Genomic DNA, 230,686 nt, shown 5'->3' with positions numbered 1-230,686 from the left:
ATGATCCACGCCAGCATTAATTGTGCCACGCTAATGCTCTTCTGTTGTGCAATTTGCTGCAGATGCGCATTCTCGAACAGCGCCTCTCTTAAGCGTCCCGCCTGCGCTAACGGACAATACGCCATGATTGGCATGCCACGGCGTTGGCATTCAGGCAGCAAATCATACTCAATGCCCCGGGAGGCTAAATGATAAAGCACCTGATTAGTTAAGCAGGCTTTGCCGCCTGGCTCATTCCACAGTTCCAGCATGTCGGCACTGTCGAAATTGGATACGCCCCAATGACGAATCTTACCTTGCTGCTGCAATGATTCCATCGCACGCAGGGTTTCTTCTAAAGGCACATTACCGCGCCAGTGTAATAGGTAGAGATCGAGGTAATCGGTTTGCAGACGGCGAAGACTGCGCTCGCAAGCCTCAATGGCATCAACTTCCCCGGCATTCCATGGATAAACTTTTGACACCAGCCAGGCTTGATTGCGACGCCCGCGCAGCGCTTCACCAACTACCTCCTCCGCACCCCCTTCGGCATACATCTCGGCGGTATCAATAACCTTTAATCCGAGTTCCAGCCCCGCCTGTAGCGCGGCAATTTCCTGACGGCGCTGAGCAACATTCTCGCCCATGTACCACGTTCCCTGCCCAATTGCAGGAATGGCGGCTTCGCCGGGAAACGTTATGGTTTTCATCACTCCTCCTCCGCTCCATTACGGGGCTCATTATTGGTGCAATGTAAGAAAAACGCCTCATTATGAGGCGTCCACTTTGCTTATCAGAAGGTATAACTAATGCCGGTCCAGAGGGTGAACTGCCCCTCTTTATTGACCATTGGACTGTCTTTAATTTCGCTGTCAAAGCGCGTATAGCGACCGGATAAGCTGGCATTCCAGCTATCAGTAATTTGATAGCTGGCGTTCATTTCCACATAAGGCGACCAACTGTCATCTGGGTGATATTCAGCGATGCCAGTACGGGTACTTTCGTGTGATGAAACACCATAGTAATAGCGGTTCTGATTGGCACTGTTCCATATCGCACCGATACCCGGCGTCAGACTTAATGCACCAAAATCGAAACGATAAAGATAGGTAAGATCCCACAGCATACCATTGCTGTTATTGAGTACATCGCCGAGCAGCGCAGTACGCACAATCCCCCAATCGGCGACGTGACGATAAGTAGCACCTGCCATCAGCGTCATGCGACGCTTATCGAGCGCTTTCATATCGCCTAAATCGTTATCTTTAGGATCATACTCCTGAGGCGAACCCAGTACGGTTAGCGAGAGCTGATTCTGTGGGTCTTTCCACAAGTAATAGCCGCCTTGCAGACTATGGAACCAGAAGTTTTCACCTTCATAATTAATCACAGGAATCGGCAGATAGCGGTCTTGTCCCCCCTTATAAGGAGACTGGGCATAAATGACCGAAGCCCCAAGAGTTAAGGTTTCTGCATGAGTGGCGAACGCCACAAAATAACAAGGAACAACAAGAGCAAGCGCTTTAAGTTTGAATTGGTTCACAATTTATTCAGTCCATTAATATAACAATCACACGTAGAGTCTAACCAAATTTTTGCTATCGGTTAACGTTTAATGATGCTCTGGAGGCGGCGCGGAGGAATTATCTGAGCCGCCTCCTTGCTATCCATGCTTAGGTTGATTGTCTCAGTGCTTATGAGACTTTGTTATTGATATATCGCTGATTAAGGTTAAAAGTGGCAGCAGGTTTTCTGATTGCCTTCTACAGTTAAATGTAAGACGAGACTTTTTGTACGAGCAGAGTAACCGAAATAATTGTGTATCCCGATAAAAAAACGTCAGGTTGGCATAAGGGTTGCTGTACTCATTAAAGAATATCTTCCGGGAGCTGCTATAACCTTTAATTACGCTCCTTTACCTGTGCTAAAAACGAAAGGACGGGCATCGCTATGAATATATTCGATCACTATCGTCAGCGTTATGAAGCTGCCAAGGATGAAGAATTCTCACTACAGGAATTCCTCGCCATCTGTAAACAGGATCGTAGTGCATACGCCAACGCTGCCGAACGACTCTTAATGGCCATCGGTGAGCCGGTGATGGTTGACACTGCGCAAGAGCCACGCCTTTCCAGAATCTTCTCCAACCGCGTCATGGGACGCTACCCTGCCTTTGAAGAGTTTTACGGTATGGAAGAAGCGATTGAGCAAATCGTCTCCTACCTGAAACACGCTGCGCAGGGTCTGGAAGAGAAGAAACAGATTCTCTACTTATTGGGCCCAGTGGGCGGCGGTAAATCGTCGCTGGCTGAACGACTGAAAGCGTTGATGCAGCGAGTGCCGATTTACGTGTTAAGCGCGGATGGCGAACGCAGCCCGGTAAATGATCATCCGCTGTGCCTGTTCAACCCGCAGGAAGATGCCAATATTCTGGAAAAAGAGTATGGCGTACCGCGGCGTTATCTCGGCACCATCATGTCGCCTTGGGCAGCGAAGCGTCTGCATGAATACGGCGGTGATATCACTCGCTTTAAAGTGGTAAAAGTCTGGCCGTCAATTTTGGAACAGATTGCTATAGCTAAAACCGAGCCGGGTGACGAGAACAATCAGGACATCTCTGCGCTGGTCGGTAAAGTGGATATCCGCAAACTGGAAAATCACGCGCAGAACGATCCTGATGCCTACGGCTACTCAGGTGCATTGTGCCGCGCGAACCAGGGTGTGATGGAATTCGTTGAGATGTTTAAAGCGCCAATCAAAGTGCTACATCCGCTGCTGACCGCCACGCAGGAAGGTAACTATAACGGGACTGAGGGCATCTCTGCTCTGCCGTTTAATGGCATCATTCTGGCGCACTCCAATGAATCAGAATGGGTCACTTTCCGTAATAACAAAAACAATGAGGCGTTCCTTGACCGTGTTTACATTGTCAAAGTGCCTTACTGCTTACGCGTTTCTGAAGAGATTAAGATTTACAATAAGCTGTTGGATCACAGTGAGTTAACCACTGCTCCTTGCGCACCGGGAACGCTGGAAACGTTGGCCCGCTTCTCAATTCTGTCGCGCTTGAAAGAGCCGGAAAACTCCAGCATCTACTCAAAAATGCGCGTATATGATGGTGAAAGCCTGAAAGATACCGATCCAAAAGCGAAATCCTGGCAGGAGTATCATGATTACGCGGGCGTAGATGAAGGCATGAACGGGCTCTCTACGCGCTTCGCGTTTAAAATTCTGTCACGGGTGTTCAACTTTGACCATGCCGAAGTGGCGGCTAACCCGGTGCACCTGTTTTATGTGCTGGAACAGCAAATTGAGCGCGAACAGTTCCCGCAGGATCTGGCGGAGAAATACCTTGAGCATCTGAAAGGCTACCTGATTCCGAAATATGCCGAGTTTATTGGCAAAGAGATTCAAACCGCCTATCTGGAATCCTACTCTGAATACGGCCAGAACATTTTTGACCGCTACGTAACGTACGCTGACTTCTGGATTCAGGACCAGGAATATCGCGACCCTGATACCGGGCAGCTCTTCGACCGCGAGTCACTTAACGCCGAGCTGGAAAAGATCGAGAAACCTGCAGGGATCAGCAACCCGAAAGATTTCCGTAATGAGATTGTTAACTTTGTTTTGCGTGCCCGCGCGCAGAACAGCGGCCGCAATCCAAACTGGACCAGCTATGAAAAACTGCGCACGGTAATCGAGAAGAAAATGTTCTCGAATACCGAAGAGTTGCTGCCGGTGATTTCGTTTAATACCAAGACCTCGACGGACGAACAGAAAAAACACGATGATTTTGTCGATCGCATGATGGAAAAAGGCTATACCCGCAAGCAAGTACGCCTGCTGTGCGAGTGGTATCTGCGCGTGCGTAAATCGTCATAATCGTTACCTGTAAGCGATACGGCATCATGGTGCCGTAACATGAGGCCGGGTATCCCGGCCTGAGCTTGCAATGCAGTTTGGGGGAGTTTTATGGCCTATTTTATCGATCGGCGTCTGAACGGTAAGAATAAAAGCGCCGTCAATCGGCAGCGCTTTCTGCGCCGTTATAAGTCGCAAATCAAGCAATCGATCTCCGAGGCCATCAATAAGCGTTCGGTGACCGATGTCGAGAGCGGCGAATCGGTCTCGATTCCAATTGACGATATTAATGAACCGAGTTTCCATCAGGGTCGCGGCGGCAGTCGCCATCGCGTCCACCCAGGGAACGATCACTTCGTGCAGAACGACCGTATCGAGCGTCCACAAGGCGGCGGTGGCGGTGGAAGCGGCCAGGGCAACGCCAGTCAGGATGGTGAAGGCCAGGATGAATTCGTTTTCCAGATTTCTAAAGACGAATATCTCGATCTGTTATTTGAGGATCTTGCGCTGCCGAATCTGCGCAAGAATCAGCATCGTCAGCTAAATGAGTACAAAACGCACCGTGCTGGATTCACCTCAAACGGTGTGCCTGCCAACATCAGCGTGGTGCGTTCGCTGCAGAATTCGCTCGCTCGTCGGACGGCGATGACTGCGGGTAAACGTCGCATGCTGCATGAGCTGGAAGACACACTGAAAGAGGTGGAGAACAGCGAGCCGGCTCAATTGCTGGAAGAAGAGCGGTTACGCAAAGAGATCGCTGAATTGCGTGCGCGCATCGAGCGGGTGCCGTTTATTGATACCTTTGATCTGCGTTACAAAAACTTTGAAAAGCGGCCGGAACCCTCCAGCCAGGCAGTCATGTTCTGCTTGATGGACGTGTCAGGTTCGATGGATCAAGCGACTAAAGATATGGCGAAGCGCTTTTATATCCTGCTGTATCTGTTCCTGAGCCGAACCTATAAGAACGTTGACGTGGTATACATTCGCCACCACACGCAAGCGAAAGAAGTGGATGAACAGGAGTTCTTCTACTCGCAGGAAACCGGCGGCACCATCGTTTCAAGCGCACTTAAACTGATGGATGAGGTGGTGAAAGAGCGTTATGACCCGGCACAATGGAACATCTACGCGGCGCAAGCTTCGGATGGCGATAACTGGGCTGATGATTCTCCACTCTGTCACGAGATTTTAGCTAAACATATTCTGCCAGTAGTACGTTATTACAGCTACATCGAGATTACGCGCCGAGCTCATCAGACCTTATGGCGCGAGTACGAGCACCTGCAGGCGATGTTCGATAACTTTGCGATACAACATATTCGTGAGCCAGAAGACATCTACCCTGTATTTAGAGAACTTTTCCACAAACAGGCTGCTGAAGCCTAAGTTTATAAGCCGGTCACCGACCGGCTTTTTCTTTTCCGCGGCTACGCTCACTCCCCCTGAAAAACTGTGCTTTTTTCATACGAATTTAACCTTATATGGGATGCCGACCCGCAGAATGAAAAAAAGTGCAATTAAGCGCTGACAAGCTATTGATAAGGCATTATCTTTTCAGCTTGTCTGTGTGAATCCCCCCGCAGTTTGTTTTTTTGGTCCCGCCGCAGGAGAACGCCGTTGAATACCAGCATGATTTACAGTTTGTTCATTATTGGTTCCGTGCTGGTTGCAGCAAGTATTTTGCTGAGTTCATTCTCTTCACGCCTTGGCATTCCCATTCTGGTCATCTTCCTTGCGCTCGGCATGCTGGCCGGAATTGATGGCATTGGTGGTATTGCCTTCGACAACTACCCGGTTGCCTATCTGGTTTCTAACCTTGCGTTAGCTATCATCCTGCTGGACGGCGGTATGCGTACCAAAGCCTCCTCGTTGAAGGTGGCTCTTGGACCGGCGCTATCGCTGGCGACCGTCGGCGTGATGATCACCGCCGGTTTAACCGGCGTCGCTGCCGCGTGGTTATTCAAACTTGATTTAATGCAGGGCTTCCTGATTGGGGCGATTATCGGTTCCACTGATGCCGCCGCGGTGTTTTCGCTTTTAGGCGATAAAGGTCTCAACGAGCGCGTGAGCTCTACGCTGGAAATCGAATCCGGCAGCAACGACCCGATGGCGGTGTTTCTTACCATCACGCTGATCGACATGATTCAGCAGGGCCAATCCGGTCTGAGCTGGATGTTCGTGGTGCATCTGGTACAGCAATTCGGTTTAGGCATCGTATTAGGCCTTGGTGGCGGCTGGGCGCTGCAGCAGTTAATTAATCGTATTAATCTCGCGCAAGGTTTGTATCCACTGCTGGCGGTAAGCGGTGGCATCATCGTCTTTGCGCTAACCACCGTCATGGAAGGCAGCGGCATTCTGGCGGTTTATTTGTGCGGTTTCCTGCTGGGTAACAGCCCCATTCGCAACCGCCACGGTATTTTGCAAACCTTTGATGGCATGGCCTGGCTGAGCCAAATTGGCATGTTCATTGTGCTGGGCTTGCTGGTGACGCCGTCCGACTTATGGCACATCGCTGTGCCGGCGATGATTCTCTCCTTGTGGCTAATTTTAGTCGCGCGGCCCCTTTCCATTCTGGTTGGTCTTCTGCCCTTCAAAGGCTTCACCGGACGCGAACGCATCTTTATCAGTTGGGTTGGCCTACGCGGCGCCGTACCGATTATCCTCGCGGTATTCCCGATGATGGCTGGATTAGAAAATGCCAAACTCTACTTCAACATCGCCTTCTTTGTCGTGCTGGTGTCGCTGATGCTGCAAGGTACGTCACTGGGCTATGCCGCTAAACGTGCAAAAGTTGTGGTACCGCCAACCGCATCGCCAATCAGCCGGGTTGGGCTGGATATCCATCCTGAGAATCCCTGGGAGCAATTCATTTATCAATTGAGCGCGGACAAATGGTGTGTGGGAGCAGCGCTGCGTGATTTGCAGATGCCGCGAGAAACACGAATTGCTGCCCTGTTCCGCGATAACGCACTGATGCACCCGAATGGTAATACGCGGCTAAAAGAGGGTGATGTACTCTGCGTTATTGGTCGTGAACGTGATTTACCTGCCCTTGGCAAAATGTTCAGCCAATCGCCGCCGGTGGCGCTGGATCAGCGCTTCTTTGGTGATTTTATTCTGGATGCAGACGCTCGCCTGCGCGATGTGGCGCAAATATACGGGCTCGAGTTGGATGAGCAGACGAACGATCAACAGTCGCTGGGTCAGCTGGTGATGAGCCTGCTGGGCAGCACACCGGTGGTTGGCGATCAGGTCGAGTGGAACCAACTCACCTGGACCGTGGCCGAAAAAGAAGATAATCAGATCGTCAAAATTGGCGTGCGCGTAATGGAAGAGAAGGAATAATCCGAGCTCTTAACGCTCGTAAACTGCGTGTTAACGACTATGCTCACTATTCAACCCAGCAAACACGGGAGAATATAATGGAACACGTGGTAAAAATCGGTCGCTATGAAATTGTTGATGCAACGTTCAATAATGACAATATGGAGACTGTGAGTATTCCTGGCAAAACCAATCCCGGCCTGGTGGACCAACTCGACGGCTGGGACAGTGAAACCAGTGTGCCAGCGTCAATTGATGGTAAGGCTGTCGATTTGCAAATTGGGCACTATGACAAGGAGCAGGACCTGTGGGTACTAAAAAAACCTGCCTGATTGCCGTTACCGCCATTTATTAAAATGGCGGTGATTCCGAAAAGCAGTCTTAAAAACAAGCATTATATTGTCGAACATTGAGATTTTAGCCTTATTTTTCATCAGATTACCCCATTATTTCTTTAGTCATTTATTTCCTTTTCAGACTATTTCCATATTAACTCTGTCAAATAACTCCTGCATACTCTTAACCGTTGCTGCAGCTTTTCGTGACGTGTATCACGTCTCAAACGGTCCTTTCCATGCAGCGCTTATGGCAGCACTGACTTATATCTCGCTGAAAATATTATTTTTCCTGATTTTCAGCGGACCACTCCTGAGCGCGTACTTGATTCTGGTCAGGCCATCTTTTACTTAAGAAAAGAGAGCAGGTTTTATGGCAAGTACTTTAATAATGAACAATGCAACCCGCTCGTGGAGCGGACTGCGCAAAAACCTCATCGCAAAAGTCGCACTGAGTGTCTCCGATTTAATAGCATTAAATTTGGCATTGTTTTTATCTGCCGCCACCGTGCAAGGTATTTGGGGTGAACTGGATACGTTTATTCCGCCGCAACAGATTGAATATCGTTTTATTGCGCAGTTAGGTTTATCCGTACTTTGTACCGCCTGGTTCTGGGTACGGATGCGCCATTACACCTACCGCAAACCGTTTTGGTTTGAATTAAAAGAGGTGATTAAAACGCTGTTTGTTTTCTCTCTGCTTGATCTGGCGCTGATTGCCTTTTCAAAATGGGACTTCTCCCGCATGGTATGGGTGTTCAGCTGGACCTATGCCCTGCTGCTGCTGCCGCTGATGCGAGCCGTGGTTAAGCGGGCCATTAACCGCGCAGGTCAATGGCAGAAGGAAACCATCATCATTGGTTCTGGTAAAAACGCCATGGAAGCCTATGCCGCGTTACAAAGCGAGGAGATCCTGGGCTACAACGTGCAGGCCTTTATCTCCCTCGATGATGACCAGCAGCATGAAAAAGTTAACGGCGTACCGGTTATCACCTGGAAAGATATCAACTGGCAAACCATGGACCGCGACAACACGCAATTTATCGTCGCCACAGAATATGAACAGCAAGTGGTGCGCGATAAATGGCTGAAGTTCCTGTCTAAAATGAAGTGTCGGTCGATCTCCGTGATCCCAACGCTGCGCGGTGTACCGCTGTATGGTACCGATATGTCATTCATCTTCAGCCATGAAGTGATGATTTTGCGCGTGAGCAACAACCTGGCGAAACGCTCTTCTCGTTTCCTGAAGCGTACCTTCGATATTGTTGTCGCTTCTATGCTGCTGGTGTTCCTTGGTCCGGTATTTGGATTGCTATGTGCAATGGTGAAGCGTGACGGCGGTAATGCGATTTATGGTCATGAGCGCGTAGGTCAGGATGGCGTGAAATTCAAATGCCTTAAGTTCCGCTCAATGGTGACCAACTCGCAAGAAGTGCTGCAGAACCTGCTGGCAACCAGCGAAGAGGCGCGTGCGGAATGGGATCGTGACTTTAAACTGAAAAACGATCCGCGCGTGACCAAAATTGGTAACTTCCTGCGTAAAACCAGCCTTGATGAGCTGCCGCAATTGTGGAATGTGATTCGTGGTGAAATGAGCCTGGTGGGCCCACGCCCCGTCATCGAGGCAGAGCTGGAACGCTATGCGGGTGATGTGGATTATTACCTGATGGCCAAACCCGGCATGACAGGTTTGTGGCAGGTCAGCGGCCGTAACGATATCGATTACGATACGCGCGTTTACTTCGATTCCTGGTATGTTAAAAACTGGGCGCTATGGACGGACATCGCCATTCTGTTTAAAACCGCGGGTGTCGTGGTGCGTCGCGACGGCGCTTACTAATACCCTCGACGCGATGCCTGCGCAGTTTGGCAGGCATCGCCTTTTCTTTTTATCCCTTTCTTTTTCCTCACAGAGTCATTACCCTTCCCGCTTGTTTAACAGGTCGTTTCGGTACGTAATGCAAAAATTCACCCTGATACTTCTAAGCCTCGTGCTGCTGGCACCGCTTGGCATTGATCTTTACCTCCCCACTCTGCCGCAAATCGCCGATGGCCTGAACAGCCCGGTGAGCCTCATCCAGCTCACCATTCCCCTGTTTTTGCTGGTGATGGGTATCGGTCAGCTGGTAACCGGACCACTGGTTGATAATTTTGGCCGTAAGCCAATCGCGCTGATTGGCCTGGGCTTGTACATCATTGGCAGCATCGTTGCGGCCACCGCCACGCAATGGCCGGTGTTCTTCCTGGCGCGTATCATCCAGGGTTGCGGCGTGTGCTGCAGCGCAGTAGTGGCCTTTAGTGGCGTGCGCGATCGCCTGAGTGGTGAAGATGCGGCTCGCGCTTACGGTTTTCTCAATGGCGCATTGAATATTGTTCCGGCTCTGGCTCCGCTGCTGGGCGGTATTCTGGCGGAAGCCTATGGCTGGCGCGCACCATTCTGGTTCCTGTGCGGTTATGCGGTAGTTATCGGATTGATTGTCGTCATCTGGCTGCCAGAAACGCGCCCTGCAGACACGCTGCGGGTAAAAGGGTTGCCGCTGGCGCAGTATGGCGCAATTGCGCGTGAACCACGCTTCCTTGCCTTCGCATTTGCTAATGCCGGTGCGTTGGGCATGGTGCTAACGTATGTTTCACTGGCGCCGCATGTGTTGATGACCGAAGGCGGCCTCACGCCACTCCAATTCTCCTTTGCCTTTGGCGCCAATGGTTTTTGGATCATGCTGGTAAGCGCCTTCGTGAATAAAACCATTCGCAAAGCGGGACGCCCGTTCTGTCTGGCGATGGGTTTTGCGACGATGTTGATTGGCGCCATTCTGCTGATGATGGGCACAGCACTGTTTCCGGCCGCATGGCAAAACCATTGGGCGCTATACATGATCCCGGTGGCCGTTTCTGTGGCAGGATTAGCGTTTACCGTCGGACCGGCCACCAGCTATGCGCTGGAGCCGTATCAACAGCAGGCCGGTGTCGCTGCAGCCTTACAAGGATTTATACAGATGGCGTGCGGTGCCGGTGGAAGTATGGCCATCGTGGCCCTACCGGTGGCGGAGAAATCGTCTCTGGCATTGATGATGCTGACGGGTGCAGCGCTGGCCCTCATCGCCTGGCGCTGCAGCAAAAATATGCGCGGCAGCGTGACCGCGCTTAAATAACCTCAACCGGAACGCGTGGCGCGAGCGCACACATCAGCTCGTAGCCCACCGTTCCGGCGGCTTTTGCAACCTCATCGATCTTAACCTGATGACCCCACAGCTCAACCTTCGAGCCAATTCCGGCCTGCGGGCAAGGTTCCAAATCGACCATCATCATGTCCATGGAGATCGCGCCCAGGGTTTGCGTGCGCACGCCATCAACGCAAACGGGTGTGCCCGTTGGTGCGTGGCGTGGATAACCATCGGCGTAACCGCAGGCGACAATACCAATACGTTGTGCGGCACCAGCATGATAGCGATACCCATAACCAACACCATCACCGGCATTTAATTGCTGTACGCCAATGATCTCGCTGTTAAGCGTCATCACCGGCTGCAATCCGGTGCTGGCGATATCCTGCCAGTCGCCGCTGGGTGACGCGCCATAGAGAATAATGCCGGGACGTACCCAATCGAAATGTGCTTCCGGGTGCCACAACGTGGCCGCAGAGTTCGACAAGGAACGAGGACAATGCAACCCTTCTGCCGCCAGCTCCACACGCTTCATTGGCTCAATTAAGCCATCCGGATTTTCCGCATCGGCAAAGTGCGCCATCAGCGTCATCTCACCTACAGTCGGCAAAGCCCGCAGTTTTTGCCATGCCGCCTGCGCCAGTTCCGGTCGGAAACCCAGCCGATTCATGCCGCTGTTAATTTTCAGATAAACATCAACCGGCGCCGACAGCCGCGCTTTCGCCAGCGCCTGAATTTGCCAGTTACTGTGCACGCTGGTTGTAAGGCGATAACGATCGATCAGCGTTAAATCTTCCGCATGGAAAAAACCCTCCAGCAGGAGAATCGGTTTTTTCCATCCCTGCTCACGCAGCAGGATGGCCTCTTCCATATTTAACAGGGCAAACCCATCAGTTTCGGCGAGACTTTGCCACACGCGTGCCACACCGTGACCATACGCATTAGCCTTTACTACCGACCAGACGTGCGAGTGTGGAGCAGCCTGACGCACAGTAGCAAGATTGTGACGCAGCGCCTGTTGATTGATGGTGGCACCGGTTGGACGTGACATGCTTTAACTCTCCCTGAGGTTTTAACGCGTCGCGCTGGCGTTACGCAGTGGCGACGAATGGGGCTCAAAACCCGGCAGGTAGCGCAGCACGGACAAATCATCTGCGGCGATCGCCGGTTTCTGACCGGAAATTAAATCAGCCAGAAGCTGACCGGAACCACACGCCATCGTCCATCCCAACGTGCCGTGGCCGGTATTGAGATAGAGATTGGAGAGCGGCGTGCGTCCAACAATGGGCGTTCCGTCCGGGGTCATAGGACGCAATCCGGTCCAGAACGTGGCCTGTTCAACATATCCGCCCTCAGGATAGAGATCGCGGACCACCATCTCCAGCGTTTCACGTCGTGCTGGCAACAGTTTGGTGTTAAAACCAACAATTTCCGCCATGCCGCCCACGCGGATGCGATCGTCGAAGCGCGTCACCGCCACTTTGTAGGTCTCATCAAGGATGGTGGAAACCGGCGCAGCATCGGCATCTTTAATTGGAATCGTCAGCGAATACCCTTTCAGCGGATACACCGGGATTGAAAGGATATCTTTCAACAGCGCCGTCGAATAGGAACCAAACGCCACCACATACGCATCGGCTTTAATCACTTCATCGCCACACTTCACGCCATAAATGCGGTTACCTTCGCGCAGCAGTTGATCCACCGACGTGTTATAGCGGAAGGTGACGCCCGCCGCTGCGGCCATCTCAGCCAGACGCTGGGTAAACAATTGGCAATCGCCGGTTTCATCGTTAGGTAAACGCAGGCCGCCGGTAAGTTTGTGTGCCGTGGCCGCTAGCGCCGGTTCGACATTTTTCAGTTGATGCGCTTCCAGCAACTCATACGGCACGCCGGCATCGCGCAGCACAGCAATATCTTTACTGGCGCTTTCAAACTGCTGCTGAGTACGGAAAAGTTGCAGCGTCCCGCCCTGGCGACCTTCGTAAGCGATACCGGTGCTGGCACGCAGCGTTTTCAGGCAGTCGCGGCTGTATTCCGCGATGCGCACCATACGGCTTTTGTTCTCTTGATAGTGCTGCATGTCGCAGTTACGCAACATATTCCACATCCATTCCAGCTGGAACTTGCTGCCATCGAGACGAACCGCCAACGGGGCGTGACGCTGGAACATCCATTTTACCGCTTTGAGCGGCACGCCCGGCGCCGCCCAGGGCGCGGCATAGCCTGGCGATATCTGTCCGGCGTTACCGGCGCTAGTTTCTAACGCCGCTGCGGGCTGACGATCGATCACCGTGACGTCATGTCCGGCCTGAGCCAAATACCAGGCGCTTGCAACCCCAACCACACCACTACCAAGAATCACTACGCGCATAAGCCCCTCGTCGCAGCAAAAGAACAATTAACTACTAACCAAGCCCAAGGCAGCATAATTTCACCGCCAATCAAATCTTACATTCGATCGACATATTTCACATGTTTTTCACCTGCCTGCACACTGAAATCATGCAGCACATCAAAAATCAGGATTTTTTATGCCTTAAAACCGTTATTCAGCCATTTATTATGCGTCAGGGAGTGGTTTACTCTTTTTTCAGGAGAAAGCGCCGCAGTCATACATTTAACTTATAAACAGAGCATTACTCTGCAATCCATAATAAAACCAATATTTATCACATGCGGCGTCTTAACTGGCGCTTTTTGAATGATTTTCTGCCAAAAGAATTCGATTGAGATCCAGTTTCGGATAAGCGACAGTGGACTATCATTGAAGTGTTCGCTCAGTTTTATTGGGCCATCTTTACTCAGGATGAGGCCTTAAACGATCGTGACAGGTAATCCCTGCCGCTTGCAAAACAGAGGTGCGCTATGACGACAATCTTTGACGAGCCAACCCGCAGCAGTAAACGACTCAGTGACGGCCCAGACTGGACCTTCGAACTGCTGGATGATTATCTGGCGGAAATTGACCGGGTAGCGAAAAGCTACGGGCTGGAAACCTATCCGCACCAAATTGAAGTGATCACCTCCGAACAGATGATGGATGCGTACTCCAGCGTGGGTATGCCGATCAACTATGCACACTGGTCGTTTGGCAAGAAATTCATCGAAACCGAACAACGCTATAAGCACGGTCAGCAAGGCCTGGCTTATGAGATCGTCATTAATTCCAATCCGTGTATCGCCTATTTGATGGAAGAGAACACCATGACCATGCAGGCGCTGGTGATGGCGCACGCCTGTTATGGTCACAACTCTTTCTTCAAAAATAACTATCTGTTCCGTAGCTGGACCGATGCCAGTTCAATCGTCGATTACCTGCTGTTTGCGCGAAATTACATTACCGATTGCGAAGAGCGTTACGGTGTGGAAGAAGTGGAACGTCTGCTGGATTCCTGCCATGCGCTGATGAATTACGGTGTTGATCGTTACAAGCGCCCGCAAAAGATTTCACTGCAGGAAGAGAAAGCACGGCAGCAGAGTCGTGAAGAGTATTTGCAGAGCCAGGTGAATACGCTGTGGCGCACGCTACCGCGCAAAGAGAAGGAGTCGGTACACGTTGAGGCTTCACGCTACCCTTCTGAGCCGCAGGAAAATCTGCTCTACTTCATGGAGAAAAATGCACCGCTGCTGGAATCCTGGCAACGTGAGGTGCTGCGTATTGTCCGCAAAGTCAGTCAATACTTTTATCCGCAGAAACAGACGCAGGTGATGAATGAAGGTTGGGCCACCTTCTGGCACTACACCATCCTGAATCATCTGTATGACGAGGGCAAAGTGTCGGAACGCTTTATGATGGAGTTCCTGCACAGCCACACCAATGTTGTGTATCAGCCGCCGTATAACAGCCAGTGGTATAACGGCATCAACCCGTATGCACTGGGCTTCGCAATGTTCCAGGATATCAAGCGCATCTGTCAGACACCTACCGAAGAAGATCGCTACTGGTTCCCTGATATTGCCGGTTCAGATTGGCTGAAGACCCTGCATTTTGCGATGCGCGAGTTTAAGGATGAAAGCTTCATCAGCCAGTTCCTGTCGCCAAAAGTAATGCGTGATTTCCGGTTGTTTACGGTGATGGACGATGATCGCAACAATTTCCTCGAAATTGCGGCTATTCATGACGAAGCGGGTTATCGCGCTATTCGGCAGCAGCTGTCGGCGCAATATAATCTGAGCAATCTGGAACCTAACATTCAGGTTTATAACGTCGACTTACGCGGCGATCGTTCTTTAACGTTGCGTTACGTGCCGCAACAGCGGGCACCGCTTGATAAGAGCCGTAAAGAAGTTCTGAAGCATGTACATCGCTTATGGGGCTTTGATGTCATTCTAGAGCAGCAGAATGAGGATGGCAGCGTAGAGTTGCTGGATCGATCGCCCGCGCGCGGTCCATCGCTATAACAAAAAAACCGGACTGTGAAGTCCGGTTTTTCTTTATCGTTTGCTGGCTAAATCATCCGGCATGCTTTTCTGCATTTTGTGCCAAATCTCGCCGCTGCGACGACCATAGTCGCGCACGCTATCAACGATCTGCTCTTGTGAAGGGTTGGCAACGCACAAATCCGCCAGCTGACGATAGAAGTTACGCGCCAGCTCACGCGCTTCGAGGTTGGAGAAATAGTGACGACCAACGCGGGTATAAAGTCCTTTAAGGCCATTTAAAATCAGACCATAAATAGGATTTCCAGAAGCAAAAGCCAATCCGCGGAACACACGGTAATCTAGCTCGGTATAAGCCTCTGCTTTGTCTTCCTCACTCAACGCATTTTCCAGTACTTCACGCGCTTTATCTGGATGATGACGCAGCGCACGGCTGATAAAAATGGAAGCAATATTCGTGCGCACCGACAGCAGATTATCAATCAGCTGCGGCACGCTATCGTGGTCGAGACGAGCCAGAGTTTCGAGAATGTTTAAACCGGAGGTTTCCCAGAAATCGTTAACGCGCGTCGGTTTGCCGTGCTGAATGGTCAACCAGCCATCGCGAGCTAGTCGCTGCAGCACTTCGCGCAATGTGGTGCGAGTTACGCCAATCAGTTCAGAAAGCTCACGTTCGGCAGGCAGAATAGATCCCGGTGGAAAACGACTATTCCAGATGCTCTCAATAATATACTCTTCAGCAAATCCCGCAGGGCTCTGCGCCTTAATCACCATAGCATTTATTTCTCGTTACTTTCTTTATCGTAATGCGACTCATCATACCAGAGCGGCTATAGCGGAAATAGCCTGCCAACCGATTAAAAGCGCGCGCTGGCGCAAAATTCAGTCGCGATCTCAGGCCCCCTTCAAGCAGAAGCACAGGGTTGCGCTATGCCGGCTTATCCTCTTTCACTCCATGCCCTCTTTTTTCAACGGAACTCGACTTAAGTCATTTTTGTTTAAGATTTTTTCCTATTGCCTGGCTGGCACGGTTACGCTTTTGGTTTACACTGCGACACATTAACGGTTACAGGAAAAGCACTATGTTGCGATATTTGAATCAATGCTCGTATGGAAGAGGTGCCTGGCTACTGCTGGCCCTAACAGCACTGGCCTTTGAGTTGACTGCGTTGTATTTCCAGCACGTTATGGGATTACAGCCTTGTGTGATGTGTATTTATGAACGCTGCGCGCTATTCGGCGTGATGGGTGCGGGTATCGTCGGAGCGATTGCACCAAAAACGCCACTGCGCTGGGCGGCGATCCTCATCTGGATCTATAGCGCCTATGAAGGGGCTCGTCTCTCTTACGAACACACCATGATTCAGCTGCATCCTAATCCGTTTGTGACCTGCGACTTTGCCGCCCGCTTCCCTACCTGGTTACCGCTGGATAAATGGCTGCCAGCGGTGTTTGTGGCGAGTGGCGACTGCGCCGAGCGTGGCTGGACGTTCCTCACCTGGAGCATGCCGCAGTGGATGATCGTCATTTTCGCGGCATATCTGTTAGTCGCGCTGCTGGTACTGATTGCGCAACCGTTCAAACCAAAACGCCGCGATCTGTTCGGGCGTTAAGCAGTAACAAAACAGGCAGCCAAGGCTGCCTGTTTCGCGCTTACCCGTTGCGATCGGGTCGATCAATGATATGCTCTTCCCAATCGCGCACTTCACTCTCGCGCACCGCAATAAAACGCACTGAAATGCGCTGGGCATGCATCGCCTTTTTCGAACCGGCAATCAGCGGATGCCAGGCTGGCAAGGTTTTCCCTTCTCCTAACACGCGATACGCGCAGGTACGTGGCAACCATTCAAAACTGGTGAGATTTTCACGCGTCAGCTTTATGCAATTCTCTTCTAACTCAAAACGACGCTCGTAGCTGCGACACTGGCAGGTCTTGATGTTCAGCTGATTGCAGGCCACGTTGGTAAAGTAGATTTCATCCGTGTCCGCATCCTGCAACTTATTCAGGCAACATTGGCCACAGCCGTCGCATAGAGATTCCCACTCTGCGTCGTTCATTTGGTCAAGGCGTTTTGTCTGCCAGAAAGGTTGTTCAGTCATGATGGCGGTCCGGGTTAATAATAAGACCGCACCTTATAAAGGTTCAGGTGCGGTGATGCAAGTTTTACAGTACGCGAGTCGCGATACCATGGCCGGCAAGCGAGACTTCCAGCTTATCACCAGAGCGCATTGGGCCAACGCCTTCAGGTGTACCGGTCAGCACCACATCGCCCGCGCGCAGGGTGAAATATTGGCTCATGTAGGCAATCAGCGGCAGGATTTTGTGGATCATATCCGCAGTAGTGCCATGCTGGCGCACTTCGCCGTTAACAACCAGCTTCAGTTCGGTGTTCTGTGGATCGCCGCTAAACTCAGCAACGGGAATAAAACCCGACAATGGACACGAGTTATCGAAACCTTTGGATTTTTCCCAGGGTTGGCCCGCTTTCTTCAAACCGGCCTGCACATCACGTAAGGTCAAATCCAGCGCGACGCCATAGCCGGCAATGGCCTTCGCCACGTGTTCTTCGTTCGCCTGCTTCAGCGTCGAGCCAATCAGTACCGCCAGCTCAACTTCATGATGCACTTCACCAAAATTTGTCGGAATCGACAGCGGCTGGCGCAGATCGCATACCGCGGTTTCTGGTTTGATAAACACCACCGGTTCAGTGGGCGTGGCGCTGCCCATCTCCTTGATGTGCTTCGCATAGTTGCTGCCAACGCAAACCACTTTGCTGACGGGATAATCCAACAGAGCGCCTTGCCAGTTACGATGCTGATACATGCTATTCCCCTGCTTTGGTTGTGTATGCCGCCAGTGATGCTGGCGACGCTGTCTGTTTCAGCGCCGGAACGCGGCAGGCTGAGGAGGAATATATTAGCGGGTTTATCACGGCTGGCGTGGCGGAAATTGTCAAAAGTCGTTAATTCTTTGCGACAAAATCGACTAAGCGTTTTGATAATTGCCCGCAATAAAAGTTTTACACGGGCAGTTAATTAACGCAAATAGCACTGATTATTTCTACAGGATATATTTACAGATGAATCTGAATTAATCTTTTTTACCCTGATCGAGATGAATGTTGAGCAGACTTTCAACCGGCGGCGGAATTTGCAAATAATAGCCGTTATCGCTTAATCCTTGCTTAACTTTATTGATATCAGCGTTGGCTAGCTTGTCGCGCTTATCCAGTGACAGCACCATTGCCAGCTGGGGTTTGCCGAAGCCACGCAGCAGTTCTTCAGGGACACGTGAGAAATCGTCTTTTTTTTCAACATACAGATAAGTCTGTTCACGTTGCGGGCTTCTGTAGATCACACAAAACATATTTTTTACTCGAATTAACCGGTGGCGTCACTTGCCTGAATATAGCAGTAACTATAACATGCTTGCAGAACTTCGAATATTGACCGTTTGATGTTATTGCCGATTTTATCGACGTACATTTAAGGGTCGTAAAACAGGACTGAGTCAGCACAGATGTCGCAAACGCCAATCGAATTTAAGGGAAGCAGTTTTACCCTATCAGTCGTTCATCTGCACCATTCGCAACCCGAGGTGATTCGTCAGGCGCTACAGGACAAAATCGATCAGGCTCCCGCCTTTTTGCAGAATGCACCTGTGGTGCTCAATGTGTCAGCGTTAACCGGCGACATTAACTGGAAGCAGATGCAACAAGCGGTAATGGCTACCGGGCTGCGTATTGTTGGCGTTAGCGGTTGCAAAGATGAAGCCCTGAAAAAAATGATTGCCCGCGCAGGTTTGCCGGTTCTTTCTGAAGGTAAAGAGAATCGCAAACAGACAAGTGCCGCTGTTACTGAGGCCGCGCCGGTTGCCCCTGCGGTAATGGAAGGCACCAGTAAAACGCGCATCATCAATACACCGGTGCGTTCGGGACAACAAATTTATGCGCGCAATGCCGATCTCATTGTCACCAGTAGCGTCAGCGCCGGCGCTGAATTGGTCGCAGACGGCAATATCCATATTTACGGCATGATGCGTGGACGTGCACTCGCCGGCGTGGGCGGCCAAAGTGATAGCCAGATTTTTTGCACCAACCTCGCCGCAGAGTTGGTCTCAATTGCCGGGGAATATTGGATGATTGATCAGATTCCGGCGGAATTTTTTGGTAAAGCTGCGCGCCTGAGCCTCCAGGAAGGCGCACTCACCATTCAGACACTTAATTAAGCCCCTTTTCTTTCGTTAAGGAAATCAACATTTATGGCACGCATTATTGTAGTTACATCGGGTAAAGGGGGCGTTGGCAAGACCACGTCAAGCGCGGCCATCGCTACCGGGTTAGCGCAGAAAGGCAAAAAAACCGTCGTTATCGATTTCGATATCGGCCTGCGTAACCTGGATTTAATCATGGGCTGTGAACGCCGCGTGGTTTATGACTTTGTAAACGTCATCCAGGGCGATGCCACCCTGAATCAGGCGCTGATCCGCGACAAGCGCACCGAGCAGCTCTACATTCTGCCCGCCTCGCAAACGCGTGATAAAGATGCGCTGACCCGTGAAGGCGTTGAGAAGGTACTAAACGATTTGGCGGCGATGGAGTTCGACTTTATCGTGTGCGACTCACCGGCGGGTATTGAAACTGGCGCACTGATGGCGTTGTACTTCGCGGATGAAGCGATCATCACCACCAACCCAGAAGTCTCTTCAGTACGTGACTCCGACCGTATTCTTGGCATTATCTCCTCTAAATCACGTCGTGCAGAGAACAGCCAGGATCCGGTAAAAGAGCATCTGCTGTTGACCCGTTATAATCCTGGCCGCGTGACGCGTGGCGATATGCTGAGTATGGAAGATGTGCTGGAAATTCTGCGCATTCCGCTGGTTGGTGTGATTCCGGAAGATCAATCTGTGCTGCGTGCTTCTAACCAGGGTGAGCCGGTGATCCTCGACGCAAATGCTGACGCCGGTAAAGCCTATGCTGATACCGTAGATCGCCTGCTTGGCGAAGAACGCCCCTTCCGCTTTATTGAAGAAGAGAAGAAGGGTTTCCTTAAACGCCTGTTCGGGGGATAACCAATGGCATTACTTGATTTCTTTTTATCCCGTAAGAAGAACACAGCCAATATAGCCAAGGAAAGGCTACAGATTATCGTAGCCGAACGCAGAAGGGGTGACAGTGAGCCCCATTACCTGCCGCAGCTGAAGCGCGATATTTTGGAAGTGATCTGTAAATACGTAAAAATTGACCCGGATATGGTGACCGTTCAGCTGGATCAGAAAGGGGATGATATCTCTATCCTTGAGCTCAACGTAACACTGCCGGAGCCGGAAGACGTTCCTAAATGATTAAAGCGGTTTCCTGATTTTCCCCTGCGTTGTTGCGCAGGGGAAAATGCTGTCTTAAAGCGCCTGCAGAATCTCGTCGATACCAGCTTTAAGCAGATCGCCGCGCCAACCAGAAAGCAGTTCCGGTGTACGCGAAGCGCTCTTCAATCCCCAATGAACACTCAGCACCTGATTGATCTGGCGACGTGATGCCAGCAACTCCTGACTAAATCCGCTCTCTTCACTCACCTGCTGTACCAGCGCCTTAATGGCTTTGAACGCCTGCTTGTAGTGCGGATGATCGATCAGATTTGGCAGCGGCTGCGGCAAGGTAGCTTCATCCTGTGCCAGCGCTTCGGCGACTAATGCCACCATCGCTTTACCGTGGAAGCGGATCTCATGGCCATTAAGACCTAAATGGTCCAACTCGCCAAGACTGCCCGGCATAAAGCGCGCCACTTTCCACAAATTCTCTTCACGCACCACGAAGTTCACCGCCATATCTTTCTGACGTGCGATGTTTAAACGCCATGCTGCGAGACGCTGTAAGGCGGCCAGCTGACGCGGACGTAACTGCCATGCGTTAGTGATATCACGCCAGGCTTCTTCCGGTTGCAGCACATCAAGACGGCGCTGGCACAACGTATCGCATTCGCTTAGCGCCGCCGCCATATTGCCCGCAGCTTCGGTTTGCGCCACCAGCTGATGGGCGATAGGAAGCAGATAGGCCACATCGGCCGCTGCATATTCACACTGACGCTCGGTCAGCGGACGCGCGAGCCAGTCGGTACGCGATTCGCTTTTATCCAATTCGATTTGATTGAAATGCATCACCATTGAAGCAAAGCCCCACGATAGCGGCTGGCCGATAAATGCCGCCAGGATTTGTGTATCAACCATCGGATTGGGCAGGCATTTAAAACGGTGCAGGAAAACTTCAAGATCTTCGCCACCGGCGTGCAGGAATTTAGTGATCTGCTTATCCTGCAGCAGAGCGACAAACGGCGTCCAGTCACTAATGTTAAGCGGATCGATCAGGATCAGCTGATCACCATCAAACAGCTGAATCAGGCCGAGCTGCGGATAGTAAGTGCGCGTACGCACAAATTCAGTATCCAGCGCCACGGCTGTATGCTGGCGAGCTTTCTCGCAAACGGCGGCCAGTTGGTCATTTTGGTCGATCAGGGTGTAATTCACGTTGTCTTTCTCGCTGCGGCAAACTACGCGCAGCGCTCCATGTTAAAAGCAATAAAAACGCCGGACTGTGCCGGCGTTAACCTGGGGAGAAGGGTGCGTTACTGCCCTTCTCGCTTCGCCTCATCACGCAATTCACGGCGCAAAATTTTGCCCACATTGGTCTTCGGCAGCTCGTCACGAAACTCAATAATCTTCGGCACTTTGTAGCCGGTGAGCTGACGACGGCAATGATCCAGCACCTCTTCTTTCGTTAAGGAAGGATCTTTCTTCACAATACACACTTTGACGGCTTCACCCGAAAGATCGCTCGGTACGCCAATCGCCGCCGCTTCACGCACTTTCTCGTGCTGCATAAGCACATCTTCAATCTCGTTAGGATACACGTTAAAGCCCGACACCAGAATCATGTCTTTCTTACGATCGACGATGCGAATAAAGCCTTCGCTATCAACGGTAACAACATCGCCGGTATGCAGCCAGCCATTTTTCAGCACTTCATCGGTGGCATCGGCGCGCTGCCAGTAGCCTGTCATCACCTGCGGACCACGAATGCACAGTTCACCCGGTTCACCAGGCGGAACATCTTTATCTTCATCGTCCACGATGCGCACATCTGTTGAAGGCACCGGCAAACCAATACTGCCGGTATGACAGGTAATGTCATAGGGATTGACAGACACCAACGGCGAACATTCAGTGAGGCCATAGCCTTCCAGCAAATAGTGGCCCGTGAGTTTTTCCCAACGTTCGGCCACCGCTTTTTGCACCGCCATACCGCCGCCTGCGGACAGCCGCAGCGTGGAGAAATCCAGTTTGTTGAAATTGGCATCATTCAGCAGCGCATTGAATAACGTATTCACGCCGGTAATGGCGGTAAACGGGAATTTGCTGAGCTCTTTGACAAAGCCTGGAATATCGCGCGGATTGGTAATCAGCAGGTTAGTCCCGCCGAGATCGAGGAAGAGCAACCCATTCACCGTCAGCGCAAAAATATGATACAGCGGGAGCGCGGTAACCACCTGCTCTTTACCCGGACGCAATAGTTTGCCGTAAGTGGCTTTGGTCTGTTCCAGATTGGCCTGCATATTACGGTGCGTTAGCATCGCGCCTTTGGCAACGCCGGTGGTACCGCCGGTATATTGCAGGAATGCCAGATCGTCGTTGGTGATGGCCGGACGCTGATAGGTCATCTGTTCGCCCTGCTGTAGAGCACTGCGGAACGGAACTGCACCGGGAAGATGATATTTCGGTACCAGCTTTTTCACGTATTTAACGACGAAGTTCACCAGCGTCGCCTTTACCGGTGCCAGCTGATCGCCCATGCGGGTAAGCATCACATGCTTGATGGGCGTCTCAGCGACCACTTTTTCCAGAGTATGGGCAAAGTTAGAGACAATCACGATAGCGCTGGCACCGCTATCAATTAGCTGATGCTTAAGTTCGCGCGGCGTATAGAGCGGATTGACATTCACCACCACCATACCAGCACGCAGCACGCCAAATAGCGCGACAGGATACTGCAGCAGATTTGGCATCATTAACGCCACACGATCGCCCTGCTTGAGCCCCAGCCCCTGCTGCAGCCAGGCAGCAAACGCGCGGCTCTGCTTCTCCAGCTGCCGATAGGTCATCGGCTGCCCCATATTGATAAATGCCACCTGATCGGCATAGTGCTGTGTTGCGTGCTCGAAAAGATCGACCAGCGAAGTGTAGCGATCGGCACTAATTTCCGCTGGGACATCTGGCGGATAGCGTTTGAGCCAAACCTTATTCAAAGAATCACCCCGATATTCTTGTTGTATAGCCATCGCCGCCTCGACAATCAGTGTTGTTAACAATATTTTAACTGATTGTACCAGTTTGCCTGTTTCGGCATTTTCAGGTTGCGAAGCGCATCACTAAATTTCGCGCATCGGTTGCGCGCCCAATAAAAAGGCCCGGTCGCAAGCACCGCGACCGGGCCATAAAAATACAGACAACGTTATTCGGTGAGGATAGTTTGCACCTGAGCCGGTCCGCCGAGATTCATCCCCCAATAAGGATTGGGTCCCCAGTAGCCCGGATGATGACGCGTGGGTCCGTACCAAATGTAAGGATCGATAGGTTGTGGCGGCGTCATCACCTGCTGCGTCAAATGCCAGCGCTGATAACCGCGCACATCAACAACGACAAAGTTGTAGCTCGCCTTACCGATTTCCCCTTTTTCCGTCCCTTTAATGTTGCCCAGCACGGTAATGTATTGGTTATTCAAATCAATCGGGTCAACAAACCCGCGTATATCCGCATAAATACGGCCAACGGATGCCGATCCTAAACGCGGTCGCGCACTTTCATCCAGTGGTTGAGTGGCAATTTCCAGACGCGTTGACCCGTTCAGATTCGTCACTTTAACCACTTTACCGCCAAAACGAGATTCCTGACCGACATACAGTTCCGGCGCATTCATCACGCGTAACAAATCTTGCTGTGGAAGTTGCGAGCTTCCTTTAATTGAATCTGGCACCGAAACACAGCCGCTTATCAGCAGTGCGCAGGCTAACAGAGCGCCAGACATCCCTTTACGACTCATTGGCATAGTACTTCTCCTGTATTTCTCTGTTTAGACTGGGCGCGTAGAAATTAGTTGCGCGCCGTTTAGCGTCCCGGCAACTTTTTCCATGCCACTTCATTACGTAGATAAACCGGTTCGGCGTTCTCAACCGCCACCGCTTCATGACGTTGCCAGGCGCTGAGCGCCAGCGGCAGCATATCTTCAGCAGCGGGCAATAACACTGCAGAAGCCTTAAGGGCGGCACCAGGCGATGACAGCAGATGTGGATATGCCTGCCAGCCGGTTCCCACTGTGGTCCATTCACCCGCTAACGTGGCGATGCGTTCCTGAGCGGCTTCGGGTTTCAGCACCGCTTCTGTTTCCGCACCTTGCCATTCGCCGTATTCATCGCGTTGATATTCAGCCCAATAGAGTTCACCCATACGCGCATCAATTGCTGCCAGCACACGTGTTGCACCCGTCAGACGCCACGCGCCCTGCGCCATCGTGGCTAACGAGGAAACACCAATCATTGGCAAATTCGCGCCCAGCGCCAGCCCTTGCGCAATACCGATGCCAATGCGTACACCTGTGAAGCTGCCCGGACCGCGGCCGAATGCCAGCACGTCGAGCGCGGTCAGATCCAGCTGCTGCGCCTGCAACAGCTCCTGAACCAGCGGGAGAATACGTTGGGTGTGATCGCGCGGGGCGATTTCAAAGCGGGCATCAATCTGCTGCAGGTTTTGCAGCGCGGCAGAACAGGCTTCTGTCGCCGTGTCCAGGGCTAAAATTCGGACGGACATAACAACCTCAGAGAGTCAAAATGGCGCGCATCTTATCACAGCCTGGCAGAAATTACCGATCCAGCGGCTGACGAACAAATTCAATGGCGCGAGCGATATCGCGGGTGCGCGGTGTGGGCGGCAGGCTGTTAAGAAACAGGCCACCGTAAGGACGCGAAACCAGACGTTGATCGCAAATCACCAACACGCCACGATCGTCAGTATCACGGATCAATCGACCCACGCCCTGTTTCAAGGTGATCACCGCATCGGGCAGTTGCACATCATTGAAAGGATCGCCGCCGCGCAGACGACAATCTTCCATGCGTGCTTTCAGCAGCGGATCTTCCGGCGACGTAAACGGTAGCTTGTCGATGATCACCAGTGACAGCGCTTCACCGCGCACATCAACGCCTTCCCAGAAGCTGCTGGTCGCCACCAGCAAGGCGTTACCGGCTTCAAGAAATTGTTTCAGCAACTGTCCTTTACTGGTTTCGCCCTGCAGCAGCACCGGCAAGGTCATTGAGGCGCGAAACTCTATCGCTAACTCGCGCATCATCTTGTGCGAGGTACAAAGGAAGAAACAGCGGCCCTTATTGGCATCGATAAGCGGTTTCATCATGCGTGCCAGCTGCCGCGCACCGCCGGGATGATTTGGCTCGGGCATATTACGCGGAACGCAGAGTAGCGCTTGTTGGGTGTAGTCGAATGGGCTGTCGAGAATCATGGTAATCGCATTATCGACACCGAGGCGGCTGGAGAAATGGCTCATTTGCTCATTCACGGCCAGCGTCGCAGAGGTGAATATCCACGCCGCTTTGCGGTTATCCATCACCTCGCGAAAACGTTCCGCCACGGAAAGCGGCGTCAGCGCCAGCGTAAAATGACGGCTGTTACACTCATACCAATAGCTGAAGCCCGGCTCCTCAATCGCTCGCAAACGCTTCAGGCGCGTGCGATACAACGCGGCACGTTCAAATGCAGCATCCAACAGGGCTGAACGTCCTAGCGAAAGTTTGATGACGTCGTAGCAGAGCTCTAGCGCATCATCCAATAACGTAAACATGCGCATGATGTTGTTATCGCTAAGCAAATCGCGCAAATTGCCGCGGAAGCCGGGCTCTCCCAGCGTCAAACGAAAGTCTTGCGCGCACTGTGCCAGCCGGTCGGCGGATTTTTGCAGTTGCTGCACATCGCGCACTTCGGTGCGATAGGCAATGATGATGTCTTTGGCGAGATCCTGTAGCTGCCGACTCGATAATTGCTGGCCGAAATACTGGCTAGCGATATCCGGTAATTGGTGCGCTTCATCAAAGATCATCACATCGGCTTCGGGAATGAGTTCACCAAAGCCGCCCTCTTTCACCACCAAATCGGCGAGAAACAGATGGTGATTCACCACCACCACGTCGGCATCCATGGCTTTTTTGCGTGCTTTCACTACAAAGCAATCTTTATACAGCGGGCAATCGCTACCGAGGCAGTTATCGTTGGTGCTGGTGACAAACGGCCAGATTGGGCTGTCTTCTGCCACGCCGCTGCAGTTGCTGACATCGCCATCTGTGGTTTCTGACGACCAGCCGCGCACGCTGATCAAATCACCCAGCGCCTGCACGCTAAGATCGCCACCGGTTTGATTTTGCTGCTCAAGACGTTCGAGGCATAAATAGTTGGATCGCCCTTTAAGCAGCGCCGTTTTTCCGCTGAACTTCAAGGCGCGCGCGATGGTGGGCAGATCGCGGTTGTACAGTTGATCCTGCAACGCTTTGGAACCGGTGGAGACAATGACCTTTTTTTTCGCACGCAGCGCCGGTGCCAGATAAGCATAGGTTTTACCGGTACCGGTACCCGCTTCAACCACCAGCTCGCCGCCTGTTTTGACCGCTTCGGTTACCGCTTTCGCCATTTCCCGCTGCGCTTCACGCGGTTTAAACCCCGGAATCGCCTGCGCCAGCGCGCCATCAGCTGCAAAATCGTCTGCCACACTTCCTCACATCATCGTTAAAAACCACTGTAATTATGTCAGGATTCCGCCTGGGCGACCACAACAGATGACATTCGCCCCTGGGATATGGCAGGCTAGCGCGGCAAAACTAAAGGAGAACCACATGACTATTACGCGTATTGATCCGGAACACCGGATGTCCGAAGCCGTAGTGCATAACCAAACCGTGTATTACACCAGCGTACCGGAAAATCTGGATGAAGATGCAGAAGCGCAAACGGCCAATGCGTTAGCCGTGATTGACGCCATTCTTACACGCGTGGGATCGGATAAAAGTAAGATCCTTGATGCCACCATTTTTCTGGTCGACAAGGCTGATTTCCCGGCAATGAACCGTGCCTGGGATGCGTGGGTCTCGCCTGGCAATGCCCCGGTGCGCTGCACCGTGCAAGCAGGCTTGATGAATCCGAAGTATAAAGTCGAAATTAAAATCATCGCCGCGCTGTAAAGCTGTTTGGGCGTTATTCGTAGTCGTCTTCTTCATCCTCATCGTCTTCGAACATCGCCCGAATAGCTTCGCCTTTATAGGTTTGGCGAATTTCTTGCGCAACTTGTGCAATCGCCTGCCCGCTCGACATACCACCCGCCATTAACTCCTGAATACGTTCAACCGCCTGCTGCTGCTGCTCGTGAGATAACGCTGGAAGACCTGTAAACATAATTCTCTCCTGGTACAAGGGGGACGCATTATTACCACGAGGAACAAACGGGTGCCAGCAACAAAAAAATATGTCAGGCTAGCGACCTGCTTGCTGAAGTGATTTGTCCCACAATGGTAAATAGTCTCGTACTGAAGTATACGCCTGAAACGCTGGTACACCTTTTCTCTCCCCTTGCCCATCAACCCTGGGCGATGTTACTGAGTTCTGGCCAGGCCAATCACGCGGATAACCGCTTTGATATCCTCACCGCCGATCCGCTTGCGACGCTGACTACGCGCGGCGAAAGCACCGAAATTATCTGCGGAGATGTGGTGACTCACTCTACAGCCGATCCGCTTACGCTGGTGCAACAGCACTGCGTGGCTTTAGGTACCACGCCCGATTTCAATCCTGATCTTCCCTTCCAGGGCGGCGCCATGGGGCTCTTTGGCTATGATCTGGGGCGGCGCTTCGAAACGCTGCCGCACCATGCGCAGCAAGATCTCTCAACGCCAGACATGGCGATAGGCATTTATGATTGGGCGCTGATCGCCGACCATCATCAACAGAAACTGACGCTAGTTTCCCTGAATAGCGCAGAAAAACGCTGGCAATGGCTACAAGCGCAAACGGCTGTGGAAACGGATCCCTTTACGTTGACCAGCGAGTGGCAATCAAACCTCAGTTTTGACGATTATGCACAACGCTTTCAGGCGGTGCAGGCCTACATTCAGGCCGGTGATTGCTATCAGGTTAATCTCGCGCAGCGTTTCAGGGCTAGCTATCGCGGCGATGAATGGCAGGCCTTTTTACGCCTTAACCAGGCGAATCGCGCGCCGTTTAGCGCATTTCTGCGTTTGCCACACAGTGCGTTGCTCAGCCTATCACCGGAGCGCTTCCTCTCTCTGCAACGGCAGGAGATAGAAACACGCCCAATTAAAGGGACATTACCGCGCCTCGATGACGCAGCAGCCGACCGCCTGCAGGCGGAAAAACTGGCTCACTCCGAGAAGGATCGCGCCGAGAACCTCATGATCGTCGATCTGTTACGCAATGATATTGGTCGCGTTGCCACACCCGGCAGCGTCAGCGTTCCCGAACTCTTTGTGGTTGAACCTTTTCCAGCAGTGCATCATCTTGTCAGCACCATTCGGGCGCACTTACCGGAAACGCTGACAGCTACCGATCTGCTTCGCGCCTGCTTCCCCGGCGGTTCAATTACTGGCGCACCAAAAATCCGCGCGATGGAGATTATCGAAGAGTTAGAACCGCATCGCCGTAACGCTTGGTGTGGCAGTATTGGGTATATCAGCCTGTGCGGTCGTATGGACACCAGCATCACCATTCGTACACTCATTGCAGAAAATCAACAGCTTTACTGCTCAGCCGGTGGCGGATTAGTGGCGGACAGTAACCTCGACGCTGAATATCAGGAAACCTTCCATAAGGTGAACCGTATCTTGCCCAGCTTGCGACATGAGGAATGAGATGAATTTGACGCTGGAACAGTTCGTCAGCCGCTTTGTATTGCAGCCACCGCTGCATACTCCAAAAAGTGTCATTAGTGGTCGACGCGCGGCGGTGCTGGTGCCGGTGATTGATGGCGCGGAGCCTGGGTTGTTGCTCACGCGTCGATCCTCTCATTTGCGGAAACATGCGGGCCAGGTCGCCTTTCCTGGCGGTATGCAGGATGCCACGGACTCTTCACTTATCCACACGGCGCTGCGTGAAGCGCAGGAGGAAGTGGGTATTTTGCCACAGCAGGTGCAGATTATTGGCGTGCTGCCACCCGTCACCAGCAGTACCGGTTTTGCCGTTACGCCAGTGGTGGGCATTATTCCTGCCGATCTCGCTTTGCGCCTCAATCCCGACGAAGTTGAAAGCGCCTTTGCCATGCCGCTCTCCGAAGCGCTGCGCCTCAGCCGTTATAGTGGACTGACGCTTCGCCGTGGCCATCGCCAGCATCAGGTGTGGTTATCATGGTATGAGGATTACTTTATTTGGGGAATGACGGCGGGCATCATTCGCGCGCTGAGTCAGCAGATCGCGCTGCCCTGATCCCTCGATTTCACCAACCTTCCCGCAAAATAATCGATCCGCTTCACAACTGTGCAAATGGATAACTATTTCTGTGGTTTATAATTAGTTTATTTCATGCGAAAAGCTGCTCGTTGTGCGGCATGGGCGATTACTATTAGCCGCATAAACGGCTGGTGCCGTGCAGAATAAGATTTGTGAGGAGTGTCACCTGTGATTAGTGTTTTTGACATGTTTAAAGTTGGCATCGGTCCATCCAGTTCGCATACCGTTGGCCCAATGAAAGCGGGCAAACAGTTTGTTGACCTGCTGACCGAACAAGGCAAATTGCAAGACGTCACGCGCATATCGGTTGATGTCTACGGTTCGCTGTCGCTGACGGGCAAAGGACACCACACCGATATCGCAATTATCATGGGGCTGGCGGGTTTCGAACCGGCCACCGTTGATATCGATGGCATTCCCGCCTTCATCAAAGACGTTGAGCAGCGCGAACGTTTGCTGTTAGCCAACGGCGCGCGCGAAGTGGATTTCCCTCGCGAAGGCGGTATGGTGTTCCGCAGCGAGAATTTATCGCTGCATGAAAACGGTATGACGGTGTACGCCTTCGCGGGTGATCTACTGATCCTGAGCAAAACGTACTACTCCATCGGCGGCGGTTTCATCGTCGATGAAGAGCACTTTGGTCAGCCAGTGCTGGATGAGGTTTCTGTTCCCTGGCCGTTTAATTCCGCCAAAGAGTTGCTGAGCCACTGCCGTGAAAGCGGTTTGTCGCTGTCGGGTTTGGTGATGAAAAACGAGCTGGCACTGCATAGTCGCGATGAGATTCACGCCTATTTTGGTCACGTGTGGCAAACCATGCAGGCATGTATTGATCGCGGTCTCAATACCGAAGGCGTACTGCCGGGTCCACTGCGTGTGCCACGCCGGGCAGCTTCCCTGCGCCGTTTATTGGTTTCCTCCAATAAACACTCAAACGATCCTATGGACGTCATCGACTGGGTGAATATGTTTGCGTTGGCGGTGAATGAAGAGAACGCTGCCGGTGGACGTGTAGTTACTGCGCCAACTAACGGCGCCTGCGGTATCGTTCCGGCGGTGCTGGCCTACTACGATCATTTTATTGAAACCGTCACCCCTGACATTTTCATTCGTTACTTCCTCGCCTCCGGGGCGATTGGCGTGCTGTATAAAATGAACGCTTCTATTTCCGGTGCTGAAGTCGGTTGCCAAGGCGAAGTGGGCGTGGCCTGCTCGATGGCCGCCGCCGGGCTGGCGGAACTTTTGGGTGGCAGCCCGGAACAGGTTTGTGTCGCCGCCGAAATCGGCATGGAGCACAATCTTGGTCTGACCTGCGATCCCGTCGCCGGCCAGGTTCAGGTGCCGTGTATTGAACGTAATGCCATTGCCTCAGTAAAAGCCATCAACTCTGCGCGCATGGCGCTGCGCCGCACCACGGAACCGCGTGTTTCGTTAGATAAAGTCATTGAGACGATGTACGAAACCGGCAAAGATATGAACGCAAAATACCGTGAAACCTCGCGCGGTGGTCTGGCGATTAAAGTTCAGTGTGACTAACCTGAACTCACCGCGTTGGTGATGATTAAAGCAACAGTTGATTGTTTTTCTGCATCTGTTGCTACCTCCCTGTGAGTAAACCAGATACATTAATTTCGCGCGCGGCCCTAAGTGGCCGCGCTTTTTTTAGTGCCGTTTTTTTTATTCAGCGGCGCTAAACCTGGCCGCCTCAATGCCGATAACCTACACGTTAATTTGGCTTCAATCTTTGATTTTGCAAGGTGGTTACTGATGCTCGTTCCCCAGCAATTTGTGGGTCAATTTCGCCGTAAGCGTCTGCTTATTGCGTTAGCGATCGCCTCGCTGGTTCTGGTTCTGACGCTGACTTTTCGCTATGTCGAAGAGAAGTCGCGCATTGAGCAGCAGTCACTGAATTTCGCTACCCGCGCGATCGAACGATTTGATCGTATGTTCTCGCCGCTGGACGTTTCCGCCAACAACACGCTCGGGTTAGTGGGCGTGCCTTGCGCTCAGGTACGCTACCCGCTGATAGAAAAAATCGCCTCACTGCAAACCGTGCGTACCGTGCTACTGGTGCAGGATGATACGCTTTACTGCTCCAGTATTTTTGGCCCGTTAAACCTCTCCTTTAGTCAAACTTATCCTGAGCTGGCACTTAACAATCAGCGCATGATGCTGGTTACCGATAATGACTTGTTGAAAGGTTCGCCGGTGCTGCTGCTCTGGACACCTAAATCACTCAATAATCATGAAGGCCTGCTGCAAGTCATTAATATTGAATTGATGACCAATTATTTGCTAGAACCCCAACTGCCGTGGGTAGAGCGTGCCATTTTCAATGTGGGCGGCCAAAGCCTTGAGTACGGCAACCCGCTGATTGAACATACCGTGCCCTCTGATGATGAAGTCGCTTACGATCAAGCGTCGTTGCGCTATCCGTTTAGTATCACCTTGTATGGCCCCTCACCCGCGCGTCTGGCACTGAATACGCTGCCTTCGCAACTGCCGCTGGCGTTGATGCTGAGCCTGTTGATGGGGTATATGGTCTGGCTGGCGACGGCAAACCGGATGAGCCTTAGCTGGCAAATCAGTTATGGCATCGCCGCCAACGAATTCATGGTCTATTGCCAACCGCTGATCAATGCCCAAAACGGAGAGTGTGACGGCATGGAGCTGCTGCTGCGCTGGCATAACCAGCGCCAGGGGTGGATTGCGCCGGACGTGTTTATTCCGCTTGCCGAGCGACAAAATTTGATTGCGCCTTTGACGCGCTTTGTCCTGGCTAAAGTCGTGCATGAATTGCCGAATCTGCCGCAGTGTCCCTCATTCCATATTGCCATCAACGTGGCCGCCAGCCATTTCCGTGACCGTGCAATCGTCGATGATCTTCAAACTATCTGGTGGCCGGCCAACCCGCTTCCGAAGCTGGTGGTAGAGTTGACTGAACGAGATGCCCTGCCGGTGATTGATCAATCAGTGGTAGCGCAATTACATGAGATTGGTGTTCGCCTGGCGATTGATGATTTTGGTACCGGCCACAGTTCGCTGGCTTACCTAAAGGATCTCAAACCCGACGTGTTGAAAATCGACAAGATTTTTACCGCGGCGATTGGTACTGATGCGATTAATGCTACCGTCACGGACATGGTGATTTCGCTGGCGCAGCGCCTTAATATTTCTCTGGTGGCAGAAGGCGTTGAGACTGCGGAGCAGGCGCACTATCTGCGTGAACGGGGTGTTGATCATCTACAAGGCTATTTCTACGCGCGCCCAATGCCGATTGAAGACTTCCCGCTTTGGCTGGAACGGCATCAGGGCGAGTTAAGCGCATAAAAAAACGGCCACTCGTTACGGAGTGGCCGTTTTTTATTTATCCCCGCACAATGATTTACTCTTCATGTTCTTCGTGGTCATAGGGCTTATCTTTCGTTACTCGAACCAGGTCGATGCGGTACTCCGTCGCCTCAATGACCTGGAAATGCAGCGGTGGCAGATCAATCACTTCTCCCGGGAGCGGCAGCTGGCCTTTTTGCGCAATCAGCAAACCGGCTAACGAGGCGTGATCTTCATCGGCCTTCACCAATTCGTGATGATCCAGCAGCTGTTGCAGCGAGTGCAGATCGGTGCCGCCCTTCACTAACCAACCGTCACCATCCGCAATGATATCCGGCGTTTCATCTTCATCCGGGAACTCACCGGCAATCGCTTCCAGTACATCGAGCGGCGTGATTAAACCCTGTACCACACCAAATTCGTTGGTAACGATAACAAAGCTGCCTTTCGCGCGACGCAGTACGCCCAGCAGGTTTATCGGATCCAGGGTTTCGGGTACCACAATCGCCGGCGTATTGGCGGCGAAGGTGGCCACATCCATTCCATGTTCCAGCGCCACCAGCAGCTCTTTAGCCCGCACCACGCCAATGATTTCATCCAGTTCACCGCGACATACCGGGAACAAACTGTGCGGCGTATCCAGCAGCTGAATACGGATTTCATCCAGCGGACGCGAAACATCAACCCAGGAGATATTACCGCGCGTTGTCATAATGCTGCGGATAGAGCGCTGAGAGAGCGTTAACACGCCGTTGATCATGTAGCGCTCTTCGTCCTTAAAGGCTTCCTGCGGCATCGCTTCAGTCAATGAGGTTTCTTCCGCGGTGGTTGCCTGTTTGCGCTGGCGTCCGCCCATCAAACGCAGAATCGCTTCTGCGGTACGTTCGCGCATCGGCCGATGTTCCTGATGACGAATAAAGTTACGGCGCGCAATTTGGTTGAACAACTCGATGATAATTGAGAAGCCAATCGCGGCGTACAGATAACCTTTAGGAATGTGGAACCCAAAGCCTTCCGCCACCAGGGACAAACCAATCATGAGCAGGAAGCTCAGACACAGCACCACCACAGTTGGGTGAGCGTTGACGAAGTTAGTCAGCGGTTTTGAAGCCAGCAACATCACGCCCATGGCGATAACAACTGCCGTCATCATAATAGGCAGATGGTTTACCATACCCACCGCAGTGATCACTGCATCAAGTGAAAATACGGCATCCAGCACAACAATTTGAATCACCATCGCCCAGAAGCTGGCGTAGCCTTTATTGCCCTGATGTTCCAGCCCGCGGTTCTCGAGTCGCTCATGCAGCTCCATGGTTCCCTTGAATAACAGGAACAAACCTCCGAACAACAGAATTAAATCTCGTCCGGAAAAGCTGAAATCGCCTACGCTGAATAGGGGTCGCGTCAGTGTCACTATCCAGGAGATCAGTGACAGCAGGCCCAAACGCATGACCAGAGCAAGCGACAGGCCGATCAGACGGGCTTTATCACGCTGCTTCGGCGGCAACTTGTCCGCGAGGATGGCGATAAAGACCAGGTTATCAATGCCAAGAACGATTTCGAGCACGATGAGCGTGAGCAATCCGGCCCAGATTGAGGGATCAAAGAGAAATTCCATCAATGACTCCTTACTGAACGTGAAGATGCACGTATTTGAGCCTGCACCGGAAGGTGAGACGCGGGATCGTTAAAGGCGGTGATAACGCTAAAGTGCGTAAAGGCGTGCGCGGTAACGCGCAGAGAAGATGTTGAGCGACGTCGGTGACGGTCCATAAAGGTGAGCTGAAGCCCGGTACTCCTGAGTAATAAACAGAGGAGTAATGTATCAGTTACATCAACGGCGTCAAAAAAATTTATTACATTTACAAATATCTACGCAAACGCCTGAATAACGCACAAAAGCGTACATTAGCGCCGTTACGCTCTGAATAGCTGACAAACATCACATAATTTATTTTTTCGATCACTAAAATAAATCGCGACCTTATCGCTGTGCAGCGGATAGTTTCGTTTTTTTTATTGATGCCTTTCTTCATCTTAGACCTAACGATCCACCTGAAACACTAACGGTAATTTTCAATGATTCCCGGCACTGCCCGAGAATCTCTCACGCGAACGGAGGTAGCAAGTGACCATTGCTATTGTAATTGGTACACATGGCTGGGCGGCAGAACAGTTGCTTAAAACAGCAGAAATGCTGTTGGGTGAGCAGGAAAATGTCGGATGGATTGATTTCGTTCCCGGCGAAAATGCAGAAACGCTAATCGAAAAGTATCAGGCACGACTAGCCGATCTCGACACGTCAAAGGGCGTGTTGTTCCTGGTCGATACTTGGGGTGGCAGTCCGTTTAACGCGGCCAGCCGTATTGTGGTAGACAAACCTGACTATGATGTCATCGCCGGCGTCAACATTCCGATGTTGGTGGAAACGCTGATGGGACGTGATGACAATCCATCGTTGCAGGAACTGATTCATATCGCAGTTGAGGCCGGTCGTGAAGGCGTTAAAGCGCTCAAAACCGAAACGCCTGCTCCAGCGGCTGCGGCACCGGTGGTGGCAAAAGCCCCTGCCCAGCCGCAAAAACCGATGGGTCCGGGCGATCATATGAAAATTGGCCTTGCGCGTATTGATGACCGCTTGATTCACGGGCAAGTGGCAACGCGCTGGACGAAAGAAACCAACGTCACGCGCATTATCGTCGTCAGTGATGAAGTGGCTAACGATCATGTGCGCAAGACCTTGCTGACTCAAGTTGCACCGCCGGGCGTAACCGCGCACGTAGTGGATGTCGACAAAATGGTCCGCGTTTGGAATAACCCAAAATATGGTCAGGACAAGGTGATGCTGTTGTTTACCAATCCAACGGATGTCTTAAGGATTGTTGAGCAAGGCGTGGATATCAAATCCGTCAATATCGGCGGCATGGCATTCCGTCAGGGCAAAACGCAGGTGAACAATGCGGTATCTGTCGATGAGAAAGATATCGCCGCGTTCCGCAAACTTAACGAGCGCGGTATCGAACTGGAAGTGCGTAAAGTTTCCAGCGATCAGCGACTGAAAATGATGGACCTGATCACCAAGGTCAATCCGTAGTTCGCCCTTTGCCTGCGTATGCGGGCGAATTTTAGAGACCTTGCAGAGGAGAAATGCAATGGAGATAACCACGCTACAAATCATTTTGATATTTATTGTGGCCTGTATCGCCGGGATGGGATCGATTCTTGATGAGTTTCAATTCCACCGCCCGCTGGTGGCTTGTACCTTAATTGGTGCGGTTCTTGGCGATATGAAAACCGGTATCATCATCGGCGGTACGCTGGAGATGATCGCGCTGGGCTGGATGAACATCGGTGCTGCGGTTGCACCTGATGCTGCGCTGGCTTCCATCATCTCAACCATTCTGGTTATCGCGGGTGGACAAAGCGTGGGTGCGGGTATCGCGCTGGCTATTCCACTGGCCGCGGCTGGCCAGGTTCTGACCATCATTGTGCGCACCATCACCGTCGCCTTCCAACATGCCGCCGATAAGGCAGCGGAGAAAGGCAACCTGAGCGCAATCAGCTGGATTCACGTTTCCGCTCTGGTCTTGCAGGCAATGCGTATTGCGATTCCTGCGCTGATCGTGGCGATTTCTGTGGGTACCAGCATCGTTCAGGAGTTGCTGAACTCCATTCCTGAAGTTGTTACCAATGGCCTGAACATCGCCGGTGGTATGATCGTGGTAGTTGGTTACGCCATGGTCATTAACATGATGCGTGCGGGCTACCTGATGCCGTTCTTCTACCTTGGCTTCGTCACTGCAGCCTTCACCAACTTCAACCTGGTTGCGCTGGGCGTGATTGGCGTGGTGATGGCGGTGCTGTATATCCAGCTGGCACCGAAATATAACCGCGTAGCAGGTGCTGCAACGGCCGGTCCTGCAAACAATGACCTCGATAACGAACTCGACTAGGAACAGGTGAAATCATGGTTGATACAACTAACACTCCAAAGAAACTCACCCCTGGCGATGTCCGCGGTGTGTTCCTGCGCTCCAACCTGTTTCAGGGTTCGTGGAACTTTGAACGTATGCAGGCGCTGGGTTTTTGCTACTCAATGGTGCCGGTGATCCGTCGCCTTTACCCGGAAAACAACGACGACCGTAAACAGGCGATTAAACGTCACCTGGAGTTCTTCAACACCCATCCATACGTTGCTGCACCTGTGCTCGGCGTAACAATGGCGATGGAAGAGCAACGCGCTAACGGTGCGGCTATTGATGATGCCGCAATCAACGGTATCAAAGTTGGTTTAATGGGCCCGCTCGCGGGTGTTGGCGACCCGATCTTCTGGGGTACCGTTCGCCCGGTGTTTGCGGCGTTGGGCGCCGGTATCGCGATGAGCGGTAGCCTGTTAGGCCCGCTGCTGTTCTTCATCCTGTTCAACGTGGTGCGTATGTTGACCCGTTATTACGGTGTGGCTTACGGCTATCGGAAAGGTGTCGATATCGTCAGCGATATGGGCGGCGGTTTCCTGCAGAAACTGACGGAGGGCGCGTCGATTCTCGGCCTCTTTGTCATGGGGGCGCTGGTCAATAAGTGGACGCATGTGAATGTGCCGCTGGTGGTGTCACGCATCACCGACCAGACAGGGAAAACCACCGTTACGACGGTTCAGTCGATCCTCGATCAGCTGATGCCTGGCCTGATTCCGCTGCTGCTGACCTTTGGTTGTATGTGGCTGCTGCGTCGTAAAGTCAATGCGCTGTGGATTATCGTTGGCTTCTTCGCCATTGGTATCTTCGGCTATTGGATTGGCCTGCTCGGTCTGTAACAATCTGGCCGGGAGCTCGGCTCCCGGCTATTTTCGAACGGCATTACCTGAGCGCCCACGTTGAGGTAAATTCGGTTGAGGAAGAACACCTAATGTCACTGACTGACGCCCTAATCGCCCTGCTTATTGCAGGTTTCGCGCTGTATGCTATCTATGACGAAGCGATCCTACCGCGCCGTAATGGACCGACTAAACTGCGTGTCGCGCTGCGCCGCCGCCACAAGATAGATAGCGCTATTTTCATCGTGTTACTGCTGATTCTGTTATGGAACAACATCGATAATCATGGAACCCAGCTCACCACCAATTTGCTGATGGTGCTGTGTTTCATGTCGGTGTGGTTATTCTGGATTCGCAGTCCAAAACTGCTGATGAAGGAGAGTGGCCTGTTTTATGGTGTTGTATGGATTGATTATCGGCGCATCCAAAGCATGAATCTGTCTGAAGACGGCATTCTGGTGATGCAGCTGGAACAACGTCGCCTGCTGATTGCCGTTAAGCAGCTTGACGATCTGGAGCGGATTTACACTACGCTCGTGGAAGCGCGTTAATCGCGCCGCCACAGTGTGAGCGTGAAATCGGCATCACAGCTAAACTCGCTGGACGCTGCGAGGTTTTGCCAGACTTCTTCACGTGCGCGCCAGGCAAATGGCGTCATTTGTAATAAGCTAACAGCGTCAGCCCCACTTAATTTCATGTTGTAATGCAGGTTCTGCCGATCGGCCAACTTAAAACCTGCATACGCTTTCTCCTCAGCCGCATGAAGCTGCACTTCGCGATAGATAAGCGCTTTAAACTGCCGCAAATGGTGTGGCCCTGGCGTCACCGTCAATACGATGCCGCCCGGCTTAATGACGCGCGCCAACTCATCTTCGCTGCAGGGCGCATAAATACGCACGACCCCATCCAGCGCTGCATCCGCAAACGGTAAACGCTGGCTTGATGCCACACAAAATTTCACCTTGCGATAGCGTTTAGCCGCCATGCGTATCGCTGCCTTAGCCACATCAAGACCAAACAGTTGTGCCTGAGGCAGTGCTTCAGCCATCGCCGCCGTGTAATAACCTTCGCCACAGCCGATATCCAATACCTGCGATGAGTGCGACCCCAGCTGTTGCGCAAGGAGCCCTGCAACGCTCTGACGTAAAGGTTGATAGTGTCCGGCATCAAGAAACGCTCGACGCGCCTGCAGCATTTCAACACTGTCACCGGGTTCTCGCGAGCCCTTATATTGCACCGGCAGAAGATTGACGTACCCCTCTTTAGCCTGATCAAACTGATGTCCCGCATCGCAGCGGAAGCTGTTGGACTGCTGGAGAAGAGGCTGATGACAAAGTGGGCAAATCAACGACATAGATAACTCCGGGTTAGCGTTTCGCGGCGCAGTTTACCCTGGTCAATTGGTAACAGAAAGAATAAAGAAAAAGCCCTGCTCAGAGAGCAGGGCTTTAAGATTCTTATCAGTGGTGCATGGCACCGAGCCTGAGATCGAAATCAGATTGGGGTAACGTTGACCGCAGCTGGACCTTTCTGGCCGTCCTGGATTTCGAACTCAACGCTTTGGCCTTCAGCCAGAGTTTTAAAACCATTGCCCTGGATTGCAGAGAAGTGTACGAACACATCTTTGCTACCGTCAGCAGGAGTAATAAAACCAAAACCTTTAGACTCGTTGAACCACTTAACCTGACCTTTAATCTTTGCCATTTCGCAAATTTCCTTTCGATGTTTATATTGCCCTAAGGGCAGACTTACAGATAAACCAGAGACATTACTGAATGAGGCACTAATTTAAGGTTCGGCAAGGAAGCGGTATTCAACGTCAACGTCTTTACTCGTAACTTCTTTACTGAAGATGCCATACATAAACAGAACTGTACCTCGTTTGACCCACGATTTGTTATCACATATTCGCAAATTAATGGCAAGCCATTTTTAAACGGTGATCGACGTGACGCACATAATTAGCTAATTCACCTGCTAACGCCTCTTTCTTCATCCTACTGTGTATTGACAGCGGAAGAATAAACTGGGCAAAAAAAGGTTATCACTCAGTATAGTTAGCGTTAATACCCCTATTAGTCAAGCGTAGCGGTGAAGCATTCAACGACACATTTTAAGCCATTAACAATACGGGAAAAATATTGCATTAATATGGCACGAATAAAATATTCCACCAAAAAGTTAGCCTGCCACGCAACAATTGTGCGCAGTACAAATCTTGTACAAATAGCTTTATTCGGTATAAGTTAGTAATTGTTCTGCACCAAAAGCAGGAGAAGCAAATAATATGCGCCCCATATAAAAGCATTCATAATGATGTGGCATTTATCTCATTTTTTTCTAAGCACTTAACAATTAAATGTTATAAAAAACAGCACAAGGCCTGATTTAACGAAAGTGCCTTAGGATTAATCTTAGATGATATTCACCCGGCCATCTTTCATGGCTATTCATAGTGGTACTTCTCATACAATGAACATCCGGTAGAAAAACTGCTGCGCACCATTATAGTGCGCAGCAGAGGCTTTATCACATCGCTAACAATGGTTTATGACATGCTTAGCGCTCAGGGATCATCCGAATAAAATCGCGTTGTTCATTCGCGTCTTCATCGACAACTGGTTTTGCTGTGGTGGGCTGTGCATCGACCAGACGACGCAGCAGTACATTCTGTTTCTTTTGCTCTTCTATTAGCGCTTCCAGCAGCTGAATTTGCTCACTTGCTCGCACGCTGGCCCGATTGACGAAGAACCAGGCGATAAAGGCCACAATAATGATCAGGGACAGGACGCCATAGGTTAACAGCGGACTGGTATTTGCGGCTAATTCATTCATAACTGCCTCTATAGTCAAAAATCAAATCTCTACTCCGCCGCTGATTCTACTCGCTGGCGGCAGAAAAGATAATGGGTAGCGGCTGAAAGCAGATTATCCCGCAGCGTTACGTCTTTCAGTTATCTCTGATCGATCCGTTGGCTAAAGCGAGGCATGCTACTACAGTAGGTTTGGCAGCAACGTCAGGACAGCTGCGTTATGTATCACAAGGAGAACAGAAAGCATGAAATTACTTATTCGCACGATTGGGTTAGTAGCGCTGATTTGGCTGGCCATGCTGCTTACGGGCTATGGTGTCCTCACCGGTAGCAATAAGAATGCGGCAGGATTAGGACTGCAGTGTAGCTACTTAACGGCGCGCGGCATGATCACGGCACAGTACCTGCACACAGATAGCGGAATCGTTGGCGTAACGGATTGTCCACTGCTGAAGAAAAGTGGCGAAGTCGTCGATAACTAATGATGAAACGGGCTGGCAACAGCCCGTTTTTAATCGTTAAAAAGGATAAGTGTGGTAGCCCATCTGTTCGGACAAATTTCGTGCTGCACGATGCAGCATCGCAACATATTCATTTTTCGCCTCTTCGGAGAAGCGGATAGTCGGAAATGAGATACTGAGCCCGGCGATCACCACACCAAAACGGTCAAATACCGGTACCGCGATGCAGCGTAAGCCCTCTTCCTGCTCTTCATTATCTTCGCCAAAACCTTGATCTTTGACCTGATCCAAAACGGCCAATAGCGCCTCGGCCGTGACAATGGTTTTCGCTGTGCTGCGACGAAACTCTACTTCGTTTAGAATTTCCTGCACTTCAGCGCGCTCACGCCAGGCAAGCAGCACTTTCCCAATTGCCGTGGTATGCAATGGATTACGGCGACCTATGCGGGAATACATTCGCAAATTATACAGCGAATCGATTTTGTGGATGTAGACGATGCTGTCTTCTTCCAGCGCACCAAGATGAATGGTTTCTTTCGTTAAGCGCGAGAGTTCGCGCATCTCAATATCTGCACTACGAATCAGATCAACGTTCTGTAGGGCTTTGGCACCGAGTTCAAACAGTTTGAGAGTCAGCGAATATTTCTCACTCTCCCCTTCCTGCGCCACGTAGCCGAGCGACTTCATGGTCTGCAGAAAGCGATAAACGGTGCTCTTCGACATCATAACGCGTTGGGATAATTCAGTAATACCGTGATCGCGCTCTTCCCCCAGCGCCTGTAAAATGCCAAACACCTTCATTACTGATGAAACGGAGTCCGGCTGTTTGTCATTTTCGCTACTCGCCATGGCGCGTATCCTTTTTTGAAAGTGTTTCAAAAAAAACGGAACAGAATCGTCAGTATATGCGTTTCCCATCGCTGGCGGCAACGACCCAGACTCAGTGACACATTCACACGTAATTTTATGTCAATGAATGCGGTGCTTTTCGCCAGCGAATTGATTAGCATGATGATATTCACCCCCTTCATTTATCTAACTTATGTCTTTAACCGTTTCTCAGGATGGTTTACCCGTTCCCCAGCGCTATGGCGCGATAATCACCATTGCGCTTGGCATCATGATGGCGGTACTTGATGGCGCCATCGCTAATGTAGCCTTGCCCACCATTGCACGCGAACTCAATGCTAGCCCAGCAGAGTCAATCTGGATTGTTAACGCCTATCAAATCGCGATCGTTATCTCGCTGCTGTCGCTGTCGTTTCTCGGAGATATGCTCGGTTATCGGCGCATTTATCAGGTCGGGCTGGCCCTGTTCATCGCCACGTCGCTGTTTTGCGCCCTCTCCTCCTCGCTGAATATGCTGACGGTTGCTCGTGTGCTGCAAGGCTTTGGCGGTGCAGCGCTGATGAGCGTGAATACGGCACTGATTCGCATCATCTACCCGCAGCGCTTTCTTGGGCGTGGGATGGCGATTAACTCGCTGATTGTTGCCGTATCCAGCGCAGCAGGACCCACCGTTGCAGCGGCCATTCTTTCAGTCGCCAGTTGGAAGTGGTTATTCCTGATTAATGTTCCTTTAGGGATTATCGCGCTGTGGCTAGCGTTGCGTTTCCTGCCTGATAACACTCAGAAAGCAAAACAACAAAAATTTGATGTGCCAAGTGCCATTATGAATGCACTGTTCTTTGGCCTGCTGATTTCCGCGCTCAGCGGCTTTTCTCAGGGACAGAACGGCTGGCTGATTGTGGCCGAACTGGTGGCGTTGGTGCTGGTGGGTGTGATATTTGTTCGTCGGCAACTGGCCATGCCCGTTCCGCTGCTACCTGTGGACTTACTGCGTATCCCCATTTTTTCACTATCGATTGGCACCTCAATTTGCTCGTTCTGCGCACAGATGCTGGCGATGGTGGCGCTGCCGTTTTTCCTGCAAAACGTGCTGGGGCGCAATGAAGTCGCAACGGGCCTGCTATTAACGCCGTGGCCGCTCGCGACGATGGTAATGGCGCCGATTGCGGGTCGGCTGATTGAGAAATTCCATGCGGGATTATTAGGCGGATTGGGATTAGCGATGTTCGCCGCTGGGCTTTTCCTGCTGGCGCTGCTGCCCACGCAGCCAACCGATGCGGATATTATCTGGCGTATGATGCTGTGCGGTGCCGGCTTTGGTTTGTTCCAGTCACCGAACAACCACACCATCATCTCAGCTGCACCGCGTAATCGTAGCGGTGGTGCCAGTGGAATGCTGGGCACCGCACGTTTAGTGGGACAAAGTAGCGGCGCAGCGCTGGTGGCACTGATGTTTAATCTCTTCAATGATAGCGGTACTCATGCGTCGCTGGTGCTGGCTGGCAGCTTTGCCACCGTCGCTGCGGTAGTGAGTTTGGCACGTATGACGCAATCACGCGCGACCGTCGAATCATAGAAATAACAAGGGCGCCGTTAAGCGCCCTTGTTCTGCAATAAATCGCAATTACTTGAGGTATTCACCCGTACGCAACGCTTCGATACGCTTATCAAGCGGCGGATGTGACATGAATAACTCACTCAACGATTTGTTTTTGCCGTTAATGCAAAACGCCATCATGCTACTCGGTTCCTGCGGCTCGTAGCTGGTTTTCAGACGCTGCAGCGCCGCAATCATCTTCTCACGCCCCACGAGCTTCGCAGAACCTGCATCAGCGTGGAATTCACGGTGACGTGAGAACCACATGGTAATCAGGCTGGCGAGGAAACCGAACAGCAGCTCTAGCACCATCGAGACGGCGAAATAAACCATTGGATTACCGTTCCCGCTCTCTTCACCATCGCGATTACCGGACAGGAAGCCCGAAGCGATTTGCGCAAGAATGCGCGAGATGAAGATAACAAAGGTGTTCACCACACCCTGAATTAGTGTCATGGTAATCATGTCACCGTTGGCGATATGGGCAATTTCATGCGCCAAGACCGCTTCCGCTTCATCACGACTCATGTTTTGCAGCAGTCCGGTAGAAACGGCAACCAGCGAAGCATCGCGGCGCGCACCAGTAGCAAAAGCATTGATATCCGGCGCGTGATAAATTGCCACCTGCGGCATCGCAATGCCGGCCTGCTGAGCCTGGCGGCCAACGGTATTCATCAGCCAGCGTTCCGTCTCATTACGGGGTTGTTCAATGACTTCACCGCCAACGGATCGTAACGCCATCCATTTGGACATCAGCAGTGAAACAAACGCACCGCCAAAGCCAAACAGACCTGCCATAATCATCAGGCCCTGAACACTGCTTGACTGGATTCCTGTCAGACTTAATATCAGTCCGAATACCAACATCACCGCCAGGTTGGTGAGCAGGAAAAGAGCAATACGCATCATAAACGTTATTCTTCCTCAGTTGTTCACGCGCTCATGCGCGGATACCTATCCTATGGTCATTGCCACGCATTTCAAGCAACCTTAATCTTTAAGTGCCTAAAAAGACATAACTTTACATTAGATGGCAGCCTGCGCAATTCAGTGCGTGCCATCCAGTAGAAAATAATTCTCACGCAAAAAAAAGCACCGCCGGAGCGGTGCTGATTTCAAGCCAAAGGATTATTTCGCTGCTTCGGCTGCCGGCTGATTTTTTTCCAGCTGCGCCATATCGTTAGCGATTTTCACCGTTTCATCTAAATACGGATCGGGTTCTTTGTAGTCTTTCGGCAGATCTTCAATGCTCTTAAGCGGTGCTTTGCCTTCCGCCTGATAACGCGCGTTAATACGCTCCAGACGTAATGCATCATCTTCGTGGTTCTCTTTCTCACGCTGGGCAAGATTGAGCGACACGATATTACGCTTGTCCTTCATGGCATCAAAGCGTGCAATATCTTTCATGATGTATTGGAATTCACGATCTTTCGCGATGCGGTCTGCATGCTCTTTGGTCAGCTGCGGTACCAGCGGCGCGATATCGCCGGTTTTGGTATAACTGGCCGCATTTACGCTGTCCCATGGAAGTGCATTGTCCTCAAACTTCTCACCCGTTTCTGCAGCCTCTACGCCGGTGGGCATCAGCAGATCAGGCGTAACGCCCTTGCGCTGTGTACTGCCACCGTTGATGCGATAGAACTTCTGAATGGTGTACTGCACGGAACCTAACGCTGGCCACTCTGGACGCAACATCTGATCGTAAATTCGGTTCAGTGAACGGTATTGCTGCACGGTACCTTTACCGAAAGTCGGTTCGCCGACAATCAGTGCTCGGCCATAATCCTGCATCGCCGCGGCAAAGATTTCAGATGCGGAGGCGCTGAAGCGGTCCACCAGTACGACCAGCGGACCTTTGTAATACACAATCCCGTCGTTATCGCTGTCCTGACGCACACGGCCATTGTTATCACGCACCTGTACCACCGGACCACTCGGAATAAACAGACCCGACAGGGAAACCGCTTCGGTCAACGCGCCGCCACCGTTAGTACGGAGATCAATCACGATGCTGTCGACGTTCTGCTTTTGCAGTTTCTGCAGCTGTACTTTTACGTCGTCAGTCAGACCAACGTAGAAGCCTGGAATATCCAGTACGCCGACTTTCTCTTTACCGACGTTATGCACGGTCCCTTTTACGGCACGATCTTCCAGACGGATTTTCTCACGCGTCAGCGTGACCGTTCGGGTTTTGGTCCCTTTACCCGCAGGCAGGACTTCAAGACGCACTTTACTGCCCTTCGGTCCTTTAATTTTGGAAACCACATCGTCCAAACGCCAGCCGATAACATCTTCCATCGGTTTGCCCGGCTGACCAACGCCAACGATACGATCGCCAACGGTGATCGATTTACTCTTCGCAGCAGGTCCACCCGCCACCATCGAGTTGATTACGGTGTAATCGTCATCCATCTGCAGCACCGCACCAATCCCCTCCAGAGACAGGCTCATCTCAGTATTGAATTGCTCGGTATTGCGCGGTGAAAGATAGTTCGTGTGCGGATCGATTTCATGCGCAAACGCGGTCATCGCCAGCTGGAACACATCTTCACTATTGCTTTGCGCCAAACGACGGATGGCAAAGTTGTAACGCTTGGTCAGCGTTTCACGGATATCTTTTTCATCTTTACCGGCCAATTTCAGGCTCAGTTCATCGTATTTTACTTTGGCATCCCACAGCGCATTCAGCTCATCAACGCTTTTCGGCCAGGGCGATTTTGCTCGGTCAATGTCAATGGTGTCATTGCCGGTGAAATTCATAGGGCGATTCAGAACACTCAGCGCATATTGATAGCGCTCGAAGCGACGTTTCTGCGCCAGATTGTAGAGATCGTAAAACACATCCAGCTTACCGCTGCGGAACTCATCGCCCACGGTGTTTTTTTTATCAGCGTATTGCGCGATATCCGATGCCAGCAGCACGTTATGGCTGTAATCGAGCAGATTCAGGTAGCGATCAAAAATTTTCGCTGAAAAGTCCTGATTCAAATCGAATTGGCGATAGTGGGAACGGGTAAAGCGCGAGGTAACGCGTTCACTGACGGTTGGATGCTGCGGGTCTTCATGTAGCTGTGGAATCTGGTCGGCACGCGTAATGTTATCTGCGCCAAAGGTGGGGCCTGCCAATAGCAGGCCCGCGATCATACCGATCTTGAAAATATTGTTCATGCCAGGGTCAGCCTCCGTTTCAGAACTGCAAATGTTCTGCGCGCACAATCATTGCCATGCCGGAAGCGAGCTGAACCCGAACGCCATCTTTGGTGATTTCAAGAATGGTAGCGTCCATTGCACCTTTGCCTGCAGTCACCTTGATATTCTGGCCGGGTTGCAATGTTGAGGTATCAGTGACAGGTTTAGCACGTGGCTGCTGCGCAGGCTTACGTTCGGCAGTGGCCGCACGCGGCGCCTGAGGACGTGGCTGACGCGGCGCATCGCCTGCGGCAGCTTTACGCGGAGCAGGTTTACGCGGACGACGTTCAGCGGTCTCTTCACCGGCTTCACGCTTTTTCGCTTTCTGCTGATCGCGCTGCGCCTGCACGCGAGCTTTGGCTTCTTCCAGTTGCTTGCGCGCATGTTCTACATGTTGCTCATCCAGCACGCCACAGGCGTTACCGTCGAGATCAACACGAATGGCACCGGCTTTGATGCCATAAAGATAACGCCAGCTAGAGGTATATAGACGTAAGGCAGAACGCAGTTGCGTCTTGCTCAGGCTCAGTTCGCCTTGAACACGCTCGACCAGATCTTGAAAAATGCCGATTTTGAGCGGACGCGCCTCGCCTTCGGCGCTAAAGCATTGCGGAAAACGCTCCGCCAAAAAGGCGATGACTTCTTTACTGCTATTCAACTTAGGTTGATTTTCCATGAAATTTCCTGATTACAACGGATTTGCCGACCAGAGCAGGCATGAACAGGCGACATTATAATGACAACATCGCCAAATGCTATGTGATCCAGTCGATTAGCTGTGCGTCAGCTGAATAAATTTTACGATGTCGCTGCCCGCCAGCACTTCACAAAGCCCGTCGGTAAGGGCCACCAGCCCCGCTTCATCCTCGCTATCGAAGCGAGAATAAACCGTACTATCAATGTCTAAAACACCTACGAGGGTGCCATTTACTTTCAGAGGAATCACGATTTCTGCATTGCTGGCTGCGTCACAGGCAATGTGTCCAGGAAATGCATGCACGTCTTCAACAAGCTGCACTTTGTCTTCGGCCACCGCCGTACCGCACACGCCTTTGCCCACCGGAATACGCACACAGGCAATTTTGCCCTGAAATGGCCCCAGTACCAGCGTATTCGGCTCAGTAAGCAAATAGAATCCTGCCCAATTCACGCCCTCGAGGCGTTCAAATAGCAGCGCACTGCAGTTGCCGAGCGCGGCCAGGAACGAGGTTTCACCCGCCAACAAGGCGCGGACATCGCGATTCAATTCCTCGTAAAAAGCTTTTTTGTTCATTGTTTAACCATAACTCATCACTGGGGTGACCTTACTGTCACTCAGTTGTTAAAATAAGCACTAATAATCCAGGCGCATCAGGTGAATCATTCTGTTAGTTACTATACCCTTAGCATTCGGTGGATAAGACTATTCTTGTACCACTGAATGTTGCAGGCAGATTTGCTCTGCTCAGCATGCCGGTAACCGTAACGAACGATGGGCACTTGCGTCACCTATGAAAATTCACGCTATCAGCCAGACGTTGCCCCACGCACGTTATCAGCGTTGTCCGCAATGCGATACCCTTTTTTCCTTACCGGATGTGAAATCGCATCAGACAGCCTACTGCCCCCGCTGTCATGCTCAAATCCAAAGTGGTCGTGATTGGTCAATGACGCGCCTCACCGCCATGGCGGTGGTGATGATCGTGTTAATGCCTTTCGCCTTCAGCTTGCCGTTGGTGGATATCCGCCTGCTCGGCATGCGAATTAATGCCAGCCTGCTGGAAGGCGTGATTCAGATGGCGCAGCAGGGCAATACCCTCACCGCCTCAATGGTGGCGTTTTGTACCATTGGCGCGCCGGTCACGCTGGTAGCTGGCATTATTTATTTGTGGATCGGCAACGCCCTCGGCATGAATCTTCGCCCGGTGCTCTTGATGCTGGATAAGCTGAAAGAGTGGGTGATGCTGGATATCTATCTGGTCGGCGTGGCGGTGGCGTCGATAAAGGTGCAGGATTATGCCGCGCTGGAAGTCGGTTATGGTTTAGTGGCTTATATCGCACTGACGGTGCTGAGTCTGCTGACGCTGATTCATCTTAACGTTGAGCAGCTATGGGAACACTATTATCCCCAATCCATGCCGACCTCGCCGCCGGAAGAGTGGCAGGTATGCCTTAATTGCCATCAAACTGGCACACCCGATGAGCGTGGCCGCTGCACACGTTGTCACACGCCACTTGATTATCGCCGCCGCCACAGTCTGCAGAAATCCTGGGCCGCGTTGATTGCCTCGATTGTGCTGCTGATCCCTGCCAACCTGTTACCGATCTCAGTGGTTTACGTTAACGGGGCGCGTCGCGAAGATACCATCTTCTCCGGTATTCTTGGTTTGGCATCCGGAAATGTGCCCGTTGCTGCAGTGGTGTTTATCGCCAGTATTCTGGTGCCGTTTACCAAAGTGTTAGTGATGTTGACCTTGCTACTCAGCATCCATTTCAAATGCGAACAGGGCATAAAAACCCGCATTCGTCTGCTGCGCGCCGTAACCTGGGTGGGCCGCTGGTCGATGCTGGATCTGTTTGTCATTGCGTTAACCATGTCGCTGGTCAATCGCGATCAGCTTCTGGCTTTTACCATGGGACCGGCCGCCTTCTATTTTGGCTCCGCCGTGATCCTGACCATTATGGCTGTAGAGTGGCTTGATAGCCGCCTGATCTGGGATGCACATGCAACAGGAAACGCCGACTACACCGACTAGCGCCAATCTGCGCAATAAGCGCAAGATTTCGCCGTTCTGGTTATTGCCTATTATCGCCCTGCTGATTGCTGGCTGGCTGCTATGGACCAATTATCAGGAGCGCGGTACGACGATCACCATAAACTTCCAGACCGCCGATGGGATTGTGCCGGGTCGTACGCCGATCCGTTATCAAGGTGTGGAAGTGGGCACGGTGCAAGGCATCGTGCTGAGCGATGATTATCGCAGCATCCAGATTAAGGCCAGTATCAAAAGCGATATGCGTGATGCGCTGCGTGAAGACACCCAGTTCTGGCTCGTCACGCCAAAGGCATCGCTGGCAGGCGTGTCCGGGCTTGATGCTCTGGTAGGCGGTAACTACATCGGTATGATGCCGGGCAAAGGTAAAGAGAGCGATCACTTCACTGCGCTTGATACCCAACCGAAATATCGCGTCAATACCGGTGAACTCCTGATCCACTTGCGCGCGCCGGATCTGGGTTCGCTCAACACCGGTTCTTTGGTCTATTACCGCAAAATTCCGGTAGGCCGTGTTTATGATTACAGCCTGAATAACAGCACCGATGGGGTAACTATCGATGTGCTGATTGAGCGTCGCTTTATCAATCTGGTGAAGAAGCAGAGCCGCTTCTGGAATGTCTCGGGCGTAGATGCGGACGTCAGCCTGAGCGGTGCCAAAGTGAAGCTGGAGAGTTTAGCCGCGTTAGTCAATGGCGCGATTGCCTTCGATTCGCCGAATGACGGCCAGCAGGCCAAGGTTGATGAAACCTATCAACTCTATCCCGATCTGGCTCGAAGCCAGCGAGGCGTGCAGGTCCAGCTGGATCTGCCGAGCGGCAACAACCTTAAAGCAGACAGTACGCCGCTGATGTATCAGGGATTGGAAGTCGGCACCTTAACCAAACTTAATCTGCTGGATGGCGGCAAAGTCACGGGCGAACTGACGGTGGATCCTTCGGTAACCGGCCTGATGCGCAGCGGGACGCGTATCGAGATGCGCACCCCTAAAATCAGCCTGACTGACACCAATTTGAGTAGTCTGTTGACGGGCAACACCTTTGAACTGGTGCCCGGCGAAGGTGAGCCACAGGATCATTTCACCGTGCTGCCCGCCAGCGAAACCCTGCTGCAGAAACCGGATGTGCTCACGGTTAAACTGAGTGCACCGGAAACCTATGGTATTGATGCTGGTCAGCCAGTCATGCTGTACGGCATGAAGATTGGCCAGGTCATCTCACGCTCTCTGGACGAAGACGGCATCAGTTTTGTGGCGGCTATCAATCCGGAACACCGTCAGCTGGTCCACGCTGACAGTAAATTTGTGGTGAATAGCCGCCTCGACGTGAAGTTTGGCCTCGATGGGATGCAGGTGCTGGGCGCGAGCGCGCGCGAATGGGTCGATGGCGGAATTCGCCTGATCCCGGGCGCGAAAGGTAACCCATCAAACCGTTACCCTTTATATGCCGACGCAGAACGTGCGGAAGAAGGCATTGTCGGAGAGCAGCCACCGACTACGCTGAAACTCACTGCTAACAGTTTGCCGGACGTGCAGGCGGGATCGGTGCTGCTTTATCGTAAATTCCAGGTCGGTGAAGTGGTTGATGTCGTACCGCGCACAGATGCCTTTGAAATCTCAATTCACATCCAACCGCAGTATCGCAAGTTACTGACCAGTGAGAGCGTGTTCTGGGCCGAAGGCGGTGCAAAAGTCCAACTCAACGGTAGCGGCTTAACCGTGCAGGCTTCGCCGCTCAACCGGGCGCTGAAAGGGGCCATCAGCTTCGATAATCTCACCGGCGCGCAGGCAGCGAAAGGCGTGAAACGTGTGCTTTATCCATCAGAAACCGCGGCGCGTGCCGTCGGCAGCCAGATCACCTTACATACTTTTGATGCCAGCAAACTGGCGGCCGGGATGCCGATTCGTTATCTCGGCATTAACATCGGTCAGGTTGAATCGCTGGCGCTGAGTGCGGATAACAATCAGGTGGTGGCAAAAGCGGTACTTTATCCGGAGTACGTGCAGGATTTCGCGCGTATCGGCAGTCGTTTCTCGGTGGTGTCACCTGAGATTTCTCCGGCGGGTGTTAATCATCTGGAAACGCTGCTGCAGCCTTACGTTAACGTCGACCCGGGCAAAGGTGCACCCGCACGTACGTTTGAACTGCAGGAAAGCACCATCACCGATTCACGCTACCTCAACGGCCTGACCATTTACGTTGATGCCGCCGAAGCCGGCTCGCTATCGGTAGGTACACCTGTGCTGTTCCGTGGCGTCGAGGTTGGCACCGTTACCGGTACCTCGCTGGGTAACATGGCGGATCGTGTGCAAATCGCCCTGCGCATCAGCAAGAAATACCAACATCTGGTGCGTAACAACTCGGTGTTCTGGCTGGCGTCCGGTTATAACTTTGATTTCGGCCTGATTGGCGGCGTACTGAAAACCGGTACTTTCCAGCAGTTCATTCGTGGCGGCGTGCAGTTTGCGACGCCGCCAACGGTGCCGTTAGCACCACAGGCCGGCGCCAACAAGCACTTCCTGCTGCAGGATGAAGCGCCAAAAGAGTGGCGCAATTGGGGCACGGCAATTCCGGATCCTAATCAACCTTAAGCAAATCGGGCAGCCTGGCTGCCCGATTCTTTTTAGCGTGTTACACTTCGCGCTCATTTTGTTTTCCGGTAGATGCTCGTGTCCGATCGCTTTCCTGAAGATTTTCTCACGCTTATGCGTGTAAGCCTTGCTGACGAAGCCGAACTGCAACGTTTTCTCGCCATCAGCCAGCAACCGCTGCGCCGCAGCTTACGTGTTAATACCTTAAAAATTAGCGTCGCCGATTTTCTGGCACGCACTGCCGATTATGGCTGGCGCTTATCGCCCATTCCATGGTGTGCCGAAGGCTTCTGGATTGAGCGTGACGATGAATCGCTGCCGCTGGGTAGTGTCGCGGAACACCTCAGCGGACTTTTCTACATTCAGGAAGCCAGTTCGATGCTGCCGGTCACCGCGCTGTTTGATGCCGCGCCGGACGCGCGTCAGGTGATGGATGTGGCTGCGGCGCCAGGCTCCAAAACCACGCAGATGGCCGCGCTGATGCGCAATGAGGGTGCCATTCTGGCTAATGAATATTCCGCCAGTCGCGTTAAGGTATTGCACGCCAACATTAGCCGCTGCGGCGTGAGCAACGTGGCGCTTACCCATTTCGATGGGCGCGTATTTGGTGCGGCGCTACCGGAACGCTTCGATGCCATTCTGCTGGATGCGCCCTGCTCCGGCGAAGGCGTGGTGCGCAAAGATGCTGACGCCTTGCGCAACTGGTCGCTGGCCAGTACCGAAGCGATCGCTGATACCCAGCGCGATCTCATCGATAGCGCTTTCCACGCGTTGCAGCCAGGCGGTACGCTGATCTACTCCACCTGCACGCTGAATCAGATCGAAAACCAACAGGTCATTCACTGGTTGCAACAGCGTTATCCCGACGCAGTAGAAATCGTCCCACTTAATGGTCTGTTTGCCGGCGCGGAACAGGCATCGACACCGGAAGGATTCCTGCACGTTTTCCCGCAGATCTTCGATAGCGAAGGTTTCTTTGTTGCGCGCCTGCGTAAAACCGCCCGCCTTCCCGCGTTGCCTGCCCCCACTTATAAGGTTGGCAAACTGCCTTTCTCGCCCTGTAGCCGTAAGCTAAGCGCGGAAGTGCAACAGGCTGCAGCAAAAGTGGGCTTGCATTGGGATGAGAACCACACGTTGTGGCAACGTGACAAAGAGCTGTGGCTGTTCCCCTCGGCTCTGGAAAGCTGGCTGGGTAAAGTACGCTTCTCGCGCATCGGCCTCAAGCTGGCGGAGACCTTCCCGAAAGGTTATCGGTGGCAACATGAAGCTGTCGTCGCGTTATCACAGCCCGGTAGTGAACTGGAATTTGCACTCACAGATGCAGAAGCGGAGACCTGGTATCGCGGTCAGGATATCCATCCCGATACGTTGCCAAATCGCGATGAAGTGATCGTCACCTATCAGCAGCAACCGTTGGGATTGGCGAAAAAGGTCGGCAATCGGATTAAAAATAGCTATCCGCGTGAGCTGGTGCGTGACGGGCGTCTTTTCCGCTAAGCGTTATTGCAGCTGTACTAGCGTAAGGTGATTACCAAATACCGCGCCGGTATCGATATAGTGCTGATTTGCGATGTTTAGCGGCTGTTCCAGTGGCGTGTGGCCGAAATAAAAGTCGCTGGCACCATCAATGTTGGCAGAACGTCCGCGCTGATGGTGCCCCAGCCGTTCACGGCTCCATACCACCTGTTGCCAATCAACATCCTGCCCTAGCACATAGTGACTGGCAGGATAATCAGCATGCGCAATCACCACAACGCGATGCCCCAAATCCAAATGCAGAATGAGGGGTAATTCGGCGCAGCGCTTCAATGCATGTCTCGCCGCAATTAAGCTGGCTCCCTTCAACTGCCAAAACCAGTCACCGCCGTTCATCATCCATAACGTCTGATCTTTTCCTTCCAGGGCCGCGAGCGCCATCTGCTCATGGTTACCCCGCACGCAGCGAAACCACGGCTCCTGCAGCAGCTGTAAACAGCCCGGGCTATCTGGCCCGCGATCGATCAAATCGCCAACCGAAAGTAAGAGATCCTGCTGCTTATCAAAATCGCGCTGCAGAAGCTGTGCATCAAGTTGGGCGCGGCAACCGTGTAAATCGCCTACCACCCAAATTTTTCGCCACATTTGGGCACGTATCGTTTGATAAAGCATGTAATCTTCCCCGGTTGAATGGAAGTTTAGTGAACCCAGAATAAAGTATAGTCCGATGAGGTTTGCCAGCGGAGGGAACAGCATGAGCGGCCGTAAACAATTCATTGGTGTATTAGTTGTCATCTTTATCGGTAGCCTGCTGCTGCTGGAGTCACTCGCTCGTTTGGTGCATTTGTTACTGGTGGGATAGTTACCTGACTTTACATTCGTCCCCAAACGCCTAAACTCCTTTGCGCATCATATAAAGGAGCTTTTATGAGCCAGAATATTTACGACGATCCTGATTTTTTTGCCGGTTATGCCACTCTGCCCCGTTCCGTTCACGGATTAGACGGCGCGCCAGAATGGCCAGCCTTACGCGCTTTACTTCCCGATTTGCTTGATAAGCACATTCTTGATTTAGGCTGCGGCTATGGTTGGTTTTGCCGCTATGCACAACAGCAAGGCGCGCGTGACGTGCTGGGGCTGGATGTTTCAGAGAAAATGCTGGAAAAAGCCGCGAAGATGACGCAGGGAGACGGCATTCGCTATCAGCGCGCCGATCTGGAAACGCTGCAGCTCAGTGAAACCTTCGATCTCGCCTATAGCTCACTTGCCCTGCATTACCTCATCAACATTGATGCGCTTTTCGCCACGCTTTTTAATGCATTAGCGCCGGACGGAATGTTGGTGTTTTCATGTGAGCACCCGATTTATACCGCGCCAACGCAACAGCAATGGATTTTGGATGACAAGCAGCAGCGCAGCTGGCCGGTAAACCACTATCAGCAGGAAGGAGAACGCATTAGCAACTGGTTTGCCGATGGCGTAAAAAAACAGCACCGCAAACTGGCGACCTGGGTTAATGCGCTGATTGGCGCAGGATTTGAAATCGTTCACCTTGATGAATGGGGGCCGAGCGACGAGCAGTTACAACAGAATCCCGCACTGGCAGAAGAGCGCGATCGTCCCATGATGTTTTTACTGGCAGCACGAAAACCTCGCTAAACTTCAACCGTGGCTGCATCCTGCAGCCCCGTTGAAATCCCTTCCGGCGCTTATCTCCGGCGCTCATTAAAGGCGTTAGCTCTGTGAGGGACGGCAGCTACTTTAGGTGTTCAAACGCATTCAAACAAGTTAAATGATATCAACTATCATTATCATCTTTGTGTTTTGTTAGATGCACTAACAGGCATCTTCAGCCACATCATTTTTATGGCCTTTGCTAGACTTTCGGGACGGTAATTTCTTAAGGAGTGAGCCAATGAAAGATTATTATAAGATCGACCTGGAAGCCTTTATGCAAAATAACGCGGATTTGATCCGTACGATAAAAAGTAAAGCCCCTGTTTACGCCGATGAGTTAGGTCTGGAAGTTGTTCAATATATCAATCGGGAAATAAAACAAGCGCACCTTGATTATATCGAAAGTTTAGGTGTAAAGGATCCGTATGAATATTATATATCGCAGCATGAATCTGACCGTTATCTGGCAGACCAACTTATTGCGCAACACCGCGCCACTCTGCACTCTTCCACCTCATAACTGAGGTCAATTGCCACACGCTAAGTGTGGCAAATAGCGGCTACCGCGTTAACGGGTGATAAAGAAAATAGCCAGCAGGAAGAAGGCTAATAAACCTGAGAATGTCATTACGCCGATACGCGGCGTTTTTGCCCGACCAACAACGACACCAATAAAGATGCAAAGCAAAGTTAATGTGCCAATCATTACCCAGAGAAGATATTGTGTGTTTGCCATGAAAGATCCTTATTAGCCGACCATAAAACGGATGCGCCAACGTTATACCATTTTTCACACCTGTTGACTGCAGCTATTTGCCCGCACTGTTCATGCTGCCAATATCACTAATGTCGATAATTGTGTGACCATGCGCTAGCATCCAACTTTCGCTGCTAACCGTAATGGTCAGGCTAAACAGTGCGCAATTATGCCAAAGACGACGCGGGGATTGGTTCATAAACGGGGATTTTTTACATAAAAAAAGCACTGCCTAAGCAGTGCTAGTGATGCTGGTATCAGGCAATCACCTGATAACCCCTACTAAAAGTCAGGGGAGAATATCCGTTATTATGCAGCTTTCAACACAATCATTGATGATTTGCAGAAAATGCATTTAGCACCATGGGGATTCATTTTAGTAATATCGAACGCTGAGGTGCGATATTGTGAACCCTGGCAATGCGGACATCTTAAACGATGATAAATGCGAATAATTACAGACCTAATACGTTTGTTGCTGACGGGCCTTTTGGACCATCTTCAACTGAAAACTCAACACGCTGACCTTCATCAAGTGAGCGATAATCAGTACCCTGGATGGCTGAGAAGTGGACGAAAACGTCCTTGCTGCCATTTTCAGGAGAAATAAAGCCGAAGCCTTTTTCAGAGTTGAACCATTTTACCGTTCCAAGAATTTTATTAGACATAATTTTTACCTTTTAAATGAGCCTATTGGCGTTAAGGGCCGAGTTGCAGATACGAATCAGAACTTAGGATAAGACTCAAGAGAAAGGGCTTGAAGCGGCACTAACTGGGATGAGAAATACAATGGGAACTAACCTTCTAACTGTCTGCTATTCAGACCGACGAAGCATTAACGCATGTATCCTCAGCACAAGCAAGCGAAAATATTTTTTATTTTTCTGCTTAAAGCAAAAAAGCGGCTACGTTTTGCATGCAAATTTTGTGCGGAAAAATGAATTCAAATGCTTCCCCGCTCAACAGGCGAATACATCTAGCGAAATATTCGTTCATTGAGCCCGCTAGCTATCCAAGATATTAAATAAGTTTACTAAAACGGATACCGGTTACGGCTTACTCTGCGTGGATTGACGGCACCTTCAAGTGATAAAACCCACCGAGAGGTGGGTTTTATTGTCAATCAGGCTGCTTATCTCCTGACTCAGGGGCTAAGCTCTCGTCGTCCTTGTCGTGCTCATCTTGTTTAGCCTTAGAATCATCGTCAAGCTCATCAGCTTCAATCGGTCGGTCAGACATATCCCCTCCTTATGTTGCTCTGAGATTTAAGTGTAGAAGGCTGTTTGAAGGTAAGCCTAGCGCATCAGGCAAATGGTTAACAAAAGTCAAAACCATAAGCACTGATCATCTGTCGGATCTTGTGGGGCGATGAAATAAAAAATTAGCGAAGAAGTGAGTGTGGAAACCCTCATGTGGCCTAGGTTACGTGAGGGTTTAGACCGGATATCAGATATTCGGACATTTTGTTTTTATCGTTATAAATCAAATGCACAAAAAAAGACCGAATACTATACAATGACTTATTTATCAATAGTTTAACGGTGATGTTGGCGACGAAGTGGCTACAGCGTCTATCAATGATGCGCCGTAGCTTTTACAAAAAAGCACTAATTGTGTTTATACACACATTCGCGAGTGATGAAATTAATTCTTTCATTTTCGTTTTGCGCAATCAAAACATGTTCATCATTTATAAATGCTACTTTACCGGGAGGTAGACCAACACATGGTGATTTTCCATACATCTCGAAAGTGTAAATAAATGACTGTGACTTCGCGTACAAAAATTTAGTATAATCGTCAAGTATGCTATGAAAGAATGAATAAAAAAAGACGCAATAGATGCCAAGTGACAATACCTGAATAAATTTAGTCGTTTTATATAAAAAACTTCCATCTTGAGGTTCATAACCGGGGAAAAGTATCTTCTTCAAATTATTATCATAAACAAAAAGTATGAAACCCCATATAGGTAACGTTATAAATATCGCAGTATATATGACCAGCATTATAGCTGCAGTCATTAATGGTATGATCGCTATCGATATTAATATCAATGAATGAGGAAAATTTGAGGGAGCCACTGTTGTTATATCGTTTATTATGACGCCGGCAATAGACAAAGAAACATTTGTGCACAGAGTAAATCCAATTAATAACAACACCTTGCCAACCGTGTACGCATATATTTTTTTATATATACTTACGGATTCGAATACTACAACCACACTCCAATAAATAACAACAAGAATAAAATACACCTTCCTTTTTTCAGCACTAAAGAAAATGCAGCCAATTGCAAAGGACATTATAATTATAATGAAGTTAAGATATAGCTTTTGTCGAATATCGAGCCTTTTATAAAGTTCAATAATCTTAGTCAAGGCTCTTTTAAATCCGCTATTATTGGGCATGACTGCTCCATGTCATTTATATTACGCATCAAAAATAAAAAGTAAAAAAGGTGCTAATTAAACTCAAGAATAATTAGCACCTTTTCAATTAGTTGAATGTACAGTTGCGACCTGATGGTGCTCCAATGATGCGAGACATTTTTTCACACACAATCACAACCTGCTTGCCTTTTTTCAAAGCTATTGCAGCAGCCTTTTGCGAGTCCTTCATTTCAAGCCGCGCGGGCATAAATTCATTATCAGTCTTCAAACTAATAATAATTGAATCTGTAAAATCTTTGTCGATCGATTGTACAACACCGGTCATGGCAACAATTTTACCTTTCAACTGTTCATCAACTGCCACTTCATTTTCTTCGTAGTCATTAAATAATTTACGAGCTGTAGTCTGATATACAGGTTTTTGCGGAGGGCTTGCCTTAACTGGCGTCGCCTCTGCAACCGATGCTGATTGACTAGATTGCGTAGAACTTGATGAAGTGTTGCCGTCTTCATTCTTACCCGCGAAGTATCCAATTACCATCAACCCAACAAAAATGTAAAGTATCCACTTCAATACCTTCTTCATTACTATATCCTTATATCTAAATATTATTTTCTAATGTTTGTACAACTACCCCAAGAGGAGTTACTTCACTAACATTGCATTCAAAATTCGATGATTTGCCAACAATGTTAATTTTATTCCCCGGAACTCTAGCGATATCGTAAACATCTAAATCACCGTCAATATCAATAACCCACCTTCCGTTACTAATATTTTTACGCCCCAAATCTACAAACCAAGATTTAGAAGCTGACTCGATGAAAACCGGATCTATTATCTCATTCGAAAGGAAATATTTATCGAAATAATAGAATCCATCATCTGTAAGTTTTCCGGCAGACAACTTTCTTTTAGGAATTTTTCTAATAAGAGAATGTTCAGACAAAATGTTTGAGTCATTACGGAACGGCTTACTTTTGCCCGTAGCCAACCACTCTAACGAAACACCCGTATCAAGCGCACAAGTTACAACTACATCACCAGGAAAATAATTCCGACGCACCCAAGTGCTGACCGTACCTGATGAAATATCTAAAAGCTCGCAAAGCTGCTTTTGCATGCTGAAGCCATAAGCATCAAGAATACGGCGCAATACAGGCCTACCGCCATTAGCCATAACCTCAGAATAGAGCACCTGCCCCGATGGCCGTTCAGTTGATGTTCCATAGTTTGCATTTGCAAGTTTCCCGTACACCAACCACTGCAAATCAGCACCAGTATCAATCGCGCACTTTATGATGGCGTTGCCCGGAACGCTGTCTCTTTGTGTCCAGCCACTGATGTTGTTTGCTGGAATATCCAGTGCTGCTGCTAAGTCTTTCTGAGTGTTGACGCCGTAAGATGACATCAATCTTTCGAGAATCTGAGCACTTCCGCCCTTCTCTTCAATCATAAAAAACACCGATTAGTGATAAATAATCATTTACCAAATCGTTTTTACGATCTAAAGTGCATTCACACCACATGAAACACCGTAGAACAAAACGATTACGAGGAGATATTGCGTTATGCATACTGAAAATGCAAACAGCCAGAACGCATTTGACTTAGTGCAATCTCAAGATTTTATTGCCAATGTCGCTGCGATTTTAATGCCTGCCATCAGCGAAGCGGTTAACGACGCCGTGAACAAGGCTGTTACGCTCGCGACTTCACCAACTATGTCTAAGCAAGACTTCGCATCTGCTAACCGCATCAGCCTGTCTGTGCTGGAGAAATGGATTGCTAACGGAGTTGTGCTGCTCGCCCCTACCCCATCTTTCACCTATACGCAGAACCGCACCAATCGTAAGACAGGCGAAGTGGTAGAAACCACCATGACCAAACATGGCAATCCGCTTATCAATGTTGCTGCCTGGCGCGAAAAGAATCGTCAACAGGCAATCAAATGTCGCTACATCAAACCATAACTTGATTTTGCAAGCTGAGGGCTATTTGCACATGTTTGATTTCAAGGTTTCTACCCATGCGCATTATGACGATGCCTGCCGTAAATTCGCTTTATCACACAACATGGAAGACGTCGCTAAGCAATCTGGAATGCGCGCCCAAACACTACGTAACAAGCTCAACCCGGATCAGCCACATCAGCTGACAGTACATGAAGTTCTGACGCTTACCGATGCCACCGAAGACGCGACGCTCATTGATGGCTTACTTGCGCAAATCCAATGCTTGCCATGCGTCCCGGTCAACGAAGTTGCCAACGACAAACTGCCGCTGTATGTGATGAAAGCCACCGCTGAGGTTGGTCAGTTAGCGGCAGGCGCGATCTCGACTGAGCAATTAAGCGCTAGCTGCAAACGTAGCCTGCTGCAAAACGTTAACAGCGGTATTCGTTGTTTAACCCTCGCCGCACTGGCCGTTCAAGCGCGCATACAGGCTAATCCGGCTTTGTCTTCAACAGTCGATGCGATCAGCGGTCTTGGCGCGTCGTTTGGCGTGGTTTGAGGTGCAGTCATGATTTCATTCGCTGCACAGCTCAAAAGACAAAGCCCGTCAATGTCCTACGGGCATGGCTGGATTTTAGGTGACAACGGTAAGCGCTGGCATCCGGTTAAAGAGGTTTCAAGCGCACCACGATCTCAAGCCACACCCAAGAGAGGCAAATCATGGCTATCGAAGGCGATTCAATGCTTGTCGAACTGAGCGCCGGTCAACGTGTCGCGGCACTCAATCACGTTGCGTTGTTGCGCTCGCAATTTAAGAGCGGCAACAGTGAACAGGATTTATCGCGATTCTTCGACTCAATGCGTGATGTTAGAGACAGCAATTATCAGGACAACAAGCGCGCATTGAGCGCCATCTTTTTCCTGGCAAATATTGGCAAAGACCGACACAGCGCCGATTTTAGCGAATTAAGCACCGATGAAAAAACCGCCGTCATACGTGCAATGAACCAATTAAAAGCCGTCGTGAGTTTATTCCCCAAGCGAATGACGCTTTCTAACTAAATAACCCAAAGCAATTAACTGGCGTAAACCCGCCGGGATTCACTTTGCCCAAAAACAGGAGACTACATGCTGAATAATTCATCCCAACTTAAACATACGGCTTCATACATCGATCTCGACATGATGCTCAATGACGCGCGTAAAGAAGAGCGTCGTGATCGTGCTGACCTGATGGTTAATCGACTGAACATGCTGGCCGCAAAGATTCGCCACGACGAATTATCGCCGGTTGAAGCCGCCGAATTGCTTCATCAGGAAATCGAAAAGATCCAAACGCAAATCGCGGAGGCGCACTAATGGCCGACTCAATGGATATTGTGCAGCAGCGCACCGAGGAAATGCTCGAACGTAATATCGCGCTCATCGTTAATCGCCCCCCTGCGATTAGCGCTTCTTTCTGCGAAGACTGTGACGCCCCAATTTCGGAATTGCGTCGTCGCGCCTATCTGGGCGTTACTCGCTGCGTTTCTTGTCAGGAGATTGAAGAGCAGCGCGGAAAACATCTGCAGGCCAAAGCCTGATGACAGAGAATTATGCTTACCCGTGGAATGCTCCACGGGAAGCCATTGCCAGCCCCTATCCCACGTATGATGAAATTCACCATCGCAATCATCTGAATGCTCAAAAAGCTGAGCAAATAGCCAAGCTGGTTCAAGCTCATCACCTGCTAGAAAAACAACCTCAGATTGTTCAGTTTGATATCAAACGGCGTATGGCCGAACTTGAAAAGTCACAGGGTGAAATTCGTGCCAATGCGTACTTAACGAAGACTTTTGTTGAGCGCACATTGCCACGTGTTGAATGTGTGAACATCAAATATCGCCTCAGCGAAATGAAGGCCGGTACGCAAACTCTACTCACTAATAATTCAGACAAAGCAAATGGTGCAGCCAGAGCAAGTGGCGCGCTATGGGAGTTAATGCGTCGTTTTAACCGCTTGCCGGATATGGCTCGCGCCGATGTTGATTTGCTGGCTGGCGACATTGCCAACTTTGCCTTAGCTGAACTGGTGCAGGCGCATGCTCAATCTGACAACGAATCCGATTACAAATACGCGCACCGCATTTACATGACCGCCGCCACCATCACTCGCGAGTTTAATCAGACACCGCCATTGTGGGAAAAAGTCACATCACGCCTATTCGATCCGGAAGAAGTCACCCCCGCGATCATGCGCATGCAAACCGAGAAATGGTGGAAAGGCCGCCTGCGTCGTATCGCGGCATCATGGCGTGAACATCTGCAAATCGCCCTCGCCAACGTCAGCAAAAAACATACGCCCTATGCCAGCAATATGACGGTATCGGAATGGCGCGAGCAAAAACGCCGCACGCGTGAGTTTCTTAAAGGGCTTGAGCTGGAGAATGAGGAAACCGGCGAGAGGATCAGCTTAATCGACAAGTTTGATTCCAGCGTGTCGAATCCCGCCATTAAACGCTGCGAGTTGATGAATCGCATTCGCGGCTTTGAAAATATCTGCAACGAGATGGGTTTTGTCGGCGAGTTTTACACGGTCACTGCCCCTTCTCGCTACCATGCCACTATCAAGACCGGTCATCGTAACCGCAAGTGGAATGGTACCAGCCCGGCAGACACGCAGCGTTATCTGTGCAACGTGTGGCAGAAAATTCGCGCCAAGCTGCATCGCGAAGAAATTCGCATATTCGGTATTCGTGTTGCCGAACCCCATCACGATGCAACTCCACATTGGCACATGCTGATGTTTATGCTGCCTGAAAATGTTGATCGCGTACGTGAGGTTATCAGCGACTATGCATGGCGCGAAGATGGCAGTGAGCTAACCACCGAAAAGGCCCGCAGAGCGCGCTTTCATGCCGAAACCATCGATCCCGATAAAGGCAGCGCCACCGGCTACGTGGCGAAATACATCTCAAAAAATATCGATGGCTACGCGCTCGACGGCGAGCTAGACGACGAGAGCGGTAAAGAGCTGAAAGAAACTGCTTCAGCCGTTTCAGCATGGGCAGCGCGTTGGCATATTCGCCAGTTCCAGTTTATCGGCGGCGCGCCGGTCACGGTCTACCGCGAGTTACGTCGCATGGCAGACAGCGAAACCGCTCACGGACTTAGCATCGAGTTCGCTGCTGCGCATGACGCAGCAGATGCTGGCGATTGGGCAGGCTACGTTAACGCACAAGGCGGTGCATTTGTACGTCGTGATGAATTGGCAGTGCGCACATGGTATCAACCGAGCGAAGATCTCAATGCCTATGGCGAGGAAACCATACGCATCAAAGGCGTGTATGCAAAAGACGCTGGCGCAGATACGCCGATACTAACCAGATTGGCGCAATGGAAGATTGTGCCGAAGCGTGCCGTTGATTTGGCCGTTGACGTCAAGGGCGCGTCTGCGCCCTCTTGGAGTTCTGTCAATAACTGTACGGCCCCGCCGGATGATGATTCCCCTATCGACTTCACGCGCTCGCCGACCCGTGCCGAGAGAAGACGTATTTTGAAGAGATTGCATGAAAGCACGCCTGCAAAACCGCGAAAAAAACGACAGGCGCCGGTTTCTGATAAATATCGCGATCAACGTAAGCAGCTCAAAGACAGCTTTTATGATGTCTCACGTCTTACCCTTTCCGAAGGCGAAGTTACGCGCATGATGATGGGGCACAAGCTCAAAGTTGGCGCGCAAATATTCTGGAGTGGAACAAGCGGCTATCTGTTCGTGGAACATAGAAAGCCTTCCACAGCCCTGCAGCGGTTTAAGGCATTGGCCGCTCGGCATCGAAAAAGCAGTAATGTTCAATAATGCATCGGTCGGACAAATCCGAGCCATACGATTGTTTACGATTCCTTAACGCCATGATACTGTTTATACATACAGTGTATTTTATTGATAAGGAGTTAATTAGCTGATGGACATCGATAATCTGAGCGAGACCGTTGCCAGAATCCAATTTGTAGCCGACGTATCACTCATCGCACACTGCAAGGAAGATGAATTGAAAATGGCACTGTCGATGATCAGTGACATGGCCGGTTCGATTGACACCTCATTTTACCAGGACGCTATCTACTGCCAGGCAGAATGATCGCCAGTAGTTTCAGCACTGCGACTTAGCCACCGTTTCGGTGGCTTTTTTGATGCTGCAGCAGAACGCATGTGCATGCGTGATTTTGCATGATCCAAACTGGATCGCTAATCGCCCTTCTGCCCACGGCTGGCGCGGTATGAGGTGTGGCATGCAGATGCATTAAAAACGATGCATGAAGCGGGCAGGCGTGGCGGGGAAAGCATTGCGCGCCGATAAAAAAAGCTTTCGTATCATAAATGGATCAATAAAATATTGATATTCATCTTATATGTCTAGTATTCCATAAACTCTTTTAATGGCAAATGCATATGAAATTTTATAAACATTATCATTTCTACTGCCTTCCCATCAGGATTTTGCGTGGCAAAACTAGTCAAATGCAATAACTTACGATATAACATGACTTTAAATTCTTCCCTTTGGATCATCACATGGCTTTCAATCCTGTTAAAATCAAAAGAAACTTAAGCATTGGCGATTTGGATGCTGAAACAGACAATGACTTTCTTGATAGCTGTTTTTTGGATAAAGGCTATTTAGATGACTTATTAAATGTTAATAATCCATGTTCAATCATAGTAGGTCGTACAGGAGCAGGAAAAAGCTCTCTTTTATACAAAGTAAGTTCTTCAGTAGATAACTTTAAAAAAATCGACCCAAACGATATATCAGTAAAATTTCTGGAACATTCAGATATAATTCAATTCATGGATAATCTGGGCGTAAATCTCGACTTATTCTATAAAATGCTCTGGCGCCACATATTAATAATTGAATTAGTTAAACTTCGTTATAGCATAAAAAATGAGGAAGATAACGATAGTTTTTTTAGAGGGTTATTTGATTGGTTCAAACGTGATGACACTAAGAAAAAAGCCATCAACTATTTTAGAGAATGGGGTGATAAGTTTTGGCTTGATACAGATGAACACCTTAAAGAAATAACACAAAAACTTGAGAATGAAACTAAAGCTAATCTTGGCGCAAAGTACTCGGGGTTAGAAGTCTCATTGAATGGCGCACAAAAACTGAGTGACGAGCAAAAAGTAGAAATAACTAAAAGAGCAAGTCAGGTTGTCAGCGGCTTGCAAATAAAACAACTCAACGAAATGCTTTCAATGCTTGCAGACTATTCTTTTAGAGATCCGCAAAAGCACTACTATTTATTAATAGACCAACTTGACGAAGATTGGGCTGACACTGATACTCGCTGCAAATTCATTAGAGCTTTAATTGAGGAAGTTAAAGGATTTCGTAAAATAAACAATGTTAAAATCCTTGTTGCTCTTCGCAAAGACCTCATTGATTTAGTTTTCGACAAAACAAGGGGCGCTGGTTTTCAAGAAGAAAAATATGAATCATATGTTCTTCAAATTCAATGGACAAAAAAAGAACTTATTGAGCTTGTAGAAAAAAGAGTTCGCGAGACTTTCAGAAAAACTTATACTAATGATCTAGTAACAATCGCTGACATATTCCCTGAGGCCAGAAAAGGCCCATCAGGAATATCTCCGATGGAATATATATTAGAGCGTACTTTATTAAGACCACGAGATATATTGCAATTCATTAATGAAACATTTCGCGCAGCTTTTGATAGAGACAAGATAACTTGGGGGCTTATTTATGAAGCAGAATCTAATTACTCTGAGAAAAGACTCCGATCTTTAAAGGAGGAATGGGGGGAAACTTATCCTTCATTTGAAGATACAGTCGAAGTTTTGAGGGGTAGAACTGCAACTTTTAACTATGCTGACTTCAGTAATAAGCCTTATGAAACCGTAGTTACAACTCTTTCCGCAAGAACCACAAGCGATCCTTGTAGTGTTATTGCAAGAAAATATCTTGAGACATCAAACATTACTGAGTCTGAAATAATAAACTTAATGCTTTCGTGTTTGTATAAAGTCGGTGCTGTTGGAATAAAGCTTGAAACTAACAATGGATTTGTTTGGTCTTATAGAAATAAAAGCTCAATAACTACAGGTGAGGCTGACCGAGTTCACCAACTTAAAATTCATAAAATGCTGCATAAAACACTTGACATTAACTCACATGAAAATTAATTGACATCATAAACACAGAGCTGAGTACGCATTGATTTTTTAAATTCTCACTTGAATTTTTTGTGAAACAAACTGAGATTGTAACATCAAAATTATATCTGCTGGGAACATAGAATAATTCTGGCAGAATATTTTTCACTTAATCGCAACGTATTATGCTTGATTTTTTATAGGAACCCACAGTGATGTTAAACGAAATCGAGTTTCAAGCGGGACCAATTCAAGGTGCTGAGTCATTAAAGATTGAAATGACACCGCTTACCGTTTTTGTTGGCCCGAACAATAGTGGAAAGTCAAAATCTCTATCAGAGATATTTCAACTGATTAGAGAGCCCATGCATACGCCTTTAGTCGTAAAAAATATATCAATTGACGAAAATGTTGCCGAAGATTTATACAATAGCAATAGATATTTACGTAGTGTTAGACCTGGCGAGTATATTAATGAAGGCATGAAATTAATAGAAAAAATTGTCGAATACGAAAACATAAACATTACTTTATATGATCAGAATAAACCCGAATATTTTAGGGTCCTTAATAAAAGACAGAACTCTGACTTAGCTGTTTATCTTTCATTGTTTTGCTTGAAACTTGATGGTCAAAGTAGACTAAACTTGATAAATCAGCAGCCCGCCGGGGATTTATTAGAGCCTCCTAGGAACAGTATTAGCTATTTGTTTTCTAATGATGAAAAAAGAAAAATTCTTCGTGAGATTGTTTTTGAAGCTTTCGGAAAATACTTAGTTGTTGACCCTACTCTTACTGGTAACTTTAGATATCGCTTATCTGCAACAGCACCAGAAAATGATGCGTTAGAAAAAGGTTTAACTAGGGAGTCTATAGAATTTCATAGGAATGCACATCAGGTAACCGAAGCAAGTGATGGAGTAAAAGCTTTCATCGGCACACTATCTACTTTAATAGCTGGAGATCCGGTTCTAACGTTGATTGATGAACCCGAAGCATTTTTACATCCTTCTCTTGCAATGAAATTAGGAAAAGATATTGCAAGAATAGTAAACGACAATAAAGATGGGTTAAAGAAGCAAGTAATAGTTTCAACACACAGTGCAAATTTTATAATGGGATGCATTCAAGGTGGTGCAAATATAAACATTGTTAGGCTAACATATGATTATGAAAATGCAACTGCAAGGGTTTTAAAGCGTGAACAACTGACACCATTAATGAGGAATCCGTTATTAAGGTCGGTGGGTGTATTGAACGCTTTATTTTATAGTGCAGTAATAGTTACAGAAGCTGATGCCGATAGAGCCTTTTACCAGGAAATAAATGAAAGATTACTCGAGGCTAAAGATAGGCGCGGCATTGAAGGTTGTTTATTTCTCAACGCTCAAAATAAACAAACTGTTTGGGACATTGTCGGTCCCTTGAGAAAGTTAGGAATACCAGCTTGTGGTATTGTTGATCTTGATGCCTTTAATTACACCGGTGGGGAGTTCAATAAGCTTTTAGAAAACTGCCACATCCCCCCAATAATGTATTCATCGCTTCGAATACACAAAGCATCATTACTTGAAGCTTTCAGAAAAATAAAAGAGAATGATGGTAAAAACTTTAAAACTGAAGGCGGAATAGATCTATTGAAGGCAGACGAAAAGGATGCTTGTGCTGCTTTTATTTCTACTCTGGCTGAATATGGTGCATTTATTGTTCCCCGAGGGGAGTTGGAGGCTTGGCTAACAAGTTTAGATGTTCCAAGAAGTAAACATGTTTGGTTAAAGGAAATATTCGTAGCGATGGGTGAAGATCCTACTGCTAATAGTTATGTTAAACCTGCCAACGGTGATGTATGGAATTTTATTGCAACCATTAGTACGTGGGTTAAGAATAATAATAAAAAGGGTATTCCTGCTTAACCTCTCAATACAGGGCAACTGAAGTAGTGGCCCTGCGTGAATATTAGATTTCAGTTTCCAAAAGGTTGTAAGTACGAAAATTTATAACCTTTTGACCTATCCAGCTGTTAAGTTCTTTCATCCTCTCCTGCAGCGGGGTCAGTTCGTTCCGCACAAACACCTGCGCCGCCTTCACCGCATCACCAAACCCGCCTGTATTATCTGGAATAATCCCCATCATCTGCGGCGGCACGCGGTGGGCGCTTAGCAGATCGTCACGACTCGCCTTCTTGATATTGAAAAAATCATCCCGTGTTGCCACTTCACTGAGCGGCAGAATCTTGATGCCGTCTGGTTTGCCGTTGGGCGCATACATAAACAGATTACGGAAGTTGCCAATCCCTTTCGTGTCGCGCATGGCCTGTCGCATGCGCTCTATGTCGCTGCTGCTCTGTGCCGCGTCGGTCATATAGAGAATGTACCCGGCGTGCGCCCCGTTCTGATAATATTTGCGGCGGAACAGCGTAGCCGCCTCATTCAGCCAGGCGGAGTTAAGCGCGCTGAGATATTCCGGCAGGCCGTATAGCTCCTGATTGATATCCGGCTCGATAAGGTGGAACACCTGATCCGCTTCAAACTGGTGCGCCTGCTTCCATTCATCCACAAACCAGTACACGCCCTCTTCCACGCCGCGCCGCGTGTATTTAGCTGGTGATGTTTCCAGCCTGAGAGGCTGGCCGAGTGAGTTACGGCGCAGCTCGGCAAAGGCATTGCCAAACACCAGATAATCCAGTGCAAACTTGCTGAACTCCTGCTGACTTAGCAGCGGGTGCGGGATAAAGGTTGAAGCCAGAATGTTGCGCTTCACGTAGAGCGGCGAACTGTGATGCACCGCTGCGCGCAGACTTTTCGCCAGCCCGTGAAAGCTGACCGGCGGCTCATACCAGCGGCCGTTATGGATGCACTCGGCATAATCCATGATGTCGCGCTTATCGAGTACCGCCGTCGGCTCGCCGAAGCTGAACGTCTCGAAAGGCTGCTGTGTTGTCGGCGCGTTCTGTGCGTGCTGAGTTGTGGCGGTGAATGCTTTACGGCCTTTGCGTTTGCTCATCAGTAAAATTCCATAAATGAAGGGTTATCGCCGCCGCTGGCAGCGGTAAGCGGTTCGTTAAGCAGTGCGTGCATGATTGCCCAGGCAACGTCGGCGTGGCTGGCTTCTTCACTGCGGCTGGCCTCGTAGGTTGAGCGGTTGCCGCTGGCGGTCATGGTTTTGCGGATCGCCATAAACGACTGCGTGATGTCGGTCTGGCCCGCGTCGTACTCGAGCCGGCCGCTGCTGATGGTGTCTTTCGCTTTCAGCACCATGGCGGTTTTCACCTCGGGCGAATACTTGATTTCGCGCGCTGCCGGGAAGAACTGGCGCACAAGCTGGAACACGCCCTGACCAATGCCGGTCGCATCCACGCCGATGTATTCCACGGTGTATTTTTCTGTAAGCTGCTTAATCGACTGTGCCTGCGCGGCGAAGTCCATGCCGCGCCACTGGTGGCGCTCCAGCACGCGGAATTTGCCGCCCTTCACCAGCGGCGGCGCAATAACCGCACATCCGGCGCTGTCGCCAGTATGCGAAGGATCGTAACCAATCCACACCGGGCGATAGTCGAACGGGCGCAGCGCGTACGGGTTGAAGTCCGTCCATTCCTCCAGGCTGTCGACCATGCAGGTCTGCAGCTCGGCGAATGGAAACACGCTGGCCTCGTCGTCGACAAATTCACACATCAGCAGGTTCTGATACTCCGACGGGCTGTACTCAAGCTGCAGCTGATCGATATCGAACAGGTTACAGCCGCCGGTCAGCGCATCCTCAACCGTAACAATCTGCCGCCACTGGCCGTCGCCGCACAGCGCGCCTTTAGCGAGGTGGGAATGCGAGAGATCCAGCTCAATACGGTCATCTTTGTTACGGCGACCTTTGTTGAACAGCTCGCCTGACCAGAACGGATAAGCGCTGTGTGACAGGCTCGACGGCGTGGAAAAGTAGGTTGTGCGCCACTTTTTGTGCAGCGACATGCCGCTGGCAACTTTGCGCAGCTCCTGAAACTTCGGTATCCAGAAATATTCATCCAGGTACAGATTGCCGGTGTAGCTCTGCGCGGTGCGCACGTTGGTGCCGAGAAAAATCAGGCGCGCGCCGTTAGGCAGCACAATCGGGTCGCCTTTCAGGTCAACGTCAGCCTGACGGGCAAAGTCGAGGATGTAGTTTTTGAAAACGTGCGCCTGGGCTTTACTGGCTGACAGGAAAATCTGGTTGCGCCCGGTGGTCAGCGCATCGATCAGTGCCTCGCGGGCAAAGTAAAACGTTGCGCCAATCTGACGGGATTTGAGGATATTGCGGATGCGGTGCGCGAGTCCGGCCTGATGCCAGCCGAGCTGGTACGCAAAGCACCCATCCATAAACAGGCCGGTGAGCTTGTCTGTCTGCTCGTCGCTGAATACGTTCTTGATTACCGGCTGGCGCTCGCCCCTGTTGCGGTTGCGCACGTTGGGATTGAGATCCGCCTCGTTGCCGCTGCTGCGGTAGCGCTCAACGCGCGCCAGCCGTTCAATCTGACGTCCGAGCGCGTCTATCTCCTTGTAATCACCGTTCCCCTTTACCTCTTTCATGATGAGCTGAATCAACCGCGCTTCCATGCTGGCTTCCACGCGACTGATGGGCGCGATGCTGTCCCATTCGTCGCGCAGCTTCCAGCTCTGCACGGTCGGCGTTTTCTGTCCGAGCGTCTCCGCAATCTGGCGCACGGAAAATCCCTGCCAGTAAAGCAGCGCAGCCTGACGGCGCGGATCGCTGATGATGGTGCCGGGTGTCATGTTCATGCCGGTAAGGCCAACCTGTCGATTTACTGGCAGGAAGGCACGCAACGCCGCCACATCGAAGAGGTGCCGAAGCGTGACCGCATCGAAAACTACGAATCCGCTAACGAGGATTACGTGGTGGAGGACTATGCGGCGGGCTGCGTGATTGAAAACATCGAACTCGGTGATTTCAGCGAACCGGCGGCAGCCACCACCGCAACCCCGGAAGCGGGAGAGTAACGCATGCTGAGTCCCGCCCGCCGTCACCGGATAACCGCCGCGTGCGCGAGCTTGCATGGTGCCTTAAGGGGGCGTTGTGATCCGCATTACAGGAACGCTTTTAACCGTGGCACTGCTGGCGCTGGCGTTAACCGTCTGGCGCTGGTCGGTTGCCAGCGATGAACTGGCGAGTGCACAGCGGGTAATTGGCACGCTGTCAGCGGGCATCGAGAGCCGCGACAAAGCGATCAGCCGCCTCAACAGTGAAAACCTGCAGGGGCAAAAGCGCGAGGCCGCGCTGCGGCTGATGCAGGGGCGGGCCAGCGCCGGAGCGCTGACCCGCGAGGCACAAATACAGAGGGAAACCGATGCAAACCCGATACTCCGCGACTGGTCTGCTGCTGCTTTGCCTGACGATGTTATCAGGCTGCACACCCGACCGTCCTTCGCCAGCGCCAGAGATTATCTGGATTGGCTGTCCGCGCGTGACAAGCTGCCCGGTGCCGGGAAATAGCCTGAAAACGGCCGGCGATCTGGCGGCGGATAACCGGCAGCTTGAGGCGGCGCTCGCCTCATGCGGGCTGCAGATAGAAATCATTAAAGACTGCCAGGAACAACACGATGCTGAAACCTCAACAACTGCGCAAGGCACTGACCGACAGCGTGCCGCTGCTGCAGCGAAACCCTGACAGCCTGAATGCGTTCATTGACAGCGGGCGTATCGTCTCAACGCTCGCCGCCTCGCTGTCGTTTGAATATCAGTACCGGCTGAACATGGTGATCACCGACTACACAGGCGATATCGATCTGCTGATTGTGCCGATGCTGGAATGGTTGCGCGTGAATGAACCCGACATCATGGCGACCAAAGAAAAGCAGCAGACCGGCTTCACGTTCAAGGCTGACGTTATCAGCGATACGGCCAGCGATATCAGTATTGATCTACAGCTGAGCGAGCGGGTGATCGTCAAGCGCGTGGGTGATGAACTGCACGTCGAGCACGTCGGGGAAAATCCTTTAGCTGAGAAAGATGCGCGGCCGGTGCAGCTCTATGCGCACGGCGCGCTTATCAGCGAGTGGAAACCGTGAGCGACCTGCAACTGGTCAACGATCGCCTGAATGCGCTGATAAACAATCTGTCTGCTCCGGCACGCAAGGAGATGGCGCGCACTATCGCGAAGAAACTCCGCGCCAGCCAGCAACAGAATATTAAACGCCAGCAGGCATCGGATGGCACGCCCTTCAAGCCGCGCAAGGCACAACCGATACGCAGCAAAAAGGGGCGGGTAAAGCGCGAGATGTTCGCCAAACTCCGCACGGTTAAATACATGAAAGTGCAGGCTACCTCAGATGAGGCGGTAGTTGAGTTTACCGGGCGCGTGCAACGCATGGTGCGAGTGCACCACTATGGCCTGCGTGATAGGCCATCACGTAATAGGAGTGAGATTCAATACGAACCTCGCCCATTAATGGGTATAAATCAATCAAATTTAAATCTGATAGGGGATATAGTAATTGATTCCCTCAGCTCCTAGCTCGTTCTTAATCGAAAGCTATTGCATTAATTTATATGATGTGTAAATTTATTTGGGCCAAACCTAGCATTATGGGTGGAATTCCCATCGGGCCATGAGTCATGGTTCCGCATTGTATTTGGACTATGCCCGTCGTTCAGTTCTCTGAGCGGCGTCTGGTGGCCGCCGATCAGAGAACTGAACGACGTGCTCTAGTAGGTTTGGCTCTAATAAAACCTAACTCTCAGGAAGATCAATGATTGTTCAGTTTAAAAAAAGTGGCACTGAACTTAATCGAGCACTGAAGCTCCTGAACTTTTTCATTGAAAAAGATAGAGTAAAATGTCCGGGCGACGTAAAAAAGTTTGTTTTCCTTTGTGGAGCCAACAAAAATAATGGCGAGCCATCAGCACGTAGAACAGAGCTTATAAAGTTTTCAGAAAAGCAACTTAGTAATTGTCATTTTTTTCTTGCTGAACTTATCTTCAAAGAATTATCAGAAGACGATGATGCTCAACTTGATAACCTATTAGATATTGAAAGTGAATTATCTGCCCTAGCTGACCATATATTAATAATATTGGAGAGCTATTCATCCTTTACTGAGCTAGGTGCATTTTCCTATAGTAAAGAATTAAGAGGTAAATTAATCGTAATAAACAACTCAAAATATATTAATCAAAAATCATTCATTAACATGGGGCCAATCAAAGCAATTACAGAAGTTAATGACAAGGGGCATTTTCTTCATTATAAAATGAACGAGTCCTCTGATGCTATTGATCGTGCAGATGGTATTGGCGCTGTCTTTGCACCACTTCATGACCTCTTAGCCCGTAGTGATAGAAAACAAGCAAGAACATTAAAGAAAGATGATCTTAATCCAGCCACTAATTTTAACAAAGATTCTATACGGTTCATACATGATATTATTTTTACTTGTGGCTCAATTACACAAAGCGAATTAATTGAAATTCTTGTAGAGATTTTTGGCAATACTTTCTCATTTAAAAAACACGCACAAAAACATTTAGGTGTCTTAAAGGCTATAAATATAATAAATACATCAAATGGCTTTTACTATTCATTACAAAGAAAATATTACTTTAAGTATGGTTTCGATATCGAGAGTATATCATCAACTTTTAAATTGTTCTTTTTAAAAAACGCTCCTGAAAGGATCTATCTTAAATGAGCCTTTACACTTTAATCGATAAAGAAGTAATGATGCGTGATGGGTTTACCCAATCTGTAATCGACTCTAGTGAGCCACCAAAAAAATGGTCAATACCTAAAAAAAATGGTGGTTATAGGTCTATCCATCATCCCTCATCCAAAAATAAACTTCTGCAATATTGGCTACTAACTAAAGTCTTTGACAAATTACCTCAGCACGATGCTTCTTATGCTTTTGTGAAAAATCGTTCAATTAAAGACAATGCTCTTCGCCACGCAAAAGAAAAAAACAATTACTACGTAAAGCTGGACATTAAGGACTTTTTTCCTTCCATCGAATTTTCAGATTTCGAAAAATGCTTTCTTCGGTATCGCGAACTAATTTCAATACCTACGACTTGGGATGAGAGCTTACTTTTCTTAATAAAAGAAACGTGTTTCCTTAAGCCGCAAAAAAATTTACCAGTTGGGTTTCCTAGCTCCCCAGCCATTGCTAACTTTGTTGCGAGAGAATTGGATGAACTTATACTTGGCGAACTTGCATCGTATGAAAAATACAATCCAATTTATACTCGCTATGCTGATGATTTAGTAATTTCAGTTGCGGAGAAAGGTTTAAGCAAGGAAATAATCAAAGCTGTTAAAAAAGCCATAAAAAATTGCACCTGTAACTTCTCACTAAATGAACAAAAAATAAAAATCTGTAGTGCTTCGGGTGGCAGCATAATCGCCACTGGATTAAAAATATGTAATGACCATCATTTAACCTTGCACAAAAAAATGAAGGACTCAATAAGACTTAAGCTAAGTCTTTATTCTAAGGGAAAGTTAAATATTGATGAACTTAACAAACTTTCGGGTTACATCGCTTTTGCAAAAAGTATAGATGAGCACTTTTATACAAAACTTAATAGGAAGTTTTTTAAAGAGTTAAGCTCATTGGAAAATGTCCACCTAAAAGAATAGTGCAAACTAATATTTTTTCCGTCTGCTCATATCCCAACAAACTTCCTTGCCTAGAAGAATAATTTTTTCACATGCATTCTTCTAGCCATGCAAAATCATGAATCAATCTCCGAAATCCTGCGCCTGCTGCGCAACCTGATCCGCATTGGCACCGTGTCCGCCGTAAAACTGGACGGCGGGTTATGCCGTGTGGATACAGGGAATAACACAACTGGCTGGCTTCACTGGCTCTCTGCGCGTGCGGGGAAAACCCGTTCATGGAATGCACCGTCGGTGGGTGAGCAGGTGCTCGTTTTATGCCTCGGCGGTGAACTCGATACCGGGTTTGTGCTGCCGGGGATCTTCTCTGATGACAACCCCGCCCCATCCGCATCTGCTGATGCGTTGCACTGGTCATTCCCTGACGGCGCCGTAATTGAGTACGAACCGGAAACCGGTGCGCTAAAAGCAACCGGCATACAAACCGCCACCATCGAGGCGGCGGTCAAAATCCTGCTGAGTACACCAGAGGTTGAATGCTCAGCCCATCTGAAAGCCAAAACGTTTGAATTTTCAGAGGGCGGCAAGATGACCGGCAACGTCGAGCACAGCGGCGGAAAGTTCGATTCGAATGGCGTTGTTGTGGATGACCACGATCACGGCGGCGTGCAGCGCGGCGGAAGCAGAACGGACGGCCCCGAATGACGACAGCGAAATATATCGGCATGAGCCGGGAAACCGGCGAGGCGCTAACCGACCTCGATCACATCCGTCAGTCAGTGCGCGACATTCTTTTAACCCCGCTCGGCTCCAGGGTGATGCGGCGCAAGTACGGCTCGCTGCTGTCGGCGCTGATTGACCAACCGCAGAACGAGTCGCTGCGCCTGCAGATCATGTCGGCCTGCTATATGGCGATCCTACAGTGGGAGCCGCGCATAAAACTCACCGCCATCAATTTCGACTCTGATTTCAACGGCGGCATGTTGGTCGAGCTGACCGGCAACCGCACCGACACCGCGCAACCCTTTTCCTTAACCGTTCCTGTAAGCTGAGAACATGGCAACTATCGACCTGAGCCAGCTACCCGCGCCAGACGTGGTGGAGACGCTGGACTATGAAACCCTGCTAGCCGAACGCAAAGCCACGCTGATTTCGCTCTACCCGGAAGAACAGCAGGCCGCTATCGCTCGCACGCTGTCGCTTGAATCTGAACCCATCGTGAAGCTGCTGCAGGAAAATGCGTATCGTGAGGTGATTCTGCGCCAACGCATCAACGAGGCGGCAAAGGCCGTGATGGTGGCTTACGCGCTTGATGACGATCTCGACCAGCTCGGCGCAAATAACGGTGTTGAGCGCCTGACCATTACACCGGCCGATGACACTGCCATCCCGCCCACGTCGGCGGTGATGGAAAGTAACGATGATTTCCGCGCTCGTATTGCAGCCGCGTTTGAGGGGCTGAGCGTGGCCGGGCCAACCGGCGCATATGAGTATCACGCCCGAAGCGCCGACGGCAGGGTGGCGGATGCGTCCGCTATCAGCCCGTCACCCGCCGTTGTCACCGTCACGGTGCTGGCGCGTGATGGCAACGGCACGGCCGCCGCCGACCTGCTGGCCGTGGTGGATGCCGCGCTTAACAATGAGAACGTGCGCCCGGTGGCTGACCGTGTAGGCGTGCAGTCGGCGGAAATCGTCGATTACGTCATTGAGGCCGAGCTTTATCTCTATCCGGGGCCGGAGGCTGAACCCATCCGCGCGGCATCTGAGGCAAAACTCGCGGCCTACGTGTCGGCGCAGAAGCGGCTCGGGCGCGACATTCGCCTGTCGGCGCTGTATGCGGCCATTCACGTTGAGGGCGTGCAGCGCGTGAACCTGATCCAGCCAGCGGCAGATGTGGTGCTGGATAAAACGCAGGCGGCATACTGCACCGGCTACACGCTGACCGTGGGAGGCTCGGATGAGTGATCGCCTGCTACCTACCGGTTCGTCTTCGCTGGAGGTTGCCGCCGCTGAGGCGCTGGCGAGCCTAAGCACTATGAACGTGCCGCTGCGCCAGCTCTGGAACCCGCAGACCTGCCCGGTGCCATTGTTGCCTTATCTGGCGTGGGCATGGTCGGTTGACCGCTGGGATTCCGGCTGGAGTGAATCAACCAAGCGCGCCGTAGTGGCAGCAGCGCGCTATGTGCACCGGCACAAAGGCACCATCGGCGCTATTCGCCGCGTGGTTGAGCCGCTGGGTTATCTGATCCGTGTTATCGAATGGTGGAAGACTAACGAGACGCCAGGCACGTTCCGGCTTGATGTGGGCGTGCTTGATACCGGCATCACCGAGGAAATGTATAACGAGCTGGAACGCCTGATAGCGGATGCCAAACCGTGCAGCCGCCATCTGATTGGGCTTTCCATCAACCTCGATGCCAGCGGCGCTATCCCGGTTGCCGTCGCCAGCTACAGCGGCGACGAGCTGACCATTTACCCCTACACCCCTGAACTTATCAGCGTCGGCGGGCCGGTCTATTCCGGTGCGGCGGTGCATCTTATCGACCTGACGGAAGTGAGCGCATGACACAAAAATATTTTGCCCTGCTGACCAATCAGGGCGCGGCCAAGCTGGCGAACGCCGCCGCGCTCGGCACAAAAGTAGACCTTAAGGAAATGGCCGTCGGCGACGGTGGCGGCACGCTGCCCACGCCAGACCCGGCGCAGACTAAGCTTGTCGGGGAAAAGCGCCGCGCACAGCTCAACTCGCTGTCGATTGATGCGGCCAACAGCAGCCAGATTATCGCCGAGCAGATAATCCCGGAGGGTGACGGCGGTTTCTGGATTCGTGAAATTGGCCTGTATGACGCCGACGGCGTGCTGATTGCCGTGGCGAACTGCGCGGAGACCTACAAGCCGCAGCTTGCCGAGGGCAGCGGGCGCACGCAGACGGTGCGCATGATTTTAATCGTCAACAGTACCAGCGCCGTGACGTTGAAAATTGATCCGTCCGTGGTGCTGGCGACCCGTAAGTACGTGGACGACGGAGTAATTGTGGCGAAGCAGTACGCCGACACGCTGCTGGAGCAGGCAAAGAAATACGCTGATGACCAACTGGCTCTGCACCTGAAGGCCAGCAATCCTCACGCTCAGTATCTGCAAATAGCTAAGTCACTGGCAGAGATTAAGGATGCGGGCAAGGTGGTTGAAGCCCTTAAAAGCCTCGGCATAGGTGAAGGTGCACCGCTCATTGGCTCGCCGTTCCCGTGGCCGCACGCGCAGATGCCTAACGAATTGTTTGCCTCAATGTCAGATATGGTTTTTCTGAAAACTAACGGTGCAAGTTTTAGCGGAACGCTTTATCCAAAACTTGCGCTGCCTTATCCAGGGTTAAAGCTGCCTGACCTGCGTGGCGAATTTATTCGCGGCTGGGATGACGGGCGAGGCATCGACAGTGGGCGTGCGTTGCTTACGTTACAAACTGATGCTTTGCAGCGAATTACAGGCACGCTGGAAATGGGCAACGGCATCGGCCTGATGACTAGCCCCCACGCCTCGACAAATGGCGCATTTGGTGAAGGGCCGTCGCGTGTTCAAACGCCAGCGACGCAGCAGAAGGACGGTTTTGCAGTCAGTTTTGACTCAGCAAACGTCACCCGCTCGGCAACAGAAACCCGCCCGCGTAACGTGGCATTCAACTACCTTGTGAGGGCTGCATAATGGCTTCAGTAAAAAAAGTAGAGTTGGGCAGTGATGGTCTGGCAGCAGAATCGGGCGTCATGACGGTTTACAGCTATGATCCTGAAACCGGCCTCTGTACGGGCGCATCGGATGAATATCTGGCGCAGGGCGTCGGCATTCCTGCGAACTCGACCACGAATGTCCCGGCTGCGTGCAAGTCCGGCAAAGTGTGCGTGTTTAACGACGGCGAGTGGGTACAGGTTGACGATCATCGCGGTGAAACGGTCTACAGCACGGCAACCCTTAAACCGGTTGAAATCACGCTGCCGGGCGAATATCCGGAAGGAACCACCCCGCTCAAGCCCGCGACGGCGTTTGATGTGTGGAGCGGAAAGGCATGGAAAACAGACGTAAAGGCGCAGCAGGCGGCGGCAGTAAGCGACGCTGTGGCTAAGAAGTCAGCCCTCATCATTGAGGCCAACAGCGTTACGCAGGCGTGGCAGACGCAGCTGCTGTTGAGCATCATCACCGATGTTGACAGGGCATCACTGACACGGTGGATGCAGTATATTCAGGAAGTGCAGGCAACAGATGAATCAGGCGCGCCTGATATTAACTGGCCTGAAAAGCCTGAATAACTGAGAAGCCCCTCGGGGCTTTTCTTTTGTCCGCTGATCCATGAGCAAACCGCAACTGCATGCAGTACCCCGCCTGAACTGACACCCTGAGCACACCTTTAACCAGGAGTGCATCAGATGGCAGATTATCATCACGGTGTCCGCGTCGTCGAAATCAACGACGGCACACGCACCATCTCCACCGTATCAACCGCGATTGTCGGCATGGTCTGCACCGCGCAGGATGCGGATGCGGCAACGTTTCCGCTGAATACACCGGTGCTTATTACCAACGTGCAGGGCGCAGTTGGCAAAGCCGGTGTAAAAGGCACGCTCGCCACCTCACTGCAGGCAATCGCTGATCAGTCTAAACCCGTTACCGTCGTGGTGCGCGTGGCAGAAGGCGCAGACGAAGCCGAAACTATTTCCAACATCATCGGCGGCACCGACGAAAACGGCCAGTACACCGGCATGAAAGCGCTGCTTGCCGCGCAGACGCAGCTCGACATTAAGCCGCGCATTCTCGGCGTGCCGGGCCTCGACTCGCTGGAAGTCGCAACCGCGCTTGCCAGCATCGCACAGCAGCTGCGCGCCTTCGCCTACGTGTCAGCGTGGGAGTGCAAAACCATTTCCGAAGCCCGCCTGTATCGCGACAACTTCAGCCAGCGCGAGCTGATGGTGATCTGGCCGGATTTCCTCGCATGGAATACCACCGCAAATAAATCCGACGTTGCTTACGCCACCGCCCGAGCGCTGGGCCTGCGCGCCAAAATCGACAACGACACCGGCTGGCATAAAACCCTGTCGAACGTTGGCGTAAACGGCGTGACAGGTATCTCCGCGTCGGTGTTCTGGGATCTGCAACAGACCGGCACCGATGCCGACCTGCTCAACGAGGCGGACGTCACCACGCTTATCCGTAAAGACGGTTTCCGCTTCTGGGGCAACCGTACCTGCAGCGACGACCCGCTGTTCCAGTTTGAGAGCTACACCCGCACCGCGCAGGTGCTGGCCGATACGATGGCCGAGGCGCACATGTGGGCGGTCGATAAGCCGCTGACGCCGGTACTGGTGCGCGAAATTATCGCGGGCATCAACGCAAAATTCCGCGAGCTGGTCAACGCCGGTTATCTGCTGGGCGCGTCCGCCTGGTACGACGAAAGCGCCAACGATAAAGACACGCTGAAAGCGGGCAAGCTCTTTATCGATTACGACTACACGCCGGTGCCGCCGCTGGAAGACCTGACGTTACGCCAGCGCATCACTGACACCTATCTGGCGAACTTCGCCGCATCCGTTATGGAATTCGACAAGCAGATGTCAGAAACGCAGGCGCTGCTCGATACCGGTAAAAACGATCCTAAGCTGGCAGCTATCCGCAAACAGGCGCGAGACATTGGCGGCAGTACGGCATTTTCTCCAACGGATGTGGCGCGTACGCAGAGCACGCTGGCCCGTTCCGGCTACGATGCCGACGCCATACTGGCGTCAACGGAATCGACGGTAAACCTGTCGCTGGCCTCTAAGGTCGATATTGCCGAGGCGGCTGACATCGTTACCAACATGCAGACCGCTTTCAAAATCCCGATGGCGGAGATCCAGCGTGTTTCCGACGTAATGACGAAGGGTTTCACCAAGTCCAATACCAACCTGCTTGAGCTGGGCGAGGCAATGAAATACGTCGCGCCGGTTGCGCGTGCGGCTGGTGCCAGCATTGAAGACACCACCGCCATGCTTGGCGTGATGGCGGATAATGGCATCAAAGGTTCGATGGCGGGAACCGGTGGAAGCGCAGTGTTCAGCAGGTTACAGGCTCCGGTTGGGCAAGCCCCTGCAGCGCTCAAAGAGTTGGGAATCAAAACCCGCGACAGCAAAGGCAATATGTTGCCGGTGTTTGGCATTCTCAAAAGTATTGATGCCTCATTCAAAAAGAACCGGCTCGGCACAGCGCAGCAGGCGGAGTACATCAAAACCATCTTTGGTGAAGAAGCGATGAAAGGTGCCATCAACCTTATCGACGCCGCCGGAAACGGTAAGCTTGATGAAAAGCGCAGCTACTTGATGAACGCAGGTGGAGCCGCTAAACAGGTGGCAAATGTTCAGGTTGATAACCTCGATGGCGATCTGCTCAACCTCTCATCAGCATGGGAGGACGTGCGAATTGAGATGTTTGAGCAGCAGGACAAATCCCTTCGCAAGCTTACGACCACCGCCAACAAATGGCTTGTCACCGCTGGCAATTGGGTGAAAGCCAACCCTGAACTGACAACCAAAATTGTCATGCTGACGGGCGCAGCTACAGCGCTTGTCGCGGGGCTGGGATTGATTGGTCTGGTTGCATGGCCGGTCGTGGCGGGGATCAACGCATTGATTGCAGGCGCGGCTTTACTTGGCACAGCATTCAGCATCGCTGGCGGTGCAATAACAGCGGCGCTTGGTTTAATCACGCTGCCGGTCGTGGCTGTCGTGGCGGCGATCGTGGCCGGTGCGTTGATGATTCGTAAATACTGGGAGCCTATCAGCGCATTTATGGCGGGCGTAGCCAAAGGATTTACCGCCGCAATGGGGCCAATCAGCGAATCCTTTGGCTCACTAAAACCACCATTTGAATGGCTTGGCGGTAAGGTGAAAGAGCTTTGGGGCTGGTTTGGCAAGCTGCTGGAGCCGGTTAAATCCACGCAAGCAGAGCTGGCCTCAGCCGGTGAGATGGGTAAGAAGTTCGGCAACATGCTGGCTGAGGCTTTGAAAATTCCCAGCCACGCACTCGACCAGCTACGAAGCGGCATTGATTGGGTGCTGGAAAAGCTCGGCATCATCGATACGAAATCTGATGGCCTTAAAGACAAGGTGCCTTCACCCGATCCAATGGCTACCGGCGGCGCTGGCGTAAATACGGTCGGCTTGCAATACAGCCTGGCAACTGGTGGCGCGCCTTATAGACCAGTGTCGGCACCGTCTGCAGGCGGCGGATTTACCGACCGCAGCCAGAACAGTTACCAGTATGAAATCAACATGCATGAAGGCATGAGCAAAGACGATGCGTTGGCGCTTATGGCGCAGCATCAGGCGCGTGAGCAGCGTAACCGACAGGCGCAGAATCGCAGCAAAATGAGTTGGGAGGATTAAGCGATGATGATGATCTACGGCATGATGCCGTTTATGCGACAGACGCTGCCTTATGGCGAGTTGCAGCAGAACATCGATTATCGCTGGCCGACTAACAGCCGATTTGGTCAGCGACCGGCGGCGCAGTTCATTGGGCCGGGCGATGAGAAAATCACGCTTTCGGGCGAGCTTCGCCCGGAAATCACCGGCGGCGCTGTATCGCTGATGACCGTCCGAGTACTTGCCGATCAGGGAATGGCGTGGCCGTTGATTGGTGGCAGCGGCATGATTTACGGCATGTATGTGATTGAGAGCATTTCCAATACGCATAGCGAATTTTTCCCCAACGGTGCCGCCAGTAAAATCATGTTCACCCTTAGCCTTCTGCGCGTGGATGAATCCCTCACCTCAATGTTTGGTGATCTGAAAATGCAGGCTGACGAACTGATTAGCGGGGTGGGCAATCTGCCAGGGCAGATAACATCGGCTATCGGAAGCGTTAAGTCAGCGGCCGGCAGTCTGATTTCACAGGCTGGAGGGCTAGTCGGATGACGGGTATCAGTGGTCTGCCGGTGCAGATGGGCGCGAATTTAACCCCAGACTTCATGCTCAAGGTTAATTCGAAGGATGTAACGACGAACATCCGGGATCGCCTGATATCGCTCACACTGACAGATAACCGCGGCTTTGAGGCTGACCAGCTCGACATCGAATTGAACGACGCAGACGGTCAACTGGCAATGCCGGTACGCGGTGCTGTGGTAACGCTGTTTCTTGGCTGGAAAGGACAGGCGCTGATCGGTAAAGGGAGTTTTACCATTGATGAGGTTGAGCACCACGGCGCGCCAGACACAATGACGATTCGCGCCCGCAGTGCTGATTTTCGCGGCTCACTGAATTCCCGCCGTGAAGTGTCCTACCACGAAACAACCCTAGGCGATATTGTCACGCAGATTGCCGGTCGCAATAAACTTAACCCCATGCTGGCCGATGGCTTTGCCGGGATTGCGGTGGCGCATATTGACCAGACACAAGAGACCGACGCCAAATTCCTGACGCGCCTTGCCACGCTCTATGGAGCGGTGGCCGCAGTAAAAGCCGGTCGCCTGTTATTTATCCGACCGGGTAATGGCGTCACCATTAGCGGCAAACCCATCCCACAGATGACCATCACACGTAACGATGGTGATCGGCATACTTTCAGCATCGCTGACCGTGGCGCTTATAGCGGCGTATCGGCAAGCTGGCTTCACACCAAAGACCCAAAGCCAAAGAAAGTGAAGCTGCAGCGCAAAATGAAACTGCGCCAGCTTCGCGCGCTTGAACATCCCGCAGCAAAGAAATCGAAAACAAAAGTTGTTAAGCCACCGGAAGCGAAAGAAGGTGATTATCTGGCAGGCAGCGAAGACAACGTGTTTACGCTGACGACAGTCTATTCCAGCAAAGCAACGGCGATGCGCGCCGCTAAAGCTAAGTGGGAAAAACTACAACGTGGCGTCGCTGAATTTTCGCTTACGCTGGCAATGGGGCGAGCTGATCTCTATCCCGAGACACCGGTCAAAGTGAGCGGCTTTAAATCGGTGATCGATGCACAGCCGTGGCTCATTAGTAAAGTGACACATAGCCTGAGCAATAACGGATATACCACTCAACTCGATTTTGAGGTGCTGCTCACCGACATTGAATATCAGTCAGAGTCAGAGGGTGAAACGGAAAGCGGCTAATCAGGCTGTAATTTGCAAACCGGGATTTGCTTATTCAAAATTAGCCTCAACCGCCCTGCTTTACTTGCTAAGGATTTCAACATGATGCATTGCCCGTTATGCCAAACGGCGGCTCACGCCAAGAGCAGCCGTTACATCTCTAAAGAGACGAAAGAACGCTATCACCAGTGCCAGAATATTAATTGCAGCTGCACCTTCAAAACCCTTGAGTCAGTTGCAGGAATCATTGTTTCGCCCGGCCAGGTAAACAAAGTTCCGCTCTACTCTAATCAACAACATCAACCGTCGCTACTCCACTAATTTAGCCCGCTTACGCGGGCTTTTTCATGTTTACTTTCTGATAAACAAACATTGAATACTGTTTTTATATACAGTAATTTAGCGCCATTTTTTGTAATGGAGCTTGGTCATGGCAATCAGAAAGTTGAGTACCGGAAAATGGTTGTGCGAGTGCTATCTTAACGGGCGAGAAGGCAAGCGCGTCAGGCGCCAATTCAAAACCCGCGCCGAAGCGATCGCCTTCGAGCAATACACCCTCGATGAGATGAAAGCAAAGCCGTGGCTGGCAGAAAAAGAGGATAAGCGCAGATTAAACGAGCTGGTTGAGCTGTGGTACAAATTGCATGGACGCGCCCTAAGCGATAACAAAGGCCGCCTGGCAAAGCTCTATATCATCAGCAATGGAATGGGAAATCCTGTTGCATCCGAGATAACAGCAAAGGATTGGGCACACTATCGTGATGACCGGTTGGAAGGCAAAATTCAGAACGGTTATAAGACTAGCTTGAAATCATTAAAAGTTTCTCCTGGCACTGTTAACTGTGAGCATGCATTCCTGCGCGCATTGTTTAACGAACTGGAGCGGCTCGGTGAAATCTCTTACCCCAACCCGCTCAAAAACATTCGTGAATTTGACCAGCCAGAAAAAGAAATGGCTTGGCTGACCGGCGAGCAAATACAAAAACTTTTTGCCGCCTGTAAAATTCACGGTAATGATGACCTGACACTCATAATTAAAATCTGCCTATCAACTGGATGCCGCTGGAGTGAAGCTGCATCATTAAAGGCGACCCAACTTTCCCCAAATAAACTCACCTTCATCAATACCAAAGGGAAAAAGAATCGCTCTGTGCCGATCAGCGATGAACTGTATAAAGAATTGAAGGAAAGGAAAGACCGTTATTTTAAAGAGTGCTATCGCCAGTTTTACCTCGTCATTCGTCTGGCAGGGATCGAATTGCCTGAGGGGCAAATGAGTCACGTCCTACGACACAGCTTCGCCAGTCACTTTATGATGGCCGGGGGAAACATCATCGTGCTGCAGCGCATCCTGGGACACTCAGATATCAGGGTAACCATGCGTTATGCCCACTTCGCACCGGATCATTTGGAAGATGCAATTCGTTGTAATCCATTGGCGTTAATGGCTAAGAATAATGGCGGTAAAGTGGCGGCAGAAGTTCCAGCAGAGTAGAACAGAAGGCAACAGGATGGGATTTAACTCATTGATTTTACGATAAGTCATTGATGCCAAGTACTAAACAAAAAAAGACCGAATACGATTCCTATATTCGGTCCAGGGAAATGGCTCTTTGAGAGCCGTGCGCTAAAAGTTGGCATTTTTGCAGGCGAGGACGCCTTGCCATTTAAAGGTAGACCACGAGTGATTAATTTCCAGCCAATCGTCACGATTGGTAAGGAAAGCTGTCAACTCTGTGATCGTGCTGACAGAACGGGAGAACAAGCGCAGCGACAAAACTGTGCGCTACGCCTGATAAAGAAAGGATTACTTACCGCACAGCTGCTGAGCACGATCGACAATCGGCTGCAGGCTCATTTTCTGCCCCGGGTGCGCTTTATCGTCAGCAACAATGGTATCAATGGATTGCAGCGTACCTTGTCCAGCAGTTTTGCGCGCATAGGCAATATCGTTAAGCGGATACTGCAGTAGCGTGCTGGGGTTAATAGCGAATAGTGCACCATCTTTTTCACACGTGAGCATCACTTCTTCGCGGGTAAACGGCCATTTATCTTTACCAATCTCAAAGCGGCTGACGGTAATAATCTGTGCAGCCATCGCCTGGCCACACAGCGCCATCAATACGCCAGCTGGAATCAATTTCTTCAGCAAAATATCAACCTCGTTTCATCTTCTTTAATTACACATTCAGGCCGGTGACAGCGTGGCGAACACGCTCACTAACCCGATAACGCCCATTGCCAGCAGCAGTTCAAGCTGCGTCAGGCGGATAAACAGCGGTGATGCATCACTGGTTGCGAGGCGAAAACGCGGAACCAAAAGATAACGGTTAACCAGCGCGATCAAAACCATCAGCATCACCAGCAAGACTTTCACTATCAATAGCTTGCTCCATAGCGTGGCTTGCCAATTCAGCGGTGAACCTGCAATCAACAAACTATTCATAATGCCGGTGAGCAGCGCCAGCGCCACCGCAAGGTGCCCGTAGCGCGAAAAACGCATCATGCAGCGGATTGCATCGCGGCGAAATGCAGTGTGCCGAGCGTCTCGCATCAGCAGCAACAAAGGCACTAAACCCCCAGCCCAGAATGCGGCGGCAATCAGATGCAGCGCGTGGTTAGCCTGCTGTAGCACACCAGTCCAACTATCGCGCATTGCCGCATGGCCCACACCGGCTAAAGCGATAAGCTGCAATAGGCTACTGAGCAATAGCATCTTCTGGCGAAGCGTGCCTTTTAGCAGTAATGACAGTGCGCTGAGCAGTGCGAAGCCAATTTCCCAACGCCAAACCACGCCAAAGCGCGTTTGTAGCACTGCTTGCCATGTGTCAGGATCGCTGATGTTACGCCAATCACCGCTCATCAAGCCGGTTTGCGTCGCCAGCATCAGCACGCTGCTAAGCAAACTCAGTACCGCACTGCTCGCTAATATCAACCCTAAATGCTGCGCCAGCAAAGAGCGATAGCGTAGCGGTGCCAGCAGAGCGGTATAAAACGCGCTGCCGGCAAGCAACAAGAGCGCCATAAAATGCAGCGCCCGCAAGCTTATCCACAGCGTGGTCAAACTCATCAATTACTTCACGCTGAAGCTATAGCTGCCTTTGGTTTTATGGCCATCGACAGACAGCACATGCCAGTTAACCTGATAGCTACCTGATGGCAGCGGTTGGGCGATCGGTACAATCAGCTGATCATGCTGCTTACCATTGAGTTTGGCTTTTTCCACTGCAACCGGCTGATGCTGCGCGTTAAGCACTTCCACGCCGCTAAAGGCCACTTCAACATCTTCGGTAAAGGTCAGCGTCAGATTCTGTGGGGAGCTATTAACCACGGCTTTATCCGCCGGGACCGGGGTTTTAAGATGAGCATGAGCCAGCGCAAACTGACTAATGGTGAGCGTTGATGACGCCAGCAACAGCGCCATAACACGGCTTAACGCGGTTTTCTTCATCACTTCTTCCCTTTTAAATGCGGCAACACACCGCAAACGTGGCAGCAGGATACGCCGCCGATCTGCAGGTGTCGAGACTTGCGGTGCGATCCAATCTCCTTGATCCAGCGCGGCGAAACCATTACTTTTGCCCCTGTTTATCAGGAGAAATACATGAGCCAAAACCTTGCCCTGCTCTCGCAGGAAGACAAAGATAAAGTGAATGTCGATCTGGCTGCCGCAGGCGTCGCCTTTAAAGAGCGCTACAATATGCCGGTGGTTGCCGAAATGGTGGAGCGCGAACAACCCGAAGCGCTGCGTGAATGGTTTCGTCAACGTCTAATGCACTATCGCCAGGCCTCGCTCAGCTTGTCACGCCTGCCCTACGAACCTAAGCAGAAGTAATCTATGTTACGTGTTATTGATACCGAAACCTGTGGCTTACAGGGTGGCGTGGTTGAAGTGGCATCGGTTGATGTCATTAACGGCCAAATCGTTAATCCAATGAGTGATTTGATCTGTCCGGATCGCCCGATCGGTCGCCAGGCCATGGCGGTGCATCGCATCACTGAAGCGATGGTGGTTGGCAAGCCTACCATTGAAGAAGCGATTGGCCGCTATCACGGCGCTGCACATTACGTGGCGCACAATGCCAGTTTTGATCGCCGCATGCTGCCAACCATGCCAGGCGAATGGATCTGCACCATGACGCTGGCACGTCAGCTGTGGCCGGGGATAAAATACGGTAATCAGGCATTGCGTCATAGCCTGAAGCTTGACGTGACGCCACCCGCCGATCTGCATGCGCACCGCGCGTTGTATGACTGCTACGTCACCGCCGCGCTACTGATCCGCATTATGGAAACGTCTGGCTGGAATGCCGAGCAGATGGCGAACTTGTGCCAGCCGGCAGCCGTAAGTGGTGATGTGTTCCCGTTCGGGAAATATCGCGGGCAGAGTATCGGCAGCATCGCGCGCAAAGATCCGGGCTATCTGCGCTGGGTGCTGGAAAATGTACGCGATTTGCGCCCACCATTACGGCAGGCGCTGCGCAAGTACGTGAAAAGCGATCAGTAATCGGCGCGGTCTGGCAAGCTACCCTGTGCCAGGCCAATCAGGAAAGTAAATTCCTGCGCCACACCCTCATAAGCTTTGAAACGGCCCGATTTCCCGCCGTGACCCGAATCCATCTCGGTACACAGCAGCAGCAGTGAGTCATTGGTTTTAAGCTCACGCATCTTCGCTACCCACTTGGCGGGTTCCCAATACTGTACCTGCGAATCGTGCAGGCCGGTGGTAACCAGCAGATGCGGATAGGCTTTAGCCTCAATATTGTCATACGGGCTGTATTGAAGGATGTAATGGTAAAATTCTGCCTGCTCGGGATTGCCCCACTCGTCGTATTCACCGGTGGTGAGGGGAATCGAAGGATCAAGCATTGTGGTGACCACATCCACAAACGGCACCTGCGCGACCACGCCATGGAACAGATCGGGTGCCATGTTCACTACCCCGCCCATCAATAATCCACCTGCGCTGCCGCCCATCGCATAGAGCCGCTGTGGATTACCATAGCCTTTCGCCACCAGCGCTTCGGTAACATCAATGAAATCGGTGAAGCTGTTCAGCTTGTTCTTCAGCCGGCCGCCGTCATACCACTGTTGACCGAGTTCACCGCCGCCGCGCACATGAATGATGGCGTAAACGAAGCCGCGCTCCAGCAGGCTAATACGGCTGGTGCCAAAACTGGCATCCATACTGCTGCCATAGGCACCGTAACCGTAAACCAGCAGCGGATTGTTGCCACGCTGAAAATATTTACGGTGATAGACCAGTGAAACCGGAACTTCCGTACCATCGCGTACCGTAATCCACAAATGTTCGCTTTTATAATCCTCAGATTTGAAGCCCGGCACCGGCGTCCTCTTCAGCACGCGGCGATCGCCCGTTTCCATATTGAGCTCAAAAAGTGTGGTCGGCATCGTCATCGAGGAATAGCCGTAGCGCAGCGTGTCACTTTCCGGGGAAGGGTTATAGGCAAGCCAGGTAACATAGGCTGGATCGTCAAAAGCGATCCCAAAGCTCTCCCCGCTTTCCCAGTTGATCTGGCGCAAGGTGTTAACGCCGTGCTGCCGCTCTTCCACGACCAGCCAATGGCGGAATAACTGGAAATCTTCCAACACCACGTGGTCCCGCGCGGGAATTAACGATTGCCAGCGTGCTTCCGCCAGCCAGGCGCTGCGATAAAGACCGAAGTTTTTGCCGTCGCGATTTGAACGGATATAAAACTGGTGGTTGTAGTGATCGATGCTGTATTCGTGGTCGCGTCGACGCGGACAGAACGTCTGCGGCTGCGCATCTGGATATTCCGCGTCGATCAGCAGAATCTCACTGGTTGTGGTGCTGTACAGAGCAATCAGGATGAAATGTTCCGAGGTGGTTTTGTGCACGCTGAGATGGAAGGTATCGTCCTTCTCCTCATACACCAGTTGATCGTCAGACTGCGGGTGTCCCAGCTCGTGGCGCCATACCTGATAGGCCAGCAGCGTTTTAGGATGTTTGCGCACGTAATAGAGCGTGCGGGAATCATTGGCCCAGGCAACGCTGGATGACGCGTTGTTCAGCACTTCCGGATACCAGCTACCGCTGGCAAGATTGCGAAAACGAATGCCGTATTGGCGTCGTGAAAGGAAATCTTCTGCCAATGCCATCACTTGATTGTCCGGCGTGATGGCCAGCGCGCCCATGGTGTAGAAATCGCTGTGGGCGGCACGCTGGTTGCCATCAAGCAGCAGCTGCCACGGCTCATCAGCGGGCGCCTCAATCGGCTGACGGAAATAGGCCGGATATTCGTTGCCGACTTCATAACGGCTTTGATAGCGATAACCATTTTTCACATAGGGTACTGAGTGATCCTGCGGCGGAATGCGATCAACGATCTCTTTCAATACCCGATCTTGTAATGGACTCTGCGACGCCATCATCGCCCGTCCGTAATCATTTTCAGCATGCAGGTGAGCCAGCACGTCCGGATTTTCGCGTTCGTCATCGCGCAACCAATGATAATTATCGGTACGCGTGTCGCCATGCAGATTCATTACGTGAGGGATTTTTTTCGCGTATGGCTGCTTCATAAAACTCTTCTCCCTGAAGGACAATATCCAGCAAGCGTGGCACTAATCACGCACGATGCCAAGCTGCTTGCAGATTTTGCCACCCAGGAAGAAGCGAAAGCCGCGCATGCAGCCTTCGCGCAGAATTATGCCGCTTTTTCAGCCTCAATATCGCGTTGAATGCCATCGCGGACATCCTGAGGGATTTTTAACGCATCGCCCAGCGCGGAGAGATAGCTGCGCTCCATAAAGTGGTCAACATCTATTGCCGCACAGCTAAGGAAATAGAGTTCCAGCGCTTCTTCTTCATTTTTCACATCTGCCGCCAACCAATTGGGATCGAGTGGACGATTCATCGCCTGCTGAATCAGCGCCTCAGCCTGTGTGCCATACCCCGCTTGATGAATGTTCTGCTCAATCGCCGCGCGTTCACGATCGTCGATGTGCCCATCACTCTTCGCCGCGAAGACCAGCGCCGTCACTAAGCGCTCTGCACGCTGATCCATTGGCGTTTGTAGCTGGCCAAATCCCGCGTCGTCCTGATGCGTTTCACGCACGCGCTGCTTATATTTGTTCCACAGCAGAGCCCCGGCCGCCGCGCCGCCGCCCACCAGTAACGCTTTGCCACCATATTTAGTCAGTAGCTTGCGCGTCGATTTGCTGCCGACCAGCAATCCCGCCAATCCGCCCAAAGCGCCGGGTGCCAGCATATCGCTTAAGCCGCCGGATTTTCCGTCTCCACCCTTTTTCGCCAACACCGATTGAATTTGCTGCAGCCAATTGCTCATCGTTTAACTCCTGTTTAAGTTTTCGCTCTCCATGCTGCCGCAGCTTGTGTCAGATAACGTCAGAGCGGGAAAAGTATGGCAAACCTGATGATGGCGAAAGCGTGAGTACGCAAACGTTTTCGTTTATACTGCGCGCGCATTTTGACTGCTAAGGTGAAATTATGACAACTCTCGGAACCGCGCTGCGCCCTGCCGCCACGCGTGTCATGCTGTTAGGTTCAGGTGAATTAGGCAAAGAGGTGGCGCTGGAGTGCCAACGTCTCGGTGTAGAAGTGATCGCAGTGGATCGTTATGCCGATGCGCCCGCCATGCACGTTGCGCATCGTAGCCACGTGATCAATATGCTGGATGGCGAGGCGCTTGCCGCGTTAATCGCCCAGGAAAAGCCGCATTTTGTGGTGCCTGAAATTGAGGCGATCGCTACCGAAAAATTGCTGGAACTGGAAGCGCAGGGCCAGAAAGTGGTGCCGACGGCCCGCGCCGCACGCCTGACCATGAATCGCGAAGGTATTCGCCGTTTGGCAGCGGAAGAGCTGTCTCTGCCAACCTCGTCGTATCAGTTTGCCGACAGTAAAGAGAACTTTGTCGCCGCCGCCCACGCGATTGGATTCCCGTGCATCGTAAAACCGGTGATGAGCTCCTCCGGTAAAGGCCAGAGCTTCATCCGTGAAGCCAGTCAGCTGGACAAAGCCTGGGATTATGCGCAGCAAGGCGGACGTGCCGGTGCCGGTCGCGTAATCGTTGAAGGTGTGGTGAAGTTTGATTTTGAAATCACCCTGCTTACCATTAGCGCGGTTGACGGCATCCATTTCTGCGCCCCGATTGGTCACCGCCAGGAAGATGGCGATTACCGTGAATCCTGGCAGCCGCAGCAGATGAGCGAGCTGGCGCTTCAACGCGCGCAGGATATTGCTGCTAATGTGGTGAAAGCGCTCGGTGGCTATGGTCTGTTTGGCGTAGAGCTGTTTGTGTGTGGTGATGAAGTGGTGTTCAGCGAAGTATCACCGCGTCCGCATGACACCGGCATGGTGACGCTGATTTCACAAGATCTGTCGGAGTTCGCACTGCATGTCCGCGCCTTCCTTGGCTTGCCGATTGGCGGTATTCGTCAATATGGCCCAGCCGCTTCGGCGGTGATCTTGCCTGAGCTCAACAGCCACGACGTGCAGTTCGTCAATATCGAAGCCGCGCTGGGTGCGGGCTTGCAGCTGCGTCTGTTTGGTAAGCCGGAAATTGCTGGTCAGCGTCGTTTGGGCGTTGCGTTAGCAACCGGTGAAACCATCGATGACGCGATTGCGCGTGCTGTAGCCAGTGCAGCTGCGGTGAAAGTTGAAGGGTAAGTGAGTTCAAGAGGTCGCCAGGAATGGCGACCCTATATTAGATGTTACGCGCGCGCCCCTTCAACCGCTTCACGCGCCAGACGCGTAATGCGATCCCAGTCGCCGGTTTCCAGCGCATCATTGGGTACCAGCCATGAACCCCCAATGCACAGCACGCTTTTGAGGGCCAGGTATTCACGATAATTTGACGGAGAGATGCCGCCCGTCGGGCAGAAACGCACCTGTGGGAAGGGTCCACCAATCGCCGACAGCGCTTTTACGCCGCCGTTGGCTTCAGCCGGGAAAAATTTGAACTCGCGCAGACCATAATCCATACCGATCATCAGTTCAGATACGGTACTGATCCCCGGAATCAAAGGTACCGGACCTTCAACTGCCGCTTTCAGCAGGGACTCTGTTAATCCTGGGCTGATAACAAATTGTGCACCGGCATCTGTGACTTCTTTCAACTGCTGTGTATTAATCACCGTGCCTGCCCCAACAATCGCTTCCGGCACTTCTTTAATCATGGCGCGCAGTGCATCCATTGCTACCGGCGTACGCAGCGTCACTTCCAGCACGCGCACACCGCCCGCAACCAGCGCTTTAGCCATCGGCACTGCATGTTCCAGTTTGTTCACCACAATGACCGGCACAACCGGGCCAGTTTTCAGGATCTGTTCTGCACTTGTTTTCCAGTTCTTCATCACGTTTCCTTAGTTGCATCAGCCCGGCGCGCAGCCACGCTGTCAATAATTGGAACCTACCATACAAGATTGGCTGGAGCGGCGTCTATCGGATATCAATTTTTTTTGAAACCCGGGTTCACTTTTCAGATAAAGGAATTTTCGGCAAAAAAAAGCCCGCACATTCGGCGGGCTTAGCAACGCGTGATTATTCGAACTCGTTCCAGGAACGGCCATCGCGCGTAATCATCGCGACAGAAGCCACCGGCCCCCAGGTGCCAGCCTGATACGGCTTCGGCGCTTCGGCATCGGCGTTCCAGGCATCAATGATGGAATCCACCCAGCCCCAGGCGGCCTCTACTTCGTCACGACGCACAAACAGCGCCTGAATGCCGCGCATGGTTTCCAGCAGCAGACGCTCGTAAGCATCGGCCAGATGCGACTGGTTGAAAGTTTCTGAATAGCTCAGATCCAGCTTGGTGGTTTGCAGCTTATGTTTGTGATCGAGTCCCGGCACTTTATTCAGGATTTCGATATCCACACCTTCGTCCGGCTGCAGACGAATGGTTAATTTGTTCTGTGGCAGTTCGGCATAAGAGTCTTTGAACAGGTTCATCTCTGGGTTCTTGAAGTAGACCACCACTTCAGAGCATTTGGTCGGCAAACGCTTGCCGGTACGCAGATAGAACGGCACGCCAGCCCAACGCCAGTTATCGATATCGACGCGGATGGCGACAAAGCTTTCCGTGGCGCTCTGCTTATTGGCGCCCTCTTCTTCCAGGTAGCCCGGCACTTTTTTACCCTGCACGAAGCCCGCGGTGTATTGGCCACGCACGGTTTTCTCGCGCACGTTAGTCTGATCAATACGACGCAGGGAACGCAGCACTTTCACTTTCTCATCACGGATGGCATCCGCGCTGAGATCGGACGGCGGCGACATGGCGATCATCGTCAGGATCTGCAACAGGTGGTTCTGGATCATGTCGCGCATCTGGCCGGCTTTGTCGAAATAACCCCAGCGGCCTTCAATGCCCACTTCTTCTGCCACGGTAATCTGCACATGATCGATAGTGCGATTGTCCCAGTTGTTAACGAAAATCGAGTTGGCGAAACGCAGCGCCAGCAGATTAAGCACCGTCTCTTTACCGAGATAGTGGTCAATACGGAAGACCTGGCTCTCTTCAAAGTATTTGCCGACGCTGTCATTGATCTCTTGCGAGGTTTCCAGTGAGGTGCCAAGCGGCTTTTCCATCACCACGCGTGCCGGTTTGGCGTTCAGCTTCGCGGCGCCCAAACCGTCACAAATTGCGCCGAAGGTGCTTGGCGGCATGGCGAAATAGTTGATGGTGACACGATTTTTCTGGTCAAGCATTTTGCCCAGTTTGGTGAAATGCGAGGTGTCATTAACGTCGAGGTTACAAAAATCGAGACGGCTGCTGAGTGTGTCCCACAGCGCTTCGTCGATTTTCTCTTTCATGAAGGTTTCCAGCGCTTCACGAACCACTTTGGTGTACGCATCCTTGTCCCAATCCGCGCGGCCTACGCCAATAATGCGAGTGGTTTCATGAATCTGACCGGCTTTTTCCAGCTGATACAGTGATGGCAACAGTTTACGGCGAGCAAGATCGCCTTTGGCACCGAAAATCACCAGATCGCATGCCTGGGCTGTTTGTGTAACCGCCATTTTCCTCTCCTCGTTGCAGGATATACCCGGCTTGAGCGTTCTCATCACGCCAGGTCCTTATTGTAATTTTCTTACAGCACAATGTACGTTTTTCGCCGGTTCAGGACAACCCGAACGCAGCCTTTGCTGGCGTTAACTGTGAACGAATTAAAGGTGTTAAGTGTGTTGTAGCGTGCCATTTGAGCACTTTTTCTGTTTCGATGTTTGTCGCGGCAAAACACGTCAGCGATCAAAGTATCGCAAAAAATTCGCGCTTACATTTGTCCTTCGCTGCGTGCGTGCCTCTATTACACGGTATATTCTTGAGAATTGGCAGCGATTTCATCCATCGGTGAACGCGGAAAAGTGATTGACGGTCATTAGGTTAAACCATGCTGGAACAGATTCAGGCGCAATTAGCGGCGCTGAGCAAATCGGAACGTAAAGTAGCAGAACAGATTCTTGCTGCTCCTCAACAGGCGATGCACTCCAGCATCGCCACGCTTGCACGTGCTGCTGACGTCAGCGAACCCACGGTGAATCGCTTTTGTCATCGCATGGGCACACGCGGCTTTCCTGATTTCAAGTTGCAGCTCGCGCAGAGTCTGGCAAAAGGCCCAACCTGGGTCAGCCGTGATGTGGAAGAAAATGACAGCGTCGAAAGCTTTAGCCATAAGATTTTTGATTCTGCACTAGCCGGTTTGAGTCGCGTGCGTCAGCAGCTCGATGTTGAGGTGATTCATCAGGCAGTTTTGGCCCTTACAAAAGCGCATAAAATTGCCTTTTTCGGTCTCGGCGCCTCCGCCGTGGTCGCACACGATGCCACCAACAAATTTCTGCGTTTTAATCTGCCGGTCATCTGGTCAGAGGATATTGTGATCCAGCGCATGAGTTGCATAAATAGTGGACCAAATGATGTATTTGTTCTCATCTCACATACTGGCCGCACCAAAAATATGATAGAACTGGCTCGCCTGGCGCGTGTAAACGCTTCCACTGTGCTGGCTATCACTTCTCCGGGTTCACCGCTGGCAGCAGAAGCGACGCTGGCATTGACGCTGGATGTACCTGAAGATACCGATATCTACCTGCCGATGGTTTCCCGCCTGGCACAATTAACCGTGGTTGATGTACTGGCGACGGGGTTTACCCTTGAGCGCGGCGCCTCTTTCCGTGAGAATCTGAAACGGGTGAAAGAAGCGCTAAAAGATTCGCGCCTGGAGAAACAGCCGCAGGAAAATAATTAACATCACATTCACAATGTGAGTCGAATCACAGCCCATCAATCATATAGAATAGATGAACACTACGTGTCACTTGAGAGCGACACGCTACTTTGCTAACGGAGTCCTTCATGTCCAGACGTCTCAGAAGAACCAAGATCGTTACAACCCTCGGTCCAGCCACCGATCGCGACAATAACCTCGAAAAAATCATCGCGGCAGGTGCTAACGTTGTACGACTCAACTTCTCCCACGGCACACCAGAAGATCATCAGCAGCGCGCCAACAAGGTGCGTGAGATTGCCGCGAAATTGGGTCGCCACGTGGCGATTCTTGGCGACCTGCAGGGGCCGAAAATTCGCGTATCAACCTTCAAAGAAGGCAAAGTTTTCCTTAATGTTGGCGACCGCTTCCTGCTGGATGCCGATTTGAGCAAAGGCGAAGGCGATAAAGAGAAAGTCGGTATTGACTATAAAGGCCTGCCAGAAGATGTGGTGCCGGGCGATATTCTGCTGCTGGATGATGGTCGCGTGCAGTTGAAAGTGCTGGAAGTCCAGGGCGCCAAAGTATTCACCGAAGTAACCGTCGGCGGCCCGCTTTCCAACAACAAAGGTATCAACAAACTGGGTGGTGGCTTATCTGCTGACGCGCTGACAGAGAAAGACAAAGTCGATATCATCACCGCCGCCAAAATCGGCGTGGATTATCTCGCTGTTTCTTTCCCGCGTAACGGCGAAGATATGAACTATGCTCGCCGCCTGGCGCGCGATGCCGGTTGCGACGCTAAGCTCGTGGCGAAAGTTGAACGTGCTGAAGCCGTTGCTTCACAGGAAGCGATGGATGACATCATTCTGGCATCAGATGTGGTAATGGTGGCGCGTGGTGATCTGGGTGTTGAGATTGGAGATCCGGAACTGGTCGGTATTCAGAAGGCGCTGATTCGTCGCGCACGTCAGCTAAACCGCACCATCATCACCGCTACGCAGATGATGGAATCAATGATCACCAATCCGATGCCAACGCGTGCGGAAGTGATGGACGTGGCGAATGCCGTGCTCGATGGTACCGATGCCGTTATGCTCTCGGCCGAAACCGCGGCGGGCCAATATCCGGCAGAGACCGTATCCGCAATGGCTAAGGTGTGCCTCGGCGCAGAAAAAATCCCTAGCGTTAACGTCTCCAAGCACCGCCTTGAGGTGCAATTCGATAACGTTGAGGAAGCCATTGCAATGTCTGCGATGTATGCTGCCAACCATCTGCAAGGGGTTTCAGCCATCATCACCATGACTGAATCAGGCCGTACTGCGCTGATGACGTCACGTATTACCTCTGGTTTGCCGATCTTCGCCATGTCACGTCACGAACGTACGCTGAATCTCACGGCGCTCTATCGTGGCGTTACGCCAGTATTTTTCGACAGTAATAATGACGGTGTTGCCGCCGCGCACGATGCAGTGAATCTGTTGCGCGACAAAGGTTTCCTCGTGTCAGGCGACCTGGTGATTGTCACCCAGGGCGACGTGATGGCGACCACCGGTACCACCAATACCAGCCGTGTGCTGCGCGTAGATTAATACGCACTACCGACAGCGGCTGTAACAACATGGACAAACGCGACTGCCTGGCAGTCGCGTTTTTATTTTTTTGACAAGGAGGCCAGATGGCCCGCTATCAACCTATTACCCAACTTACCGGGCGCGTACTGCTGTTTCCGCTCGCGTTGGTGTTATTCGAATTTGCGACCTATATCGCGCACGACATGATTCAGCCCGGCATGTTGCTGGTAACCTCAGAATTCGGCGTGGGTCCTGAATGGGTATCAACATCGCTGACCGCTTATTTGATGGGCGGCGTTGTATTGCAGTGGCTGCTTGGCCCGCTTTCCGATAAATATGGCCGTCGCCCCGTATTGCTGTTTGGCATTCTGTTCTTTGCTGCCGCTTGTATTCTCACCACCTGGGTCAGCAGCATTGAAGAGTTTGTCGCGCTGCGGTTCATTCAGGGCATCAGCCTGTGTTTCATTGGCGCAGTCAGCTATGCGGCGGTGCAGGAAGCCTTTGCTGAAGCACTGGCAGTGCGCATGATGGCGCTGATGGCCAACGTTGCGCTGCTTGCGCCGTTAGCGGGACCCTTGGCCGGCGCCGCGTGGCTCACGGTTGGCGAGTGGCGCAGCATGTTCTGGCTGTTTGCCATCTGCAGCGTCATCGCTTTTGCCCTGCTGTGGCGCGTAATGCCAGAAACCGCTGGCGATCGCAGCCACTCCATCGCCTTGCCCACGCTGGCACGTGGCTATGCGCGTTTAGCGCGCGATCGCCAGGTCATGTATGGATCATTTGCGATTGGTTTAGTGTTTATTCCCATCCTTACATGGGTAGCCCTGTCGCCGGTGATTCTGATGCACGATGAAGGGCTGTCGCGGATGCAATATGCTCTACTGCAACTGCCGGTATTTTTAGCAATGATTGCCGGGAATATCACGTTGGGCAAATTGGCGGGCCGCGTTCCGATTGAGCAGCCGGTAAAATTTGCCGCATGGCCAATCCTGATTGGGTTGAGTATTGCGCTGTTGGCGAATTTGCTTAATAGCCACACCTATCTGCTGCTGACAGCAGGTTTGAGCTTGTACGCATTTGGCGCAGGCATGGTGAACGCTGGACTTTATCGCTTAACGCTCTACTCCAGTGACGAAGGCAAAGGCAGCGTCGCGGCAATGCTCGGCATGATCAGTATTCTGACCTTAGCCGTAGGTATTGAGCTGGCAAAGAGTGGCTATTTCAGCGGCGGTACGCCGTGGTTTAGCGGCATCAACTTTGCGGCTGGCGTATTGTGGTTTGGTCTGGTGACGCTCTTCCTGCGTGAACGGAAACGTCGCAGTCATGTAAAAGCAGCGTGATTGACAGATTAGGGCCCGGCATGTTGGAAGGTGCGCATTGATGCGCACCTGGTCGCCATCAATGGCGACTCAACGAATTATTTCTTGCGCGGATAAAGTTCTTTGCGCGCATAAGGTTCGATATCTCCTTCTTTGCGCGTCTTTAGCAGCTTCAAAATCCAGGTGTACTGCTCAGGATGCGGACGCACGAATACTTCCACTTCTTCATTCATGCGACGTGCCAGCGTGTTGTCATCCGCTTCCAGCAAATCGTCCATTGGCGGACGCACATAGATTTCCAGCCGGTGCGTTTCGCTGTTATATACCGGAAAAAGCGGTACCACGCGGGCGCGACACACTTTCATCAGACGACCCACGGCCGGTAGCGTGGCTTTGTAAGTGGCAAAGAAATCCACAAACTCACTGTGTTCTGCGCCATGATCCTGATCGGGCAGATAATAGCCGTAGTAGCCCTGACGCACCGAAGCGATAAACGGTTTGATGCCATCGTTACGCGCATGCATACGCCCGCCGAAACGGCGACGCACGGTATTCCACAGATAATCCATTAACGGATCGCTCTGATTGTGGAACATCGCCGCCATCATCTGGCCTTCAGACGCCAACAGCATGGCGGGAATATCGACCGCCCAACCGTGCGGCACCAGGAAAATGACATTTTCTTTATTCGCCTGCAGCTGCTCAATGATTTCCCGGCCGTGCCACTCGACACGCTTTCGCACGTGTGCAGGATTGCGTAAGCCGAGCTCCGCCATCATTGCCATCGCCTGCGGTGCAGTAGCAAACATACGATCAGCAATCTCTTCGCGCTGCGCCTCACTCAATTCTGGCAGGCAATAATAGAGATTGATCAGCGCACGACGACGCGCACTCTTCGCCAGCTTGCCAGCGAACTTGCCCAATCCGCCCAGAATAGGATCGCGCACTTTGGCGGGAAGCAACGCCATGCCAGCCAGCGCGCCAACCGCCAACCAACTGCCCCAGTATTTCGGCTTCAAAAAAGAACGTTGAAAAACGGGAATAAACTCACTGTTATTTTTCTTTCGGGTTTCCATGCACTCGCCTCTGACAATGACCGGTCAATAATAGTGACGATGGTTTATTTTGCAATCTTCATGCGCCAGATAGCAAAAAACCGACGAAGAATCCGTCGGTTTTTCCGGTGTTACGCGAAAATGTGCGCTATTTCAGCGTTAATTGCGGCAGCCAGGTTTTCACTTGCGCCATATAAGTGCTGCGATCTTTGCCGGTCAGCCCTTCCATGCGTGGTAGTTTCGCCGTTAATGGATTGACAGCCTGGTTATTGATCCACACTTCATAGTGCAGATGTGGGCCAGTAGAGCGTCCAGTGTTACCCGAGAGCGCAATGCGATCGCCTCGTTTCACTTTTTGTCCAGGCTTCACCAGCGCCTTGCTCAAATGCATGTAACGCGTCATATACTGACGGCCGTGGCGAATGGCCACGTAATTGCCCGCCGCGCCGCCGTTCTTCGCCATCACCACTTCCCCATCACCCACCGCCAATACCGGCGTGCCGATAGGCAGGGCGAAATCGACACCTTTATGCGGTGCGATACGCCCAGTCACCGGATTAAGACGGCGAGGATTGAAGTTAGAGGAGACGCGATACTGCTTAACCGTTGGGAAACGCATGAAACCACGTGCCAGGCCGGATGCGTTACGGTCGTAGAACTTGCCATCTTCCGCGCGGAAGGCGTAGTAATCTTTGCCCCCGGTGCGCAGACGTACGCCAAGCAGTTGGCTTTGTGCACTTTTGCCATCGAGCATTTCACGCGACATCAGTACGCTAAAATCATCGCCTGCGCGCAGCTTGCGGAAATCCATCTGCCACTGCATTGCTTTGATGACGTTACTGGTTTCTGCGCTGGTCAATCCCGCCCGCTGAGCACTGGCAGCAAAACTGCCTCGCACTTCGCCTTTCAGCACGTTGTTCTGCCATTCACCCTTTTGCAGCGCCTGCTGCATCGTAAAGCTACCGTTATCGGCGCGCTGATAAGTACGGGTTTCACGGCGATCGATTTCCCAACTGAAGGTTTGTAGTTGCCCATCCGCGTCCAGCGTCCAGCTAAGTTGCTGGCCGACGCGCATATTGCGCAGGTCTTTATCACTGCTAACCAGCGCATTGATATCGCCCAGCTCAATACCGTACTGATTCAGCGCACTGCTCAGCGTATCGCCTGAAGAGACGGTGTAATCATGGACGTTTGAATTGTCCGGGACGTCTTTATCAATGTCGTCGGCAGGAATATCTTCTTCCGGCTCTTCGGTGGTTTGGTCGATCGGCTCGCTGGCTTCGGGCAGCAAGGTCCGCAGTTCGTCTTTGTCCAGCGCGATAGTTTTCACGATGGGTGCAACATCATGGGGATGATAAACGTATGGCCGCCAAACGGCGACGGCCAAAGTCACTACGGTTAATGAACCCAGCATAACGCGGTGGGGGCGCGGCAAATTATTAAATGCGAGGGCGACAGAGCGGGCTATCTGCTGCACTTTTACTTATTCCTCATGCTCCATTCAGGCAGCTCGCATACTGGCTCGACAGCTGTGAAAGGAATTTCACGTAGCTATCTTTTGTTAAGCTGATCCCCATGCCCAATGGATCGAGCGTGCCTTTACGCACCTCAGTTCCACGAGACACGGCATCGATGACGGCCGGCCTGAATTGTGGTTCAGCAAAAACGCATACGGCTTTCTGCTCAACCAACTGTGTTCGTATTTGATGTAAACGCTGGGCGCCCGGTTGGATTTCAGGATTGACGGTAAAATGCCCTAATGGTGACAAACCGTAATGTTTTTCAAAGTAGCTATACGCATCGTGAAAAACGAAATAACCCTTATTCCGCACAGGCGCAAGTTGCGCGCCAATGTGTGTATCCGCGTTGGCTAATTCTGCCTCAAACTGCTGCAGGTTAGCGTCAAGTTTGGCTTTGCTTTGCGGCATAAGTTCCAATAATTTCCCATGGATTGCAACCGCAGATTGCCTTGCGATCTCAGGGGACATCCACAGATGCATATTAAATTGCCCATGGTGGTGGTGAGCATGAGACAGGTCTTGTTGCTCAGACTTTTCTGAGGCAAGGTCATGATCGTGATCGTGCTCATGTTCCTCATCATCATCATCGCCGCTAATCAATAACGGTTTTACTTCCGGCAAAGCGGCGATCTCGAGGTTTTTATTGGCAGGTAATTCTGCCGCTGACTTGGTCAGGAAGGCTTCCATTTCCGGGCCGGTCCACACCACTAAGTCTGCGTTTTTTATACGTTTTACATCGGAAGGACGCAGAGCATAATCATGTTCAGAAGCACCGTCAGGCAGCAACACTTCAACCGGTGTAATGCCATCGGCGATTGCGGCTGCGATAAATCCGATGGGTTTAATTGAAGCCACCACCGCTGAGCGCGCAGGCAGTGCGGAGGAGGTAGCGATTGCCGCAGCAGTGAGGGTGAAAATAAGACGTTTTTTATTGTGTAACATAATACGACATTCCATCGTGACCAGGTGATGGAATGTGATATTATAACATTCGAAATTCTATGCAACCCGTAAATATCATGCCGCCACTTGTTACTCTTGAAAACATTTCAGTGAAGTTCTCCCAGCGCCCGGTGCTAGCAGGCATTAGCCTTACGCTCGAGCGCGGGAAAATTCTCACTCTGCTGGGCCCGAATGGCGCTGGCAAATCGACGTTGGTTCGCACGGTGCTCGGGCTGCTTAAACCAACCGGCGGCACCGTCAAGCGCGCCGCTGATTTGCGCATCGGCTACGTGCCGCAGAAACTGCACATTGATCCCACATTGCCAATCACCGTTGAGCGCTTCATGCGTCTTTCGCGCGGTACCCGACGTGATGCGATTTTGCCCGCGTTAAAACGCGTACAGGGTGGACATCTGCTTAATGCGCCGCTGCAAAAACTCTCTGGCGGGGAAACCCAGCGTGTTTTACTGGCGCGAGCGCTGCTGAATGATCCTCAACTGCTGGTGCTGGATGAGCCAACCCAGGGTGTTGACGTGAACGGCCAGGTTGCGCTGTATGATTTGATCGATCAGCTGCGTCGCGAGCTAAACTGTGGCGTGCTAATGGTCTCGCATGATTTACATTTGGTGATGGCGAAAACCGATGAAGTGCTGTGTCTTAATCATCACATCTGCTGTTCCGGGACACCCGAAGCCGTTTCGCAGCATCCTGAATTTATCGCCATGTTTGGGCCGCGCGGTGCGCAGCAGCTGGCAATCTATCGTCATCATCATAATCACCGTCACGATTTACAGGGACGCATTGTTCTGCGCAAAGGAAATGGCCCGTCATGATTGAACTGTTATTACCTGGCTGGCTGGGTGGCGTCTTGCTGGCGCTGGCCGCCGGTCCGCTTGGCTCGTTTGTGGTTTGGCGCCGTATGTCCTACTTTGGTGACACCCTTGCCCATGCATCGCTGCTAGGTGTGGCGTTTGGTTTACTACTCAACGTTAATCCTTACTATGCAGTGATTCTGGTTACCGTCTGTCTGGCACTGGGATTGGTATGGCTGGAGCGTCGCCCACATCTCGCTATCGACACGCTGCTCGGCATTATGGCGCACAGTGCGCTGTCGCTGGGTTTAGTGGTGGTGAGCCTGATGCAAGGTGTGCGTGTCGATCTGATGGCGTATCTGTTTGGTGACCTGCTGGCGGTCACGCCAGATGACCTGTGGATGATGGGCGGAGGCGTAGCGATTGTGTTAGCCGTGATGGCGTGGCAGTGGAACGCTCTGCTGTCGATGACCATCAGCCCTGAGCTGGCACAGGTGGATGGCGTGAACATTCAGCGTACGCGTTTGATGCTGATGCTGGTGACCGCTTTAACCATCGGTGTGGCAATGAAATTTGTCGGCGCGTTGATCATTACATCGCTGCTGATTATCCCGGCGGCGACGGCGCGTCGTTTCTCGCGCTCGCCAGAGCAGATGGCGGGTTTTGCCGTGATTGTCGGTATTGTTGCGGTAACCGGCGGGCTAACCTTCTCCGCCACTTACGATACGCCAGCCGGTCCTTCAGTTGTATTATGTGCCGCGGTGCTGTTCATTATCAGCATGGCAAAAAAACCGGCGGCTTAACGCCGGTTTACTCTTCGCGACTGATACCAAAATGTTTATAGGCATGCTGCGTTGCCATACGGCCACGCGGCGTGCGCTGAATGAATCCCTGTTGAATCAGGAAGGGTTCAATCACATCCTCGATCGTTTCCCGCTCCTCGCCAATCGCCGCAGCCAGATTATCTAACCCAACCGGACCACCCGAGAATTTGTCGATGATCGCCAGCAGCAGTTTGCGGTCCATATAATCAAACCCCTGACTGTCGACGTTAAGCATATCCAGCGCGCTAGCCGATACTTCGCCGCTCAAATTACCGTTGGCGCGCACTTCCGCAAAGTCCCGTACACGACGCAGCAACCGGTTGGCGATGCGTGGCGTACCGCGCGCACGACGCGCGATTTCTAACGCACCCTCTTCGCTCAACGCCAAGCCAAGACAGGCTGCGCTTCGCCCAACGATGTGCTGTAAGTCAGGGACATTATAGAATTCAAGACGCTGGACGATGCCAAAGCGATCGCGCAACGGCGAAGTTAATGAACCCGCACGTGTGGTGGCGCCAATCAGGGTAAACGGTGGCAGGTCGAGCTTAATGGAACGCGCCGCCGGACCCTCACCAATCATAATATCCAGCTGATAATCTTCCATTGCCGGATACAGCACCTCTTCCACTACCGGTGAAAGGCGATGGATTTCATCGATGAACAGCACGTCATGCGGTTCGAGGTTGGTCAACATCGCTGCGAGATCGCCCGCTTTTTCCAGCACCGGCCCCGACGTCGTGCGCAGATTAACGCCCATTTCATTGGCTACGATGTTGGCCAGCGTGGTTTTACCCAATCCCGGCGGACCAAAGATCAGCAGGTGATCGAGTGCGTCGCCGCGCAGTTTCGCAGCCTGGATGAAAATCTCCATTTGCTCGCGCACCTGCGGCTGACCCACATATTCCGTCAGCAGCTTAGGTCGAATGGCACGATCGAGCGTTTCTTCTTCGTTAAAGGAACTGCCCGAGACCAGGCGATCGGCTTCAATCATGCTTTACCTCAAATAGCTGCGCGCAGCGCTTCGCGAATCAGGGTTTCGCAATCCGCGTCCGGTTTTCCCACTTTGCTGATCATGCGGCTGGCTTCCTGTGGTTTATAACCGAGGGCAACCAGTGCCGATACGGCTTCTGCTTCAGCATCGTTGTTATCCTGCGCGGCTGATGGCGTCGTCAATGTAAAGGTTGAGTCACCGCCAAACAGATCGCCGTGCATACCAATGAAGCGGTCTTTCATTTCCACGATCAAGCGCTCGGCGGTTTTTTTGCCTACGCCTGGCAGTTTAATCAAAGACGCAATCTCTTGTCGCTCAACCGCAGTAACGAACTGCTGCGCTGACATGCCCGACAAGATCGCTAGCGCCAGCTTTGGCCCCACGCCATTCACTTTCACCAGCTCGCGGAACAGCGTGCGCTCCTGCTTGTTATTGAAACCGAACAGCAGCTGCGCATCTTCACGCACCACGAACTGGGTAAAGATGATCGCTTCCTGATTAATTTCCGGCAGCTCGTAAAAGCAGGTCATTGGCATGTGCACTTCATAACCGACGCCGTGCGCTTCAATTAACACCAGCGGCGGCTGTTTTTCCAGAATGTTGCCTCGTAAACGACCAATCACCTGAGCGATTCCTTAATCTGTAAGTAAGCCTGCGTTTATAGCATAAAAAAAGCTGGATGAATATCCAGCCTCGTATAGCGTTTCGTTTCCGCTAACCCGATCGCATACGACCGCGCGTCATCACCAGTTTTGTGTTACTTATACGTCCAGCATTTTGACTCATATGGCAGTGGGTGATGGCAATCGCCAGCGCATCGGCGGCGTCAGCTTGCGGGTTCGCCGGCAGTTTCAGCAAGGTCCGCACCATGTGCTGTACCTGACTTTTCTCTGCACCACCGGTGCCGGTTACCGTTTGCTTCACCTGCCGCGCTGCATATTCAAATACCGGCAAATCGTGATTCACCGCAGCCACAATCGCCGCACCGCGCGCCTGGCCCAGCTTGAGCGCTGAGTCAGCATTCTTCGCCATAAACACCTGCTCAATGGCGAAGTAATCAGGTGAAAACTGCGTGATGATTTCGCAGACGCCGGCGTAAATCAGTTTGAGGCGCGACGGCAAATCGGTGACGCTGGTGCGGATACAGCCGCTGCCCAGGTAGGTGAGCTGGCGGCCGGTTTGGCGGATAACACCGTAACCGGTGACGCGCGAGCCGGGATCGATCCCGAGAATTATCGCCACAGCGCGTCTCCGGTAAGTGGGGTTTTAAGCAACGCCATTACAGCGTTTCTGCGATCTCATCAGAGATTTCACCGTTATGGTACACTTCCTGCACATCATCGCAGTCTTCCAGCATGTCGATCAGGCGCAGCAGTTTCGGCGCAGTTTCGGCATCCATTTCGGCTTTGGTTGAAGGGATCATTGAGACTTCAGCGGTGTCCGCTTTCAAGCCGCCAGCTTCCAGCGCATCACGCACCGCACCCAGCTCTTCCCACGCGGTGAACACGTCAATTGCGCCATCATCATAGGCGACGACGTCTTCGGCACCGGCTTCCAGCGCCGCTTCCATTACCGCATCTTCGTCCTGGCCTGGCGCGAAGGAGATAACACCCTTCTTGCTAAACAGGTAAGAAACTGAACCGTCAGTTCCGAGGTTACCGCCAGTTTTGGTGAAGGCATGACGCACTTCGCCAACGGTACGGTTGCGGTTGTCGCTCAGGCACTCGATCATCACAGCAGAGCCGCCCGGACCGTAACCTTCATAGATGATGGTTTCCATGTTGGAATCATCTTCGCCGCCCACGCCGCGTGCAATTGCGCGGTTCATGGTATCGCGGGTCATGTTATTGGACAGGGCTTTGTCCATCGCTGCGCGCAGGCGCGGGTTGGAACCGGCATCGCCGCCACCGAGCTTCGCAGCGGTAACCAGCTCGCGAATGATTTTGGTGAAGATTTTACCGCGTTTAGCGTCCTGAGCAGCTTTACGGTGCTTAGTATTCGCCCATTTACTGTGTCCAGCCATCTTGCATATTCTCCGATCTTTTACTGGGTGCAGGCTATCTTACTTGCGATCTTGTCCCCCGGCAGTGCTCGCAATCCTCACGTACATAAGTACGCTCCGGTTGCTGTGCGCTGGCGGTGAACAACCTCGCGGCGCCGATTACGCCTGACTGTTCGATATTGTTCGGTGCGTTCATTGAAAACTCACCAGATTCATAAAACTTAATGCATTCGCCACCGGAATAACGCGCGGCGGCGAGCATTCAGATAAATTCTTCAATTGCCTGGCGGTTACTCCAGGACTTGGTGAGGGCTGCGGCAGCGGCGGGGTCGAGCCAGCGCGCGGCGAGATGCTCGGTGAGCAGTAGCTCACGCTCTGCGGGTAACGCCAACCTGAACCAGTGTTCGCGATTGTGCGTGGTGCCCGGCGCGTAACGATGGCGATAGTGCGGGAAGATTTCAAACTCGATCTCTTTGTGACAATCGTCCAGCACTAACTTTTCATCCGCTATGTCGATGGCGAGCTCTTCTAACACTTCGCGCTGAGCCGCCTGATGTGGGCTTTCACCCGCTTCCAGGCTGCCAGTAACCGATTGCCAAAAGCTGTCGTCATCACGTCGCTGCAGCATTAACACCCGGCCGGTATCTCGCGCAAAAATCACTACCAGCACCGATACCGGATGTTTATAGCCCATTACTTGTTCTCTGACTTTTCTTTCTTCGGTGCCACTAAAATACCCAGATCCAACAAGGCGGCTGGATTGGCTTCGCTTGGCGCTTCAGTCATCAGACATGCTGCTGCGGTAGTTTTCGGGAACGCGATCACATCACGGATGTTATCGGTACCCGTTAACAGCATGGTCAGTCGATCCAGACCAAAGGCCAAGCCCGCGTGTGGCGGTGTGCCGTATTTCAGGGCGTCGAGCAGGAAGCCAAACTTCTCGCGCTGCTCTTCTTCGGTGATTCCCAGGATGCTGAACACCGTCTGCTGCATTTTGCCGCTGTGGATACGTACCGAACCGCCGCCCACTTCGTAGCCGTTAATTACCATATCGTAGGCATTGGCTACTGCCTGTACCGGATCGGTCGCCAACGCTTCGGCGCTCATCGCTTTCGGCGAGGTGAACGGATGGTGCATCGCTGCCAGGCCGCCCTCTTCATCTTCCTCAAACATTGGGAAGTCGATAACCCACAGCGGCGCCCAGGCTTTTTCATCGGTGATCTGCAGATCGCGGCCCACCTTCAGACGCAACGCACCCAGCGCATCCGCCACCACTTTAGCGCGGCCGGCACCGAAGAAGATCAGGTCACCATCTTGTGCTGATGTGCGATTCAGGATCGCTTCGACGATCTCTGCCGTGAGGAATTTCGCTACCGGGCTCTGTACGCCCTCGAAGCCTTTAGCACGTTCGTTAATCTTCATCCACGCCAGGCCTTTGGCGCCATAGATTTCAACAAACTTGCCGTATTCATCAATTTGCTTACGCGTTAATGCAGCACCGCCTGGAACGCGCAGCGCCGCTACACGGCCTTTGGCATCATTAGCAGGGCCCGCGAACACCTGGAACTCGACATTTTTCAGCAGATCGCCAACGTCCACCAGCTCCATGGGGTTACGCAGGTCTGGCTTGTCGGAACCGTAACGGTGCATCGCTTCCGCAAAGGTCATCTGCGGGAAGTCACCGAGATCGACGCCCTTGATGTCGATCCACAGCTCACGAATCAGACGCTCCATCTTTTCACGAACCTGCTCAGCCGTCATGAACGAGGTTTCAACGTCGATCTGGGTGAATTCAGGCTGACGGTCGGCACGCAGATCTTCGTCGCGGAAGCACTTAACGATTTGATAATAGCGGTCAAAACCCGACATCATCAGCAGCTGTTTGAACAGCTGAGGTGACTGCGGCAGCGCGTAAAACTTGCCTTTGTGTACGCGGCTCGGCACCAGATAGTCACGCGCGCCTTCCGGTGTTGCTTTGGTCAGCATTGGCGTTTCGATATCGAGGAAGCCCTGGTCATCCATAAAGCGACGCACGAAGCTGGTAATTTTAGCGCGGGTTTTTAAACGCTGAGCCATTTCCGGACGACGCAGATCCAGATAGCGATAAGTCAGACGCGCTTCTTCGCTATTGATCTGGTTCGAATCCAGTGGCAGAGGTTCAGCACGGTTGATGATGTTCAGTTCATGCGCAAACACCTCCACTTCACCGGTGGCCATGTCGCTGTTTTTGTTTTTTTCGTCACGTGCACGCACGGTGCCGGTGATCTGGATACAGAATTCGTTACGCAGTTCAGATGCCAGCTGGAAAGCGTCCTGACGATCGGAATCGAAGAACACCTGTGCGATACCTTCACGGTCGCGCATATCGATAAAAATCAGGCTACCCAGATCGCGACGGCGATTTACCCAGCCGCAGAGAGTGACTTGCTGACCCACATGAGACAGATTGAGCTGTCCGCAATATTCTGTACGCATAACGTATCCTTTTAACTTCGCCGCTGCTGCCAGACAACACCAGGCCGCGTAACCTTATGAGATGCTGTCGCAAAAAAGGCGGCTATTATAATGGAAAAACCCAGGCAGGATAAGTGGAGCCAGATCAAAGCGGACAAAACAATAGGCTTTATCGCGCTGTTTTTCCTGCCGACATCAAAACAGGGTACATTATGCCGCCCTTTCCCGCCCCTAAAGGATTAAGGAGTTCGCGTTTGACACTTCGCATTGGCTTACCACAATGGCAGCACGCGCGCTGGAAACAGTTCGGTTTAGAGACGCTGGCCGATTACGCACAGCTGTTTGGCTGCGTGGAAGGCAATACCACACTTTATGCTTTGCCGAAGCCGGAAGTGGTGATGCGCTGGCGGGATATGACCCACGATGACTTCCGCTTCTGCTTCAAATTTCCCGAGAGCATCAGTCACCAATCTGGCCTGCGTAACTGTGATGAATTGCTGACGGCGTTTTTCCGCCTGCTCGATCCGCTGAGTAACCGTATCGGTCAATATTGGTTGCAACTGCCCGCGGCATTCTCTCCCGCGCAGCTAGGTGATTTATGGTTCTTTTTGGATAGCTTGCCGCGCAGTTTTCACTATGGCGTGGAAGTGCGTCATCAGGCGTTTTTTGCCAAAGGTGAGGCCGAACGCGCGCTGAATCGCGGTTTGCTGGATCGTAGGATTAATCGGGTGATGCTCGATAGTCGCCCGGTGCATGCCTCAAACTCGCAGTCTGTCGCAGCGGTGCAGGCGCGATCGCAAAAACCGCGCGTGCCGCCACATGCTGTGCGTACCGGATCGCAACCTATGGTGCGCTTCATTGGCAGTGATAGCGTGGCGGAGAGCGTGCCCCTGTTTCAGCCGTGGCGCAGTAAGCTGCAAGCATGGCAAAAAGAGAGCGATCCCATGCTGTTTATTCATACACCAGACATGGGCGACGTGTTTCCGCTGGTTCAGGCGCTGTGGCCGCAATTGCAGCAGCTGGAGCCGACACTGCGCAATCTACCTGACTGGCCGCAACAATCGACGCTATTCTAAACTCAACACTACAACGTGCAGCGTGCGGCAGTTTCTGCCAAAATAGCGCCCTTTCCGATTTCTCTCCGGACTTTTCATTATGTCTGATCGCGATACGCTATTTTCCGCGCCCATTGATAAGCTGGGCGACTGGACCTTTGACGAGCGCGTAGCTGAAGTTTTTCCCGATATGATTCAGCGCTCGGTGCCGGGTTATTCCAACATCATTTCGATGATTGGCATGCTGGCAGAACGCTTTGTACAGCCGAATAGCCAGGTTTACGATCTCGGCTGTTCGCTGGGCGCAGCCACGCTGTCGGTGCGCCGCAATATTCATGTGCCAGGCTGCCAAATTATTGCCGTGGATAATTCTCCGGCGATGGTGGAACGCTGCCGCCGTCATATCGACGCCTTCCGAGCCGACACGCCGGTTCAGGTGATCGAAGCGGATATTCAGGATATTCATATCGAGAATGCTTCGCTGGTGGTGCTGAATTTTACCCTGCAGTTTCTTGAGCCGCCCGCCCGTCTCGAATTATTAAAGAAAATCGTTAACGGTCTGAATCCGGGTGGCGCCCTGGTGCTGTCTGAGAAGTTCAGTTTTGAAGATGCTGACGTAGGTGAACTGCTGTTCAACATGCATCACGATTTTAAGCGCGCGAACGGCTACAGCGAGCTGGAGATCAGCCAGAAACGCAGCATGCTGGAAAACGTGATGCTGACCGACAGCGTGGAGGCGCATAAAGCGCGCCTGAAAACCGCCGGTTTCAAACATGCAGAGTTATGGTTCCAGTGTTTTAATTTTGGTTCGTTGGTGGCGTTGAAATGATTGAGTTTGGCCGTTTTTATCAGCAAATTGCCACCGGCCCGCTCGCCAGCTGGCTGGAAGTCTTACCTGCGCAAGTTGCCGCATGGCAGCGTGAAAACCTGCACGGTAAATTCCGCGATTGGGAGAAATCGGTTGATTATCTCCCCCTGCTTGCACCGCACAAGCTGGATTTACTGCACAGCGTGAGCGCGGATGCCAACGATCTGACCGATCGTCAACGTCTGGGTATTGAAAATTTGCTGCGCAATTTGATGCCGTGGCGCAAAGGTCCTTATTCGCTGTACGGTACCGCGATCGATACCGAATGGCGTTCTGACTGGAAATGGGATCGCGTGTTGCCGCACATTTCTCCTTTGCAGCATCGCACGATACTCGATGTCGGGTGTGGCAGCGGCTATCACATGTGGCGCATGATCGGTGCTGGGGCGAAACTGGTGGTGGGTATCGACCCTATGCAGCTGTTTTTGTGTCAGTTCGAAGCGGTACGTAAGCTGCTGGGCGACGATCGTCGTGCGCATTTGCTGCCGCTGGGCATTGAACAACTGCCAGCGTTACAGGCGTTTGATACCGTATTTTCGATGGGCGTACTTTATCATCGTCGTTCGCCACTCGATCACCTTATGCAGTTGAAAAATCAGTTGGTCAATGACGGCGAGCTGGTGCTGGAAACGCTGGTGATTGAAGGCGACGAGAACGCGGTGCTGGTGCCGGGTGAACGTTATGCGCAGATGCGTAATGTTTACTTTATTCCTTCTGCCGCCGCGCTGAAGAGCTGGCTGGAAAAATGCGGATTTGTGGATGTGCGCATTGCCGATTATGCGGTGACCTCGGTGGAAGAGCAGCGACGCACCAGCTGGATGACCAGCGAATCGCTGGCCGAATTCCTTGATCCTAACGACAGCAGCAAAACGGTCGAAGGTTATCCCGCGCCGCTGCGCGCCGTACTAGTGGCCCGCAAACCGTAAAGCTTAACGCCGCGACAGCGCCAGCTTCGCGGCAAAGCCAATAAATACGCAGCCAGTCAGGCGATCCATCACTTTCAGTACCGCAGGACGACGCAGATGCGCCGCGAAGTACTGGCTGCCACCAATCAGCACGGCATTCCACACCAGACCAATCATCATGTGCGTCAACGCCATTAGCGTGCACCACAGCGGCACCGATGCGCCTGCCGGAATGAACTGCGGCAGGAAGGTGACATAGAATACGCCGACCTTGGGGTTAAGCAGGTTGCCGAATAATCCGCGCGTGAAGCAGGCGAAATAACGTTGTTCTTTACTCTGCGCGCGCTGCCCTACTTCCGCCTGCGTGCGCGGATTGATCAACAGTTTGACGCCAAGATAAAGCAGATACGCCGCACCGATCCATTTCAGCAGGTTATAAGCCATTTCCGAGGCCAGCAGCAGCGCACCCAAACCCAGTCCCACCGCAACGCCCCACACCAAACAGCCGAGCGTGACGCCCAGCGCCGTTACCGAGGCGCGTTTCCAGCCTTGCGCGGCGGCGGAACGCAGTACCAGCGCAGTATCAAAGCCGGGTGTGAGCGTCAGAATGGTGATGGCAAAGAGGAATGAAAGGATCAGGGTCATAGGTTTGTCCGGTGCGTTTCAGGCAAAGAACAAGGGCCGCTGCGTAAAGACGTCGTGGACACATCCCTGTGGACTCTGCCAGCGGTTACTCGCCTCATCCATGAGGCTCGCCCACTTCGTGGGCCAACGCTTCGCATTGTTCAAAAACGCTCCCGGCGTTTTTGTCCATGCGCTGGAAGCTTTACTACGCGGCCCTTGTTCATTGCCTTAATGTTAAATTGGTGTGTTTGGCGTTAATCTTGGGCAGCTGATTCGCCTGGCGAGTTCCAGTATTGATATTTATAGGCTGAGCTAAGATGGCGTTCAATGGTGCCTTTGGCAAACACTTCGGTTTCATGCAGATAGCTCAATGTACAGTTGCCCACCTCATCCCACAGCTGGCATTCGTCCACCGAGCGCAGCGTGCTAACCGGCGTTGTCGAGGTGCCATTCAGGCGCAGTTCCCGCCACTGGTTGTCATAACTGTAGGTATCTTTGCTGCGTGCGCTGGTGGATGAAATGACCAATCCCTGCGGATTCCAGCGCCAGCTGTTTTCGCCGTTGCTCATGCTGTCGCTACCGCGCGCCACGCTTTTTTCAACGCGGAGCTGTTTGTCATAGCGATATGTCGTGTCGGTAAAGCCCTCTTTGCCCATGCTGGTAAATTTATCGGAGGAGCTGACAATGTTGCCGTGCTGTCCGATTTGCCAGCTAATGGTGCCCTGCCGGTTATCTACAACTTCTTCCTGACCAGCCTTGATGACTTTGACCAGATAAGCATATTCCGCCACCCAGCCTCGCTGCACGCGGGCGATATGCTGTTCCATGGTCAGTAAAACGTTGCCTTCATTTTTGTCATAGGAGATATCGGCCACCATCAAATCGCCGCACTGATTAAACTGACCGAGCACGCGCTTTTGCGAATTAACATCTTTGCCAAACTCGCCGGCCACCACTTGACGCACCGCACCTTTGGCATCGCCACCCAGCATAATCCAATTGTTACTGCTGGTGATATTTTTACTCAGCGGCGGACACGCGGAACTTGCCGCCAGCGCGATACCACAGTAAGGAATAAGCAGCACTAAAACGGCACAAGGGAAGGATTTCATGAAGGTTATCCGTACGAAGCCATAAGTAATCAAAGCATCATTTGCTGGAACACGCTATTACGACTTGAAATCTTTCCCAAAAAATTCGAACGACAGGAACGCACGCCGCCAACCCATCTGTAGCCTGAAGTATGAAGGGGATAGACAAAAAGAACCCCAGCAAAAATGCTGGGGTTGGTACTTGCAAACATCACGTCATGTGAACTGGCGTGCTGCGCGGCAAAACTGGTGCGGATTCAGGCTACCCGGACGGTGGTTAACTGCGTCATGCTTTTCATGGCTTCAACGACATCACCATCAACGCAGTAGCGGCTGAATTCATCGGTTTCCGCTTCGGAGCACATTGAAACACCGGCTTTACGGTAGCGCATCGGCGAAGCGACTAAGCGGCTGGCGGAGCTGTGGACTTCCTGCAATCCACTGTCGATAAACTTCTGAATATTGCTCAAGCGTACGCCCGCACCGGCCATAATAATCGGACCTGTGCTGTGCTCATTTAGTTCCCGTAATAATGCAATTCCTGCTTCGGCACTCTGTTGCTGGCCGGAAGTCAGAATACGCGCGATGCCTAAATCAGCCAGCACTTCTAGCGAACGTTTAGGGCTGTGGCATAAATCAAAGGCGCGATGAAACGTCACCGCCATGCCATCACACAGCGCCATAATCTGCTGCATACGGGCAATATCGACATGCGCATCTTCATCCAGCATGCCTATAACCAATCCCGGAAAACCCAATTCACGCATTAGTGAGACATCAGATTTCATCGTCTCAAACTCTCGCGGGGTGTAACAAAAATCGCCACCGCGCGGACGGACAATAGGATGAACCGGGATCGAAATTTCACGGCGTGCCGCTTCCAACACGCCAGCTGAAGGCGTCAACCCACCTTCGCGCGGCGCACTACACAGCTCCACGCGATCGGCACCGGATTGCTGCGCAGTCATTGCACAATCGATGCCGTAGCAACAAATTTCCAGTTTCGTCATACCATGCTCCTTTCATGACTTCTGGCTCGGGAGGAATGCTTCAGTTAATCTGCTTAATTGGATAGTTTACGTGGAACTCGCACAATGGCATTCGATTTTGATCAATGGATAGACCGTCGTCACAGCGATAGTTTGAAATGGCACAAATATGGCGATCGCGATGTGTTGCCGTTATGGGTGGCTGACACGGATTTCAGGTCTCCACCTGCCGTGATTGAGGCGATTAAAAAGCGTGCGGATCATGGCGTATTTGGCTACGGCGCAGCGCCAGACGGATTGATTGATATCACTATTTCCCGCTTAGCGCAGCGCTACAACTGGCATATTCAGCCCGACTGGCTGGTGTTGCTGCCGGGCGTCGTATGCGGTTTAAATCTTTCGGTCCGCGCGTTCACAGAGTCTGGCCAGTCTACCGTTGCTCCCACGCCGATTTATCCCCCTTTTCGTACCGCTGCACAATTGGCCGAGCGCACGCAGGTGAACCTACCCATGCATCTGCAGGGCGATCGATGGGTCATGGATCTCAACACCAGCACCATGCAGGGAAATGAACGCCTGCTGATGTTATGCAATCCACATAATCCATGTGGCACGGTTTATCGTCGGGATGAGCTTGAGGCGCAGCTGGCGTTTGCTCAGCAGCATGATTTGATTGTTTGCTCCGATGAAATTCATTGCGATTTATTGTTATCACCGGACGTGCACCATATTCCATTCGCGACGCTGAGTGAGGATGCGGCACAGCGCAGTATTACCCTGATTTCCCCGTCAAAAAGCTTCAATATCGCAGGATTAGGCGCATCACTGGCGATCATTCCCAACCGCGAATTAAGACAACGCTTTAAGCAGGTCCGTGAAGGGATTGTGCCAGGCGTTGATATCCTGGCGCTCGTGGCGGCAGAGGCTGCGTGGCGGGATGGCGAGGCGTGGCTGACTGCCCAGCTCGATTATTTACGCGCTAATCGCGATCGGTTGGTGGCACAGGTCAATGCCCTGCCAGCACTGCGCATGACTGCGCCGGAAGCAACCTATCTCGGCTGGATCGACGCCAGTCGACTCGCTGTCGACACTCCCGCGCTTTACTTTGAACAGCATGGGCTGGGCTTTTCACCTGGCGGCGATTTTGGTGATGATCGCTTTGTGCGTTTTAACTTTGGCTGCACCCGCGTCACGCTTGAGCAGGCGGTAACACGTTTGCAGCATGCGGTCGCTGCGCGCGGTTAATCCTGTTCGCTGGCAACGATCTCCTCTAATCGCCAGGGATGAAACTTAATGGTGGTTTGCCCGTCCGTAACGGCCAGCGTCGGGTTGGGCAAGCGCTCGTTTTCCCCTTTTGGCGCACTGGTCTTGAAGGAGATGCCAGGCTGCGTCAAAGCCTCATCGGAAAGCAAGGCCATCGCACGCTTACCCAGCGATTCCGGATCGCCGCGCAGCACAATCTCCACATGCTCCCACCCTTCATGGCGATAGAGTTTCTCGCCCGGCCACGGCAGTTCAATCACATCGACTTGCCAGCCGGCCAGGTTTAGCGGCTGATGCAGTTTAAACAGGCAGATTGGACGCCCATTAATAATTGCCTGTGAAAACTGGTGCCCCATTTGCAAAAATCCGGCTTTCCAGCGTTCCGCTGTCGCAAATTGGTGGCAGCGCACCGCCACATGATCGGCTTCATGTTCCGCCAGATTAATGCCTAAACGTTCAGCAAAATGTTCAAGAGATTGTGCAAAACGCATCAGGTCTTGTTCTAAGTCATCCAGTTCCTGCGGAAAGTGGGTCTGCATCACGCCATTACCTCAATATCAGTTCACGTTTATTAATCAATATGAAATTTGATAAGTGTTGATTCCACTTGACAAAATTGTCGGATTCATCCGATTTCAGTGAAGAAATGCCCTAAAACAGCATAAATAGCCCATTCATTTCAGATTTATCGTTAAAACAGGTCCAGTAGTTACTTTATGAAAGTGACCTAACCCACTGTTATTCTTAATAATAGTTAATACAATGAGATAAGTCTTATTTAAGTTCCAAACAATTGCAGCTTGCTACCCTTTCTTATAAATTTGTGTTTCACCACTACAAGGAACGGCCTTATGTCTATGCTCATTGTTGTCGCGGTCCTGATTGCACTAATGGGATTTGCAATTTCCCGCCACTGGAAGGCCCGTGAAGACAAAACTGTTAAAAATCCTCGTCGTCACTCACGGCGCCGTTAATCGGCGCTGGAGGTCCGACGTGGCCACTCATAGCATACCGAAAAGCTGACGCAACTTAACATTTCACGTATACTTCCCCTCTTATTTTTCCGTCCCGCCGTACAGTTGTGGGATGACGACATCGGCTCGCCGCCTGCTGGCGGGCCTTTTCAGCATATGAAGGTAACGCGGTGAATATTCAGGCTCTTCTTTCCGACAAAGTCAGTCAGGCAATGGTAGCGGCGGGTGCGCCTGCCGATTGCGAACCTCAGGTTCGTCAGTCTGCGAAGGTGCAGTTCGGTGATTATCAGGCAAACGGTATCATGGCCGTGGCGAAAAAGCTTGGTCAGGCACCGCGACAACTGGCTGAGCAGGTGATTCAGCATCTGGATCTCACCGGTATCGCCAGCAAAGTTGAAATTGCCGGCCCCGGTTTTATCAATATCTTCCTTGATCGTCAGTGGTTAGCCGGGCAAACCGCCCAGGCGTTGCAGTTGCCACGTTTGGGTGTGAGCACCGTTAAACCACAAACTATCGTGATTGACTACTCCGCGCCCAATGTGGCGAAACAGATGCACGTGGGCCACGTGCGCTCCACCATCATTGGTGATGCAGCCGTGCGCACGCTGGAGTTTCTCGGACATCACGTTATCCGTGCCAACCACGTAGGTGATTGGGGCACGCAGTTTGGCATGCTGATCGCCTATCTGGAAAAGCAGCAGAACGAGAATCATGAAGCGATCGCGCTGGCCGATTTAGAAGCCTTTTATCGCGAAGCTAAAGTGACTTACGACGCGGACGAAGCCTTTGCCGAGCGCGCACGCAACTACGTAGTGAAACTGCAAGGCGGTGATGAATATTGCCGCAGTATGTGGAAGAAACTGGTTGATATCACTATGAGCCAGAATCAATTGGTTTATGACCGCCTTAATGTGACCCTGTCACGTAATGATGTGATGGGTGAAAGCCTGTACAACGATATGTTGCCGGGTATTGTCGCCGACCTGCGTGAAAAAGGTCTGGCAGTGACCAGCGAAGGCGCCACCGTGGTTTTCCTTGATGAGTTCAAAAACAAGGAAGGTGAACCGATGGGCGTGATCATCCAGAAGAAAGATGGCGGCTATCTCTATACCACCACCGATATCGCCTGTGCTAAATACCGTTACGAAACGCTGCATGCCGATCGCGTGCTTTACTACATTGATTCGCGCCAGCATCAGCATTTGCAGCAAGCTTGGACCATCGTGCGCAAAGCTGGCTACGTGCCGGAATCCGTCCCGCTTGAACACCATGCGTTTGGCATGATGCTGGGCAAAGATGGCCGTCCGTTCAAAACCCGCAGCGGTGGCACCATTCGCCTGGCCGATCTGCTGGACGAAGCAGTGGAACGTGCGCATGCGCTGGTGAGTGAGAAGAATCCAGAGATGTCAGCGCAAGAGCTGAAAGATCTGTCAGAAGTGGTCGGTATCGGCGCAGTAAAATATGCCGATTTGTCGAAAAGCCGCACCACCGATTACATCTTCGATTGGGACAACATGCTGGCCTTTGAGGGTAATACCGCGCCCTATATGCAGTATGCCTATACGCGCGTGCTGTCAGTATTCCGCAAAGCGGGTATTGATGCCGATAGCCTGAGCGGCGACATCGTGCTGACCGAAGAGCGTGAAGCGCAGCTGGCAACGCGTCTGCTGCAGTTCGAAGAAGTGATTACTCAGGTGGCGCGCGACGGTACACCACACGTGATGTGTGCTTACCTGTATGAACTGGCGGGTCAATTCTCCGGCTTCTATGAACACTGCCCGATTCTTTCGGCTGAGGATGAGAATATCCGTCACAGCCGATTGCAGCTCGCCGCGTTAACTGCAAAGACGCTGAAACAAGGCCTCGATACGCTGGGCATTAAAACCGTCGAACGTATGTAATATCTTCAGGCGGAGCATGCCTCGGGCATTCTCCGCTTACTTACACGTCTATCCATCCCCTTTCGTTTTCATTCTCGTCGCCTATTTCCTACGCTGATGCCCGCCCTTTTTCACCCATAGTCCACCGATCTCACCACGCTTTTTCGTCTGCGTTCTCTCCATCCTCTTACGGCTTTTTTTCCTGAATCCGCGGATTTGAAAATTTACGACGCAGCTCACCAAATAAACAAAACTCATACCTTGATAACCATTTTATGGCAGACAAACCTACTCAGCCCCCCTAATTTGGTAATCGAACCCGAAACAAAAATACATTTAACAAGCTGTTTTAACAGCAAAAAATAATAATAACTCTCCCTGCCGTCGGGTTAAAGTGATGCCGTTAATGTCAATTAGCGCAGATAAAAGGTTTAACCCAGCGATGTTATTAATAAAAAAATCAGAGCGTATCCTATGAGCAATCACGACATTATCGATGTAAAAGGCTGGATCGACGCCCGCCCGATCACCGGATACCAGTGGCTGACCCTTGCCCTGTGTTTCATCATCATCATGTTTGATGGCTATGACGCGGCAGCAATGGGGTTCATTGCACCAGCCCTGATTGAGGATTGGGGCATTAGTCATGCGGAAATGGGGCCGATTCTTGGCGCCGCCATGTTTGGCGTGGCAATCGGTGCGCTGATCGCCGGCCCGTGGTCCGACAAATTCGGCCGTAAAAGGGTGCTGCTGCTGTCAATCGCTGTCTTTGCCTGCTTTAGCCTGATGAGCGCTTTCGCTCGTACGCCGCTGGAAATGGGCGCGTTACGTTTTCTCACCGGCCTCGGTCTCGGGGCGGTCATGCCAAACTGCGTCACCCTCGTGTCGGAATACATGCCGGAACGCCGCCGCAGCCTGATGATCACCGTAATGTACAGCGGCTTTAATATTGGTTCCGGCCTGGGTGGTTTTATTGCTGCCGGCATGTTGCCGCACTATGGCTGGCAAGCGGTATTGGGCTTTGGCGGCCTGCTGCCACTGCTGATGTTGCCCCTCCTGCTGTGGCTGTTACCTGAATCGGCCATGTATATGGTGGTACGCAAAGTCAGTCGGGACAAAATTGCCGCCGTGCTTAAACGCCTCGGTGGTGAGTTCGCGGTAGGGACCGCCTTCGTTCTTAATGCCCCGGTGATCCCGAAGAAAGCCCAGGTGCTACAACTGTTCAGCCGTGGTTATGCCGGCGGTACGCTGGTGTTGTGGCTGACCTATTTTATGGGACTGTTTGTCATCTACCTGCTCAACGGCTGGTTGCCGACCATTATGCGGTCCGGCGGCGTGACGCTGGAGCGCGCAGCGATTGTTGCCGGCTTATTCCAGCTGGGCGGAACGGTTGGCGGCCTGCTGGTAGGCGGGTTGATGGATCGTTTTAAAGCTAAATACGTGATTGCTCTGTTCTATCTGCTGGGCAGTTTCTGCCTGGTATCGCAGGGAATCTGGGGCTTTGGTCCTACGGTGCTGGCACTGCTGGTATTCATGGCGGGTATTTGCATCAACGGGGCGCAAACCGGATTGCAGGCATTTTCTCCCGCATTCTACCCCACCGAAATGCGTGCCACTGGCGTGTGCTGGATGCACGGTATTGGCCGTAGCGGTGCCATTATCAGCTCTTCTCTGGGCGGCGTGCTGCTCGGCGTTTTTCCTGGGCAAACCGCTATTTTTATCGTTTTGTCGCTCCCGGCAGTTTTGGCGGCACTCTCCATCACCCGACATCACCCTGCGCAGGTGACGCGTCAGGTCAAAGGCATCGACCTTAATGACCTGCCGTCCCTGTCGCGTACCCTGAATAATCGATGAAATAGAGGTCACAACTCATGGCTAAAATCATAGGCGGTCTGGCAGTTTCTCATACCCCCACCATTGGCTTCGCGGTCGATCACAACAAACAGCAGGAAGGCGCATGGGCGCCAATATTCGATGGCTTTGCGCCGATGCAGCGCTGGCTGGAAGAGAAGAAACCGGATGTGCTGCTGTATGTGTTTAACGATCACGTTACCTCGTTCTTTTTCGATCACTACTCGGCCTTTGTACTGGGCATTGATGATGAATATGCCGTCGCAGATGAAGGTGGCGGACCGCGCGATTTGCCGCCGGTAAAAGGCCATGCGGCGCTGTCGCAGCATATTGGTGCCAGCCTGATGGCCGATGAGTTCGATATGTCATTCTTCCAGGACAAAGCACTGGATCACGGGCTATTTTCTCCGCTTTCGGCGCTGGCACCGTGGCAAGGCGGCTGGCCAATGCAGGTGGTTCCGCTGGCGGTGGGCGTTTTACAGTTCCCGATTCCAACGGCGCGCCGTTGCTATAAATTGGGTCAGGCGCTGAAACGCGCAGTGGAGAGTTTCCCGGAGGATCTGAAGGTTGCGGTGGTGGCGACCGGTGGCGTTTCTCATCAGGTGCACGGCGAGCGCTGCGGCTTCAATAATCCAGAATGGGATGCGCAGTTTATCGATCTGCTGATCAACGATCCTGAACGCCTGACCGAAATCACTCTGGCGGAATACGCCACGCTCGGCGGTCTGGAAGGTGCGGAAGTGATTATGTGGCTGATCATGCGCGGTGCGCTGTCGGCTAACGTCGAGAAGTTGCATCAGGACTATTATCTGCCTTCGATGACCGGCATCGCCACGCTAATCCTCGAAAACCAGTCGCGTGAGGCACCGGTAGATGTACATCAGCGCCAGCGCGACAAGATTAATCTGCAGCTGAGCGGTGTGGAAAAACTGCCAGGCACCTATCCCTTTACCCAGGCGCGCAGCCTGAAAGCGCTGCGAATCAACCGCTTCCTGCACCGCATGATTCAACCTGAATGGCGTAAGCGGTTCCGCGAAGCCCCGCAGGCGCTGTATCAGGAAGCGGGTTTAACCGCTGAAGAGCAAGCACTCATCACCCAGCTCGACTGGCGCGGCATGATCCATTATGGCGTCAGTTTCTTCCTGCTGGAAAAACTCGGCGCGGTGGTTGGCGTCTCTAACCTGCATATCTACTCGGCGATGCGTGGCGAAACGCTGGAGCAGTTCCAGCAGACGCGCAATCAACAAGTGCTCTATTCGGTGGCGGGGAAAGCAGACTGATGTTTACGCAACCGGTCATCGACTGCCATCACCACGTTTTTGACCCTAAAAACTTTCCCTGGGCGCCCGAAAGCGCCTATAACCCAGACGGGCACGAGCTGGCAACGCCGGATTACTATCGCGCCGTGATGCAGGCCTACAACATCCGCCACTCGCTGATTGTCGGTCCAACCTCGGGTTACAACACCGACAACCGCTGCCTGTTGGATACCATCAAACGCGGTGAAGGCCGTTTTAAGGGCATTGCGGTTACGCCGCGTGATGTGGATAGCGATACGCTCGCCTGCCTGAAATCACAGGGCATTGTCGGTGTAGCGCTTAACGTGGCGATGTTGGGCACCGAACCGTTTATTCAGCTGGATGGCCTGATGGGCAGGCTAGCGGAGCTGGATCTGTTTGCTCAAATCCAGGTGCAAAACGACCAGCTACTGGCACTGATGCCGCTACTGTCACGCACCCGCACGCGCCTGCTGATTGACCATTCGGGTCGGCCGGATGTGGGCGCAGGCTTAGCACAACCGGCGTTTCAGGCGCTGCTGTCGCTGGCCGGTCAGCAACGCACCAGCGTCAAGCTCTCCGGGCTGGCGAAATTCACCCGCCAGCCGTATCCCTTTAGCGATGGTCATCCTTATTTGCTGGCTTTGCTGGACGCTTTCGGCGCGGAACACTGCATGTGGGGCTCGGACTGGCCCTTCCTGCGCGCTACTGAACGCATGGATATGGGCACGCAACTGCTGCTCATCGAACAGCTGATCCCCGATGAAAAGAGCCGCCGTCAGGTGCTGTGGCACACGCCGCAGCGGCTGTTTGGTTTTACTGAATTACAGGAGTCACGATGAGAACCATCTATGTTTTGAACGGCCCGAACCTCAATTTACTGGGCACCCGCGAGCCGGAAACCTACGGCTCCGACACGCTGCAAAGCGTGGAAGCGCTATGCCGCGCAACGGCGGAAGAGCTCGGCGTGGCGATTGAGTTTCGTCAGACCAACCACGAAGGTGAAATGATCGAGTGGATACAGCAGGCGCGCCTACAGGCGCAGGCGCTGGTGATCAATCCGGCGGCATGGACGCACACCTCGGTAGCGATCCGCGATGCCGTTACCGGCGTGGCGCTGCCGCTATGGGAAGTGCACATTACCAACGTGCACAAACGTGAACCCTTTCGTCACCACTCCTATCTTTCGGACGTGGCGCAGGGTGTGATCTGCGGCTACGGTATACGCGGCTACCGCTATGCGTTGATGGAAGCGGCGCGCGTAAGCTGACTATTCACCCTGCCCGCACACTTCACGCAGGCAGCGGATCAACGCATCCGCTGCCGGAGAGTGCAGGCAGCCTGCACGCACCGTCAGCCCGATGGCGCGTTCGGTATCCGGCAACGGCACCGGCAACGCCACCAGCGCGCCGGAGGCCAGCTCAACTTCCAGCTGATGGGCGGAGACGGCCGCCAGCATGTCGGACTGCAGCAGCAAGCCACGCACCAGTGCCAGATCGCCGGTTTCCACCACCGGATCCGGCGCCGGAATGCTCATCGCCTGGAAACTGTTATTCAGCAGATAGCGCGCTGGCGTTGCCGAACGCGGCAACACCCAACGCGCAGCGCGCAGATCGTCGGTAGCAATCTCACGTCCCACCAGCGGATGATCGTGGCGCGCCAACAACACCATACGCTCTGAGAACAGTGTTTCTCGCGTAACGTCTAACGCCTCTTCATCGCGACGCAGCGCACCAAAGATAAAATCAACATCGCCGGAGCGCATTTCCGCGGCCAGCACGCCAAAGGCGCTTTCACTGGTCACCACGCGAACCCCCGGATAACGCGCCGTCAGCATCACGATCGCCTGCGGCAATATCCGCGTGCGACCCAGCGGCAAGGCACCGACGCGCACTGTCCCCTCCAGAATCCCACTACGCGCGGCAATATCAGCCGGAATATGGCGCAGTTCATTCAGCGCACGTCGCACGTTAGGCTCGATTTCCCGTCCAGCGAGTGAAGGCATCATGCCTTGTGGCGTGCGTTCCAGCAGCGCGATACCTGCTCCATTTTCCAGCACGCGCAGTGCGGCACTCACTGCAGGTTGGCTGAGTTCGAGACGCGTCGCCACCGTCTGCATATGTCGTGTCTGACATAAGGTGATAAAAATTTGCAGGCGCCGCACGTTGAACAACCACAGCGGTTCGGCATCGCTACGCTGTGCGCCACGCCCCTGCAGTTTAGCCAGGCGCTGCGGTACCTGATGCAACTCCTCAATCGCGCGTAAGGCGCGCGGCAGTACACATTTGCCGAAGTCAGTCAGCATCATGCCGCCAGCGTGGCGCTCAAACAGCGTGACGCCTAACGTGACTTCAAGGTCGCGAATGGCGCGCGTAATCGCCGACTGGGTGCGAAATAATTCATCTGCCGCACGAGAGACACTTCCCTGTGCTACCACCTGACAAAAGGCTCTGATTTGCATCAAGTTTGTCAGTTCCTGACTCGCATTTTTCGCCATCTTTCCCTGCCCACTTTCTCCACCGATCGATGTCGCAATATAAATAAAACGCATACCCGCTGCAATCAAATGAATTATCCGCACCGCGCCCGCAGTGACAGCATGGAAAAAACAGCGGAGGACTAAACATGACCGAAAATACAGCTAAAAAAACCGCGCTGGTGGTCAGCGCGCACTCAGCAGATTTCGTCTGGCGCGCGGGTGGCGCCATCGCGCTTCATCATGCACAGGGCTACGCGGTGCACGTTGTCTGTCTCTCATTTGGCGAACGCGGTGAATCGGCCAAGCTGTGGCGTAAAGGGGAGATGAGCGAAGAGAAAGTGAAAACTGCCCGGCGCAGCGAGGCGCAGGCGGCGGCCGACATTCTGGGGGCCAGCATCGAGTTTTTTGACCTTGGCGATTACCCGCTGCGTGCCGACAAAGAAACCCTGTTCCGCCTGGCCGATGTTTATCGTCGGGTGCAGCCGCACTTTGTCCTGACCCACTCATTGCAGGATCCCTACAACTACGATCACCCAATGGCCACGCACCTTGCGCAGGAAGCGCGCATTATCGCCCAGGCTGAAGGTTATCGTCCGGGCGAAAAAATCGTTGGTGCACCGCCGGTTTACTGCTTCGAACCGCATCAGCCAGAGCAGTGCAACTGGAAACCGGATGTGCTGCTGGATATCACCTCGGTGTGGGATAAGAAATATCAGGCAATTCAGTGCATGGCCGGGCAGGAACATCTGTGGGAATACTACACGCGCGTCGCACAGCAGCGCGGCGTGCAGGCCAAGCGCAACGTCGGGATCACCAGCCAGCGCGATATCGTTTATGGCGAAGGCTATCAAAGCATCTTCCCACGCGTAACGGAGGATTTGGCATGAGCCTCATCGGTAAAAAAGGCGTGGCGGTGCGCACTATTCAACGTGCTGCTGCTGCAGATATCGACGCCCTGGCCCGCTCAGGTGTCGCCACCGTACACGAAGCGCAGGGGCGCACAGGCTTGCTCAATCCCGCCATTCGCCCCATTCAGCAGGATTGTGGCATTGCTGGCAGTGCAATCACCGTGCTGGTGGCACCAGGCGATAACTGGATGTTCCACGTGGCGGTGGAATTGTGTCAGCCGGGCGATGTGCTGGTGGTAGCGCCCACTTCACCGTGCAGTGACGGCTTTTTTGGCGATCTGCTGGCAACCTCGCTTCAGTCACGCGGCGTACGCGGACTGGTGGCAGATGTGGGGGTGCGCGATAGCCGCACGCTGCGCGCAATGGGTTTCGCGGTCTGGTCGCGTGCGGTGTATGCGCAAGGCACCGTGAAAGAGACGCTCGGTTCGGTCAATGTCCCGCTAGTGTGCGCCGGACAGCTGGTCTGGCCCGGTGACGTGATCGTGGCCGACGACGACGGCGTGGTAGTGGTGCCACGCAGTAACGCCGCCAGCGTGGCGGAAAAAGCGCGTCAGCGTGAAGCGCTAGAGGAGAGTAAACGTGCCCGCCTGGCAGACGGTGAGCTGGGGCTGGATATTTACCAGATGCGCCCGCGCCTGGCGGAAAAAGGACTGCGCTATCTCGACACGCTTGATCAACTGGAGGAGTAAGCCATGCGCCAGCGTCGCATTCCCTGCTTGTTGATGCGCGGCGGCACCTCAAAAGCCGCCTGCTTTCTGGCCCAGGATCTGCCAGCCGATCCCGCAGCGCGTGACCGGGTGCTGCTGGCGGTAATGGGATCGCCTGATATTCGCCAGATAGATGGCCTGGGGGGCGCCGATCCGCTGACCAGCAAAGTGGCGATCGTCAGCGCGTCCAGCCGCGACGATGCCGATGTCGACTACCTGTTTGCCCAGGTCAACGTCGATCAACCCCGCGTCGATTACGGGCAAAACTGCGGCAATATTCTCGCTGCCGTTGGGCCCTTCGCGGTCGAACGCGGGCTGGTTGCGCCGGGCCGTGAACGCACCACGGTGCGCATCTTTATGCAGAACACCGGGCAAATTGCTGAGGCAGCGTTCGCCACGCTCGGCGGGGAAGTCGACTATGACGGCGAACTGCGCATCGACGGCGTACCAGGCACGGCGGGCGAGATCGCCCTCACCTTTAACGATATTGCGGGATCGAGCTGTGGCGCCCTACTGCCGACCGGTCAACCGCGCGATCGCTTTGACGGCATCGACGTCACCTGCATCGACAACGGTATGCCGGTAATCCTGGTGCGTGCTGCGGATATCAATCGCAGCGGCTATGAAAGTCGCGAAGCGTTGGATAACGACAGCGAGCTGAAACAGCGGCTGGAGTCGATTCGGCTGCAGGCCGGGCCGCGCATGAATCTGGGTGATGTCAGCCAGCGCACGGTGCCGAAAGTGACTCTACTGGCTGAGGCACGCCACGGCGGCGCGATCAGCTCACGCACCTTTATTCCCCACCGCTGCCACGCCTCGATTGGCGTGCTCGGCGCGGTGAGCGTCGCCAGCGCCTGTCTGATCCCGGGTAGCGTCGCCGACGGCCTGGCGCGCACCAGCGATGCGCCTCAGCAGCGCCTAAGCGTGGAACACCCGAGCGGTGAGTTCAGCGTACTGCTACAGCGCAGCGGTGATAACCCGCTGGCGGGCTGCGGTTTGCTGCGCACCGCACGCGCGATTTTTGCCGGTGAAGTGTTGATTCCAGCGGCGATCTGGCCTTTCAGCAAGGAGTAGTTGATGAACATCACGTTTATTGGTTTTGGCGAAGCGGGCGGCATTCTGGCCCATGACTTACAGGCGCAGGGCAATGCGATAACGGTATGGGATCGTAAAGCCCTTGAGGCCGAGAACCTGCCCGCGCTACGGCAAAAAGCGCAGCACAGCGGCGTGCGGCTGGCCGACTCGCTGGCTGAAGCGTTGCAGGATGCCGCGCTGGTGCTCTCCACGGTGACCGCATCGCAGGCGCTAAACGTGGCGCAGCAGGCCGCACCGCTATTGCGGACCGGGCAGCATTTTCTCGATCTTAACTCAGTGGCACCGCATACCAAACGTGCCGCGGCTGAAGCGATTAACGCCGCCGGTGCCAGCTATATTGACGTGGCGGTAATGGCGCCGGTACCGCCCAAGCGGCTGGACACGCCGCTGCTGATCGGCGGCGTTCAGGCAGCTCAAGTACAGCTGCTGCTACAACAGCTCGGTTGCAACAGCCGCATGCTGGGTAGCGAAGTGGGTGAAGCTTCGGCGATCAAGATGTGCCGTAGCGTGATGATTAAAGGATTGGAAGCGCTGACCACTGAATGCCTGAGCGCAGCACGACAGTACGGCGTCGAGCAAGCGGTACTTGACTCGCTGCACGCCAGTTTTCCTTCGCTGGGCTGGAACGATCGGCTGCCGCACTACCTGATTAGCCGCGTGGCGGAGCACGGCCAGCGACGTGCGGAAGAGATGCAGGAAGTGGTGAAAACACTGCAAGACGTCAAGGTGCCGGCCGCGATGAGCGCAGCAATTGTTGCCACACAGCAAGGGCTGATAGATGCGTTAAACGCCCGCTCCCTGCGCTATCAACAACTGACACCGTTCATCTGGCAAGAGACGCTGGATAAGATCTATCCACCTCAATGAGTTATACGGATAGCGGTATGCGTTTTGTTTATCGGCAATTGTTTACATTTTTGCAACAGCGTAGCGTAAGCGAGACGAGAGCACGTTTAAAACAATAAATATCGGAAGCAAAAAATGAAGAGTAGAGCATCTGTCGCCCTTTCCCTGCTGCTGGCAGCGGGCGCTGGCCAGGCCAGCGCCGCCGCGCTGGACGCCAGCCTCACCAATCAGGTTATGACCCGTGTAAAAAATAGCATCAGCGCGCAGCACAGCACCGGCTGCGTGGCCGTGGTTGATGCCAGCGGCACGCTGCTGGCCTTCCAGCGCCTTGACGGCGCCTCGCCGGGTTGTGTCGATGCCGCGATAGGTAAAGCCCGCACCTCGGCGTTGTATCACACCCCCTCGCTGAAATTTATGCAGCGCTTACAGAGTGGCGAAACCACCGTTCTCGCCATCCCGCATGCCGTCGCACTCGGCGGGGGGTTCCCGCTCCAGCTGCAGAGTGAAGTGGTCGGTGCCGTTGGCGTCAGCACCCCCAAACAGGAACTGGATAATCAGGCTTCAGAGGCTGCCGCTCAGGCGCTGAAATAACTTTCGGGGATTTCCATGATGACTCTTTCACGCCGCCGGCTATTGACCGGCACGGCGGGCCTGCTGGTGGCTGGCGTCCTGAGGCAGGTGCTGCCCGGCAACCTCGCTTTCGCGGCACCCCCGCTGGCCGCCGCGGTTGCACCCTCCGCCAGTTTTCGCGCAATTTCCGTCACCCTCACCGGGCTGGAACAGCCGGATACGCTACTGGCACAGCGCCTGTACAGCTGGCTGCACGACCATGTCCCGCAGTTGGATAGCCAACTTGATACGCTCAGCACGCTACTGCAACAGCAACCGGTCGCCAACGGCGGCACGCTTCTGACGCTGTTGAGTACCCAACCCAAAGCCCTGAACGATCTTTATCAGGCGCTGGTTTCCGGTTGGTATCTGGGCGTCGTCGGCCCGCTGCCAAGGCCGCAGTGCATCGCCTTTGAAAATATTGTCAGCTATCAACTGGTACGCGATTCGCTGTTACCCCCGAGCTATGCGCCGGGACAACCTAACTTCTGGACGCAGCCGCCAGCAAGGAGAGCACATGTCTGATTCATTAAGCGCCGATGTGGTGGTGATTGGTGCCGGTATTGCCGGTTCACTGGCGGCACTGAAGATGGCCAACGCCGGCGCGTCGGTGCTGATACTGGAGTCCGGGCCGGAGATCAAACGCGACCGCGCGGTGGAATATTTCCGCAACTCGCCGTTTAAAGGCGATTTCACTGAACCTTACCCGCCGCAACCGTGGGCGCCGCAGCCGAAGTTCATCCCCAGCGATAACAATTACCTGATCCAGAAAGGCCCGGATCCCTATCGCGCCCAATATCTGCGCGGCACCGGCGGCACCACCTGGCACTGGGCGGGACAGGCTTTCCGTCTGCTGCCTAACGATATGCGTATTCAATCACTGTACGGCATTGGCCGCGACTGGCCGATCAGCTATGCCGAGCTGGAACCCTACTACTGCGACGCCGAGTATCAGATGGGCGTTTCTGGCGACAGCGATTTGGCTTCGCCGCGCTCACGTCCTTACCCGCTACCAGGCATTCCGCTGCCGTACGGTTTTGATCGCCTGAAGCAGCGTCTCGGTCCGCTGGGTTATGAGGTTGGCATTGGTCCACAGGCGCGCAACAGCATCGCTTATGATGGTCGCCCGGCCTGCTGTGGCAACAATAATTGCATGCCGGTGTGTCCGATTGATGCGCAATATCACGGTGGTATTGCCGCCCGTAAGGCGCTGGATGCCGGCGTGAAAATTGTCACCAACGCGGTGGTGTTTCGCATTGAAGCTGACGATAAAGGGACGATTCAGGCGGTACATTACCTCGATCAAAACAAAGCGCGTCATCGCGTCACCGGCAAACAGTTTGTCCTGACGGCGAACGGCATCGAGAGCCCGAAAATCCTGCTGCTTTCCACCAGCGAACGCTATCCGCACGGCATCGCCAACCGTTCCGGTATGGTGGGCCGTAATCTGATGGATCATCCGGGATCGTCGGTGGAGTTTTACGCTGATGAACCGGTGTGGTTTGGTCGTGGGCCGATGCGGCCAGGCAGCATTAACAACCTACGGGATGGCGATTTCCGTGCTGAACGCTCGGCGCTGCGCATCGATCTGTCCAACACCTCACCGGTGCGCTATCTCACCGAACGTCTGGTGCGTCAGGGTTACTACGGCCAGGCGCTCAACGACAAGCTGGCCTTCCAGGCCGAGCGTTTTGTCCAGCTGAAGTGCCTGCTGGAGATGCTGCCGGAACCGCAAAACCGCGTCACGCTGAGCAAAACGGAAAAGGATGCCTGGGGCATTCCACGCCTGGAGGTTCATTACCGCTTCCCGGAGTACGTGCATCGCGGTTATGACCAGTCGATGGTCGACTTCCAACGTATGGTTAAACAGATGGGCGGAACGGAGGCGATTTACAGTCCGCGCGGCGTTTACGATAACAACCAGCATATTACCGGCACCATGATTATGGGCAGTAATCCACAGGATTCGGTGGTAGATGGCCACTGCCGAACTCACGACCACCCGAACCTGTTTATCGCCGGCACCGGCATTATGCCCTCCGCGTCGACGGTCAATTCCACCCTGACCGGTACCGCGCTGGCGCTGCGCATGGCCGATAGCGTGCTGGCAAGCTTGTAAGGAGCATCCGATGAAACCTGTAGTTCTTCAGGCCGCTATCGCGCTGCTCCTGATGCAGTGTGCAGTAGCGCAGGCGGCAGACAACGACGCGCAGATTAAACGCGGTGAATATCTGGCACGCGCCAGCGACTGTACCGCCTGCCATACCGCCACCAACGGTCCACTGTTTGGCGGTGGCTTTGCCGTTAGCACCCCTTTCGGTCAGATTTGGGGCAGCAATATCTCATCCGATAAGCAGTTCGGTATTGGTAGCTGGAGTGACGATCAGTTCGTTGCTGCGGTGCGCGATGGCATTGGCAAAAACGGCGAACAGCTCTATCCAGCGATGCCGTATGACTCTTTCACCAAAATGAAGCGCGATGATGTGTTGGCGATCAAAGCGTATCTGCTGTCGATGCCACCGGTTCATCAGGCGTCACCGCAAACCGACCTGCCGTTCCCGTTCAACCAGCGTTGGGGCATGCGCTTCTGGAAGTGGTTTAATTTCGATAAGGGCGAATTACAGAACGATGCGCAGCAGAGCGCGCAGTGGAATAACGGTCGCTATCTGGTCGAGGCATTGGCGCACTGCGGCACCTGTCATACGCCGCGTAATCTGACCATGGGCATGGACAGCGATAAAGCGCTGGCCGGTGGCGATCTCGGCGGCTGGATGGCGTACAACATTACCCCGGACAAACAGGCAGGCATTGGCAGCTGGAGCCAGCAGCAGCTGGTGACCTACCTAAAAACCGGCTTTGTTGCCAACAAAGCCAGCGCCTCTGGCCCGATGGCAGAAGCGATTGAGCACAGTCTGCAATATCTGCCGGACAGTGACCTGCAGGATATCGCTACCTATTTGCGCACCGTTAAGCCACAGCCGGATAAGCAGCAAAGCCAGCCGCGCGACAGTTGGGGACAGCCCTCAACGGCGCTGATTGCTCTGCGCGGCGCAGACGACGGCACGCGCAACGCGCAGCCCGGCGTGGTGCTGTTTGCCGGTAACTGCGCCAGCTGTCACGGCGCGGAAGGTGCGGGATCGGGCACGGGCTTCCATGCTTATCCATCGCTGTTCCATCACACCAGCACCGGCGCGGCTGATGGGCGCAATGTGGTATCCGTCATCCTCAACGGCGTGCGCCGCCATATGCGCGCAGGTGAAGTGTTTATGCCCGCCTTTGCGCCGGAGCTGAGCGATCAGCAGGTGGCTGACGTCAGTAACTTTGTCAGCCAACAGTTTGGCAATCCGGCCGCGGCTAAGGTGAGTGCAAAGCAGGTTAAGGCATTGAGGCAGGATGCAAAGCTGGCTTCGCCCCCCATCTTTAGTCAGGGGGATAAACCTTAATCGCGGCTATCAGCGGCGCGATAAGCGTCGCCGATAGTTTAAGGGCTAATGATAATTTACCGTCACTTCACTGCTCACCACGCGCAAGCCCGGCGGCAATGCGCCCTGGCCCTGAAAACCAAAGGCCAGATGCAGCGTCTCTTCCGCGGCAACGTTGGCTAAACCACGCGTACTGCCGCTGGCCCCTTCGATTTCGACACAGCGATCGGCGGCACATAAGCGCACCACCAAACCCGACGGCGCAGGACGGCTAAGCTGATAGCGCCAGTTCACTACGGAAATAGTGCCCGGTGCGGATGACGGCGCACGCAGCGCCGGCGATTTCATCCAGTTACCGCGCACGCCGAGGCTCGGGCCGCTGGCGTTGGCGGTCCAGGCACCGGTGGCCGCATTGGCAGCGAGCGGCAACGCTATTATCGGTAACATCATTAATGCCCAGCACCAACGGCGCATTACTTGCCTCCAATGGTGGCTGTCATGCGGATCTGCCGGTTGTCGGTCAACTCCATGTTCGACAGCACGATCAGCTGTGGCAGATTGCGACGCAGGAAGCGCGCCAGCAGCGCACGCAGCGGATGGTTCACCAGCAGCACCGGCGGACCGCCGACCATCTCTTGCTGCTGCAGCGCACCTTGCGTCTGCACCAGTAAGCGATCCGCCAGGCCCGGTTCCAGTCCACCGCCGCCCTGCAGCGCCTGCAGCAGCAAGCGTTCCAGCGTGGCATCAAGGCCAATCACCTGCACCTCGCCATTTCCTGGGAACCACTGCTGGGTAATCGCGCGTCCCAACGCCACGCGCACCACGCTGGTTAGCTCCTGAGGATCGTTCTGTACCGGCGCATGTTCCGCCAGCGTTTCGATAATGGTGCGCATATCACGAATCGACACGCGCTCGGTCAACAGATTTTGCAGCACTTTATGCAGCGTGGTTAAGGTGATGACACCCGGCACCAGATCTTCCGTCAGTTTCGGCATCTCCTGCGTGACGCGATCCAACAGCTGCTGCGCTTCCTGACGGCCAAACAGCTCGCTGGCGTACTGGCCAATCAGATGATTAAGATGAGTCGCCACCACGGTGCTGGCTTCTACCACGGTAAAGCCTTGAATTTGCGCCTGCTCTTTCAACGCGCTATCAATCCAAATCGCCGCCAGACCAAAGGCTGGATCGACAGTCGGCTCACCCGGCAACGACCCCGCGGCGGTGCCCGGGTTGATCGCCATCCAGCGGCCCGGGTAGGCATCGCCGCTGCCAATTTCCACACCTTTCATCAGAATGCGGTAGCGCGCAGGCGGCAGCTCCATGTTGTCACGGATATGCACCACCGGCGGCAGGAAACCGACCTCCTGTGCCACCTTCTTACGAATACTGCGGATACGCCCCAGCAGTTCGCCATTTTGCAGGTGATCGACCATCGGAATCAGACGATAGCCCACTTCCATCCCCAGCGAATCTTCCAGCTGTACGTCGGTCCAGGAGGCCTCGACGGTGGCTGGCGTCTCCTGGGTTTTTACCAGACTGGCAGATTCCGCCGGTTTCTTCGGCTGCATTTCGCGCCCGCGCAGCCACCAGGCCAGGCCCAGTAAGCCAGCGGTAAACAGCAGAAAGACAAAGTTCGGCATGCCCGGAACCAGACCGAGTAAACCGATAACGCCGCCGCTTAACATCAGTACGCGTGGATTTCTAAACAGCTGGCTCACCATCTGTTCGCCAACATCCTGATCGGTGCTGACGCGCGTCACAATTACACCCGCAGCCGTTGAGATCACCAGCGCGGGGATCTGCGCCACCAGGCCGTCACCGATGGTCAACAGCGTATAGGTTTCACCGGCGTGACCGAGATCCATGCCGTGCTGCACCACGCCGACCAACAAACCGCCGATAACGTTGATCACCATAATCAGAATGCCGGCGATGGCATCACCGCGCACGAATTTACTCGCACCGTCCATCGAGCCGTAGAAATCCGCTTCCTGTGTTACCTCACTACGGCGGCGCTTGGCTTCATCTTCACCAATTAAACCGGCGTTTAAGTCAGCATCAATGGCCATCTGCTTACCAGGCATACCATCAAGCACAAAACGCGCGCCCACTTCGGCGATACGCCCCGCACCCTTGGTGATCACCATAAAGTTGATGATGACCAGGATGATAAACACCACAATACCGATGGCAAAGTTACCGCCAACCAGGAAGTGGCCAAAGGCTTCTACCACGCGTCCGGCCGCATCGGCGCCGGTATGACCGTCCAGCAAAATGATTCGGGTAGAGGCAACGTTTAGCGCCAGGCGCAGCAAGGTGGAGAAAAGCAGAATGGTTGGGAATGCTGCGAACTCCAGCGTGCGCTGGGTGAACATCGCCACCAGCAGCACCATGATCGACAGCGCGATGTTAAAGGTGAACAGCAGGTCGAGAATGAATGCAGGCAACGGCAGCACCATCATCGAGAGGATCAGCATGATCAGTACCGGACCAGCCAGTACCTGCCACTGCGTGTCTTTAAAGTTGCTCGGTAAACGCAGCTTCTCGGCTAAGTTAGCCATCGTTTCTGTTCTCTCCTGCAAAGTCCATGTCTGCCGGCACCGGCAGGTTTTTAGGTTTATTTGGAATCAGGCCGCCTTCGCGCTTCCAGCGTCGCAGCTGCCAGACCCAGGCCAGCACTTCTGCCACGGCGGCATAGAGTGCGCCGGGAATAAACTGGCCGATTTCCGTGTGTCGATACAGCGCGCGCGCAAGCGGCGGCGCCTCAAGAATGGGAATACGATGCTCTTTGGCTAATTCGCGGATTTTCAGCGCAATATCACCCGCCCCTTTGGCAACCACTTTAGGAGCACTCATCTTCCCTTCTTGATATTTTAGGGCCACCGAATAGTGAGTGGGGTTGGTGACGATAACGTCCGCTTTTGGCACGTCGGCCATCATGCGGCGCCTTGCGGCAGCGCGCATCGCCTGACGAATACGCCCTTTAACGTGCGGATCGCCTTCGTTTTGTTTATGCTCGTCGCGAATTTCCTGACGCGTCATGCGCAGCTTTTTGAAGTAGCTATACAGCTGCCAGAACACGTCAAAGCCAACCATCGGGAATAATCCCAGCATGACCAACCCGCAGCTGGCGGCCATCATTGATAAGCCGTGATGCAGGGCGTTAATCGGCGGTTCACTCATCAGCCGCAGCATCTCTTCCCAATGGCTCCAAATGTACCAACCGGCAACCAGCCCAACCAGCACCGCTTTCATAATCGACTTTACTAACTCCGCAGCGGTTTGGCCGGAGAACATGCGGCCAATACCGCTCAACGGATTGAGCTTCTTGAGGTCGAGCTTGATGGATTTACCGCTAATGTTGAGGCCGCCCAGCGCCATCGGTCCGGCAATCGCCACCACCACAAGGCCGCCCATCAGCGGCAGTAGCGCAATCATGGCCTGCTTAATCAGGCTGCCAATGTGCCCGATAATGACCTTGTCATCGCTCACCATGCCGTGATCGAAACGGAAACCCGTGGCGACCATGCTCGCCAGCCGCTCTGCCATGCTGTTGCCGCCTACCCATAAAATCAGCAGTCCAATCAACAGCATCATCACTGAAGTCAGCTCGCGCGAACGCGGAATCTGCCCTTCCTCACGCGCCTTCTCAAGTCGGTGGGGGGTGGGCGATTCTGTTTTGTCCTCGTTACTCTCTTCAGCCACAACGCACCTCAGCGGGCAGGAATTCTGAGCATAGAATGCCAAAAGCCCACGCGGCTAAAGCGCGGATTAAAGGGGAGAAATGTGAGTTTATTTAGCCATAAGTGAAATTGCGGACGGTTATAACCGCTAAGCGGAATAAAAAAAGGCGTCCAGCCACATGCGCGCAACATGGGCAGGACGCCTTTATCCAAAGCACTCGATTCACGCTTAACGAGAAACAAATGCACAATGTCAGTAAAGGTATTGCAAAGTGTGTGCCAAAGGCTAAATGCGTGATGCAGGCCGCTCAAGCAGGAAGAATTGAATTGATTGACAGAAATCTGCACTATCTGGGCGCGCCAGCTGCACAGGCTTTGTGCAGCACGGCGATCTGCGTCCACTATCCTTAAGCAAAAGCCATGCCGTGCTACGCTGAATGGCGTGCAGAAAACGCCCGGAAATTCCGAAATTTTGAAAATTGTTTCGCCGGGCAATCTTTTTTAACCCCGATAAATAGATTAATCTTATTTACCATTTTTAATTGGTACTAACACCAGGTAAAAGCAACATCAGCACCGCCTTTTGCTAACCCCAACAAATAAATTAACTCAGCTTATCTTTCGCCAGGACTAAGTGTTTTATATCATCGGCCTGCGCTGCTTTTTCGCCCGGTAGCACGGGATTTCTCTTGGTGCAATGGTTTGAATTCTCAAAAGTCTTAGGTAGACTTAGTTCAGCACTATCTTTCTGTAATCTGTCTGTTTTTTTGATGGCTTTCTCGCTGCCTAATCTGCCTGCCTTAAAGGCCCGTGCCGCAGATTACTCTGCAGCTAATCTGATGAAATTTGAGGATCATGGTGAATAAGAGTCTCGTGCTTGTGTTGCTGGCGGTGTTAAGTTTGGCTGCATGTAAAGCGCCGCCGCCACCCGTTACTGATGACACGCTGGTAACCAGTGAAGTAAATGGTGTCAAACTGGTTCATCGTCATGCGGTGGCAGCACCTGGCGAATTCACGCCGGTTAATGAGAGTTATCGCGCGCTGTATGCCGCATCGGTGATGACCACGCCTGATTTTAGCGGCAAGGTGGTGCGCTATCTCGATAACGCTAAACCGTTTGAAGTGCTTGGCCGTGTTGAACACAGCTGGCTGGCCGTGGCCGATGAGCCAAACGGCCAGTTGATTGGCTATATTCCACCGAAAGCAGGCGTGGAAAGCAGCCGTTATGACGCGACCATCCGTAGCGACCGCCCGCGTCCTCGCCGTAATAGTAAACAGGTCTGTGTGGCCGTTGGAGGCGCGAGCAAAGCTTGTCGCACTAACGATACTGCGACCTGGATTTTAGACTGATAATGCAATCCGGCGCACAATGCCCGCAGATGTTTACATTCTGCGGGCTGTGATTTTCGCCCTTGCCTGGATAACCGAGATTTAATGACTCAGGATTCTTTTGCTCGCGATGGCATTGTCGCGGGCAATGATAACCTTTTGCTTAATGCCGCAGCACCGATCCTGAATGCCGTCGTCCGTATACGGCAGGCTGCCACGCATGACGATCCTGCTGGTCTGCGTCAGTTGCTGATTGAAGAGATCCGTCAATTTGAACAACGCTGTAAGCAAGCAGGCTTGCCGTTTGAGATGATTATTGGCGCGCGTTACTGTTTGTGCAGCGTGCTGGACGAAGCAGCAGCGCAAACGCCCTGGGGCACGCGCGGCGTATGGTCTGGCAATGGCATGTTAGTGACCTTCCATAATGAAAGCTGGGGCGGTGAAAAGGTGTTCCAGCTGCTATCGCGCGTGTCACAAAGTCCGCAGCAGCATGTGTGGCTGCTGGAAGTGATCCACTATTGCCTGCTACTCGGTTATGAAGGCCGTTATCGCGGCAGTGAAAGTGGCCGGGCACAGTGTGAAGCCATCCGCAAACGGTTGGCGCAATTAATTGCTGAAAATCGCCCATCCAGTGCCGAGCCCGCCGTGCCCTTAGTGGAAGTGCATCCACTGGTGAGTACATTAACCCGCCCGATGGTGCCGCTCTGGGCCTGCATTACCTTAGCCGCGCTGATTGCCAGCCTGATTTATAGCGGGCTTAACTGGCGGCTGGGTAATGCGGCTGAACCCTTGCTACGTAACATTTATCAAACGCCACTGCCGCAAATCACGCCGGGACGACGTCCCACCTCACCCCAAGCCCTGCTCGATTTGCATCAACGTCTGAATGATGTCATTGCCGCGGGCCAACTGGAAGTCAGCGACGGTGCTTTTGGCAGCAAAGTGATCATCCCCGCTGACAAGCTGTTCGCCAGCGATGGCACCGTCGTGAATCAGGTCGGTCGTGCCCTGCTAGCACACGTTGCCAGCGCCATGAAAACCGTCAAGGGCACGGTGCTGGTGTCGGTGTACACCGATAATAGTCCGGTGGATGGCCGCTTCGCCTCAAGCTATGAATTCTCTTTTGCCCGCGCGCGCGCGATCACACAGCTGCTTAATCCACAATTAGCCGAAGGTCACAGCGTGAAAGCGGAAGGACGTGGTGACAGCAATCCGCTGCTGCCCAACGACAGTAATGAAAATCGTGCCCGTAATCGTCGGGTTGAAATTACCCTGTTTGCCACTCCGGAAACACTCGGCAATCATCAGGGAGGCCAATGATGCGCGCGTCACTGCAACATCTGTTAACCCATCGCCTGCTGTGGAGCCTGATTGGCGTCACGGCGCTGAGTTGCGTGCTGTGGATGCTTGGACCGCTGTGGAGCTGGGGCGATACGCGCCCGCTTGAGCCGGTACTTCCGCGCCAGCTGGCGGTAGGAATGCTGTTCTTGCTCTGGCTGCTCTTCCAGTTTATTCCTGCACTGTGGCGCGGCTGGTTCAATAGCAAATTGCTTAATCGCCTGCAGCAGATGAGCCATGAAGAGTTGTCCGATCGTCAGGCGACGGACACGCTGCTAGCCCAGCGCTTTAGTGAAGCTGCACTGCGTTTGAAACGCACCCAGTTTGGTCGCCGTCATCAGCAGAGCTGGCTGGCACGCTTTCAAAGCCATTACCTGTATCAGCTCCCCTGGTACGTCATGATTGGCGCACCGGGTGCCGGTAAAACCACTGCTTTACTGAACGCCGGGCTTGAATTCCCGCTCACCGACAGTCTCGGCAAGGCCGCCATTCGCGGCGTTGGCGGCACGCGCCATTGTGACTGGTGGTTTACCGATAGCGCAGTGCTGATCGATACCGCAGGGCGTTACGCCTTACAGGAGAGCCAGCGTGCCCGCGATGGCGCTGAGTGGCAGAGCTTTATCAATCTACTGAAGCGCTATCGTACCCGTCAGCCGATCAACGGCGTGATCATGACCATCAGCGTCTCTGACCTGCTCACCGACTCAGCTGAAGCACGTCATGCCCAGGCTAGCGCACTGCGTGAGCGCATGGCGGAGTTACATCAGCATACCGGTATTCATTTTCCCGTTTACGTGATGGTGACCAAAACCGATCTGCTGAAAGGGTTTATGAGTTTCTATGGTAATCAGAGCAAGCCACAGCGTGATGCTATCTGGGGTTTTACCTTTCCCTGGGAACCCGGTAAGCCGCATAAAGAGGATTGGCATCGCAGCTTCGGCCAGCAATATCAGCATTTAGAGCAGCGTTTGCAGCACCAGCTGGCAGACGTGATGGCCAGTGAACGCGATCTCACGCAGCGTGCCGACAGCTTCCTGTTCCCGCAAGAGTTCAGTTCGCTGCGTCCCCTGCTGAATGAGTATCTCGACGTGGTATTTTCCAGCCATCAGGAGCCGATAGCCTGGTCACCGCGCGGCCTCTTCTTTACCAGCGGGACGCAGGAGGGTTTACCCTTTGATCGCATCATGGGTGAGCTGAATCGCAAGTTACAGCTGCCCCATACCGGTGAGAGCAGCCTGGCAGCCTGGGATAGCGTCAATCGCAGCAGCCCGATTCCCGGTAATAAAGGACAAAGTTTCTTTATTCGCGATTTACTCAGCGATCTGGTATTTCGTGAAAGTGGCCTTGCTGGCAGCAATCGCCGTTGGGAATATCGTAATCGCCTGTTCCACTGGATTGGCTATGGTGTGCTGACGGGCGCTCTGCTATTGCTCTCCTGTTTGTGGCTGACCAGTTACATTCAGAATCAGCATTATTTAGATCAGGTGGCTGAGCGCATCGGTCCGATTACGGTTCAAAGCCAGCAGGTGATTCACCAGCCCGCCGATAATATTTTTGATCTGCTACCCTTCTTAAATAACCTGGTAAAACTGCCGTTGTCTGAGCGCTTTTCCCTCGACAATCCACCGCTTACCATGCGCGTTGGCCTTTATCGCGGCACCCAGGTGAGCGATGCGGCCTGGGTGCTTTATCAAAATGCACTTAAGTCTTTACTGTTGCCCCGCGTAGCACAGCAAATCACCAATCTGCTGCGTGACGATCCGGGTAACGATAACGAATACAGTCGTAATGCGCTGCGTGCCTATCAGATGTTGTATCAGCCACGTAATTATGACGGTGAATTTCTGCGTGGCTGGCTGATGCAAAATCTGCAGCGGTCATTGCCTAACGAGGTGAGCGCGCGCGATCTGCAGCAGCTCGACTGGCATCTCAGTCAGCTGCTGGATCAGCAAATACAGTCTTCGCCTTATGCGCGTGATAACGCTCTAATGATGCGCAAGCTTGCGGAGAATCTGAAAAATGCCGGTGAAAGCAGCAATACGCTGGCGATCACGCCGCGCGTCGTTTCGCAGCGATTGACCAGACACAGTGAGTAATGGTGAGGTAACGATGCCGAAACACACTGCGCCAGGCTGGTATGGCAAACTACCGGCAACCGGCGATTTTTTGCGCCAACGTCTCAGTGAAAATACCGTGACGCCCTGGAGCCACTGGTTTCAGCAGGGTTTGGTGCACTGGCATCAACAACCTGAGCCCAGCACGGCACAATTTCTACGCGCGCCGGTGTGGAACTTTGTTCTGCCGCTTTCCCCTCTGCGTCAGCAGGTACAGATGGGCTGTTTGCTGCCCTCCAGCGATCGTGTAGGACGCGCATGGCCGCTGTTAGCTCTGCGCAGCTTCCCTCTCAGTCACTGGCACAGCTCGCAGCTGGCGATGTCCGGCGACTGGTTTCAGGAACTGGGAGCGCTGCTGATGAGCGCAGTGCGCGATCGGCTCAATCCCGATGCTTTAGAGCAGAAAATGCAGCAGCTGTCGCCGCTGATGGTGCCGGATACGCAGCGCAGCGACATCATGGATGTGATTGGTTTTGCCGATCTGCCCTGCACGTTAAGCTGGCGTGAAGTGGCCGACAAATTTGATCCGCAGCAGCACATGAGCTACTGGTGGAGTAATCGCAGTGACGGTTTTAGTCATGCCACACACAAGCATAGTGGTCCGCTGACTGCGCAACTGTTTTCGTTATTGTTTAACCCGGCGTCTGGTGCACAGCCGGGCCGCAACGGCCTCTATCCACCCATGTTTGAATAGGCCGCCGCGTTTGCCTTATTAACGGGATGACTCATGCAATTTACCATTGTGCAGTGCAATACGGATGTGCCGGCAAAGACGGTTGCGTTCAAACCGCCCGGCGGCACCATCGGCCGTAGCCAGGATAACGACCTGGTGCTGCCAGACGAATCGCGGGCGATATCACGTCTGCAGGCACTGGTGCACCTTTCTCCTGAGGGGGAATGCCGTTTAACCAACCAGGGAAGCGTCACGTCGGTGGTGCTGAATGGCGTCGCGCTGCAACGCGGTACGCAGGTCGCGTTGCAGGACGGTGATACGCTGCAAATTGGTGAGTACCAGCTTGAAGTTCGCGACCCCAACACGCTTAGTGCGAGTAAGCAGGACGATCCGCTGGCTTTCTTTACCGATAACGCTGACGACCCGCTCGGCATGTTGCAGCAGCCGGAAGTCATTCCCGAACCGGCCGCACGTAGCGAGCGCCGTAACGATCCCCGCCTGGCTATCGATCCGCAAAGCGATGCCCCCACGTTACCCAATGTGTTGCCCGGTGCCAGCCAGGACAAGCTGATTGCTGCGCTGCTTGAAGGTATGGGGCTGAACAACGGTCACCAGACCACGATTACCGAGGAGCAAATGCGGGTTACCGGCCGCATGCTGAGCCTGTTTTCGCAAGGTACCGTTGCCCTGCTCTCCTCGCGCTCGATTCTGAAGCGCGGGGTGAAAGCAGATATGACGATGATCCTTAACGAAGCCAATAATCCTTTCAAAATCCTGCCTTCGGGCAAAACAGTGCTGATGCAGATGTATCAGAGCCAGATGCCTGGCTTTATGCCGCCAGAACCGGCGGTGCGCGATGCGTTGGTGGATTTACAGGCGCATCAGCTCGGCATGATTGCCGGTATCAGGGCCATTATCGCCGCGATGCTGCAATCGTTTAATCCTCAGCGTCTGGAAGAAGAAGCGCGCAAAGATGGTGTGTTGCCGAAGCTGGCGTTAAGCGGCGGGCGTAAAGCAGCATTGTGGGACTATTTCTCACGCCACTACCAGCGTACCGCAGGCGAGATCGAAGATGACTTCCACACGCTATTCGGGGAGGCCTTCTTGCATGCCTACGATATGGAAGTGAATCAATATAAAGATTCCCAAACGCGGACCGAAGACGCATGAAGATGATGTTTGCCAGTCGTTGCCAGCAAGGTATGCGCGACGAGAATCAGGATCGTACCGGCGTCGAGCTGGACGATAGCAGAGCCTGTTTTCTGGTGTGTGACGGTGTTGCCGGCTTGCCCGGCGGTGATATGGCGGCGCAGCTGGTGCGCGATACCCTGCTGAAGCAGCTGCAGCGCAGCGCGAGCTTCACGCCAGACAGCACGCGCGCGGCGATAGAACACTGCCAGCAGGTGTTGATTGAGGCACAGGGAAACAATCCGAATTTTTCACGCATGAGCACCACCCTCGCCGCCCTGTTTATCGACCGCGAAAAACAGCTCGCATGGTGGGCGCACGCGGGTGATAGCCGGGTTTATCACTTCCGTCATGGGGTGCTAAATCAGGTGACGCGTGACCACAGCCTGGCCCAGCAGTTACGTGAAGCAGGCTATGAAAATACCGGCATTAACAGTAATTTACTCTATAATGCGCTCGGTGTTGAACCGGCGCGTCCGGCCACATTTAGCGAAGTGATTTCGCTCACCGATGGCGACGCGTTTCTCGTCTGCAGCGACGGATTCTGGCTCAATCTCACCACCCACGAAATGGAACTTGCACTGCGCATGGTAAATGCTTGCGAAGAGTGGCTGACTTTGATGGAACAAGCCGTTAACCGCAGTGTAAAAAGCGACAATCTCAGTGCTTTGGCAGTCTGGATTGGCGAACCGCAGGAAGCGACGCTGCTTTACTCCCAGGCTGATGCGGCACGTTTTCTGCCGTCACGTTATTGATGCAAGGATTCTTATGAAAGTGTGGTTGACGGGCTTCGCAACGCTGTTGCTGGCCTTTAATGTGCAGGCAGAAGATTATCGCGTGGTGTATTCACCAAGCCTGTCATTGGAAGTCTACATTGATGACGTGGCAAGTAAGGCACCGAACGACTGGTGTAAAGAGACGCTGCCGCTGCGAATTGTCTCGGGCAAAAGCACCGACTCCAGCATTCTGACCAGCTTCTTGCCGCGCGTCGGTACGCTGCTGGCAAATCAATGCGGCCTGCTGGATGAGCTTCCCTGGCAAATGACCAATAAAGACGGCAGCGTACTAGCGAATGGCAGCGCGGCCAAATTACAGAACTGGCGTCCAATTGTAATAAACGATGCCACAGCCAGCGCAACCAGCAGCAACGCTGCACCGCTCGATCTGTCGCGTCCGGCCGATAGCACGCCGCTGCAGCACTTTGCGTTGCCAGGCGGTTGCCACTTCCGCACCTGGTGGGATGACAAAGGCGAGTCGCTCTTTATTCCCGATAATCCACAACAACACTGCTCGACGGAAGGGTGGCTGGAAGGTCCGAGTGAAATGACCTTAATGAGCGGAGGTAAAACGCGCACGGTGGCGTTGAACTTCACTCAAGGCTATCCGATTGCTGACCTGAAATTAAGCGGCCCGCCGCTGGAAGTTGTTTCGGTAAATAACCAACGCATGATTGTTACGCGTCCGGATGCCGATGATAGCTGGCTCGTGCTGCCCTTTGATGCGCAACAACACGTATGGCGCTTCACCGGCACGCTGTTAGTGAAAATGGATAAAACCGCCGATCAGGATAGCGATGTGCTGAAAAAGCGGGTTGAAACGTTACGCGGCGTTTGGTTGCCGCAATTTATGCCACAGCAAAAAGTGACTGTGTTACTGATTGACACCCTGCATGCGGATCTCGCCGATCCGGCGATTGGTGCCTGGCGTAACATTAATTAATTAGCGGTCGTTGCCTGCCGTCAGTCACCTGACGGGGCGCTACAGGACGTGTTCAGAGAGTTCACTATGTCGGCAAACGAAAACCATACACCCAACGCCCTTCCTGCGGGCTACCGGTTTAATGAATTTGAAATCAAGGAAGTGATTGGCGGCGGCGGCTTTGGCATTGTTTACCGTGCCTGGGATCATCAGCTGGAGCGCACCATCGCCATTAAAGAGTACATGCCGGTATCACTGGCGGTGCGCGCGGCAGACATGTCGCTGGAACTTCGCGGGGAGCGATTCCACAAATTATTTACGGCCGGGCGTAACAGCTTTATTCAGGAGGCGCGGCTGCTGGCGCGCTTCAATCATCCCGGTTTGCTTCACGTACTCCGTTTCTGGGAACAGAACGGCACCGCCTATATGGGGACGCTGTATTACAGCGGGATGACGTTAAAAGAGTGGCAAATCACCAGCCCGGACAGCATTGATGAAGGCTGGATCCGTCGCCTGTTGCCGCCGCTATTTGGCGCTATTGACACCATTCATGCTGGCGGTTATCTGCATCGCGATATCTCACTGGATAACATCCAGATTCAGGAGAACCAGCTGCCGGTATTGCTTGATTTCGGATCAGCGCGCAAAGAGATTGGTAACCTTTCTGACGAAACCGAGATCATGCTGAAGCCAGGCTTTGCCCCGATTGAGCAGTACAGCGAAGAGGGTGAAATCGAGCAAGGTCCCTGGACGGATATTTATGCGCTGGGTGCGGTATTGCACAACCTGATCACCGGTCATGCGCCGCCGGTTAGCGTGGTGCGCTGCATTGAGGACAACTATCAGCCCCTGGTTGAACGCAAACCGGAAGGCTATTCTCTGCCGCTGCTGCACGCGATTGACTGCGCATTGGCGATGAAGCCGAAAGATCGTCCACAAAGCATTGATGCGTTTGCCAACCTGATTGATTTACCGGTCAGCGATGTTGAGTCTCTGTCGACAACGCTTCCGGTCGCTGCTGAGCCGATCCCGCCCGTTGAGCCATTAGCCGCCCCACCAGAGCCTCAGGTGCTGGCGGTGAATCACGGTGCTGCCGCCGTTGAACCCTTAACGCCGCGCAACGTACGCCGTTTGTCCCCAGGTTTAGTCGCTGCCGCGGTCATTGCCGTGTTAGCCGTTATCGGCGTGGTGTGGAAAACCAATCATCACAGCGAAACGCCGCCAGTGGCTGCCACAACTTCACCTGCCACGCCTGCTGTCGCCGATAATAAAGCGGTGGCGAGCAGTGCGCCAACCATGGCGACGGTTTATCTGCGTTTGCAGGCGGGTGAAAACGTGATGCTGAATGGTGAGGCGAAGGATGTGAAACCTTCCAGTAGCGGTTTTGCCTCGCTGAATCTGGCCGCTGGGAGTTATCGCATTGAAGTGCATAATGGTAGCCAGGTGCACAGTCAATCCTTGACCATCGACAAGCCGGGAACCTGGCTGATCAATCCTGCGCAGTAACGAGGTTAGCGCGCTGCTGTATTCTGGTTCTGCAGCGCCCTAACTTCAGCCGCCAGCCGCGTCAGTGCCTCTTCTTGCATGCCACGCTTGCCCAGCTCCTGCTCCAATGCATAGAGATACTGTGCGTTGGTGCCCAACGGGCCGCTGGCCTGCGCGATCAGTGGCGCAATAGTGCGACGACATGAATCGGTCTCGTACAGTGGATGGCGGGGATCCATAATGAAGACCAGCGCGGTGACGTTACGTCCATCCTCCAGCGCCAGTTCGCACCAGGTTGGCAGATAGCAGCCGGTAATCATTTCACGCTTCCACAGCAGTTCGAGCTCATCATGCAATCGCGATTCTGGCAAACGAAACGCCAGACCGCTGGTCATCCCGCCCTCTTTCAGTGCCAGCATGCGTCCCGGCGCCGTGACCGTACCGCGACCCGCAATCAGACGCAGACAAAAGGCGCGGTGCCAACCTTCCAGCCGGCCAGACGCCACTTCTTCCGCTTCAAAAATGGGGTTCCACATCAGCGAGCCATAGCCAAAGATCCACACTGGACTCTGGTCAGGACGACAAGCAAGCGTTGCCGCCAGCGATGCCGCACGCTGTTCACAGCTCCACAGTAGCGCCTCGTCAATATCACCAAATGATGTTTTGCAATCTGCTTTTAATAAAAATTCCCGGGTTAACACTACGGTCTCCTCTACTATGCAAACATCTCGCCGGTGCAGCATCTTAAAACTGATGTCTTAACGTCGACGCCTGTTACGTCGGCTTAAGAGAAGACATTAATTCATTTTTAACAAAAAATTCAACATTGACCCCGATCACAAAGGGGAAATTCTCTGTAAATAGCATCGGCTGCCTGGCGAGAAACTTGAATAGCGCGGGGAAAAGCAGGAATGCGGGCCAAAATGACCCGCTTCACAGACTAGTTTTTAGGGTGCCACTTATCATCATCACCTTTGGCATACTCTTGTTTAACGGCTGACCAGGCAACTTTGTGGGCAACCTCTTCGCGAGATTCGTCGCCACGTCTGTCGTCAGGATCTTTATATTGATCCCAGGCGCTGTTGAAGGCTTTCTGATAGATGGTTTGTGCGTGACTCGGCAACACATGGCGCACACTGTCGGGCAACTCACGGTTAGATGAATAAGGCATATTTCCTCCTGTTTCACACTAAAACTTAAGCCTGGAACATCTGCGATAAAACGCAAATCGTTACTTTAGCCGGCAGGAGCGTAAAAAAAGATTTAAACCGCTATAAAGTACATCATAAGTACTCATTAATGGCATTAATCACCGTTGAAACTTAGCAAAATACTATTTCAACATAATGAATATATGCATTAATCCGGTGATAACCTGACCTTTCTCCCTGTTATGTATAAGAAACGCCTTTGGTAAAGTCGCGTAAAATCGCAGCAGCCTGGCTGATGAAAAGTTACACTGCGTTGCGTCAGAAAACTCATTATATTTATCAGGCAATGATTGCCTGCTTTGTACTTTTTCCCGGAGAGGATGGTAAATGCCTGGACATGAGAAAACCCGCCACACCGAGTACTCACTGATTTTCCCCGTTGCTGCGCTGGCTGTGCTGAGTTTTTTTGGCAACCAGACAGCGCTACTGCCGGTTATCGGCATCAACTTACTGGCGTTAGTCGCCATTCTGAGCAGCGCCTTTAGCGTTGTACGTCATGCGGATGTATTGGCCCACCGTTTAGGTGAACCTTATGGCTCGCTGATTCTCAGCCTTTCCGTGGTCATTCTGGAGGTTAGCCTTATCTCCGCGCTGATGGCGACAGGCGATGCCGCCCCCGCGTTGATGCGCGATACGCTCTACTCCATCATCATGATCGTTACCGCCGGTTTAGTTGGTTTTGCCCTGCTGCTGGGTGGCCGTAAATTTGCCACCCAGTACGTCAATCTGGCGGGGGTTAAGCAGTACATGATCGCCATTTTCCCGCTGGCGATTCTGGTGCTGGTATTTCCCAATGCATTACCGGGTGGCAACTTCTCCACCGCACAAGCGCTGATTATTGCCGCAATATCGGCCGCCATGTATGGCGTGTTCCTGTTGATTCAGACCAAAACGCATCAGAGTCTCTTCGTTTATGAGCATGAAGATGATGGCGACGATCCGCATCACGGCAAACCCTCCGCGCACAGTTCGCTATGGCATACCGCGTGGCTAATCGTGCATCTGATCGCGGTAATTAGCGTCACCAAGATGAATGCCAATCCACTGGAAAGCCTGCTGACAGAGCTGAACGCGCCGAAGCAGTTCACCGGTTTCCTGGTGGCGCTGTTGATTCTGTCGCCAGAAGGATTAGGTGCAATTAAAGCGGTGTTGATGAATCAGGTACAGCGCGCGATGAATCTGTTCTTTGGTTCAGTGCTGGCAACGATTTCATTAACCGTGCCCGCCGTCACCATCATCGCAACCTTGACCGATCAGCAATTGGTGTTTGGCCTTGAGCCGCCGCAGATGGTGATCATGAGTGCCGTGCTGATTCTGTGCCATATTTCGTTCTCAACTGGCCGTACCAACGTACTGAATGGTGCTGCACATCTGGCGCTGTTTGCCGGCTATTTGTTGACGATTATGCTGTAAACCGTAGGGTTGCTATGAACACACATTCTGTAGCGGCGCGATTTATCGCGCAATAAATTGCGCCGCTACGACACCTGTGAATGGTGAATGACAAAATAATGAAAAAGGCGCCATTGGCGCCTTTTTTACATCTGAAACAATCAGTTGCTGGTGTCTAGCTCTGGGAAACCCTTCACCAGATCGTCGATCGCTTTCATCTGCACCAGGAAAGGCTCCAGCTTGTCCAGCGGCAGCGCGGAAGGACCATCACACTTGGCGCTGTTCGGTTCCGGGTGCGCTTCGATAAACAGGCCAGCAATGCCAACCGCCATACCGGCACGCGCCAGTTCAGCCACCTGCGCACGACGACCGCCAGATGCAGCACCGAACGGATCGCGCGTTTGCAGCGCGTGGGTAACGTCGAAGATCACCGGGCTATTTTTGGTGACATTCTTCATTACGTTGAAGCCGAGCATGTCGACCACCAGATTGTCGTAACCGAAGTTGCTGCCGCGATCGCAAAGAATGACCTGATCGTTGCCGCCTTCCACAAACTTGTCATAGATATTACCCATCTGGCCTGGGCTGACAAACTGCGGCTTCTTCACGTTAATCACGGCGCCCGTTTTCGCCATGGCTTCCACCAGATCGGTCTGACGGGCGAGGAAGGCGGGCAGTTGAATCACATCAACCACGTCCGCTACAGGCTGCGCCTGGGAAGCTTCATGTACGTCGGTGATAATTTTCACGCCGAAAGCCTGCTTCAGCTCCTGAAAAATTTTCATCCCCTCTTCCAAACCCGGACCGCGATAGGATTTGATGGATGAACGGTTAGCTTTATCAAAAGAGGCTTTGAATACGTAAGGGATGCCGAGTTTGTCGGTGACCTTAACGTAATGTTCGCAGATGCGCATGGCGAGATCGCGCGATTCCAGCACGTTCATGCCGCCGAAGAGAACGAATGGCAGATCGTTTGCGACCTTGATATCGCCAATACTCACTACTTTCTGTGTCATGACCTTTCCTTATATCTTCTGAGGCTTAGTGCAGCGTCACCTGCTTCTGTTCGATGGCGTGAATCTGCACTTTAATCATTTCGCTAACCGGGTCTTCAGGACACTGTTCAACAAAATAGGTCAAATCGGTCAGCGCGATGTGTTCACACTCTAACTGCGCGTATATCAAGCCGCGATCGCGGATCTCATAGGGATCGTCGGGATCGATCTGCAGCAGCACCTGGCTTACGTTCAACGCCAGTTCCATCTGCTTCTCTTCCATCAGCGCCGATTTCAACGTATCAAGCATTTTGCGCATGACGTTGATCGTTTTCGCTTCGTCGAGATCATCATTGTACAGCTTAGCGGTTGGGCTAATATTGCCCTTAAGCCATACTTCTAACGTATGCGTATCCAGCGTTTCGCCATTGAACGGATTAATTAGCCACATCTCGCCGTCTAACCAGTCCGCACGCAAAATCAGCTGCGTAGGGAAAATGACCGGCATGAGCGGTAACTCTAGCTCATCGGCGATATGCAGCAGAATCACGCCGAGCGAAACCGCAGTACCCTGGCGGCTCGAAAGCACTTTGTCGATCCACAGCGCATCCGAAAGGTTGTAGACGCCGCTGGCACCACCAAATCCCCACTGACGATAAAACAGTTCTAACAGCTTCTCGAGCTGCAGATCGGCATCTTTTTCACTGCTGATAAACGCTCGGGCTTCCTCGACCAGCGCGGCCAGCTGCTGCTGCACGGATGGCGCGGAAAAATCATTGCGTATGGCGCATGTGGCACCAATCACCGCTTCACTTAACGGCGTTTTACTGTAATCAAGTTGCTCTGGCGAGGTCATACAATCCCCAATAACGGCATTTTGGTCATCGCCAGCTTAATCACAATCAACAAGGCAACGATTGCAACCAGACAGGCGATCCAACGTGTCCCCATTTTACGTGGGCGACGGCTCAATGCCACGGAACCTAAGGCGATGTAGATAATAACCGCTAACAGCTTCTCCGTCAGCCAGCTTCCTTGCGGTGTGAACGGATAAAAGTGAGTAATCATCACTAACAGCGCGCCGCTTATCAGTAAAAAGGTGTCGTTAATATGCGGCGCAATGCGCACCCAGCGGCGCTGCAGCATGCCTGAACCGGTGCACTGCCAATAGAAACGGAGCAGAAACAGGCTGATCGTTAAGGCTACAGTCAGTAAATGGAAATGTTTGATCAGGGGATACCAGCTCGCCATCGTCGTTCCTTAATTGAAAAATTGTCCCAAAGTGACGCGCGGATTCCCGCCGTAATCGTCAACGGTGCTTACCATCTGGTAATTGTGCTGCATCATCATCGCGCGTACGGCCGCGCCCTGCTGCCAACCGTGTTCCAACAACAGCCAGCCACCAGGCTGCAACCATTGCGGCGCGGTGTGAATAATGAAGCGTAAATCGGCCAGGCCCTGATCGTCCGCCACCAACGCGCTGAGCGGCTCAAAGCGCACATCGCCCTGCTGCAGATGTTCATCGGCGGCATCAATATACGGAGGATTGCTGACAATCAGGTCAAAGCGTTGGGCAGGAAGATCGCTAAACCAGTGGCTAAGCATGAAGTGCGCGTTGTTGATATGCAGACGCTGCGCGTTGTCTTGCGCCAGTTCCACCGCGGCAGGAATACGATCGCAGCCGATAACCTGGCACTGTGGTCGCTCGCTGGCTAAGGCCAGCGCGATGGCTCCGGTTCCGGTGCCCAAATCCAGCAGTGACTTCGCCGTTACTGGCAGATGCGCCAGCGCCTGCTCCACCAACACTTCGGTATCCGGACGTGGAATCAGCGTGGCATCACTGACGCGTAACGGCAGCGACCAGAACTCACGCTCGCCCACCAGATGCGCAATCGGTTCACCGTTAACGCGCCTTGCCAGCAACGCCTTGAGCTGTTGCTGCTGCCGTTCATCAAGTTCCGCATCATCAAATGCCACCAGCCAGCTGCGGGATTTGCCCGTCACGAAGCCCAGCAAAATTTCGGCATCGCGCTTTGGGCTATCACCGCCGCAGAGCGCCACCACCGCTTGCTGTAGCCAGCGACGGACATTCATCAATCCTGTCCAGCCAAGGCAGCGAGCTGATCGGCTTGATACTCCTGCACAATCGGCTCGATCAAAGCATCAAGTTTGCCTTCCATCACCTCGTCGAGACGATAAACAGTCAGGTTGATGCGGTGATCGGTGACACGCCCCTGCGGGAAATTATAGGTGCGGTTGCGATCGGAACGGTCGCCGCTGCCGAGCAGGTTACGGCGCGTGGAGGCCTCAGCGGCATTACGCTTGGCGGTTTCGGCGGCGTGAATACGGGCGCCCAGCACCGCCAACGCTTTGGCTTTATTTTTGTGCTGTGAGCGCTCATCCTGGCACTCCACCACAATGCCGGTTGGCAAGTGAGTGATACGGATGGCGGAATCGGTGGTGTTAACGTGCTGACCACCCGCACCGGAAGAACGGAAGGTGTCGATTTTTAAATCGCCCGCGTTAATTTCCGGCATCTCGGCTTCTGGCAGCTCCGGCATCACCGCGACGGTACACGCCGAGGTGTGAATGCGGCCCTGCGATTCGGTTTCCGGCACACGCTGCACGCGGTGGCCGCCCGATTCAAACTTAAAGCGGCCATAAGCGCCGTCGCCGCTGATGCGGGCGATGACTTCTTTATAACCGCCGTGTTCGCCTTCGTTGGCACTGATGATCTCCACCTGCCAGCGACGCGCTTCCGCGTAACGGCTGTACATGCGGAATAGATCGCCAGCGAAAATGGCCGCTTCATCACCGCCGGTGCCGGCACGCACTTCGACAAAGCACGAGCGTTCATCGTCGGGATCTTTCGGCAGCAGCAGCACTTGCAGCTGTTGTTCTAATTCCTCGCGCTTCTCGCGCGACGATTTCAATTCTTCCTGCGCCATCTCGCGCATTTCCGGGTCTTCCAGCAGCATTTCGGCAGTTTCAACATCTTCCTGCACCTGCTGCCATTCACGGAAACAACGGGTGACGTCGCTAAGCTGGGCATATTCGCGTGATAACGCACGGAAACGATCCTGATCGGCAATCACGCCGGCATCGCCCAGTAACGCTTCCACTTCCTCATGGCGTTCCTGGAGCGCTTCCAGCTTGGCAACAATAGAGCTCTTCATGTAATAGCGGGTATCCCAGTGATAGGTCGTGACTGACCAGATTACTCTAAACCGAGGCTGTCACGTAAGATCTGCAGGCGTTCGCTGTCGCCATCGCGCGCGGCCTGCTGCAGTGATTTGGTTGGTGCATGGATTAAACGGTTGGTCAACTTGTGGGCCAGTTCCTGCAGGACTTTTTCGGCATCGGCGCCCTGACGCAACGCCATCAAGGCGCGCTCATGCAGTTCGGCACGCACTTCATCGGCCTGTGAACGATATTCGCGGATGGTTTCTACCGCGCTTTGTGCGCGCAGCCAGGCCATGAATTCGCCGCTCTCCTGCACCACAATGCTTTCAGCCTGCACGGCGGCCGCTTTGCGCTGCGCCATGTTCTGCTCGATGATGGCTTGCAGATCGTCAACGCTATATAAGTAGGCATTGGCCAGCTTGCCCACTTCTGGTTCGACATCGCGCGGGACGGCGATATCAACCAGCAGCATCGGCTGATTGCGACGCGCTTTCAGCGCGCGTTCCACCATCCCTTTACCAATAATCGGCAGCGGGCTGGAGGTGGAAGAGATAATAATGTCGGCGTCGGCCAGGCGGGTTTCGATATCGCCCAGGCCAATCACTTCCGCGCCGACTTCATCGGCCAGCAGCTGAGCGCGCTCGCGGGTGCGGTTGGCAATCATCAGCTTTTTAACGCTATGTTCGCGCAGATGACGCGCCACCAGCTCAATTGTTTCGCCGGCCCCCACCAATAGCACGTTGACGGTGCTGAGGGATTCAAAGATTTGCCGTGCCAGTGAACAAGCAGCAAAGGCAACGGACACCGCGCTGGCACCGATTTCGGTTTCAGTGCGGACACGCTTAGCCACCGAGAAGGTTTTCTGGAACATTCGCTCCAGTTCACTGCTCAGCGCGTGGTCGCGTGATGAATCCACAAAGGCTTTTTTCACCTGACCGAGAATTTGTGGTTCACCCAACACCAGTGAGTCCAGTCCGCTGGCAACGCGCATCAGGTGGCTGACCGCCGCGTTATCCTGATGCCAGTAAAGGCTGTTACGCACATCCTCTTCGCGCAAATCGTGATAATCACACAGCCACTGCACCAGTTTTTCTTGCAGATCCGCTTGTTGCTCTACGCTGAGGTAGAGTTCGGTACGGTTGCAGGTCGAAAGGACCACACCGCTCTGCACCATCGGCTGGGACAGCAGGCTATTCAGCGCCAGTTCCAGCGAGTCAGGTGTAAACGCAACGCGTTCGCGCAGCGCAACAGGTGCAGTTTTGTGGTTGATTCCGAGTGCAAGCAGCGTCATGTGATTCGGGTTGGGATATCCCAATAATTGTCAGGGTTTTGTGCAGCGCATTCTACAAGATGCCACAGGTCAAGAAAAGCCATACAAAGCCTATGACTGTAATAAGATTAAACTGAACGTGCGCAATTATCGCTACAACAGCATTGACGGCTTACCCGCGGATGGTTAGCGTTATCGGTTACGAAGTAAAAACGTGTCTGAGGAGATGACCACGTGATGCATTTGCCCCCGCGCAAGTTACTGCGCCTTTTACCCCTTGCCAGCGTGTTACTGGCTGCATGTACCATTAACAAACCACAAGGTCCGGGCCCAAGCACCACGTCACCGCAATGGCAACAGCACCAGCAGGCCGTCGCAAAAATTAGTCAGTATCAGACGCGCGGCGCGTTCGCTTACCTCTCCGACAAGCAAAAAGTTTATGCGCGCTTTAACTGGCAGCAAACCGCCGCCGATCGCTATCGCTTGTTGCTGACCAACCCGCTGGGCAGCACTGAATTGCAGCTTGATGCGCAAGGATCGGTGGTACAGATCGTGGATAACAAAGGCAAGCGCTACGTGAGCAACGATGCTGAGAAGATGATTTCACAGCTTACCGGTATGGATATCCCGCTCGCCAATCTGCGTCAGTGGATGATGGGCCTCCCGGGCGATGCGAGCGATTATCAGCTGAACAGTAACTATCAGCTGCAAAGCCTGAATTACAGCCGCAATGGACAGCAGTGGAAAGTGAATATCTCCGATTACGACAGCAAAATTAACCCGCCGCTGCCGGCGAATCTGGAGCTAACCGAAGGCGGTCAGCGTATCAAACTGCGCATGGATAGCTGGACCACAAAATGATCACCACGTGGCCGGCGCCAGCAAAACTGAATCTGTTTCTGTACATTACCGGCCGTCGCCCTGACGGCTACCACAATCTGCAAACCCTGTTTCAGTTTCTTGATTACGGCGACACGCTGGAGATCATCCCTGATAGCAGCGATAAGATTACGCTCCTGACGCCGCTGGACGGCGTGCCAGATGAAGAAAACCTGATTGTGCGGGCCGCGCTGGCGTTAAAGCAATGTGCCGCCGCGCGGGGCACATTACCCGCGTTGGCCGGTGCAACGATTGCGCTGAAGAAAGTGTTGCCGATGGGTGGCGGTCTTGGCGGCGGCTCATCGGATGCCGCTACGGTGCTCGTCGCCCTCAATCATCTATGGCAAACCGCTCTCAGCGTTGATGAACTTGCAACGATTGGCATCAAGTTGGGTGCCGATGTGCCGGTGTTTGTGCGCGGTCATGCGGCCTTTGCTGAAGGCGTCGGCGAACAGTTGCAGCCAGCCGAACCTGCAGAAAAATGGTATCTGGTGGCGCATCCTGGCGTCAGTATCGCTACTCCCGATCTGTTCCGCGATCCCGATTTGACGCGCGATTCGCCAATCCGCACATTAGATGAACTATTACAGCGGCCTTTTCACAATGATTGTGAGGCTGTGGCAAGAAAACGTTTTCGTAAGGTTGATGAGCTGCTTTCCTGGCTGCTAGAATACGCGCCGTCGCGCCTGACTGGGACCGGAGCTTGTGTGTTTGCTGAATTTGACACCGAGTCCGCCGCACGTCAGGTGCTGGAGCTTGCCCCGAAATGGATTTGCGGATTTGTGGCGCGCGGGCTTAATATCTCGCCGTTGCAGCGCACACTTTCTGGGCTATAAGCGTTTACGTGACGGTGTCACACGTTCCAGATACTGCACGTTGCGCATTAACACACCCGTATGAACATGCTCTTTGGTATTCGCCGGTTACTCTAGAGCCGTTCATTCTCTGGACGCCAAGCCTGAGGTTCTTCTCGTGCCTGATATGAAGCTATTTGCTGGTAACGCCACCCCGGAACTAGCACAACGCATTGCCAACCGCCTTTACACTAGCCTCGGAGACGCCGCTGTTGGCCGTTTCAGTGATGGTGAAGTAAGTGTACAGATCAACGAAAATGTACGCGGTGGTGATATTTTCATCATCCAGTCCACCTGTGCCCCCACCAACGATAATCTGATGGAGCTGGTTGTGATGGTCGACGCATTGCGTCGGGCTTCTGCTGGTCGTATTACTGCTGTTATTCCTTACTTTGGCTATGCGCGTCAGGATCGCCGTGTGCGTTCTGCTCGTGTTCCTATCACCGCCAAAGTGGTTGCCGATTTCCTCTCTAGCGTGGGCGTTGACCGTGTTCTCACCGTTGACCTGCATGCTGAACAGATTCAGGGCTTCTTTGATGTCCCGGTCGATAACGTATTTGGTAGCCCAATTCTGCTGGAAGATATGCTGCAGATTGGTTTGGAAAACCCAATCGTTGTTTCCCCAGACATTGGTGGCGTAGTGCGTGCGCGCGCTATCGCCAAACTGCTCAACGATACCGATATGGCTATCATCGACAAACGCCGCCCGCGTGCGAACGTTTCCCAGGTGATGCACATCATTGGCGACGTTGCAGGTCGTGACTGCGTACTGGTCGACGATATGATCGACACCGGCGGTACGCTGTGCAAAGCGGCTGAAGCATTGAAAGAGCGCGGCGCTAAACGTGTGTTTGCTTACGCCACTCACCCAATCTTCTCAGGCAATGCGGTGGAAAATCTGCGTAAGTCTGTCATTGATCAAGTGATTGTCTGCGATACCATTCCGTTGTCCGAAGAGATGAAATCTCTGCCAAACGTGCGTACTTTAACGTTGTCTGGCATGTTGGCCGAAGCGATTCGTCGCATCAGTAACGAAGAATCTATCTCTGCGATGTTTGAACATTAATTCATCGCATGCAACCGGGCTTCGTGCCCGGTTTTTCTTTGTCAGTCCATATGTTGTTACTCACCGATTAAGCCGCTTTCCCTGCTGATATTTCCGCGATAAATTCCGTTAAAACCCGCTATTCTCGCTGCCATCCACTCTTTTTATCCCAAACCTATTGCCGCACTTTAGTGGTCCAATGATTAATGGTATTTTTCTCGACTCTTTTACTAAGAGCTCCGACCACTATGCCTCTCGACATCTACACGCTGTTTGTTTGTGAGCTCTATGTGCTGGGGTTTTTAAGTATCATTTTGATCTTTGCCTGGGTTGGCGGGCAATATGATCGCGTATTGGGTTGCACCACGCTGGCCTTGGTTTTAACGTTAGCGGCGGTATTTCTCAGCAGCATGCGCAGTGCCGGATTCCATTTTCTACCGGTGGTCATCGGCAATGTAATGCTGCTCTTTGCCTATGGCAATCTACTCAACGCTTTTCGCATTTTCTGCGGAAAACCTATCGGAATAAGTTGGATGGGCGGCGGTTTACTATGGGCCACTTTATGTTTATTCCCCGAATTCTATGACAGCCAACCAAAGCGTGTTTTGGTGGTTTGCCTGCTGTGCATTATCTTTACTGGCGCGCTGATTCGCTTGCTGTGGCGCGTACGCGCATCCCTCACCGTCACCTTCTGGCCAGCGCAGTTTCTACTGTGGGTTCATTTACTATTTCACGTGACGCGCATCTTCCTTGATGATGCAGTGGCTTCGCCGGTACATGGTGCCATTGGGGGTTCAAGTTTCTCGGTTTACGTCATTTTGGAATCGATTTTGTTTGTCATCGGCCTGACCTTTACGATTCTGGCGATGGTCAACGAGCGCGCTCAGGTGGCACACAAACTGGCTTCAATGCACGATCCTCTCACCAGCGTGTGGAACCGTCGCGCCTTATTTGAACAAGCGGATAAAGTGGTGCTGCGCAGCTCACGCCCATCACAACCGTTTATTTACAGCGCAATACTGTTCGATTTGGACCATTTTAAAACTATTAATGACCGCTATGGCCATCAACAAGGTGACCAAGTCCTGATAGATTTTTGTCAGGTGGTGCAGTCTGTGTTGCCGGAGGGGGGTCATTTTGCCCGTCTGGGCGGTGAGGAGTTTGCAGCGATATTGCCTGGTAATGAAGATCAAGCACAGCTGATTTGTGAGCGTATCCGGTTAGCGACACAGATATCACAGCCTAACGACGTCCGTTATACCGTGAGTATCGGTTTTGCTACCGCTCTTGAGCCTGGTCAGCCTTTTCCCGCTTTACTGGCGCTGGCTGATGAAGCGTTATATCGCGCTAAAGCCAGCGGCCGTAATTGCATTGAACGATATCGCGTTCAGGAACGGCCGCTTAGAGAATCAGTAATGACTTAATGTGAAGAGTGATTGCGACGGCAGCGTTTGTCGCCGTAATGACGCAACCAAAAGTAACGATCTTCTACTCTTTCACGTCCGCTGACGCGCGCACCCACCAGCCAAAGTAACGCGCCGACGAAGATGCTAAACATGGCACCATGTGCCAAAAATTGCGGCAGATTGAGTGAAGGAAGCTGGTTAATAATGGAATACCCGACGCCGAGAACCATCGTCAGTAAACCCAAACACATCAAGCTATTACCTACTACGCGGCATTGTTGACGTTTCATGATTCACCTCCATCCTTATAAAAGCAAAACAGCACGTATGGTTAATTAGCCATAAGCTTAGGCAATAGCTGCCGCTTAAGTTGCGTACAGGATCACAGTTCCTTCACAACCTTTGACGAAACTTTACTGCCAGCACCTTGATTTCGATAGAAATTGATTAGTCACTGAGCGTCATTACCGGTTATTGGTGCACTTTGTGATTCGGACCGACAGGCAGTAAACTATCGCCCTTTCCGCAGCAAGACAGGATAAACAACGTGAGCAGCATTAAACTGATTGTGGGGCTGGCCAATCCCGGCGCTGAATACGCCGCAACGCGCCATAATGCGGGTGCCTGGTATGTAGATTTGCTAGCGAGTCGTAACAATCAGTCATTAAAGGATGAGCCTAAATTCTATGGCTACACCGCACGCTTATCTTTAGCGGGTGAAGATGTGCGCCTGCTGGTGCCGACCACCTTTATGAACCTCAGCGGTAAAGCGGTGGCAGCGATGGCGACCTTTTATCGCATAGCGCCGGAAGAGATTCTGGTGGCGCACGATGAACTGGATTTACCTCCGGGCGTGGCAAAGTTCAAACAAGGCGGCGGCCACGGCGGTCACAACGGCCTCAAAGACATCATCAGCAAACTAGGCAATAACAATAATTTTCACCGTTTGCGCGTCGGCATCGGCCATCCTGGCGATCGCAATAAAGTCACCGGTTTCGTGCTAGGCAAGCCGCCCGCCAGCGAACAAAAGTTGATTGACGATGCGGTAGACGAAGCGGTGCGCTGCACCGAACTGTGGCTAAAAGAAGACAAGATTAAGGCGATGAACCGCCTGCATGCCTTCAAGGCTGGCTAAGGCCAATTCCCGCGCCGCAGAGGGCAATTCTGTGTATAATGCGCGAAATTTTTTGAATCTGTCGGCGCTAATGAGCAGCGCTGCGCACTCAGTGATAAAGGTAATCAGACCATGGGATTTAAATGCGGTATTGTGGGCCTGCCGAACGTCGGTAAATCCACCCTGTTCAACGCGCTGACCAAAGCGGGTATCGAAGCAGCCAACTTTCCGTTCTGCACCATCGAGCCAAACACTGGTGTAGTACCAATGCCCGATCTGCGCCTCGATCAGCTGAGCGAAATCGTTAAACCACAGCGTGTGGTGCCAACCACCATGGAATTTGTTGATATCGCCGGTCTGGTAAAGGGCGCATCCAAAGGTGAAGGCCTGGGTAACCAGTTCCTGACTAATATCCGTGAAACTGAAGCCATTGGCCACGTGGTGCGCTGCTTTGAGAACGACAACATTATCCACGTTGCGGGCAAAGTTAACCCGGCGGAAGATATTGACGTGATCAACACCGAGCTGGCGCTGTCGGATCTCGACACCTGCGAACGTGCCATTCAGCGTTGCCAGAAGAAAGCCAAAGGCGGCGACAAAGATGCCAAAGCTGAACTGGCTGCGTTGGAAAAATGCCTGCCGCATCTGTCTGAAGCTGGCATGCTGCGTGCGCTGAAGCTGGATGCAGACGAGAAAGCGGCCATCCGCTACCTCAGTTTCCTGACGCTGAAACCGACCATGTATATCGCTAACGTCAACGAAGACGGTTTCGAAAACAATCCGTACCTCGATCAGGTACGTGCCATTGCCGAAGCCGAAGGTTCTGTCGTCGTTCCGGTGTGTGCTGCCGTTGAGTCTGACATCGCCGAGTTGGAAGATGATGAACGTGACGAGTTTATGGCGGAATTGGGGCTGGAAGAACCGGGTCTGAACCGCGTGATCCGCGCCGGTTATGCGCTGCTGAACCTGCAAACCTATTTCACCGCTGGCGTGAAAGAAGTGCGTGCATGGACCATTCCGGTAGGCGCTACAGCACCACAAGCGGCCGGTAAAATCCACACCGATTTTGAGAAAGGCTTTATCCGCGCACAGACTATCGCCTTTGAAGACTTTGTGGCTTATAAAGGTGAACAAGGCGCGAAAGAGGCCGGCAAGATGCGTTCTGAAGGTAAAGAGTACATCGTCAAAGATGGCGACGTGATGAACTTCTTGTTTAACGTCTAAATAAAATGTGTTGTCTCATGAGGTTTTATTAAATCTCATGGCAATGACAGGAAAACATTAAATCCACGCGCTTGCGTGGATTTTTATTTCATAGCGCGAAGCAAAAATTGCGCACAGCATGACCGTTGCATGCGCGCTACTGTTATTCAATCCAAGCTAAAATATTACTCGACGTAAATGTCGCATGTTCAGAAAGCATTACTGATGTTGCGGCAGGGTCAGTAAATGATAAGAGGCAATCAGCTGATTCAGGTGCATCTCCACCTGTTTCACATTACCCTGCGCGGCATCATCATTCTGGTCAATCAACTGTTTTAGCTGACGTAACTGCTCCTCTACTGGCACGGTGTGACTCAGTGCCTGCGAGATACCGAAGACAGCGGTTTTCAGCTCGCTGACGGTCAGATATCTGCCGCCTTTTTCGTCCACCTCATCTAACCGCTGCGCCAGGGCTTTAAGCTGATCCATACCCTGCTGCCAGCCAACCATGTTTTCCGCTGGCAACGAGGCGGCGAGCAGTTGCTGATTCCAGCGCGTTCTCATGGCCGCCGCATCAACGCCATTTGGCAGCAGTTGGTTCGCCTGCAGAACCAGCGCACTGCCGCGCTCTAGCTGCCATGCAGGGGATGCTGCTAAAAGCTCATCCAACTGCTGCTGTGTAAGATTCAGCCAGTCATCGTCGTTGAGCCAGCCGGGCGCACGTTCCTTCAATTTCTGTACAGATGCAGCATCCAGCAACGGAGATAGTGGCGCCACTGATGCCAAAAGCTCACGCTTAAAAGCGGGATCGCGAACGAAATAACATGCGGCAGACAGCATTGCGACAACCAGCAGCGCTGAGCCGATACCGGCGAAAAAAGCCCGACGCCACAATCGACGCCTTTCCGATACCGTGCTCTCGGCCGTTGCCACATAAACCCAGCCCCCCATTGGCACAGCCAACGCCGAATGTTCATGTTGATTTGCTGCGGCGCCATTCTGTTGCACCACATCACCGCGCTCCAGAGCAGCTACCGCGTTGCGGATACGATCCAATAGCCTATCCAGCTGGCTGCTCTGCCGTAGATCCAGACGCTGCAGATGATCACCGGCTGTATTAAGCAAACTGGCAACCTGATTCAGCGCGGTTAAATCATTCAGCGTTAGCGTCTGGCTGCGCAAATATTGCTGCAAGCGCCGACTCAACGATGCCAGTAATTTAATCCGCGTTTGAACTGGCTGCGGCCAAAGTATTGGCCACTGCCGGGTCAGCAATGCCACCAGCACCGCCAGTCCTTCGCGCATGCCATCAATGCCCGCGAGGTGAGCGCGGGAGACGGTATACCAGGTGGCGGTCTGCAACTCCACGCCGTTTTGTTCGAACAGTGTCAAACATAAATCAGAGGCAAGCCGCCAGTTAACGTCAGGTCGTGCTGGATGAGATAACTTCTGCATTTCGTGGCGAAGCGCGGCGTATTCTTTGAAACAGCGAGGGTCGCCGCCCGTCTTCAGTTGGCGTGATTGAGATGTGTTCATTGCTGAGTTCCGTTACGCCTGAATGGCAGGCGAAAAAATGATTTCAGAGGGGAGTGCGAATATCCAGATACTGCTGTTGTTTCATATGGCGAATCATCACCCGGCCTTCGGGCATAAACTCTGTTCCGAAGCGCACCAGGCCAACGTCTTTCAGTTCAGCGTCAATAGCATAGCGCAGTTCGCCGGGGATCTTTTGTTCAAGTAAAACTACATCAATACGTTTCAGACGAGGTTCGTATTTCAGCAGCACTGCTGAGAGTGTAAACAGCAACTGATGTGCGGTGCCGGGCATCCCCTGCAGGATACGTGTCATGTCCGGCAGCCCGTAATCAGGAATATGCGATAGCGATCCAGCGCGGGTATTGAGGATGCGCTGCATGTTGTCGAGCACGGACATAATCACCTGATCCCGCTCATTCACCTGATGCAACTCTAGTCCTCCAGCAAAGCCCCCTTTTAGCAACTCATACAGCGAAGGCTGATGGTGACCAGCACTCATGATTTCTTCTCTACAAGGCTCAAGCTGTTGCTGCTTAATTCAATGACGCGCGCCCTGTCCGGATCTAAATCATTACGTTCCAGCACCAGCCGCCAGTTATTTTTGGCCATATCCGGCTGCTGAAACAGCGCAACCACCGCAATAAAGCGACTCTCTTTTTCCATCGGCATATTCAGCGCCACATCCCCACCGGGGGTTATCACCACATCACGATCGGCCAGAACCTCACCGTTAAGTACGTTCTTCACATCTCCGGTTAGCTGTTGATACACCGCACCGTCAAAAGCTTTACGTTCGCTCAACTGAAATACGCGCACCATTACCGGCTGGGACAGCGGATTATGCTCGCGCCTGTCGCTGTTGAGACTTTCGCGGGCGGCAAAATCAAGATGCAGCGTTTTAATCTGCTTGTAAAAAATTGCATCAAATGCTGCCGCGCTTCCGTCACTCACCTTCTGCTGCAAACCACAGCCAGAGATCAGTAGTACTGCACTACACACCATCGCGTAACGAGTTTTAATCAAAGTAGTAAATAACACGTTGTTTTTCCTTGTAAATTTCGGCCGAGCTCAAACCTGAATAACTGCCTAGCTCAGTGGTAAACGTTTGGGGGATATCGGGAGGGCAATTCGCTTCTTCAGCACCCAGCACGCCAATCATGCCGAGCCAGAAAGGTGTCTCTCCTAGCGCCGGCGCTGCTAATAAATGCGTATCCAGCCGTAGCCGGATGCGTGCCCGGTAACGCCAGCCAAGATAAACTCGCAGCAAAGCCAAAAAATCCTGATAAAGCTGGCCGTCTGGAAGCCAGCGTCGTGCTTCATCCGCGCAGGAAGTTTGCAGTTCAATCAGCAACTGGCTGTTGGCATCCATTGCTTCATCGCCCAGCGGCGCATTGCCGTCGAGTACGAACTCGCATTCCAGCGGATGGTTGACTCGCACCGGGCGCAGACAGTGCGGCTGCACGCGAACCGAAGTGCCGGGCGCCAGTAAACGCACCAGCGCGCGAATGCCCTCTTCCGTTCTGCCCGGCTGGCGCATGACGCCCAGCAGCGCCAGAAAGCGCGAAACCGGGGTGGCGATATGCCTGCCGGTTCCCGGAATACCCAGCCCCACCAGCCCAAGTAGCGACTGCGAGGTTTTATCGCTGCCGCCCGCTTCGAAGGTTGCCGGATACGAGTATTTGCGCCAGATACGATAAAACTGCGTCAGAATACGATGGTTAAAAATATCCAGAAATCCCTGCAGCGCTTCATGTCCTTCATCGCGCTGCGTGATGTCATCGACATATGCACCCGGCAGCGGTGAATCGACGCCGTACAATCCGAGAAAAGTGGTGCGCACTACCGGCGGCGCAGCATCATCGCTGTCGCTGTACTCAACCGCTTTCAGCTCGCCAGCCGGAAACCCCATGCCGGGATGCGGCAGCAGCCGCACCGCGTCGTTTTCCGGTTTGTTAGTGCTGCCCAGTGGCGGCTTATCTTTGTGTTGATGCTCTATCAACTGGCAGAAGCGGTAAAAGTTCAGCCGCGTCAGCTCCTGCTCCAGCCGTGGCGTCAGCCGGAGATGCGGCGGTTGTGCTTCTCTTCCCATTCGAGGCGCTCTCCGGTTGGCTGCAGGATTAAAATCAGACGGTTAAACAGGTGGATATCGGTATACAGCGCGAAGAAGCGGCTGAGCATTTCGCCAAACAAACAGATATCACCACGGCCAGCAAAGCCGCTGCTGTCGAGGGTGATTTCAATCTGCACGCCGCGCAACAGATAGCCCTGCTCAAAGCGTTCGGTCTCTTTGTGGCAAACGTGCAGAATCGCCTCCAGACGACGGCGGTTCATTTCGCTGTGCGTCCAGTCATACAGCGCCAGCGTGCCGCGCAGCACCTCAGCGTTATCCATCATCCACAGGAAGCTGGAACCGAGATGGCTCAGCACACGCCAGTGAAAGCGGTCACGATTGGGCGGATAGCATGGCAGCGTCGGCGCGCATAGGTTGCGCACCTGCATCGCCACGTCGGTGCTGCTCACCGCGGTATCCAGCAGCGTGCTCTGCAGCGCGCGACGCGGCAGCTGGCCGTTGGTGCCGGTGACGCTTACCGACAGGCTTTCGTTCTCCGGCAGGCTGTGATTATCAAAGGCTTCGCCGCCGAGGATCATCCAGGTTTCGTGCAGCCCGGAAGGCCCGCGCCACACGCGCGTGTGATAGTAATGTTCCGGCGCTTCATGACGCAGCATCCCGCCTTTGTGGCGGAAGCTGCTGAATGGCACATACGGCAGACCTTTCGATGAAATTACTGAATCTACCGAGTAAATTTCGGTATGTCCGTCCTGCACGCGCATCGGTCGCAGCATATATTCGGTCTGTAATCCGTTGATCATCAAAGGATCGGACTCCATCGCGAACAGGTTGATGACCGGCACGGCGTTGAGGCGCAGATGCTTTTCGCTGAACTGAAAATCATGCTCCCAGCGCTGGGCCAGCACCACGTCGAGTTCAAACCACGGCAGCGACGCGGGCAGCGCCACCTGCTCCAGCCCGCGCAGATTCACCGCCATGAATTTTTCGCGGAAGGTAAAGTATTCCAGCAACAGCTGATAACCACTGAAGCTGCCCTCATCGCCCGGCCACAGCCGATCTTTCTCGCTGAAACCCTGCGCGCTGAAGTGGCCGTCAAAGCGGCGGCTGTCGGTTTCGCCTGGCAAACGCAGTGTAATGCTGGCGGCGTTAAGCGTTAATGCTTCGTGCAGCGCGCAGGCCAGCGGCGCATCAGCATTGAGATAGAGCGGAATGTGGCTGACATCAATGCGACTCCAGTCGGCCAGTGCCCCACCGTTAAAGCGGAGGCGGATCACCGAGCGTCCGGCGGCATCGGTTGACAGCTTTGCCGATTCCAGCGCCAGCGGCAGCACCTGCACGGCGCGCGTGGTGGTGTAACGGCAGCGCGTGCCTTTTTCACCGACCGGCCGAGAGATCACTTCAAAGCCACGCGCGAGGCGCATCGGCTCCTTCATCTCGCGCCAGTCGGGCGTGAACTCCACCACCGACATCGACGGGATAGTGCGCAGATAGTGCGGCCACAGCAGGCTCACCAGCCCTTCGGTGAGTTCCGGCAGGTCATCGTCGAGCTTTTCCCGCAGCCGGCCGACCATAAAGGCAAAGCCTTCGAACAATCGTTCAACGTAGGGATCGCGGGCACCGGCTTTGTCGAGATTGAGCATCGCCGCCTGTTCAGGGTGGGCGCGGGCGAACTCTTCGCCCGCTTCCTGCAGGTAGCGCATTTCAGCGTCGTAATAACGCAGGGTTAAATCGTCCATGGTATTCACTAAGTGATGTGCCGCCGGAGAGAATCAGGCGACAGAAAGTTGAAAGGCGTATGTCAGCTGCAGAGGATGACGGCTCTGAGCGGGTCAAGCGTGATAAGGCCGGACAACAGCGCGTCCATTTCCGGCTGAATGCGCGTGCGTTCACTTTCACTACGCGCAGCCCTGGCACGCAGCAGCTTCAGCCGCCGGGCGCGCACTTCGAATAATAAGGTTGGTTCCCACTGCGCAAGCGTCAGTGTGCCGGCATGCTGGTTAAGTTCATCCAGCAGATGCAGTGCCATTTCGCTCTTACCAAACTGCTCGCATACTCGCGCCATCAGCAGGCGCAGCAGCCACTGATCTTTCGTATTGCTGGTGCCCGGGCGCATTTGCAGCCAAGCGAGTGCGGCTTCGACGCTTTCCGCTTCCGCTTTTTCTACTGCTTCGTTTTCCAGCGACAAAATGTCGTTATCCGGCCCGACAAACGGCGCGTCGCTGTCCGTTAAGCGCACATCGCCCATCACCTTCTGCGCGATCCAGCTGCGCGTCACCTCATCGGCGAACGGCGTGCCGTCTGAATACGAGAGCGTTTCTAGTCCCGGCAGCCTTGATAAAAGCCCATGCAAATCCTGCTGCACAATGTTCGCCAGCGCCGCGCCCTTGTCCTGACGATTCAGCGCTTCACAGGCGAACCACTGCAGATCGAACCACACGTGATTGATGGCCTGCGCAAACAGCGAGTCGGTCAGTTCCAGCAGTTCCGTCCAGCTTTGCTGCAGATACAGGCGCTTGAGGTGTGCACGGTGATCGGGTTTCGGTGGTGGTAAACGCGTATTGCCGCCGGGTCCGAGCGCGGGAAGATTGAGGATGGTATCCCAGCGCACGCTTTTCATCAGATGGTGCGCGGAAAGCCAGCCGCCGGGCTGCTCGCGCAGGTAATTCGCCAGCACTTTTGCCTGCGCCTTGAGCGTTTCGCCGGAGTTGACCGGCGCGAGTGCGGCAAGGGCTGAATCATCCACGTCCGCATGCGCCGGGCTGTTAAGTGGCACCATGGCGTTGGCTCCGCCGTTCTGCGCCAGACGCAACTCCAGCGCACGCAACAGCGGCTGAAGTCCGTTACGCTCATCTTCACTGAGCGCATCTTCAATCAGCAGCAGTGCGCCGCTGATACGACAAACCCGCGCGATATCGGCTTCCGGCCACAGCGTCAGGCTGTCGAGCACTCTGGCGCTGCCGAGCCAGGCCAGCGCGCCCTGGCGACTGCGGCTGCGCTGCGGGTGCAGCTTTCCACCAAACTGATGCAGCGCGGCTGCCAGCAGTTCCAGTCCTTCCGCCAGCCCCTGCTCGCCGTCCTGATGCAGGCGCGCCCATGCGTAAAAAGTGATCACCCGAATATCCTTGCTCACGGTTGTCAGCAGCGATTCCGACAGGTGGGCGATGGCGTCAGTATCAAACCCGGAAAGCTTATTCACCTCTTCGCGGATCTGCATAAACTGATCGTCGTAAGCCGGATCGTCTCCGGCGGGCAACGCTTGACTGATCGGTTCCAGCCAGCGCGCCCAGTCGCTGCAGCGTTGCCGCGCCTGGCTTCTCAATGTGGATTCATCCACGCTGCAGGCGCGAACAAGTTCTATCATCGCGGTCATTATTCTGCTCCGTCCATATTGGTGATGAAGTCATCCGTGCTTGTTTCACGCGGGGCCATCGCTTCTGAAGCACTCGCCGCATCCACGCTGAAAATTTCCGTCGGCAGCGTAAAACCCCGCAAACGCAGCAGTGCCAGCGGACCGTCGCGCATCTGGGTGCGCAGCACCCACGTCAGCGTGCGCTTATCCGGCGTGGTGAAGCTCAGCAACCAGCGGCTGCGATCGAGGCGCTCACGTTTCCCCTCCTCCAGCCAGCGGATAAAGCCCCAAGTGCCGGGATAATCGCCGTATATCTGCGCGCTGCTTTTCACGCCGCTCCAGGTCAGTAGCGTGCCCGGCTTCAGGCTGTCGCCCGGCCAGCGCATCGCCTGCCAGGTCGCCATCTGGTTGAAATACCGCAGTGGCTGACCATCAAGCATCAGCTGGGTTTCAATCACCTCTGGCGCGGCGCGGCCCTGCAATTCAAAGCTGATGCCCTGCGTGCCGTCGGTAAACAGAATATCGGAGAGCTCGCGCAGCTGGTTAACCGCCTTGAGGAAGGCAGGATTGAAGGTTAATCCCTGGCTGTGAGCCGCATCCGACACCCAGCTGCTGCCCTCTTTTTGCAACACGCCACCGAGACGGCTGCTGAGAAAGCTGTCGATACGTCCGGCATCGCGGCGGATAAACTCCGCCAGCATCGGCAGCGACGCGTCGCTTTGCCCGGCGGCAAACGGATAGCGCCCGTCAAACGCAGTGCGCCAGTTTTCCACGATGGAGCGCTGCCACTGCGCGTTCAGGCTCACCGCCGACGGCTGCAGGATGGTTTCCCACGCCTGCGTCAGCGGCTGGACGAACATCGTCTGGCCAAAGCCGCTCCACTCTTCGCCGAGGCTGGCCGCCATCAGGCTGCCGTATTGCTGCGTATCAGTAAGGTCAACGCTCTTGCCTTGGAAAACCGTCTGCGCCAGGGTTTGCAGCATCTCCTGCGGATCCGGTGCGGCGGCAACCTGCTGCAGACGCAGGCGCACGCGCGTGATGCGGGTTAGATAGGTTTGCAGCGTCAGGCTGCTGTCGGCGGCCATCAGCTGAGAGCCGCTGTTTTTGCCGGTCAGCGCCAGCAGCGGGCTGAAGGTCACATCCAGCGGGCCTTCGGGGCCGGTGGCTTTCTGGCTGATAACCGGCTTGTCTTTCTGGCCGAGCAGGTCTTTGGCTGAATTGATCAGCGTGTCGGACAGCGCCTCGCGCTGCTGACCGGCCTGGCCCTGCCACGCCAGCGTGTTCATTAACGCAATCAGCGGTGACTGACGCACGTCGCTCATTAGCGTCAGCTGGTCCGTGACGTCGGCAATATTCTGCGCAGGGTTAAGCCGGATGCCGTTGAGGAAGTTGAGCCAGCTGGCGGCAAAGTCACTGAAATAGCGTTGGGTTAACCGGGCCTTCAGTGCTTCCGGGGAAATCTCCTGCGGCACGGCGCTGCGGGTGTCGCTGAGCACCCAGTCGATTTCATCGCGCCGGGTGTTGGCCGCTTTCTCAATCTCCTGGCGCACGCCGCCTTCCCACGCCTGGCGCGTAAACACGCCCGGAACTATGTCGTCACTGCTGAACAGCCGGCGCATATCGGTGCCCGGCGTCATATCTTCCAGCGTCAGATCGGTGTAGTTGCGACGCACGTCGCGCAGGACGTTTTGATATAGCGTCATCTCGGCGTTGCGCTGGCCGGTCTGCAACAGCAGCACCTGACGTACCTGACTCAGCAGCGACACATTGGGTTTGATGCGCCAGCCCGGCTGCGACGGCAACGACGCGGCATAGAATGCCCACAAATCCGGGGCCAGCGTCTGCCACAACGACGTTGAAATGCCGGGATATACCGGCTGAACGGTCGCCATGGTCTGCGCATAAAATGCCGGTTCAGCGCGCTCCGGGCGTGCCATCATCAGCCAGGCCTTTAACTGCTTATAACCCGGCTGCGCCAGCGTGGCGCGCTGCGGGCTGGCGGCAGGCAGGCCGGCCAGATAAGTCAGCCTCTGTTCAAGCGCGATGCGCGCCGGTTCATGGATCAGCCGCTGCGCCGCGACGCCGTACCACGGCAACATCGCATCATGCAGCTGCTGCGTATGGTTAATGCCGAAGCGCTGATACCAGGGCGCGCCGTGCTCCAGCCAGTGCTGCTGCTGCCCGAGATCGTTACGCAGGCCATGCAGCGCAATCAGCTGCGCATCATCAACCTTGGTTGAATTCACCAGTACCTCAGCTTTATCCGCCGCGCTGACAATCTCATGGCGGTTGAACAGCGCAGACGCTAGCATGCCCACACCGCCGAGCAACATCAGGCTCATCAGCGACCAGGCCAGCGTCTGTTCCCACGGCAGCCCGGTGCGACAGCCTCTGGCGCGGTCAGACGCGATTCCCTGCCAGAGCGCACTGTCGGATAATGCCTGAGGATGCACGCTGTCCAGCGCAGGCTTTGCTTCCGGCAGGCTGAACATCAGGCCACGCAGTAAACTGCGGCGCGCCGGGTCCAGCCACGGCGCTAAGCGCTGCTGCCAGGCCTGACTTTCACCGCTGGCAAGCTGCTGCGACAGACGCAGCAGCCAGTCGTGGCTGATGTTGTGAGCGACCTGCGCCAGACCGCGTTCACGTAAGGGAGTGACCAGGCTTTCCAGCTGTTGAGCTATATCTTCCGGCTGCGCTTTCGCCGGAAACACTGCGCCTACCGCGTTGTTTTCACGCTCTGGCTGCGGCCAGTCACTGTGACCGAGCTGCCAGATCCACGCCGGTGCACGCCAGCGCAGCGTGGTGGCAATCTTCTCCAGCGAGCGCATCGCTGCATCGCTTTTTTGTGGTGTGAGAGCAGTATCGGAACCGTGCACCAGAACAATGCCGTCCAATGGGCGACTGCGGCGCAGCTTGCGTAGGAGTTGAACCGTGGTTGTGTTCAGTTCAGCATCAAGGCTGGCGCCATAAATCAGTACTACGCCAGCGCCTTCCAGCCACTGCTGATGAATGAGTCCCGGAATGAGGGATTCAACAGCGGCCTCATCGCCGGTGATTAGTAACATGCGTACTTTCCGCCGCCATAACCAGCCGTAACGTGCCTTAAGATGCTGACACAGTTCCAACAGCGTGCTCTGCGTGCTGCTATCGGTTGTACTTTTTAGGGATGCAAAGGGTTGCAACGTAACAGATCGTTTTATCCATAACCGCCAGCACATCACCACGATGACGGCCAGGCTGCCTGTGATTATCCAGACAAGAAAACTGATCAATAGCATTGGGCGCAGCTGTTCCCACTCGGTGGTCAGTTGTAAAGAGAGCCACCACCAGAGTCCGCTACCGACAATGTCGAATAAAGTGACGAAAATAAAAAAAAGGGCTGCGGTTGCCAACGGCGAGGTGACTGAAGGCTTTTGATCCTTATCCATAAGTTTTAACAATTCCCGTTGTATATCCAGCGGTCAGATCGCGTGCAATCCAGGCGCTGGGCTTTCCTTGTTGTTGCGTATTGAGTGCGGCAAGTGACATGAGAATTAACGCTGCCATATTTCCCGTTATTCCCCAGTTAGCGTCCTGCACATGATGTGTCAGATTCCAGCCATTGAGGGAAGGAAGCTCATTCTCAGGAAGCGTGAAAAGCAGACAGGCGTCAGGTGGCTCGCTTATCTCACTCTGTTCAAGCGCGCGTTGACAGGCATTTGCCAGCGTGGATGAATCGCAAATTTCACCACGATTTAACTGCACCACGCCCTCCCGCCCCACCAACCACAGCACAGCCGCTTCTCCGGCGGGCAGATCTTTGCTTATTGCGGGTTGTGATGCACAACCCGCAATAAGAATGGTTTGATCCACCGTTGCATTGTTTATCTTCTCGATGACCGTTGCTAACGAGGCTTCCCCCAACCAATTCTCTGGCTGTTCGGGCAGTAATAGCTCAGGAAACGTAACGGATGCTTGCTGCGTAAATGCTTGCCAGGCTCCAGGCGATCCCAGCCAGTAAAAAAGTCTGGGAGGTAATGCCAGTGCATCAGGCCGCTGTTTTCGCCACTGCAGCACCAATAAACTCGCTAACTGGGCTTCACGTGTGCCTGAGTCTTTAGTAACGATCTGCGGCAATCGCAGTGCTCGACCAGTCGATTCGGTGACTGGTTGCGGTGAACGATGCTCACGCAGCAGCAGCCGGGACCAATGCTGCGGCTCAGTCCCTGAAGGGCCGAGCAACACAATGTCGTGTAGCCCAATTACTTGCCGATGCTGCTGCCACCAGAGCTGTTGCTCATACTCGACCAATTGCTGGTAAAAACGGCCGTTATGCATGGCACAGCGGTAATACAAAATGCGTGCTAGCCACGTCAGAAACAGCAACGCTGCGATCACCGTCGATACTGCCAGGGTATTAACACCACGCTGTTCAACGGGTGTGAGTAAAGCCATAAAGGCAGAGCTGAACGATATCAACGCCACCCCAACAATTAACCAGCGCTTATTATTGGGGGAACTGGCTGGCGAGCATGGCGGAAAACTGGGTGGCATCCTCACGATGCGATACCGCAATCAGGAAATGAGCTGACCAGCGTGCAGCCGCAGGCGCATTTATGCCCATGTAATGCGGCAGGTTGACCATCGAATCGGGTTAACGAACTGCCTTCCGCGATGGTCGTCATACCGTGTTTATTGCACTTCACCGGATCGCCTTTAACAGCAAAACCTTTGCCGAAGCAGTTGTAATGCCCGGCCAATACCTTGCCGCCATACTCGCGTAAGGTATCGCCTTCACGAATAACATTTGTCATGATGTTTTCCTTAACATTAAGGCAAATTTAATTAGCAGGGCAATTCAGAGTTGGAATGACGTAATCTACATCATTAATAAACTTACTCTGCTAATGTCCAAAAAAGATAAATAACTGAAAAAAGAGAAACCAACCAAAGAGCAATAAGCGCGTATATCGCCCGATAAAATAATCCTCGCGCCCCTGCCCAACGCTCATTCAGGCTGCGGGTCGTTAAATCTTTTCCTGCCCATAAGTTCGACATTCCCGCATCAAATAAAACAAGATCGCTTTCGCTATCCAGCAATGTAAAAAGCCGCTCGTCCAGCCATAAACGCCAGCAAAAGTAATGCGTTGTTAAAAACAGGATTAACAACAATAAACTTTGCAACGAATATAATAGGTTAAAAGCCAATACCAGTGGAGGGAGAGTTAACAGTGCAAAATAACGCCAACTAGATAAATGAATTTGCACAATTCGATTAGTTAGCCTGATGTTTTGCATTGAATTTCCTGAAAATGTTCCAGCAATTGAATATGATCAGATGTCAATACCACCTGCGGACGCTGTTTTTTTATATGATCGATGGCTTGAGCAACGGAACTAACATGTCGTTCTGCTACTAACCAGGCAGCCATAACCGTTGCACTCCGCGATAAACCCAATGCGCAGCAAACGAGAACTGTGTGGTGTTTTTTCTTTAGCTCAGTGAGTTTGGCGACAGCATGGCTGATATTGCCAATATCAGGCACTGTTAAGTCCATCAATGGATGTGCGCACCATGCACGCCGCATACCATAACTACGATGAAACTCAGCCGTAAGATCAAGCACCGCTTCTTGCTTCGGCGTTTTATCAGGAAAACCACCCAGAGATATACCATCATAAATCAATGATGTTTTGGCTAGTGAATGAGAGAACCACTGTTTTGAAAACCAAGCTCCGATTAAATAAGGGTAAAGTATGAATCGCGCTGAGAGAGACAAATATCCTCCACTACTTTTCTGGAATACACTGATGCCAAGCCCTGCGTAGCCAGACGCGACAATAAACAAAGCAACGGCAGGCCAAAATAGAAAATAGCCGTATGGAATCAACATCCCTATTATTAAACAGATTAAGCTACTAAGGAAATATTTGGCAGCCAGACACAATTCGTGTGACGAGGGCACCTTCCATTGCCATCGATCTTTTATAGGGATTGCATAGCTAATTGCCATTGCCACAATAAAGCCACTGAACACATCAATAAAATGATGCTGCCAGGTTGTCAACACTGAAAGCGCAATAAGCAAAAACCATGCGCCATTAACCAGTCTGGCACTACGTGTTAAATGCTGACGAAAACGTAACCACAGCAGCCAGGTGAGGATAATATGCAACGAAGGAGCCTGATTAAAAGGCAAATCAAACAGTTCAAGCTGATAAAATAACCAACCAAACATCCCCTGTATGTCTGGTCGAATAAAGGTAAATTTTAGTGGGAAAAGTAGAAACCCAACACAAGCAATAAAGGATCCAGCAAGCAACCGACAGCCGTGACGGGTCAGCTCTTGTTTTGATGTGCAGATGAAGAGCGAAATGCCATACAGCAGGTCAATGCTCCAGTAAGGCACTATGGTCCACGGCATAAAGGGAATGGCGCGTTCCCAATTGAACACAATGCTGCCAATATCACTCCTCGTCGCCGTGTACAGATTCACCTGCCCGTAGCTGAGAAAGAAAAACGGTCCTAATAACAGCAACCAACATAGCCCCTGTTTCCAGAGGCTATATTTTTTCTGCATGAGAGTTAACTCAGACATGCTGCTTTCTCACTGCCAGCGATACGGTAAAGATGCCAAATTCATCAATTACCTGATGGCATTTCTCGAAACCGGCCTGCTCCACCAACGCATCCATCTCTTTCTGGCTACGTACACGCATCATCCACGGGATGCCATTCTGGTGGCTGGTTAAGGTATAAGCGATGGTTTTTAACTGCGGGTGCCAGGGTTGCCCGGTGTAAACCAAAGCACCTCCCGGAGGTATGGCAGCAGCAAGACCCGCTAGCGAGGTTTTTATTAAGTCGTTATCTGTGAACAGTTCATACAAGCCAGAAACAATGCCCAATGTTGGCGCTGGATTGATAGAGGCAAGAGAATCATAGTCAAATGCGTTGCCTTTTTTGAACTGAGCAATGTGGCTCAACCCACGCTGCTCAATCATTGATCGGCCTTTTTCCACATTCAAATCGCTGTAATCCCGCAGCAAAATGCTTTCAATGCCCTGCTGTTGTTCTAGCGCATCCAACACGTAGCGACCGTGTCCGGCAGCGATATCCACTACTCGCACTGGCATATTGTTGGCCTGAAGTTGCGCAACAGCCTGCACAATCATCTGCTGGATGTTCACTTTCCGCACGCGGATGCCACGCCAGCCAACACTGTTGAGATAGTTACGGTCAATGATGCGACCAAGAATGCCAAAACCTTCAGCCTGATTGCGGTAAACGTAATCCAGCGTACTACCTGAATCGAAGCCGGTTTCATAACCCAGACGCATGCCTTTAGATTGCCTGCCAATGGTTTTCATGCCAAAACTCAAAGCCGAATAACACATCCCTTCCAGCGATCGGGATTTCAGTGGCGCCTGCAATTCACGATATGCATCTGCACTTGGACTCCAGCGATCTTCATTGCTGTAGTCGAATGCATAAGGCGGAGCTTCATAAAGTCGGTCAATAAAACTTTTCATTTTATCGAACGCGAGAGAACGATTTTTCTCACCCAACGTATCGTGATAAAAACCGGGTAAAATATGCTGCTCTTTTATTGCGCTACGGATACCGGCATAAAACTGTTTTTGCGGTTTCGCATGCACCACAAAATCATCACCTGAAATAAGTAATTGCGTAGGCAGAGTGATAGCTGAAGAATCAGCAACAATGCGCTCCGCCGTTTTGTAGAGATCTAGCAAGATATTAACGGCTATTTGTCGCGTGATTAATTTGTCCTGCTCAAAACTCGCGATACGTTCAGGATCGTGGGTCAGAAACTTACCTTTCACGTAAGAGTTAACGTAGAACAAGCCACGCATACGCTGCATTACTCTCAGACCGACACGAGCAAACGGCACATATAATTTGACCTTAAATGCCGGAGATGCCAGTACCATGCCACGAATTTTTGGCGCGTAATCATGAACCCAGGTTGATACCAGCACCGCACCAACGCTTTGTGCAATCACGACAATATCCTCAAGCTTAATCTGCGCATCCTGTGCGACAAAACGTACAAACTCATCAACATCTAATACTGAACGAGCCAGGCTTGGGCTATAACCGCGTTCGCCGGGTGACTTGCCGTGACCGCGTGCGTCCCAGGCATAAAATCGCGTATCGGGCATCATCAGTTCATCCACAATATGTTGCAGGCGTCCAGAGTGTTCATGCCCACGGTGAAACAGCACAATGACTTTATTGCTATTCACTTCCGTGGCTGGCCAGTGGCGAAAAAATAACGATGTTTCATCGCTGGCTAAGAATGTACCTTCCTGAAATAAACGCGCTTCCTTACTCATGATGCTTTCCTTGTGGCTAGTTGCTCTAAAGCGACAAAGCGATTTAAGAGTGATGTTTTAAAAATGATTTTATCCGCGTCATAATCGATTGGACTATCAATAAAGATGTCGATAAAAAAAGGGACGGGGATTTTCTGACCTTTACCCATCGCACGATCCAGACCGTGCATGTAAACAGGAATAATAGGTACATCGGGGCACTGCTGACTTAAATGCCAGATACCCGATTTAATCTCCGAAATTTTTCCAGGCTCTCCGCGCGTGCCTTCTGGGAAAATAATGACGATTCTATTCTTTGCTAATGCATCAATACAGGCTTGCAACGGATTAGCTAAATGGGCGCCGCGATAAACCGGAATAATGCCAATGACTTTCAGCGCGAACCAGCCAATGACTTTGTTCTTTAGAAAATAATCAGCCGCGGCAACTGGCTGAACGTTTACCAATGTCTTTAGTGGGAACAAGGTAAACAGTGTCAATACATCCAGATGGCTATTATGGTTTGTCACAATAATCGCCGGCCCCTCTACCGGTAATTTCTTGCGATCGCTAACACGTACACCCAACCAAATCCAGACGACGGGATAAGCGATACATAGCGTAAATATCCAGCGTAAAAACCGATTCATCAGCGCCTCTACATGTAGAAGTAATAATAGAAATGGAAGAATAGCGGCGCGGTATAAATCAGTGAATCGAGACGATCGAGAATACCGCCGTGTCCTGGTAGCAGTTTTCCAGAGTCCTTAACGCCAAAATCACGTTTAATGGCTGACATCACCACGTCACCGCAAAATCCGCTTAAACCAATGATCACACCAGCGCCAATAGAATGAATCAAATCCATCTGTGTCAGCAGCGGGCCAAAAATGCCCGCCAGCAGCGTTGTGGTGAATACACCACCCAATAACCCGGCCAGGGTTTTATTTGGGCTAACCTTAGGTATGACTTTTATTTTCCCTAACGACTTACCCCAAAGATATTGCGAAATATCATTGAGCTCAGTGCAGCCGACAAGGAAAATAACCAGTAACGCCCCTGCTATAGTATACGTGCCCGGCAGCATCATCAAATAAGCAACATGACTTAATGAAAATACCGTGGTCATCATGCCCCAATGTATAATCGATGCAGAGTTCAAAAACCCCTTGGTATCACCGACAATAACCATGCGCGCAGGCAAGAATAGAAATACATAAATGGGGATGAAAATAATGAACATCCCATACCACGACATTCCCACCCAGATGTATTGCAGCGGAATGGCAGCATACATCCACAGCAAAGGCACGCTGTCTGAACGTCGTGTCGGCGCTAACGTCAGATATTCCTTTAACGAAAGAAAACTGAGTAAACCAAAGAAGGTCAGTGCCAACCACTTGGGTGACAACATTGCCAGAGAAAACAGGCTGATGATTACCCACCAACTATTAATTCGCTGCTGTAACTCTAGCCAGTCACGTTGTGGACGAGTTTGTTTCAGAATGAAGAGAGTCAGGGTAGCGAGTAATAAAACACTAAATATCCCACCAAAGCAATAATATAGTATCTTCGAGGCGTCAGGCATTATTCACCTCCATCGCACTTCGGCAACGATTGATGCAGGTCCATACCAGTAACAACGACATGGCAGTGAAAACCTTATTGGCGACGTCAATATATTGTGGCCAGCAAGCAATAAACAGACCTAATGCTCCTAATAGAAAAGCGCGATCGCTTTTTCCTAATGGTCCTCGATAATTCCTGATGTGCGTCAAAGTCTGAGCAATAACGCCACAGAATTCAGTAAGCCATGAAAGCAACACCATCAGCACGACTAACCATGCAGATACGCCGGTTAAAAAAGCGAATGAGAGGTAGAGTGCAGCATCTGAAATAATATCGCCAACTTCATTGAGAATTGCGCCAAGCGTTGATTGCTGATTGAACTCTCTAGCTAACATGCCATCAATAGCATTTAGCGCCATACGAAAGAATAAAAACAGCGGGAGTAAAATGAATAGTGACGGTTGTGAAAAGAATATTAGCAACCCGCCCAATATTATTGACCCCAGCATTGCTAGTAATGTTATTTGGTTTGCGGTAACTCTTTTCGCATGCAGCATAATTACAATTGGTCTGAGTAAGTTTTGAAACTTAGGTTTGATGTCATATAACGTCATAATAGGGCTCCTGCCATTTATTTTATTTCCAGCTATTTTTTCGAAAAATAAATTATGCAGATAGAGTTTTCTCTTTATTCGACCAATCCGAAAGAATCGAATTCTTAGCCATCATTAAGTTGTGCTCATCAGCGACAGCTTTATAGTTTGCAACCACTGCTCCAGGTTCATCTGTGAATTGCTGTTGTTGTGCAGCATCCGGCAGCATGGGGATAAGCTCATTGGTCTGCACGTCGCGCATTTCGATATCGAATGCTTCAAGGCCAGCTGTTGCTGCAAGCCCAAAGACTTTTTTGAAATCTTGTTTCTGCTTTAAACTGATAATAACACCCGCCACAGGTGATACCGCGCCAACAACATCACCGGCAATGACCAATGGTGATAATGACTTATTACTTTTATTGCCGAAATAGATCATTCGGTAACGGAAATATCCGCCCCAGGGTTCACGTGTACCTAATGCGGAATACAAAAACCAGGCGCGAGAATCATGTACCTGATTATCGAATAGCGATCTAACCAATCCGGACGGGTTAGTAGCATTACGGGATTCATCTGAGAATGGAAAGAGCAACTTATACATTACATCGCCTTCCGTTCTCATTTTTTTAAACTCTGCTACTTCATCATCGGTATTGATGCGAAAAATCGTTCGACCAACCAGATTATCTATAACGACCTGAACAACACCCTTCTGCGAACGAAACTTACCTTGATAGTCTTCACGAAATTCACGTGCGGCTTCCCACAGTTGTCGCTTTGCAATATCTGGGTCGAAATCCTTAACGCCGGCGGGCATAACGATATCTTTCAGCTCTTCTTTTGAATACTTACATTTTTCGGCGACTCTTTTGGATTCTATTTCTCCCTGCTTGTCCTCTCTGTTTTTCTTTGAAATCTGATACTGTTTAGGATCATTGTCACTATTAGTCGCTTCCTCATAAAAACGTGCATTAATCAGTGTTTCATGCGCATATCGCCCAATACGCCAGCCGGTGATCCATGCCATTTGATCTTCAATCACCGCTTCTAACGACGCTGTTGCTCGTACAGGTTTGTAATCTGCTGCTTCTTGTGAGCTGAATTCTTTTGGAGTAATTTGCTTGAGGGTGAATTCTCGCCAAGCGTTAAAACGATTGATTAGTTCAGGCGCAATTTCAAATTGAATCCCTAAGGAAAAGGACATTGAGCGCCATGTGTCGTTTTTTAATGCCTCAGGTAATGCACGTTTAGATACTTTTAAGGGAGCCCCCGATTTAAAAGCCTCGGCATACAAATCATGAAGTACAATTTGAGAAAGTATTAAGCCGTCATCGGTACCATTAGCTTTTCCTTGATCACCTGGTGGATATCCCCCACCTATGTCCGAATGCATACCTGGATAAATCACCTCAATACTGTTTACCGGATATTTTCCATTCCCTCTTCGGATAGAATCCAGAGGGAAGCAGAGACGTTGCTCATGAGACGAAATCAAATGAGTGCAACGTTTAATCAAACCACCATAAGTGACTTCGTCAGGCAATTCCATGGTGTCATCGGCCCACGCCATATGGCCTTCCGCTAATGGAGCAATATGGGCAACTCCCACTGAAGCGACTGTATCAAGCAATCCCAGGAATTCAACACTGATCGGAATTTTCAGTTCATCAATAGCTAAGCATTGCTCCGGTTTCGTATTTTCCGCTTCTGGCGGTGGGAGCAGCTCACAGAGCCAACGAACAAAAGCACGAGCAGTTGCCGCACCGCGCGAGAAGCCATAAACATACAGCTTGATACCCAGCAGTTTTGGTTTTCCTGGCTCAGGTTGCTCCAGCGCGGGTTTCAACAGAGACTTGAGTGAGCTCAGCTGCCTTGTGAACTCTTCATAACGATTATGACTGCCGCCATATCCAAGCCGTGCCCAGGTTGTTCCCATATTCGCAACCGCCTTGCGGACTTCAGCATTACTCATCCACTGTTCTTTAAGAACAAATTTCAGCACATCAATAATGCGTAACAGCGCCCAGTTGATACGTTCTTCACCCATATGCGCTAGTGCCAGCCCTATAATACTGTAATCAAGATCGTTTATTTCCGGAAATGGCGTACCGACGCCGGGTAGATAAAATTTGAAATACTTATCAGCTCCGGTTTCGTTAATATCAAATAGTTCGCCGTTATCCCGTCCAACGCCACCTGCATAGCCACTGCCAATGGTAGCGCGAAATAAACGTGCAATATTTGTTGGGTGTTTTGGATTAGACAAATATAAATCGTTATTCAGGTTATTACCCGTTCCATCAAAAAATATGCTGATATGTAACGTTTTGCAGCATGGCGGTTCTACTCGCTGCCCAGCAGCCACACACAGCGCCTGGCGGTATTCAAGTTCCTCACTGTCTTGTTTTTTGCAATTTAATCCAACTAACGCCGCGGAATCCGGTAAACGCCCTTGAGGAGGGAAAGATGGCGGATACCAGACTAAATCTCTTTCAATTACTTTGGACATACGGCAGGCTCCTTCATCCTCAAAGGCTCTTTAATCGGATAGTTGGGATTGCGTGGTGACCAACAGCTGGTGGTGACTTTAATTTCATCACAGGGAAGAAAATGAACAGTAATTCCGCAAGTATCCTCATTATTATAATCTTGGAGAGAAACTGTCTTCTTATGCTGGCGATTTAGTGCCTGCATTTTCTTTTTCCAAATCTGGTATTTTTCCCAATTTTCAAATCCCGGAAAACCATCCATTTCTCCAACTCCTGTTTCCCATTCAATTTCGACCTTCATTCCCGGTTGCCATTTAGCTGGCACACCAAAACAACAACCACCACCGCCCCCTTGATAAGGGCCAATTGAGTCTATTCCGGACTTGCCATCAACACTGAATTGATTAATTGCCCAGTGTGTATGGTTGATAGCTTTAATCACCCCGGAACCACCACTGGCCGCATTAGCATTTTCCTGAGCACAGGAAGACAATAAACAAGTGAGAGAGAGTAATATACAGAATCGAAAATTTTTCATTATTTTGGACATACGACTGGCTCCTTCATCCTTAAAGGTTCTTTGATAGGATAATTAGCATTACGCGGAGACCAGCAGCTGGTAGTGACTTTAACTTTGTCACAAGGCAGAAAGTGAAGAGTAATGCCGCAAGTATCCTGTCCATTGTAATCCGGAACTGTAACCAATTGGTTATGAGAGCGTATTTGAGATTTTATTTTCCTTGTCCATTCGAGAAATTTCAATTCATTTTCATATCCTGGAAAACCATCCATTTCTCCAACTCCTGTTTCCCATTCAATTTCCACATTCATTCCCGGTTGCCATTTAGCTGGCACTCCAAAGCAACAACCACCACCACCGCCTTGATAAGGGCCGATAGAGTCTATTCCTGACTGGCCATCAACATTGAATTGATTGATTGCCCTGTGTGTATGGTTGATAGCTTTAATCACCCCGGAACCACCGCTAACCGCATTAGCATTTTCCTGAGCACAGGCGGAAAATAAAAAAGTGAGAGAAAGTAATATACAGAAGCGAAAATTTTTCATCACTTTGGACATACAGCTGGCTCCTTCATCCGTAAAGGCTCTTTAATCGGATAGTTTGAATTACGTGGTGACCAACAGCTGGTGGTTACTTTAACTTCATCACAGGGAAGAAAATGAACAGTAATTCCACAGGTATCCTGCCCGTTGTAGTCTGGTAATAGAACGATTTTCGTGTGCTCTCGGTCATTAGCTTTCATTTTTTTTAGCCACGCATTGTATTTTTCTCGGTCAGAAAATCCAGGAAATCCTTTAGTAGATGCTTCACCACTTTCCCATTCAATTTTAACTGTCATTCCCGGTTGCCATTTAGCTGGCACCCCAAAGCAACAACCGCCGCCGCCGCCCTGATATGGACCGATAGCATCTATTCCTGACTGGTCATTAACACTGAAATGATTAATTGCCCAGTGTGTATGGTTGATAGCTTTAATCACCCCGGAACCACCGCTGGCCGCATTAGCATTTTCCTGAGCACAGGCGGACAATAAACAAGTGAGAGAGAGTAATATACAGAAGCGAAAATTTTTCATTATTTTGGACATACGGCTGGCTCCTTCATCCGTAAAGGCTCTTTAATCGGATAGTTTTCGTTGCGTGGTGACCAGCAACTGGTGGTTACTTTAACTTCATCACAGGGAAGAAAATGCACGGTAATGCCACAAACATCCTGTCCACTATAATCAGGGACCAAAACTATTTTATTATGCTGACGATTATTAGCCTTCATTTTATTTTCCCAAGCAATGTATTTGTCATAATCTGCAAATCCAGGAAATCCTTTAGTAGATGCTTCACCACTTTCCCATTCAATTTTAACCGTCATTCCCGGCCGCCATTTAGCTGGCACACCAAAACAACAACCACCACCGCCCCCTTGATAAGGGCCAATAGAGTCTATGCCGGACTGGCCATTAACACTGAAATGATTAATTGCCCAATGAGTATGATTAATAGCTTTAATCACGCCACCTACAGCTTGAGCGTTTGGTAGCAAAATGAAGACTGATATAGTTATCGCAATTAAATTAAAGAAAAATAGTATCATTTGTTTCATTCCTTCCTTGCGATTAGTTAGCCGACGATTACTTCTGCCAACTTTCCTTCAACCCAACGCTCGCGATCTTCATCCATAATTAAATCTTTATCTGAGGCCTCGCACATCGCTTTATAACAAATCTGAAACAACGTTTCCTGTGACAGATGTTCGGGAATGACGCTTTGTTGATAGTTCAGCATAATATTTACATCACAAACGCACATTAGATAATCCAGCTGACGATCGCTGAGATCAATATGTGACATTTTTTCACCACTTAAAGGTGCGGCACCATTACCCGCTATCAACTGTGCAACACCATCTCTGTCTATCCAGCTCCAAAACACAACGGGTCTATGAATTTGTGATTTCTGTTCTTCATTTAATAAATCAGCTGTTAGAAGAGGAAATAATCGAGGATCGTAAAAGCGAAGAATTCCTGGACGCCCTTCATGTCGGCCATCGGCACAATTCTGCAACCATTTGGCCAGTAAATCTATTGGCCAGATTGAGCACAGTGCCAGTAACACGTTACGGTTTGAATCTTCCATGCAAATTTCATCAAGCCACTGACGCTGTTGCGAATCATCTAAATCGATACGCAACAATAAAGGTGCTTCACTTTCAGCAATCTCTTCAGGAAGTCCCTGAAATAGTGATTGCCATTCTATGGACAAAACCTTACAGACAGGAATAACTGAATACTTTAGACCCGATTGGTCGATAATCAGGTGAAGGTGTTTCCCTCCAAGTTTTTTGCACTGATTTTCCAATTGTGAAATCCATTCATTCACCATATATTTCGCCTTAAAATAGTGATATTGGTATTTATTTCCTCGGGACGAATCCTTGTGCCAATTCCTGGGCGCGTTTTAAACACTCCTTACAAACCGATGAAGGTAATTCAGGTAATGGAAACTCCTGGCTTTGAGGGCCATTGAAATCATGTTGGCCTTTAAGACTGATTAATCCCGGCCCATGAATTTCAATTTCACCGGCTGGTGAAAGGCGAATATATGCGCCGCCACTGGCAATCGTAATGCCATTTTTTGCCGTGAGCTGCAGGTGACCTTGCGTGGATTGCACCGTGACATCTTTAAGGGATGTTAAAGACAGTTTGTCGGCATGTGACTCCACCTGAAGCGGGCCTTTTGCAGAGACCAGACGCATGCCCTCCTGCTGGGCAAGCAGCGATATTGCCTTCGATGCATTCGCTGATAGTCGCTGTGCACTGACGAGATTCACTTCGCCAAGACTCTGTAAATAGAGGCCTTTACCGCTGTTAAGCAACATTCCTTCTGGCGTCACTGCGCCGATTCCTTCCGGCGCGCTGATCAGCATCGCTGATCCTTTCAGTTCATCTGCATTTTTATGTAGGGACTTCAGTGTCTCTACGTCCGGCGAAAAACTCCGGTGTGTCTGAGTAACACTTCCCCACTCAGTGAGCTGATTGACCGCCCCTTTCATCAGGCTGACAGGTTGCTTCATCTCCAGCGCATTTCCCTGCGCCGCCGTCTGCCCGTCGGCGCTGATAAACAGCCCTTTGTTGGCGCGGATGGCGCCCCAGCTGTCAGTGCGCAGCTCAAAACCTTCCCCGCGCTTTTGCTTCTCACTGTCGACCAGATGTCCGAGATTCAGCTGGCTTTTGCCACCGTACTCGGTGCTGAGCTTGATGTGCTCCTGGCCACGCGTGTCGTCGAGGCGCAGCTTGTTGTTAGCAGGCGTGCGCAGCACGTTGCGCTTGTAGTTGCGGATGGTGACGTGGTCCGCGCGTGACGAATCATGCAGCACGCCGGCAATGTACGGGCGGTCCGGGTTACCGTGCTCGAAGCCAATCGCCACCTCGGTTCCGGCCAGCAGCGGCAGGTGCAGGCCAAAGGTGTCGCCGGCAAACGGGCGCGCTTGGCGCACCCATAAACTTTCGAAACCGCTTTCCCAGCCAGCCCGGTCAAACAGCATGCTGACGCGATAGCGCCCGTCGCGGTCAATGTGCCCATAAGTGTCGTTGGTGGTGGTGCTGGTGATGCGCGCCGGTAAGGTACCGGCCATTACCGGGCGCGGCGCGGGTACCGGACGGTAGCTGTAGCGGCCTTCCGCCGGGATGCCGTGAAACGCGGTTTCCATGCTGCTGTTGCGCGCCGCGCGGCAGATAAGCGCGGTGATAACCACGCCGCTGCGAAACATCTCCGCCGCGTTGCTGCCGCTGGCGCGCACCACCACGCCGGGCATCAGCGAGGCACAACTGGATTTGGCGCTCAGCTGCGTCTGCCGGTTGAGGTAGCGCTCGTGGCGCAGCCGGGCGTAGAACGCGCCGCTTTCGGTTGCAGGCGTTGGGCTGTAAATCTCGCCCGCCTGCAGATAGTTATCGGCCCAGTGGTAGGCTTCGCCGTAGGTGGTATCGTCGCCACCGGTGACGTCGGCCTGCGCGTTCATGTCGGCGCTGGCATCGCGGTAGTTGTAGTCGCGGGTGCTGACGGTTTTCTCCACCACGCGAAAGCGGCTCTCCATCGCCCACACCGACTCCGTGCCGCTGTCGTGCAGACCGGATGGCGGCACGGCGGGCAGCGTCAGGCCGGTCACGTAGCCCTGCGGGCCGTCATAGAATTCCACCACGTCGATGTTGAGACGCGTGTCGGTGGTGAAGCGGAACCAGATGCCGACCTCCGCCAGCAGGCGCGAGACGAAGCGCAGGTCATCCTCGTCAAACTGCATCACCTGCTCGCGCTTCGGGTAGTCGCGGCTGAGGTTAAATACAAAATCCTGCCCGCGCATGCCGTGGCGCTCGCGCAGGATGGCTTCGGCAATCTGCGGCACCGACATGTCCTGCCAGATGGCGTTCTGCCGGGTACGCGCCAGCAGCGCCAGGCGCGGCTGCAGCGTGATGGCGTAGCGCGCTTCGTCTGCCGAGACACCGAGCGCATCAAAACCGGTGACCACGCCCTGCACCACGCGCAGAGGCCCGGCTTTGTGAAGCAGCTCGCTAAGGCTCTGCGGCGATGGCAGCAACGTCAGCGATGCGGTTTTCATCAGCATTGCTTCGCGGCTGATGTGCTTGTCAGTGCTGGTGAAGATGATGTTCCAGCTGAACGGCGTGCTCAGCGTCTCCGTGCCTTCGAAGCTGAGCACGTCCAGCGCGAATGAGGCGTCGTTGACCTTCAGCAGGTGATGACTGTGGCTGAAGGTGATAATGGCCTTATCTGTCATGGTGAAATCCTTTTATTGCCGCGTACAGAAAACCGTCGTTCACTCAGAACGTAAAGGTCACATCGCCTTCTTCACTGGTATCCAGCGTCAGTCTGTCTCTTAAAGTGCCGCTGGCGCGATGCTGCAGGATCATCTGGCTCATAACCGGCAAAATCTGCTGATTGAGCAGGCTGTCGATGTTGCGCGCGCCGGTGTCCGGCAACAGGCACGCATCGGTGAGCATGTCGAACAGATCTTCGCCGATGGTGGTACGGATGCCGTAATGATGTTGCAAACGCTGGCTCACCTGCTTCAGCTTCATTTCCACGATAATGCGCATGGCGTCGCGTGCCAGCGGGCGATAAATCACCGTCTGGAAGCGGGCCAGCAGCGCGGGCTGGAAGTGGTCGCGCAGGAGTGGGCGCAGGCACTCCTGAAGTTCGGATTCGGTGGCTTGCGGGTTTTCGTCCAGCAGCTGCATTAGCGAGTCGCTGCCGAGGTTTGAGGTCATCAGGATTACGGTATTGCGGAAGTCGATCTCACGTCCTTCGCCGTCGCGCATAAATCCGCGATCAAATACCTGATAGAACAGATTGATCACGTCGCGGTGCGCTTTTTCCACTTCGTCGAGCAGCACAACGCTGTACGGGCGCTTACGCACCGCTTCGGTGAGGATGCCCCCCTGGCCGTAGCCAACGTAGCCCGGCGGTGAGCCTTTGAGCTGGGAAACAGTGTGCGCTTCCTGGTATTCGCTGAGGTTGATGGTGATTAACGACTTCTCGCCGCCGTACAGCAAATCCGCCAGCGCCAGCGCGGTTTCGGTTTTGCCGGTGCCGCTGCTGCCCACCAGCAGAAACACGCCCTGCGGGCCATTTTCTGAGCTAAGCCCGGTTTTAGCAGCGCGCAGGCGTTGGGCGATGGCGTTTAGCGCGGCATCCTGACCGACCACGCGGGTAGCGAGCTGACTTTCCAGCGCCAGGAGTTCGGCCTGCTCATCCTTCATAAGCGAAGAGAGCGGCACGCCGGTCCAGTCGGCAATTACGCTCGCGACGATGCGCACATCAACGTCGGCGGTAAGCAGTGGCTCGCCGGGCTGTAAAGCATCAAGTTCAGTCTGGAGTTGGGCGATATTGCCATGCTGTGTCCCAGCTTTGCGGCCAGCCAGCAGCTGCTGCATCAGCGACTGCACCTTTGCATAGCGCTGCTCAAGCGTCTCAAGTTCTTCATCAATTATTGCTATCTGGCTTTCAATTTCGGCCAGACGCTCGTGCGGGATAGCGCTGCCGAGCGCTTCATCGTCAAGAATGGCGCGCTGCTCAAGGTTCAGCCCGTCAAGCTTCGCTCTCAAACGAGTAATCACCTCCGACACCATGTCCTGATTCATGCGCACGCGCGCAGCGGCAGTATCAAGCAGGTCAACCGCCTTGTCGGGCAGCTGGCGACCGGTTAGGTAGCGGCGCGACAGCGTGACGGCGGCGCGCACCGCCGCGTCGGTGATATGCACGCCGTGGTGCTCAGCGTAGCGTGACTTAAGGCCGCGCAGCATCAGGCACGCAGTGTCGTCGTCCGGCTCGTCAACCTTGACCATCTGGAAGCGGCGCTCCAGCGCGGCGTCCTTCTCGAAGTACTGCTTGTATTCACTCCACGTGGTGGCCGCAATGGTGCGCAATTCGCCGCGCGCCAGCGCTGGTTTCAGCAGGTTGGCCGCATCGGCGCCGCCCGCTTGGTTGCCCGCGCCGATAATGGTGTGCGCTTCGTCGATAAATAACAGCACCGGCTGCGACGCATTCTGTACCTCGGTGATGATGTTTTTCAGGCGCTGCTCAAACTCGCCCTTCACGCCCGCACCCGCCTGCAGCATGCCGAGATCCAATGTATGCACCCTCACAAGTTTGAGGCTGTCCGGTACGTTGCCTTCAGCGATGCGCAGCGCCAGCCCTTCCACCAACGCGGTTTTACCCACGCCCGGCTCGCCGACCAGAATCGGGTTGTTCTTGCGGCGGCGCGACAGGATATCAATCATCTGGCGAACTTCGTTGTCGCGGCCAAATACGGGGTCGATTTTGCCATTACGCGCATCAGCGGTGACGTCGCGGGTGAAGCGCGCAAGCGCTTCGGCAGATGGGGTTTTGTTCGGGCCTGCTGCGGAGGGTTGTTCGAACGTGCTGACCGGCATTTCCGGCTGCTCCGCTTCTGCACGCTCATCGGACTGCGCGTCCAGCATCGGCTGTAGGCGCTCCAGCTGGCTTATGCGCAGACTCAGCAGCGGCCACAGCCCTTCACAGCGCACCAGCGACGGCTGTTCGGCCAGCGCCATCAACAGATGCACGCTGCGGATTTGTGGGGCGTTATCTGAAGTCGAGGCCATCAGCCACGCCTGTTTCAATAAAGCTTCCAGTGCCGAGGAAAGCTGCGGGCGACCACGTACCGCACGCGGCTGACGATCGAGAAATGCCAGCAAATCCTGCCAGATGGCATCCATATCCCACTCATAGCGGCGCGCAATCACGGTGATGTCGCCTTCGCCCTGTTTCAGCAGCTTGAGCAGCCAGTGTTCCGGCTGAATTTCCGCATGCGCGCGGGTCTGACACAGCGAGGCAGCGGCTTCCAGCGCCTGCGCGCAAAACGGGTTAAGGCGACGCAGCAGTGCGGCTGACTGACTATCCATAGTAAAGTTCTCCTGATTGGGGCACGCTACCGCCCGTCGCTATGTACCAAAGCGCATAAGGTCAGTAGGTCTGATGTGGAAATGACTGGTGATTTCACCCGTCGAAGATGGAATCACCAGGCATCTAGAGCGGTACGCGTTTTGGTCGCCATGAATGGCGACCCTACGAGATGGACGGTCCGCTGGGACCGCCCCTACAGCCGTTATGCTGTCGCTCTCTCATTCCATGAATCGGAATGAATAATGTTGCCGTCTTTGTAGGTCCAGGTGATTTTTTCGTAGCGCAACTCAATCTGCTCAAGATGGTTGTGCTTCTCTTTTGACGGGTCTTTAACGTCGTGCATCAACGGATTGACCTTCACCACCTTTACGTTTTCCAACTTGGTGTTGAAGTACTCGACCTCCTGGCCTGCGTCACTAATGCGATACCATTTGAACTCGGCCGATTTAAGCGTCTGCCCAGTGGTTACCGCTTTATAGAGATACGGGCTGGACGAGTCGATCTCCTTGGTAAGCAGGAACGGCGTATGAATACGCGTGCCGGTCAGCTTGCCGGTGTTATTGTCGGTCGGGATGTACAGGTTGTGTTCCTGCGCCACCACTTCGATGCTGCCTTCACGGTCCTGTACATCCACCGATCCTTTAATGTCCGCACCGCCATCGTCCTTCAGCCACAGATAAACGGGAATTGCCATGTGTTACTCCTTTTCTTCATGATTACCGTCACCATCCTGTGATGACGGAGGGAAAGCGCCCGGTGCCTGACAAGCGTCAGCTTGAGGCACGAGACTGATCTCAACGCGCCGGTTTGCTGCGCGCCCCTCGGCGGTTGCGTTGCTCGCCATCGGGCGACTCTGGCCAAACCCCTGTACCGCAAAACAACTCTCATCCACATCACCGGTATCACGTATCCATTCGCGGACTGCGTCAGCACGCTTCAGTGAGAGTTTTTGGTTCAGCAACACATTGCCGGTGTCGTCGGTATGGCCCGCTACCACAATCAACCAACCTGGCTTCGCCTTAACGTTAACCAGTGCGTTAACTAACACTTTGGTTGAGCCCGTTTTCAGGACGGATTTGCCCGAATCAAACAGCGACATGGCATTCAGTCTTACCAGCGTGGGTTGAGGTTTGGGCGCAGGTATGGGTTTGGGTTCTGGCAGCCAGGTGCCGATGGCACGCAATACGGGCAGGTGAAGATAACTCCCCTGGTAAAGGCCTAGCCCAAACCGTAATGGCGCACCCTGCCGTGCATACTTATCTAGCTGCTTCGCGTCATCACGCAGGACCTCAACCGCCGCCAGTTTTGGCGCGTAGTCCGTCATGGCGATGCGGTAATAATGTCCGAGGTCAAACGCGATGCGCTGGATCAACGATTGATTGTTCATGGCAACCGCACACAGGGCGATAGCTGTAGAAACTGCGAATGCATTAAGCGCCATGCGCAGTGCACGCATGCGTGGCGTCAGGCCACGGCCTTGCGGCAGCAACGGAAGGACAAACTCCGGAAGAATGGTTGCAGCGTCAGTAGCAGAACCGGCGCTGGCGATCGTGGTGTGCAGCAGCAGCCATGCACGCCACAGCGAATCGTGCTCCGCATCCAGTGTGCCGGGTTGCAGTTGCATCATGATAGCGCCGGGTTTCACTGAGGCGACGTCGGTATGCGAATCTGTCAGTACACGCAGCACATGCTGGCGTAACCACGCATCCAGTGAGTTGAGCAGGATATACTGCTGCATCGCTGTTGCGCCGCCCGCCTGCATCCATTCATCTAAGCCGCGCGGTGAGGCACCATCCAGCCAGATTTGTGGACGCCTTTCCGCCAGCTGCACCTGCCAGAGTGGAGCCGTACACAAGGTCATCGCGCCAGCAACCGCCACATTAATCAGCAGCGGTAGTGCCTGGCAGGTTTCACGGCGCAGTAGCGCAATTTGCCAGCGGAGGGCAAAGAGTTCATTTTCCAGCACTGCGTTGTCATGCTGCTGCTGCGGAATGATGCTCATACAGATGGAAATCTGGCAGCCCCAGCCGGGACGCATCTGCAATAATTGACGCACGTTGTGCTGCAGTTCGCTGCTATCTACTACGCGAATAAAGCAACCCTGCGGCAAAAGACGCACTGGCTCCGCTTCAGACAGACCATGATCGCCGCAGCACAGCACCACCGGATGCCGGTAAGTCGCAGCGGGTAAATCACTCCATAACTGGCCGGTTGCTTTTATGCGGCGTCCAGAAAGCTTTAACATCACTGTGCCGATAATCAGCGTAATGGTCAGCAAAAGCAGAATGGCGGAGCTGCGTGCCACCGGTAGAAACAGCAGGCACAACACGGCGGCGAGCAGCCATATCCAGAGCGCCAGTAAGCGCTGAAGCAACGGCGTCATCCTTTCACTCCAGGCAACAGCGTTGTGATCAGGTGATCCAGCCAGTGGTTTAGTCCCCACCACAGTGCCGCCAGCAGCAGTGCTGTCAGTCCAATTCGCACCGGCCAAAGGCTTAACCAGCCCATGCTCAGCCCACCGTGTGCCAACGACAGCAAAGGCGCATCTGCTGGGCGCGTGAAGGGAGGCACGCGTTTAGCCAGCGCTGTCATCAACTGCTGACGGGCGGGCGCATCTGCAGAGGCATAACCACCCAGAAAGCCCAGCAGCATCACGCGATGAAAGCAGGTCAGCACTAGCGGATCCGCTTCGGGCTGGGCCAGCACCTGCTGCATGCGGTCGCACAGGGTTTCGCCCGCGTCCATGGTGTGTAGAAAGTGCCCCTGCAGCGGCATGTGATACCACTGTAAGCAAGCATCATCCTGCACCCCGCGCCCTTTTACCGCTTCATCCAGCAGCGCGCACTGAGCCAGAAGAATGTCATGACAACCCTCGCGACTCACACCCGCTTCCCGTAGCACACGCTGCACATGCTCGGCATCTGCGACGCAGCGTTGCCAAAGGGTCAGTCCTCCGTCTTCAGTAAATTCTGGCCCGTGCCGCAGGCTGATTACCTGCAGCCAGGTATTTTGCAGCAGCGCATCAATGTCGATGGTTTGTGAGGGTGTACTCATGATCTCAGCACCGCAAAGAGTTCCAGTTCCGGGTCACCCAGCGTGCCGGGGACGTAAAACATGCAGCTACCGCTCTCCAGCATTGCTCGTGCCGCCGGGTGAGACAGATCCAGTGAGAAATACTGATTCTCCAGACGCAGCGGAATAGCAGCCGGAACGTGGCTGAGCGGTTTTAGAGGGATACCCAGCTGCGAGCTATTGACCAGCGCGATGACGTCATCAGGGCTACCCGCTTTACACTGGCGCGGGAATTGCTCTTGCAGCTGGACCAACGGCAGTGGAGAACGTACGGAAAGATAGAAATCGGCTTCTTCGCGCAGGCGGGGATCGTTCAGGCGCGCATGCCACTGACGCAGCCGACGATCGTGGGTCATTTCAATCGCCACCATGCGCGACGGCAGGCTGGCTTCGAGCAGCGTACCTAGCAAGCTGAACAACGGCGGAAAAACGTCGTTCAGGTTGTCATGCCGGTAAGCAGGAATGGCACTGACCTGATGCTCCAGCGAAAATGTCAGCAGGCTGCCCGCCAGTCTTGCCAGCTCAGGATAGAGCCGCTCCGGCGGACTTTGCGGATGACGCACAAAATCGGCCAGCACCGGTTCAGCGCTGTTAAGCGCATTCAACAGCCAAAACAATGACACATCAGCAACGGCAAAATCGGCCATACGTTGATTGCTTTCGCGGCGCATCGCCATCAAGCGTGCCAGCCGTGCACCTAGTTGTGTTATGAGTAGATCCAACGCGGTGATAAGCCATGGACTCGACTTCATCATCAGCAGCGGCGGTAGGAATTTATCGTCCAGCATCCAGCCACCCTGCGCGTCTTGCTGCAGGCGAGCCACCGGGCAGGTCAGCCAGTCGCTGTTGTCCTGATGCGCATAACGCAGCGTCAACTCGGGTTGCAATACCGCCACCTGCCGGGTGTCATCCCCGAACAGATTGCGAACATCACGCCAACGCTGGCGAAAACGCACCGGGCGTTCAGCCACGTCGCTTTCCTGCAGACAATTGCCGCCGCTGGCGTAGAACTGCGGCAGCGCCAGAACAACCGTCACTTCCTTCTGCTCCGCCTCAAGCGTTAGCGTGGGGGGAAGCGGATCGGCGTTTTGTGTATCCACCAACGTGCCATCGCTGAATCGCAGGTGCAGATGGCGCGGCTGCAAACGCCCGAGTTTCAGCGCCTCTGGCTCAAACTCCGCCTGCAGCACGCCCCAGGGTTGATTAAGGCCCATACGCGCGATGCATTCGCTCTGCCACGCCTGCCAGGCAGACTGCTGCTGAAAGTGTTGAGGCGAGATCATGGTGCCCCGGCCCCAAAGTGGTTGCTCTGTTTTCATCCCTGATCTCCGCCCTTACGCTTTCGCTTTCGGCATCTGCGACACCAGCGACAGGTTCACGTCCATGCCTTCCACCTGGAAGTGCGGGATGGCGAACAGCTTGACGCGGAAGAAGCCCGGATTGTCTTCGATATCTTCCACCAGCACTTTCGCATCGCGCAGCGGATGTGAAGACTGTAGCTCGTCGCCCGGATCGGTCATCTCGGTGACCAGCGTGCGCACCCAAGTGTTCAGCTCCAGTTCTAGCAAGCGGCGATCTTTGGTAGTGCCGATGTTTTCGCGCTGGATCAGCTTCAGATAGTGCGCGATGCGCGACAGCAGGAAGATATAAGGCAAACGCGCATTGATGCGGCTGTTGGCGGTGGCATCGGCGGTATCGTAGATCGCCGGTTTCTGCGTCGAATTGGCCGAGAAGAAGCAGGCGTAGTCGCGGTTCTTGTAGTAAGAGAGCGGGATAAAGCCGAGATTGGCGAACTCAAACTCGCGCGTTTCCGGGATCATGACTTCAGACGGGATTTTCACCTGGTTGCCGGTGCCGAGATCGTACAGATGGATCGGCAGATCCTGGACTGCCCCACCCGCCTGCGGACCGCGGATTTGTACGCACCAGCCGTTGCTGATGAAGCTCTGCACCATGTTGGCGGCGAAAGCGAACGAAGCGTTGGTCCACAGGTATTTGTCGTGGTCCGGACCTTTCACCTCTTCCACATAATTGAAGCTGCGCACCGGCACGGTGTCCGGGCCGTACGGCAGGCGACCGAGCACACGCGGCATGGTCAGCCCGATATAGCGCGCGTCGTCGGTGTCACGGAAGGATTTCCATTTGATGTATTCGGCGCGGTCAAAGTAGTTGCCGATATCTTTTATGGCCGCCACCTCTTCCATCGAATCTTTCAGGAAGAACTGCGGGCCAACCGAACCGATAAACGGCATGTGCGCCGAAGCAGCGACTTTCGACAGGTTACGCAGCAGCGCCACGTCCTGCGCGGAGGCATCAAACTCATAGGCAGAAATCACCGCGCCAATCGGCTCGCCGCCCGGCGTGTCGTATTCAGCCACATAGGTTTGCAGATAAAGGCCGCTCTGGATGATTTCCGGCGCATCTTCAAAGTCCTGACGCAGGTCATCTTTCGACACGTCGAGCACTTCAATTTTCACGTTCTGCCGGAAGTCGGTTTTATCCACCAGCGATTTCAGGCCGCGCCACGCCGATTCTACCTTCTGGAATTCGTCGTGATGCATCACCGCATCCAGCTGGCGGCTGATCTGGCGATCAAGCTCGGCGATATGATGATCCAGCAGGTTTTTATCCAGCTTCTCGACTTTTGCGCCGCTGATTTTTAAGCGCGTCAGAAACACCTGCATCGCAGCGGTGACGCGCTCGTCAGCGGTGGCATCTGACATCGCCTGGCTGTCCTGCCAGACGTTCAGATCGCTCAGCTCGGAGACCGGATTAAGGTTGATTTTTTCAAATAGCGAAGCGTATACGCCACCTGCCGCCGGGCGATCCAGCACGGTGGTTGCGCCATTAGCATGGGTTTCATTCTGAACTGACATCAGCATTCTCTCTCTATAGTCCGTTACGGGGATGATCAGGCTTGATCGGTGGCCAGCGCAGACAGCTCGCTACGCAGTTCGTCGCTCAGTGCGGGATCTTTCAGGATGGCTTCAAGCTCTTTGCGGAAGGTGACGTTATCCAGCAGGTTCGATTTGAGGTCGCGCAGCAGATTACGCATTGCCAGCATGGCGCGCAGCTGCGGGATTTGACGGGCGACCTGCTCCGGCTCAAAGTCCTTCATGTCGCGGAAGTTCAGCGCCACGTTCTCTTCGCTGCCGTCGCCGGCCAGGGTGTTGGGCACGATGAGGTTAACGGAAGGTGCGATGTCGGCCAGCACGCTGTTGAAGTTGTTCTTATTGACGTTGATTTTTTCGCGCTCAGACAGCGGGCGATCTTCCTGGGCGTTACTGAAATCACCGGTGACCAGCAATTTGAGCGGCAGCTCGGTTTTTTTCGCACTGCCGCCGGTGTGCAGGTCAAGTTTGAGGTTGATACGTGCTTTAGGGATTTCATTCTGATAAGAGTTGCTCATATTTACTCCTTGTAAAAATGGCGCGGAAAGCACGCATAGGCACACTTTCCCTGTGTGTTTCGCCGGGAATATATATGAGGTCGCATCAGTAAAGCAACGCACAGCGCTGTCGCTTTATTCCTGTTTTTTATAGGAAATTTCTTGGAATTTCACTTAAGTCATTGAGGGTTTTTAGAAAATCGATTAGGAATTCTCCTAAATAAAAATCTATTTTTTTGATCCATACGACACAAGAGGGGATTTTTCTGAGGGAAATAATACAATTTTGCTAATTATTGGCTGGGTAGGCGTTTTACTCACCCGCCCAGCCCTCGGTTAAGCACTGCCGCCGGCACACCATCATTATAATAGGCCGTTCAGTTATTCAGCAGAGCCTGTTTGAAAGAGTAGATATGAATGCGTGCCGCGTCTTCCGCCTGCTCGGCATCGCCCTTCTCCAGCGCCGCAATAATTGCCTCATGTTCAGCAATAACTTCATTCATATGTGCGGCGCTCGACAGTGTCGTCGCCCAGAAGCGTTGTGCCTGAGCATGAATGATGCTCAGGATATCGGCCAGACGGCTATTGGCTGCAATATCCGCCAGCACCTGATGGAACTCGCGGTCAAGCAGCATCATCTGTTCCCGATCGTGTAATTCACTGGCGCGGGCAATGCGCTGGTTAATTTCCCGTAAATAGGTAATCTGCGCAGCGTTGACGCGCTGCGTCGCCAGACGTAGGCACAGCGCTTCATTAACCAGCCGCACTTCTATTAACTCCAGCGCATCATCCATTGACAGCGGCGACACCATCACACCCTTACGCGGAATGATCTGCAATAAACCTTCGGTTTCCAGCCTGTGCACGGCCTGATTGATAGGTGTTCTGCCCATCTCAAGATCATTCATTACCTGCGCGATATTGAGATAGTCCCCGGGCTTGTACCGCAGGGTGATTAAGCGGTGTTTAAAAGCCAGATAGGCTCGTTCATTGAGAGAAATACTCTTTGGGCTGGTTGGCGAGCTCACATTTTCAGCAATCACATTACTCATCGCGCAAATCCTTATTAGGTAACTGAGACATATTACACAAAAACCTGGCATGAAAATGGCTAGATTGAAATCACTGTGAAATTTCACACGAATTTCTCAAATGGAGATCAAACCATGCAATTACGTTTTACAACTGATAACGCAGACGCAGCAGTACTGGACGTTGAGGTCAAAGAGCTGGTTATCGCTGGCTGGGTGGGCCGCGATCGGGCAGCCGTGTTGCACCATATCAGGGAGCTGGAAGCACTTGGCGTGCCCGCTCCTGGTGCGGTGCCGCTGTTTTATCGCGTTGCGACGAATCAGCTCAGCCAGCAAATACGCCTGGAAGTGGTGGGCGAGGAAACCTCCGGCGAAGCCGAGCCCTTTGTGTTTTTCCATCGCGGCGAGTATTGGGTTTCACTGATCTCAGACCACACCGATCGCCATCTGGAAACCTTTAGCGTGGCGCTATCAAAGCAGGCCTGCATTAAACCTGTCGCCGGACACGCCTGGCGCCTGTCAGAAGTGAAAGCGCATTGGGATCGGCTGGAGCTCCGCGCTTGGATCAAAACAAACGGTGATTGGATTACCTATCAGCAAGGCGCCCTATCCGCTCTTCTCACGCCAATGGATTTATTAAACCGCTATTTTACTGATCGTCAGGTTGAAGAAGGTTTTGCTATGTCATGCGGCACGCTTAGCGCGATCGGTGGCATTCGCCCTTCGAGCGAGTTTGGCATGGCGCTGCACGACCCGCTGCTCAACCGCACGCTGGAACATACCTATATTACTGGCTCGCTGCCGGTCATCGCCTAAAAGGAACCTCTATGACAACGTTATGGCAAGCGAGCCAGCAACTGCTCGCCGGGCACATCACGCCCGAAACGTTAGTGTCTGATGCTCTGCACGCCATCGCGGCGGAGTCCGGCGAAGGTAAACGCGTCTTTACCCAAACCTATCTGGCCGAGGCGCAGCAGCAAGCTCGGCAGGCGAACGCGCGCTGGCAACAGCACCAGCCAAATAGCGCGATCGATGGGCTGCCGATCAGCATCAAAGATCTGTTTGATGTCGCCGGCGAAGTGACGCTCGCCGGCTCGCGTTTACTCAGCAATGCTGCAAAGGCAACGTCTAACGCCAGCATGGTAGAACGGCTGCGCCAGGCGGGAGCAGCCATCGTCGGCAAAACCAATATGACCGAATTCGCTTTTACCGGTCTTGGTATTAACCCGCATTACGGCACGCCCGCCAATCCGTGGCAGCGCACTGAACAGCGAATCCCCGGCGGCTCTTCTTCCGGGGCCGCCGTGGCCGTGGCCGATGGCATGTGTCTGGCGGCGGTCGGTACCGATACCGGCGGCTCCGTGCGTATTCCCGCTGCGCTGTGCGGCTTAACCGGTTTCAAACCCAGCGCCAGTCGTATTGATCAAACCGGAACCTTGCCGCTGGCCGTGTCGCTCGACAGCATTGGTGTGATTGCCCATGATGTGCGCAGTTGCTGGCTGCTCGATAGCGTGATTGCCGACGAACCGCTGGCCATTGATGAACGCCACCTTTCTGACGCACATTTCGTTATCCCGCAAACGCGCGTGCTGGAAGGCCTTGATCAACATGTCAGTGCGGCATGGCTGCACGCACTCGGGCAGCTTCGTGCGCAGGGCGTAACGCTGACTGAACTGCCCCTGCACGAACTGGCAGAGCTTGAAACGATCAACTCGCGCGGCGGTATCACGGCCTGGGAAGCCTGGCAATGGCATCAGCATTACGTTCATTCTCAGCCCGATGCCTACGATCCGCAGGTCCTGACGCGCATTAAACGCGGTAGCTTGCTAACCCACGAAGAGGCAAGCGCGCTGTACCAGCAGCGAGCTGACTGGAAACAGCGCGTTGAGAACGCGATTGCGCCCTTTGATGGCATGTTAATGCCCACGGTGCCGCTTATCGCCCCCACTCTTGACGAACTTAACGATCCTGCGCGCTACATGCAGGTCAACATGCTGATGCTGCGCAATACCAGCGTGATCAACATGCTGGATGGCTGTTCGATCTCTCTCCCCTGCCATCAACCTGGCGCTGCACCGGTTGGCCTGATGCTGTCCTCAACCCATGGCAACGATGCTGCATTACTCAGCTGGGCTGCCGCGATTGAAACCACCCTGAAACGGAGTATCTGATCATGACTCAACCCCATGGCATGCTGTTTGTCGCCACCCATATCGATGCTGCAGATGAAGCGGATTTCAACCAATGGTATGACCACGAGCACGTGGAGGAGCGCGTTGCCATCACAGGTTTCCTTTCTGGCACACGCTATCAGTCCTTAGAGGCGGAGCGGAAGTATCTCGGTCTGTATGAAACAGAATCGCTTGAGGCCTTCACCAGCGCGGATTATCACGCAGCCTTCATGCGTCAGACGGAATGGTCGGTGAAAAATCTCAACAACATGATCAATCCCATGCGCCGGGTGTGCGCCATCACCCACCAGCATGGTCAGGGCACTGGCAGCCATCTGGCGGTGCTGACGCTTACGTCAGGAACAGATGTTGCATTACTGGACGGCTGGCAAAAAAGCGTGCAGCAAACGCCGGGCTATATCGCTTCGCGTTTGTTAACGCCAGATACCACGTTGAGCTCCCCTCTTCCCCGGGAAAATAGGGGAAATCGCCCCATGCATCCCATGCTGCTAGTGACCTGCCGCGACGTGCAGATATGTAAAACCCTCGCCGCCAGCGCCGCTCAGGCGCTGAATGCAGACGCTCAGCTTTACTCCCTCAGCTGGCAGTTAACCAAACAGGAGATGGCACATGGCTAATACCGATTCGACACTGCAGCACCCTGCACGCGAGCGCACTGGCCACGCCAAAACCGGTCGCCTTGCGGCGGCCAGCTCGATTGGCACGGCACTCGAGTGGTATGACTTTACGGTTTATAACATCATGGCCGCGTTGGTGTTTAACCACGTATTTTTCCCTGACTTCGATCCACTCGTCGGCACCATCCTGGCGTTTTCCACCTATGCGGTGGGTTACGTCTCACGTCCGGTAGGCGGGATGATTTTTGGCCATCTGGGTGACGTAGCTGGCCGCAAAGCGGTGCTGATCACCACGCTGGTCATTATGGGCGTCACTACCGCGCTCATGGGCCTGCTGCCCGGCTATGCGGTGTGGGGGATCTGGAGTCCGTTGCTGCTGGTGGCATTGCGTTTTATTCAGGGTATCGCGCTGGGCGGTGAATGGGCTGGTGCGGTGCTACTTTCCATGGAACATGGCGATGCCAGTAAACGCGGGCGTAATGCTTCGTTCGCACAGGTTGGGCCTTCCTGCGGCACGTTAATTGGTACCGGATTTATCACGCTGGTCACGGTGGCGTTAAGCGGTGAACAGTTCCAGCAGTGGGGATGGCGTATTCCCTTCCTGTTGAGCCTGCTGCTGGTAACCTTTGGCTTGTGGCTGCGTCGCGGCGTTGAAGAGACGCCAACCTTTGTCGCGATGCAACAAGCCGAGAAAACCACCCATACGCCGCTGAAAGAGGTGTTCCTTCGCTATCCGCGCGAGTTGCTGATCGCGGGGGGATCGCGCATTGGCTCGGATGTGTTGTACGCGCTGGTAGTGGTGTTTACGCTGACCTACGTCACCACGGTGCTGCAATTGCCGCGTCCGCTGGCCCTAATGGCCACCATGCTGGGCGCGATAGGCAATGCGATTACCGTACCGATGTTTGGCGCGCTTTCAGATAAGTTAGGCCGCCGACCAGTCTACATTGTCGGTGCTTTGCTAGCGATTGTCTGGTCATTTGTCTTCTTCGTCCTGCTCGACAGCTCGCAACCGGTGCTGATCGTGCTGGCGGTGATCGTTGGCCTATTGATTCATGCGGTGATGTATGGCCCGCAGGCAGCATTTGTGACCGAGCAGTTCCCCAGCCATGTGCGTTACGCGGGTTCTTCGCTGGCCTATACGCTAGCGGGTATTATCGGAGGTGGCTTTGCGCCGCTGATTATTACCTCTCTGTATAAGGAGATGGGTAGCACGCTGTGGGTGTCGCTGTATGTCAGCCTGGCGTTACTGATTACGCTTTTTGCGCTGTGGAAAGCGAAAGAGACAGCGCACCGACCGCTGTAATTCGCTTATTGAGTTTGGCGAGGGAGTGCCAACTTTCAGCCCAGGAGAGCAGAATGTTCCGCACCATCGAGTGGATTAATGCAGTTTTTTGGCCAGAATACGAATCGCTTTCTCACAGGCGCTTTTCGTCTTGCTGTCTGACGAGCGTAAGCTCAAACGGTACAGGGCACCAATCAGTTCCTGTACGCTAAGCGCCTCATCGGGCCGGAGAATATGTGAAACCACGCGCCCTACCAGTGCACGAATATCATCCGTAATGTCTGTATCTTCGTCTTTCACTTGCCCTCCTGCCTCACGCTTCGCTTATTTAGGAAGTGCCCACCTCCTAATTAGACAAATGTTAATCCAGCAACTTCATGACTAACTTGATGGTCTCTGGTTCATCTTTTACATCGGCGATCTTGCCTACTACCCGCATACCGAAGGCGATGCACAGAATCAATCCTGCCGCGGTATCGGTATCCAGTTTTTGCGAGACCGATCCATCTTCCTGCCCGAGTCGCAGTAAAGAAGCGAGAAAGTTTTTATTACGCATCACCGCCTCACTCACCAGCTGCGACAAGTCGTCATCTAACACCTGCAGTTCAATCGCGCTGCCAACCACCAGGCACCCGGTTCGTCCCTCCACGGCCCGAGCAGAATCGAGGTAAAACTGCAGCAGCTCAGCGAGTTTTTCGCGACCCGTTGTAACCCGCGACAGCCGTTGACGCAGGTCCGCGTTGCGCACCGAAAGGTAGCGTTCAAACACGTTAAGAAACAGACTGCGTTTATCTTTAAAGGCTTTATAAATGCTACCGGCCGTTAATCCCATGGCGTCGCCCAGGTCATGCATGGAGGCAGCATGAAAACCTTTTTGCCGAAAAACGATCATCGCTTTATCCAGGGCCTGGTCGATATCAAACTCTCTCGGGCGGCCCCGTTCTCGGCTTTTCGCTTCGGTGGTTAACGTTTTAGGCATAGTTGACGCATGACGTATGGCTGGTTTCCAAAAGTGGTCGGCTGGTTCTTTGCAGCGCTAACTTTATCGCAATAGAGAAGAGAATGTACACCTGTTTGCTGTTAATTCATTATATAACCGAGAGTTACGTAATCATTAAGCGGGGAACTGCACTGTCGAAGTCAGTGTTTAGTGGAATCATCTGCCGCGATGTTTTTAGCAAAGAAGCTCATTACACCCTCGCCAGATTTCTGATTGTTGTTCATTTCACTGCCGGTCTTAATCGTCTCAAGCGCTAGCCTGGCAACGCGTTTTTTTTCTGGCGTGTCAGCGGCATGCAGCATTTTCTCTAATTGTCCGATGAGCGTGGCGCGCGAAACCGGCGCATCCTCATTAAATAATTCAATAACAGCTTCGCCGATTAAGATGTCGCACAACTTTTTATCATCACTATTTTTCATGGAGTTCTCTGTAACCGTCTTGACCAATCCTGGCCGGAGGATCCTGACTTTGCAGAGCATACCGATTGAGCAAAAAACGTCAAATGCTAAAAAGAGGAGGTTTAATCAACATTCAATAAATAGAAACGCTTGTGGCATTTTCATTAAGTGCCACAAGCTTTATAGCGATTAGCCGCCAACACGCGCCTGCAACGCTGTGGGATACCGTTCACCCATGACTTTGATGGTGTCTAACGCTTGAGGATTGTTTTAATTGGACACGGTAATCAGCCAGGGTTTATTAACTGCATCCATGAGTTGCCCCTTCTGGTGATGCCCACTCAACCTCCTCTTAATCAAAACATTAAGCGGATTTGACCGTGGCGGCGCTGAGCGCCATCACCGCGCTTGCCACGGTAAACAGCGCGATAATCCACGCCATGGTCCAGGGCGTACCATCGCTGAGTAGCGCCAGCAGCAACGACGAGATAATGCCGCTGCCGTATTGCAGCGAGCCGATGAGCGCCGAGGCGGAACCCGCCATAGTTGGCACGGTATCCATGGCGGCGGCCGTGGAGGTTGCCGCGATAATGCCGTTCATCGAGAAGAACACAAACACCGGCAGAATAATCATCAGGATGCCGCCGAAGGCCAGTTTGGCGCTCAGCGCCAAAATTAACGCAGCGAGGGTGGCGGTAGTCACCGCCATTTTGAGCAGGGATTCCAGCGGATAGCGGTGCACTAAACGCCGGTTCACCATGCTTACCGCCATTAACCCCACCACATTCAGCGCGAACAGCCAGCCATAATGCTGCGCATCAATGCCGAAATAGGTGATGTAAACAAACGGCGAGCCGGTAATAAAGGCGTAAGCCGCCACGTAGTAGAACGCCACGCACAGCGTAAAGCGCATGAAATGGCGGTTTTTCAATAGGGCAAAATAGTTGCTAAACGCTCCGGTGAGCGACGCTTTTACCCGCTTGTCCGCCGGTAAGGTTTCGGGCAACCAGCACATTAGTATCAGCATGACGCAGCCAATGGCCGCCAGCAGCCAAAAAATCGTGTGCCACGAGGTGACTTTGATCATCTGCCCGCCCAGCAGCGGCCCGGCAATCGGTGCAATCGCCATGACAACAATTAGCGTGGAGAGCATCTGCGCAGCGCGGGTGCGCGCAAAGAGATCGCGGATCATCGCGCGCGCCAGCATTGGTCCGGTACAGGTCCCTAACGCCTGAAACACGCGCCAGAACACAATCTGCGTAATATCGCTGGAGAGCGCACAGCCCACAGAACCGATCACAAACAGCACCAATCCGATAAACAGCGGCACTTTGCGGCCAAAATGGTCGCTGAGCGGCCCCCAGATGAGCTGGGCAATACAGAAGCCGATAAGAAATCCGGTAATGGTCAGTTCGGCGTCGCCGTGCAGCTCTTGCGCCACCAGCGGCATGGCAGGCAGATAGATATCCGTGGATAACGAGGTGATCGCCATCAACGCACTCAGAATGAGGATAAAGGGCAAACCGCTCGATTTGACGATAAAGGATTGAGAACGCGTGGAGGCGTGATCCATATTGAATTCCAGAGAGATCGAATTCGCCTATAGTAGCGGATGGGATGGTGAAGATAATGGCCTGAAAGAGGATTGCGCCTATGAGTAGGATTCATTAATTAGCGGTCGCCATGAATGGCGACCCTACAGGCGTTACAGCGATGATGATTAAGAAATACGCATTGATGCGGCAGCATGGGTGCTGAGGCGACATCCCAGCCCGCTGAGCGAGTGAGGGATTCCAGGGCGAGCCGCAGGGATGCGGCGAGAGTCGGCGCTGAGCAGGAGCGAATCGCCGCCGGTCCGTCAGGAATCGTGAGGGAGCGAAGGCACCGCGTAGCGGCGGGATGGGCTGGCGCAGGGCCGGGGAGTGAAGAGGGCGTGGCCCAGACGCCCTTTTCTCGGTCGCCGCACGGCTGAACTGAAACTGCCCCAGCCGATGGCGAACGAAAGTCGCTCAGTGCTTAACTGCTCGGCCTTACGCCTTGATTGGTGACCGCACGATTTTGTAGGGTGCGCATTAATGCGCACCGGGTAACATTTAACCCAACGTTAATTTCCTTTGCGGATGCGACGCTGGCAGCCTGCTCTCTTTGCCAAAAATCTTCTCGCGCAGCGTGCCGGGCTTATACGCCTTCTGCGCCAGACCGCGCTTCTGCAATACCGGCACCACATGCTCAACCCACTCATCCCACCAGCCGAGCGTGGTGACAGGCACCACGTTAAAGCCATCCACACCCGCATCCGCAAACTGCTGCACGCGATCGGCGATCTGCTCTGGCGTACCGGCAAAACGACCCGGCAGCAGCGCGTGCTGGATCAGGTACTCACGCCACGTCAGCACGCGCCCCTGCCCGTAATCCGCATCTACCGCAATGCGAAATTTCGAGCGCATATGCTGGCTAAACTCCTCGCGGCGGCTGAGCTCGGTTAACGGCGTATCAGGATCGATATTCGCCAGATCGATGCCAGAGCCGCCGCTGTAGAACCCCTGCAGCGCGTTGATATCAATGTTGTCGAACAGATATTGCTGCTTGCGCTTTGCCTCCTCCTCGGTGGATCCGATCACGGTAGAAAGCATCACCAGTTTTTTCAAATCCTCAGGCTGACGACCGTAATCCACCACATCCTGATTCAGGATGGCGATATCTTTGCGCGCGGTATCCGGCGTTTGTGATGGCAGGAATGTGACCTCGGCATTACGGGCGGCAAAGCGACGTCCGGCGTCGGAGTTGCCGGCCTGGAAGAACACCGGGCTACGCTGCGGCGACGGCTCAACAATGTGCGGCCCCTCCACGCGATAGCGCTTGCCCACATGGTTAATTTTGTGAATTTTATCGGCATCGAAAAAGCGATTGGTGGCGGGATCGTGCAGCACCGCGCCCTCTTCCCACGACAGCTCCCACAGTTTGTACGCCACATCCAGATACTCTTGCGCCCATTCGTAGCGCTCGTCGTGCGGCACGATGTCCTGATAACCGTAGTTACGGAAGCCGTTGGAGAGATACGAAGTGACGATATTCCAGCCAATGCGACCGCGGGTAAACTCATCCAGCGAGGAGATCTGGCGTGCAAACGAGAACGGGTGCGCCTGAATCACGTTGCTGGTCACCACCAATCCCAGATTCTCCGTGGCCAGCCCCAGCGCCGAGAGGATGGTGATCGGATCGGGTTCGGGGAACTGCGTGCCGGCGCTGATGGTGGTTTTGCCATCGCCATATTCGATGTCGTAAACCCCCACCACATCGGCAATGAACAAGGTATCAAACAGCCCTTTCTCCAGGGTTTTCACCGTCTTTACGTAGGCATCCAGCTGGTTGTAGCCATACTGCACCTGGCCTTCCGGCGTGCGCCAGTAGCCGTGGCTGTGGTGGTTGGGCGTGAGGTGCAAAAATCCGTTATAAATCAGTTCGCGTGACATGTTCGCTCCGGTAGCAAAGTTAGGCGATTTCCAGCGCAGCCAGACGTGGCAGCGAGGCAAGTAACTTCTGGGTATAGGGATGGCGCGGACGATAGAACACCTCATCGGCGGCGCCCTGCTCGACTGCCTCACCGTTTTGCATCACCAACACGCGATCGCTCATGTGATGGATAACGCCGAGGTCGTGCGAGATAAACAGATAGCTGACGCCAAGCTGCGCCTGCAGATCGCTAAGCAGATCGAGAATCTGCGCCTGGATAGTGACGTCCAGCGCGGAGACCGCCTCATCCAGCACGATCACCTGCGGATGGGTGGCGATGGCACGGGCAATGGCCACGCGTTGACGCTGGCCGCCCGACATGCGCGCCGGCCATTGGTTAAGATGTTCCGCGCCGAGTCCAACCGATTGCAGCAGGCTGATGGCGCGGTCACGCGGGGTGTGCGTTGCCGGATGCTGATCTAAGGCAATCGCATCCAGCAGGATGTCGGCCACCCGCCAGCGCGGGTCGAAAGATGAAAGCGGATCCTGATACACCACGGCAATCTGGCGGCGAATGGCACGCTGAGCGGCAGCGGACGCGTGGCTCCACGGCTGGCCGGCAAACAGCACCTCGCCGCTGTCCGGCGCTTCCAGCGCCAGCGCAATGCGTGACAAGGTGGTTTTGCCAGAACCCGATTCACCCACAATACCCAGCGTTTCACCGCGTCGCAGCGTAAAGGAAACATCGGCAACCGCGCTGTGCCCCCGAAAACGCTTCACGATATGGCGCGCTTCCAGCAGCACGTCCGCTGATTTAACCCCCGCTGGCGCGGGCGCGCCGGGCGCGCTGCCGGAAAGGCGCTGTCCTTTGGTGTGTTCGCTGGGAATGGCGTTGATCAACCCTTGGGTATAGGGATGTTGCGGCTGCTGCAACACCTGCTGCGCCGTTCCCGCTTCGACAATCGCGCCGCCCTGCATCACCAGAATCTGATCGGCGATTTTGGCCACCACGGCCAAATCGTGACTGATTAGAATCACGCTGGTGCCGCGATCCAGCATCTGCCGCAGCACCTCCAGCACTTGCGCCTGCACCGTGACATCCAGCGCGGTAGTCGGCTCATCGGCGATCAGTACATCCGGATGCAGCGCAATCGCCGAGGCAATCAGCGCGCGCTGGCGCAGACCACCAGAGAGTTCGCCCGGTCGCTGGCTGGCGCGATAGGCTGCCTGCGGCACGCCCACCTCTTCCAGCAGCGCCTGCACTTTCTGCTGGCGGCTGGCGGCATTGCCCCAGCCGTGCAGCGCCAGCGCTTCGGCAATCTCTTTGCCTACCGGCCGCAGCGGATCGAGTGACACCAGCGCATCCTGCAAAATAAAACCGACTTTGCTGCCGCGCACCCAACGCCACCAACTTTCGCTGCGCCCGAGCAGCGCTTCACCGTGCAGACTGAGCGTGTTGGCCTGCACCTGCAGTTGCTCGCCCGCCAATCCCACCAGCGCGCGTGCGGTAACACTTTTTCCCGAGCCTGATTCACCGACCAGCGCCAGACATTGACCGCGTTGCAGCGCAAAGCTAACGTTCTTCACAATATGGCGCGGCGCGGCATTCTCAGCGCGGGCCCAAATGTTCAGGTCACGGACTTCTATCACGTTATTGCTCATCAGCGCTTCTCTCCTTCGGCCCGCTGCTGGATGTAGCGGCCGATTTGCGTAAACGACAGCGCCACCAGCACAATCGCAATGCCCGGCAACACTTCCAGCCACCACGCCACGGTGACGTTAATTTTTCCCGCTTCGAGCAGCGCGCCCCACTCCGGCGACGGCGGTACCACCCCTAAACCCAGAAACGACAAGCCGGATGCCCACACCACCGATTGTCCGATGCCCAACGCCACCAGTGAGAACAGCGGTCGGAACACGTTGGGCGCGATGTGCTGGATAAACAACCGATGCCACGGATGGCCAAGCGCACGTGCCGCTTCGACATAGCCGGACTGCTTCACCTGCAGCGCCTGCGCGCGCACCAGTCGCGCGTAGCCCGGCGCGGTGCCGATGCCCACCGAGATCAGTAAACTGCTGGCGGACGGACCCAGCAAGGCGACAAACAGCAGCGCCAGCAGCAAGGTGGGAAACGCCAGCAGAATCTCCAGCAGGCGATTCACCGGTTCGGCCAACCAGCGCGGACCGAGCGCGGCGCTGAAGCCCAGCACAATGGCGCCGAACAGCGCGATGGTCATGGCGCCGATACCAATCAGCAACGACTGGCGCGTGCCCCAGATAATGCGGCTATACAGATCGCGGCCAATGTCATCGGTGCCGAGCCAGTTAGCCCATGAAGGGGCTTGCAGCGCACGATAGAGATCGGTGGCGAAGGGATCGTGGGTGGCCAACGCGCCAGGCGTTAGCGCTGCGACAATAAAGAACAGCGCTACGATGCCGGAAAGCAGTACCGAAACCGGCAGCTGCCAGCCGGCGCGTTGCGTCTGCGGGCCAGCATAATCAGTGAGATGAGTTGTCATACGCGACCTCGCAGGCGGGGATCGACGATCAGGTAAATCAGGTCAACCACCAGGTTAATGACGATGTAGAGGAAACTGATCAGAATCACGATGCCAGAGACCAGGGCGAAATCCTTGTTGCTGACCGCATTCACCAGCACGTTGCCGAGTCCCGGGCGGGCAAATACCGCTTCCACCAGCACCGCGCCCGACAGCAGGTTGCCAATCGCCCAGCCGCTTAAGGTGATGGCGGGGATCAGCGCGTGGCGCAACACGTGGCGCCATCGCACGCCCGCCAGGCTCATGCCGCGCGCCCGCGCCGACAGCACAAACGGCTGCTGCATGCTGCGCTCAAACTCACCGCGTATTGCGTGGCCAATAAAGCCCGCCAACGGAATTGCCAGCGTGATCGCCGGAAGCACCGTGCCCAGCAGGCTGGTGCCGCCGACGACGGGGAACCAGCGCAGAGCGATGGCAAAGACAATCAGCAGCAGGATGCCAATCCAGTACTGCGGCAAGCCGGCCATGATGGTTTCCACTGCGGAGCCAAACGCCGCCAGCCGACGATTGCGCCCGGCGGTTAACAGCGTCCAGGGAATGGCGATCATCCACGCCAGCAGCAGTGCGGCTATCGCCAGCGTAAAGGTGGGCAGCAGCTGCTCAGCGATGATATGCACCACCGGGCGCTGCAACTCGAAGGAGAAACCAAAATCGGCGTGCAGCAGCTGCCAGAAATAGTGCAAATACTGTTCAACGATCGGCTTATCGAACCCGTATTGCGCATTGATTGGCGCCAGCTCGGCCGGCGTGCGCTCAATCACCTGTCCAGAGGTGATATTCAGCAAAATGGTGGCGCGATCGCCCGGCAGCACCGATAGCACTAAAAAGGTCACGGTGATGGTGCCCCATAGCACAAATAGCGCCGAGGCAATGCGCACACTCAGGGTGCGCAACAGCGCCACGCTGCGGCGGCGTGGTACGGCCCGCTCCTCAACCCGGGTGGCGCTGGTCTGCGGCGCGGAAGTTAATTCACTCATGGCTTCTCCTGCACGAAGTACGCATCGTTAAAGTTCAGCAATCCGTTGCCCTCATCCTGCCAAAGCCCGCGGATGTGGTGGGCGATGGCGACGTTGTAGGTGAAGTTGTAGCCGCCGATGGCAATCGCCTGATCGTCAAACCACTTTTGCAGCACCGCAAACTTCTGCTGGCGCAGCTGGGGATCGGGCTCGCGCTGCGCATCGAGGATTTGCGCTTCCACTTCGGGATTATTGAAAAAGCTGGTGTTGTTGCCGTTGAATGCGCCGTTCAGCGCGTGGTTGTAAACGATGTCGAGGATATTGGGCGAGGGCCATACCCAGTAACCAAAGCTGATTTCCTTATCCGCCGGACGCGAACGTGCTCCGGCAAAGCCTTCGGTTTGCGTCAGCGGAAGCAAATCCAGCTTGATACCAACGCGTTTGACCTGATCCTGCACCGCCTGCAGCATCAGCGCGCCTTCCTGGTCGATAATCGCCTGGATAAACGGCAAGCGGGCATCGAGCGTTTGGCCGTCTTTGGTGCGATAACCGGCGGCATCACGTCCGGTCCAGCCCGCTTGATCCAGCAGCTGATTGGCTTTGGCGATATTCAGCGAGTAGCGGTCGTCAACGTTCAGGTAGAGCGGCGTACTTTTGCTCAGCGAGCCGTTGCCCTCATACGGCACTGCGCCTTTGAACACCGTTTTGACGATCTGCTTGCGGTCCAGCGCATAAGCAAACGCCTGGCGCACGCGCCGATCGGTGAATGGACCGCGCTGCACATTAAAGGAGAACGCCTGTGGACGACCGGTCGCGACGTACGACAAGGTTTGATAATGCTGTTGCAGCGCCTGCCACTGCGCCGACGGCGGCTGGTAGATCACATCCGCGCCGCCGCTGACCAGCGCGCCCCAGCGCGTGGTGGCATCGGGCACGAATTTCCACTCCAGGTGTTTGATATAAGCCGGCCCGTTATGGTGCGCATTCGGCGGTGCCCAACGATAATCGTCGTTGCGCACAAAACTGATGCCATCGCCGCGTACCCAACGCGCGACTTTCCACGGTCCGGTGCCCACCGGGCGCAAACACTTCTGCTCGCTACTGTTATGCGCCAGCGAATCTGGCGATTGAAAACCGTAATGCCCATTCGCTAATACGTTATAGATTTCCGGATTGGGCTCGGATAAATGCAGCGCCACGGTATAATCATCGACTTTGGTAAATCCGGTCATATAGGTAAATCCGTGCCAACCAATTCCCTTCTGCCATGCGGGATAATTAGCAATCACCGCGTCGGCATTAAAAATATCGCCATCGGTAAATTTCACGTCATGGCGCAAATGAAACGTAATGGTTTTACGATCGGCAGATTCACTCCAGCTGGATGCCAGCCAGGGACGGATTTGTCCTTTATCGTAACTGACTAAATAATCAAACACCTGACGTGATAAATACGCTTGCTGCACCCAACCGCCCCATAAGCAAGGCGGCTCCTGCTCATGCAAATAGACCAGCGTGCCATCGCTGGAGGTGGGTGAAGACGCTGCGGCGCTGACGTTAATTGGCAGCGCCGCACAGCTCAACGCCGCCATTATCGGAATGATTAATCGCTGAATGGACTTTGCTCTCATTTTGCTACCGTTTCCCTAATGCAAGCCAATAACTTATTTCCGCGCGGACCTACTCCACGTGAAAAGGTGTTATCTGGAAATTTAATGAATATTTTTTGGAATAGCGTTTGAATAGAGCACAGATATAAATCCCGGCAAATAACAATATCGGCAGTGAATATGCGAAATGGGATTTTTTGTTCCATATAGTGAAATATCATCTTTATATCAATGCAGCGAAATAGCTTAGTGAGAAAAAGCATTATTTGGTGTTCGGTGGCGATGACATAGTAATGAGAAAATGTCTTTGCCGGAGAGAACGCTATGTCGCAAATCGAATTAGGTTGGGGTGCCGATCCGTCGCCTCGGTATGAACAGCTGGCGGAACGCTTTCGCCCGGTATTTCAGAAAATACGCGCAGGTGCCATTGAGCGAGAGTTAACACGCCAGCTGCCGATCGAGCAAATTGCCTGGTTGAAGCAGAGCGGATTCACCGCCCTGCGCGTTCCGGAAAGCGCCGGTGGACTCGGTGCCACGCTGCCCGAGCTGTTCAATTTGCTGATCGAACTGGGCGAAGCGGATTCCAACCTTGTGCAATCGATTCGCGGACATCTCGGTTTCGTCGAGAACGTGCTGAACAGCGGTAGCAGCAGTTATCGCGCGAAGTGGCTGGCGCGGCTGGGGCAAGGTGAAATTGTCGGCCCGGCCTGGAGCGAAACCGGCGATGCGCGTCAGTCAGAATTCTCCACGCGCATTGAGCGCCACGGCGACGGTTGGCGGCTCAACGGCAGGAAGTTTTACACCACCGGTTCGCTTTATGCCGACTGGATTGATGTTGGCATCACTGATGAAAATGGCAAAGGCGTTTCGGTGACGCTGGCACGTTCCGCACCGGGCGTGACGGTGCTGGATGACTGGAATGGCTTTGGCCAAACTCTCACCGCCAGCGGTACGGCGCTTTTTGACAATGTGCTCATCGGCGCGGATGACATCAAAGAAGAGGTGCATTTCCGCTATTCACCGGCTTTCTATCAGCTGATCCATCTGGCGACGCTGGCGGGTATTGGCCGCGCCCAAAGCGGCGAAGTGGCACAGCAGGTGGCGTCTCGTACGCGTACCTACAGCAACGGCAATGCGCCGCGTGCCGCCCAGGATGCGCAGATTTTGCAGGTGGTTGGACGCCTGCGCGGCGCGGCCTACAGCAGCGGTGCGATAGTGCTGCACGCCGCCAGCGCGATACAACGCGCGTTTGATGCGCATCTGAGCGGCGATCAGGAACGGGAAAACCAGGCGGTGGCGATTGCCGAGCTGGAAGTATCGCAGTCGCTCAATGTGGTGAGCGATCTGCTGCTTAATGCCAGCTCGACGCTCTTCGATGCGCTGGGTGCATCGGCCACGCTGAAACCGCTGGCGCTGGATCGCTTCTGGCGCAATGCGCGCACCCTCTCCTCACACAATCCCCGTATCTATAAAGATCGTATCGTCGGTGATTTTGCGGTGAACGGCACCTTACCGCCGGAGCAGTGGCGGATCGGTGTGGCGGATAAATCGGCTACCTAAGCGTAGGGGCGCCATTTATGACGACCTGACATCCAGGTGCGCATAAATGCGCACCCTACAGGTTGTGCTAGCTGCTTAACCCATGAGACACTTTGGCTTATTTCGTTAAAGTGTCTTTTTTACGCCATGAAAACCTTTCTGATTATTGTGCCTGACGGCGGCATGTTGTTCGAAGCCGCAGGCATCGCCGATATCCTAATGCGCGCCAATCAACATTTACCGGTGGGCGTTGATCAACAACGCTATCGCGTTAGCCTTGCTACCACCCAATCGCATCAGGTGATTCACGGCCAATCTGGCCTCAATTTACTGGCCGACCTGAAACTGGCGGACGTTGATCCACGTAACGCCTGGGACACCATTATGATCACCGGACGCGGCGACACCGCCGAAGAGGGCAACATGGTGGTCGATTTTATCAAGCTGGCGGCACCGCAGGCGCGTCGTGTGGTATCGGTATGTGGCGGCGCGATGTTATTGGCTGAGGCGGGTTTGCTTGATGGCCGCCGGGCGACAACACACTGGCGCCTGCTCGATACCCTGCAGTCTCGCTATCCGCTCGTCCACGTTGAAGGCGGTCCGCTGTATATTCAGGACGGTTGCATGTGGACCTCCGGCGGCGTCAGTTCGGGCTTTGACCTGACGCTGGCGCTGGTGGAAGAGGATTTCGGCTTCAGCGTGGCGCGCGATATTGCCCAGGATATGGTGATGTATTTACGCCGTCCTGGCGGGCAGATGCAGTTCAGCCGCTTCCACCTGCAAGCGCCGGGCGGACTGGGCGTAATCGGTGAACTGCAGCGCTGGATCCGTGAAAACCTGGCCGACGAGCTGGCGGTAGAAAAGCTGGCAGAACGTGTCGCCATGAGTCCGCGCAATTTCACCCGCGTCTTCACCCGTGAAACCGGCGTACCTCCCGCGCGTTACGTCGCCGAAGCGCGACTCGCCGCTGCGCGCGAGCGTTTAGAGCAGAGCCACGACACGCTGGAGCGCATTGCCCTTGCCACCGGCTTTGGCAGCAGCATTAATCTGCGCCGTAGCTTTGAGCGCCAACTGCATCTCACACCCGGAGAATATCGCCAGCGCTTTCACTGCAGAAAATTGGCGTAAAGTGATCCTTTTTTGGCGTTTACGCCAGATGCGCATCAGCCTACAGTGACTCCAGCATCTTCGGAAAAGGAGTCAATTATGACTAAGATCGGCATTAACGGCTTTGGCCGTATCGGACGCAACGTTTTTCGTGCAGCACTTGGCAGCGATGATATTGAGATCGTCGCCATTAACGACCTCACCGACAGTAAGACCCTCGCGCATCTGCTAAAACACGATTCTCTGCTCGGCAGACTGCCCGCTGAAGTGGAAGCCGGTGAAGGCGAATTACGCATCGATGGCAAAGCGGTGCGCGTATTCAGCGAGCGCGATCCGGCCAATATTCGCTGGCGCGATGTCGGCGTCGATATCGTAATTGAAGCTACCGGCTTCTTTACCGAGCGCGACAAAGCCGCCGTGCATATCACCAGCGGCGGTGCCAAACGTGTGATTATTTCCGCACCCGGCAAAAATGATGACCTGACCATTGTGCTTGGCGTTAACGATCAACGTTACGATCCGCAACAGCATTTTGTAGTGAGTAACGGCAGCTGTACCACCAACGGCTTAGCGCCGGCGGCGGCGGTATTGCATCAGGCATTTGGTATCGAGCACGGGTTAATGAATACCACGCATGCTTATACCAACAGCCAGGTGCTGCACGATCAGCCCGAGAAAGATCTGCGCGGTGCGCGTGCGGCAGCGCTGTCGATCGTGCCTTATTCCAGCGGCGCGGCAAAGGCGCTGGGTCGCGTGATCCCTGAGCTGGAGGGGCGTTTGACCGGCTATTCACTGCGCGTACCGGTGCCGGTGGTATCGATCGTCGATTTAACCGTAACGCTGCAACGCGATGTCACCGCTGAAGAGGTGAATGCCGCCTTTAAAGCCGCGGCCGCAGAAGGCCCGCTGAAAGGTATTTTGGGCTACAGCGACGAACCATTAGTCTCAAGCGATTATCAGGGCGATGCCCGTTCATCGATTATCGACGGACTCTCAACGCTGGTGATTGGCGGCAATCTGGTGAAGATTCTTGCCTGGTACGACAACGAATGGGGCTTCTCAAATCGTCTGGTGGATTTGGCACGCTTAATGGCAAAACGCGGATTGTGATTTTAGGTTCGTCTTTCGCGCAGTCTATGCCAGCGAAAGCACACATTGTAGCGGCGCAATTTATTGCGCGATGAATCGCGCCGCTACGGAATGTGCGTTTTTTGAATCGTTGAGCTGTTACTTAAGTCCCATCGCGTCCTTCAGGGTAAAGAACAGATCGGTCTGGTCGGTTAATCCCACCACATTCGCCGCATGCGGACCGTACGCCGCGATGCGCACCTGCGTGCCGGTATGCTCCTGCGAATCCTCTTCTGAATTACCGTAGCTGATGGTCATCACCGCGCCATCTTTGGTATTCACCGCTTGCGTCAGGCCCGGTGCTTTGGTGCCGTTTTCAACGATCTGGCTGCTGTGGGCGTGATCGGCGGTCACCACCACCAGCGTATCGCCATGCTCGCGCGCAAACGCTAGCGCTTCCTGTACCGCTTCATCCAGATCCACGGTTTCACCAATCTGACCGCACGGGTTCGCCGCGTGATCCTGCTTATCAATCGATGCCCCTTCCACCTGCAGGAAGAAACCTTTGTCGTTGGTGCTCAGCAGAGTAATGGCCTTTTTAGTCATCTGCGCCAGCGTCGGTGCTGAAGCCGGACGATCTTTATTGACTTCACAGGTCACTACCGGCTTATCAATGTTGCCGTGATAGCTGGCTTTCGGTCCCTGCCAACGCACCGGCATATTGCCATCCGCAAACAGGCCCAGAAGCGGTTTGCTCTGATCGGCCTGCTGAATGGCATTCATGCCCTGCAGATTATCAATCCACTGATAGCCCAGCGCCTGCGCCTGTTCACGCAGGGTTTTGCCCTGATACTCGCCGGCTTTGGCGGTTTCATTAAAGGACTTCGCACCGCCGCCCAGCGTGACATCTGGGCGGGTTTTCAGCAGCTGTTCAGTAATCGATCCTTTGCCGCCCTGCTCCAGCGCGTTGCCCGGGCACAGCTCGCTGGTTTTCTCCGGGCCGTAGCATTTGCGCGAGGTGACGTGCGCCATTAAGGCGGCTGGCGTGGCATCCTGCAGTTCAGCGGTCGACACGTTGCCGGTGGCTTTACCCGCGGCTTTCGCCAGCTCAAGAATCGTCACCTGATCTTTGCCATTAACATCGACGCCAATCGCGCCGTTGTAGGATTTGGTGCCGGTGGCCCACGCGGTAGCCGACGCGGCAGAATCCGTTACGTAATTGGGTTTATGGGTTTTCTTGTCCAGCGAGTAATGGGTGTATTGACCGGTGAGCGGCAACGCATCCAGGCCGGGGAAGAAACCGCCGGCGCCGCGCGCCTGGTTGCGGGCGGCGGTGATTTCCGAATCGCCCATGCCATCACCAATCAGCAGAATCACGTTTTTCGCGGTGCTATTGATTAATGAGGCTTTTAACGCCTCGGTCTGGTCGCCAGTGAGACGACGCGCGCCGCCGTGCTCGGTAATATCGCCGTTGGCGGCGCGTGAATAATTTGCATCATCTGCCACTGCTAACGTCGCGATCAGAGAAGTCAGCAGCGTAACCGTAAAGAGAGGTATGGATTTCATTTATAAGCATCCTTAGCTGTAAATATAACCAAATGTTTCCGCGGACAAGTCTGCGACAGTGCGGTGACGCTTTTGTGACACAGAGAGGATAATTTGATGACAGAACAGGCAGGGTGAGCAAGCCGAAGGCAATACGCTCAGAGCTTAAGCGGATAGAACAAAAGGAGAAAATAGCGCTTGACCCTTTTCAGCGATCTCCCTATAGTAGCGCCCCGTTGACCCAGCGCGGTTGGCAAAAAAATGTGGTGAGGTGTCCGAGTGGCTGAAGGAGCACGCCTGGAAAGTGTGTATACGGCAACGTATCGGGGGTTCGAATCCCCCTCTCACCGCCACATTCCGAAGAAGAGTCTGAACTCACGTTCAGACTTTTTTTTTGCCTATTCTGCAGAGAGAGGGGGTGAGAAGCCCCTCTCACCGCCACATTATGTAGGACGTTGTGTGGACAACACCGCATGTAGCCTGACGCCAAAGACTACAGCGAGACCACGGAACTAAAAAAGAAGTACAAAATAGTGCACGTGAAATGCATGCGCATCCTGTTGGCCGGTTTGCGTGTAGAGGTTGCAGTCTTCCTGGCTGATAGACAACTGACCGCGGCGAGCAAACTCAGCCTGAATTTTTGGCATGATCTCAGTGTTGCCATATCCCAGCGCTTGCCCCTTAAAAGTACACAGTCCAGCATCGCTATATGAGTTAAGCGGCTTATCGCTTGCGCAGCCTGAGAGCAATTAGGCTGCAATCGGTCCGATAAGTAACTTCTTCATACCATTATCCACAAGGCATGTTGTGGGATAAATCCTAGCCAGCGTAGAGCGCAAAAGAAAGCAAGAAACCCGCAGTTAAGCGGGTTAAGAGCTCTTGCGCGATTCAGTTATGAAAGTGACGATTTGAGAGGATAAGCTCTCGCGAACTTTTGAAGTTGTCTGGTCTCTGATTTTTGAAATGGCATTTTTTTGTTGAGAACTTAAACCAGACCACTGTGCTTTATCTGGACCAATTGAATCATGATACTCAGAGAGTTCAACGCTACATTTCTCAAAAGCTTCATATGTGATGTTGCTAGCTGAATTGGTAGTTTTAACTTGGCTTTCTGCAAATTTGGTTACGCAGCCACTAAGATTTTCAGCTGCACTTTGTAAATTAGCATGCGCCACGGAACACACCATCAATCCCATACCCGCTATAACTAACTTCACATCCCTATCCCCATTGGTATCAATGGGATAAATCCTAGCATGGAGTGGCCGCAAGGTGGTGCAAAAACACAGCCTAAATAATAGCATCTGTCTGCCGATATCATATGGCAACATTTCAAGGAGAAAAAAAGATGGAACACCCAAATCCTCTTGCAGCAATGACATTCATAATTTGGTTCTTCATGTTCATTCCCTGCTTGCGCATGGCACAGAAGGCAGGATTCGGTTGGAAAATGGGCCTACTACTTTCGTTCCCCGCACTGCACCTTTTCACGCTTTACTTCTTTGCGTACAAAAAGTGGACCAATGCACCTTATCGATAAGAACTGATCATCTATCAGGATGGGAGAAGGTGCCCCTCTGCGATAATCTTTGTGCAAACCAATCACAAAAGACAATAGCCATAACGACCATTTCGTTAGGTTTCCCTATCGCCCTGACGTGCGCGAGAATGGAGATATAAATAACGGCGGCATTGACCTCATAAAGCGTGTATGTGTTTGAGGATCCGCGAACAGGGGAACCATGGACAGGCTTTAAAGTCATTCACCAGAAAGCATGGCGTTATGTGATGAAGGATTCCCCCCTCTCACCGCCACATTCCGAAGAAGAGTCTGAACTCACGTTCAGACTTTTTTTTGCACCCAGCACAGCGACGAAATTTCAGCCGAGTAGACTAACGTGTCGCCTTAAGCACATCGGAAAGACCGCGCGCCAATAACTCGCGAGGGGCATCTGTGCCGTCTACTGGAAGAAGGGTTCTGCTATGAATTTTCCAGCGCCCTTCATGACGTTCTAACTCCCAGCGATTAACCACTACCCGATGAATGCGATAGCCGGTTGAGTAACCATGATTGGCCATTTCACGCGGCTCACCCTGTTTATCCAGCTGCAACAGCTGTAAATAGGAGGTCACTATGGCTTTGTTGCCGCGCAAATCAATCAGCGGTAATCCAGTAAAATGCGCAAGCCCACTTTTAATCGCTTCCTCGTGTGCCGGTCGGAGAATAAATGCAGCGATCGCATCGACCCCTTTTGCCCCATCCAGTTCCTCACCACGATTAAAAGTGCCCTCCTCCATATAAACAGCAGCGGTATATTCGGCAAGACCGGTATCTGCGCTGGGCGGATGGGAAGCAATCAGCTCATATATTGCTAATTTATCCTCAATGATTTGCAGTCGCTGTTCTAATTTTTGGGTAGTTATTTCAGTCATAAATCTTATCTCCAGCAGCGCGATTTATCGCTATTTATGAATAAGTCTGTTGATAACTGGATGCACAATCTCCTGGAATAACGCTGTGTTTTCGAGCGCTCTGGCGGCCAACATCGCCCCATGAACGGTTGCCATCACAGATTTGGCCTGGATCTCTGGCGCCTCATCAAGCTGAAAAATGCCGCTGATTTCCCCTTTACGCAGTAGCGCTGTGAGCCAATCGGCCAGATCGGAGAAATGCCCGCTCACTTCAGAAGATATTTCTCGCGGCAACTTAGGCAGTTCCACCGAAAGCATGACGCAAATACAGAAAGGAGACGTTCCCTCACTAATACAGGCTGACCAGTAATCGATATAAGCCTGCAGTTCCAGCAGAGGATCGTTGAGGTTCTGCTCCAACGCCGCCATTCCCATTCTGGCCTCCTCGCGATATTCCGCAACGACAGCTTGCACCAGTTCAACTTTACTGGGGAAATGATGATGAATACTGGCTTTTTGAATCTGAACCAATTCAGCAATATCAGCATAGCTAAAGCTGTTATAGCCACCCGAGGTCAGCAACTGCCTGGTGTGGAGGATGATTTCTCTGGCTTTGGGTGAGCGTTCTATCAGCATAAATTTCCTAAACAATGTACTTATTCAACACGCATAACTCTTATCGTAAAACTAAAGAGATAGAGCCTTAAAGTCAAGGAAAACCTACTAGTTGGTAGGCTGAAGATTGAATGCAATTTAGTTAAGAAAAACACTAAATCATTTACCGCTAAAAATAATATTATAATAAATAAATCCTCAAGGCAGCGCGCCCTCTGCTTCCATCTCACGCGCTAATTCAATAAGCGCACTTTTATTTTTGATAATATAACCAGACCTGGCTTTAGTTAATAACCCCTCCTGCGTCAGTTGCGCAATGACATATAAGAGATGGCGATATGACACCCCCATATATTCTGCAACCTGCGTATGCTTTTCGTGATAAACATCATCATTCTGCGTCAATAGGATAAAAGCTGCCAGCCGGTTAACCAACGAGAAGGATTGATTTCTGATGAGTGACACAATATTCCGATAATTTTTATGCGTTAAGCTAATACAAATATGACGTAAAAAAATAGCATCACTTAACAGCCTTTTCCGGAAAGGTTTAACGGGTAACGCCAGACACCAGCACTCCTCTATCGCCTGAACGGCACGCGGTTCATGCTGCTGATCGATGAGTTCAAGCTCCCCGATAAAACAATGCGCTGCAAAGAAATCAATTAATGATATTCGTCCATTGGCTAATGTCGCATACAGTTTCGCCCTGCCTCTTGCAAGATAAAACAGGTATGCCGGTTGCTCACCTTCTTTCACGATATAATCACCGGCCATGATATGAAGCAGTCGGGTTTCCGCCATCACCTCAACAGAAAATTTCGCTGTATAGTCTGAATTTTCAATTAATTTCCTCTTCAGATCTTCATTATGGATTTCTTTCATAATCGTTTCCCGATGTGAGATTTCTCATATTTAACATACAATTTTAGCTGTTAGGGTTAAAGCGTTGACAAAGCATTTTTATCACACAGTTAAAAAATGCATGTTATTCCAACCCTAATTGAGGAAATGAGAAATGGCGCAGAGAAAAATTATTCTGGATTGTGATCCGGGTCATGATGATGCTATTGCAATTATGATGGCAGCAAAACATCCGGCGATTAATTTACTCGGTATTACTATCGTTGCGGGTAATCAGACCCTCGAGAAAACGCTGATCAATGGATTGAATGTTTGCCAACATTTAAACATTGATGTTCCGGTTTATGCTGGAATGCCGCAGCCGATTATGCGCCAGCAGATCGTGGCAGATAATATTCACGGCGAAACGGGGCTGGATGGTCCGGTGTTTGGCCCCTTAACGCGTCAGGCAGAAAGCAAGCATGCGGTTCAGTATCTGATTGACACGCTGATGGCCAGCGACGGAGATATCACGCTCGTTCCGGTAGCGCCTTTGACCAATATTGCAGTCGCCATGCGCATGCAGCCAGCTATTATTCCAAAAATCAAAGAGATCGTACTAATGGGGGGCGCCTACGGTACGGGAAACTTTACTCCCTCTGCCGAATTCAATATTTACGCCGATCCGGAGGCGGCACGCGTCGTATTCACTTCAGGTGCACCGCTGGTAATGATGGGGCTCGATTTAACCAACCAAACCGTCTGCACAAAAGAGGTCATCGCCCGTATGGAGAAAGTTGGCGGTCCAGCTGGGCAACTGTTCAGTGACATCATGAATTTCACCCTAAAAACGCAGTTTGAGAATTATGGCTTAGCGGGCGGACCGGTTCATGACGCAACCTGTATTGGCTATTTGATTAACCCGGAAGGCATTAAAACTCAGGACATGTATGTCGAAGTCGATGTGAATAGCGGCCCATGCTATGGCCGTACGGTATGCGATGAGCTGGGTGTAATGGGAATACCCGCCAATGCCAAAGTTGGGATCACTATTGATACCCAATGGTTTTGGGATTTGGTGGAAGAGTGTGTACAGATGTACCCCCGATCGTAACGACCCACTCCATTTCCGTTATGGCATGCAAAAGAGGGGAAATGTATTGCATGCCAATTAATCCCGATGGGCAGTTTGCCGTCGCCCATAGAGATATCAGACATACCGAAATCGACTATGACGAGATAATCATTATGAATATAATGAGAAGTTTTTTGGGTATGGTGGTATTACTGGCCATCGCATACTTGCTGTCAGTAAATAAAAGAAAAATCAGTATAAGAACGGTAGGTGCTGCAATCCTTTTACAAATAGCCATTGGCGGAGCGATTCTTTATTTACCTCCGGGCAAATGGCTGGCTGAGAAAGTCGCCACCGGCGTACATAAAATAATGAATTACAGTGATGCTGGCAGCACATTCATATTTGGGGCATTAGCGGGACCAGATATGGACAGAATATTTAATGGTGCCGGTTTTGTGTTCGCCTTTCATGTATTACCCGCCATTATCTTTATGACTGCATTAGTGAGCTTGCTGTATTACATAGGCGTGATGAAGTTATTGATCCGGGTACTGGGAGCTATTTTCCAAAAAGCACTCAATATCAGTAAAATTGAGTCTTTTGTCGCCGTTACCACCATTTTCCTTGGTCAAAATGAGATTCCGGCGATCGTTAAACCCTTCATTAATCGTCTGAACCGCAATGAACTGTTTACCGCTATTTGTAGCGGCATGGCCTCAATTGCAGGATCAACCATGATTGGCTATGCCGGGCTCGGTGTACCAATTGATTATTTACTTGCGGCATCGTTGATGGCCATCCCCGGCGGCATTCTTTTTGCCCGCATTCTGAGTCCAGCAACGGAAGAGACTCAGGTTGTTTTTGATAATCTCTCCTTCAGCGAAACACCGCCTAAAAGTGTGATTGAAGCAGCGGCGACCGGGGCAATAACCGGACTAAAGATTGCAGCAGGCGTTGCTACGGTTGTAATGGCTTTTGTTGCGATTATCGCCCTTATCAATGGCATTATTGGTGGCATTGCTGGGCTGTTTGGCCAGGGGCACGCAAGTCTGGAAGGGATATTTGGCTATTTACTGGCCCCGCTTGCCTGGGTTATGGGAGTTGACTGGCATGACGCATCGCTTGCTGGCAGTCTGATTGGCCAAAAGCTTGCGATTAATGAGTTTGTGGCTTATCTCAGCTTTTCGCCCTATCTGCACGCGCCTGGCGCATTAGACAGTAAAACGATTGCAATTGTCTCTTTCGCACTGTGTGGCTTTGCCAACTTTGGTTCTATTGGCGTTGTGGTTGGCGCATTCTCGGCCATCGCGCCACAGCGGACGGCAGAAATTGCTCAGCTTGGCATGCGAGCATTGGCCGCAGCTACACTCTCTAACTTAATGAGCGCCACCATTGCTGGCTTCTTCATTGGTATTGCATAAGTAAAGGAATGCGCCAGGCTGATGTTCCATGAGATCTTGTAGAGCAGAACAACGCCTGGCGTTTCTACCGATTTTATAACGAATACACTGCATTACATTTTAAAAGCGGCGGGACTCGTTTATCAGCATCACCACAATTTTATCGATAACAAAGGGAGCAATGGCGTTGAGCTCGTTATCTTCAAGCAGTTTCTTCGAAAATGCCAACGCAAATTCACGTGTTATTCTCATTCTCTCTTCAGGCTGAATTTCAATATTTGGCCGTATTTCACCACTGCAGTCTGAGGGAATAACTTTTCTATCCCTCGCGAATGGATAAATATTCACATAACCTCCTTATCTCAACTTCATGGGCAAAATGCCTCAACGCTTCCGGCTACCTGTCATGCTGCTGAAGACACCGTCTCGTAATATCAGCGCATGGAATAACGCCGCGGCCAGGTGCAGCATCACGGTAATGAATAAGAGCAAGGCGACGATCGAATGAAGAGGACGCAGCAGCGCATACCCATCATTATTCATCGGCAGGATGGGCGGTAAAACGATTCCAGCACCGAGAGTCACAGGATATCCCGCAGCGGACAACATGGCCCAGCCAATCAGCGGTTGAGCCAGCATCAATACATAGAGCACCCCATGTGAAATATGGGCCATAAGACGCTGCCAGCCTGGCAAGGTATCCGGTAAGTTTGGTTTGGCGGTAGCGTATCGCAACCACAGGCGCACCACGACTAATAACAATATCATCACGCCAAGGGGTTTATGGATTGATACCAGAAAGCTGTGCAGCGAGGAAACGGTGGAGACCATTGCAACACCAATAAAAAGCATGGCAAGAATCGCCGCAGCCATTAACCAGTGCAGCGCACGTAAAGCGGGATGGAAATAATCGACTTGTTTCATCATTGAGCTCCTGCCTGGTGTGACTGTTCACGCGTACGCAAATTATAAGATTTGGCATACGCGGATGAGCGTGCATTCAGTATTGGGTCATCCGATGCGGCTATTCCGTCCGGTAAAATAAGCGGATCATAATTAATATCGTTACAGGGTCCCTGCGCCTGTGGAATGGCTTGCGTCAATATCAGCGTCCCTGCATTAATCACTTTTCGATCGGATGGCCATACTTTACTTGAGTCATTACCCTTATCTTCAGGGTTTGCCAGGGTAATCATTAAATTCCACTTTATCGTGCCTTGTTTCAGTCGCTGAACAATATCGTTTTGCAGGAAATCCTTATCTTTTTTATTATCATCGCTCATCGGTTGAAAAGCGGTTTCAGGCACCATGCTCCAGCGAACCAGATGCTTATTGCCCGCTTTATCAATCAGGAAGAAGGCATTCAGACTATTAAAACTATCGCTTGCCCAACTGGACGAAGGCACATATTTCTTCAACCAACCGAAAAATGCCGTTATTTCCGGGTGCTTGCCAACGAATGCCTTTAATTTTTCCGGATCGGGTTTACCGGTGGCAGGAACAGGCAGCGTTGCCGTTTGCAATTCATAGAATGCTTCCGTGGTCCCCACCGGAAAGAAAGGCATGGCGTTCATTCCCGTGCGCCACTCCTCGCCATTCTTCTGTCGAAACTGTAAAGCCATACTCCGCACCGGAACAGCATAATCCGGCACAGTAGGAACGCCCCCTGCGATAGCAAATCGCCCGATAACTGGCGTGCTACCAGCGGTAAATACCAGGGCGCGCGAAAATGCACTGGCGTTACCATTAGATGTAAATTGACCAATAACACAAATCCCTTTGGCATGATTACGGCGATATCCAGGATGTTCTCCGCCAGATTTCTGTAACACGTCAATAATTTTATCTGCGCTCAGTCGATTGGGTTCCAGCCATCCGCCCGCCCATAAAAATAGCAGTACCAGTACAAGTGGAATAAGACCAACGATAGCCAGACGAAACATTTTCTGGTTAGTAGAAAGTGGAGCTGTTTTCATGTTTTTCTCACGCTGCTCAATAAATAATAAAGTATCGCTTAGGCTTTTTTTCGCCGAATATCACTCACCGTTAACCACACTGCGGAAATCAGAAAATAAGCGGCCCCCACTGCGGAATAACCGGCAATATTCACTATCGATGGCGGTACGACCATTTGTGCCTGCACAATAAAAAAACCGCCTGCCAGGGCTGATTGAGCGCCGCTAAGGATCATCGTCCACTGTGCGCCATAATTTTTCCAGCGGCCTACTGCGACACCCAGCTGCAGCAATCCTGACAAAATAGCCCAGATGCCAAATACGCCAATAACCCAGTTCATGCTGTGTGACAACGCAAGGTAAACCGCAATGGTTGTCAGCCCGCTGACAATAATATTTGTCATGTGGATCGGGTTATGACGTATTCCGCCGCTGCGCTGCGCATCGATAACGTTAGCAATGGCGTCCCAAAGGGGATAGATAACCAATAATACTGCCCCCACCTTTGCTGAGTGCTGACCCAGCGAAAATGCAGCCGCAACCCAAATAATTGAAAACAGTGCGCGGATAAAGTAATAGCGTTTTAGCCATTGCTCATTGCCAACAGCGGAATTAACAGCCTGTTCTTTAAGCATTGTGACTCCAGACGATTATGGATTGTTAAAAAAGGAGCGAAAGGCTGCCTTAATGACAACCAACCTACTAGTTGGTAGAATTATTGTCAATGGCTGAAGAAACGGATAAAGCGCAGAAGGTTAAACAAAAAAACCCGGCTTTCGCCGGGTTTTACTTTGCTACTACATTCTCAATCAAACGGTTAACTGTAAGCGTGCAGCGTGCGTTGACACAGCGCTGAACGGACGCAATCCTCTTTGCCGAAACGTACCACGCCAATCATCTCATCCTCTTCGAAGCGCGCTAGCGCATCGGCGAGGCCAGATTTGGCATGGGACGGCAGGTCGCACTGGGTAATATCGCCGTTGACGATAACCGTCACGTTCTCACCCAGGCGCGTCAGGAACATCTTCATCTGTGCGGCGGTGACGTTTTGTGCCTCATCAAGGATCACCACAGCATTTTCAAAGGTACGTCCGCGCATATATGCGAAGGGCGCGATCTCTACCTTGGCGATTTCGGGTCGCAGGCAGTATTGCATAAAGGAAGCGCCGAGACGTTTAACCAGAACGTCATATACCGGTCGGAAATAAGGCGCGAATTTCTCGGAAATATCTCCTGGGAGGAAACCGAGATCTTCATCCGCCTGCAGAACCGGGCGCGTCACAATAATCCTTTCGATGTCCTTATTGATCAGGGCCTCAGCCGCTTTGGCTGCGCTAATCCAGGTTTTTCCGCAGCCGGCTTCACCGGTGGCGAAAATAAGCTGTTTCGTTTCTATGGCATGGAGATAGTGTGCCTGAGCTTCATTTCTGGCTTCAATCGGCCCGCGGTCACGTGCATCACGTGCCATACCAATCGAATCCAACCCACCCATCTGCACCAGCGAAGTGACCGATTCTTCTTCACGCTGACGGTGACTGCGAGAGTCGCTACGAATAACGCGTCTGGCTTCACGACGTGCTTTGATCACTGCTTTCTGTCTTCCCATAGTGGCACCTTACAGTTGGTTTCATTTATCACGGCGGATCACCCGCGGCGATGACTTGAACGCTTTAGAGGTTTATTTGGCTTCCTTGTAAGCCGTTTTGAGCCAGTGAGAATGGTGTGCAACAGCGCCGAAACGCAGGCGCGCACCGGTAAAAAAACTGAGATTGAACGAGAACGAAGTGTTAATTGAAGAGAGGTTGCTTTTGAGGGAAGAAATCCCCCGCAGTGTACTGCGTGTATTGAAACTATTTAACTGTCCCAGAGAGAGACGAATCATGCGCGAACTCCAGTGGCTTAGCCACACAACTGACAACGCTTATGAATAAAGTGCATCATATTTGCGGTAGTTTGCAACAGTAATTTTACTTCCCAGCAAAGAAAAAATGATAAGCGAAGCCTGAGCGCGTTTATCTTAAATTAAATTTCTCAAAATTATCAAAGGGATGGTTAATTGGGGATAAGTCTAACTTTTTAGGAACATTCGGAAGCGGCTACGACCAGAGGAAAGTTTAAGGAATGCGTAACAAAAAGCCTGCAGCGCATTCTGACGTGCAGGCATTGTGCATTTATTAATCAGGCTTGCAGTAAAGATTGTGCCAGATAATGATTTTCATCCGCTACGCCTGGCAGCGCGAAAAAGTAGCCGCCGCCAATTGGGCGAATATATTCTTCCAGCGCTTCGCCATTAAGCCGCTGCTGTACGGTAATGAACCCTTTTGCTAAATCATGCTGATAGCAAACAAACAATAGGCCCATATCCAGCTGACCCGAACCGGTTATGCCGCTGGAATAACTGTAACCGCGCCGCAGCATTAAACTGCTGTCGGTTTGCGGCGTACGCGGATTGGCGAGACGGATATGCGCATCCAGCGCAATCAAATCGCCATCGGGATCTTTACTGTAATCCGGTACGTCATGCTCGTTTTTCATGCCAAGCGGCGCGCCGGATAACTTCTCCCGACCAAAAATGGTTTGCTGCTCGCCAAGCGGCGTGCGATCCCACATCTCGACGTGGAAACGAATGATGCGCACCGCCTGATAGCTGCCGCCGTGCGTCCATGCCGGTTCCTGCTGCTCGTCAGTCACCCACAACAGCTGATTCATCAACGCCGGATTATGGGTATCGGGATTAGCGGTGCCGTCTTTGAATCCCAGCAGGTTGATCGGCGTCTCCTTGCCGTTGCTGCGTGCCGCATGATCGGCGATGAACCCATCACGTCGCCAGCGCACCGCCAGCAAATCGGGCGTGCGCTTAATGATGTCACGCAGCGCATGGATCACCGTGTCCTGCGTGTTAGCGCAGATTTGCAGCAACAGATCGCCGTGGCACTGCTCTGCATCCAGTGAATCATTAGGGAAGCGCGTCATCGTTTGCAGCTGTGCGGGCTTATGCGCGCTCAAGCCGAAGCGCTCGTCAAACAGCGACGCGCCAACCGACAAGGTCATGGTGAGATTGTCAGGCGCGATATCGGCACCGAGAATTCCTGAATCCATCGGCGGCAGCTGCGGGTTGGTCACCACCGGTGCCGGTCCGCCCTGCGTCAGGAACGCAAAGCGCTCGGTGAGTAAGCGAAACAGCCGCTCAAGATCGGCCTTATCACTGGCCAGCACATCAAACGCCACCAGCATCATTGACGCCTGCTGCGGCGTCACAATTCCCGCCTGATGCGCGCCGTAAAAAGGTTGCGCCTGCTGACGCGCGTTGGGTGCAACCGTGCCGGGAGAAAAGCTGTCGGCGGCTGCCGTATGAAACGGACAGCCGCCGCCGAGGGCGGCCGCGCCGCCCAACATGCCTAATCCCTGCAATAAGCGACGACGCGACGGCTGCGCCGCGTCATTTTTATGCGTCATGATTAGTCGAGACCTAAGGTTCCGCGCAGCAGGGAGAGATCTTCTGCCAGAGTGGTAATCGGGCCTTTCAGCGCATTACGATCGGCGGTGGTCAGTTTCTCGTACGATTCAAAACCGTCTTTGCTGCGGTATTTGCTGAGAATGCCGTCCACTTTCTTGAAGTTGGCATCCACTTTTGCCAGCAGCTGCGGGTTGTTTTTCTGCAGCAGCGGACGCAGCAGATCAACAATTTTCTGCGCGCCATCAATGTTGGCCTGGAAGTCAGAGAGATCGGTGCGGCTATAACGGTCTTCTTCGCCTGAGATCTTGCTGGAGGCCACTTCTTCAATCAGGCCTGCCGCCCCGCCCACCACTTTCGCTGGTGGGAACGCCAGTTCGCTGATGCGCGTTTGCAGATCCAGCACGTCCTGGTTCAGCTTAGTGGCAAAGGGTTCAGCCCCTTTGGTGGTGTTATCCGCGAAGAGGATTTTTTCCAGGCGATGGAAGCCGGTGAATTTTGGATCTTCGTTTTTCTTCTCGAAGTCGTCTTCACGTGCATCGATGCTGCTATCCAGGTCGGAGAACAGCTCAGCGATGGGTTCAATACGCTCATAATGCACGCGCGTTGGCGCAAACAGCGCTTTGGCTTTTTCGATATCGCCGGCTTTCACCGCGTCGGTAAACGCTTTGGTGCCCGCCACCAGCTCTTTCACTTCATTCATTACATAAACTTTGTAGTCGGCGATAGGCCCCACCAGCTCCAGTACGTCTGGCTTGCCGGTCGCTGCTTTCTTCGCATCACCGCTGACCACCAGCTTGCCTTTCGGGTTGCTGAGTAGGCCGCAGGTCATATCATATTCGCCCGCTTCCAGATTGGCGGTGAGTTTCTGGCTGAAGCCTGGCGCGATATTTTCACGCTCTTCCACCACCATCACTCCTTTCAGGATCTCCCACTCCAGCGCTTTCTGGCTGTTGTTTTTGATGATGAACTGGGTTTTTCCCGCCTGCACATTGAGCGACATCGGCTCACATTGCTTGTCGGTCACGGTAACCGTGACTTGCGGGACGGCAGCAGCAGAAGCGGCGCCGGAAAGCGCCAGCATAGCAACCAACAGCGCCTTGCGGCGGAAGCGAATCGTCATAGTGATATCCCTGTTACATGGAAGAACAGGCGCGCAATCGCGCCTGATTTTAAATTCAGCGCGTAGTACGAGCCGTGGTGATTGATGGGCGAGCCGGAAAGGCAAACAGCAGCAGCGCCGGAATCAGATAGATAAGCCACACCGCCACTTCGCTGACGCTTGGCGTTTCCTGATAGCCCAAAATACCTTCCAATAACGTGCCGAATACCGAGTGCGTCGAAAGCGTACTGCTCAGATCAAACGCCACATCCTGGAAGTGATTCCATAAACCGGCTTCGTGGAAAGCGCGGATAGCGCCCGCAGCAAGCCCTGCGGCAACAAACAGAATGAACAGGCTGGTCCAGCGGAAAAAGTGCGCCAGATTGAGGCGAATGCCGCCGTAGTAAAGCAGCATGCCCAGCACCACCGCGGTAGCGAGGCCGAGTACCGCGCCAATCGGTGGCGCATAGCCTACGTCCTGCGTGAACGCGGCCAGCAGGAAGAACACGGATTCCAGCCCTTCACGCGCCACCGCCAGAAACACCATCAGCACCAGCGGAAAGCCACTGCCGCCCTGTTTTTGCAGCGCGTTATCAACCGATTTTTCCAGCGTGGCTTTGATATTGCGCGACACTTTGCGCATCCAGAACACCATCGATGTCAGGATCACCACCGCAACCACCGCAACAATGCCTTCGAACAGCTCCTGCTGCTTCTGCGGAAACTCGCCGGTGGTTTCATTGATAAAGATGCCGAGTGCCAGACACAGCGCGGCAGCAATAAATACGCCAGCCCACATCGCCGGGAACCATTGTGTGCGCTGGGTGCGTTTGAGATAGCTGGCAATCAGGCTGACGATGAGCGCTGCTTCCAGACCTTCGCGCAGCATGATGAGAAATGGGACGAACATCATCAACCTCTTGAATGTTAAGGAGGGTAAACCTTAGGTAAAAATACGTAAAGTGCGAACGATATCGATTATCATTATCGAAGGGAAAAATACAAGTCACCGCGTGAAATTAATTTTGCTTTTGCGGTTTGCAGGGGGGGAATATTTGGACTGGTCGCCATAAATGGCGACCCTACAACGAAACGATGCGGTGTTCGTAGGGTGCGCATTGATGCGCACCTGGTCGACATCAATGGCGACCTAACAAATCATTTGCTTTGATACTGCGCTTCTGCGGCGGCGAAGCGCTGCTGAGCGGCCTCAGATGGAGCTCGCCCCAACAGGCTGAACACCACAATCGCAATACTGGCGAAGGCAAAGCCCGGGATGATTTCATACAGCTCGGTGTAGCCATAATCTTTCCATAGCAGCACGGTCAGCGCCCCCACCACCATTCCAGCCAGCGCACCGTTGCGCGTCATGCGCTTCCAGCACACGCCAAACAGCACCACTGGCCCAAACGCCGCCCCAAAGCCAGCCCAGGCGTAGCTCACCAGGCCAAGCACGCGGTTTTCTGGATTCGCCGCCAGCGCGATAGCAATCAACGCAATCACCAGCACCATCAAACGCCCTACCCACACCAGCTCTTTCTGGCTGGCGTTTTTGCGCAGGAAGCCTTTATACAAATCTTCGGTCAAGGCGCTGGAGCACACCAGCAGCTGGCAGCTCAGCGTGGACATAACGGCTGCCAGAATCGCCGACAGCAGAATGCCCGCGATCCACGGGTTAAACAGAATGCGCGCCAGCTCGATAAATACGCGCTCGCCGTTTTGGCTTACGCCCGCCGCATGCTCGGGATGGTTCTGGAAGTAGGCAATGCCGAAGAAGCCAACGGCAACGGCTCCGGCAAGGCACAGAATCATCCAAATCATGCCGATACGACGTGCCGTCCGAATCGTATGGTGTGAATCCGCCGCCATAAAGCGCGCCAGAATATGCGGCTGGCCAAAGTAGCCGAGGCCCCAACCAAGCAGGGAAATCACCGCCACAACGTTCAGGCCTTTCAGCATATCGAGGTTTTCAAGGCTTTTTGCTCTGATCACCGCCAGCGAATCATCCAGGCCGCCCACCGCCACAATCACAATCACCGGCGTCAAAATCAGGGCGAAAATCATCAGGCTCGCCTGCACGGTATCGGTCCAGCTCACCGCGAGGAAACCGCCCACCAGCGTATACAGAATGGTAGCCGCCGCACCGGCCCACAGCGCGGTTTGGTAATCCATCCCAAAGGTGCTTTCGAACAGACGCGCACCGGCCACCACGCCGGAAGCACAATAAATCGTGAAGAAGATCAGAATAACCACCGCCGAGATAACGCGCAGTAGCTTGCTGTTATCCTCGAAACGGCTGGAGAAGAAATCTGGCAAGGTTAAGGCGTTATCGTGATGCTCGGTCTGCACGCGCAGGCGGCCGGCAACGATGCGCCAGTTCAGCCAGGCGCCAATGATCAAGCCGATGGCGATCCAGCTT

222 protein-coding genes, 1 tRNA gene and 2 pseudogenes (2 of these 225 cut by a window edge) are annotated in these 230,686 nt (G+C 52.9%); 106 read left to right on the top strand and 119 right to left on the bottom strand.

Translation table 11 applies throughout. The annotated features are described in order from the left end of the window. Positions 1-689 carry the 5' portion of an aldo/keto reductase gene (locus CRO19_RS18560; RefSeq protein ID WP_097097160.1) on the bottom strand. The gene continues 160 nt to the left of window position 1, outside the view, so the window shows 689 of its 849 coding nt (coding positions 1-689); its start codon is at positions 687-689; its stop codon lies off the left edge, out of view. Positions 690-772: 83 nt separating this feature from the next. Continuing rightward, positions 773-1,522, bottom strand: coding sequence for a MipA/OmpV family protein (locus CRO19_RS18555; protein WP_097097159.1), 750 nt, complete (start codon positions 1,520-1,522; stop codon positions 773-775). Between the two features lie 407 nt (positions 1,523-1,929). On the opposite strand from CRO19_RS18555, the gene yeaG reads away from it, so the two are divergent. The 6 genes from yeaG to CRO19_RS18525 all read left to right on the top strand — a co-directional run bounded on the left by yeaG (position 1,930) and on the right by CRO19_RS18525 (position 10,654). Then, a complete protein-coding gene (gene yeaG / locus CRO19_RS18550) occupies positions 1,930-3,864 on the top strand; it encodes a protein kinase YeaG (protein WP_097097158.1) in 1,935 nt (644 codons plus the stop codon). Between the two features lie 90 nt (positions 3,865-3,954). Beyond that, positions 3,955-5,229, top strand: a complete 1,275-nt coding sequence (locus CRO19_RS18545) for a YeaH/YhbH family protein (RefSeq protein WP_097097157.1) — start codon at positions 3,955-3,957, stop codon at positions 5,227-5,229. A gap of 231 nt (positions 5,230-5,460) precedes the next feature. Continuing rightward, positions 5,461-7,188 carry a potassium/proton antiporter gene (locus CRO19_RS18540; RefSeq protein WP_097097156.1) on the top strand — a complete coding sequence of 576 codons (1,728 nt, stop codon included), beginning with the start codon at positions 5,461-5,463 and terminating at the stop codon, positions 7,186-7,188. 77 nt (positions 7,189-7,265) lie between these two features. Further along, positions 7,266-7,499, top strand: coding sequence for a DUF1480 family protein (locus tag CRO19_RS18535; RefSeq protein ID WP_097097155.1), 234 nt, complete (start codon positions 7,266-7,268; stop codon positions 7,497-7,499). 376 nt (positions 7,500-7,875) lie between these two features. Continuing rightward, positions 7,876-9,342 carry an undecaprenyl-phosphate galactose phosphotransferase WbaP gene (gene wbaP, locus CRO19_RS18530; RefSeq protein WP_097097154.1) on the top strand — a complete coding sequence of 489 codons (1,467 nt, stop codon included), beginning with the start codon at positions 7,876-7,878 and terminating at the stop codon, positions 9,340-9,342. A gap of 118 nt (positions 9,343-9,460) precedes the next feature. Further along, entirely contained in the window at positions 9,461-10,654 is a 1,194-nt protein-coding gene (locus CRO19_RS18525; protein WP_097097153.1) for a multidrug effflux MFS transporter, read from the top strand. Here CRO19_RS18525 and dadX read toward each other — a convergent pair. Both dadX and CRO19_RS18515 read right to left on the bottom strand, forming a co-directional pair. Next, entirely contained in the window at positions 10,647-11,717 is a 1,071-nt protein-coding gene (gene dadX, locus CRO19_RS18520) for a catabolic alanine racemase DadX (RefSeq protein ID WP_097097152.1), read from the bottom strand. The two genes, CRO19_RS18525 and dadX, sit on opposite strands and share 8 nt — an antisense overlap. 21 nt (positions 11,718-11,738) lie before the next feature. Continuing rightward, positions 11,739-13,040 carry a D-amino acid dehydrogenase gene (locus CRO19_RS18515; protein WP_097097151.1) on the bottom strand — a complete coding sequence of 434 codons (1,302 nt, stop codon included), beginning with the start codon at positions 13,038-13,040 and terminating at the stop codon, positions 11,739-11,741. Positions 13,041-13,534: 494 nt separating this feature from the next. On the opposite strand from CRO19_RS18515, the gene CRO19_RS18510 reads away from it, so the two are divergent. After that, positions 13,535-15,070, top strand: coding sequence for a SpoVR family protein (locus CRO19_RS18510; protein WP_097097150.1), 1,536 nt, complete (start codon positions 13,535-13,537; stop codon positions 15,068-15,070). 33 nt (positions 15,071-15,103) lie between these two features. Here the strand turns inward: CRO19_RS18510 and fadR are convergent, their stop codons facing one another. Next, a complete protein-coding gene (fadR, locus tag CRO19_RS18505) occupies positions 15,104-15,823 on the bottom strand; it encodes a fatty acid metabolism transcriptional regulator FadR (RefSeq protein WP_097097149.1) in 720 nt (239 codons plus the stop codon). 308 nt (positions 15,824-16,131) lie between these two features. On the opposite strand from fadR, the gene dsbB reads away from it, so the two are divergent. Beyond that, positions 16,132-16,662, top strand: coding sequence for a disulfide bond formation protein DsbB (dsbB, locus tag CRO19_RS18500; protein WP_097097148.1), 531 nt, complete (start codon positions 16,132-16,134; stop codon positions 16,660-16,662). Between the two features lie 40 nt (positions 16,663-16,702). Here the strand turns inward: dsbB and ycgN are convergent, their stop codons facing one another. The 3 genes from ycgN to CRO19_RS18485 all read right to left on the bottom strand — a co-directional run bounded on the left by ycgN (position 16,703) and on the right by CRO19_RS18485 (position 18,416). Next, positions 16,703-17,149, bottom strand: coding sequence for a cysteine cluster protein YcgN (ycgN, locus tag CRO19_RS18495; RefSeq protein ID WP_007889667.1), 447 nt, complete (start codon positions 17,147-17,149; stop codon positions 16,703-16,705). A gap of 64 nt (positions 17,150-17,213) precedes the next feature. Further along, complete coding sequence (locus CRO19_RS18490; protein WP_097097147.1) at positions 17,214-17,873, bottom strand: fumarylacetoacetate hydrolase family protein; 660 nt, start codon at positions 17,871-17,873, stop codon at positions 17,214-17,216. A gap of 267 nt (positions 17,874-18,140) precedes the next feature. Further along, positions 18,141-18,416 (bottom strand): YcgL domain-containing protein, encoded by a 276-nt coding sequence (locus CRO19_RS18485; RefSeq protein ID WP_097097146.1) that lies wholly within the window; start codon positions 18,414-18,416, stop codon positions 18,141-18,143. Positions 18,417-18,569: 153 nt separating this feature from the next. On the opposite strand from CRO19_RS18485, the gene minC reads away from it, so the two are divergent. From minC to minE, 3 genes are read left to right on the top strand one after another with little or no spacing between them, the layout of a single operon-like run. Continuing rightward, complete coding sequence (gene minC, locus CRO19_RS18480; RefSeq protein ID WP_097097145.1) at positions 18,570-19,277, top strand: septum site-determining protein MinC; 708 nt, start codon at positions 18,570-18,572, stop codon at positions 19,275-19,277. Between the two features lie 33 nt (positions 19,278-19,310). Beyond that, positions 19,311-20,123 carry a septum site-determining protein MinD gene (gene minD, locus CRO19_RS18475; RefSeq protein ID WP_007889662.1) on the top strand — a complete coding sequence of 271 codons (813 nt, stop codon included), beginning with the start codon at positions 19,311-19,313 and terminating at the stop codon, positions 20,121-20,123. A gap of 3 nt (positions 20,124-20,126) precedes the next feature. Further along, entirely contained in the window at positions 20,127-20,396 is a 270-nt protein-coding gene (gene minE / locus CRO19_RS18470) for a cell division topological specificity factor MinE (protein ID WP_007889661.1), read from the top strand. A gap of 54 nt (positions 20,397-20,450) precedes the next feature. Here the strand turns inward: minE and rnd are convergent, their stop codons facing one another. The 5 genes from rnd to yoaA all read right to left on the bottom strand — a co-directional run bounded on the left by rnd (position 20,451) and on the right by yoaA (position 26,868). After that, the gene (gene rnd / locus CRO19_RS18465; protein ID WP_097097144.1) at positions 20,451-21,572 is read right to left on the bottom strand and encodes a ribonuclease D; all 1,122 of its coding nucleotides are present in this window, start codon (positions 21,570-21,572) and stop codon (positions 20,451-20,453) included. 98 nt (positions 21,573-21,670) lie between these two features. Beyond that, positions 21,671-23,347: a long-chain-fatty-acid--CoA ligase FadD gene (gene fadD / locus CRO19_RS18460; RefSeq protein WP_141400251.1), complete on the bottom strand. Its 1,677-nt coding sequence runs from the start codon at positions 23,345-23,347 to the stop codon at positions 21,671-21,673. A 206-nt stretch (positions 23,348-23,553) separates the two neighbouring features. Then, complete coding sequence (locus CRO19_RS18455; protein WP_097097142.1) at positions 23,554-24,147, bottom strand: Slp family lipoprotein; 594 nt, start codon at positions 24,145-24,147, stop codon at positions 23,554-23,556. Positions 24,148-24,206: 59 nt separating this feature from the next. Further along, the gene (tsaB, locus tag CRO19_RS18450) at positions 24,207-24,905 is read right to left on the bottom strand and encodes a tRNA (adenosine(37)-N6)-threonylcarbamoyltransferase complex dimerization subunit type 1 TsaB (RefSeq protein ID WP_097097141.1); all 699 of its coding nucleotides are present in this window, start codon (positions 24,903-24,905) and stop codon (positions 24,207-24,209) included. 52 nt (positions 24,906-24,957) lie between these two features. After that, positions 24,958-26,868, bottom strand: coding sequence for a DNA repair helicase YoaA (yoaA, locus tag CRO19_RS18445; RefSeq protein WP_097097140.1), 1,911 nt, complete (start codon positions 26,866-26,868; stop codon positions 24,958-24,960). Between the two features lie 124 nt (positions 26,869-26,992). Here yoaA and CRO19_RS18440 point away from each other — a divergent pair, with 124 nt between their 5' ends. Then, positions 26,993-27,337 (top strand): RidA family protein, encoded by a 345-nt coding sequence (locus CRO19_RS18440; RefSeq protein ID WP_097097139.1) that lies wholly within the window; start codon positions 26,993-26,995, stop codon positions 27,335-27,337. A 13-nt stretch (positions 27,338-27,350) separates the two neighbouring features. Here CRO19_RS18440 and CRO19_RS18435 read toward each other — a convergent pair whose 3' ends face one another. Beyond that, the gene (locus CRO19_RS18435) at positions 27,351-27,548 is read right to left on the bottom strand and encodes a YoaH family protein (RefSeq protein ID WP_097097138.1); all 198 of its coding nucleotides are present in this window, start codon (positions 27,546-27,548) and stop codon (positions 27,351-27,353) included. A gap of 113 nt (positions 27,549-27,661) precedes the next feature. Here CRO19_RS18435 and pabB point away from each other — a divergent pair, with 113 nt between their 5' ends. From pabB to pdeD, 4 genes are all read left to right on the top strand, one after another. Next, entirely contained in the window at positions 27,662-29,017 is a 1,356-nt protein-coding gene (pabB, locus tag CRO19_RS18430; protein ID WP_097097137.1) for an aminodeoxychorismate synthase component 1, read from the top strand. Position 29,018: 1 nt separating this feature from the next. Then, the gene (locus CRO19_RS18425; protein ID WP_097097136.1) at positions 29,019-29,588 is read left to right on the top strand and encodes a CoA pyrophosphatase; all 570 of its coding nucleotides are present in this window, start codon (positions 29,019-29,021) and stop codon (positions 29,586-29,588) included. A gap of 192 nt (positions 29,589-29,780) precedes the next feature. Then, entirely contained in the window at positions 29,781-31,145 is a 1,365-nt protein-coding gene (locus CRO19_RS18420; RefSeq protein WP_097097135.1) for an L-serine ammonia-lyase, read from the top strand. Between the two features lie 231 nt (positions 31,146-31,376). Further along, positions 31,377-32,939: a cyclic di-3',5'-guanosine monophosphate phosphodiesterase PdeD gene (pdeD, locus tag CRO19_RS18415; protein WP_097097706.1), complete on the top strand. Its 1,563-nt coding sequence runs from the start codon at positions 31,377-31,379 to the stop codon at positions 32,937-32,939. Between the two features lie 55 nt (positions 32,940-32,994). On the opposite strand, the gene CRO19_RS18410 is transcribed toward pdeD, so the two are convergent. Continuing rightward, positions 32,995-34,560 (bottom strand): TerC family protein, encoded by a 1,566-nt coding sequence (locus CRO19_RS18410; protein WP_097097134.1) that lies wholly within the window; start codon positions 34,558-34,560, stop codon positions 32,995-32,997. Between the two features lie 510 nt (positions 34,561-35,070). Between CRO19_RS18410 and manX the strand changes: the two genes are divergently transcribed. The 4 genes from manX to CRO19_RS18390 all read left to right on the top strand — a co-directional run bounded on the left by manX (position 35,071) and on the right by CRO19_RS18390 (position 38,306). Continuing rightward, positions 35,071-36,036, top strand: coding sequence for a PTS mannose transporter subunit IIAB (gene manX, locus CRO19_RS18405; protein WP_097097133.1), 966 nt, complete (start codon positions 35,071-35,073; stop codon positions 36,034-36,036). Between the two features lie 58 nt (positions 36,037-36,094). Then, positions 36,095-36,895 (top strand): PTS mannose/fructose/sorbose transporter subunit IIC, encoded by an 801-nt coding sequence (locus CRO19_RS18400; RefSeq protein ID WP_097097132.1) that lies wholly within the window; start codon positions 36,095-36,097, stop codon positions 36,893-36,895. A 14-nt stretch (positions 36,896-36,909) separates the two neighbouring features. Continuing rightward, positions 36,910-37,755: a PTS mannose transporter subunit IID gene (locus CRO19_RS18395; RefSeq protein ID WP_097097131.1), complete on the top strand. Its 846-nt coding sequence runs from the start codon at positions 36,910-36,912 to the stop codon at positions 37,753-37,755. Between the two features lie 92 nt (positions 37,756-37,847). Next, positions 37,848-38,306 (top strand): DUF986 family protein, encoded by a 459-nt coding sequence (locus CRO19_RS18390; RefSeq protein ID WP_097097130.1) that lies wholly within the window; start codon positions 37,848-37,850, stop codon positions 38,304-38,306. Here CRO19_RS18390 and rlmA read toward each other — a convergent pair. The 4 genes from rlmA to CRO19_RS18370 all read right to left on the bottom strand — a co-directional run bounded on the left by rlmA (position 38,303) and on the right by CRO19_RS18370 (position 40,590). Beyond that, entirely contained in the window at positions 38,303-39,109 is an 807-nt protein-coding gene (gene rlmA, locus CRO19_RS18385) for a 23S rRNA (guanine(745)-N(1))-methyltransferase (protein WP_097097129.1), read from the bottom strand. The genes CRO19_RS18390 and rlmA overlap by 4 nt on opposite strands. 140 nt (positions 39,110-39,249) lie before the next feature. Next, positions 39,250-39,459 carry a transcription antiterminator/RNA stability regulator CspE gene (gene cspE, locus CRO19_RS18380; RefSeq protein WP_008110414.1) on the bottom strand — a complete coding sequence of 70 codons (210 nt, stop codon included), beginning with the start codon at positions 39,457-39,459 and terminating at the stop codon, positions 39,250-39,252. 84 nt (positions 39,460-39,543) lie between these two features. Continuing rightward, positions 39,544-39,618, bottom strand: coding sequence for a DUF2627 domain-containing protein (locus CRO19_RS25890; RefSeq protein WP_110866451.1), 75 nt, complete (start codon positions 39,616-39,618; stop codon positions 39,544-39,546). Between the two features lie 696 nt (positions 39,619-40,314). After that, positions 40,315-40,590: a YebO family protein gene (locus CRO19_RS18370; protein ID WP_097097128.1), complete on the bottom strand. Its 276-nt coding sequence runs from the start codon at positions 40,588-40,590 to the stop codon at positions 40,315-40,317. A 223-nt stretch (positions 40,591-40,813) separates the two neighbouring features. Between CRO19_RS18370 and CRO19_RS18365 the strand changes: the two genes are divergently transcribed. Continuing rightward, on the top strand, positions 40,814-41,050 hold the full coding sequence (locus CRO19_RS18365) for a YobH family protein (protein WP_097097127.1): 237 nt from the start codon (positions 40,814-40,816) through the stop codon (positions 41,048-41,050). Positions 41,051-41,086: 36 nt separating this feature from the next. Here the strand turns inward: CRO19_RS18365 and kdgR are convergent, their stop codons facing one another. After that, the gene (gene kdgR / locus CRO19_RS18360) at positions 41,087-41,878 is read right to left on the bottom strand and encodes a DNA-binding transcriptional regulator KdgR (RefSeq protein WP_097097126.1); all 792 of its coding nucleotides are present in this window, start codon (positions 41,876-41,878) and stop codon (positions 41,087-41,089) included. A 193-nt stretch (positions 41,879-42,071) separates the two neighbouring features. Here kdgR and CRO19_RS18355 point away from each other — a divergent pair, with 193 nt between their 5' ends. Next, positions 42,072-43,454: an MFS transporter gene (locus tag CRO19_RS18355; protein WP_097097125.1), complete on the top strand. Its 1,383-nt coding sequence runs from the start codon at positions 42,072-42,074 to the stop codon at positions 43,452-43,454. Positions 43,455-43,502: 48 nt separating this feature from the next. Here the strand turns inward: CRO19_RS18355 and htpX are convergent, their stop codons facing one another. From htpX to msrC, 4 genes are all read right to left on the bottom strand, one after another. Then, positions 43,503-44,384, bottom strand: coding sequence for a protease HtpX (htpX, locus tag CRO19_RS18350; protein WP_097097124.1), 882 nt, complete (start codon positions 44,382-44,384; stop codon positions 43,503-43,505). A 219-nt stretch (positions 44,385-44,603) separates the two neighbouring features. Beyond that, positions 44,604-46,643 carry a carboxy terminal-processing peptidase gene (gene prc / locus CRO19_RS18345; protein WP_097097123.1) on the bottom strand — a complete coding sequence of 680 codons (2,040 nt, stop codon included), beginning with the start codon at positions 46,641-46,643 and terminating at the stop codon, positions 44,604-44,606. A 19-nt stretch (positions 46,644-46,662) separates the two neighbouring features. Next, on the bottom strand, positions 46,663-47,340 hold the full coding sequence (proQ, locus tag CRO19_RS18340; RefSeq protein ID WP_097097122.1) for an RNA chaperone ProQ: 678 nt from the start codon (positions 47,338-47,340) through the stop codon (positions 46,663-46,665). A 96-nt stretch (positions 47,341-47,436) separates the two neighbouring features. Beyond that, on the bottom strand, positions 47,437-47,937 hold the full coding sequence (gene msrC / locus CRO19_RS18335) for a free L-methionine (R)-S-oxide reductase MsrC (protein ID WP_097097121.1): 501 nt from the start codon (positions 47,935-47,937) through the stop codon (positions 47,437-47,439). Positions 47,938-48,154: 217 nt separating this feature from the next. On the opposite strand from msrC, the gene yebS reads away from it, so the two are divergent. The 3 genes from yebS to rsmF all read left to right on the top strand — a co-directional run bounded on the left by yebS (position 48,155) and on the right by rsmF (position 53,504). Beyond that, the gene (gene yebS, locus CRO19_RS18330; RefSeq protein WP_097097120.1) at positions 48,155-49,399 is read left to right on the top strand and encodes a membrane integrity lipid transport subunit YebS; all 1,245 of its coding nucleotides are present in this window, start codon (positions 48,155-48,157) and stop codon (positions 49,397-49,399) included. Further along, on the top strand, positions 49,368-52,007 hold the full coding sequence (locus tag CRO19_RS18325; protein ID WP_097097119.1) for a PqiB family protein: 2,640 nt from the start codon (positions 49,368-49,370) through the stop codon (positions 52,005-52,007). Before yebS ends, CRO19_RS18325 begins: the two co-directional genes overlap by 32 nt. Before the next feature lie 72 nt (positions 52,008-52,079). After that, complete coding sequence (rsmF, locus tag CRO19_RS18320) at positions 52,080-53,504, top strand: 16S rRNA (cytosine(1407)-C(5))-methyltransferase RsmF (protein WP_097097118.1); 1,425 nt, start codon at positions 52,080-52,082, stop codon at positions 53,502-53,504. 3 nt (positions 53,505-53,507) lie between these two features. On the opposite strand, the gene CRO19_RS18315 is transcribed toward rsmF, so the two are convergent. Next, positions 53,508-54,155 carry a metallophosphoesterase gene (locus tag CRO19_RS18315; protein ID WP_097097705.1) on the bottom strand — a complete coding sequence of 216 codons (648 nt, stop codon included), beginning with the start codon at positions 54,153-54,155 and terminating at the stop codon, positions 53,508-53,510. Positions 54,156-54,410: 255 nt separating this feature from the next. Here CRO19_RS18315 and CRO19_RS18310 point away from each other — a divergent pair, with 255 nt between their 5' ends. Beyond that, on the top strand, positions 54,411-55,142 hold the full coding sequence (locus CRO19_RS18310) for a class I SAM-dependent methyltransferase (RefSeq protein WP_097097117.1): 732 nt from the start codon (positions 54,411-54,413) through the stop codon (positions 55,140-55,142). A 256-nt stretch (positions 55,143-55,398) separates the two neighbouring features. Next, complete coding sequence (locus tag CRO19_RS18305; RefSeq protein WP_097097116.1) at positions 55,399-55,680, top strand: DUF6388 family protein; 282 nt, start codon at positions 55,399-55,401, stop codon at positions 55,678-55,680. A 48-nt stretch (positions 55,681-55,728) separates the two neighbouring features. Here CRO19_RS18305 and CRO19_RS26130 read toward each other — a convergent pair whose 3' ends face one another. From CRO19_RS26130 to CRO19_RS18280, 5 genes are all read right to left on the bottom strand, one after another. After that, positions 55,729-55,896 (bottom strand): hypothetical protein, encoded by a 168-nt coding sequence (locus tag CRO19_RS26130; RefSeq protein WP_176519171.1) that lies wholly within the window; start codon positions 55,894-55,896, stop codon positions 55,729-55,731. Between the two features lie 330 nt (positions 55,897-56,226). Then, on the bottom strand, positions 56,227-56,370 hold the full coding sequence (gene ymcF / locus CRO19_RS18300; RefSeq protein WP_097097704.1) for a cold shock small protein YmcF: 144 nt from the start codon (positions 56,368-56,370) through the stop codon (positions 56,227-56,229). A gap of 2 nt (positions 56,371-56,372) precedes the next feature. After that, positions 56,373-56,585 carry a transcription antiterminator/RNA stability regulator CspE gene (gene cspE, locus CRO19_RS18295; protein ID WP_007889586.1) on the bottom strand — a complete coding sequence of 71 codons (213 nt, stop codon included), beginning with the start codon at positions 56,583-56,585 and terminating at the stop codon, positions 56,373-56,375. Between the two features lie 1,834 nt (positions 56,586-58,419). Then, positions 58,420-58,899: an OB-fold protein gene (locus CRO19_RS18285; protein WP_097097114.1), complete on the bottom strand. Its 480-nt coding sequence runs from the start codon at positions 58,897-58,899 to the stop codon at positions 58,420-58,422. Positions 58,900-58,915: 16 nt separating this feature from the next. Then, a complete protein-coding gene (locus CRO19_RS18280) occupies positions 58,916-59,770 on the bottom strand; it encodes a phage repressor protein CI (protein WP_097097113.1) in 855 nt (284 codons plus the stop codon). Positions 59,771-59,885: 115 nt separating this feature from the next. Between CRO19_RS18280 and CRO19_RS18275 the strand changes: the two genes are divergently transcribed. The 10 genes from CRO19_RS18275 (at position 59,886) to CRO19_RS18235 (ending at position 68,342) form a co-directional block, all read left to right on the top strand. Next, positions 59,886-60,287, top strand: coding sequence for a hypothetical protein (locus CRO19_RS18275; RefSeq protein WP_097097112.1), 402 nt, complete (start codon positions 59,886-59,888; stop codon positions 60,285-60,287). Positions 60,288-60,318: 31 nt separating this feature from the next. Further along, complete coding sequence (locus CRO19_RS18270) at positions 60,319-60,828, top strand: phage regulatory CII family protein (protein ID WP_097097703.1); 510 nt, start codon at positions 60,319-60,321, stop codon at positions 60,826-60,828. A gap of 9 nt (positions 60,829-60,837) precedes the next feature. Beyond that, on the top strand, positions 60,838-61,026 hold the full coding sequence (locus CRO19_RS18265) for a phage filamentation protein Fil family protein (protein ID WP_097097111.1): 189 nt from the start codon (positions 60,838-60,840) through the stop codon (positions 61,024-61,026). Beyond that, positions 60,990-61,331: a DUF5347 family protein gene (locus tag CRO19_RS18260; protein ID WP_097097110.1), complete on the top strand. Its 342-nt coding sequence runs from the start codon at positions 60,990-60,992 to the stop codon at positions 61,329-61,331. Before CRO19_RS18265 ends, CRO19_RS18260 begins: the two co-directional genes overlap by 37 nt. 66 nt (positions 61,332-61,397) lie before the next feature. Next, positions 61,398-61,628, top strand: a complete 231-nt coding sequence (locus CRO19_RS18255) for a DUF2732 family protein (protein ID WP_097097109.1) — start codon at positions 61,398-61,400, stop codon at positions 61,626-61,628. After that, complete coding sequence (locus CRO19_RS18250) at positions 61,628-61,852, top strand: TraR/DksA family transcriptional regulator (protein WP_097097108.1); 225 nt, start codon at positions 61,628-61,630, stop codon at positions 61,850-61,852. Before CRO19_RS18255 ends, CRO19_RS18250 begins: the two co-directional genes overlap by 1 nt. Continuing rightward, on the top strand, positions 61,852-64,107 hold the full coding sequence (locus tag CRO19_RS18245) for a replication endonuclease (protein WP_097097107.1): 2,256 nt from the start codon (positions 61,852-61,854) through the stop codon (positions 64,105-64,107). The genes CRO19_RS18250 and CRO19_RS18245 overlap by 1 nt, the downstream gene beginning before the upstream one ends. A 106-nt stretch (positions 64,108-64,213) precedes the next feature. Further along, positions 64,214-64,390 carry a hypothetical protein gene (locus tag CRO19_RS26125; RefSeq protein ID WP_176519170.1) on the top strand — a complete coding sequence of 59 codons (177 nt, stop codon included), beginning with the start codon at positions 64,214-64,216 and terminating at the stop codon, positions 64,388-64,390. A gap of 434 nt (positions 64,391-64,824) precedes the next feature. Continuing rightward, positions 64,825-66,459, top strand: a complete 1,635-nt coding sequence (locus CRO19_RS18240) for a P-loop ATPase, Sll1717 family (protein ID WP_097097106.1) — start codon at positions 64,825-64,827, stop codon at positions 66,457-66,459. Positions 66,460-66,644: 185 nt separating this feature from the next. Further along, positions 66,645-68,342: an ATP-dependent nuclease gene (locus CRO19_RS18235; protein ID WP_097097105.1), complete on the top strand. Its 1,698-nt coding sequence runs from the start codon at positions 66,645-66,647 to the stop codon at positions 68,340-68,342. Between the two features lie 43 nt (positions 68,343-68,385). Here CRO19_RS18235 and CRO19_RS18230 read toward each other — a convergent pair whose 3' ends face one another. Together CRO19_RS18230 and CRO19_RS18225 are read right to left on the bottom strand one after the other, a co-directional pair. Next, the gene (locus CRO19_RS18230) at positions 68,386-69,432 is read right to left on the bottom strand and encodes a phage portal protein (RefSeq protein WP_097097104.1); all 1,047 of its coding nucleotides are present in this window, start codon (positions 69,430-69,432) and stop codon (positions 68,386-68,388) included. Next, complete coding sequence (locus CRO19_RS18225) at positions 69,432-71,195, bottom strand: terminase ATPase subunit family protein (RefSeq protein ID WP_097097702.1); 1,764 nt, start codon at positions 71,193-71,195, stop codon at positions 69,432-69,434. Before CRO19_RS18225 ends, CRO19_RS18230 begins: the two co-directional genes overlap by 1 nt. A 12-nt stretch (positions 71,196-71,207) precedes the next feature. Between CRO19_RS18225 and CRO19_RS18220 the strand changes: the two are divergent. From CRO19_RS18220 to CRO19_RS18135, 19 genes and pseudogenes are all read left to right on the top strand, one after another. Further along, a pseudogene (locus tag CRO19_RS18220) lies at positions 71,208-71,414 on the top strand (P2 family phage major capsid protein); the annotation flags it as partial. 76 nt (positions 71,415-71,490) lie between these two features. Beyond that, a complete protein-coding gene (gene lysB, locus CRO19_RS18215) occupies positions 71,491-71,907 on the top strand; it encodes an Rz-like lysis system protein LysB (RefSeq protein ID WP_097097103.1) in 417 nt (138 codons plus the stop codon). Next, on the top strand, positions 71,810-72,082 hold the full coding sequence (gene lysC, locus CRO19_RS26260) for an Rz1-like lysis system protein LysC (RefSeq protein WP_320204492.1): 273 nt from the start codon (positions 71,810-71,812) through the stop codon (positions 72,080-72,082). The genes lysB and lysC overlap by 98 nt, the downstream gene beginning before the upstream one ends. Further along, positions 72,015-72,482 (top strand): phage tail protein, encoded by a 468-nt coding sequence (locus tag CRO19_RS18210; RefSeq protein ID WP_097097102.1) that lies wholly within the window; start codon positions 72,015-72,017, stop codon positions 72,480-72,482. Before lysC ends, CRO19_RS18210 begins: the two co-directional genes overlap by 68 nt. Beyond that, complete coding sequence (locus tag CRO19_RS18205) at positions 72,479-72,928, top strand: phage virion morphogenesis protein (RefSeq protein WP_097097101.1); 450 nt, start codon at positions 72,479-72,481, stop codon at positions 72,926-72,928. The genes CRO19_RS18210 and CRO19_RS18205 overlap by 4 nt, the downstream gene beginning before the upstream one ends. Positions 72,929-73,163: 235 nt before the next feature. After that, positions 73,164-74,102 carry a retron St85 family effector protein gene (locus CRO19_RS18200; protein WP_097097100.1) on the top strand — a complete coding sequence of 313 codons (939 nt, stop codon included), beginning with the start codon at positions 73,164-73,166 and terminating at the stop codon, positions 74,100-74,102. Then, entirely contained in the window at positions 74,099-75,049 is a 951-nt protein-coding gene (locus tag CRO19_RS18195; protein ID WP_097097099.1) for a retron St85 family RNA-directed DNA polymerase, read from the top strand. Before CRO19_RS18200 ends, CRO19_RS18195 begins: the two co-directional genes overlap by 4 nt. An 87-nt stretch (positions 75,050-75,136) precedes the next feature. Next, positions 75,137-75,733, top strand: a complete 597-nt coding sequence (locus tag CRO19_RS18190) for a phage baseplate assembly protein V (RefSeq protein ID WP_097097098.1) — start codon at positions 75,137-75,139, stop codon at positions 75,731-75,733. After that, on the top strand, positions 75,730-76,080 hold the full coding sequence (locus CRO19_RS18185) for a GPW/gp25 family protein (RefSeq protein ID WP_097097097.1): 351 nt from the start codon (positions 75,730-75,732) through the stop codon (positions 76,078-76,080). The genes CRO19_RS18190 and CRO19_RS18185 overlap by 4 nt, the downstream gene beginning before the upstream one ends. A gap of 4 nt (positions 76,081-76,084) precedes the next feature. Then, complete coding sequence (locus CRO19_RS18180) at positions 76,085-76,993, top strand: baseplate assembly protein (RefSeq protein WP_097097096.1); 909 nt, start codon at positions 76,085-76,087, stop codon at positions 76,991-76,993. Continuing rightward, a complete protein-coding gene (locus tag CRO19_RS18175; protein ID WP_097097095.1) occupies positions 76,986-77,594 on the top strand; it encodes a phage tail protein I in 609 nt (202 codons plus the stop codon). The genes CRO19_RS18180 and CRO19_RS18175 overlap by 8 nt, the downstream gene beginning before the upstream one ends. Further along, a complete protein-coding gene (locus CRO19_RS18170) occupies positions 77,591-78,727 on the top strand; it encodes a phage tail-collar fiber domain-containing protein (RefSeq protein ID WP_097097094.1) in 1,137 nt (378 codons plus the stop codon). Before CRO19_RS18175 ends, CRO19_RS18170 begins: the two co-directional genes overlap by 4 nt. After that, positions 78,727-79,326: a tail fiber assembly protein gene (locus CRO19_RS18165; protein ID WP_097097093.1), complete on the top strand. Its 600-nt coding sequence runs from the start codon at positions 78,727-78,729 to the stop codon at positions 79,324-79,326. The genes CRO19_RS18170 and CRO19_RS18165 overlap by 1 nt, the downstream gene beginning before the upstream one ends. 117 nt (positions 79,327-79,443) lie before the next feature. Next, positions 79,444-80,604: pseudogene (locus CRO19_RS26255) on the top strand (phage tail sheath protein); the annotation flags it as partial. Next, positions 80,605-82,431, top strand: a complete 1,827-nt coding sequence (locus tag CRO19_RS18155) for a phage tail tape measure protein (protein ID WP_097097701.1) — start codon at positions 80,605-80,607, stop codon at positions 82,429-82,431. It abuts the pseudogene before it with no gap. A gap of 3 nt (positions 82,432-82,434) precedes the next feature. Continuing rightward, positions 82,435-82,962, top strand: a complete 528-nt coding sequence (locus CRO19_RS18150) for a phage tail protein (RefSeq protein ID WP_097097092.1) — start codon at positions 82,435-82,437, stop codon at positions 82,960-82,962. Then, a complete protein-coding gene (locus tag CRO19_RS18145) occupies positions 82,959-84,134 on the top strand; it encodes a phage late control D family protein (RefSeq protein WP_097097091.1) in 1,176 nt (391 codons plus the stop codon). The genes CRO19_RS18150 and CRO19_RS18145 overlap by 4 nt, the downstream gene beginning before the upstream one ends. A gap of 81 nt (positions 84,135-84,215) precedes the next feature. Further along, on the top strand, positions 84,216-84,434 hold the full coding sequence (locus CRO19_RS18140) for an ogr/Delta-like zinc finger family protein (protein ID WP_097097090.1): 219 nt from the start codon (positions 84,216-84,218) through the stop codon (positions 84,432-84,434). Between the two features lie 109 nt (positions 84,435-84,543). Continuing rightward, on the top strand, positions 84,544-85,608 hold the full coding sequence (locus CRO19_RS18135) for a phage integrase (protein ID WP_097097089.1): 1,065 nt from the start codon (positions 84,544-84,546) through the stop codon (positions 85,606-85,608). A gap of 312 nt (positions 85,609-85,920) precedes the next feature. On the opposite strand, the gene CRO19_RS18130 is transcribed toward CRO19_RS18135, so the two are convergent. The 3 genes from CRO19_RS18130 to copC are packed head-to-tail and all read right to left on the bottom strand — an operon-like array spanning position 85,921 to position 87,564. After that, positions 85,921-86,268: a DUF2511 domain-containing protein gene (locus tag CRO19_RS18130; protein WP_176519220.1), complete on the bottom strand. Its 348-nt coding sequence runs from the start codon at positions 86,266-86,268 to the stop codon at positions 85,921-85,923. Between the two features lie 33 nt (positions 86,269-86,301). After that, a complete protein-coding gene (copD, locus tag CRO19_RS18125; RefSeq protein WP_097097087.1) occupies positions 86,302-87,183 on the bottom strand; it encodes a copper homeostasis membrane protein CopD in 882 nt (293 codons plus the stop codon). Positions 87,184-87,186: 3 nt separating this feature from the next. Continuing rightward, positions 87,187-87,564: a copper homeostasis periplasmic binding protein CopC gene (gene copC / locus CRO19_RS18120; protein WP_097097086.1), complete on the bottom strand. Its 378-nt coding sequence runs from the start codon at positions 87,562-87,564 to the stop codon at positions 87,187-87,189. Between the two features lie 153 nt (positions 87,565-87,717). Here copC and CRO19_RS18115 point away from each other — a divergent pair, with 153 nt between their 5' ends. Together CRO19_RS18115 and exoX are read left to right on the top strand one after the other, a co-directional pair. Beyond that, the gene (locus CRO19_RS18115; RefSeq protein WP_097097085.1) at positions 87,718-87,948 is read left to right on the top strand and encodes a DNA polymerase III subunit theta; all 231 of its coding nucleotides are present in this window, start codon (positions 87,718-87,720) and stop codon (positions 87,946-87,948) included. Between the two features lie 3 nt (positions 87,949-87,951). After that, entirely contained in the window at positions 87,952-88,620 is a 669-nt protein-coding gene (exoX, locus tag CRO19_RS18110; protein WP_097097084.1) for an exodeoxyribonuclease X, read from the top strand. On the opposite strand, the gene CRO19_RS18105 is transcribed toward exoX, so the two are convergent. Then, positions 88,614-90,677 carry a prolyl oligopeptidase family serine peptidase gene (locus CRO19_RS18105; protein ID WP_097097083.1) on the bottom strand — a complete coding sequence of 688 codons (2,064 nt, stop codon included), beginning with the start codon at positions 90,675-90,677 and terminating at the stop codon, positions 88,614-88,616. The two genes, exoX and CRO19_RS18105, sit on opposite strands and share 7 nt — an antisense overlap. Before the next feature lie 125 nt (positions 90,678-90,802). Further along, positions 90,803-91,444, bottom strand: coding sequence for a tellurite resistance TerB family protein (locus CRO19_RS18100; protein ID WP_097097082.1), 642 nt, complete (start codon positions 91,442-91,444; stop codon positions 90,803-90,805). Between the two features lie 161 nt (positions 91,445-91,605). On the opposite strand from CRO19_RS18100, the gene purT reads away from it, so the two are divergent. Beyond that, positions 91,606-92,784 (top strand): formate-dependent phosphoribosylglycinamide formyltransferase, encoded by a 1,179-nt coding sequence (gene purT / locus CRO19_RS18095; protein ID WP_097097081.1) that lies wholly within the window; start codon positions 91,606-91,608, stop codon positions 92,782-92,784. Between the two features lie 44 nt (positions 92,785-92,828). On the opposite strand, the gene CRO19_RS18090 is transcribed toward purT, so the two are convergent. Both CRO19_RS18090 and zwf read right to left on the bottom strand, forming a co-directional pair. After that, complete coding sequence (locus tag CRO19_RS18090; protein ID WP_097097080.1) at positions 92,829-93,470, bottom strand: bifunctional 4-hydroxy-2-oxoglutarate aldolase/2-dehydro-3-deoxy-phosphogluconate aldolase; 642 nt, start codon at positions 93,468-93,470, stop codon at positions 92,829-92,831. A 187-nt stretch (positions 93,471-93,657) separates the two neighbouring features. Beyond that, positions 93,658-95,133: a glucose-6-phosphate dehydrogenase gene (zwf, locus tag CRO19_RS18085; RefSeq protein ID WP_097097079.1), complete on the bottom strand. Its 1,476-nt coding sequence runs from the start codon at positions 95,131-95,133 to the stop codon at positions 93,658-93,660. Positions 95,134-95,504: 371 nt separating this feature from the next. On the opposite strand from zwf, the gene CRO19_RS18080 reads away from it, so the two are divergent. The 3 genes from CRO19_RS18080 to CRO19_RS18070 all read left to right on the top strand — a co-directional run bounded on the left by CRO19_RS18080 (position 95,505) and on the right by CRO19_RS18070 (position 99,228). Then, positions 95,505-96,359 (top strand): MurR/RpiR family transcriptional regulator, encoded by an 855-nt coding sequence (locus CRO19_RS18080; protein WP_097097078.1) that lies wholly within the window; start codon positions 95,505-95,507, stop codon positions 96,357-96,359. A gap of 107 nt (positions 96,360-96,466) precedes the next feature. Further along, positions 96,467-97,909 carry a pyruvate kinase gene (gene pyk / locus CRO19_RS18075; RefSeq protein WP_097097077.1) on the top strand — a complete coding sequence of 481 codons (1,443 nt, stop codon included), beginning with the start codon at positions 96,467-96,469 and terminating at the stop codon, positions 97,907-97,909. An 86-nt stretch (positions 97,910-97,995) separates the two neighbouring features. Then, complete coding sequence (locus CRO19_RS18070; protein ID WP_097097076.1) at positions 97,996-99,228, top strand: MFS transporter; 1,233 nt, start codon at positions 97,996-97,998, stop codon at positions 99,226-99,228. 77 nt (positions 99,229-99,305) lie between these two features. On the opposite strand, the gene lpxM is transcribed toward CRO19_RS18070, so the two are convergent. The 3 genes from lpxM to znuA form a co-directional block, all read right to left on the bottom strand. Beyond that, positions 99,306-100,283, bottom strand: coding sequence for a lauroyl-Kdo(2)-lipid IV(A) myristoyltransferase (gene lpxM / locus CRO19_RS18065; protein WP_097097075.1), 978 nt, complete (start codon positions 100,281-100,283; stop codon positions 99,306-99,308). Positions 100,284-100,410: 127 nt separating this feature from the next. Continuing rightward, complete coding sequence (gene mepM, locus CRO19_RS18060) at positions 100,411-101,739, bottom strand: murein DD-endopeptidase MepM (protein ID WP_097097074.1); 1,329 nt, start codon at positions 101,737-101,739, stop codon at positions 100,411-100,413. Between the two features lie 13 nt (positions 101,740-101,752). Continuing rightward, positions 101,753-102,724: a zinc ABC transporter substrate-binding protein ZnuA gene (gene znuA, locus CRO19_RS18055; protein WP_097097073.1), complete on the bottom strand. Its 972-nt coding sequence runs from the start codon at positions 102,722-102,724 to the stop codon at positions 101,753-101,755. A gap of 77 nt (positions 102,725-102,801) precedes the next feature. Between znuA and znuC the strand changes: the two genes are divergently transcribed. Both znuC and znuB read left to right on the top strand, forming a co-directional pair. Beyond that, entirely contained in the window at positions 102,802-103,557 is a 756-nt protein-coding gene (gene znuC / locus CRO19_RS18050) for a zinc ABC transporter ATP-binding protein ZnuC (protein WP_097097700.1), read from the top strand. Continuing rightward, complete coding sequence (znuB, locus tag CRO19_RS18045) at positions 103,554-104,339, top strand: zinc ABC transporter permease subunit ZnuB (protein WP_097097072.1); 786 nt, start codon at positions 103,554-103,556, stop codon at positions 104,337-104,339. The genes znuC and znuB overlap by 4 nt, the downstream gene beginning before the upstream one ends. 7 nt (positions 104,340-104,346) lie before the next feature. On the opposite strand, the gene ruvB is transcribed toward znuB, so the two are convergent. The 6 genes from ruvB to aspS form a co-directional block, all read right to left on the bottom strand. After that, positions 104,347-105,351 (bottom strand): Holliday junction branch migration DNA helicase RuvB, encoded by a 1,005-nt coding sequence (gene ruvB, locus CRO19_RS18040; RefSeq protein ID WP_007889560.1) that lies wholly within the window; start codon positions 105,349-105,351, stop codon positions 104,347-104,349. Between the two features lie 8 nt (positions 105,352-105,359). Then, positions 105,360-105,974: a Holliday junction branch migration protein RuvA gene (gene ruvA, locus CRO19_RS18035; protein ID WP_007889559.1), complete on the bottom strand. Its 615-nt coding sequence runs from the start codon at positions 105,972-105,974 to the stop codon at positions 105,360-105,362. Positions 105,975-106,065: 91 nt separating this feature from the next. After that, the gene (ruvC, locus tag CRO19_RS18030) at positions 106,066-106,593 is read right to left on the bottom strand and encodes a crossover junction endodeoxyribonuclease RuvC (protein ID WP_097097071.1); all 528 of its coding nucleotides are present in this window, start codon (positions 106,591-106,593) and stop codon (positions 106,066-106,068) included. Positions 106,594-106,630: 37 nt separating this feature from the next. Then, positions 106,631-107,374, bottom strand: a complete 744-nt coding sequence (locus CRO19_RS18025) for a YebC/PmpR family DNA-binding transcriptional regulator (protein WP_097097070.1) — start codon at positions 107,372-107,374, stop codon at positions 106,631-106,633. A gap of 241 nt (positions 107,375-107,615) precedes the next feature. Continuing rightward, a complete protein-coding gene (nudB, locus tag CRO19_RS18015) occupies positions 107,616-108,047 on the bottom strand; it encodes a dihydroneopterin triphosphate diphosphatase (protein ID WP_097097068.1) in 432 nt (143 codons plus the stop codon). After that, positions 108,047-109,828 (bottom strand): aspartate--tRNA ligase, encoded by a 1,782-nt coding sequence (gene aspS / locus CRO19_RS18010; protein ID WP_097097067.1) that lies wholly within the window; start codon positions 109,826-109,828, stop codon positions 108,047-108,049. Before aspS ends, nudB begins: the two co-directional genes overlap by 1 nt. 233 nt (positions 109,829-110,061) lie before the next feature. Here aspS and CRO19_RS18005 point away from each other — a divergent pair, with 233 nt between their 5' ends. The 3 genes from CRO19_RS18005 (at position 110,062) to cmoB (ending at position 112,656) form a co-directional block, all read left to right on the top strand. Then, positions 110,062-110,883 (top strand): DUF72 domain-containing protein, encoded by an 822-nt coding sequence (locus tag CRO19_RS18005; RefSeq protein WP_097097066.1) that lies wholly within the window; start codon positions 110,062-110,064, stop codon positions 110,881-110,883. A 79-nt stretch (positions 110,884-110,962) separates the two neighbouring features. Further along, the gene (cmoA, locus tag CRO19_RS18000) at positions 110,963-111,691 is read left to right on the top strand and encodes a carboxy-S-adenosyl-L-methionine synthase CmoA (protein WP_097097065.1); all 729 of its coding nucleotides are present in this window, start codon (positions 110,963-110,965) and stop codon (positions 111,689-111,691) included. After that, positions 111,688-112,656 carry a tRNA 5-methoxyuridine(34)/uridine 5-oxyacetic acid(34) synthase CmoB gene (gene cmoB / locus CRO19_RS17995; protein WP_097097064.1) on the top strand — a complete coding sequence of 323 codons (969 nt, stop codon included), beginning with the start codon at positions 111,688-111,690 and terminating at the stop codon, positions 112,654-112,656. The genes cmoA and cmoB overlap by 4 nt, the downstream gene beginning before the upstream one ends. Positions 112,657-112,659: 3 nt before the next feature. Here the strand turns inward: cmoB and CRO19_RS17990 are convergent, their stop codons facing one another. From CRO19_RS17990 to cutC, 3 genes are all read right to left on the bottom strand, one after another. Further along, the gene (locus tag CRO19_RS17990) at positions 112,660-113,280 is read right to left on the bottom strand and encodes a LysE family translocator (RefSeq protein ID WP_097097063.1); all 621 of its coding nucleotides are present in this window, start codon (positions 113,278-113,280) and stop codon (positions 112,660-112,662) included. Positions 113,281-113,513: 233 nt separating this feature from the next. Then, entirely contained in the window at positions 113,514-114,371 is an 858-nt protein-coding gene (locus tag CRO19_RS17985; protein ID WP_097097062.1) for a hypothetical protein, read from the bottom strand. A gap of 236 nt (positions 114,372-114,607) precedes the next feature. Beyond that, entirely contained in the window at positions 114,608-115,360 is a 753-nt protein-coding gene (cutC, locus tag CRO19_RS17980; protein ID WP_097097061.1) for a copper homeostasis protein CutC, read from the bottom strand. Between the two features lie 84 nt (positions 115,361-115,444). Between cutC and CRO19_RS17975 the strand changes: the two genes are divergently transcribed. Continuing rightward, positions 115,445-116,584: a MalY/PatB family protein gene (locus CRO19_RS17975; RefSeq protein ID WP_097097060.1), complete on the top strand. Its 1,140-nt coding sequence runs from the start codon at positions 115,445-115,447 to the stop codon at positions 116,582-116,584. Here the strand turns inward: CRO19_RS17975 and CRO19_RS17970 are convergent. Beyond that, positions 116,581-117,141 carry a VOC family protein gene (locus CRO19_RS17970; protein WP_097097059.1) on the bottom strand — a complete coding sequence of 187 codons (561 nt, stop codon included), beginning with the start codon at positions 117,139-117,141 and terminating at the stop codon, positions 116,581-116,583. The two genes, CRO19_RS17975 and CRO19_RS17970, sit on opposite strands and share 4 nt — an antisense overlap. Positions 117,142-117,746: 605 nt before the next feature. Here CRO19_RS17970 and argS point away from each other — a divergent pair. From argS to aroQ, 5 genes are all read left to right on the top strand, one after another. Beyond that, positions 117,747-119,477: an arginine--tRNA ligase gene (argS, locus tag CRO19_RS17965; protein WP_097097058.1), complete on the top strand. Its 1,731-nt coding sequence runs from the start codon at positions 117,747-117,749 to the stop codon at positions 119,475-119,477. Positions 119,478-119,930: 453 nt separating this feature from the next. Continuing rightward, the gene (locus tag CRO19_RS17960) at positions 119,931-121,310 is read left to right on the top strand and encodes an MFS transporter (RefSeq protein ID WP_097097057.1); all 1,380 of its coding nucleotides are present in this window, start codon (positions 119,931-119,933) and stop codon (positions 121,308-121,310) included. Between the two features lie 17 nt (positions 121,311-121,327). Then, a complete protein-coding gene (locus tag CRO19_RS17955; protein ID WP_097097056.1) occupies positions 121,328-122,587 on the top strand; it encodes a gallate dioxygenase in 1,260 nt (419 codons plus the stop codon). After that, entirely contained in the window at positions 122,587-123,426 is an 840-nt protein-coding gene (locus CRO19_RS17950; RefSeq protein ID WP_097097055.1) for an amidohydrolase family protein, read from the top strand. The genes CRO19_RS17955 and CRO19_RS17950 overlap by 1 nt, the downstream gene beginning before the upstream one ends. Next, on the top strand, positions 123,423-123,854 hold the full coding sequence (gene aroQ / locus CRO19_RS17945; RefSeq protein WP_097097054.1) for a type II 3-dehydroquinate dehydratase: 432 nt from the start codon (positions 123,423-123,425) through the stop codon (positions 123,852-123,854). The genes CRO19_RS17950 and aroQ overlap by 4 nt, the downstream gene beginning before the upstream one ends. On the opposite strand, the gene CRO19_RS17940 is transcribed toward aroQ, so the two are convergent. Further along, the gene (locus CRO19_RS17940; RefSeq protein ID WP_097097699.1) at positions 123,855-125,081 is read right to left on the bottom strand and encodes a LysR family transcriptional regulator; all 1,227 of its coding nucleotides are present in this window, start codon (positions 125,079-125,081) and stop codon (positions 123,855-123,857) included. 128 nt (positions 125,082-125,209) lie between these two features. Between CRO19_RS17940 and galB the strand changes: the two genes are divergently transcribed. The 8 genes from galB to CRO19_RS17900 all read left to right on the top strand — a co-directional run bounded on the left by galB (position 125,210) and on the right by CRO19_RS17900 (position 132,671). Further along, positions 125,210-125,950, top strand: coding sequence for a 4-oxalmesaconate hydratase (gene galB / locus CRO19_RS17935; RefSeq protein WP_097097053.1), 741 nt, complete (start codon positions 125,210-125,212; stop codon positions 125,948-125,950). Continuing rightward, positions 125,947-126,660 carry a 4-carboxy-4-hydroxy-2-oxoadipate aldolase/oxaloacetate decarboxylase gene (locus CRO19_RS17930; protein WP_097097052.1) on the top strand — a complete coding sequence of 238 codons (714 nt, stop codon included), beginning with the start codon at positions 125,947-125,949 and terminating at the stop codon, positions 126,658-126,660. Before galB ends, CRO19_RS17930 begins: the two co-directional genes overlap by 4 nt. A gap of 3 nt (positions 126,661-126,663) precedes the next feature. Beyond that, positions 126,664-127,752, top strand: coding sequence for a 4-oxalomesaconate tautomerase (locus CRO19_RS17925; RefSeq protein WP_097097051.1), 1,089 nt, complete (start codon positions 126,664-126,666; stop codon positions 127,750-127,752). Between the two features lie 3 nt (positions 127,753-127,755). Then, positions 127,756-128,640: an NAD(P)-dependent oxidoreductase gene (locus CRO19_RS17920; RefSeq protein ID WP_097097050.1), complete on the top strand. Its 885-nt coding sequence runs from the start codon at positions 127,756-127,758 to the stop codon at positions 128,638-128,640. A 114-nt stretch (positions 128,641-128,754) separates the two neighbouring features. Beyond that, a complete protein-coding gene (locus CRO19_RS17915; RefSeq protein ID WP_097097049.1) occupies positions 128,755-129,210 on the top strand; it encodes a GlcG/HbpS family heme-binding protein in 456 nt (151 codons plus the stop codon). A 15-nt stretch (positions 129,211-129,225) separates the two neighbouring features. Then, positions 129,226-129,753, top strand: a complete 528-nt coding sequence (locus CRO19_RS17910; protein WP_097097048.1) for a sugar dehydrogenase complex small subunit — start codon at positions 129,226-129,228, stop codon at positions 129,751-129,753. Beyond that, positions 129,746-131,347: a GMC family oxidoreductase gene (locus CRO19_RS17905; protein WP_097097047.1), complete on the top strand. Its 1,602-nt coding sequence runs from the start codon at positions 129,746-129,748 to the stop codon at positions 131,345-131,347. The genes CRO19_RS17910 and CRO19_RS17905 overlap by 8 nt, the downstream gene beginning before the upstream one ends. A gap of 10 nt (positions 131,348-131,357) precedes the next feature. Beyond that, positions 131,358-132,671, top strand: coding sequence for a cytochrome c (locus CRO19_RS17900; RefSeq protein ID WP_097097046.1), 1,314 nt, complete (start codon positions 131,358-131,360; stop codon positions 132,669-132,671). A 45-nt stretch (positions 132,672-132,716) separates the two neighbouring features. On the opposite strand, the gene flhE is transcribed toward CRO19_RS17900, so the two are convergent. From flhE to flhB, 3 genes are read right to left on the bottom strand one after another with little or no spacing between them, the layout of a single operon-like run. Then, on the bottom strand, positions 132,717-133,124 hold the full coding sequence (gene flhE, locus CRO19_RS17895) for a flagellar protein FlhE (RefSeq protein ID WP_097097045.1): 408 nt from the start codon (positions 133,122-133,124) through the stop codon (positions 132,717-132,719). After that, positions 133,124-135,211, bottom strand: a complete 2,088-nt coding sequence (flhA, locus tag CRO19_RS17890; RefSeq protein ID WP_097097044.1) for a flagellar biosynthesis protein FlhA — start codon at positions 135,209-135,211, stop codon at positions 133,124-133,126. Before flhA ends, flhE begins: the two co-directional genes overlap by 1 nt. Then, positions 135,204-136,355, bottom strand: coding sequence for a flagellar biosynthesis protein FlhB (gene flhB, locus CRO19_RS17885; RefSeq protein ID WP_097097043.1), 1,152 nt, complete (start codon positions 136,353-136,355; stop codon positions 135,204-135,206). The genes flhA and flhB overlap by 8 nt, the downstream gene beginning before the upstream one ends. Before the next feature lie 833 nt (positions 136,356-137,188). Between flhB and CRO19_RS17880 the strand changes: the two genes are divergently transcribed. The 8 genes from CRO19_RS17880 (at position 137,189) to CRO19_RS17845 (ending at position 146,179) form a co-directional block, all read left to right on the top strand. Then, on the top strand, positions 137,189-137,683 hold the full coding sequence (locus CRO19_RS17880) for an SH3 domain-containing protein (protein ID WP_176519169.1): 495 nt from the start codon (positions 137,189-137,191) through the stop codon (positions 137,681-137,683). A gap of 84 nt (positions 137,684-137,767) precedes the next feature. Next, positions 137,768-138,982 carry a type IVB secretion system protein IcmH/DotU gene (gene icmH, locus CRO19_RS17875; RefSeq protein ID WP_097097042.1) on the top strand — a complete coding sequence of 405 codons (1,215 nt, stop codon included), beginning with the start codon at positions 137,768-137,770 and terminating at the stop codon, positions 138,980-138,982. Further along, complete coding sequence (tssM, locus tag CRO19_RS17870) at positions 138,982-141,096, top strand: type VI secretion system membrane subunit TssM (RefSeq protein WP_097097697.1); 2,115 nt, start codon at positions 138,982-138,984, stop codon at positions 141,094-141,096. Before icmH ends, tssM begins: the two co-directional genes overlap by 1 nt. 13 nt (positions 141,097-141,109) lie before the next feature. Further along, positions 141,110-141,808 carry a type VI secretion system-associated protein TagF gene (tagF, locus tag CRO19_RS17865; protein ID WP_097097041.1) on the top strand — a complete coding sequence of 233 codons (699 nt, stop codon included), beginning with the start codon at positions 141,110-141,112 and terminating at the stop codon, positions 141,806-141,808. 33 nt (positions 141,809-141,841) lie between these two features. Further along, entirely contained in the window at positions 141,842-142,957 is a 1,116-nt protein-coding gene (gene tagH / locus CRO19_RS17860) for a type VI secretion system-associated FHA domain protein TagH (RefSeq protein WP_097097040.1), read from the top strand. Next, positions 142,954-143,730: a PP2C family protein-serine/threonine phosphatase gene (locus CRO19_RS17855; protein WP_097097039.1), complete on the top strand. Its 777-nt coding sequence runs from the start codon at positions 142,954-142,956 to the stop codon at positions 143,728-143,730. Before tagH ends, CRO19_RS17855 begins: the two co-directional genes overlap by 4 nt. Before the next feature lie 13 nt (positions 143,731-143,743). After that, positions 143,744-144,694 carry a hypothetical protein gene (locus tag CRO19_RS17850; RefSeq protein ID WP_097097038.1) on the top strand — a complete coding sequence of 317 codons (951 nt, stop codon included), beginning with the start codon at positions 143,744-143,746 and terminating at the stop codon, positions 144,692-144,694. Positions 144,695-144,760: 66 nt separating this feature from the next. Beyond that, positions 144,761-146,179: a serine/threonine protein kinase gene (locus tag CRO19_RS17845; protein ID WP_097097037.1), complete on the top strand. Its 1,419-nt coding sequence runs from the start codon at positions 144,761-144,763 to the stop codon at positions 146,177-146,179. A gap of 5 nt (positions 146,180-146,184) precedes the next feature. On the opposite strand, the gene CRO19_RS17840 is transcribed toward CRO19_RS17845, so the two are convergent. Then, complete coding sequence (locus CRO19_RS17840) at positions 146,185-146,859, bottom strand: gamma-glutamylcyclotransferase (RefSeq protein WP_176519168.1); 675 nt, start codon at positions 146,857-146,859, stop codon at positions 146,185-146,187. A 239-nt stretch (positions 146,860-147,098) separates the two neighbouring features. Then, on the bottom strand, positions 147,099-147,329 hold the full coding sequence (gene chaB, locus CRO19_RS17835; RefSeq protein ID WP_097097035.1) for a putative cation transport regulator ChaB: 231 nt from the start codon (positions 147,327-147,329) through the stop codon (positions 147,099-147,101). A 367-nt stretch (positions 147,330-147,696) separates the two neighbouring features. Between chaB and chaA the strand changes: the two genes are divergently transcribed. Then, the gene (chaA, locus tag CRO19_RS17830; protein WP_097097034.1) at positions 147,697-148,782 is read left to right on the top strand and encodes a sodium-potassium/proton antiporter ChaA; all 1,086 of its coding nucleotides are present in this window, start codon (positions 147,697-147,699) and stop codon (positions 148,780-148,782) included. Between the two features lie 140 nt (positions 148,783-148,922). On the opposite strand, the gene kdsA is transcribed toward chaA, so the two are convergent. The 6 genes from kdsA to hemA are packed head-to-tail and all read right to left on the bottom strand — an operon-like array spanning position 148,923 to position 154,230. Continuing rightward, on the bottom strand, positions 148,923-149,777 hold the full coding sequence (kdsA, locus tag CRO19_RS17825; protein ID WP_097097033.1) for a 3-deoxy-8-phosphooctulonate synthase: 855 nt from the start codon (positions 149,775-149,777) through the stop codon (positions 148,923-148,925). Positions 149,778-149,802: 25 nt separating this feature from the next. Beyond that, positions 149,803-150,612, bottom strand: coding sequence for an invasion regulator SirB1 (sirB1, locus tag CRO19_RS17820; RefSeq protein WP_097097032.1), 810 nt, complete (start codon positions 150,610-150,612; stop codon positions 149,803-149,805). Next, on the bottom strand, positions 150,609-151,007 hold the full coding sequence (locus CRO19_RS17815; protein WP_097097031.1) for a SirB2 family protein: 399 nt from the start codon (positions 151,005-151,007) through the stop codon (positions 150,609-150,611). Before CRO19_RS17815 ends, sirB1 begins: the two co-directional genes overlap by 4 nt. A 9-nt stretch (positions 151,008-151,016) precedes the next feature. Then, positions 151,017-151,850: a peptide chain release factor N(5)-glutamine methyltransferase gene (gene prmC / locus CRO19_RS17810; protein ID WP_097097030.1), complete on the bottom strand. Its 834-nt coding sequence runs from the start codon at positions 151,848-151,850 to the stop codon at positions 151,017-151,019. Next, the gene (gene prfA, locus CRO19_RS17805; RefSeq protein WP_097097029.1) at positions 151,850-152,932 is read right to left on the bottom strand and encodes a peptide chain release factor 1; all 1,083 of its coding nucleotides are present in this window, start codon (positions 152,930-152,932) and stop codon (positions 151,850-151,852) included. Before prfA ends, prmC begins: the two co-directional genes overlap by 1 nt. Before the next feature lie 41 nt (positions 152,933-152,973). Further along, the gene (gene hemA, locus CRO19_RS17800; protein ID WP_097097028.1) at positions 152,974-154,230 is read right to left on the bottom strand and encodes a glutamyl-tRNA reductase; all 1,257 of its coding nucleotides are present in this window, start codon (positions 154,228-154,230) and stop codon (positions 152,974-152,976) included. Positions 154,231-154,446: 216 nt separating this feature from the next. Between hemA and lolB the strand changes: the two genes are divergently transcribed. The 4 genes from lolB (at position 154,447) to CRO19_RS17780 (ending at position 158,411) form a co-directional block, all read left to right on the top strand. Beyond that, positions 154,447-155,070, top strand: a complete 624-nt coding sequence (lolB, locus tag CRO19_RS17795; RefSeq protein ID WP_097097027.1) for a lipoprotein insertase outer membrane protein LolB — start codon at positions 154,447-154,449, stop codon at positions 155,068-155,070. Continuing rightward, positions 155,067-155,924 carry a 4-(cytidine 5'-diphospho)-2-C-methyl-D-erythritol kinase gene (ispE, locus tag CRO19_RS17790; protein WP_097097026.1) on the top strand — a complete coding sequence of 286 codons (858 nt, stop codon included), beginning with the start codon at positions 155,067-155,069 and terminating at the stop codon, positions 155,922-155,924. The genes lolB and ispE overlap by 4 nt, the downstream gene beginning before the upstream one ends. Positions 155,925-156,060: 136 nt before the next feature. Further along, a complete protein-coding gene (gene prs, locus CRO19_RS17785) occupies positions 156,061-157,008 on the top strand; it encodes a ribose-phosphate diphosphokinase (RefSeq protein WP_006118899.1) in 948 nt (315 codons plus the stop codon). Between the two features lie 227 nt (positions 157,009-157,235). Continuing rightward, on the top strand, positions 157,236-158,411 hold the full coding sequence (locus tag CRO19_RS17780) for a GGDEF domain-containing protein (RefSeq protein ID WP_097097025.1): 1,176 nt from the start codon (positions 157,236-157,238) through the stop codon (positions 158,409-158,411). Here the strand turns inward: CRO19_RS17780 and ychH are convergent. After that, positions 158,408-158,683 (bottom strand): stress-induced protein YchH, encoded by a 276-nt coding sequence (ychH, locus tag CRO19_RS17775; protein WP_097097024.1) that lies wholly within the window; start codon positions 158,681-158,683, stop codon positions 158,408-158,410. The genes CRO19_RS17780 and ychH overlap by 4 nt on opposite strands. A gap of 257 nt (positions 158,684-158,940) precedes the next feature. Between ychH and pth the strand changes: the two genes are divergently transcribed. Continuing rightward, entirely contained in the window at positions 158,941-159,528 is a 588-nt protein-coding gene (pth, locus tag CRO19_RS17770; protein WP_008107639.1) for an aminoacyl-tRNA hydrolase, read from the top strand. 111 nt (positions 159,529-159,639) lie between these two features. Next, positions 159,640-160,731, top strand: a complete 1,092-nt coding sequence (gene ychF, locus CRO19_RS17765) for a redox-regulated ATPase YchF (protein ID WP_097097023.1) — start codon at positions 159,640-159,642, stop codon at positions 160,729-160,731. Between the two features lie 198 nt (positions 160,732-160,929). Here the strand turns inward: ychF and CRO19_RS17760 are convergent, their stop codons facing one another. The 30 genes from CRO19_RS17760 to CRO19_RS17615 all read right to left on the bottom strand — a co-directional run bounded on the left by CRO19_RS17760 (position 160,930) and on the right by CRO19_RS17615 (position 196,101). Beyond that, positions 160,930-162,246 (bottom strand): VasL domain-containing protein, encoded by a 1,317-nt coding sequence (locus tag CRO19_RS17760; protein ID WP_097097022.1) that lies wholly within the window; start codon positions 162,244-162,246, stop codon positions 160,930-160,932. A gap of 43 nt (positions 162,247-162,289) precedes the next feature. Further along, the gene (gene tssE / locus CRO19_RS17755) at positions 162,290-162,745 is read right to left on the bottom strand and encodes a type VI secretion system baseplate subunit TssE (RefSeq protein WP_097097021.1); all 456 of its coding nucleotides are present in this window, start codon (positions 162,743-162,745) and stop codon (positions 162,290-162,292) included. Further along, positions 162,742-163,284 (bottom strand): type VI secretion system lipoprotein TssJ, encoded by a 543-nt coding sequence (gene tssJ, locus CRO19_RS17750; protein ID WP_370659798.1) that lies wholly within the window; start codon positions 163,282-163,284, stop codon positions 162,742-162,744. The genes tssE and tssJ overlap by 4 nt, the downstream gene beginning before the upstream one ends. Continuing rightward, entirely contained in the window at positions 163,262-164,335 is a 1,074-nt protein-coding gene (gene tssG / locus CRO19_RS17745; RefSeq protein ID WP_097097020.1) for a type VI secretion system baseplate subunit TssG, read from the bottom strand. Before tssG ends, tssJ begins: the two co-directional genes overlap by 23 nt. Then, positions 164,299-166,053 carry a type VI secretion system baseplate subunit TssF gene (gene tssF / locus CRO19_RS17740; RefSeq protein WP_097097019.1) on the bottom strand — a complete coding sequence of 585 codons (1,755 nt, stop codon included), beginning with the start codon at positions 166,051-166,053 and terminating at the stop codon, positions 164,299-164,301. Before tssF ends, tssG begins: the two co-directional genes overlap by 37 nt. A gap of 62 nt (positions 166,054-166,115) precedes the next feature. Then, positions 166,116-167,687, bottom strand: coding sequence for a type VI secretion system protein TssA (tssA, locus tag CRO19_RS17735; RefSeq protein WP_097097018.1), 1,572 nt, complete (start codon positions 167,685-167,687; stop codon positions 166,116-166,118). Further along, positions 167,687-171,094, bottom strand: coding sequence for an ImcF-related family protein (locus CRO19_RS17730; protein WP_097097017.1), 3,408 nt, complete (start codon positions 171,092-171,094; stop codon positions 167,687-167,689). The genes tssA and CRO19_RS17730 overlap by 1 nt, the downstream gene beginning before the upstream one ends. Next, on the bottom strand, positions 171,087-172,199 hold the full coding sequence (locus tag CRO19_RS17725; RefSeq protein WP_505543741.1) for a KPHS_23130 family T6SS system protein: 1,113 nt from the start codon (positions 172,197-172,199) through the stop codon (positions 171,087-171,089). Before CRO19_RS17725 ends, CRO19_RS17730 begins: the two co-directional genes overlap by 8 nt. Positions 172,200-172,201: 2 nt before the next feature. Next, positions 172,202-172,459 carry a PAAR domain-containing protein gene (locus CRO19_RS17720; protein WP_097097015.1) on the bottom strand — a complete coding sequence of 86 codons (258 nt, stop codon included), beginning with the start codon at positions 172,457-172,459 and terminating at the stop codon, positions 172,202-172,204. Between the two features lie 82 nt (positions 172,460-172,541). Beyond that, positions 172,542-172,943, bottom strand: a complete 402-nt coding sequence (locus CRO19_RS17715) for a hypothetical protein (protein ID WP_097097014.1) — start codon at positions 172,941-172,943, stop codon at positions 172,542-172,544. After that, the gene (locus CRO19_RS17710) at positions 172,925-174,244 is read right to left on the bottom strand and encodes a phosphatase PAP2/dual specificity phosphatase family protein (protein ID WP_097097013.1); all 1,320 of its coding nucleotides are present in this window, start codon (positions 174,242-174,244) and stop codon (positions 172,925-172,927) included. Before CRO19_RS17710 ends, CRO19_RS17715 begins: the two co-directional genes overlap by 19 nt. Continuing rightward, on the bottom strand, positions 174,237-176,000 hold the full coding sequence (locus CRO19_RS17705) for a bifunctional alpha/beta hydrolase/class I SAM-dependent methyltransferase (RefSeq protein ID WP_097097012.1): 1,764 nt from the start codon (positions 175,998-176,000) through the stop codon (positions 174,237-174,239). The genes CRO19_RS17710 and CRO19_RS17705 overlap by 8 nt, the downstream gene beginning before the upstream one ends. After that, a complete protein-coding gene (locus tag CRO19_RS17700; RefSeq protein WP_097097011.1) occupies positions 175,997-176,629 on the bottom strand; it encodes a lysophospholipid acyltransferase family protein in 633 nt (210 codons plus the stop codon). Before CRO19_RS17700 ends, CRO19_RS17705 begins: the two co-directional genes overlap by 4 nt. 8 nt (positions 176,630-176,637) lie before the next feature. After that, positions 176,638-177,567, bottom strand: a complete 930-nt coding sequence (locus tag CRO19_RS17695) for a phosphatidate cytidylyltransferase (RefSeq protein ID WP_097097010.1) — start codon at positions 177,565-177,567, stop codon at positions 176,638-176,640. After that, positions 177,560-178,162 (bottom strand): CDP-alcohol phosphatidyltransferase family protein, encoded by a 603-nt coding sequence (locus CRO19_RS17690; RefSeq protein ID WP_097097009.1) that lies wholly within the window; start codon positions 178,160-178,162, stop codon positions 177,560-177,562. The genes CRO19_RS17695 and CRO19_RS17690 overlap by 8 nt, the downstream gene beginning before the upstream one ends. A gap of 52 nt (positions 178,163-178,214) precedes the next feature. After that, positions 178,215-180,653, bottom strand: coding sequence for a T6SS phospholipase effector Tle1-like catalytic domain-containing protein (locus CRO19_RS17685; protein ID WP_097097008.1), 2,439 nt, complete (start codon positions 180,651-180,653; stop codon positions 178,215-178,217). After that, the gene (tli1a, locus tag CRO19_RS17680) at positions 180,641-181,171 is read right to left on the bottom strand and encodes a Tli1a family immunity protein (RefSeq protein ID WP_097097695.1); all 531 of its coding nucleotides are present in this window, start codon (positions 181,169-181,171) and stop codon (positions 180,641-180,643) included. The genes CRO19_RS17685 and tli1a (CRO19_RS17680) overlap by 13 nt, the downstream gene beginning before the upstream one ends. Next, on the bottom strand, positions 181,171-181,701 hold the full coding sequence (tli1a, locus tag CRO19_RS17675; protein WP_097097694.1) for a Tli1a family immunity protein: 531 nt from the start codon (positions 181,699-181,701) through the stop codon (positions 181,171-181,173). The genes tli1a (CRO19_RS17680) and tli1a (CRO19_RS17675) overlap by 1 nt, the downstream gene beginning before the upstream one ends. Beyond that, entirely contained in the window at positions 181,701-182,231 is a 531-nt protein-coding gene (tli1a, locus tag CRO19_RS17670) for a Tli1a family immunity protein (protein WP_097097693.1), read from the bottom strand. The genes tli1a (CRO19_RS17675) and tli1a (CRO19_RS17670) overlap by 1 nt, the downstream gene beginning before the upstream one ends. After that, positions 182,231-182,746: a Tli1a family immunity protein gene (gene tli1a, locus CRO19_RS17665; protein ID WP_320204515.1), complete on the bottom strand. Its 516-nt coding sequence runs from the start codon at positions 182,744-182,746 to the stop codon at positions 182,231-182,233. The genes tli1a (CRO19_RS17670) and tli1a (CRO19_RS17665) overlap by 1 nt, the downstream gene beginning before the upstream one ends. Before the next feature lie 26 nt (positions 182,747-182,772). Next, positions 182,773-183,534, bottom strand: coding sequence for a toxin Tle1 chaperone Tla1 (tla1, locus tag CRO19_RS17660; protein WP_097097006.1), 762 nt, complete (start codon positions 183,532-183,534; stop codon positions 182,773-182,775). A 31-nt stretch (positions 183,535-183,565) separates the two neighbouring features. After that, complete coding sequence (locus tag CRO19_RS17655) at positions 183,566-185,941, bottom strand: type VI secretion system Vgr family protein (protein WP_097097005.1); 2,376 nt, start codon at positions 185,939-185,941, stop codon at positions 183,566-183,568. 43 nt (positions 185,942-185,984) lie between these two features. Next, entirely contained in the window at positions 185,985-188,588 is a 2,604-nt protein-coding gene (gene tssH, locus CRO19_RS17650; protein WP_097097004.1) for a type VI secretion system ATPase TssH, read from the bottom strand. A gap of 203 nt (positions 188,589-188,791) precedes the next feature. Beyond that, a complete protein-coding gene (gene hcp / locus CRO19_RS17645) occupies positions 188,792-189,283 on the bottom strand; it encodes a type VI secretion system effector Hcp (protein WP_097097003.1) in 492 nt (163 codons plus the stop codon). Between the two features lie 3 nt (positions 189,284-189,286). Beyond that, positions 189,287-190,972, bottom strand: coding sequence for an OmpA family protein (locus CRO19_RS17640; protein WP_097097002.1), 1,686 nt, complete (start codon positions 190,970-190,972; stop codon positions 189,287-189,289). Then, entirely contained in the window at positions 190,969-191,643 is a 675-nt protein-coding gene (gene tssL / locus CRO19_RS17635) for a type VI secretion system protein TssL, short form (protein ID WP_097097001.1), read from the bottom strand. Before tssL ends, CRO19_RS17640 begins: the two co-directional genes overlap by 4 nt. Further along, entirely contained in the window at positions 191,640-192,980 is a 1,341-nt protein-coding gene (tssK, locus tag CRO19_RS17630) for a type VI secretion system baseplate subunit TssK (protein ID WP_097097000.1), read from the bottom strand. The genes tssL and tssK overlap by 4 nt, the downstream gene beginning before the upstream one ends. Before the next feature lie 15 nt (positions 192,981-192,995). After that, the gene (tssC, locus tag CRO19_RS17625; RefSeq protein WP_097096999.1) at positions 192,996-194,543 is read right to left on the bottom strand and encodes a type VI secretion system contractile sheath large subunit; all 1,548 of its coding nucleotides are present in this window, start codon (positions 194,541-194,543) and stop codon (positions 192,996-192,998) included. Positions 194,544-194,572: 29 nt separating this feature from the next. Then, the gene (gene tssB / locus CRO19_RS17620) at positions 194,573-195,070 is read right to left on the bottom strand and encodes a type VI secretion system contractile sheath small subunit (RefSeq protein WP_097096998.1); all 498 of its coding nucleotides are present in this window, start codon (positions 195,068-195,070) and stop codon (positions 194,573-194,575) included. A 356-nt stretch (positions 195,071-195,426) separates the two neighbouring features. Further along, complete coding sequence (locus CRO19_RS17615; RefSeq protein ID WP_097096997.1) at positions 195,427-196,101, bottom strand: GntR family transcriptional regulator; 675 nt, start codon at positions 196,099-196,101, stop codon at positions 195,427-195,429. Positions 196,102-196,215: 114 nt separating this feature from the next. On the opposite strand from CRO19_RS17615, the gene CRO19_RS17610 reads away from it, so the two are divergent. Genes CRO19_RS17610 through CRO19_RS17595 form a run of 4 tightly spaced genes read left to right on the top strand, consistent with a single transcriptional unit; the run spans position 196,216 to position 200,195 of the window. Then, a complete protein-coding gene (locus CRO19_RS17610; protein WP_097096996.1) occupies positions 196,216-196,896 on the top strand; it encodes a DUF2848 domain-containing protein in 681 nt (226 codons plus the stop codon). 11 nt (positions 196,897-196,907) lie between these two features. Continuing rightward, a complete protein-coding gene (locus tag CRO19_RS17605; protein ID WP_097096995.1) occupies positions 196,908-198,251 on the top strand; it encodes an amidase in 1,344 nt (447 codons plus the stop codon). A 2-nt stretch (positions 198,252-198,253) separates the two neighbouring features. After that, on the top strand, positions 198,254-198,889 hold the full coding sequence (locus CRO19_RS17600) for a DUF4286 family protein (RefSeq protein ID WP_097096994.1): 636 nt from the start codon (positions 198,254-198,256) through the stop codon (positions 198,887-198,889). Further along, positions 198,882-200,195: an MFS transporter gene (locus CRO19_RS17595; RefSeq protein ID WP_097096993.1), complete on the top strand. Its 1,314-nt coding sequence runs from the start codon at positions 198,882-198,884 to the stop codon at positions 200,193-200,195. The genes CRO19_RS17600 and CRO19_RS17595 overlap by 8 nt, the downstream gene beginning before the upstream one ends. A gap of 75 nt (positions 200,196-200,270) precedes the next feature. Here CRO19_RS17595 and CRO19_RS17590 read toward each other — a convergent pair whose 3' ends face one another. The 9 genes from CRO19_RS17590 to CRO19_RS17550 form a co-directional block, all read right to left on the bottom strand. Beyond that, complete coding sequence (locus tag CRO19_RS17590; protein ID WP_097096992.1) at positions 200,271-200,474, bottom strand: hypothetical protein; 204 nt, start codon at positions 200,472-200,474, stop codon at positions 200,271-200,273. 61 nt (positions 200,475-200,535) lie between these two features. Next, complete coding sequence (locus CRO19_RS17585; protein ID WP_505543740.1) at positions 200,536-201,006, bottom strand: TetR/AcrR family transcriptional regulator; 471 nt, start codon at positions 201,004-201,006, stop codon at positions 200,536-200,538. 308 nt (positions 201,007-201,314) lie between these two features. Next, the gene (locus tag CRO19_RS17580; RefSeq protein ID WP_097096990.1) at positions 201,315-201,593 is read right to left on the bottom strand and encodes a hypothetical protein; all 279 of its coding nucleotides are present in this window, start codon (positions 201,591-201,593) and stop codon (positions 201,315-201,317) included. 343 nt (positions 201,594-201,936) lie between these two features. Beyond that, positions 201,937-203,145 carry a multidrug effflux MFS transporter gene (locus CRO19_RS17575; protein ID WP_097096989.1) on the bottom strand — a complete coding sequence of 403 codons (1,209 nt, stop codon included), beginning with the start codon at positions 203,143-203,145 and terminating at the stop codon, positions 201,937-201,939. Positions 203,146-203,665: 520 nt separating this feature from the next. After that, positions 203,666-205,045, bottom strand: coding sequence for an NtaA/DmoA family FMN-dependent monooxygenase (locus tag CRO19_RS17570; RefSeq protein WP_097096988.1), 1,380 nt, complete (start codon positions 205,043-205,045; stop codon positions 203,666-203,668). Positions 205,046-205,064: 19 nt separating this feature from the next. Continuing rightward, on the bottom strand, positions 205,065-206,687 hold the full coding sequence (locus tag CRO19_RS17565) for a dipeptide ABC transporter ATP-binding protein (protein ID WP_097096987.1): 1,623 nt from the start codon (positions 206,685-206,687) through the stop codon (positions 205,065-205,067). Further along, complete coding sequence (locus CRO19_RS17560; protein ID WP_097096986.1) at positions 206,687-207,544, bottom strand: ABC transporter permease; 858 nt, start codon at positions 207,542-207,544, stop codon at positions 206,687-206,689. Before CRO19_RS17560 ends, CRO19_RS17565 begins: the two co-directional genes overlap by 1 nt. Then, the gene (locus tag CRO19_RS17555) at positions 207,541-208,560 is read right to left on the bottom strand and encodes an ABC transporter permease (protein WP_097096985.1); all 1,020 of its coding nucleotides are present in this window, start codon (positions 208,558-208,560) and stop codon (positions 207,541-207,543) included. Before CRO19_RS17555 ends, CRO19_RS17560 begins: the two co-directional genes overlap by 4 nt. Then, positions 208,557-210,170, bottom strand: coding sequence for an ABC transporter substrate-binding protein (locus tag CRO19_RS17550; RefSeq protein ID WP_097096984.1), 1,614 nt, complete (start codon positions 210,168-210,170; stop codon positions 208,557-208,559). Before CRO19_RS17550 ends, CRO19_RS17555 begins: the two co-directional genes overlap by 4 nt. A gap of 303 nt (positions 210,171-210,473) precedes the next feature. On the opposite strand from CRO19_RS17550, the gene CRO19_RS17545 reads away from it, so the two are divergent. The 3 genes from CRO19_RS17545 to gap all read left to right on the top strand — a co-directional run bounded on the left by CRO19_RS17545 (position 210,474) and on the right by gap (position 213,905). Further along, positions 210,474-211,709: an acyl-CoA dehydrogenase family protein gene (locus CRO19_RS17545; protein WP_097096983.1), complete on the top strand. Its 1,236-nt coding sequence runs from the start codon at positions 210,474-210,476 to the stop codon at positions 211,707-211,709. 126 nt (positions 211,710-211,835) lie between these two features. Continuing rightward, the gene (locus tag CRO19_RS17540; RefSeq protein WP_097096982.1) at positions 211,836-212,816 is read left to right on the top strand and encodes a GlxA family transcriptional regulator; all 981 of its coding nucleotides are present in this window, start codon (positions 211,836-211,838) and stop codon (positions 212,814-212,816) included. Positions 212,817-212,894: 78 nt separating this feature from the next. Further along, positions 212,895-213,905, top strand: a complete 1,011-nt coding sequence (gene gap, locus CRO19_RS17535; protein ID WP_097096981.1) for a type I glyceraldehyde-3-phosphate dehydrogenase — start codon at positions 212,895-212,897, stop codon at positions 213,903-213,905. 117 nt (positions 213,906-214,022) lie between these two features. Here the strand turns inward: gap and phoA are convergent, their stop codons facing one another. Further along, on the bottom strand, positions 214,023-215,429 hold the full coding sequence (phoA, locus tag CRO19_RS17530; protein ID WP_097096980.1) for an alkaline phosphatase: 1,407 nt from the start codon (positions 215,427-215,429) through the stop codon (positions 214,023-214,025). Between the two features lie 244 nt (positions 215,430-215,673). Between phoA and CRO19_RS17525 the strand changes: the two genes are divergently transcribed. Beyond that, positions 215,674-215,761: transfer RNA gene (locus CRO19_RS17525), tRNA-Ser, on the top strand. Between the two features lie 516 nt (positions 215,762-216,277). On the opposite strand, the gene CRO19_RS25885 is transcribed toward CRO19_RS17525, so the two are convergent. From CRO19_RS25885 to yeiL, 4 genes are all read right to left on the bottom strand, one after another. Next, positions 216,278-216,790, bottom strand: coding sequence for a hypothetical protein (locus CRO19_RS25885; RefSeq protein ID WP_176519167.1), 513 nt, complete (start codon positions 216,788-216,790; stop codon positions 216,278-216,280). A gap of 511 nt (positions 216,791-217,301) precedes the next feature. Beyond that, complete coding sequence (locus tag CRO19_RS17510; protein WP_097096977.1) at positions 217,302-217,841, bottom strand: nuclear transport factor 2 family protein; 540 nt, start codon at positions 217,839-217,841, stop codon at positions 217,302-217,304. Positions 217,842-217,871: 30 nt separating this feature from the next. Then, a complete protein-coding gene (locus CRO19_RS17505) occupies positions 217,872-218,456 on the bottom strand; it encodes a TetR/AcrR family transcriptional regulator (RefSeq protein WP_176519166.1) in 585 nt (194 codons plus the stop codon). A gap of 177 nt (positions 218,457-218,633) precedes the next feature. Continuing rightward, the gene (gene yeiL / locus CRO19_RS17500; RefSeq protein WP_097096976.1) at positions 218,634-219,320 is read right to left on the bottom strand and encodes a transcriptional regulator YeiL; all 687 of its coding nucleotides are present in this window, start codon (positions 219,318-219,320) and stop codon (positions 218,634-218,636) included. A 133-nt stretch (positions 219,321-219,453) separates the two neighbouring features. Between yeiL and rihB the strand changes: the two genes are divergently transcribed. Beyond that, complete coding sequence (rihB, locus tag CRO19_RS17495) at positions 219,454-220,392, top strand: ribosylpyrimidine nucleosidase (protein ID WP_097096975.1); 939 nt, start codon at positions 219,454-219,456, stop codon at positions 220,390-220,392. Between the two features lie 134 nt (positions 220,393-220,526). Continuing rightward, a complete protein-coding gene (locus CRO19_RS17490; RefSeq protein WP_097097691.1) occupies positions 220,527-221,777 on the top strand; it encodes a NupC/NupG family nucleoside CNT transporter in 1,251 nt (416 codons plus the stop codon). Between the two features lie 99 nt (positions 221,778-221,876). Here the strand turns inward: CRO19_RS17490 and CRO19_RS17485 are convergent, their stop codons facing one another. From CRO19_RS17485 to putP, 10 genes are all read right to left on the bottom strand, one after another. After that, positions 221,877-222,104, bottom strand: coding sequence for a hypothetical protein (locus CRO19_RS17485; protein WP_097096974.1), 228 nt, complete (start codon positions 222,102-222,104; stop codon positions 221,877-221,879). A gap of 36 nt (positions 222,105-222,140) precedes the next feature. Beyond that, positions 222,141-222,680: a cytochrome b gene (locus tag CRO19_RS17480; RefSeq protein ID WP_097096973.1), complete on the bottom strand. Its 540-nt coding sequence runs from the start codon at positions 222,678-222,680 to the stop codon at positions 222,141-222,143. Beyond that, complete coding sequence (locus tag CRO19_RS17475; RefSeq protein ID WP_097096972.1) at positions 222,680-223,732, bottom strand: catalase family peroxidase; 1,053 nt, start codon at positions 223,730-223,732, stop codon at positions 222,680-222,682. Before CRO19_RS17475 ends, CRO19_RS17480 begins: the two co-directional genes overlap by 1 nt. 38 nt (positions 223,733-223,770) lie before the next feature. After that, on the bottom strand, positions 223,771-224,346 hold the full coding sequence (locus CRO19_RS17470; protein WP_097096971.1) for a hypothetical protein: 576 nt from the start codon (positions 224,344-224,346) through the stop codon (positions 223,771-223,773). A gap of 182 nt (positions 224,347-224,528) precedes the next feature. Next, positions 224,529-225,317, bottom strand: coding sequence for a phosphate starvation-inducible protein PhoH (phoH, locus tag CRO19_RS17465; RefSeq protein WP_008105319.1), 789 nt, complete (start codon positions 225,315-225,317; stop codon positions 224,529-224,531). A 72-nt stretch (positions 225,318-225,389) separates the two neighbouring features. After that, on the bottom strand, positions 225,390-225,593 hold the full coding sequence (locus CRO19_RS17460; RefSeq protein ID WP_097096970.1) for a hypothetical protein: 204 nt from the start codon (positions 225,591-225,593) through the stop codon (positions 225,390-225,392). Between the two features lie 296 nt (positions 225,594-225,889). Then, positions 225,890-227,167, bottom strand: coding sequence for an iron uptake transporter deferrochelatase/peroxidase subunit (efeB, locus tag CRO19_RS17455; protein WP_097096969.1), 1,278 nt, complete (start codon positions 227,165-227,167; stop codon positions 225,890-225,892). A gap of 2 nt (positions 227,168-227,169) precedes the next feature. Next, positions 227,170-228,288, bottom strand: coding sequence for an iron uptake system protein EfeO (gene efeO / locus CRO19_RS17450; protein ID WP_097096968.1), 1,119 nt, complete (start codon positions 228,286-228,288; stop codon positions 227,170-227,172). Positions 228,289-228,343: 55 nt separating this feature from the next. Then, a complete protein-coding gene (gene efeU, locus CRO19_RS17445) occupies positions 228,344-229,177 on the bottom strand; it encodes an iron uptake transporter permease EfeU (RefSeq protein ID WP_097096967.1) in 834 nt (277 codons plus the stop codon). A 248-nt stretch (positions 229,178-229,425) separates the two neighbouring features. Next, positions 229,426-230,686: the 3' portion of a sodium/proline symporter PutP gene (gene putP / locus CRO19_RS17440; protein WP_097096966.1), read on the bottom strand. Its footprint extends 224 nt past the window's final position; 1,261 of the gene's 1,485 nt are visible here — the last part of the coding sequence; the start codon falls outside the window, past its right edge; its stop codon occupies positions 229,426-229,428.

Source organism: Candidatus Pantoea floridensis (assembly GCF_900215435.1).
Classification (GTDB): Bacteria; Pseudomonadota; Gammaproteobacteria; order Enterobacterales; family Enterobacteriaceae; genus Pantoea; species Pantoea floridensis.
The sequence above is the reverse complement of the archived record's forward strand: the minus strand, read 5'-3'. Positions and strand labels throughout refer to the sequence as shown.

What these genes read in the sequence shown, in the direction of transcription:
- prc (WP_097097123.1), bottom strand. Translation starts at nt 46,643, where the DNA reads ATGAACAATATTTTCAAGATCGGTATGATCGCGGGCCTGCTATTGGCA.
- CRO19_RS18090 (WP_097097080.1), bottom strand. Translation starts at nt 93,470, where the DNA reads ATGAAGAACTGGAAAACAAGTGCAGAACAGATCCTGAAAACTGGCCCG.
- CRO19_RS18355 (WP_097097125.1), top strand. Translation starts at nt 42,072, where the DNA reads ATGTCTTTAACCGTTTCTCAGGATGGTTTACCCGTTCCCCAGCGCTAT.
- CRO19_RS18170 (WP_097097094.1), top strand. Translation starts at nt 77,591, where the DNA reads ATGACACAAAAATATTTTGCCCTGCTGACCAATCAGGGCGCGGCCAAG.
- phoA (WP_097096980.1), bottom strand. Translation starts at nt 215,429, where the DNA reads ATGAAATCCATACCTCTCTTTACGGTTACGCTGCTGACTTCTCTGATC.
- phoH (WP_008105319.1), bottom strand. Translation starts at nt 225,317, where the DNA reads ATGGGAAGACAGAAAGCAGTGATCAAAGCACGTCGTGAAGCCAGACGC.
- CRO19_RS17930 (WP_097097052.1), top strand. Translation starts at nt 125,947, where the DNA reads ATGAGCCTCATCGGTAAAAAAGGCGTGGCGGTGCGCACTATTCAACGT.
- tssC (WP_097096999.1), bottom strand. Translation starts at nt 194,543, where the DNA reads ATGCTGATGTCAGTTCAGAATGAAACCCATGCTAATGGCGCAACCACC.
- copD (WP_097097087.1), bottom strand. Translation starts at nt 87,183, where the DNA reads ATGAGTTTGACCACGCTGTGGATAAGCTTGCGGGCGCTGCATTTTATG.
- tagH (WP_097097040.1), top strand. Translation starts at nt 141,842, where the DNA reads ATGCAATTTACCATTGTGCAGTGCAATACGGATGTGCCGGCAAAGACG.
- CRO19_RS17605 (WP_097096995.1), top strand. Translation starts at nt 196,908, where the DNA reads ATGACAACGTTATGGCAAGCGAGCCAGCAACTGCTCGCCGGGCACATC.
- CRO19_RS17990 (WP_097097063.1), bottom strand. Translation starts at nt 113,280, where the DNA reads ATGACCCTGATCCTTTCATTCCTCTTTGCCATCACCATTCTGACGCTC.
- CRO19_RS18280 (WP_097097113.1), bottom strand. Translation starts at nt 59,770, where the DNA reads ATGATTGAAGAGAAGGGCGGAAGTGCTCAGATTCTCGAAAGATTGATG.
- CRO19_RS17960 (WP_097097057.1), top strand. Translation starts at nt 119,931, where the DNA reads ATGAGCAATCACGACATTATCGATGTAAAAGGCTGGATCGACGCCCGC.
- CRO19_RS18390 (WP_097097130.1), top strand. Translation starts at nt 37,848, where the DNA reads ATGTCACTGACTGACGCCCTAATCGCCCTGCTTATTGCAGGTTTCGCG.
- pabB (WP_097097137.1), top strand. Translation starts at nt 27,662, where the DNA reads ATGGTAAATAGTCTCGTACTGAAGTATACGCCTGAAACGCTGGTACAC.
- CRO19_RS17695 (WP_097097010.1), bottom strand. Translation starts at nt 177,567, where the DNA reads ATGCCTGACGCCTCGAAGATACTATATTATTGCTTTGGTGGGATATTT.
- pdeD (WP_097097706.1), top strand. Translation starts at nt 31,377, where the DNA reads ATGCTCGTTCCCCAGCAATTTGTGGGTCAATTTCGCCGTAAGCGTCTG.
- CRO19_RS17575 (WP_097096989.1), bottom strand. Translation starts at nt 203,145, where the DNA reads ATGGATCACGCCTCCACGCGTTCTCAATCCTTTATCGTCAAATCGAGC.
- znuA (WP_097097073.1), bottom strand. Translation starts at nt 102,724, where the DNA reads ATGTTACACAATAAAAAACGTCTTATTTTCACCCTCACTGCTGCGGCA.
- aroQ (WP_097097054.1), top strand. Translation starts at nt 123,423, where the DNA reads ATGAGAACCATCTATGTTTTGAACGGCCCGAACCTCAATTTACTGGGC.
- CRO19_RS17915 (WP_097097049.1), top strand. Translation starts at nt 128,755, where the DNA reads ATGAAGAGTAGAGCATCTGTCGCCCTTTCCCTGCTGCTGGCAGCGGGC.
- tli1a (WP_097097695.1), bottom strand. Translation starts at nt 181,171, where the DNA reads ATGAAAAATTTTCGATTCTGTATATTACTCTCTCTCACTTGTTTATTG.
- galB (WP_097097053.1), top strand. Translation starts at nt 125,210, where the DNA reads ATGACCGAAAATACAGCTAAAAAAACCGCGCTGGTGGTCAGCGCGCAC.
- CRO19_RS18305 (WP_097097116.1), top strand. Translation starts at nt 55,399, where the DNA reads ATGAAAGATTATTATAAGATCGACCTGGAAGCCTTTATGCAAAATAAC.
- tssA (WP_097097018.1), bottom strand. Translation starts at nt 167,687, where the DNA reads ATGACCGCGATGATAGAACTTGTTCGCGCCTGCAGCGTGGATGAATCC.
- kdgR (WP_097097126.1), bottom strand. Translation starts at nt 41,878, where the DNA reads ATGGCGAGTAGCGAAAATGACAAACAGCCGGACTCCGTTTCATCAGTA.
- CRO19_RS18260 (WP_097097110.1), top strand. Translation starts at nt 60,990, where the DNA reads ATGGCTATCGAAGGCGATTCAATGCTTGTCGAACTGAGCGCCGGTCAA.
- CRO19_RS17490 (WP_097097691.1), top strand. Translation starts at nt 220,527, where the DNA reads ATGAATATAATGAGAAGTTTTTTGGGTATGGTGGTATTACTGGCCATC.
- CRO19_RS17470 (WP_097096971.1), bottom strand. Translation starts at nt 224,346, where the DNA reads ATGCTTAAAGAACAGGCTGTTAATTCCGCTGTTGGCAATGAGCAATGG.
- CRO19_RS18410 (WP_097097134.1), bottom strand. Translation starts at nt 34,560, where the DNA reads ATGGAATTTCTCTTTGATCCCTCAATCTGGGCCGGATTGCTCACGCTC.
- CRO19_RS17560 (WP_097096986.1), bottom strand. Translation starts at nt 207,544, where the DNA reads ATGACAACTCATCTCACTGATTATGCTGGCCCGCAGACGCAACGCGCC.
- cutC (WP_097097061.1), bottom strand. Translation starts at nt 115,360, where the DNA reads ATGACGAAACTGGAAATTTGTTGCTACGGCATCGATTGTGCAATGACT.
- CRO19_RS18115 (WP_097097085.1), top strand. Translation starts at nt 87,718, where the DNA reads ATGAGCCAAAACCTTGCCCTGCTCTCGCAGGAAGACAAAGATAAAGTG.
- CRO19_RS17655 (WP_097097005.1), bottom strand. Translation starts at nt 185,941, where the DNA reads ATGACAGATAAGGCCATTATCACCTTCAGCCACAGTCATCACCTGCTG.
- pyk (WP_097097077.1), top strand. Translation starts at nt 96,467, where the DNA reads ATGTCCAGACGTCTCAGAAGAACCAAGATCGTTACAACCCTCGGTCCA.
- CRO19_RS17540 (WP_097096982.1), top strand. Translation starts at nt 211,836, where the DNA reads ATGAAAACCTTTCTGATTATTGTGCCTGACGGCGGCATGTTGTTCGAA.
- dsbB (WP_097097148.1), top strand. Translation starts at nt 16,132, where the DNA reads ATGTTGCGATATTTGAATCAATGCTCGTATGGAAGAGGTGCCTGGCTA.
- proQ (WP_097097122.1), bottom strand. Translation starts at nt 47,340, where the DNA reads ATGGAAAATCAACCTAAGTTGAATAGCAGTAAAGAAGTCATCGCCTTT.
- lysC (WP_320204492.1), top strand. Translation starts at nt 71,810, where the DNA reads ATGTTATCAGGCTGCACACCCGACCGTCCTTCGCCAGCGCCAGAGATT.
- CRO19_RS18185 (WP_097097097.1), top strand. Translation starts at nt 75,730, where the DNA reads ATGACGACAGCGAAATATATCGGCATGAGCCGGGAAACCGGCGAGGCG.
- CRO19_RS17580 (WP_097096990.1), bottom strand. Translation starts at nt 201,593, where the DNA reads ATGAAAAATAGTGATGATAAAAAGTTGTGCGACATCTTAATCGGCGAA.
- CRO19_RS18510 (WP_097097150.1), top strand. Translation starts at nt 13,535, where the DNA reads ATGACGACAATCTTTGACGAGCCAACCCGCAGCAGTAAACGACTCAGT.
- yebS (WP_097097120.1), top strand. Translation starts at nt 48,155, where the DNA reads ATGAAAATTCACGCTATCAGCCAGACGTTGCCCCACGCACGTTATCAG.
- CRO19_RS18080 (WP_097097078.1), top strand. Translation starts at nt 95,505, where the DNA reads ATGCTGGAACAGATTCAGGCGCAATTAGCGGCGCTGAGCAAATCGGAA.
- znuB (WP_097097072.1), top strand. Translation starts at nt 103,554, where the DNA reads ATGATTGAACTGTTATTACCTGGCTGGCTGGGTGGCGTCTTGCTGGCG.
- CRO19_RS18135 (WP_097097089.1), top strand. Translation starts at nt 84,544, where the DNA reads ATGGCAATCAGAAAGTTGAGTACCGGAAAATGGTTGTGCGAGTGCTAT.
- zwf (WP_097097079.1), bottom strand. Translation starts at nt 95,133, where the DNA reads ATGGCGGTTACACAAACAGCCCAGGCATGCGATCTGGTGATTTTCGGT.
- prfA (WP_097097029.1), bottom strand. Translation starts at nt 152,932, where the DNA reads ATGAAGAGCTCTATTGTTGCCAAGCTGGAAGCGCTCCAGGAACGCCAT.
- CRO19_RS17815 (WP_097097031.1), bottom strand. Translation starts at nt 151,007, where the DNA reads ATGGCGAGCTGGTATCCCCTGATCAAACATTTCCATTTACTGACTGTA.
- CRO19_RS18195 (WP_097097099.1), top strand. Translation starts at nt 74,099, where the DNA reads ATGAGCCTTTACACTTTAATCGATAAAGAAGTAATGATGCGTGATGGG.
- CRO19_RS17585 (WP_505543740.1), bottom strand. Translation starts at nt 201,006, where the DNA reads ATGGGATTAACGGCCGGTAGCATTTATAAAGCCTTTAAAGATAAACGC.
- CRO19_RS17845 (WP_097097037.1), top strand. Translation starts at nt 144,761, where the DNA reads ATGTCGGCAAACGAAAACCATACACCCAACGCCCTTCCTGCGGGCTAC.
- wbaP (WP_097097154.1), top strand. Translation starts at nt 7,876, where the DNA reads ATGGCAAGTACTTTAATAATGAACAATGCAACCCGCTCGTGGAGCGGA.
- CRO19_RS18235 (WP_097097105.1), top strand. Translation starts at nt 66,645, where the DNA reads ATGTTAAACGAAATCGAGTTTCAAGCGGGACCAATTCAAGGTGCTGAG.
- CRO19_RS17640 (WP_097097002.1), bottom strand. Translation starts at nt 190,972, where the DNA reads ATGACGCCGTTGCTTCAGCGCTTACTGGCGCTCTGGATATGGCTGCTC.
- CRO19_RS18165 (WP_097097093.1), top strand. Translation starts at nt 78,727, where the DNA reads ATGGCTTCAGTAAAAAAAGTAGAGTTGGGCAGTGATGGTCTGGCAGCA.
- tli1a (WP_097097693.1), bottom strand. Translation starts at nt 182,231, where the DNA reads ATGAAAAATTTTCGCTTCTGTATATTACTCTCTCTCACTTGTTTATTG.
- cspE (WP_007889586.1), bottom strand. Translation starts at nt 56,585, where the DNA reads ATGTCTAATAAAATTCTTGGAACGGTAAAATGGTTCAACTCTGAAAAA.
- CRO19_RS17985 (WP_097097062.1), bottom strand. Translation starts at nt 114,371, where the DNA reads ATGAAATCCTTCCCTTGTGCCGTTTTAGTGCTGCTTATTCCTTACTGT.
- flhE (WP_097097045.1), bottom strand. Translation starts at nt 133,124, where the DNA reads ATGCGCCGTTGGTGCTGGGCATTAATGATGTTACCGATAATAGCGTTG.
- minE (WP_007889661.1), top strand. Translation starts at nt 20,127, where the DNA reads ATGGCATTACTTGATTTCTTTTTATCCCGTAAGAAGAACACAGCCAAT.
- minD (WP_007889662.1), top strand. Translation starts at nt 19,311, where the DNA reads ATGGCACGCATTATTGTAGTTACATCGGGTAAAGGGGGCGTTGGCAAG.
- CRO19_RS17760 (WP_097097022.1), bottom strand. Translation starts at nt 162,246, where the DNA reads ATGAACACATCTCAATCACGCCAACTGAAGACGGGCGGCGACCCTCGC.
- CRO19_RS25885 (WP_176519167.1), bottom strand. Translation starts at nt 216,790, where the DNA reads ATGTCATTGCTGCAAGAGGATTTGGGTGTTCCATCTTTTTTTCTCCTT.
- kdsA (WP_097097033.1), bottom strand. Translation starts at nt 149,777, where the DNA reads ATGACACAGAAAGTAGTGAGTATTGGCGATATCAAGGTCGCAAACGAT.
- CRO19_RS18525 (WP_097097153.1), top strand. Translation starts at nt 9,461, where the DNA reads ATGCAAAAATTCACCCTGATACTTCTAAGCCTCGTGCTGCTGGCACCG.
- rlmA (WP_097097129.1), bottom strand. Translation starts at nt 39,109, where the DNA reads ATGTCGTTGATTTGCCCACTTTGTCATCAGCCTCTTCTCCAGCAGTCC.
- CRO19_RS17880 (WP_176519169.1), top strand. Translation starts at nt 137,189, where the DNA reads ATGGTGAATAAGAGTCTCGTGCTTGTGTTGCTGGCGGTGTTAAGTTTG.
- yeiL (WP_097096976.1), bottom strand. Translation starts at nt 219,320, where the DNA reads ATGAAAGAAATCCATAATGAAGATCTGAAGAGGAAATTAATTGAAAAT.
- tssH (WP_097097004.1), bottom strand. Translation starts at nt 188,588, where the DNA reads ATGGATAGTCAGTCAGCCGCACTGCTGCGTCGCCTTAACCCGTTTTGC.
- CRO19_RS17975 (WP_097097060.1), top strand. Translation starts at nt 115,445, where the DNA reads ATGGCATTCGATTTTGATCAATGGATAGACCGTCGTCACAGCGATAGT.
- CRO19_RS26125 (WP_176519170.1), top strand. Translation starts at nt 64,214, where the DNA reads ATGGACATCGATAATCTGAGCGAGACCGTTGCCAGAATCCAATTTGTA.
- CRO19_RS18395 (WP_097097131.1), top strand. Translation starts at nt 36,910, where the DNA reads ATGGTTGATACAACTAACACTCCAAAGAAACTCACCCCTGGCGATGTC.
- CRO19_RS17570 (WP_097096988.1), bottom strand. Translation starts at nt 205,045, where the DNA reads ATGTCACGCGAACTGATTTATAACGGATTTTTGCACCTCACGCCCAAC.
- CRO19_RS18365 (WP_097097127.1), top strand. Translation starts at nt 40,814, where the DNA reads ATGAAATTACTTATTCGCACGATTGGGTTAGTAGCGCTGATTTGGCTG.
- rihB (WP_097096975.1), top strand. Translation starts at nt 219,454, where the DNA reads ATGGCGCAGAGAAAAATTATTCTGGATTGTGATCCGGGTCATGATGAT.
- dadX (WP_097097152.1), bottom strand. Translation starts at nt 11,717, where the DNA reads ATGTCACGTCCAACCGGTGCCACCATCAATCAACAGGCGCTGCGTCAC.
- icmH (WP_097097042.1), top strand. Translation starts at nt 137,768, where the DNA reads ATGACTCAGGATTCTTTTGCTCGCGATGGCATTGTCGCGGGCAATGAT.
- CRO19_RS18400 (WP_097097132.1), top strand. Translation starts at nt 36,095, where the DNA reads ATGGAGATAACCACGCTACAAATCATTTTGATATTTATTGTGGCCTGT.
- CRO19_RS17510 (WP_097096977.1), bottom strand. Translation starts at nt 217,841, where the DNA reads ATGACTGAAATAACTACCCAAAAATTAGAACAGCGACTGCAAATCATT.
- flhA (WP_097097044.1), bottom strand. Translation starts at nt 135,211, where the DNA reads ATGGCTAACTTAGCCGAGAAGCTGCGTTTACCGAGCAACTTTAAAGAC.
- tla1 (WP_097097006.1), bottom strand. Translation starts at nt 183,534, where the DNA reads ATGGTGAATGAATGGATTTCACAATTGGAAAATCAGTGCAAAAAACTT.
- CRO19_RS17925 (WP_097097051.1), top strand. Translation starts at nt 126,664, where the DNA reads ATGCGCCAGCGTCGCATTCCCTGCTTGTTGATGCGCGGCGGCACCTCA.
- rsmF (WP_097097118.1), top strand. Translation starts at nt 52,080, where the DNA reads ATGCTCGTGTCCGATCGCTTTCCTGAAGATTTTCTCACGCTTATGCGT.
- cmoB (WP_097097064.1), top strand. Translation starts at nt 111,688, where the DNA reads ATGATTGAGTTTGGCCGTTTTTATCAGCAAATTGCCACCGGCCCGCTC.
- CRO19_RS18435 (WP_097097138.1), bottom strand. Translation starts at nt 27,548, where the DNA reads ATGTTTACAGGTCTTCCAGCGTTATCTCACGAGCAGCAGCAGCAGGCG.
- CRO19_RS17610 (WP_097096996.1), top strand. Translation starts at nt 196,216, where the DNA reads ATGCAATTACGTTTTACAACTGATAACGCAGACGCAGCAGTACTGGAC.
- exoX (WP_097097084.1), top strand. Translation starts at nt 87,952, where the DNA reads ATGTTACGTGTTATTGATACCGAAACCTGTGGCTTACAGGGTGGCGTG.
- CRO19_RS17780 (WP_097097025.1), top strand. Translation starts at nt 157,236, where the DNA reads ATGCCTCTCGACATCTACACGCTGTTTGTTTGTGAGCTCTATGTGCTG.
- CRO19_RS18190 (WP_097097098.1), top strand. Translation starts at nt 75,137, where the DNA reads ATGCAAAATCATGAATCAATCTCCGAAATCCTGCGCCTGCTGCGCAAC.
- nudB (WP_097097068.1), bottom strand. Translation starts at nt 108,047, where the DNA reads ATGGGCTATAAACATCCGGTATCGGTGCTGGTAGTGATTTTTGCGCGA.
- minC (WP_097097145.1), top strand. Translation starts at nt 18,570, where the DNA reads ATGTCGCAAACGCCAATCGAATTTAAGGGAAGCAGTTTTACCCTATCA.
- ruvB (WP_007889560.1), bottom strand. Translation starts at nt 105,351, where the DNA reads ATGATTGAAGCCGATCGCCTGGTCTCGGGCAGTTCCTTTAACGAAGAA.
- CRO19_RS17705 (WP_097097012.1), bottom strand. Translation starts at nt 176,000, where the DNA reads ATGAGTAAGGAAGCGCGTTTATTTCAGGAAGGTACATTCTTAGCCAGC.
- CRO19_RS17900 (WP_097097046.1), top strand. Translation starts at nt 131,358, where the DNA reads ATGAAACCTGTAGTTCTTCAGGCCGCTATCGCGCTGCTCCTGATGCAG.
- copC (WP_097097086.1), bottom strand. Translation starts at nt 87,564, where the DNA reads ATGAAGAAAACCGCGTTAAGCCGTGTTATGGCGCTGTTGCTGGCGTCA.
- CRO19_RS18140 (WP_097097090.1), top strand. Translation starts at nt 84,216, where the DNA reads ATGATGCATTGCCCGTTATGCCAAACGGCGGCTCACGCCAAGAGCAGC.
- prmC (WP_097097030.1), bottom strand. Translation starts at nt 151,850, where the DNA reads ATGAATGTCCGTCGCTGGCTACAGCAAGCGGTGGTGGCGCTCTGCGGC.
- tssF (WP_097097019.1), bottom strand. Translation starts at nt 166,053, where the DNA reads ATGGACGATTTAACCCTGCGTTATTACGACGCTGAAATGCGCTACCTG.
- CRO19_RS18315 (WP_097097705.1), bottom strand. Translation starts at nt 54,155, where the DNA reads ATGCTTTATCAAACGATACGTGCCCAAATGTGGCGAAAAATTTGGGTG.
- tssL (WP_097097001.1), bottom strand. Translation starts at nt 191,643, where the DNA reads ATGAGTACACCCTCACAAACCATCGACATTGATGCGCTGCTGCAAAAT.
- CRO19_RS18515 (WP_097097151.1), bottom strand. Translation starts at nt 13,040, where the DNA reads ATGCGCGTAGTGATTCTTGGTAGTGGTGTGGTTGGGGTTGCAAGCGCC.
- CRO19_RS17955 (WP_097097056.1), top strand. Translation starts at nt 121,328, where the DNA reads ATGGCTAAAATCATAGGCGGTCTGGCAGTTTCTCATACCCCCACCATT.
- CRO19_RS18490 (WP_097097147.1), bottom strand. Translation starts at nt 17,873, where the DNA reads ATGTATCAGCATCGTAACTGGCAAGGCGCTCTGTTGGATTATCCCGTC.
- CRO19_RS17710 (WP_097097013.1), bottom strand. Translation starts at nt 174,244, where the DNA reads ATGTCTGAGTTAACTCTCATGCAGAAAAAATATAGCCTCTGGAAACAG.
- CRO19_RS17720 (WP_097097015.1), bottom strand. Translation starts at nt 172,459, where the DNA reads ATGACAAATGTTATTCGTGAAGGCGATACCTTACGCGAGTATGGCGGC.
- yeaG (WP_097097158.1), top strand. Translation starts at nt 1,930, where the DNA reads ATGAATATATTCGATCACTATCGTCAGCGTTATGAAGCTGCCAAGGAT.
- CRO19_RS18545 (WP_097097157.1), top strand. Translation starts at nt 3,955, where the DNA reads ATGGCCTATTTTATCGATCGGCGTCTGAACGGTAAGAATAAAAGCGCC.
- CRO19_RS17565 (WP_097096987.1), bottom strand. Translation starts at nt 206,687, where the DNA reads ATGAGCAATAACGTGATAGAAGTCCGTGACCTGAACATTTGGGCCCGC.
- gap (WP_097096981.1), top strand. Translation starts at nt 212,895, where the DNA reads ATGACTAAGATCGGCATTAACGGCTTTGGCCGTATCGGACGCAACGTT.
- CRO19_RS17685 (WP_097097008.1), bottom strand. Translation starts at nt 180,653, where the DNA reads ATGTCCAAAGTAATTGAAAGAGATTTAGTCTGGTATCCGCCATCTTTC.
- CRO19_RS18200 (WP_097097100.1), top strand. Translation starts at nt 73,164, where the DNA reads ATGATTGTTCAGTTTAAAAAAAGTGGCACTGAACTTAATCGAGCACTG.
- CRO19_RS17550 (WP_097096984.1), bottom strand. Translation starts at nt 210,170, where the DNA reads ATGAGAGCAAAGTCCATTCAGCGATTAATCATTCCGATAATGGCGGCG.
- tagF (WP_097097041.1), top strand. Translation starts at nt 141,110, where the DNA reads ATGCCGAAACACACTGCGCCAGGCTGGTATGGCAAACTACCGGCAACC.
- CRO19_RS18265 (WP_097097111.1), top strand. Translation starts at nt 60,838, where the DNA reads ATGATTTCATTCGCTGCACAGCTCAAAAGACAAAGCCCGTCAATGTCC.
- CRO19_RS18440 (WP_097097139.1), top strand. Translation starts at nt 26,993, where the DNA reads ATGACTATTACGCGTATTGATCCGGAACACCGGATGTCCGAAGCCGTA.
- CRO19_RS17480 (WP_097096973.1), bottom strand. Translation starts at nt 222,680, where the DNA reads ATGAAACAAGTCGATTATTTCCATCCCGCTTTACGTGCGCTGCACTGG.
- htpX (WP_097097124.1), bottom strand. Translation starts at nt 44,384, where the DNA reads ATGATGCGTATTGCTCTTTTCCTGCTCACCAACCTGGCGGTGATGTTG.
- CRO19_RS17725 (WP_505543741.1), bottom strand. Translation starts at nt 172,199, where the DNA reads ATGCCACCCAGTTTTCCGCCATGCTCGCCAGCCAGTTCCCCCAATAAT.
- CRO19_RS17910 (WP_097097048.1), top strand. Translation starts at nt 129,226, where the DNA reads ATGATGACTCTTTCACGCCGCCGGCTATTGACCGGCACGGCGGGCCTG.
- CRO19_RS18210 (WP_097097102.1), top strand. Translation starts at nt 72,015, where the DNA reads ATGCTGAAACCTCAACAACTGCGCAAGGCACTGACCGACAGCGTGCCG.
- CRO19_RS17700 (WP_097097011.1), bottom strand. Translation starts at nt 176,629, where the DNA reads ATGAATCGGTTTTTACGCTGGATATTTACGCTATGTATCGCTTATCCC.
- ycgN (WP_007889667.1), bottom strand. Translation starts at nt 17,149, where the DNA reads ATGACTGAACAACCTTTCTGGCAGACAAAACGCCTTGACCAAATGAAC.
- tli1a (WP_097097694.1), bottom strand. Translation starts at nt 181,701, where the DNA reads ATGAAAAATTTTCGCTTCTGTATATTACTTTCTCTCACTTTTTTATTT.
- CRO19_RS26130 (WP_176519171.1), bottom strand. Translation starts at nt 55,896, where the DNA reads ATGGCAAACACACAATATCTTCTCTGGGTAATGATTGGCACATTAACT.
- CRO19_RS17730 (WP_097097017.1), bottom strand. Translation starts at nt 171,094, where the DNA reads ATGGATAAGGATCAAAAGCCTTCAGTCACCTCGCCGTTGGCAACCGCA.
- CRO19_RS17940 (WP_097097699.1), bottom strand. Translation starts at nt 125,081, where the DNA reads ATGGCGAAAAATGCGAGTCAGGAACTGACAAACTTGATGCAAATCAGA.
- CRO19_RS17555 (WP_097096985.1), bottom strand. Translation starts at nt 208,560, where the DNA reads ATGAGTGAATTAACTTCCGCGCCGCAGACCAGCGCCACCCGGGTTGAG.
- msrC (WP_097097121.1), bottom strand. Translation starts at nt 47,937, where the DNA reads ATGAACAAAAAAGCTTTTTACGAGGAATTGAATCGCGATGTCCGCGCC.
- CRO19_RS17970 (WP_097097059.1), bottom strand. Translation starts at nt 117,141, where the DNA reads ATGCAGACCCACTTTCCGCAGGAACTGGATGACTTAGAACAAGACCTG.
- cspE (WP_008110414.1), bottom strand. Translation starts at nt 39,459, where the DNA reads ATGGCAAAGATTAAAGGTCAGGTTAAGTGGTTCAACGAGTCTAAAGGT.
- CRO19_RS18270 (WP_097097703.1), top strand. Translation starts at nt 60,319, where the DNA reads ATGTTTGATTTCAAGGTTTCTACCCATGCGCATTATGACGATGCCTGC.
- aspS (WP_097097067.1), bottom strand. Translation starts at nt 109,828, where the DNA reads ATGCGTACAGAATATTGCGGACAGCTCAATCTGTCTCATGTGGGTCAG.
- hemA (WP_097097028.1), bottom strand. Translation starts at nt 154,230, where the DNA reads ATGACGCTGCTTGCACTCGGAATCAACCACAAAACTGCACCTGTTGCG.
- chaB (WP_097097035.1), bottom strand. Translation starts at nt 147,329, where the DNA reads ATGCCTTATTCATCTAACCGTGAGTTGCCCGACAGTGTGCGCCATGTG.
- CRO19_RS18150 (WP_097097092.1), top strand. Translation starts at nt 82,435, where the DNA reads ATGATGATGATCTACGGCATGATGCCGTTTATGCGACAGACGCTGCCT.
- CRO19_RS17855 (WP_097097039.1), top strand. Translation starts at nt 142,954, where the DNA reads ATGAAGATGATGTTTGCCAGTCGTTGCCAGCAAGGTATGCGCGACGAG.
- tli1a (WP_320204515.1), bottom strand. Translation starts at nt 182,746, where the DNA reads ATGATACTATTTTTCTTTAATTTAATTGCGATAACTATATCAGTCTTC.
- CRO19_RS17920 (WP_097097050.1), top strand. Translation starts at nt 127,756, where the DNA reads ATGAACATCACGTTTATTGGTTTTGGCGAAGCGGGCGGCATTCTGGCC.
- tssE (WP_097097021.1), bottom strand. Translation starts at nt 162,745, where the DNA reads ATGAGTGCTGGTCACCATCAGCCTTCGCTGTATGAGTTGCTAAAAGGG.
- CRO19_RS17600 (WP_097096994.1), top strand. Translation starts at nt 198,254, where the DNA reads ATGACTCAACCCCATGGCATGCTGTTTGTCGCCACCCATATCGATGCT.
- cmoA (WP_097097065.1), top strand. Translation starts at nt 110,963, where the DNA reads ATGTCTGATCGCGATACGCTATTTTCCGCGCCCATTGATAAGCTGGGC.
- CRO19_RS17690 (WP_097097009.1), bottom strand. Translation starts at nt 178,162, where the DNA reads ATGACGTTATATGACATCAAACCTAAGTTTCAAAACTTACTCAGACCA.
- CRO19_RS18245 (WP_097097107.1), top strand. Translation starts at nt 61,852, where the DNA reads ATGACAGAGAATTATGCTTACCCGTGGAATGCTCCACGGGAAGCCATT.
- chaA (WP_097097034.1), top strand. Translation starts at nt 147,697, where the DNA reads ATGCCTGGACATGAGAAAACCCGCCACACCGAGTACTCACTGATTTTC.
- CRO19_RS18070 (WP_097097076.1), top strand. Translation starts at nt 97,996, where the DNA reads ATGGCCCGCTATCAACCTATTACCCAACTTACCGGGCGCGTACTGCTG.
- CRO19_RS18370 (WP_097097128.1), bottom strand. Translation starts at nt 40,590, where the DNA reads ATGAATGAATTAGCCGCAAATACCAGTCCGCTGTTAACCTATGGCGTC.
- znuC (WP_097097700.1), top strand. Translation starts at nt 102,802, where the DNA reads ATGCCGCCACTTGTTACTCTTGAAAACATTTCAGTGAAGTTCTCCCAG.
- CRO19_RS17950 (WP_097097055.1), top strand. Translation starts at nt 122,587, where the DNA reads ATGTTTACGCAACCGGTCATCGACTGCCATCACCACGTTTTTGACCCT.
- efeU (WP_097096967.1), bottom strand. Translation starts at nt 229,177, where the DNA reads ATGTTCGTCCCATTTCTCATCATGCTGCGCGAAGGTCTGGAAGCAGCG.
- CRO19_RS17475 (WP_097096972.1), bottom strand. Translation starts at nt 223,732, where the DNA reads ATGAAAACAGCTCCACTTTCTACTAACCAGAAAATGTTTCGTCTGGCT.
- CRO19_RS18155 (WP_097097701.1), top strand. Translation starts at nt 80,605, where the DNA reads ATGGAATTCGACAAGCAGATGTCAGAAACGCAGGCGCTGCTCGATACC.
- CRO19_RS17505 (WP_176519166.1), bottom strand. Translation starts at nt 218,456, where the DNA reads ATGCTGATAGAACGCTCACCCAAAGCCAGAGAAATCATCCTCCACACC.
- tssG (WP_097097020.1), bottom strand. Translation starts at nt 164,335, where the DNA reads ATGGGAAGAGAAGCACAACCGCCGCATCTCCGGCTGACGCCACGGCTG.
- CRO19_RS17545 (WP_097096983.1), top strand. Translation starts at nt 210,474, where the DNA reads ATGTCGCAAATCGAATTAGGTTGGGGTGCCGATCCGTCGCCTCGGTAT.
- ispE (WP_097097026.1), top strand. Translation starts at nt 155,067, where the DNA reads ATGATCACCACGTGGCCGGCGCCAGCAAAACTGAATCTGTTTCTGTAC.
- lpxM (WP_097097075.1), bottom strand. Translation starts at nt 100,283, where the DNA reads ATGGAAACCCGAAAGAAAAATAACAGTGAGTTTATTCCCGTTTTTCAA.
- efeO (WP_097096968.1), bottom strand. Translation starts at nt 228,288, where the DNA reads ATGACGATTCGCTTCCGCCGCAAGGCGCTGTTGGTTGCTATGCTGGCG.
- CRO19_RS18455 (WP_097097142.1), bottom strand. Translation starts at nt 24,147, where the DNA reads ATGCCAATGAGTCGTAAAGGGATGTCTGGCGCTCTGTTAGCCTGCGCA.
- CRO19_RS18175 (WP_097097095.1), top strand. Translation starts at nt 76,986, where the DNA reads ATGAGTGATCGCCTGCTACCTACCGGTTCGTCTTCGCTGGAGGTTGCC.
- CRO19_RS18025 (WP_097097070.1), bottom strand. Translation starts at nt 107,374, where the DNA reads ATGGCTGGACACAGTAAATGGGCGAATACTAAGCACCGTAAAGCTGCT.
- CRO19_RS18230 (WP_097097104.1), bottom strand. Translation starts at nt 69,432, where the DNA reads ATGAGCAAACGCAAAGGCCGTAAAGCATTCACCGCCACAACTCAGCAC.
- CRO19_RS17905 (WP_097097047.1), top strand. Translation starts at nt 129,746, where the DNA reads ATGTCTGATTCATTAAGCGCCGATGTGGTGGTGATTGGTGCCGGTATT.
- CRO19_RS18225 (WP_097097702.1), bottom strand. Translation starts at nt 71,195, where the DNA reads ATGAACATGACACCCGGCACCATCATCAGCGATCCGCGCCGTCAGGCT.
- CRO19_RS18180 (WP_097097096.1), top strand. Translation starts at nt 76,085, where the DNA reads ATGGCAACTATCGACCTGAGCCAGCTACCCGCGCCAGACGTGGTGGAG.
- CRO19_RS18105 (WP_097097083.1), bottom strand. Translation starts at nt 90,677, where the DNA reads ATGAAGCAGCCATACGCGAAAAAAATCCCTCACGTAATGAATCTGCAT.
- CRO19_RS17850 (WP_097097038.1), top strand. Translation starts at nt 143,744, where the DNA reads ATGAAAGTGTGGTTGACGGGCTTCGCAACGCTGTTGCTGGCCTTTAAT.
- CRO19_RS18275 (WP_097097112.1), top strand. Translation starts at nt 59,886, where the DNA reads ATGCATACTGAAAATGCAAACAGCCAGAACGCATTTGACTTAGTGCAA.
- CRO19_RS18240 (WP_097097106.1), top strand. Translation starts at nt 64,825, where the DNA reads ATGGCTTTCAATCCTGTTAAAATCAAAAGAAACTTAAGCATTGGCGAT.
- purT (WP_097097081.1), top strand. Translation starts at nt 91,606, where the DNA reads ATGACAACTCTCGGAACCGCGCTGCGCCCTGCCGCCACGCGTGTCATG.
- CRO19_RS17615 (WP_097096997.1), bottom strand. Translation starts at nt 196,101, where the DNA reads ATGAGTAATGTGATTGCTGAAAATGTGAGCTCGCCAACCAGCCCAAAG.
- ychH (WP_097097024.1), bottom strand. Translation starts at nt 158,683, where the DNA reads ATGAAACGTCAACAATGCCGCGTAGTAGGTAATAGCTTGATGTGTTTG.
- CRO19_RS17460 (WP_097096970.1), bottom strand. Translation starts at nt 225,593, where the DNA reads ATGATTCGTCTCTCTCTGGGACAGTTAAATAGTTTCAATACACGCAGT.
- CRO19_RS18145 (WP_097097091.1), top strand. Translation starts at nt 82,959, where the DNA reads ATGACGGGTATCAGTGGTCTGCCGGTGCAGATGGGCGCGAATTTAACC.
- CRO19_RS18285 (WP_097097114.1), bottom strand. Translation starts at nt 58,899, where the DNA reads ATGAAGAAGGTATTGAAGTGGATACTTTACATTTTTGTTGGGTTGATG.
- CRO19_RS17715 (WP_097097014.1), bottom strand. Translation starts at nt 172,943, where the DNA reads ATGCAAAACATCAGGCTAACTAATCGAATTGTGCAAATTCATTTATCT.
- hcp (WP_097097003.1), bottom strand. Translation starts at nt 189,283, where the DNA reads ATGGCAATTCCCGTTTATCTGTGGCTGAAGGACGATGGCGGTGCGGAC.
- ychF (WP_097097023.1), top strand. Translation starts at nt 159,640, where the DNA reads ATGGGATTTAAATGCGGTATTGTGGGCCTGCCGAACGTCGGTAAATCC.
- CRO19_RS18325 (WP_097097119.1), top strand. Translation starts at nt 49,368, where the DNA reads ATGCAACAGGAAACGCCGACTACACCGACTAGCGCCAATCTGCGCAAT.
- CRO19_RS18100 (WP_097097082.1), bottom strand. Translation starts at nt 91,444, where the DNA reads ATGAGCAATTGGCTGCAGCAAATTCAATCGGTGTTGGCGAAAAAGGGT.
- CRO19_RS17595 (WP_097096993.1), top strand. Translation starts at nt 198,882, where the DNA reads ATGGCTAATACCGATTCGACACTGCAGCACCCTGCACGCGAGCGCACT.
- CRO19_RS18250 (WP_097097108.1), top strand. Translation starts at nt 61,628, where the DNA reads ATGGCCGACTCAATGGATATTGTGCAGCAGCGCACCGAGGAAATGCTC.
- fadR (WP_097097149.1), bottom strand. Translation starts at nt 15,823, where the DNA reads ATGGTGATTAAGGCGCAGAGCCCTGCGGGATTTGCTGAAGAGTATATT.
- lolB (WP_097097027.1), top strand. Translation starts at nt 154,447, where the DNA reads ATGCATTTGCCCCCGCGCAAGTTACTGCGCCTTTTACCCCTTGCCAGC.
- CRO19_RS18535 (WP_097097155.1), top strand. Translation starts at nt 7,266, where the DNA reads ATGGAACACGTGGTAAAAATCGGTCGCTATGAAATTGTTGATGCAACG.
- sirB1 (WP_097097032.1), bottom strand. Translation starts at nt 150,612, where the DNA reads ATGACCTCGCCAGAGCAACTTGATTACAGTAAAACGCCGTTAAGTGAA.
- CRO19_RS18425 (WP_097097136.1), top strand. Translation starts at nt 29,019, where the DNA reads ATGAATTTGACGCTGGAACAGTTCGTCAGCCGCTTTGTATTGCAGCCA.
- CRO19_RS18310 (WP_097097117.1), top strand. Translation starts at nt 54,411, where the DNA reads ATGAGCCAGAATATTTACGACGATCCTGATTTTTTTGCCGGTTATGCC.
- efeB (WP_097096969.1), bottom strand. Translation starts at nt 227,167, where the DNA reads ATGACGCATAAAAATGACGCGGCGCAGCCGTCGCGTCGTCGCTTATTG.
- tssM (WP_097097697.1), top strand. Translation starts at nt 138,982, where the DNA reads ATGCGCGCGTCACTGCAACATCTGTTAACCCATCGCCTGCTGTGGAGC.
- tssB (WP_097096998.1), bottom strand. Translation starts at nt 195,070, where the DNA reads ATGAGCAACTCTTATCAGAATGAAATCCCTAAAGCACGTATCAACCTC.
- CRO19_RS18485 (WP_097097146.1), bottom strand. Translation starts at nt 18,416, where the DNA reads ATGTTTTGTGTGATCTACAGAAGCCCGCAACGTGAACAGACTTATCTG.
- CRO19_RS18255 (WP_097097109.1), top strand. Translation starts at nt 61,398, where the DNA reads ATGCTGAATAATTCATCCCAACTTAAACATACGGCTTCATACATCGAT.
- tsaB (WP_097097141.1), bottom strand. Translation starts at nt 24,905, where the DNA reads ATGTCCGTCCGAATTTTAGCCCTGGACACGGCGACAGAAGCCTGTTCT.
- tssK (WP_097097000.1), bottom strand. Translation starts at nt 192,980, where the DNA reads ATGAAAACAGAGCAACCACTTTGGGGCCGGGGCACCATGATCTCGCCT.